The sequence below is a fragment of the Streptomyces sp. NBC_01314 genome, assembly GCF_041435215.1.
In the GTDB taxonomy this organism is placed as follows: domain Bacteria; phylum Actinomycetota; class Actinomycetes; order Streptomycetales; family Streptomycetaceae; genus Streptomyces.
The window spans coordinates 1,092,977-1,323,662 of record NZ_CP108394.1 but is presented as its reverse complement, the minus strand read 5'-3'; the positions used below and the strand labels follow the sequence as shown (position 1 = coordinate 1,323,662).

At 71.3% G+C, this 230,686-nt stretch carries 186 protein-coding genes and 6 pseudogenes (2 of these 192 cut by a window edge); 91 read left to right on the top strand and 101 right to left on the bottom strand.

Going from position 1 to position 230,686, the window contains the following annotated elements:
• A protein-coding gene (locus tag OG622_RS05920; protein ID WP_371573937.1) for an amidohydrolase family protein crosses the window boundary here: on the top strand, positions 1 to 1,872 show its 3' portion. It extends 1,341 nt beyond the left edge of the window; the window shows 1,872 of its 3,213 coding nt (coding positions 1,342–3,213); the start codon falls outside the window, past its left edge; it ends in the stop codon at positions 1,870 to 1,872.
• 76 nt (positions 1,873 to 1,948) lie between these two features.
• Here OG622_RS05920 and OG622_RS05915 read toward each other — a convergent pair whose 3' ends face one another.
• The 6 genes from OG622_RS05915 to OG622_RS05890 form a co-directional block, all read right to left on the bottom strand.
• Complete coding sequence (locus OG622_RS05915; protein WP_371573936.1) at positions 1,949 to 3,172, bottom strand: 4-hydroxybenzoate 3-monooxygenase; 1,224 nt, start codon at positions 3,170 to 3,172, stop codon at positions 1,949 to 1,951.
• Between the two features lie 31 nt (positions 3,173 to 3,203).
• Positions 3,204 to 4,181 (bottom strand): pyridoxal-phosphate dependent enzyme, encoded by a 978-nt coding sequence (locus OG622_RS05910; RefSeq protein ID WP_371584014.1) that lies wholly within the window; start codon positions 4,179 to 4,181, stop codon positions 3,204 to 3,206.
• Positions 4,182 to 4,358: 177 nt separating this feature from the next.
• Positions 4,359 to 4,709, bottom strand: a complete 351-nt coding sequence (locus OG622_RS05905) for a UBP-type zinc finger domain-containing protein (protein ID WP_371573935.1) — start codon at positions 4,707 to 4,709, stop codon at positions 4,359 to 4,361.
• Positions 4,706 to 6,214 carry an ATP-binding protein gene (locus OG622_RS05900; RefSeq protein ID WP_371573934.1) on the bottom strand — a complete coding sequence of 503 codons (1,509 nt, stop codon included), beginning with the start codon at positions 6,212 to 6,214 and terminating at the stop codon, positions 4,706 to 4,708. The genes OG622_RS05905 and OG622_RS05900 overlap by 4 nt, the downstream gene beginning before the upstream one ends.
• Before the next feature lie 28 nt (positions 6,215 to 6,242).
• The gene (locus OG622_RS05895; RefSeq protein ID WP_371573933.1) at positions 6,243 to 7,919 is read right to left on the bottom strand and encodes an FAD-dependent oxidoreductase; all 1,677 of its coding nucleotides are present in this window, start codon (positions 7,917 to 7,919) and stop codon (positions 6,243 to 6,245) included.
• Positions 7,920 to 8,016: 97 nt separating this feature from the next.
• Positions 8,017 to 8,373 (bottom strand): VOC family protein, encoded by a 357-nt coding sequence (locus tag OG622_RS05890; protein ID WP_371573932.1) that lies wholly within the window; start codon positions 8,371 to 8,373, stop codon positions 8,017 to 8,019.
• 58 nt (positions 8,374 to 8,431) lie between these two features.
• On the opposite strand from OG622_RS05890, the gene OG622_RS05885 reads away from it, so the two are divergent.
• Positions 8,432 to 9,304, top strand: coding sequence for a universal stress protein (locus OG622_RS05885; RefSeq protein WP_371573931.1), 873 nt, complete (start codon positions 8,432 to 8,434; stop codon positions 9,302 to 9,304).
• Positions 9,305 to 9,335: 31 nt separating this feature from the next.
• On the opposite strand, the gene OG622_RS05880 is transcribed toward OG622_RS05885, so the two are convergent.
• From OG622_RS05880 to OG622_RS05870, 3 genes are all read right to left on the bottom strand, one after another.
• Positions 9,336 to 10,583, bottom strand: coding sequence for a DUF4032 domain-containing protein (locus OG622_RS05880; RefSeq protein ID WP_371573930.1), 1,248 nt, complete (start codon positions 10,581 to 10,583; stop codon positions 9,336 to 9,338).
• Positions 10,584 to 10,738: 155 nt separating this feature from the next.
• Positions 10,739 to 11,164, bottom strand: a complete 426-nt coding sequence (locus OG622_RS05875; RefSeq protein WP_371573929.1) for a hypothetical protein — start codon at positions 11,162 to 11,164, stop codon at positions 10,739 to 10,741.
• Positions 11,165 to 11,261: 97 nt separating this feature from the next.
• Positions 11,262 to 13,184: a long-chain fatty acid--CoA ligase gene (locus OG622_RS05870; protein WP_371573928.1), complete on the bottom strand. Its 1,923-nt coding sequence runs from the start codon at positions 13,182 to 13,184 to the stop codon at positions 11,262 to 11,264.
• 315 nt (positions 13,185 to 13,499) lie between these two features.
• Between OG622_RS05870 and OG622_RS05865 the strand changes: the two genes are divergently transcribed.
• The gene (locus OG622_RS05865; protein ID WP_371573927.1) at positions 13,500 to 14,027 is read left to right on the top strand and encodes a hypothetical protein; all 528 of its coding nucleotides are present in this window, start codon (positions 13,500 to 13,502) and stop codon (positions 14,025 to 14,027) included.
• Positions 14,028 to 14,075: 48 nt separating this feature from the next.
• Here the strand turns inward: OG622_RS05865 and OG622_RS05860 are convergent, their stop codons facing one another.
• From OG622_RS05860 to OG622_RS05850, 3 genes are read right to left on the bottom strand one after another with little or no spacing between them, the layout of a single operon-like run.
• Positions 14,076 to 15,584, bottom strand: coding sequence for a tripartite tricarboxylate transporter permease (locus OG622_RS05860; protein WP_371573926.1), 1,509 nt, complete (start codon positions 15,582 to 15,584; stop codon positions 14,076 to 14,078).
• Position 15,585: 1 nt separating this feature from the next.
• Positions 15,586 to 16,179, bottom strand: a complete 594-nt coding sequence (locus tag OG622_RS05855) for a tripartite tricarboxylate transporter TctB family protein (RefSeq protein ID WP_371573925.1) — start codon at positions 16,177 to 16,179, stop codon at positions 15,586 to 15,588.
• A complete protein-coding gene (locus OG622_RS05850; RefSeq protein WP_371573924.1) occupies positions 16,176 to 17,162 on the bottom strand; it encodes a Bug family tripartite tricarboxylate transporter substrate binding protein in 987 nt (328 codons plus the stop codon). Before OG622_RS05850 ends, OG622_RS05855 begins: the two co-directional genes overlap by 4 nt.
• A gap of 370 nt (positions 17,163 to 17,532) precedes the next feature.
• On the opposite strand from OG622_RS05850, the gene OG622_RS05845 reads away from it, so the two are divergent.
• Together OG622_RS05845 and OG622_RS05840 are read left to right on the top strand one after the other, a co-directional pair.
• Positions 17,533 to 19,179 (top strand): ATP-binding protein, encoded by a 1,647-nt coding sequence (locus tag OG622_RS05845; RefSeq protein ID WP_371584013.1) that lies wholly within the window; start codon positions 17,533 to 17,535, stop codon positions 19,177 to 19,179.
• Positions 19,176 to 19,877, top strand: a complete 702-nt coding sequence (locus OG622_RS05840) for a response regulator (RefSeq protein WP_371573923.1) — start codon at positions 19,176 to 19,178, stop codon at positions 19,875 to 19,877. The genes OG622_RS05845 and OG622_RS05840 overlap by 4 nt, the downstream gene beginning before the upstream one ends.
• 18 nt (positions 19,878 to 19,895) lie before the next feature.
• On the opposite strand, the gene OG622_RS05835 is transcribed toward OG622_RS05840, so the two are convergent.
• The 6 genes from OG622_RS05835 to OG622_RS05810 all read right to left on the bottom strand — a co-directional run bounded on the left by OG622_RS05835 (position 19,896) and on the right by OG622_RS05810 (position 26,012).
• On the bottom strand, positions 19,896 to 20,642 hold the full coding sequence (locus tag OG622_RS05835) for a thioesterase II family protein (protein ID WP_371573922.1): 747 nt from the start codon (positions 20,640 to 20,642) through the stop codon (positions 19,896 to 19,898).
• Positions 20,639 to 21,523: an STM4011 family radical SAM protein gene (locus OG622_RS05830; RefSeq protein WP_371573921.1), complete on the bottom strand. Its 885-nt coding sequence runs from the start codon at positions 21,521 to 21,523 to the stop codon at positions 20,639 to 20,641. The genes OG622_RS05835 and OG622_RS05830 overlap by 4 nt, the downstream gene beginning before the upstream one ends.
• Before the next feature lie 8 nt (positions 21,524 to 21,531).
• Positions 21,532 to 22,896, bottom strand: coding sequence for an STM4012 family radical SAM protein (locus tag OG622_RS05825; protein WP_371573920.1), 1,365 nt, complete (start codon positions 22,894 to 22,896; stop codon positions 21,532 to 21,534).
• Positions 22,893 to 23,699 (bottom strand): STM4013/SEN3800 family hydrolase, encoded by an 807-nt coding sequence (locus tag OG622_RS05820; RefSeq protein ID WP_371573919.1) that lies wholly within the window; start codon positions 23,697 to 23,699, stop codon positions 22,893 to 22,895. The genes OG622_RS05825 and OG622_RS05820 overlap by 4 nt, the downstream gene beginning before the upstream one ends.
• Before the next feature lie 130 nt (positions 23,700 to 23,829).
• Positions 23,830 to 25,005, bottom strand: a complete 1,176-nt coding sequence (locus OG622_RS05815; RefSeq protein ID WP_371573918.1) for an STM4014 family protein — start codon at positions 25,003 to 25,005, stop codon at positions 23,830 to 23,832.
• Positions 25,006 to 25,043: 38 nt separating this feature from the next.
• Positions 25,044 to 26,012 carry an STM4015 family protein gene (locus OG622_RS05810; protein ID WP_371573917.1) on the bottom strand — a complete coding sequence of 323 codons (969 nt, stop codon included), beginning with the start codon at positions 26,010 to 26,012 and terminating at the stop codon, positions 25,044 to 25,046.
• Between the two features lie 259 nt (positions 26,013 to 26,271).
• Between OG622_RS05810 and OG622_RS05805 the strand changes: the two genes are divergently transcribed.
• Both OG622_RS05805 and OG622_RS05800 read left to right on the top strand, forming a co-directional pair.
• The gene (locus OG622_RS05805; RefSeq protein WP_371573916.1) at positions 26,272 to 26,598 is read left to right on the top strand and encodes a hypothetical protein; all 327 of its coding nucleotides are present in this window, start codon (positions 26,272 to 26,274) and stop codon (positions 26,596 to 26,598) included.
• Positions 26,599 to 26,672: 74 nt separating this feature from the next.
• Positions 26,673 to 27,698, top strand: a complete 1,026-nt coding sequence (locus tag OG622_RS05800) for a DUF6745 domain-containing protein (RefSeq protein ID WP_371573915.1) — start codon at positions 26,673 to 26,675, stop codon at positions 27,696 to 27,698.
• Between the two features lie 31 nt (positions 27,699 to 27,729).
• Here the strand turns inward: OG622_RS05800 and OG622_RS05795 are convergent, their stop codons facing one another.
• Positions 27,730 to 28,350, bottom strand: coding sequence for an L-threonylcarbamoyladenylate synthase (locus tag OG622_RS05795; RefSeq protein ID WP_037698332.1), 621 nt, complete (start codon positions 28,348 to 28,350; stop codon positions 27,730 to 27,732).
• Positions 28,351 to 28,493: 143 nt separating this feature from the next.
• Positions 28,494 to 29,858 carry an FAD-dependent oxidoreductase gene (locus OG622_RS05790; protein WP_371573914.1) on the bottom strand — a complete coding sequence of 455 codons (1,365 nt, stop codon included), beginning with the start codon at positions 29,856 to 29,858 and terminating at the stop codon, positions 28,494 to 28,496.
• 179 nt (positions 29,859 to 30,037) lie between these two features.
• Here OG622_RS05790 and OG622_RS05785 point away from each other — a divergent pair, with 179 nt between their 5' ends.
• A complete protein-coding gene (locus OG622_RS05785) occupies positions 30,038 to 30,535 on the top strand; it encodes a hypothetical protein (RefSeq protein ID WP_371573913.1) in 498 nt (165 codons plus the stop codon).
• A gap of 84 nt (positions 30,536 to 30,619) precedes the next feature.
• Here the strand turns inward: OG622_RS05785 and OG622_RS05780 are convergent, their stop codons facing one another.
• Both OG622_RS05780 and OG622_RS05775 read right to left on the bottom strand, forming a co-directional pair.
• On the bottom strand, positions 30,620 to 31,603 hold the full coding sequence (locus OG622_RS05780; protein ID WP_371573912.1) for an aldo/keto reductase: 984 nt from the start codon (positions 31,601 to 31,603) through the stop codon (positions 30,620 to 30,622).
• Between the two features lie 78 nt (positions 31,604 to 31,681).
• Complete coding sequence (locus OG622_RS05775) at positions 31,682 to 32,647, bottom strand: DUF1152 domain-containing protein (protein ID WP_371573911.1); 966 nt, start codon at positions 32,645 to 32,647, stop codon at positions 31,682 to 31,684.
• Positions 32,648 to 32,949: 302 nt separating this feature from the next.
• Between OG622_RS05775 and OG622_RS05770 the strand changes: the two genes are divergently transcribed.
• Positions 32,950 to 33,732, top strand: a complete 783-nt coding sequence (locus tag OG622_RS05770; RefSeq protein ID WP_371573910.1) for an alpha/beta fold hydrolase — start codon at positions 32,950 to 32,952, stop codon at positions 33,730 to 33,732.
• 33 nt (positions 33,733 to 33,765) lie between these two features.
• Here OG622_RS05770 and OG622_RS05765 read toward each other — a convergent pair whose 3' ends face one another.
• From OG622_RS05765 to OG622_RS05755, 3 genes are all read right to left on the bottom strand, one after another.
• Positions 33,766 to 34,557 carry a hypothetical protein gene (locus tag OG622_RS05765; protein WP_371573909.1) on the bottom strand — a complete coding sequence of 264 codons (792 nt, stop codon included), beginning with the start codon at positions 34,555 to 34,557 and terminating at the stop codon, positions 33,766 to 33,768.
• A 111-nt stretch (positions 34,558 to 34,668) separates the two neighbouring features.
• Positions 34,669 to 35,556 carry a Gfo/Idh/MocA family protein gene (locus OG622_RS05760; RefSeq protein ID WP_371573908.1) on the bottom strand — a complete coding sequence of 296 codons (888 nt, stop codon included), beginning with the start codon at positions 35,554 to 35,556 and terminating at the stop codon, positions 34,669 to 34,671.
• Positions 35,557 to 35,618: 62 nt separating this feature from the next.
• Complete coding sequence (locus OG622_RS05755) at positions 35,619 to 38,396, bottom strand: SpoIIE family protein phosphatase (RefSeq protein ID WP_371573907.1); 2,778 nt, start codon at positions 38,394 to 38,396, stop codon at positions 35,619 to 35,621.
• 329 nt (positions 38,397 to 38,725) lie between these two features.
• Between OG622_RS05755 and OG622_RS05750 the strand changes: the two genes are divergently transcribed.
• The 3 genes from OG622_RS05750 to OG622_RS05740 all read left to right on the top strand — a co-directional run bounded on the left by OG622_RS05750 (position 38,726) and on the right by OG622_RS05740 (position 43,012).
• Positions 38,726 to 40,705, top strand: coding sequence for a DUF1996 domain-containing protein (locus OG622_RS05750; protein WP_371584012.1), 1,980 nt, complete (start codon positions 38,726 to 38,728; stop codon positions 40,703 to 40,705).
• 94 nt (positions 40,706 to 40,799) lie between these two features.
• Positions 40,800 to 40,925 (top strand): hypothetical protein, encoded by a 126-nt coding sequence (locus OG622_RS05745; RefSeq protein ID WP_371573906.1) that lies wholly within the window; start codon positions 40,800 to 40,802, stop codon positions 40,923 to 40,925.
• A gap of 497 nt (positions 40,926 to 41,422) precedes the next feature.
• Positions 41,423 to 43,012: a hypothetical protein gene (locus tag OG622_RS05740; RefSeq protein ID WP_371573905.1), complete on the top strand. Its 1,590-nt coding sequence runs from the start codon at positions 41,423 to 41,425 to the stop codon at positions 43,010 to 43,012.
• 35 nt (positions 43,013 to 43,047) lie between these two features.
• On the opposite strand, the gene OG622_RS05735 is transcribed toward OG622_RS05740, so the two are convergent.
• Positions 43,048 to 43,512 (bottom strand): SRPBCC family protein, encoded by a 465-nt coding sequence (locus tag OG622_RS05735; RefSeq protein ID WP_371573904.1) that lies wholly within the window; start codon positions 43,510 to 43,512, stop codon positions 43,048 to 43,050.
• A gap of 300 nt (positions 43,513 to 43,812) precedes the next feature.
• On the opposite strand from OG622_RS05735, the gene OG622_RS05730 reads away from it, so the two are divergent.
• Entirely contained in the window at positions 43,813 to 44,826 is a 1,014-nt protein-coding gene (locus OG622_RS05730) for a hypothetical protein (protein WP_371573903.1), read from the top strand.
• Between the two features lie 149 nt (positions 44,827 to 44,975).
• On the opposite strand, the gene OG622_RS05725 is transcribed toward OG622_RS05730, so the two are convergent.
• Positions 44,976 to 45,341 carry a cupin domain-containing protein gene (locus tag OG622_RS05725; protein ID WP_371573902.1) on the bottom strand — a complete coding sequence of 122 codons (366 nt, stop codon included), beginning with the start codon at positions 45,339 to 45,341 and terminating at the stop codon, positions 44,976 to 44,978.
• A 150-nt stretch (positions 45,342 to 45,491) separates the two neighbouring features.
• Between OG622_RS05725 and OG622_RS05720 the strand changes: the two genes are divergently transcribed.
• A complete protein-coding gene (locus OG622_RS05720; protein ID WP_371573901.1) occupies positions 45,492 to 47,783 on the top strand; it encodes an MMPL family transporter in 2,292 nt (763 codons plus the stop codon).
• A 32-nt stretch (positions 47,784 to 47,815) separates the two neighbouring features.
• Here the strand turns inward: OG622_RS05720 and OG622_RS05715 are convergent, their stop codons facing one another.
• Both OG622_RS05715 and OG622_RS05710 read right to left on the bottom strand, forming a co-directional pair.
• Entirely contained in the window at positions 47,816 to 50,095 is a 2,280-nt protein-coding gene (locus tag OG622_RS05715; RefSeq protein WP_371573900.1) for a M4 family metallopeptidase, read from the bottom strand.
• Between the two features lie 391 nt (positions 50,096 to 50,486).
• Positions 50,487 to 51,302 (bottom strand): SAM-dependent methyltransferase, encoded by an 816-nt coding sequence (locus OG622_RS05710; RefSeq protein ID WP_371573899.1) that lies wholly within the window; start codon positions 51,300 to 51,302, stop codon positions 50,487 to 50,489.
• A 166-nt stretch (positions 51,303 to 51,468) separates the two neighbouring features.
• On the opposite strand from OG622_RS05710, the pseudogene OG622_RS05705 reads away from it, so the two are divergent.
• The 5 genes and pseudogenes from OG622_RS05705 (at position 51,469) to OG622_RS05685 (ending at position 55,919) form a co-directional block, all read left to right on the top strand.
• Positions 51,469 to 52,202: pseudogene (locus OG622_RS05705) on the top strand (SDR family oxidoreductase).
• 164 nt (positions 52,203 to 52,366) lie between these two features.
• Positions 52,367 to 52,585, top strand: coding sequence for a hypothetical protein (locus tag OG622_RS05700; protein WP_371573898.1), 219 nt, complete (start codon positions 52,367 to 52,369; stop codon positions 52,583 to 52,585).
• A gap of 454 nt (positions 52,586 to 53,039) precedes the next feature.
• A complete protein-coding gene (locus OG622_RS05695) occupies positions 53,040 to 53,879 on the top strand; it encodes a class I SAM-dependent methyltransferase (protein WP_371573897.1) in 840 nt (279 codons plus the stop codon).
• A gap of 337 nt (positions 53,880 to 54,216) precedes the next feature.
• Complete coding sequence (locus OG622_RS05690; protein WP_371573896.1) at positions 54,217 to 55,296, top strand: enoyl-CoA hydratase/isomerase family protein; 1,080 nt, start codon at positions 54,217 to 54,219, stop codon at positions 55,294 to 55,296.
• 92 nt (positions 55,297 to 55,388) lie between these two features.
• Entirely contained in the window at positions 55,389 to 55,919 is a 531-nt protein-coding gene (locus OG622_RS05685; RefSeq protein ID WP_371573894.1) for a GNAT family N-acetyltransferase, read from the top strand.
• Positions 55,920 to 55,999: 80 nt separating this feature from the next.
• On the opposite strand, the gene hemC is transcribed toward OG622_RS05685, so the two are convergent.
• The 4 genes from hemC to OG622_RS05665 all read right to left on the bottom strand — a co-directional run bounded on the left by hemC (position 56,000) and on the right by OG622_RS05665 (position 62,682).
• Complete coding sequence (gene hemC, locus OG622_RS05680; protein ID WP_371573892.1) at positions 56,000 to 56,932, bottom strand: hydroxymethylbilane synthase; 933 nt, start codon at positions 56,930 to 56,932, stop codon at positions 56,000 to 56,002.
• A 130-nt stretch (positions 56,933 to 57,062) separates the two neighbouring features.
• Positions 57,063 to 59,324, bottom strand: coding sequence for a bifunctional serine/threonine-protein kinase/ABC transporter substrate-binding protein (locus OG622_RS05675; RefSeq protein WP_371573890.1), 2,262 nt, complete (start codon positions 59,322 to 59,324; stop codon positions 57,063 to 57,065).
• Positions 59,324 to 61,825 (bottom strand): bifunctional serine/threonine-protein kinase/ABC transporter substrate-binding protein, encoded by a 2,502-nt coding sequence (locus tag OG622_RS05670; protein ID WP_371573888.1) that lies wholly within the window; start codon positions 61,823 to 61,825, stop codon positions 59,324 to 59,326. The genes OG622_RS05675 and OG622_RS05670 overlap by 1 nt, the downstream gene beginning before the upstream one ends.
• On the bottom strand, positions 61,825 to 62,682 hold the full coding sequence (locus OG622_RS05665) for a hypothetical protein (RefSeq protein ID WP_371573886.1): 858 nt from the start codon (positions 62,680 to 62,682) through the stop codon (positions 61,825 to 61,827). Before OG622_RS05665 ends, OG622_RS05670 begins: the two co-directional genes overlap by 1 nt.
• 142 nt (positions 62,683 to 62,824) lie before the next feature.
• Here OG622_RS05665 and OG622_RS05660 point away from each other — a divergent pair, with 142 nt between their 5' ends.
• The 4 genes from OG622_RS05660 to OG622_RS05645 all read left to right on the top strand — a co-directional run bounded on the left by OG622_RS05660 (position 62,825) and on the right by OG622_RS05645 (position 66,526).
• The gene (locus OG622_RS05660; RefSeq protein WP_371573885.1) at positions 62,825 to 64,405 is read left to right on the top strand and encodes a phytoene desaturase family protein; all 1,581 of its coding nucleotides are present in this window, start codon (positions 62,825 to 62,827) and stop codon (positions 64,403 to 64,405) included.
• Positions 64,402 to 65,256, top strand: a complete 855-nt coding sequence (locus OG622_RS05655) for a fatty acid desaturase (protein ID WP_371573883.1) — start codon at positions 64,402 to 64,404, stop codon at positions 65,254 to 65,256. Before OG622_RS05660 ends, OG622_RS05655 begins: the two co-directional genes overlap by 4 nt.
• Positions 65,249 to 65,863 carry a TetR/AcrR family transcriptional regulator gene (locus OG622_RS05650; protein WP_371573881.1) on the top strand — a complete coding sequence of 205 codons (615 nt, stop codon included), beginning with the start codon at positions 65,249 to 65,251 and terminating at the stop codon, positions 65,861 to 65,863. Before OG622_RS05655 ends, OG622_RS05650 begins: the two co-directional genes overlap by 8 nt.
• 108 nt (positions 65,864 to 65,971) lie before the next feature.
• Positions 65,972 to 66,526 carry a GNAT family N-acetyltransferase gene (locus tag OG622_RS05645; RefSeq protein ID WP_371573880.1) on the top strand — a complete coding sequence of 185 codons (555 nt, stop codon included), beginning with the start codon at positions 65,972 to 65,974 and terminating at the stop codon, positions 66,524 to 66,526.
• Between the two features lie 78 nt (positions 66,527 to 66,604).
• Here the strand turns inward: OG622_RS05645 and OG622_RS05640 are convergent, their stop codons facing one another.
• From OG622_RS05640 to OG622_RS05615, 6 genes are all read right to left on the bottom strand, one after another.
• Entirely contained in the window at positions 66,605 to 67,957 is a 1,353-nt protein-coding gene (locus OG622_RS05640; protein ID WP_371573878.1) for an MFS transporter, read from the bottom strand.
• 152 nt (positions 67,958 to 68,109) lie between these two features.
• The gene (locus OG622_RS05635; RefSeq protein WP_371573877.1) at positions 68,110 to 68,553 is read right to left on the bottom strand and encodes a hypothetical protein; all 444 of its coding nucleotides are present in this window, start codon (positions 68,551 to 68,553) and stop codon (positions 68,110 to 68,112) included.
• Between the two features lie 103 nt (positions 68,554 to 68,656).
• Positions 68,657 to 70,780, bottom strand: a complete 2,124-nt coding sequence (locus tag OG622_RS05630) for a SpoIIE family protein phosphatase (protein WP_371573875.1) — start codon at positions 70,778 to 70,780, stop codon at positions 68,657 to 68,659.
• 502 nt (positions 70,781 to 71,282) lie between these two features.
• Positions 71,283 to 71,624, bottom strand: a complete 342-nt coding sequence (locus OG622_RS05625; RefSeq protein ID WP_371573873.1) for a VOC family protein — start codon at positions 71,622 to 71,624, stop codon at positions 71,283 to 71,285.
• Between the two features lie 703 nt (positions 71,625 to 72,327).
• Complete coding sequence (locus OG622_RS05620; RefSeq protein ID WP_371573871.1) at positions 72,328 to 72,804, bottom strand: iron chaperone; 477 nt, start codon at positions 72,802 to 72,804, stop codon at positions 72,328 to 72,330.
• 113 nt (positions 72,805 to 72,917) lie between these two features.
• The gene (locus OG622_RS05615; RefSeq protein ID WP_371584011.1) at positions 72,918 to 73,379 is read right to left on the bottom strand and encodes a pyridoxamine 5'-phosphate oxidase family protein; all 462 of its coding nucleotides are present in this window, start codon (positions 73,377 to 73,379) and stop codon (positions 72,918 to 72,920) included.
• A gap of 168 nt (positions 73,380 to 73,547) precedes the next feature.
• Here OG622_RS05615 and OG622_RS05610 point away from each other — a divergent pair, with 168 nt between their 5' ends.
• Entirely contained in the window at positions 73,548 to 76,562 is a 3,015-nt protein-coding gene (locus tag OG622_RS05610) for a LuxR C-terminal-related transcriptional regulator (protein ID WP_371573869.1), read from the top strand.
• A gap of 10 nt (positions 76,563 to 76,572) precedes the next feature.
• On the opposite strand, the gene OG622_RS05605 is transcribed toward OG622_RS05610, so the two are convergent.
• The 5 genes from OG622_RS05605 to OG622_RS05585 all read right to left on the bottom strand — a co-directional run bounded on the left by OG622_RS05605 (position 76,573) and on the right by OG622_RS05585 (position 81,789).
• Entirely contained in the window at positions 76,573 to 77,988 is a 1,416-nt protein-coding gene (locus OG622_RS05605) for a DEAD/DEAH box helicase (RefSeq protein ID WP_371573868.1), read from the bottom strand.
• A 208-nt stretch (positions 77,989 to 78,196) separates the two neighbouring features.
• Positions 78,197 to 79,117, bottom strand: coding sequence for an AAA family ATPase (locus tag OG622_RS05600; protein WP_371573866.1), 921 nt, complete (start codon positions 79,115 to 79,117; stop codon positions 78,197 to 78,199).
• A gap of 2 nt (positions 79,118 to 79,119) precedes the next feature.
• Complete coding sequence (locus OG622_RS05595) at positions 79,120 to 80,328, bottom strand: RNA ligase (RefSeq protein WP_371573864.1); 1,209 nt, start codon at positions 80,326 to 80,328, stop codon at positions 79,120 to 79,122.
• 125 nt (positions 80,329 to 80,453) lie between these two features.
• Positions 80,454 to 80,594, bottom strand: a complete 141-nt coding sequence (locus tag OG622_RS05590) for a hypothetical protein (protein ID WP_371573862.1) — start codon at positions 80,592 to 80,594, stop codon at positions 80,454 to 80,456.
• A 250-nt stretch (positions 80,595 to 80,844) separates the two neighbouring features.
• Positions 80,845 to 81,789, bottom strand: coding sequence for a C45 family autoproteolytic acyltransferase/hydolase (locus OG622_RS05585; protein ID WP_371573861.1), 945 nt, complete (start codon positions 81,787 to 81,789; stop codon positions 80,845 to 80,847).
• Between the two features lie 281 nt (positions 81,790 to 82,070).
• Here OG622_RS05585 and OG622_RS05580 point away from each other — a divergent pair, with 281 nt between their 5' ends.
• A complete protein-coding gene (locus tag OG622_RS05580) occupies positions 82,071 to 82,847 on the top strand; it encodes a carbonic anhydrase family protein (protein WP_371573859.1) in 777 nt (258 codons plus the stop codon).
• 21 nt (positions 82,848 to 82,868) lie between these two features.
• Here OG622_RS05580 and OG622_RS05575 read toward each other — a convergent pair whose 3' ends face one another.
• From OG622_RS05575 to OG622_RS05545, 7 genes and pseudogenes are all read right to left on the bottom strand, one after another.
• On the bottom strand, positions 82,869 to 84,530 hold the full coding sequence (locus tag OG622_RS05575; RefSeq protein ID WP_371573857.1) for an ABC-F family ATP-binding cassette domain-containing protein: 1,662 nt from the start codon (positions 84,528 to 84,530) through the stop codon (positions 82,869 to 82,871).
• Positions 84,531 to 84,846: 316 nt separating this feature from the next.
• Positions 84,847 to 84,957: pseudogene (locus OG622_RS05570) on the bottom strand (alpha/beta hydrolase); the annotation flags it as partial.
• 2 nt (positions 84,958 to 84,959) lie between these two features.
• Positions 84,960 to 85,289, bottom strand: a complete 330-nt coding sequence (locus OG622_RS05565) for a 2Fe-2S iron-sulfur cluster-binding protein (protein ID WP_371573855.1) — start codon at positions 85,287 to 85,289, stop codon at positions 84,960 to 84,962.
• Between the two features lie 72 nt (positions 85,290 to 85,361).
• Complete coding sequence (locus OG622_RS05560; protein ID WP_371573853.1) at positions 85,362 to 86,546, bottom strand: cytochrome P450; 1,185 nt, start codon at positions 86,544 to 86,546, stop codon at positions 85,362 to 85,364.
• Positions 86,547 to 86,929: 383 nt separating this feature from the next.
• Complete coding sequence (locus OG622_RS05555; RefSeq protein WP_371573851.1) at positions 86,930 to 88,078, bottom strand: hypothetical protein; 1,149 nt, start codon at positions 88,076 to 88,078, stop codon at positions 86,930 to 86,932.
• Positions 88,079 to 88,188: 110 nt separating this feature from the next.
• Positions 88,189 to 89,319, bottom strand: a complete 1,131-nt coding sequence (locus tag OG622_RS05550; RefSeq protein ID WP_371573849.1) for a DUF5937 family protein — start codon at positions 89,317 to 89,319, stop codon at positions 88,189 to 88,191.
• Between the two features lie 21 nt (positions 89,320 to 89,340).
• Positions 89,341 to 90,915: an AbgT family transporter gene (locus OG622_RS05545; protein WP_371573847.1), complete on the bottom strand. Its 1,575-nt coding sequence runs from the start codon at positions 90,913 to 90,915 to the stop codon at positions 89,341 to 89,343.
• Between the two features lie 283 nt (positions 90,916 to 91,198).
• On the opposite strand from OG622_RS05545, the gene OG622_RS05540 reads away from it, so the two are divergent.
• Positions 91,199 to 93,115, top strand: a complete 1,917-nt coding sequence (locus OG622_RS05540) for a CocE/NonD family hydrolase (protein WP_371573845.1) — start codon at positions 91,199 to 91,201, stop codon at positions 93,113 to 93,115.
• Positions 93,116 to 93,153: 38 nt separating this feature from the next.
• Here the strand turns inward: OG622_RS05540 and OG622_RS05535 are convergent, their stop codons facing one another.
• From OG622_RS05535 to OG622_RS05515, 5 genes and pseudogenes are all read right to left on the bottom strand, one after another.
• Positions 93,154 to 93,816: a lysophospholipid acyltransferase family protein gene (locus OG622_RS05535; protein ID WP_371573843.1), complete on the bottom strand. Its 663-nt coding sequence runs from the start codon at positions 93,814 to 93,816 to the stop codon at positions 93,154 to 93,156.
• 73 nt (positions 93,817 to 93,889) lie between these two features.
• Positions 93,890 to 94,411 (bottom strand): annotated as a pseudogene (locus OG622_RS05530) (SAM-dependent methyltransferase); the annotation flags it as partial.
• Positions 94,309 to 94,593 carry an MBL fold metallo-hydrolase gene (locus tag OG622_RS05525; protein WP_371584010.1) on the bottom strand — a complete coding sequence of 95 codons (285 nt, stop codon included), beginning with the start codon at positions 94,591 to 94,593 and terminating at the stop codon, positions 94,309 to 94,311. The pseudogene OG622_RS05530 and the gene OG622_RS05525, both read right to left, overlap by 103 nt.
• 68 nt (positions 94,594 to 94,661) lie before the next feature.
• Complete coding sequence (locus OG622_RS05520; RefSeq protein ID WP_371573841.1) at positions 94,662 to 95,120, bottom strand: PaaI family thioesterase; 459 nt, start codon at positions 95,118 to 95,120, stop codon at positions 94,662 to 94,664.
• Between the two features lie 47 nt (positions 95,121 to 95,167).
• Positions 95,168 to 95,803, bottom strand: a complete 636-nt coding sequence (locus OG622_RS05515; protein WP_371573839.1) for a LysE family translocator — start codon at positions 95,801 to 95,803, stop codon at positions 95,168 to 95,170.
• Positions 95,804 to 95,915: 112 nt separating this feature from the next.
• Here OG622_RS05515 and OG622_RS05510 point away from each other — a divergent pair, with 112 nt between their 5' ends.
• Entirely contained in the window at positions 95,916 to 96,368 is a 453-nt protein-coding gene (locus tag OG622_RS05510) for an Lrp/AsnC family transcriptional regulator (RefSeq protein ID WP_371573837.1), read from the top strand.
• Between the two features lie 36 nt (positions 96,369 to 96,404).
• Here OG622_RS05510 and OG622_RS05505 read toward each other — a convergent pair.
• Together OG622_RS05505 and OG622_RS05500 are read right to left on the bottom strand one after the other, a co-directional pair.
• Positions 96,405 to 96,530: pseudogene (locus tag OG622_RS05505) on the bottom strand (glycosyltransferase); the annotation flags it as partial.
• Between the two features lie 343 nt (positions 96,531 to 96,873).
• Positions 96,874 to 97,887, bottom strand: coding sequence for a hydroxyacid dehydrogenase (locus OG622_RS05500; RefSeq protein WP_371573835.1), 1,014 nt, complete (start codon positions 97,885 to 97,887; stop codon positions 96,874 to 96,876).
• Between the two features lie 379 nt (positions 97,888 to 98,266).
• On the opposite strand from OG622_RS05500, the gene OG622_RS05495 reads away from it, so the two are divergent.
• The 11 genes and pseudogenes from OG622_RS05495 (at position 98,267) to OG622_RS05445 (ending at position 110,013) form a co-directional block, all read left to right on the top strand.
• Entirely contained in the window at positions 98,267 to 99,595 is a 1,329-nt protein-coding gene (locus OG622_RS05495; protein ID WP_371573833.1) for an ABC transporter substrate-binding protein, read from the top strand.
• Between the two features lie 81 nt (positions 99,596 to 99,676).
• Positions 99,677 to 100,630 (top strand): carbohydrate ABC transporter permease, encoded by a 954-nt coding sequence (locus OG622_RS05490; RefSeq protein WP_371573831.1) that lies wholly within the window; start codon positions 99,677 to 99,679, stop codon positions 100,628 to 100,630.
• Positions 100,627 to 101,493, top strand: coding sequence for a carbohydrate ABC transporter permease (locus tag OG622_RS05485; RefSeq protein ID WP_371573829.1), 867 nt, complete (start codon positions 100,627 to 100,629; stop codon positions 101,491 to 101,493). Before OG622_RS05490 ends, OG622_RS05485 begins: the two co-directional genes overlap by 4 nt.
• 14 nt (positions 101,494 to 101,507) lie before the next feature.
• A complete protein-coding gene (locus OG622_RS05480) occupies positions 101,508 to 104,924 on the top strand; it encodes a Tat pathway signal sequence domain protein (protein ID WP_371573827.1) in 3,417 nt (1,138 codons plus the stop codon).
• Between the two features lie 128 nt (positions 104,925 to 105,052).
• The gene (locus OG622_RS05475) at positions 105,053 to 106,234 is read left to right on the top strand and encodes an alginate lyase family protein (protein WP_371573824.1); all 1,182 of its coding nucleotides are present in this window, start codon (positions 105,053 to 105,055) and stop codon (positions 106,232 to 106,234) included.
• 21 nt (positions 106,235 to 106,255) lie between these two features.
• Positions 106,256 to 107,860 (top strand): glycoside hydrolase family 43 protein, encoded by a 1,605-nt coding sequence (locus tag OG622_RS05470; protein ID WP_371573822.1) that lies wholly within the window; start codon positions 106,256 to 106,258, stop codon positions 107,858 to 107,860.
• Positions 107,857 to 108,657 carry an alpha/beta fold hydrolase gene (locus tag OG622_RS05465; RefSeq protein WP_371573820.1) on the top strand — a complete coding sequence of 267 codons (801 nt, stop codon included), beginning with the start codon at positions 107,857 to 107,859 and terminating at the stop codon, positions 108,655 to 108,657. The genes OG622_RS05470 and OG622_RS05465 overlap by 4 nt, the downstream gene beginning before the upstream one ends.
• Positions 108,658 to 108,661: 4 nt before the next feature.
• Positions 108,662 to 108,883, top strand: a complete 222-nt coding sequence (locus OG622_RS05460) for an S-4TM family putative pore-forming effector (RefSeq protein WP_371573818.1) — start codon at positions 108,662 to 108,664, stop codon at positions 108,881 to 108,883.
• Between the two features lie 154 nt (positions 108,884 to 109,037).
• Positions 109,038 to 109,283: pseudogene (locus OG622_RS05455) on the top strand (DUF2975 domain-containing protein); the annotation flags it as partial.
• On the top strand, positions 109,283 to 109,513 hold the full coding sequence (locus tag OG622_RS05450; RefSeq protein WP_371573816.1) for a helix-turn-helix domain-containing protein: 231 nt from the start codon (positions 109,283 to 109,285) through the stop codon (positions 109,511 to 109,513). The pseudogene OG622_RS05455 and the gene OG622_RS05450, both read left to right, overlap by 1 nt.
• On the top strand, positions 109,510 to 110,013 hold the full coding sequence (locus OG622_RS05445; RefSeq protein ID WP_371573814.1) for a hypothetical protein: 504 nt from the start codon (positions 109,510 to 109,512) through the stop codon (positions 110,011 to 110,013). Before OG622_RS05450 ends, OG622_RS05445 begins: the two co-directional genes overlap by 4 nt.
• Before the next feature lie 40 nt (positions 110,014 to 110,053).
• Here OG622_RS05445 and OG622_RS05440 read toward each other — a convergent pair whose 3' ends face one another.
• The 7 genes from OG622_RS05440 to OG622_RS05410 all read right to left on the bottom strand — a co-directional run bounded on the left by OG622_RS05440 (position 110,054) and on the right by OG622_RS05410 (position 119,360).
• Positions 110,054 to 111,805, bottom strand: a complete 1,752-nt coding sequence (locus OG622_RS05440; RefSeq protein WP_371584009.1) for an RICIN domain-containing protein — start codon at positions 111,803 to 111,805, stop codon at positions 110,054 to 110,056.
• Between the two features lie 142 nt (positions 111,806 to 111,947).
• Positions 111,948 to 114,089, bottom strand: a complete 2,142-nt coding sequence (locus tag OG622_RS05435; protein WP_371573813.1) for a beta-galactosidase — start codon at positions 114,087 to 114,089, stop codon at positions 111,948 to 111,950.
• A gap of 54 nt (positions 114,090 to 114,143) precedes the next feature.
• Positions 114,144 to 115,073: a carbohydrate ABC transporter permease gene (locus OG622_RS05430; RefSeq protein WP_371573811.1), complete on the bottom strand. Its 930-nt coding sequence runs from the start codon at positions 115,071 to 115,073 to the stop codon at positions 114,144 to 114,146.
• Positions 115,070 to 115,948, bottom strand: coding sequence for a carbohydrate ABC transporter permease (locus tag OG622_RS05425; protein WP_371573809.1), 879 nt, complete (start codon positions 115,946 to 115,948; stop codon positions 115,070 to 115,072). Before OG622_RS05425 ends, OG622_RS05430 begins: the two co-directional genes overlap by 4 nt.
• A 1-nt stretch (position 115,949) precedes the next feature.
• Positions 115,950 to 117,341, bottom strand: a complete 1,392-nt coding sequence (locus tag OG622_RS05420; protein ID WP_371573808.1) for an ABC transporter substrate-binding protein — start codon at positions 117,339 to 117,341, stop codon at positions 115,950 to 115,952.
• Positions 117,342 to 117,717: 376 nt separating this feature from the next.
• Positions 117,718 to 118,860, bottom strand: a complete 1,143-nt coding sequence (locus OG622_RS05415; protein ID WP_371573806.1) for a LacI family DNA-binding transcriptional regulator — start codon at positions 118,858 to 118,860, stop codon at positions 117,718 to 117,720.
• Positions 118,861 to 119,024: 164 nt separating this feature from the next.
• Positions 119,025 to 119,360: an amidohydrolase family protein gene (locus OG622_RS05410; RefSeq protein WP_371573805.1), complete on the bottom strand. Its 336-nt coding sequence runs from the start codon at positions 119,358 to 119,360 to the stop codon at positions 119,025 to 119,027.
• A gap of 191 nt (positions 119,361 to 119,551) precedes the next feature.
• Between OG622_RS05410 and OG622_RS05405 the strand changes: the two genes are divergently transcribed.
• Genes OG622_RS05405 through OG622_RS05390 form a run of 4 tightly spaced genes read left to right on the top strand, consistent with a single transcriptional unit; the run spans position 119,552 to position 127,810 of the window.
• Entirely contained in the window at positions 119,552 to 121,105 is a 1,554-nt protein-coding gene (locus OG622_RS05405) for a TIGR02677 family protein (protein ID WP_371573803.1), read from the top strand.
• A complete protein-coding gene (locus tag OG622_RS05400; RefSeq protein ID WP_371573801.1) occupies positions 121,102 to 122,382 on the top strand; it encodes a TIGR02678 family protein in 1,281 nt (426 codons plus the stop codon). The genes OG622_RS05405 and OG622_RS05400 overlap by 4 nt, the downstream gene beginning before the upstream one ends.
• The gene (locus tag OG622_RS05395) at positions 122,379 to 126,560 is read left to right on the top strand and encodes a TIGR02680 family protein (RefSeq protein WP_371573799.1); all 4,182 of its coding nucleotides are present in this window, start codon (positions 122,379 to 122,381) and stop codon (positions 126,558 to 126,560) included. The genes OG622_RS05400 and OG622_RS05395 overlap by 4 nt, the downstream gene beginning before the upstream one ends.
• Complete coding sequence (locus OG622_RS05390) at positions 126,557 to 127,810, top strand: TIGR02679 family protein (RefSeq protein ID WP_371573797.1); 1,254 nt, start codon at positions 126,557 to 126,559, stop codon at positions 127,808 to 127,810. The genes OG622_RS05395 and OG622_RS05390 overlap by 4 nt, the downstream gene beginning before the upstream one ends.
• A gap of 195 nt (positions 127,811 to 128,005) precedes the next feature.
• Here OG622_RS05390 and OG622_RS05385 read toward each other — a convergent pair whose 3' ends face one another.
• Positions 128,006 to 129,961, bottom strand: a complete 1,956-nt coding sequence (locus tag OG622_RS05385; protein WP_371573795.1) for an amino acid transporter — start codon at positions 129,959 to 129,961, stop codon at positions 128,006 to 128,008.
• A gap of 424 nt (positions 129,962 to 130,385) precedes the next feature.
• On the opposite strand from OG622_RS05385, the gene kdpF reads away from it, so the two are divergent.
• The 11 genes from kdpF to OG622_RS05330 all read left to right on the top strand — a co-directional run bounded on the left by kdpF (position 130,386) and on the right by OG622_RS05330 (position 142,206).
• Positions 130,386 to 130,475 (top strand): K(+)-transporting ATPase subunit F, encoded by a 90-nt coding sequence (gene kdpF / locus OG622_RS05380; protein WP_037770757.1) that lies wholly within the window; start codon positions 130,386 to 130,388, stop codon positions 130,473 to 130,475.
• Positions 130,476 to 130,483: 8 nt separating this feature from the next.
• Positions 130,484 to 132,148, top strand: a complete 1,665-nt coding sequence (gene kdpA / locus OG622_RS05375; protein ID WP_371573793.1) for a potassium-transporting ATPase subunit KdpA — start codon at positions 130,484 to 130,486, stop codon at positions 132,146 to 132,148.
• Positions 132,145 to 134,283, top strand: coding sequence for a potassium-transporting ATPase subunit KdpB (gene kdpB / locus OG622_RS05370; protein ID WP_371573791.1), 2,139 nt, complete (start codon positions 132,145 to 132,147; stop codon positions 134,281 to 134,283). Before kdpA ends, kdpB begins: the two co-directional genes overlap by 4 nt.
• Before the next feature lie 5 nt (positions 134,284 to 134,288).
• Positions 134,289 to 134,960: a potassium-transporting ATPase subunit C gene (locus OG622_RS05365; RefSeq protein ID WP_371573789.1), complete on the top strand. Its 672-nt coding sequence runs from the start codon at positions 134,289 to 134,291 to the stop codon at positions 134,958 to 134,960.
• 317 nt (positions 134,961 to 135,277) lie between these two features.
• The gene (locus OG622_RS05360; protein ID WP_371584008.1) at positions 135,278 to 135,820 is read left to right on the top strand and encodes an RNA polymerase sigma factor; all 543 of its coding nucleotides are present in this window, start codon (positions 135,278 to 135,280) and stop codon (positions 135,818 to 135,820) included.
• On the top strand, positions 135,817 to 136,671 hold the full coding sequence (locus OG622_RS05355) for a zf-HC2 domain-containing protein (protein WP_371573787.1): 855 nt from the start codon (positions 135,817 to 135,819) through the stop codon (positions 136,669 to 136,671). Before OG622_RS05360 ends, OG622_RS05355 begins: the two co-directional genes overlap by 4 nt.
• Positions 136,668 to 137,534, top strand: coding sequence for an ABC transporter ATP-binding protein (locus tag OG622_RS05350; protein WP_371573785.1), 867 nt, complete (start codon positions 136,668 to 136,670; stop codon positions 137,532 to 137,534). Before OG622_RS05355 ends, OG622_RS05350 begins: the two co-directional genes overlap by 4 nt.
• Positions 137,531 to 139,063, top strand: a complete 1,533-nt coding sequence (locus OG622_RS05345) for an ABC transporter permease (RefSeq protein WP_371573784.1) — start codon at positions 137,531 to 137,533, stop codon at positions 139,061 to 139,063. Before OG622_RS05350 ends, OG622_RS05345 begins: the two co-directional genes overlap by 4 nt.
• Complete coding sequence (locus OG622_RS05340) at positions 139,060 to 139,746, top strand: ABC transporter (protein WP_371573782.1); 687 nt, start codon at positions 139,060 to 139,062, stop codon at positions 139,744 to 139,746. The genes OG622_RS05345 and OG622_RS05340 overlap by 4 nt, the downstream gene beginning before the upstream one ends.
• Before the next feature lie 96 nt (positions 139,747 to 139,842).
• Positions 139,843 to 140,817, top strand: coding sequence for a hypothetical protein (locus OG622_RS05335; protein WP_371573780.1), 975 nt, complete (start codon positions 139,843 to 139,845; stop codon positions 140,815 to 140,817).
• Positions 140,818 to 141,273: 456 nt separating this feature from the next.
• A complete protein-coding gene (locus tag OG622_RS05330; RefSeq protein ID WP_371573779.1) occupies positions 141,274 to 142,206 on the top strand; it encodes an alpha/beta hydrolase in 933 nt (310 codons plus the stop codon).
• Positions 142,207 to 142,853: 647 nt separating this feature from the next.
• On the opposite strand, the gene OG622_RS05325 is transcribed toward OG622_RS05330, so the two are convergent.
• The gene (locus tag OG622_RS05325) at positions 142,854 to 143,792 is read right to left on the bottom strand and encodes a PfkB family carbohydrate kinase (protein ID WP_371573777.1); all 939 of its coding nucleotides are present in this window, start codon (positions 143,790 to 143,792) and stop codon (positions 142,854 to 142,856) included.
• Between the two features lie 389 nt (positions 143,793 to 144,181).
• Here OG622_RS05325 and OG622_RS05320 point away from each other — a divergent pair, with 389 nt between their 5' ends.
• From OG622_RS05320 to OG622_RS05295, 6 genes are all read left to right on the top strand, one after another.
• Complete coding sequence (locus OG622_RS05320) at positions 144,182 to 146,557, top strand: SpoIIE family protein phosphatase (protein WP_371573775.1); 2,376 nt, start codon at positions 144,182 to 144,184, stop codon at positions 146,555 to 146,557.
• A gap of 147 nt (positions 146,558 to 146,704) precedes the next feature.
• Positions 146,705 to 147,790, top strand: coding sequence for an S-(hydroxymethyl)mycothiol dehydrogenase (locus OG622_RS05315; protein WP_371573774.1), 1,086 nt, complete (start codon positions 146,705 to 146,707; stop codon positions 147,788 to 147,790).
• Positions 147,790 to 148,419 carry an MBL fold metallo-hydrolase gene (locus tag OG622_RS05310; RefSeq protein WP_371573772.1) on the top strand — a complete coding sequence of 210 codons (630 nt, stop codon included), beginning with the start codon at positions 147,790 to 147,792 and terminating at the stop codon, positions 148,417 to 148,419. Before OG622_RS05315 ends, OG622_RS05310 begins: the two co-directional genes overlap by 1 nt.
• 206 nt (positions 148,420 to 148,625) lie before the next feature.
• Positions 148,626 to 148,988, top strand: a complete 363-nt coding sequence (locus tag OG622_RS05305) for a bifunctional 3-phenylpropionate/cinnamic acid dioxygenase ferredoxin subunit (protein ID WP_371573770.1) — start codon at positions 148,626 to 148,628, stop codon at positions 148,986 to 148,988.
• Positions 148,985 to 150,145 (top strand): NAD(P)/FAD-dependent oxidoreductase, encoded by a 1,161-nt coding sequence (locus tag OG622_RS05300; protein ID WP_371573769.1) that lies wholly within the window; start codon positions 148,985 to 148,987, stop codon positions 150,143 to 150,145. The genes OG622_RS05305 and OG622_RS05300 overlap by 4 nt, the downstream gene beginning before the upstream one ends.
• A gap of 130 nt (positions 150,146 to 150,275) precedes the next feature.
• Positions 150,276 to 151,406, top strand: coding sequence for an aromatic ring-hydroxylating dioxygenase subunit alpha (locus tag OG622_RS05295; RefSeq protein ID WP_371573767.1), 1,131 nt, complete (start codon positions 150,276 to 150,278; stop codon positions 151,404 to 151,406).
• 9 nt (positions 151,407 to 151,415) lie between these two features.
• Here the strand turns inward: OG622_RS05295 and OG622_RS05290 are convergent, their stop codons facing one another.
• Positions 151,416 to 152,162 (bottom strand): IclR family transcriptional regulator, encoded by a 747-nt coding sequence (locus OG622_RS05290; RefSeq protein WP_371584007.1) that lies wholly within the window; start codon positions 152,160 to 152,162, stop codon positions 151,416 to 151,418.
• Positions 152,163 to 152,362: 200 nt separating this feature from the next.
• Between OG622_RS05290 and betA the strand changes: the two genes are divergently transcribed.
• Positions 152,363 to 154,042 (top strand): choline dehydrogenase, encoded by a 1,680-nt coding sequence (gene betA, locus OG622_RS05285; RefSeq protein WP_371573765.1) that lies wholly within the window; start codon positions 152,363 to 152,365, stop codon positions 154,040 to 154,042.
• Between the two features lie 3 nt (positions 154,043 to 154,045).
• The gene (locus OG622_RS05280) at positions 154,046 to 154,882 is read left to right on the top strand and encodes a 5,10-methylenetetrahydrofolate reductase (protein ID WP_371573764.1); all 837 of its coding nucleotides are present in this window, start codon (positions 154,046 to 154,048) and stop codon (positions 154,880 to 154,882) included.
• A gap of 106 nt (positions 154,883 to 154,988) precedes the next feature.
• On the opposite strand, the gene purU is transcribed toward OG622_RS05280, so the two are convergent.
• Positions 154,989 to 155,861, bottom strand: coding sequence for a formyltetrahydrofolate deformylase (purU, locus tag OG622_RS05275; protein ID WP_371573762.1), 873 nt, complete (start codon positions 155,859 to 155,861; stop codon positions 154,989 to 154,991).
• 218 nt (positions 155,862 to 156,079) lie between these two features.
• Here purU and OG622_RS05270 point away from each other — a divergent pair, with 218 nt between their 5' ends.
• The 9 genes from OG622_RS05270 to OG622_RS05230 all read left to right on the top strand — a co-directional run bounded on the left by OG622_RS05270 (position 156,080) and on the right by OG622_RS05230 (position 170,656).
• Positions 156,080 to 157,549 (top strand): aldehyde dehydrogenase family protein, encoded by a 1,470-nt coding sequence (locus OG622_RS05270; protein ID WP_371573760.1) that lies wholly within the window; start codon positions 156,080 to 156,082, stop codon positions 157,547 to 157,549.
• 20 nt (positions 157,550 to 157,569) lie between these two features.
• Complete coding sequence (locus OG622_RS05265; protein ID WP_371573759.1) at positions 157,570 to 158,658, top strand: glycine betaine/L-proline ABC transporter ATP-binding protein; 1,089 nt, start codon at positions 157,570 to 157,572, stop codon at positions 158,656 to 158,658.
• A complete protein-coding gene (locus OG622_RS05260) occupies positions 158,658 to 160,688 on the top strand; it encodes an ABC transporter permease (protein WP_371573757.1) in 2,031 nt (676 codons plus the stop codon). The genes OG622_RS05265 and OG622_RS05260 overlap by 1 nt, the downstream gene beginning before the upstream one ends.
• 12 nt (positions 160,689 to 160,700) lie before the next feature.
• Positions 160,701 to 161,681: an ABC transporter substrate-binding protein gene (locus OG622_RS05255; protein ID WP_371573755.1), complete on the top strand. Its 981-nt coding sequence runs from the start codon at positions 160,701 to 160,703 to the stop codon at positions 161,679 to 161,681.
• Between the two features lie 274 nt (positions 161,682 to 161,955).
• Positions 161,956 to 164,394 (top strand): FAD-dependent oxidoreductase, encoded by a 2,439-nt coding sequence (locus tag OG622_RS05250; RefSeq protein WP_371573753.1) that lies wholly within the window; start codon positions 161,956 to 161,958, stop codon positions 164,392 to 164,394.
• A 147-nt stretch (positions 164,395 to 164,541) separates the two neighbouring features.
• Positions 164,542 to 165,402 carry a bifunctional methylenetetrahydrofolate dehydrogenase/methenyltetrahydrofolate cyclohydrolase gene (locus OG622_RS05245; protein WP_371573751.1) on the top strand — a complete coding sequence of 287 codons (861 nt, stop codon included), beginning with the start codon at positions 164,542 to 164,544 and terminating at the stop codon, positions 165,400 to 165,402.
• Between the two features lie 94 nt (positions 165,403 to 165,496).
• Complete coding sequence (locus OG622_RS05240) at positions 165,497 to 166,729, top strand: sarcosine oxidase subunit beta family protein (RefSeq protein ID WP_371573749.1); 1,233 nt, start codon at positions 165,497 to 165,499, stop codon at positions 166,727 to 166,729.
• 11 nt (positions 166,730 to 166,740) lie between these two features.
• Complete coding sequence (locus OG622_RS05235) at positions 166,741 to 170,055, top strand: sarcosine oxidase subunit delta family protein (protein ID WP_371573747.1); 3,315 nt, start codon at positions 166,741 to 166,743, stop codon at positions 170,053 to 170,055.
• Entirely contained in the window at positions 170,048 to 170,656 is a 609-nt protein-coding gene (locus OG622_RS05230; protein WP_371573745.1) for a sarcosine oxidase subunit gamma, read from the top strand. The genes OG622_RS05235 and OG622_RS05230 overlap by 8 nt, the downstream gene beginning before the upstream one ends.
• Before the next feature lie 39 nt (positions 170,657 to 170,695).
• Here the strand turns inward: OG622_RS05230 and OG622_RS05225 are convergent, their stop codons facing one another.
• From OG622_RS05225 to OG622_RS05215, 3 genes are all read right to left on the bottom strand, one after another.
• Positions 170,696 to 172,078, bottom strand: a complete 1,383-nt coding sequence (locus tag OG622_RS05225) for an L-serine ammonia-lyase (RefSeq protein WP_371573743.1) — start codon at positions 172,076 to 172,078, stop codon at positions 170,696 to 170,698.
• 56 nt (positions 172,079 to 172,134) lie between these two features.
• Positions 172,135 to 173,400 carry a serine hydroxymethyltransferase gene (gene glyA, locus OG622_RS05220; protein WP_371573742.1) on the bottom strand — a complete coding sequence of 422 codons (1,266 nt, stop codon included), beginning with the start codon at positions 173,398 to 173,400 and terminating at the stop codon, positions 172,135 to 172,137.
• A gap of 327 nt (positions 173,401 to 173,727) precedes the next feature.
• On the bottom strand, positions 173,728 to 177,402 hold the full coding sequence (locus OG622_RS05215; protein ID WP_371573740.1) for a LamG-like jellyroll fold domain-containing protein: 3,675 nt from the start codon (positions 177,400 to 177,402) through the stop codon (positions 173,728 to 173,730).
• Positions 177,403 to 177,854: 452 nt separating this feature from the next.
• Between OG622_RS05215 and OG622_RS05210 the strand changes: the two genes are divergently transcribed.
• The 4 genes and pseudogenes from OG622_RS05210 to OG622_RS05195 all read left to right on the top strand — a co-directional run bounded on the left by OG622_RS05210 (position 177,855) and on the right by OG622_RS05195 (position 181,674).
• Entirely contained in the window at positions 177,855 to 178,901 is a 1,047-nt protein-coding gene (locus OG622_RS05210) for a LacI family DNA-binding transcriptional regulator (RefSeq protein ID WP_371573738.1), read from the top strand.
• A 19-nt stretch (positions 178,902 to 178,920) separates the two neighbouring features.
• A pseudogene (locus tag OG622_RS05205) lies at positions 178,921 to 179,064 on the top strand (sugar ABC transporter substrate-binding protein); the annotation flags it as partial.
• Between the two features lie 71 nt (positions 179,065 to 179,135).
• Complete coding sequence (locus OG622_RS05200; protein ID WP_371573736.1) at positions 179,136 to 179,522, top strand: ABC transporter permease subunit; 387 nt, start codon at positions 179,136 to 179,138, stop codon at positions 179,520 to 179,522.
• Positions 179,523 to 179,670: 148 nt separating this feature from the next.
• Positions 179,671 to 181,674, top strand: coding sequence for a DUF4157 domain-containing protein (locus OG622_RS05195; RefSeq protein ID WP_371573734.1), 2,004 nt, complete (start codon positions 179,671 to 179,673; stop codon positions 181,672 to 181,674).
• Between the two features lie 43 nt (positions 181,675 to 181,717).
• On the opposite strand, the gene OG622_RS05190 is transcribed toward OG622_RS05195, so the two are convergent.
• Positions 181,718 to 182,017 (bottom strand): hypothetical protein, encoded by a 300-nt coding sequence (locus OG622_RS05190; protein WP_371573733.1) that lies wholly within the window; start codon positions 182,015 to 182,017, stop codon positions 181,718 to 181,720.
• A 101-nt stretch (positions 182,018 to 182,118) separates the two neighbouring features.
• Between OG622_RS05190 and OG622_RS05185 the strand changes: the two genes are divergently transcribed.
• Positions 182,119 to 183,153: a sulfotransferase gene (locus OG622_RS05185; protein ID WP_371573731.1), complete on the top strand. Its 1,035-nt coding sequence runs from the start codon at positions 182,119 to 182,121 to the stop codon at positions 183,151 to 183,153.
• Positions 183,154 to 183,448: 295 nt separating this feature from the next.
• A complete protein-coding gene (locus OG622_RS05180) occupies positions 183,449 to 183,973 on the top strand; it encodes a hypothetical protein (protein ID WP_371573729.1) in 525 nt (174 codons plus the stop codon).
• A 110-nt stretch (positions 183,974 to 184,083) separates the two neighbouring features.
• Here OG622_RS05180 and OG622_RS05175 read toward each other — a convergent pair whose 3' ends face one another.
• Positions 184,084 to 185,985 carry a hypothetical protein gene (locus tag OG622_RS05175; protein WP_371573727.1) on the bottom strand — a complete coding sequence of 634 codons (1,902 nt, stop codon included), beginning with the start codon at positions 185,983 to 185,985 and terminating at the stop codon, positions 184,084 to 184,086.
• 361 nt (positions 185,986 to 186,346) lie between these two features.
• Here OG622_RS05175 and OG622_RS05170 point away from each other — a divergent pair, with 361 nt between their 5' ends.
• A complete protein-coding gene (locus OG622_RS05170; RefSeq protein WP_371573725.1) occupies positions 186,347 to 187,033 on the top strand; it encodes a DUF5701 family protein in 687 nt (228 codons plus the stop codon).
• 67 nt (positions 187,034 to 187,100) lie between these two features.
• Here the strand turns inward: OG622_RS05170 and OG622_RS05165 are convergent, their stop codons facing one another.
• From OG622_RS05165 to OG622_RS05130, 8 genes are all read right to left on the bottom strand, one after another.
• A complete protein-coding gene (locus OG622_RS05165; RefSeq protein ID WP_371573723.1) occupies positions 187,101 to 187,787 on the bottom strand; it encodes a hypothetical protein in 687 nt (228 codons plus the stop codon).
• A gap of 348 nt (positions 187,788 to 188,135) precedes the next feature.
• Positions 188,136 to 188,999: a calcium-binding protein gene (locus OG622_RS05160; protein WP_371573721.1), complete on the bottom strand. Its 864-nt coding sequence runs from the start codon at positions 188,997 to 188,999 to the stop codon at positions 188,136 to 188,138.
• Between the two features lie 310 nt (positions 189,000 to 189,309).
• Positions 189,310 to 190,170 carry a 3-hydroxybutyryl-CoA dehydrogenase gene (locus tag OG622_RS05155; RefSeq protein ID WP_371573720.1) on the bottom strand — a complete coding sequence of 287 codons (861 nt, stop codon included), beginning with the start codon at positions 190,168 to 190,170 and terminating at the stop codon, positions 189,310 to 189,312.
• 62 nt (positions 190,171 to 190,232) lie between these two features.
• The gene (gene icmF / locus OG622_RS05150) at positions 190,233 to 193,463 is read right to left on the bottom strand and encodes a fused isobutyryl-CoA mutase/GTPase IcmF (protein WP_371573718.1); all 3,231 of its coding nucleotides are present in this window, start codon (positions 193,461 to 193,463) and stop codon (positions 190,233 to 190,235) included.
• 124 nt (positions 193,464 to 193,587) lie between these two features.
• The gene (locus OG622_RS05145) at positions 193,588 to 194,574 is read right to left on the bottom strand and encodes a 2Fe-2S iron-sulfur cluster-binding protein (protein ID WP_371573716.1); all 987 of its coding nucleotides are present in this window, start codon (positions 194,572 to 194,574) and stop codon (positions 193,588 to 193,590) included.
• A gap of 19 nt (positions 194,575 to 194,593) precedes the next feature.
• Entirely contained in the window at positions 194,594 to 195,784 is a 1,191-nt protein-coding gene (locus tag OG622_RS05140; protein ID WP_371573714.1) for an acetyl-CoA C-acyltransferase, read from the bottom strand.
• Between the two features lie 79 nt (positions 195,785 to 195,863).
• The gene (locus OG622_RS05135) at positions 195,864 to 196,469 is read right to left on the bottom strand and encodes a histidine phosphatase family protein (RefSeq protein ID WP_371573712.1); all 606 of its coding nucleotides are present in this window, start codon (positions 196,467 to 196,469) and stop codon (positions 195,864 to 195,866) included.
• Positions 196,470 to 196,564: 95 nt separating this feature from the next.
• Entirely contained in the window at positions 196,565 to 198,103 is a 1,539-nt protein-coding gene (locus tag OG622_RS05130) for an AMP-binding protein (RefSeq protein ID WP_371573710.1), read from the bottom strand.
• A 199-nt stretch (positions 198,104 to 198,302) separates the two neighbouring features.
• Here OG622_RS05130 and OG622_RS05125 point away from each other — a divergent pair, with 199 nt between their 5' ends.
• From OG622_RS05125 to OG622_RS05115, 3 genes are read left to right on the top strand one after another with little or no spacing between them, the layout of a single operon-like run.
• The gene (locus OG622_RS05125; protein ID WP_371573708.1) at positions 198,303 to 199,622 is read left to right on the top strand and encodes an acyl-CoA dehydrogenase family protein; all 1,320 of its coding nucleotides are present in this window, start codon (positions 198,303 to 198,305) and stop codon (positions 199,620 to 199,622) included.
• 44 nt (positions 199,623 to 199,666) lie between these two features.
• Positions 199,667 to 200,431, top strand: a complete 765-nt coding sequence (locus tag OG622_RS05120) for an SDR family NAD(P)-dependent oxidoreductase (RefSeq protein WP_371573705.1) — start codon at positions 199,667 to 199,669, stop codon at positions 200,429 to 200,431.
• A 3-nt stretch (positions 200,432 to 200,434) separates the two neighbouring features.
• A complete protein-coding gene (locus OG622_RS05115) occupies positions 200,435 to 201,202 on the top strand; it encodes a ThuA domain-containing protein (RefSeq protein WP_371573704.1) in 768 nt (255 codons plus the stop codon).
• Positions 201,203 to 201,387: 185 nt separating this feature from the next.
• On the opposite strand, the gene OG622_RS05110 is transcribed toward OG622_RS05115, so the two are convergent.
• From OG622_RS05110 to OG622_RS05095, 4 genes are read right to left on the bottom strand one after another with little or no spacing between them, the layout of a single operon-like run.
• Entirely contained in the window at positions 201,388 to 202,431 is a 1,044-nt protein-coding gene (locus tag OG622_RS05110) for an NAD(P)-dependent alcohol dehydrogenase (protein ID WP_371573701.1), read from the bottom strand.
• On the bottom strand, positions 202,428 to 203,552 hold the full coding sequence (locus OG622_RS05105; protein ID WP_371573699.1) for an ABC transporter permease: 1,125 nt from the start codon (positions 203,550 to 203,552) through the stop codon (positions 202,428 to 202,430). The genes OG622_RS05110 and OG622_RS05105 overlap by 4 nt, the downstream gene beginning before the upstream one ends.
• A 1-nt stretch (position 203,553) precedes the next feature.
• Positions 203,554 to 205,086, bottom strand: coding sequence for a sugar ABC transporter ATP-binding protein (locus tag OG622_RS05100; RefSeq protein WP_371573698.1), 1,533 nt, complete (start codon positions 205,084 to 205,086; stop codon positions 203,554 to 203,556).
• Entirely contained in the window at positions 205,071 to 206,213 is a 1,143-nt protein-coding gene (locus OG622_RS05095; protein WP_371573696.1) for a sugar ABC transporter substrate-binding protein, read from the bottom strand. Before OG622_RS05095 ends, OG622_RS05100 begins: the two co-directional genes overlap by 16 nt.
• Before the next feature lie 448 nt (positions 206,214 to 206,661).
• Here OG622_RS05095 and OG622_RS05090 point away from each other — a divergent pair, with 448 nt between their 5' ends.
• Genes OG622_RS05090 through OG622_RS05075 form a run of 4 tightly spaced genes read left to right on the top strand, consistent with a single transcriptional unit; the run spans position 206,662 to position 209,647 of the window.
• Positions 206,662 to 208,068 carry an SRPBCC family protein gene (locus tag OG622_RS05090; protein WP_371573695.1) on the top strand — a complete coding sequence of 469 codons (1,407 nt, stop codon included), beginning with the start codon at positions 206,662 to 206,664 and terminating at the stop codon, positions 208,066 to 208,068.
• Positions 208,065 to 208,379, top strand: coding sequence for a 2Fe-2S iron-sulfur cluster-binding protein (locus OG622_RS05085; protein WP_046702553.1), 315 nt, complete (start codon positions 208,065 to 208,067; stop codon positions 208,377 to 208,379). Before OG622_RS05090 ends, OG622_RS05085 begins: the two co-directional genes overlap by 4 nt.
• Positions 208,380 to 208,386: 7 nt before the next feature.
• Complete coding sequence (locus OG622_RS05080) at positions 208,387 to 208,602, top strand: transposase (RefSeq protein WP_371573693.1); 216 nt, start codon at positions 208,387 to 208,389, stop codon at positions 208,600 to 208,602.
• A 4-nt stretch (positions 208,603 to 208,606) separates the two neighbouring features.
• Positions 208,607 to 209,647 carry an NADP-dependent oxidoreductase gene (locus OG622_RS05075; protein ID WP_371573691.1) on the top strand — a complete coding sequence of 347 codons (1,041 nt, stop codon included), beginning with the start codon at positions 208,607 to 208,609 and terminating at the stop codon, positions 209,645 to 209,647.
• Here the strand turns inward: OG622_RS05075 and OG622_RS05070 are convergent.
• From OG622_RS05070 to OG622_RS05055, 4 genes are all read right to left on the bottom strand, one after another.
• Positions 209,630 to 209,944, bottom strand: a complete 315-nt coding sequence (locus tag OG622_RS05070; RefSeq protein WP_371573689.1) for a putative quinol monooxygenase — start codon at positions 209,942 to 209,944, stop codon at positions 209,630 to 209,632. The two genes, OG622_RS05075 and OG622_RS05070, sit on opposite strands and share 18 nt — an antisense overlap.
• A gap of 85 nt (positions 209,945 to 210,029) precedes the next feature.
• Entirely contained in the window at positions 210,030 to 211,766 is a 1,737-nt protein-coding gene (locus OG622_RS05065; protein WP_371573687.1) for a PEP-utilizing enzyme, read from the bottom strand.
• Between the two features lie 53 nt (positions 211,767 to 211,819).
• Positions 211,820 to 212,644, bottom strand: a complete 825-nt coding sequence (locus tag OG622_RS05060) for an SDR family NAD(P)-dependent oxidoreductase (protein ID WP_371573685.1) — start codon at positions 212,642 to 212,644, stop codon at positions 211,820 to 211,822.
• Positions 212,641 to 213,957 carry an aromatic ring-hydroxylating dioxygenase subunit alpha gene (locus OG622_RS05055; protein WP_371573682.1) on the bottom strand — a complete coding sequence of 439 codons (1,317 nt, stop codon included), beginning with the start codon at positions 213,955 to 213,957 and terminating at the stop codon, positions 212,641 to 212,643. The genes OG622_RS05060 and OG622_RS05055 overlap by 4 nt, the downstream gene beginning before the upstream one ends.
• A gap of 149 nt (positions 213,958 to 214,106) precedes the next feature.
• On the opposite strand from OG622_RS05055, the gene OG622_RS05050 reads away from it, so the two are divergent.
• From OG622_RS05050 to OG622_RS05035, 4 genes are all read left to right on the top strand, one after another.
• Positions 214,107 to 214,568, top strand: coding sequence for a VOC family protein (locus tag OG622_RS05050; protein WP_371573680.1), 462 nt, complete (start codon positions 214,107 to 214,109; stop codon positions 214,566 to 214,568).
• Positions 214,569 to 214,664: 96 nt separating this feature from the next.
• A complete protein-coding gene (locus OG622_RS05045) occupies positions 214,665 to 215,693 on the top strand; it encodes a thiamine pyrophosphate-dependent dehydrogenase E1 component subunit alpha (protein ID WP_371573678.1) in 1,029 nt (342 codons plus the stop codon).
• Between the two features lie 5 nt (positions 215,694 to 215,698).
• Positions 215,699 to 216,724 carry an alpha-ketoacid dehydrogenase subunit beta gene (locus OG622_RS05040; RefSeq protein ID WP_371573676.1) on the top strand — a complete coding sequence of 342 codons (1,026 nt, stop codon included), beginning with the start codon at positions 215,699 to 215,701 and terminating at the stop codon, positions 216,722 to 216,724.
• The gene (locus OG622_RS05035; RefSeq protein ID WP_371573674.1) at positions 216,721 to 218,349 is read left to right on the top strand and encodes a 2-oxo acid dehydrogenase subunit E2; all 1,629 of its coding nucleotides are present in this window, start codon (positions 216,721 to 216,723) and stop codon (positions 218,347 to 218,349) included. The genes OG622_RS05040 and OG622_RS05035 overlap by 4 nt, the downstream gene beginning before the upstream one ends.
• A 41-nt stretch (positions 218,350 to 218,390) precedes the next feature.
• Here the strand turns inward: OG622_RS05035 and OG622_RS05030 are convergent, their stop codons facing one another.
• The gene (locus OG622_RS05030; protein WP_371573672.1) at positions 218,391 to 219,005 is read right to left on the bottom strand and encodes a TetR/AcrR family transcriptional regulator; all 615 of its coding nucleotides are present in this window, start codon (positions 219,003 to 219,005) and stop codon (positions 218,391 to 218,393) included.
• Positions 219,006 to 219,148: 143 nt separating this feature from the next.
• Between OG622_RS05030 and OG622_RS05025 the strand changes: the two genes are divergently transcribed.
• The gene (locus tag OG622_RS05025) at positions 219,149 to 219,829 is read left to right on the top strand and encodes a TetR/AcrR family transcriptional regulator (RefSeq protein WP_371573670.1); all 681 of its coding nucleotides are present in this window, start codon (positions 219,149 to 219,151) and stop codon (positions 219,827 to 219,829) included.
• Positions 219,830 to 219,835: 6 nt separating this feature from the next.
• On the opposite strand, the gene OG622_RS05020 is transcribed toward OG622_RS05025, so the two are convergent.
• The 7 genes from OG622_RS05020 to OG622_RS04990 form a co-directional block, all read right to left on the bottom strand.
• Positions 219,836 to 220,540 carry an SDR family NAD(P)-dependent oxidoreductase gene (locus tag OG622_RS05020; protein ID WP_371573668.1) on the bottom strand — a complete coding sequence of 235 codons (705 nt, stop codon included), beginning with the start codon at positions 220,538 to 220,540 and terminating at the stop codon, positions 219,836 to 219,838.
• Positions 220,541 to 220,557: 17 nt separating this feature from the next.
• Positions 220,558 to 221,712 carry a thiolase family protein gene (locus OG622_RS05015; RefSeq protein WP_371573665.1) on the bottom strand — a complete coding sequence of 385 codons (1,155 nt, stop codon included), beginning with the start codon at positions 221,710 to 221,712 and terminating at the stop codon, positions 220,558 to 220,560.
• Complete coding sequence (locus OG622_RS05010) at positions 221,709 to 222,137, bottom strand: Zn-ribbon domain-containing OB-fold protein (protein WP_371573662.1); 429 nt, start codon at positions 222,135 to 222,137, stop codon at positions 221,709 to 221,711. Before OG622_RS05010 ends, OG622_RS05015 begins: the two co-directional genes overlap by 4 nt.
• A 19-nt stretch (positions 222,138 to 222,156) precedes the next feature.
• A complete protein-coding gene (locus OG622_RS05005; RefSeq protein WP_371573660.1) occupies positions 222,157 to 223,275 on the bottom strand; it encodes an acyl-CoA dehydrogenase family protein in 1,119 nt (372 codons plus the stop codon).
• Positions 223,272 to 225,935 carry a putative PEP-binding protein gene (locus tag OG622_RS05000; RefSeq protein WP_371573657.1) on the bottom strand — a complete coding sequence of 888 codons (2,664 nt, stop codon included), beginning with the start codon at positions 225,933 to 225,935 and terminating at the stop codon, positions 223,272 to 223,274. The genes OG622_RS05005 and OG622_RS05000 overlap by 4 nt, the downstream gene beginning before the upstream one ends.
• Positions 225,932 to 226,564 (bottom strand): hypothetical protein, encoded by a 633-nt coding sequence (locus OG622_RS04995; protein ID WP_371573655.1) that lies wholly within the window; start codon positions 226,562 to 226,564, stop codon positions 225,932 to 225,934. Before OG622_RS04995 ends, OG622_RS05000 begins: the two co-directional genes overlap by 4 nt.
• Before the next feature lie 94 nt (positions 226,565 to 226,658).
• Positions 226,659 to 227,495 carry an enoyl-CoA hydratase/isomerase family protein gene (locus OG622_RS04990; RefSeq protein ID WP_371573653.1) on the bottom strand — a complete coding sequence of 279 codons (837 nt, stop codon included), beginning with the start codon at positions 227,493 to 227,495 and terminating at the stop codon, positions 226,659 to 226,661.
• Between the two features lie 122 nt (positions 227,496 to 227,617).
• Between OG622_RS04990 and OG622_RS04985 the strand changes: the two genes are divergently transcribed.
• Positions 227,618 to 228,835: an acyl-CoA dehydrogenase family protein gene (locus OG622_RS04985; protein WP_371573651.1), complete on the top strand. Its 1,218-nt coding sequence runs from the start codon at positions 227,618 to 227,620 to the stop codon at positions 228,833 to 228,835.
• Positions 228,836 to 228,985: 150 nt separating this feature from the next.
• Here the strand turns inward: OG622_RS04985 and OG622_RS04980 are convergent, their stop codons facing one another.
• Positions 228,986 to 229,213, bottom strand: coding sequence for a DUF6480 family protein (locus OG622_RS04980; RefSeq protein WP_371573649.1), 228 nt, complete (start codon positions 229,211 to 229,213; stop codon positions 228,986 to 228,988).
• Complete coding sequence (locus OG622_RS04975; protein ID WP_371573647.1) at positions 229,210 to 229,986, bottom strand: ANTAR domain-containing protein; 777 nt, start codon at positions 229,984 to 229,986, stop codon at positions 229,210 to 229,212. The genes OG622_RS04980 and OG622_RS04975 overlap by 4 nt, the downstream gene beginning before the upstream one ends.
• Before the next feature lie 134 nt (positions 229,987 to 230,120).
• Here OG622_RS04975 and OG622_RS04970 point away from each other — a divergent pair, with 134 nt between their 5' ends.
• Positions 230,121 to 230,471: a helix-turn-helix transcriptional regulator gene (locus tag OG622_RS04970; protein ID WP_371573645.1), complete on the top strand. Its 351-nt coding sequence runs from the start codon at positions 230,121 to 230,123 to the stop codon at positions 230,469 to 230,471.
• 120 nt (positions 230,472 to 230,591) lie between these two features.
• Here OG622_RS04970 and OG622_RS04965 read toward each other — a convergent pair whose 3' ends face one another.
• Positions 230,592 to 230,686, bottom strand: the 3' end of a protein-coding gene (locus tag OG622_RS04965; protein WP_371573643.1) for a prolyl oligopeptidase family serine peptidase. The gene runs 2,518 nt beyond the window's last position; only the last 95 of its 2,613 coding nucleotides appear in the window; its start codon lies beyond the right edge, outside the window — the gene reads right to left on this strand; its stop codon occupies positions 230,592 to 230,594.

Genomic DNA, 230,686 nt, shown 5'->3' with positions numbered 1-230,686 from the left:
ATGCCCGCCCTCTCGCCCGACGGGCGGCGGCTCGCATGCCTCGACATGGCCGGACGGCTCGTCGTACGGGACCTGGCGAGCGGCGAGGAGCGCGTCCTCGCGACGCCGCTCGGCGGGGGTGGGATCCCCGGCAGGCCGAGCTGGTCGCCCGACGGCCGGTACCTCGCGCTGTGCGATCGCAACCGTCTCGGCGCCCGTTTCCGCGAGGGTTACAACCTGATCCGGATCGTCGACGCCACGACCGGCGCCGACCGGCTGCACGCGGTCGCGCCCCACACCTCGATCGCCGACCGGTACGACTCCGGGCCCGTCTGGTCGCCCGACGGCCGCCGGCTGGCCGTGATCGTCGAGTCCGCGCTCTGCGTGCTGCCCGTGACCCCCGACGGCACCCCGCGCGGGAAACTCCGCACCCTCACGACCGAGCCCGCCGACCACCCCACCTGGTCCGGCGACTCCAGAACCCTGCTGTACCAGTCGGGCACCCGCCTCCGTCTCGTCGATGTTTCCGGCGGTTCCGGCGACCACGCCCGGACCGTCCGCGTGCCGCTCGACCGCACCCGGCCCACGCCCGCCGACACCGTCGTCCACGCCGGGCGCCTGTGGGACGGCACCGGCGACACGGTCCGCGACGACGTCGACATCGTCGTACGCGGCGGCCGCATCACCGCCGTCGAACCCCACAAGGGCAACCGCCGGGCCGCTCTCCGCCGCGTCGACGCCTCCGCGCACACCGTGCTCCCCGGCCTGTGGGACACCCACACCCACCCCTGGCAGAGCACCTACGGCAGCCGCCAGGCCACCGGACAGCTCACCTACGGCATCACCACCGCCGTCTCCCTCGGCGGCTTCGCCTACGAACAGGTCCGCATCCGCGAGGAGGTGAACGCCGGGCGGCTCGCCGGGCCCCGCCTGCTGACCACCGGCGAACTCCTCGACGGCGCACGGGTCGCGTACAGCATGGGGCGCGCCCACCGGACGAAGGCGGGACTCCGCCGCACACTGGAGCGGGGCGCGGCGCTCGACTGGGACTTCGTCAAGACGTATGTACGGGCGCCCGGTTGGGTGATGAGCGAGGCCGCCCGCTTCGCCCACGAACGTCTCGGCGTCCGCACGGGAGGCCACCTCCTCTCGCCGGGCGTCCAGCTCGGCCAGGATCTGACGACCCATCTGCAGGCCACCCAGCGCGCGGAGTTCGGCCATGCCATCACCGCGAGCGGGCGGGCGTACGAGGACGTGGTGGAGATCTATACCAAGCAGGGCGTGGACTTCTCACTGATCGCCACCCCCTTCACGGCGGCGCCCCTCATGGGCGCGGATCCGTCCCTGGCCGACGACCCCCGGGTCACGGTCGTGATGCCGCCGTGGGACGCCGCCCTGGTACAGCAGGGTGCGGGGATTCCGCCGACGCCCGCGCAACTCGCCGCGCTGCGCACCGAGACCGACATCTACCGGCGGATTCTCGCGGCCGGCGGTGTCGTCGCCCTCGGCACCGACCAGCCGCTCGGCCCTGTCGGTCTCTTCCTCCACCTCGCCCTGCGTGCCCTGCACGACGGCGGACTCACCCCGGCCGAGACCCTGCGCACCGCCACCGTCCTCCCGGCCCGGCTCTTCGGTCTCGACGACGACCTCGGCACGGTCGAGACGGGCAAGCTCGCGGACCTGACCGTCGTCGACGGCGACCCCTTCACCGACTTCGCCGACCTCGTCCGAACGGTGTCGGTCCTGCGGGGCGGAATCCCTTACACCACCGAGGAGTTGGTGGCCGCGTACCGGCCCACCACCCGGCGCGCGAAGGCCGCCGGGACCGAGGAGGACTGGCTGGAGGTCGGCCGGCTGATGCGACAGGACAGCTGCTGCCACGACGACCACTGAGGGAGGTCGGGCTCGGGCCCGGGGTCCCTCGGCCGGCAGCCGCAGGCCGAGGGACCTGCGGCGGTCTTCTCCGTGCCTAGTGGTCGGTGTCCTTGCCGATGAACAGCTCCGCGAAGGTGGACGCGGCGGCGGGGGAGCCGAGGACGCGACGGAGCCGGGCGGTGGCGGCACCTGCCCGGAACGCGTCGCCGGACGACGGCCCGTGCAGCAGCTCCGCCAGCCACTGCGAGAACTCCTGGTAGTGCCAGACCCGGCGCAGACAGGCCTCCGAGTAGCCGCGCAGCCCGCTGTCGTCCCCCTTGCCCAGGTGGGCGATCAGGGCGTCCGCGAGGAGCAGGGAGTCGTGCAGCGCGAGGTTCATGCCCTTCGCGGCGACCGGCGCGACGAGGTGGGCCGCGTCGCCCGCGAGGTACAGCCGGCCGTACGCCATCGGCTCGGTGACGTAGTTGTGCATGTCGAGCACCCGCTTCTCCACCAGCGGGCCCTCGGTGAGCGGCCGGGTGCCGGGCACGGCCAGCCGGGCGTGCAGCTCGGACCAGACCCGCTCGTCCGGCCAGTTCACCGGGTCGTCACCGGCCGGGACCTCCAGGTAGTAGCGGGTGACCTCGGGGCTGCGCGCCATGTGCCCGGCGAAGCCGCGAGGATGCACACCGAGGATCACGCAGTCGGACGACGGTGGCGCCTCGGCGAGCAGTGCCAGCCACCCGACCCCGTGGTCGTGCCGGGCGACCGTGACCTGCTCGGCGGGCAGCGCGGTCCGCGTGACACCGCGCGCGCCGTCGCAGCCGGCGACGAACTCGCAGTGGAGGAGACGTCGTTCGCCGGTCGCCGGATCCACATAGGACACGGACGGCCGCTCGCCGTCGATGTCGTGCAGTTCCACCTCGCGCACACCGAAGCGGATGTCGCCGCCCCGGACGTCCGCGTACTCCCTGACCAGGTCCGTCACCAGGAGCGGCTGCGGATACACGTAGTGGTGGTGCCCGGTGATCTCCGTGTACGGGAACCGCCGGCGCTCACCGGCGAAGCGGAACTCGAACTCGGTGTGCACCGGCGCCCGTTCCACGAGCCGGCCGGCCAGCCCGCGCCGCTCCAGCGCACGCACCGCCCACTCCTCCAGGAACCCGGCCCGGGGCCGCCGCTCGATGAACTCCCGGCTCTCGGTCTCCAGCACCACACAGACCACGGAGGCGGCCCGCAGGATGTTGCCGACGGTCAGCCCGGCGGGTCCCGCACCGACGATGACGACGGCGGTGCGCTCGGCCGCGGAAGGGTCCGAGGGAGAGGTGGGGGTGGTCATTCGAGCATTATGCCGGGGCGGGCAGCCGGGGTCACCGCAGCCCGAACTGCCGCGCCCAGTCCGTGACATCGGCCGTGGTCGCGTTGCCGCCGCAGACCACGAGGCCGAGCCGGGCGCCGTCGCCGACCCGCTCCAGCACCTGCCGGGCCGCGGGCAGCAGGCATCCGGCGGCGGGCTCCGTCCACACCTTGGCGTGCTCGGCGAAGTCGAGGACGCCCTGTACCGCCTCGGCGTCGGAGACCACGAGGACGTCCTCGACGAGGGCGGCCACATGGTCGTAGGTGAGCTGGGAGGCGGAGGGTGCGCTGAGTGTGGTGACGATGGAGGACAGGGGGACCGTCACGGGGCCGCCCGCCGCCAGCGCCCCCGTCATGGCCGTGGCGCCGACGGTCTCCACGCCCCAGACGCGGACGCCGGGACGCAGGGCCTCGAAGGCCGTCGCGACACCGGCGACGAGTCCGCCACCACCGATGCTGACGAGCACGTCGGTGAGCGCGCCGGACTCCCCCGTCTCCTCGGCGTCCTCGGCGAACTCCAGGCCGACGGTGCCCTGACCGGCGATCACCAACGGGTCGTCGAACGGGTGGACGAGGGTGAGGCCCTCCGAACGCAACTGCTCGGTCAGCGCGAACGCCTCCGCCATCCCGTCGGTGAGCCGCAGCGACGCACCGGCCGCCTCGACGAGGTCGGCGGCGCGCTTCGGGGCGGTCCTCGACATCACCACCGTCGCCTTGATGTGCAGCGCGGCCGCCATGTGCGCCAGTGCGATCCCGTGATTGCCGCCGCTGACCGCGACGACACCGGCCGCCCGCTCGGCATCCGTCAGCGCCAGCAGCTTCGCCGTCGCGCCCCGGGCCTTGAACGAGCCGGTCCGCTGCAGCAGCTCCAGCTTCGTGGTCACGGGGACACCGAGGAAAGCGGTCAGCCCCGGGCTAGGGGCGGTCGGCGTCCGCACGACATGACCGGCGATCCTCGCGGCCGCGTCCTGGATCTCGGAGATCCCGATCAACATATTTTTTTGTTCCGTTCCGTGGTGATGTGTCTGCGGGTTCGGTGGGGGCTGGTCGCGCAGTTCCCCGCGCCCCTGAAAAACACGGCTGCGCCCGTGCTTCTCGGCCCGCAGGGGCGTTGCCTTTCAGGCCGACAGGGCCTGGTCCTTACCGAACACCCGCATTCTCGCGCCATGTCACCGCAGGGCCTCGGTCCAATTCTCCGGTACCCGCCCCGCAGGCCCCGGCACCGGCTGGTCGGCAGGATGGCTGAGCGGCGGCGCGAGATCGGGCCCCGACTCGTACATCTCGGAGGTCTCGTAGTTCCACAACCAGGTCTCACCGGGCTCGTAGCTCTGGACGAAGGGGTGCCCGGCGGCTCCCGCGTGGGCCGTGGCGTGCTGCGACGGGGACGAGTCGCAGCAGCCGATGTGGCCGCACTGGGCGCAGCGCCGGAGGTGGAACCACCAGCCGCCGGCCGCGTCGCACTCCACGCATCCGTCGCCGCTCGGCGGGACGGCGGGGTCGATTCCGGCGGGCAGGGTCATGAGGTCTCCTCGGACACGTCGGGATCGTGGTGCGGGCGGTCGGCGGGGTCGTCGGCGAGCGTGAGGTCCAGGTCCGTCGCCGGTGCCGTCAGCGGCAGGAAGACCTGGAAGCGGGTATCGCCCGGCTGTGACCGGACCTCGATGTGGCCGTGGTGCTTGTTGACGACGATCCGCCAGGAGATGTCGAGGCCCAGCCCGGTGCCCTGCCCGACCGGCTTGGTCGTGAAGAACGGGTCGAAGATCCGGCCCCGGATGTCCGCCGGGATGCCGGGGCCCGTGTCGCGGAACTCGACCAGCACCTGGTCGCGATGGTCGAGCGCCGTCCGGACCGTCAGCGTGCCCACGCCGCCCGTGTCGTTGATCGCGGAGACCGCGTTGTCGATCAGGTTCGTCCACACCTGGTTCAGCTCACCCGGATAGGCGGGGATGCGGGGCAGCGTGCGGTCGTACTCCTTCACCACCGTGATCCGCCGGCCGATCTTCCCGGACAGCATCAGCAGCGTGCTGTCGAGGAGTTCGTGGACGTCGGCGTTCTGGTAGGGCGCGCGGTCGAGCTGCGAGTACTGCTTCGCCGCGTCGACGAGCCGGCTGATCCGGGTCGTGGAGTCCTCGATCTCGTTCATCAACAGCTCGGTCTCGACGGTGTAGTTGAGCCAGCGGACCGCCCCTTCGAGGGTGTTCTCGTCCACGGCGGCCGCGACCTGGTCAAGCCAGGCGGTGTCGAGTCCGGCCTGCACGAAGTTCGGGGCGAGCTGCCAGCCGCCCGCGATGCCGTGGTCGTCGAGCCAGTCCGTCAGCTCGTCCTCCCGGTCGGAGGCCTCCAGCGGACTGAGCGGGGTCGCCTTGGCGACCTGCTCCGCCGTCCGCTCCTGCAGATCGACCAGCGCCTCCAGCATGACCCGCTTGTACGGCCCGGCGGCGATCACCCCGAGCTTGTGCCGCATCCCGGCCACCCGCTCCCGCAGCGCCGAGGTGGCCCGAACGGCCGCCGCGGCGGGGTTGTTGAGCTCATGGGTGAGCCCGGCGGACAGCGAGCCGAGCGCCAGCAGCCGTTCGCGTTGGTTGATGGTGCGCTGGCTGCTCTGTCCGCCGAAGAACAGGCCCTCCAACAGGTGCACGGCCATGGGGAACCAGTCGTGCATGATCTGGGAGAAGGAGGCCGCGGGCAGGACGAAGAACCGCGAGGGGACCGTGACCCGCATGGAACCCTTGTAGTGGGCCTGGTCGCCGAGATACGCCTGGAAGGCGCCCGCGTACGCCCCTACCTGGGAGCTGCGGCTGACCTCCACGTCGTCGTCGCCGACCTGCCGCGACAGTACGACCGTGCCTTCGAGGAGCACGAAGAAGCAGGTGGCCGGCTCGCCCTCCCGGTAGACGTGACCGGGCTCGAACCGCTCCACCCGGCCCTCACGGCACAGCCGGTCCAGCTGCTCGTCGTCCAGCTTCTCGAACAGGAACAGCCTGCCCAGCTCGGCCCGGTCGCACGGCGACGGGTGCCCGCTCACGACGACACCCCTACGGTTCCCACGGCCCTCATGACTGCTCCAGATACCTGTGCACCAGCATTACGGCCATAGCTCCCTCTCCCACCGCCGACGCGACCCGCTTCGCGGACTGGGAGCGCGCGTCCCCGGCGACGAACACACCGGGCACATTGGTCTCCAGGTGGTACGGCGGCCGGTCCAGCTCCCAGCCCGCCGGCGGACCCCCGTCACTGGTCATGTCGGGCCCCGCCACGATGAACCCGTGCTCGTCACGGAGCACGGTCCCCTCCAGCCAGTCGGTGCGCGGCGCGGCCCCGATGAACACGAACAGCCACTGCGCGTCGACGAGTTCCTCACGCCCGCTCGCCAGGTCCTTCAGCGTCAGCTTCTCCAGCTGGTTCGTGCCGTGCGCGGCCTCGACGACCGTACCGGGGCGCACGAAGATGTTCGGCGCCTCGGCGAGCTGCTGGATCAGGTAGTGCGACATGGACGCGGTGAGCGAGTCCCCGCGTACGAGCAGGGTGACCGACTTGGCGCCGCGGGACAGGTACATCGCGGCCTGTCCGGCCGAGTTGGCGCCGCCCACGATGTACACGTCGTGCCCCTGGCAGCCGGCGGCCTCGGTGAGCGCGGAGCCGTAGAACACACCGCAGCCGGTGAGGTCCGCGCAGCCCGGCGCGGCGAGCTGACGGTACGACACGCCGGTCGCCAGGATCACGGTGTGCGCGGCGACCGCCGAACCGTCGGAGAACCGGACGGTCCGCGCCGCCCCGTTCACCTCCAGGCCGCTCACCTCGCGCGCGGTGAGGACCTCCGCCCCGAACTTGGTGGCCTGGCGCCGGGCCCGGTCGGTGAGCTGGCCGCCGGACACCCCGTCGGGGAACCCGAGGTAGTTCTCGATACGTGAACTCTGCCCGGCCTGCCCGCCCGTTGCCGACCTGTCGACGAGTAGCGTCCGCAGCCCCTCGGAGGCCCCGTACACGGCCGAGCCGAGCCCGGCCGGTCCGCCGCCGATGACGACCAGGTCGTAGAAGTCCTGGGCCGGAGTCGTCGCCAGCCCCACCCGCTCCGCCAGCTCCGGGTCCTCCGGCGCGACCAGCGGCGTACCGTCCGGGGTGACGACCAGCGGCAGCCGCTCGCCGTCCGTACCGGCCGCCGCGAGCAGCCGCCGCCCTTCCGGCTCGTCCGACGAGTACCAGCGGTACGGCACCTGGTTGCGGGCCAGGAACTCCCGTACGCCCGACGACCGTGCCGACCACCGGTGCCCGACCACCTTCGTGGTGCCCACACGGGTGCGGTCGGCGGCCCGCCAGGCCTGCAGCAGGTCGTCCAGGACCGGGTAGAGCTTCTCCTCCGGCGGGTCCCACGGCTTCAGCAGGTAGTGGTCGAGGTCGATGACGTTGATCGCGTCGATCGCCGCGCCGGTGTCGGCGTACGCGGTGAGCAGGACGCGCCGCGCCCCCGGATAGACGTCCAGCGCCTGTTCCAGGAACTCGATGCCGTTCATCTCCGGCATCCGGTAGTCGGCCAGGATCACCGCCACCTGGTCCCCGCGCAGCTTGAGCTCCCGCAGGGCCTCCAGCGCCGACTGCCCGGACTCCGCCCGCACGATCCGGTACGACTCGCCGTACCTGCGCCGCAGGTCCCGGGCCACCGCACGGGACACCCCCGGATCGTCATCCACGGTGAGGATCACGTTCCGTGCCGGACCGACAGCCTGAGTCATACGCCTCCACCCCGAGCCAATGAACCCATCGTATGTTCGACCGTCCGGGTTCGCTAAATCCGGGACAGCCGCAGGCCCGGGGTCCTGGGCAGGGGCTTCAGCTCCTGCGCGCGGCCAGTACGCAGAACTCGTTGCCCTCCGGGTCCGCGAGCACGACCCATGGCTCGTCACCGCTCTGTCCGATGTCCGCGTGCCGGGCGCCGAGCGCGAGGAGGCGGGTGACCTCCGCCGCCTGGTCGACGGGGCGGAAGTCGAGGTGCAGGCGGTTCTTGACGGTCTTGGCCCCCGGATCGAGCCCGAACAGGAGACCGGGAAGGCGGTCCGGGGCCGGACGGATCTCGTACTCCTCGGGGGAGTCGTCCACCACCACCCACCCGAGCGCCTCCGCCCACCAGCGCCCCAGGGCCACGGGGTCCGCCGAGTCCACCACGATCTGCTCCCACTCCAAGGTCATGCGGCGAGCGTAGTGAAGACTGAACCGTCAGCCATGAAGAGACACAGAGAGGTGGCCGATGACGACGCGCCCGATCACCGCCGCAGTGGACGGCACGCCCGAGAGCCTTGCCGCGCTGGCGTGGGCCGGCCGGGAGGCCGTACGCCGGGGCCTGGCGCTGCGGGTGGTGCACGCCTGGCGGTGGGAGCCGCACGAGGTGATCAGCGTGGACCGGGACGGACAGGCGCGGTGGGCCCGGGAAGCGCTCGCGAAGGCGGCGCGGGGCGTCGCCGAGCGGCATCCGGAGCTGGCGGTGACGACGGAACTGCTGGAGGGCCCGCCCGTCGACACGCTGGTCGGCGCCGCCGGGCACGCCGAGACGCTGGTGCTCGGTTCGCGCGGGCACGGCGCGCTGGTCGGCTTCCTGCTGGGCTCCGTCGGGCAGCAGGTGATCGTCGAGGCGCCGCGTCCCGTCGTGCTCGTCCGCGCCGAGGACAGCCCGGCGGGCGAGGCCGGCGGACGTGAGGTCGTCGTGGGGCAGCAGGGCACACCGGAGGACAGTGCCGACGTCCTGCGGTTCGCGTTCGAGACGGCGGCGGCCCGCGGAGCGTCCCTGCGCGCGGTGCGGGCGTGGGCGCTGCCGCCGCTGTACGCGTACAGCCCCGGCTCGCTGAAGCTCCTCGACGAGGCCGGCGGCCTGGAACCCTACGAGAGGAAGGCCCTCTCCACCGCGCTGGAGCCGCTGCGGGAGCGGTTCCCCGAGGTGCCGGTCACCCAGCACGTCGAGATGGGCAGCGCCGGGCAGGTCCTCCTGTCCGTGGCGCAGCGCGCCCAGCTGATGGTGGTCGGACGCCGCGCCCACCGTACGGCCGTCGGCGCCCGCATCGGCTCGGTGGCCCACGGTGTCCTGCACCACGCGCACTGCCCGGTGGCCGTGGTCCCGCACGAGTAGGCCCGGCCGGTGACGCCGGCCGCCCCGCGGCTCACCCGGTGGCGACGTCCTCCGCCGGCGGCGGCAGCAGCGCCAGTGTCCTCGGCAGGACGTTGTCGATGAAGTCCTTCACCGCCGTGTCGAGGCCGATGTCGTGCTGCGCCCGCTCGGACAGGTACCAGCGGTGTTCGAGGAGCTGGTGGTAGATCTCCGCCGCGTCCATCGAGCCGCGCAGTTCGAGCGGCACGGCCCGCACGGTCGGGCGGAACACCTCCCGCACCCAGCGGTGGGCCAGCACCTCGGGGCGGGCACCGAGGGGGTCGCCCGGGGCGTAGTCGTCCTGGGTGGCCATCCAGCTCTCCAGGTCGTTCAGGAGCCGCCGGGCCTGGTTCTCCTCCGTGTCCAGACCGGTCAGCCGCAGCAACTGCCGCTGGTGGTGGCCCGCGTCGACGACCTTGGGCACGAAGGTCACCGTGTCACCGTTGTCGGCGTGCTCGATCTGCATCTCGGCGACGTCGAAACCGAGTTCGTTGAGCCGGCGGATCCGGCGCTCGATGTAGTGATACTTCCCGGCCGGGTACACCGACCTGCGCGTCAGCTCCTCCCACAGCTTGTGGTAGCGGGAGCAGATCTCGTTGCCGAACTCGATCGGGTCCACCGACGGATGCAGCGCCCCGGACGCCTCCAGGTCCAGCAGTTCGCCACTGATGTTCACGCGGGCCAGATCGAGGTCGTACTCCCGCTGCCCGGAGCTGAGTTGCGCGTGCAGGTCGCCCGTCTCGGCGTCCACCAGGTACGCGGCGTACGCGCCCGCGTCCCGCCGGAACAGCGTGTTGGACAGCGAGCAGTCGCCCCACGCGAAGCCGGTGAGGTGCAGTCGCACCAGCAGGACGGCGAGGGCGTCCATCAGCCGGTGCATGGTGGCCGGACGCATCGTCGTCTCGAACATCGAGCGGTACGGCATCGAGCCGCCGAGGTGCCGGGTGATCAGCACGGACTCCAGCGGCCCGCCCGCGTCGTCGGTGCGGCCGGTGACCACGCCGAGGGCGTCCACGGCGGGGATGCCGAGCCGGTCCAGGTCACGCAGCAGCTCGTACTCGCGCAGGGCGGGTCGCTCGGCGAGTTCCTTGACGGCGACGACCTCGTCGCCGGCGCGGGCGTAGCGCACCACGTGGCGGGAGATACCGCGGGGGAGCGGCACGAGATGGTGCTCGGGCCACTCCTCCAGCGGCACGTGCCACGGCAGTTCGAGCAGCAGCGCGGGGTGTTCCGGGTTGGTGGCGCTGATCTGCAGTGCCATGGGTCCTGGTCCTCTGCCTTCGTCTCACGGTGGTGCGGAGTGCTGACGGGCGGCGGTCTCCCGCTTCCGCCCGGAGCATCTCCGCATCCGGAGGACCGTTTCGTCAACCGCCGCCCGACCCGTGGTCAGGTCGGTCGGACAGCGGGCCGGTCCGGTCAGGCGGGGACCGGCGCGGTCGGCTCCTCCTTCGGCCGCCGGAGCGCGGACCGCACGTTCCACGCGCCCACACCCAGGCACACCAGCCCGGTCGCGCCCGGGTACAGCCAGACGCCGTTGTCCCGCTCGACGGCCGTGGTCGACGACTCGTCGTCCACGTAGACGGGCACCAGCCCGGTGGGCTTCGTCGCGAACGTGGTGTCCACCTCGACCGCGGGGATGAGGAAGGAGTCGTCGTCGGCCCGGAAGGACCCGCTGCACTTCCACTCGTCGTCGCCGCGCGACTCGGACACCTCGCACCGCGAGACGACGAACTGCCCTGCCACACCGTTCAGTCGGGTCTCCAGCCGGAGCACCGCCGCGCCGAACAGAAACAGCCCGCCGCCCAGCGCCACCACCGTGGTGAGCAGCTTTCTCGGCCCCATACGTGCCACTGACAGTCCCCCGGTTCTCTCTGTTCGATTGTTCGAAGTCCGGGGCAGCGTAGTGGACCGGCGGGGCGGGGAGTGACGGGTTTCGTCGTCAGCGCCGGGCGCGGCGGAACACGTTGTCGGAGTCCGAGTCGTCCCAGCCGGCGACCTCCTCCGACGCGGTGCGGCGGGTGGCCCGCGCCGAGGTCGCGTACATCGTCTCGATCTCGGCCTCGTACCGCTGCACGATCGTGTCCCGGCGCAGCTTCATCGACGGGGTGAGCATGCCGTTGGCGAGGTCGAAGGGCTCCGGGAGAATGCGGTAGACGCGGATCGACTCCGCGCGGGACACCGTGCTGTTGGCCGCGGCGATCGCCCGCAACACCTCCTGCCGCAGCGCGTTCTCCTCCCGCGCCTCCCGGCCCAGCAGCTCACCCGGCGCGGACAGCGACCCCCGCCAGTGGGCGAGGAACTCCGGGTCCAGGGTGAGCAGGGCACCCACGCAGGGCCGGTTGTCGCCCACGACCACCGCCTGGTGGATCAGCGGATGCATCCTCAGCTGCTCCTCCAGCGGCGCCGGGGCCACGCCCTTGCCCCCGCTGGTGATGATGATCTCCTTCTTGCGGCCGGTGATCGACAGATACCCCTCGTTGTCCAGCCGCCCGATGTCCCCCGTGGCCAGCCAGCCGCCCTGGAGCGCGGCCCGGGTGCCCGCCTCGTCATTGACGTAGCCCTGGAACACCGACGGGCCGTTGACCAGGATCTCGCCGTCCCGGGCCACCCGGATCTCCGTCCCCGGCAGCGGACGGCCCACGGTGCCGAACTTCTCCCGGCCCGCCGGCTGGGCGGTGATGCCCCCGGCGGTCTCGGTGAGGCCGTACCCGTCGTGGACGAGGATGCCGATGCCGGCGTAGAAGAGCGTGAGGTCCCGGTTGAGGGGGGAGCCACCGGAACAGCCGCCGCGCACCCGGCCGCCGAGGGCCGCGCGCAGCTTGCGGTACACCGTCTTCTCGTAGAAGGCGTGTTGGAGCCTCAGGTCCATGGCGGGGCCGGGGCCCGTGTCCAGCCGCTGCCGTTCGACGGCGAGGGCGTGATCCTGCGCGGTGCGCACCGCGCGCTCGAACAGCGTTCCCCGGCCCGCCTGTTCCGCCTTGAGCAGGAAGTTCTTGTAGATCTTCTCGAAGAGATAGGGGACACCGAAGAGGAAGGTCGGCCGGAACGACCGCAGCGCGGCGGACAGCGCCTCCTCGGTCGACTCCGGCTCGTGCGCGAGGAGCAGCCCGCCCCGCAGACACATCCCCTGGATCATCAGGCCGTAGACGTGCGAGAACGGCAGGAACGCGAGGATCGCCGGCTGTTCACCCGGTGCGGCGGCGGTCTGCCGCCACCCGTCGAGCAGGACGTCGCAGGGGCTCGCCAGACTGCGGTGGGAGAGCGCGCAGCCCCGGGGACGGCCGGTCGTCCCGGACGTGTACGCGATCACCGCGGTGGAGTCCGGCATGACGATGCGGCGCAGCGAGTTCACCGTCGCGTCCGGGACGTCCCGGCCCGTCTCGACGAGTTGAGGCAGGGACTCGGTGTCCAACTGCCAGACGTGCCGCAGCAGCGGGAGCTTGGCACACACCGAGCCGACCGTCATCACGCCCATCTCGTCCTCGACGACCACGCCCACACAGGCCGCGTCCCGCAGGATCCACTCGATCTGGTCGCGCGACGACGTCGGACAGATCGGCACGATCTCGGCGCCCACGGCCCACAGTGCGACGGCGAGGACCGTCCACTCGTAGCGGGTTCGTGCCATCACCGCGACCCGGTTGCCCGGCCGGATCCCGGACGCGATCAACCCCTTGGCCAGCTCGACCACTTCGTCCCGCGTCTCGGCCGCGCTCACCCGTGTCCAGGTGCCCGGGGAACTGGTGTCGCGGCGTGCGATCTGCGGCAGAGCGGGATCAAGGTGCGCCGTGTCGAACAGCGGATCGGCCAGCCCTCCGGTCATGACCGGGCCTGTCGGTCGAGCAATACCGAAGTTGGCCATGCGACGCTCAGAACCTTCCCTGCACGCGACCTCGCCGAGCGGTGCGCCAACCGGCGGTGATCGAACGTAGCGTACGGCGCCGACACCCGCGCGGGGAATCGGCAAGTCGGCCGCCGCATATCCGCACAGTGGGCTGTGAACGTGATGTGCGGCACGTGCCGGAGCCCCGTCGCGGGGCCCTCCCGGGAATCGTCGCTGCACACGGCTTGATCACGTCTGACCGGCGGTGATGTCCCGAACCCGGACCTCTGAACGGTGTGGCACTGTGGTGCGCGCGAACGCGGGAGGTGTCCCGCCGATGTGGAGAGGTGGACGGTGCGCGAGCCCAATGTGATCGGGGACTGGCAGGAGTACGACGACGATCTGGCCGGCCTGCGCGTGCGTGTCCACGGCGTGGAGTGCGCGGAACCGCCACGGGGTCGCGACGACGCCGCCGAGGGCCTGACGTACTTCCGGTTCCGGGTGACCGTGGAGAACCGCGGTGCCGAACACGTCGGCCTCCACCTGGAGGACGGTCAGCTCGACATCCGCACCGGACCCGACGGCGAGAGCGCCTTCCTCGACTGGCGCAACTCCCGGTTCATCGAGGGCTTCGACCTCTACCCCCTGCGTCGCGCCACCTCCGTCCTGTACGCGGCCGCCGCCGAGGCCCACCTCACCCAGTTCGACATCCAGGTCCAGCTGCGCGTCGACGAGGAGTGGGCCGAGCGGTATCTGTGGTCCGGCGGCATCGGTGTCGACGAGGAGCTCCTCGACCCGGCGGCCGCCACGGGCCGGGAGGGTATCGCCGGGCAGATCAGCGCCTTCCTGCACGAGGAGGCGGAGCGGGGCGCGGCGGGCTGAGCGACACGCCGCGACCCACCGGGTCGCGGCTCACCGGGGCTCGGGCCGTCACCGGGTCCCGGCGGGAGTGCGGTCGCGGGCGCGGGTGACCAGCCGCTTGAGCAGCGGCCACGCCAGCAGCACGGCGATGATCGCGTACACCGTCACCGAGAACGGCGTGTTCACCAGGCCGCTGACGCTGCCGTCGCTGATCTGCAGGGCACGCCGCAGCTGCTGCTCGGCGTTGGGCCCGAGGATGACGGCGATGACGGCGGGCAGCACCGGCAGGCCGTAGCGGCGCATACCGAACCCGATCAGGCCGATGACCAGCAGGATCACCAGGTCGATCACCTCGCCGCCGACCGCGTACGCGCCGACCGCCGCGAAGAAGAGGATGCCCGCGTAGAGATACGGGCGCGGGATCCGCAGCAGCTTCGCCCACAGCGGGGCCAGCGGCAGGTTGAGCGCGAGCAGCAGCACCATGCCGACGAAGAGGGAGGCGATCAGACCCCACACCAGATCGGGCTCACGTTCGAAGAGCAGAGGGCCCGGCTGGATGCCGTACTGCTGGAACGCGGCCAGCATGACCGCCGCGACCGCCGTCGTGGGCAGGCCGAGGGTCAGCATGGCGACGAGGGTGCCCGCCGCCGAGGCCGAGGCCGCCGACTCCGGGCCCGCCACCCCCTCGATGGCGCCCTTGCCCCACTCGTCCTGGTGCTTCGACAGCCGCTTCTCGGTGACGTACGACAGGAAGGTGGGGATCTCGGCGCCGCCCGCCGGGATCGCGCCGAACGGGAAGCCGACGAACGGGCCGCGCACCCATGACTTCCAGCTCCGCCGCACATCCGAGCGGGCGAGCCACGGCCGGCCCACCGGGATCGGTTCGGGCGGACTGCGCCGCAGATGGGCGGCGACCCACAGCGCCTCGCCGATGGCGAAGAGACCGACCGCGACGATCACCACGTCGATGCCGTCGGCGAGCTGGAGGGAACCGAAGGTCAGGCGCTGCTGGCCGGTCATCTGGTCCAGGCCCACCAGGCCGATCGTCAGACCGATCAGCAGGGAGGCGAGCCCCCGGATCCGGGACGAGCCCAGCACGGACGTCACGGCGATGAACGCCAGCACCATGATCGCGAAGTAGTCGGGCGCGCCGATGTCCACCGCCAGTTCGGCGACCGCCGGCGCGAGCGCCACCAGCAGGATCGTGCCGACCATGCCGCCCGCGAAGTGCCCGATGGCGGCGGCCGCCAGCGCCTGCGCGCCACGCCCCGACCTGGCCATCGGGTTGCCCTCCATGGCCGCCACCACGGCCGCGCTCTCCCCCGGGGTGTTGAGGAGGATCGAGGTGGTGGAACCGCCGAACATCGCGCCGTAGTAGATGCCCGCGAACATGATGAACGCGCCGACCGGGTTCAGCCCGTAGGTCACCGGCAGCAGCAGCGCGACCGCCATGGCGGGGCCGATGCCGGGCAGCACGCCGATGGCGGTGCCCAGCAGGACACCTATCGCGGCCCACAGGATGTTGATCGGCGTCAGTGCCGTGCCGAAACCGTCGAGGAGTGAACTGAGGGCGTCCATGTCACAGCACTCCCATCAGCGGGCCGCCCGGCAGCGGCACCCCGAGCAGGTTGTCGAACACGGCGTACGTGACCAGGGAGATGACGGCCGCGATCAACGGATCGCGGTCGAGGCGCCGGCTGCCGAGGGCGTAGGCCGCGCCCCAGAACAGCAGGGCGCCGGCCATGGGGAAGCCGAGCGGTTCGATGAGGACGGCCGCGCCGAGGAACACCCCGGCGAGCAGCAGCACCGTGCGCCAGTCGGCGGGCTCGGACAGGTCGATGTCCTCGCCGGTCTCGGCCTGTCCCGCCCGTCGCCCGACCACCACCCCGGCAAGACGCGCTTCGCGCGGCACCCCTGTCCCGCCGCGCAGCACGTCCACGGCGAGCAGGGCGGCGATCAGCAGCAGCCCGGCGCCGACCACGATCGGCACGGTCTTCGGGCCGACGGGACCGCGCTGCGCGATGTCGACGTCCATGGTGAGCGCGTCGGTCAGGACCAGGATGCCGAGGGCCAGCAGCAGGACGCACACGCCCAGCTCGGAGTGGTCGCGAAGCCAGGAGCGGCGCTCGGCCGCGGGCGCCGGGGGAGTGCCCGTGGTCTCCATGTCCGTCATCGCAGTCCCAGCTCCTTCAGCACCGACACCACGCGCTTGTCCTGGGCGTCCAGGAACGCGCCGAACTCGTCGCCGGTCAGGAAGGCGTCGTCCCAGCCGTTCTGCTTCATCGACTGCTGCCACTCCGGCGAGCGGTGCAGCTCCTCGATCAGCCGGGTGAGCTTGTCGCGCTGGGCCTCGGTGAGGCCGGGCGGGGCGACGATGCCCCGCCAGTTGGTGAAGTTCACGTCGTAGCCCGCCTCCCGGAGGGTCGGCGCATCCAGCCCGGCCACCCGCTTCGGGCCCGTCACCGCGAGCAGCCGCAGCTCGCCCGCCCTGATCTGGTCCAGGTACTCGCCCACCCCGGACACCCCGAAGGCGACCTTGTCGCCGAGGATCGAGGCGAGCAGCTCACCGCCGCCGTCGAAGGGGATGTAGTTGACGTCCTTCGGCGCGATCCCGGCGGCCTGCGCCATCAGCATCGGCGCCAGATGGTCGGGGCCGCCCGGCGCCGACCCGCCGCCCACCGGCAGCTTCCCGGGGTCCTCCTTCCACGCCCCGACCAGCTCGTCGATCGTCTTGTACGGCGAGTCCTTGGCGACCACCACGACGTCCTGCTCCTCGGTGAGGCGGGCGATCGGCGTGGTGTCGGCGAGGGTCTTGGGCGCGTTGTTGGAGCGGACGGCGCCCACGACGCCGAGACCCATCGACATCGCGAGCTTGCCGTTGCCGTGCTCGCTCACCAGCCGGCTCAGGCCGACCGTGCCGCCGGCGCCGGGCAGGTTGAACACCTCGATGTTGTGGGTGAGCCCGGCGTCCTCGGCGTTCTTCGCGGCCGTCCGGGCCGTGATGTCGTAGCCGCCGCCGGGCGTGTTCGGCACCATGAAGCGCAGGCCCGGGATCTGGGTGCCGGTCTCGCTGCCGCCGCCGGTCGTCAGCAGCGGCGGCCCCACGAGCACGAGCACGGCCGCCCCGAGCAGGGCGAGAGGGGTGCGCAGCCGCACGAATGACACCACCTGTCGGTTGGGTCCAGGGCGAAAGTGACCTGGGCCACATCGTGCCCGCGTGGGGCGGGCCCGACTCCCTTGCGGAAGCAACGGAGGTTGTGGTCGTAGTGGTCACGGCCCCTGTCACTGTATGAGCACGGCCCGCACACCTCTCTTTCCCGGACCGCACGCGGGCGCCATGATTGTGCGACCCACCGCACAAGGCGGCGCCCGAGCCGCGGGACGCCCGACGTGGCGTCGGCACGAGAGACGCCCGGGAGACGCCCGGGACGGCGTCGGCACGAGAGACGAGCGAGACGCCCAAGACGGCGTCGGCACGAGAGAAGAGTCCGTCGTGGTGTTCCGTCGCCATACCCTCGCAGGCGAGATGCTGGTCCTCCAGCTCGCCATCGTCGTGGTGGTGCTGGTGGCGGTCGCGGCGGTCTCGCTCACGCAGTCGGCGGCGACCTTCAACCGGGTCGAGGGCCGCCGGGTCACGGCGCTCGCCGAGCAGCTCGCCGCGAACCCCCTGGTCCGCGACCGGCTCGCCCAGCCCGTCGCGCACGAGGCGCTGGCTCCCCTGGTGAACTCCACCCAGACCCAGTCGGGGGTCACCTCCGTCACCGTCGCCGACGCCGACGGCCGGATCGTCAGCTCCACCGACCCCACCGTGATCGGCGACACGATGCCCACCGGCCGGGGCGCCGTCGCGGGCCGCGGCTGGTCCGGCTCACTGAGCTTCGACGGCAGCCGCGAACTCGTCGCCCAGGTGCCCGTGCTCGGCGCGACGACGAACGACAACCTCGGCCGGCTCCTGGGCACGGTGATGATCGGAGAGGCCTCCCCGACCGTGTGGCAGCGCCTGAGCGGCGCCTCCTCGTACCTCCTCGCCTACCTCGGCATCGCCAGCGGCCTCGGCCTCGCCGGCTCCTGGCTGCTCGCCCGGCGCGTCAAACGGCAGACTCTCGGCCTGGAGCCCCAGGAGATCGCCGGCCTCGCCGAACACCGCGAGGCCATGCTCTACGGCATCGCCGAGGGCGTGATCGCCCTGGACCCCCAGCACCGGCTCACCCTCGTCAACGAGATGGGACGCCGCCTGCTCGACCTGCCCGAGGACTGCGTCGGCAAGAGCCTGACCGACCTCGGCGTGGAGGGACGGCTCCGGGACGTCCTGGTCGGAGCGCAGGAAGAGGCGTCGCCCCACCAGCGCGACGAGGTCGTCATACGCCGGGGCCGCGTCCTGGTGATGAACCGGATGACCGTCACCAAGGACGGCCGCCACCTCGGCTCCGTCACCACCCTGCGGGACCGCACCGAACTGGCCCGTCTCGAACGTGAGATCGTCTCCTTCCGCAGCTCCTCCGAACTGCTGCGCGCCCAGGCCCACGAGTTCGCCAACCAGCTGCACACCATCTCCGGGCTCATCCAGATCGGCGAGCAGGACGAGGTCGTCCACTACATCCGCGCCCTGAGCCGGCACCGCCACTCCCTCGACGTCACCCTCAGCCGCCGTGTCCGTGACACGGCCGTCGCCGCCCTGCTCATGGCGAAGACGGCCCTCGCCGCCGAACGCCGGGTCACCCTGCGGATCTCGGACGGCACCGCACTCGACCGGCTCGCCCCCGAGGACGCCGCCGACGTCGCGACGGTGGTCGGCAACCTCGTCGACAACGCCGTGGACGCGGCCGCCACCACGACCGCGCCCGACGACCCCGAGCGCTGGGGCGGCACCGACCGCCGCGAGGCCTGGGTCGAGGTGGAACTGCGGCAGGACGCCTCCAGCGTGGAGATCGTCGTCCGCGACTCCGGCCCCGGCGTGGCCCCCGAACTCGCCCGCGAGGTCTTCTCCCACGGCTTCACCACCAAGGCCGCGCGGGAAGGCGAACGCGGCATCGGCCTGGCCCTCACCCGCCTGGTCTGCGAACGCCACGGCGGTGAGATCTCGGTGACCAACACCCCCGACGGTGCCATGTTCACCGCCCGCATGACCGTCAGCCACCTCGCCGACGCGGTGGCGGAAGGAGCGACACCATGAACGGCAGCAGCCCGCCCGGCACGATCGACGTGCTCGTGGTCGACGACGACTTCATGGTGGCCAGGGTCCACCGCACCTTCGTCGAACGCGTCGAGCCGTTCCGCGTCGTCGGCGTCGCCAGCACCGGCGAACAGGCGGTCGCGGCCGTCGAGGAACTGCGCCCCGACCTGGTCCTGCTCGACCTCTACCTTCCCGACGGATTCGGCCTCGACGTCATACCTCGGCTGCGCACCGCGGGACACGACTGCGACGTCATGGTCATCAGCGCCGCCCGGGAGGCCGACAGTGTGCGCCGCGCGGTCCGCCACGGAGTCGTCGACTACCTCCTCAAACCCTTCGAGTTCGAGGAGCTGCGTTCCCGGCTCCAGCGGTACGCCGCCCAGCGCGGCCGCCTGCTCACCACCGTCGTACGCGGCCAGGCCGACGTCGACCGCGTCCTCGCCGGCGCCACCGCACCCGCCTCGGCGGCCGGCGTTCTGCCCAAGGGCATGAGCGTCGAGACCGCCGAGCTGATCGAAGGCACCCTGCGCGGCACCGACGGCACGCTCTCGGCCACCGAGTGTGCCACCCTCACCGGCATCTCCCGCGTCAGCGCCCGCCGCTACCTGGAGTACTTCCACGGCACCGGAAGCGCGGACGTCTCCCTGCGCTACGGAGTGGCCGGGCGACCGGAGCGGCGGTACAGCTGGCGGGTGTGACGGCATGCCCCCGGGGAGCTACAGCCCGAGGTGCCGACGCACGACGTCGACGACCTCCCCCGGCCGGTCGTTGAGGTAGAAGTGGCCGCCGGGGAACACACACAGCTCGGTCGGCCCGCCGGTGTGGTCCGCCCAGGCACGCGCGTCCGCCACCGGGGTCACCGGGTCGGCGTCGCCGGTGAGGACGGTGACCGGGCAGGTCAGCCGGTCGCCGGGGCGCGGCTCGTACGTCTCCAGGGCCTTGTAGTCACCGCGCAGCGCCGGCAGTACGAGCTGCAGCAGCTCCTCGTCCTCGAGGACCTGGCCGTCGGTGCCGTCGAGCCGGCGTACGGCCTCGATCAGTTCGGCGTCGCTCGCCCTGTGCAGTCGCCTGCCGTCCCGGGGCGCGGAGGGGGCGCGCCGCCCCGACACGAACAGCCGGACCGGGGCCCGGCCCGCCGCCTCCAGCTTCAGCGCCATCTCGTGGGCGACCACCGCGCCCATGCTGTGCCCGAAGAGGGCGAGCGGACGGTCGTCCCCGCCGACGGCCTCGACGATCCGCTCGGCCAGCTCCCGGACGCTCTCCGACGGCGGCTCGGCGTAACGGTCCTGGCGCCCCGGATACTGCGCGGCCAGCACATCGGCCCCGGGCGCGAGGGCCTGCGCCATGGGGAGGTAGTAGCTCGCCGAGCCGCCCGCGTGCGGCAGACACACCAGTCTGACAGCCGCTTCGGGCGCGGGCCGGTAACGACGTATCCACACACTGCTGTTGACCGCTGAGGTCATGGACTCACTCGCTTTCCTGTTCCTGTTCCCTGTCGTGCCTCCATTGTCGGTACGCGTTCCAGGACGCCGCCCGCGAAGACGTCGTACAGCGGCAGCGTTTCGAGGTGGACGTACCCGATGTGGCAGTCGCAGACGGACAGCGGGCACGGGCGGGGCGCGAGTGCCGTGCGGAAGGAACCGTCGTAGAGGTTGCCGAGTTCGGCCTTGACGAAGTGGCAGCGCCGCACCGTTCCTTCGCCGTCCACCGACACGACCGTCGAGCCGGTACGGCAGGCGCGGCCCGCCGAGCGGTGCGGATGGCGGCTGAACGGGAAGAGGGGGTCCAACCCGCTCCACACCGCGGCCTCTTCGTCGGTGTAGGTGTGCCCCTCGGCGGCGTTCACCCATAGATACACCTGCTCCGGCAGCTCCCCGCGCAGCCGGCGGGCGTGCTCCAGATGCTCGGGCAGTCCGACGATCCCCACGCTGAAGCGGATCCCCGCCCCGGCCAGCCTGCGGGTCTTGTCCAGGAACCGCTCGTACGGGGTCTCCCCCGGGTGGTACGTGCACCACAGGGCCACGGTGTCCGGGTCGGCCCGCTCCAGCCACTCCGTGCGGCAGCTGAGGTTCGTCTGGATCGCCACCCGGTCGATGTGCGGCTCGTGGGAGAGGTCGATCAGGGCCTTCCGGTACCAGGAGCGCACCAGCCCCTCGCCCCACGGCGTGAAGAGCACCGAGAGCCGGTCGCCGGTCTGCTCCCGTGCCCAGGCGGTGAACCGCTCCAGGGCCGCGCGGTCGGCCCGCAGTCGGGCCGTCGAGTCGCGGCGCTTGGCGAACGGGCAGTAGGGGCAGTCGTAGTCGCAGGAGGCGAGAGGGCCGCGGTAGAGGATCGTCAGGTCCATGGGTGCCGTCACTTCAGCTCGTACCCGGCCATCGCCGCCCGTACGGCGGGGGAGAAGAAGCCGGGCCCGATGGCGTCCGAGTGGGCCAGCCCCTCGGCGGAGAGTTTCAGCAGCCCGCCGTCCGCCTCCGCCAGCCAGCCGCGCGCCACCAGCAGGTCCAGTTCCACCGGGAAGTCCGTGTACGGGTCCGACCCGAACCGCTGCCGGTACTCCGTCACCGGCAGCCCCCGCGCCTGGAGCAGCGACTGCAGCAGATGGCGGCGCCGTGCCTCGTCCTCGTCGACCGCACGGCCGTGCACGGCCCTGCTGAAGTCCTCGGTGGCCGTGTAGTCGTCGATGATCGTGCGGATCTGGCCCATGCCGACCGCGTAGTCGAAGGAGTAGTGCAGCTTCGATGTGTACGAACGGGCGCCGCAGCCCAGGCCGATCATGCCGTCGGTCTGGCAGGCGTAGTCGTCCGGGCCCTGCGGCGGCGCGTCCGTACGGCGGAACATCCGCATGGAGACCTGCTCGTAGCCGTGCGCGAGCAGATGGTCGCGGCCTTCGCGGTAGCGCCGCAGCCGGGCCTCGTCCCAGTCACGGTCCGCTACTGCCGGGTCCGCGTTGCGGCCGAGGCCCGTCAACGGGCGGACGTACAGCGGATACAGATAGATCTCCTCCGGCAGCCAGGCGAGGGCCGCGTCCAGCGACAGCCGCCAACTGGCCGCCGTCTGCCCGTCGATGCCGTAGATCAGGTCGATGTTGAGGACCGGGATGCCCGTGTCGCGGACACGCGACAGCGCCGCCTCCACATCGGAGCGCCGCTGCGGGCGTACGGCCGCCCGCGCCTCCTCCGCCACGAAGGTCTGCACGCCGAGGCTCAGCCGCGTGGCGCCCCGCTCGGCGAGGACGGCCAGCCGGTCGGCCGTCGCCGTGGCGGGGGAGGCCTCCACCGACAGTGGGATCGCCCGCAGGTCCGCACCCAGGTGCCGCTCGGCGATGTCGCACAGCCGCTCCAGCTCGGCGGCCTCCAGATAGGTGGGGGTGCCGCCGCCGAACGCGGCGTTCGCGAACCGCGCGGGCTCCGCGTCCCCGAGCGCCTCCCGCACCGCGATCGCCTGCCGTTCGAGGGCGTCGAGGTAGCGGCCGGTCAGCCCGTCCGGCGCGCCGATCCGGGTGAAGAGGTTGCAGAAACCGCAGCGCACCTCGCAGAACGGTATGTGCGCGTACAGCGACAGCGCCTGCCGGGACTCCCCGGCCCACAGGTCCGCGAGCCGTGGGGTGCCGGGCAGCTTCCGGTAGGCCGTCTTGTGCGGGTAGGCGTACACGTAGTGCTGGTACGGCCGCGCCGGTGCGGGGGCGGCGGTGACAGCGGTGGTCGTGGTGAGGGTCATGCGGACGGCTCCAGGAAGAAGTGGCTGTAGGGGACGGTCCACACGGCCTCGTGGCCGAGACGGTGCCCGGTGTAGCCGTCCTCGCCGTATGTCGTCCCGTGGTCGGAGCAGACGACGGCGAAGCAGCGGCGCCGCGAACTCATCGCGGCGAAGAGCCGCCCGATGTGCCGGTCGATGTAGACGAGGGCCGCCGCGTGCGTGACCAGGCTGTCGCCCGCCTCGCGGGTGGCGCCCGGCAGATGGAACCAGTTGGGCTGGTGCAGAGCCGAGGCGTTGAGGAACAGGAACAGCCGCTCCTCGGCGGGCAGTTCGGTCACGATCCGCTCGGCGCGGGCCACCTGGGACTCGAAGGACGTCGGCGACGCCACGGAGAACTCGGGCTCCCAGTGGCTCTCCTGGAACAGGCCCGGCAGGACGCTGCCGAGTGCCCCCTGCTTGTTGAAGAAGCCGACACCGCCGACGCACACGGTGCGATAGCCGTGCTCGGCGAGCGCCGACACCAGGTCGGGGTTGTCGAAGACGAAGGTGCGCCGCTCGGTGGTCTCGCTGCCGGCGAACCGGCTCGCGAAGAGCCGCGGATGCGGTCCGGGCGCCGCCGGGGTCGGCAGGAAACCGGCGAACATCGCCTGGTGCGAGGCGTAGGTGAAGCTGCCGGGCGCGTGCCGCTTCTCCCAGGTGCCGCCCGGCAGGTGGGCGGCCAGGTTCGGCAGCCGGCCCTCCGCCGCGAGCGCCACGGCCACGTCGTACCGCAGGGTGTCGAGGGTGAGCAGCAGCAGGTCGTCGCGGCCCACCACCTCGTTCATGTCGGGTGTCCGTACTGCCTCGGGTGTCCGCGTTGCCTCGGAAGGCCGGTGGGCCGTGTTCGCCGGGCCTGCGGTGTCAGCCGTGTCCGCCGGGTCAGCCCGGCCTGCGGTGTCAGCCCTGTCGGTCGTGTCAGAAGGGTGCATGGTCTTTCCTTGCCTGGGGGTGGTGCGAGGGGGCCGGGGACAGCGCGGCGCGCACCGCCGCGAGCTGCGCCGCGTAGGTGTCCAGGCCCTCCGCCGGGCCGCCCGGCAGCCCCGTCAGGCGGGGCAGCAGATCGCCGAACGCGTTGACCTCGCCCACGGCGAACCGCCGCCAGCCGATTGCCGGCAGCAGGTCCACTCCGACGCACAGGGTGGCCGGGAAGCAGGCGGCGGCCCGCTCACAGATGTCGAGCGCCTGCCGCCAGCGGTCGCCCGCCGCGTCCACGACCGACGTCAGATCGCCCCGGACCCCACCGAGATGGAGATTGGTCATCGGGAAACGGCTGGTGCGGACGACTGCGTGCGTGGCCCGGCCCGCCACGACCAGGACCCGCAGGTCGGCGGACTTGCCGTGCGCGGACGCCTTCGGGAGCCAGCGCTCGATGTGCAGCCCGTCGGCCGCGAGGGCGTCGACGATGCCGGCGATCTCCCGCTCGTCCGAGTAGCGCCGTACGCGCAGCGAGTTGTGCAGCCGCAGCGGGGCGCGCAGCCGGCCGTCGGAAGCCACCTCCACCGAGGTGGTGGCCCTGATCCGCCCGCTCGACGACGACTCGATCGCCAGCACCCCGGACGCGGAGGACCCGTGGGCCGGCTTCACGAAGACGCGCGGCATGCCGTGCTCCCGCATCGCCGCCCGTACGTCGTCCCAGCCGCGCACCGGCCGCGCGTCGCCCGAGGTGGGCGACGGCGGCACCGGGACCCCGGCCGCGTCGAGCCGGGCGTGGCACAGCCGCTTGTCGAACAGCACCGGCAGATCCGCCGGATCGTCCAGTCGCAGCCCGCCCCGCAACGACCCCACCGCGGCCAGGAAACGGGCGTACCAGGTGGCCGAGCCCTCCACCCGCGTCGGATCGTCCACGCCCCGCAACAGCCGGTCCACCTCGGCGTTCTCGCCCGGCGAATCCAGCCGTACGAGCTCGTCGTCGGCGAACTCGTGACCGCCGTCGCGCAGCACGTCCCGCCACTCGACGACACGCGGCGTGCCGACACCGGCCGCCTCCGCCGCCGCGACGAACAGCCCGACCCGCCGGTTCTCCCCGTTGCCGACGACCACCCACCTGTACGGGCCGGGCCCCGCCCCCGCCACACCGCTCCAACCGGACACACCATCCCCCTTTGTCTCGCTCGCGAGCGCCTACGTACTCACTCGCCCACCGCGACGAACCGCCAGACCGTGCCGTCCTCCTCCTCATCCGACTCGGCGTCGTCGGCGTCGACGTCGACCTGGACCCCGGCGGCCTCAAGGGAGTCCCGGAGGCGGTCGCGTATCGCCGTGCTGAGGTAGTTGTGGTGCAGGTCCAGCGTGGTGAGGTGGGTGAGCGGCTGGCCCGTGAGCAGCGCGGTCGCGCCGTCGTCGGTGAGGACGCCCATCGACACGTCGAGGACGTCCAGGCGGGCCACCACCGGGGCCGAGGCCAGGGCCGCGCAGATGTCGTCCTGCATCTCGCTGTTGCGCAGCGCCAGATGCTTGAGGGCCGGCAGCCGGGTGCCCGCGAGGATCGGCGCCAGGTCCGCCACCTCGGAGTCGCCGCCGTACTCGGCCGTGCCCAGCCACAGGTCCAGCTCGACGAGAGCCGGCAGATCGCTGCCCGCCACACCCCGGACGGCCTCGACGGGCATGCCGCCGGTCTCGACCGTCAGCGTCCGCAGCCCCTCGTGCCGCACGGCCGGGAAGACGAGCCCCTGGCCGCCGCGCACCCCGAACTCCTCCAGCTCGGGGAAGGCGTTCAGCAGCGGGCCCACATCGCCCTGGTTGATCCAGGAGATCTCGCACTCCTCCACCACCATGTCGCCCAGGAACAGCGCGCGCAGCGCGGGCAGCCGGTCCTTCTCCGCGACGAGGGCCTCGACGATCTTCTCGGGGCCGTTGTCGTACGCCTCGCTCCAGGACCCCACGACCAGCGCCCGCACCTGCGTGGTGTCGACCGAGGCCAGGAACCGCGCGAACGCGTCCTCCCACTCCTCCTCGCTGTCGTACGAGTCCACGGCGATGCTCCAGGCCACCGACTCGGGGGCGGGCAGGTGCCCCGCGCCCTCCGGGCCCTTCACCGACGTGGGGAAGCGGTGGACCGGCAGGCCGTGGAAATCCTCCAGATGGCTCCCGATGGTCATGTGCGCCCCGCCCCTTCGTTCCATGTCCATGGGCGGCAGCCGAGTCCGTGCACGGTCCGCCCGTTGCGCACCCGGAGCGCACAGCGCCGCCGGGTAGGGGAGTTCTACCAAGTCCGACTGACATCGTGTGCGGCGGACCCCCGTCCTGTGGACAAACACTCGTGCGCGGCCCGACGAACAGCCGTCCGCGGGTCGATTGTCAGTGGCTGCCTCTACGGTTTTTTCGTGGCACGGCGAGTGCCCGATGGAAGGGAGACCCATGTACCGGCAAGGAGACGTCCTCATCGCGCCGTTGGCGGAGAGCGCGGTGCCCGGCAGTGCGCTCGACGCCGTGTCGGAACCGCGCGACGGGCGCGGCCGGCTCGTCCTCGCCCTCGGCGAGGTCACCGGTCACGCCCACGCCGTGGTCGGACCCGGCCGTCTCGTCCGCGAGGTGAGCGTGTTCGGGCCGATGCTGCTGCACGTGCCGGAGGGCGCCCGCGTCGTCCACGAGGAGCACGCGGCCATCTCCCTGCCCAAGGGCTGGTACCGGGTCGTACGGCAGCGCGAGTACGTACCGGGGTCGGTGCGGATCGTCGCCGACTGAACCCGTGAGGGAGACGGCGGCCGTGGTGTGCGGCAGCCCGCAGGTGACAAGCATCGGGACACAGGAGGAACGGCGTGACGGAACAGGCGAGTTGGCGGGCGGTGGCGGCGGCCACCGGCGCGGGCGACCGGGCGCGGACCGAGGCGGGCGTACGGCTCGCCTACCGGCGGGCGGGGCTGCGGGAGCCCGAGCGGATCGTGTGGGCCCGCTCGCCCCTGGAGGCGGTACGCCTGCTGTCGGGAGCATCGGCAAAGGACGGTGAGGCGCTGCCGGCGACCGGGGCGAGCGTCCGTGACGCCGTCCGCAACAGACCGGTCGCCGCCGAACGGGCCCGGCTGCACACCCGGCTGGGCCCCACCGGCTGGAGCGACCACTGGCGCGCGACGGGCGCCGACCTCTGGGAGACGACCCGGCCGCTCGTCGACCGCGTCCGTACCGGCGTCGTCGAGGCCCTGGCCCCCGCCGACCGCAAGGCGGAGACCGGCATCCGCCTGCTCCTCCTGGACGCCGTCCTCGGCCAGCACGACGCGGCCTGGCTGTCCGCCTTCGACGGGGCCCCCGGTCTCGACGGACTCGCCGAGGTGGCCCGCACGGCCGGCTGGTGGTGGCCCTACGAGAACGTCGCGGTCGTCGCCGAGCGGCCCGTGGAACTGCACCGCGACGAGGCGGGCCGCCTGGACCGCGGCGACGGACCCGCGGTCGCTTACACCGACGGATTCGTTCTGTACGCCTGGCGCGGGCTGCCCGTCCCCGGAGCGTTCCTCGACCGGCTGGACGCGCTGACCCCGGCGGAGATCCGCGGGGAGGAGAACGCGGAGCTGCGCCGCGTGATGCTCGAGTACTACGGCTACGACCGCTACCTGGAGGAGTCCGGGGCGAAGCCGGTGCACCGCGACGAGACGGGTGTGCTGTGGCGGACAGCCCTGCCCGGTGACGAGGACGTGGTGATGGTGGAGGTCGTCAACTCCACGCCGGAGCCGGACGGCACGAGCCGTACCTACTGGCTGCGGGTGCCGCCCACGACGGCCACGGCCCGCCAGGGGGTGGCCTGGACGTTCGGGCTGAGCGCCGAGGCGTACGAGCCGCTGCGGCAGACCTGAGCCGCGCCCCGACCCGCGCTGCCCGCCGAGGTCACTCGAATCGGGAGGTGTCGCCCGCGCCCTTGCGGATGATCTCCGCCTCGCCGCTGGAGAAGTCGATGACGGTCGTCGGCTCCGTGCCGCAGTCCCCGGAGTCCACCACCGCGTCGACCAGGTAGTCGAGGCGCTCCTTGATCTCCCAGCCCTGCGTCAGCGGCTCCTCCTCGTCGGGCAGCAGCAGGGTGCTGGAGACGAGCGGCTCGCCCAGCTCCGCCAGCAGGGCCTGGGCCACGCGGTGGTCGGGGATGCGCACACCGACGGTCTTCTTCTTGGGGTGGAGGAGCTTGCGGGGCACCTCCCTGGTCGCGGGGAGGATGAAGGTGTAACTGCCGGGCGTCGACGCCTTCACGGCGCGGAACACGTCGTTGTCGACGTGCACGAACTGTCCCAGCTGCGCGAAGTTCTCGCACACCAGGGTGAAGTGATGACGGTCGTCGAGCTGCCGGATCGTACGGATCCGCTCGATGCCGTCACGACTGCCCAGCTGGCACCCCAGCGCGAAGCAGGAGTCCGTCGGATACGCGATGAGCCCACCCTGACGGATGCTGTCGGCCACCTGCCCGATGGCACGTGGCTGGGGGTTTTCGGGATGAACGTCGAAGTACTTGGCCATCCGTCGAGCTTATGCCTCCGGGGGGCGCGCGCCCGCTGTCGGGGCCGCAGGCCCCACGAAGGGGCGCGGGGAACTGCGCGACCAGCCACGAACCATCCGCAGTCGAACCACGGTCGCACAGTCCCCCACGCTCTTCGCGAGCGCTACGCGCCGCTGGCCCGCAGCATGTCCTCACGCTCGACGATCTTCACGCGCGCGCGGCCCTGCGGCTCACCCAGCGCCTTCTCGGCGGCGTCGAGCTTGTACCAGCCCTCCCACGTCGTGAAGCGGACGTTCCGCTCCGCGAGGAAGGCGTCGACGTCCTCCGGGGCGGGCGCGGACGGCTCGTGCAGCCGGCCGTTCGCGAAGTCGTCCAGGAGGTTGGCGACGGTCTCGTTGGCGTCGCCCTTGGTGTGCCCGATGAGGCCCACCGGACCGCGCCGGATCCAGCCGGTGACGTACGTCGACTGCAGGTGCGCGCCGGTCTCCTCGATGACCCGTCCGCCCTGGTCCGGGACGGTGCCGGTCTCGACGTCCCAGGGGAGCTTGGGCAGCTTGTCCGAGAGGTAGCCGACCGCGCGGTAGACGCCGGTGACGTCCCAGTCCTTGAACTCGCCGGTGCCCTTGACGTTGCCGGTGCCGTCGAGGGCGGTGCGCTCGGTGCGCAGGCCGACGACCTTGCCGTCCTCGCCGAGTATCTCGGTGGGCGACTCGAAGAAGTGCAGGAACAGCTTGTGCGGGCGGTCGCCGGTGTCGCGGATCGCCCAGTTCTCCAGGGTCTTGGCGACCATGTCGGCCTGCTTGTTGCCGCGCCGGGTCGCGATGGAGCCCTCGTCGTAGTCGATGTCCTCGGGGTCGACGATGACCTCGATGTTGGGGGAGTGGTCCAGTTCCCGCAGCTCCATGGGGGAGAACTTCGCCTGCGCCGGGCCGCGGCGGCCGAAGACGTGGACCTCCAGCGCCTTGTTGGCCTTCAGCCCCTCGTAGACGTTCGCGGGGACCTCGGTCGGCAGCAGTTCGTCGGCCGTCTTGGCGAGGACGCGGGCCACGTCGAGGGCGACGTTGCCGACACCGAGGACGGCGACCTTCTCGGCCTCCAGGGGCCAGGTGCGCGGGACGTCGGGGTGGCCGTCGTACCAGGAGACGAAGTCGGCCGCGCCGTACGAGCCGTCGAGGTCGGTGCCGGGGATGTCGAGCGCGCGGTCGGCCGTGGCGCCCGTGGAGAAGATCACGGCGTCGTAGAACGCGCGCAGATCGTCCAGGTTGATGTCCGCCGGATAGTCGACGTTGCCGAAGAGTCGGATCTGCGGCTTGTCGAGCACCTGGTGCAGGGCGGTGATGATGCCCTTGATACGGGGGTGGTCGGGGGCCACGCCGTAACGGATCAGTCCGAACGGGGCGGGCATCCGCTCGTAGAGGTCGATGGACACACCGGGCTCGGTGGCGACGTGGGACTTCAGCAGCGCGTCGGCGGCGTAGATCCCGGCGGGTCCGGCTCCGACAATGGCTACCCGCAGAGGGCGGGGCATGTTCAGGTTCCCTTCGAGCGGAAGAAAGCGACTCGACGGCAACCCTAAACTAAGGTAACCCTTACCAGGTACACGGGTCGGGTCTATGACCTCATAAGGCGATCTTATGCCATGCGAGGGAATGGACGGACGGCAGGGGAGGGTCGGGGACCGGCGCCGGACAAGGACGTCGACGCGATGTGTTTGCCGGGGCGATGAACGGCAACGCGGTCTCCATGAATCGATCGAACAAGGACCCGAACAAGGACCCGAACGAGAACTCGGCGTCCGCCGAGACGGCCGCGGCCAAGGCCCGCCGGACCACCGCCAGGGCGACGGCACCGGCCACCAAGGGCGCGAAGACGGCCGCGATCACGATGGACGACGCGGCGTCGTCCACCAAGGCCGGTGCCGGACACGCTGCCGACGCGACCAAGCGCGCGGCCGACAGTACGAGTGCCGCCGTGCACAGCGCGGTGAAGGGTGTCGAGGCGGGCCGCCAGGCGGTCGTCCAGGCATCCGGCCAGGTGGCCGCCACAGCCAGGACGGCCATGACCGTCATCGCCCACCGCAAGCTCGTCGCCGCCGGTGTCGGCGCGGGCCTGACGGCCCTGACCGCCGCCTCCTACGCGGTCGGCCGCCGCTCAGGACGCCCCGCCCAGGGCCCGCTCACCCGGCTCACGGGCGGCCGCATCTGACCCGCCCGCCGTGCCACGGAAGCCACGCGCGGGAAACGGCCCACCGGCCGCTTCCCGCGCGACGGCATGGCGCGCCCGACCGCCCTACCAGCGCTCCTCCACCTGCTCCTTGACGCGCCGGTCGTACAGGTCCCGGATCGCCGTGAGCGTCTGGTCGGAGAGTGCCGGCAGCGCGGCGGCGGCCGCGTTGGCGCGGGCCTGGTCCGGGGTGCGGGCACCCGGGATGACCGTGGTGACACCCGGCAGTTGGATGATCCAGCGCAGCGCCAGCTGGGCCGGGGTGTAACCGTCGGGAGCCAGCGCGGCGAACTCGACGGCCGCCTCGACGCCCGTGCCGTAGTCGACGCCGGAGAAGGTCTCGCCCTGGTCGAAGGACTCGCCGTGCCGGTTGTACGTGCGGTGGTCGTTCTCCGCGAAGACCGTGTCCTTCGTGTACTTGCCGGACAGCAGCCCCGAGGCCAGCGGAACACGCGCGATGATCGCCACCCCCGCCTTCTCGGCCGCCGGGAGGACGTCGAGGAGCGGCTTCATACGGAACGGGTTGAGGATGATCTGCACGCTCGCCACGTTCGGCCGGGCGATCGCCGTCAGCGCCTCGGCGCAGGTCTCCACGCTGACGCCGTACGCGGCGACGCGCTCCTCCTCGACGAGGGTGTCCAGGGCGTCGAACACCTCGTCCGAGGAGTAGACGGGCGTGGGCGGGCAGTGCAGCTGGACCAGGTCGAGACGGTCCACACCGAGGTTGCGGCGGGACCGGTCGTTCCAGGCCCGGAAGTTGTCGAGGACGTAGTTCTCGGGGATCTGGTCCGCACGGCGGCCCATCTTCGTCGCGATGAACACATGGAGGTCGGGCCTGCTCCGCAGGAACGTGGCGATGGTCTGCTCGCTGCGCCCGTCGCCGTAGACGTCGGCGGTGTCGAAGAAGGTCACTCCTGCCTCGGCCGCCGCCTCCAGCACCGCCAGGGCTTCCTTGTCGTCGACGTCCCCCCAGTCGGCGCCCAGCTGCCACGTGCCGAGACCGACGACGGATGCGTGCTGATCCGACCTACCGAATGCGCGTTCTTCCATGGCGTCAGTCTGTCATCCGTCCTGTCCTCCGCTCCGCATGGTCAGCGGCATGGTCAGCGGCATGGTCGGTCGGCGTGGTCAGTGCGGGAAGACGCGCGGCTGGCGCTGCCGGGGCAGCTCGTCCCGGAACTCCTCGACGGCCGAGCTGATCTGCCGGGTGAGTTCGGTCTTCTCCAGCCGGTCGAGGTAGAGATTGCGGCGGGCGAGTCCCACCGCGTCCACGCAGAAGTACAGCGCCATCAGCGGGTTGATGAACAGTTCGCTGTTCCGGGTCCGGTCGGTGAAGCGGACGTCGCCGAACTCGCCGCGCACGGCGGCCGCGACGGAGCCGTTGACGATGCTCGGGTGGGTCGGTGTGCACTGTTGCGCGTGGGCCACCGCGTCCAGGTAGAGGGCGCCCTCACGGCTGTCGCGGGGCAGTGAGAACGCGCCGAGGTAGGCGCCGTCGCGCTCCAGCGCGGCCAGGTTCTCCAGGACCAGCGAGTGGTTGACCCCGTGGTAGGAGTCCACGCCGAAGCCCAGGCAGGCCACCAGCCGCTCCGGGACCTCGTCGAGACCGGCTACGGCGCCCAGACTCGCCATGTCCTCCTCCGGCGTCCCGAGCCCGTGCTCGTCACCGCGCATCAGGATGTCGGTGCCGCCGTCCACCAGGACGACGGCGTCCACCCCGCCCAGATGCTCGATGAGCGCGCGATAGGCGGCCCGCAGGGGGGCCACACCCGTACGGGACAACGCGTACACCGTGCTGGGCAGCCGGTGCAGGGCCAGCCACTGGGCCAGGGCACGCTCGGGGAAGTAGTCGCCGCGGAACGTGGTGTCCGGGCCGATGGCAGCGACGTCAGGCTCCAGCCACACGTCCTGGCTCAGGCCGTACAGATCGGCGAAGGACAGGTTCGCGAGATGGACCTCCTTGCCCGCCGACCGTAGGGAGAGGGCCAGCGGCAGGCCGGCGTAGACGTCGAAACCGCCACCGGCACCGGCTATGAGCACGCGCCGCGCGTCGCGCAGCCGTGTGAAGAACGGGGGTTGCTGGAGGGAGAACACCGGGGGAAGTTAACAGGGTGGTGCGGGAGCCGCGCGCGATTTCCGGGACCGCCCCTCGGACATGACCACATGAGCAGGCGCCGACGCGGCTGCCGACCGTCGGCCGCAAGGACCGTCAAACCCCACCATCGTCGGCCCCCGTGACCGTCGGCCGCCACGGCAGTTGACCCGCCGGTACGGCGGCCGCGAGCGCCGCTCCTCATATACGTCGGCGCACGACAGTGACGCGGGGCCGGACCGCCGGATACCGTACCGGTCAGTAACCGGATGGAACCGGACCGGACCGCACCGCAGGAGGCCCCATGCCGCAGCTCGAAGTCGACGGCGCCGCGCTGACGTACGACGACGAGGGCCCCCGCGACGGCGACGGCGTGCCCCTCGTGTTCGTCCACGGCTGGACCGCGAACCGGCACCGCTGGGACCACCAGGTGGCGCACTTCGCCGGGAAGCGGCGCGTGATCCGGCTCGACCTGCGTGGGCACGGCGAGAGCCGCGGCGCAGGAGTGCGCACGATCGAGGAGCTGGCGAGAGACGTGCTCGCCCTCCTCGATCACCTGGAGGTCGAGCGGTTCGTCCTCGTCGGCCACTCCATGGGCGGCATGATCTCCCAGACCATCACCCTCGCCCACCCCGAGCGGGTGGAGCGCCTGGTGCTGGTCAACTCCATCGGCCGTATGACCTACAGCCGCGGCCGTGGGCTGCTGATGGCGGCCTCCTCCCGCGTCCCCTACAAGCTGTTCGTGGCCGCCAACATCCAGCGGGCCTTCGCCCCCGGCTACCCCCGCGAGGAGATCCGCGCATACATCCGCGCCTCCGCGGCCACCCCGCGCGAGGTCGTCATGACCCTGTACGGCGCCATGCGCGCCTTCGACGTCCTCGACCGCCTCGGCGAGATCAGCACCCCCACCCTCCTCGTCCACGGCTACCACGACATCCAGCTCCCCGTCTCCCAGATGCTCCGCATGGCCAAGGCCTGCCAGGACGCCGAAGTGCGCATCCTGGACGCCGGTCATGAACTCCCCGTGGAGAAACCGGCGGAGCTGACCGCCACCCTCGACCGCTTCCTCACCGGCACCCGCCCCTGACCCCGCCACCGAATGCGGACCGGCCGGGCGTGGTCACATCGCCGTGCGCGACCGTGCCCGCCCCCGGCCGAGGAGGCCGCCGAGCGCACGGAGCCACGCGAGTACGGCGCCGACGACCGCGCGGGTCCGGGGCAGGCGGTCGATGTCCGCGGCGAGGGACAGGGCCGCGCCCGTCCAGGCGAAGCCGAAGGACCAGACGGAGAGCCACTCGCACAGGTACAGGGGCGTGATCAGCCAGTGGTCGCCCACCTTGGTGACCGCCGCCGCGGCGGCGAGCGCCATGAAGACGAGGATCAGTACACCGGCCACGAGGTAGGGACGCCGCACATAGGACCGTTCCTTGATGCCCGGCGCCCCGTACATGAAGAGGCAGAAGGCCGCCATCGCCGTCAACAGGGCGATGGCGAAGACCTGGTGGAACACGGAGACCGTCTGCTGGCCCGCGTCGCTCCCGGATCCCGGCGCGGTGGGGAAGAGGGCGACGCCGAGGGCGAAGAGTCCGGCGACGGTGCCCAGGACGTCGTGGAACCTGTTGAAGCGGTACACGACCAGGAAGATCCCGAGGGCGCACAGCCCGCCGACGAAGATGTCACGGGTGCTCGTGTAGTACGAGCCGCTCATGGAACCGGGCCAGACGTCCTCCCCGGTCCTGCCGTCGAGCCGCGCCGCGATCCAGTTGCCGGCCGGCAGCGCCAGGGGCAGCGCGACACCGATGACCCCGACCCCCATGCGCAGCCGCATGACCGTCCGCGCGTCCTGATCCTTCTTCCCGGCCGCCACCCTGCGCCGCAGGTTCTCGGCGGCGCTCCCGTCCGTCGCACTCACGGGCACCTCCTCGCGCTCGCGAAACGCGCGAGGCGAAGGCACGCCCGCCATCGGTCGATGTCCGGTATCAGTCGAACATAAACTCGAACGCGAGTGCGCGTCCCGTGCCTGTCAGCCGGTCAACTGCCCTTCCGCGGCCACCAGTAGTTCCGTCACCCGCAGAGCGAAGGCGGCGTCGCACGGATGCGGACGGCCACTACGGGCGGCCGCCAGCAGCGCGTCCCCCGCCCGTACGAGAGCCGGAACGGGACCTTCGTCGGACGTGGGCAGTACGGTCGTCCCGGCCCGGCCGCGCAGCTCGACCGTGGCGCCGGAGGCCGCGGGCGGGGCGGTGAGGCTGAGGGTGACCGTGCTGGACGCCCCGCCGGTGTGCAGGAGAATGAGATGGACGGTGTCCTTGGGCCCGCGCACGGCGGCGGCCACCTTCTCCACGTCCCCGAGGACCGGCAGCAGGACGGACAGGGCGTGCGGACCCACATCCCACAGGCCGCCCTTCTCCCGCCGCCACGGCGAGGCCGCGAAGGGGCTGTCGCTCTCCTCGTCGAACAGCGATCCGAACCACTCCGCACGGGCGGTGAACCAGCCCCGGTCGGCGGCATGTTCGGTGATCCACGCGTCGATCGCGGTCTGGAAACGGCCGGTGAAGAAGACGACCGACGCCACTCCGGCCTCCTCGACCGCCGCGACGACGGCCCGCCCCTGCTCGACGTCCGTCGACAGCGGTTTGTCCAGCAGCAGATGGCAGCCGGCCCGGGCCGCACGCACCGCGAGCGGTGCCTGGACGGAGGGCGGCAGCGCCACAGCCACCGCGTCCACGTCGGCGAACAGGGCATCGACGTCCTCGTACACGGGCAGTCCGCCGTGCCGGGCGGCGAGTTCCTTGGCCGCCTCCGGCCGCCTGCCCCACACCCCCACGAAGTCCAGCTCCTGGTGCGCGCTCAGTGCGGGGGCGTAGGTCATCTCGGCCCACGGTCCTGTTCCGAGCAGTCCGATACGCATGTTCCGGTCTCTCCTTGCGTGTTGGGGGCCGTGTCTCTCGGAACAGGGCCTCTCGACGACCGTCAGGGCAGCGCCTGTTCGGTCCAGATGGTCTTGCCCGTGGGGGAGTAGCGGGTGCCCCAGCGCTGGGTGAGCTGGGCGATGAGGTAGAGGCCGCGGCCGCCCTCGTCGGTCGTGGCGGCGTACCGCAGATGGGGCGAGGTGTGACTGCTGTCGGTGACCTCGCAGATCAGCTGGCGGTCGTGGATGAGGCGGACCCGGATGGGGCCGCCGCCGTACCGGATGGCGTTGGTGACCAGCTCGCTGAGGATCAGCTCGGTCGTGAACTCCAGCTCCTCCAGGCCCCATTCGGTCAGTTGCCGGGTGGCGTCGGCGCGCGCCCGGCGGACCGCCGCCGGGTCGCCGGGCACCTCCCACTCGATGACACGGTCGCTGTCCAGCGCGCGGGTGCGGGCGACGATCAGCGCGATGTCGTCACTCGCCCGGCTCGGCGGCAGCGCGTCGAGCACGGCCTCACAGGTGCCCTGCGGTGAGGTGTCGGCCCCGGTCAGCGCGGTGCGCAGTAGTTCGAGACCGTCGTCGATGTCCCGCTCCCGGTGCTCGACGAGGCCGTCGGTGTACAGCACGAGCCGGGTGCCCTCGTCGAGTTCCAGCTCGGCCGTCTCGAAGGGCAGTCCGCCCAGACCGAGCGGTGGACCGGCCGGTACCTCGGGGAACTCGACCGTGCCGTCGGGGCGGGCCACCGCCAGCGGCGGATGACCGGCCCGGGCGACGTCGCAGCGCCGCGAGACCGGGTCGTAGATCGCGTACAGGCAGGTCGCCCCGGTGATCGGGGCGGTGCCGTCCAGGGCCGCCTCGTCCTGGTCGATACGGCTGACCATCTCGTCGAGCAGCCCGAGGATCTCGTCCGGCGGCAGGTCCAGCGCGGTGAAGTTGTGGACCGCGGTACGCAGCCGCCCCATCGTGGCCGCGGCGTGCAGCCCGTGGCCCACGACATCGCCCACGACGACCGCGACCCGGGTGCCGGACAGGGGCAGTACGTCGAACCAGTCCCCGCCCACCCCGGCCTGCGCGGGCAGATAGCGGTAGGCGATGTCCAGGGCGCTCTGTTCGGGAAGGTTGCGCGGCAGCAGGCTGCGCTGCAGGGTCTCGGCCATCGTGTGCTCGCGTGTGTAGCGGCGCGCGTTGTCGATGGAGACCGCCGCGCGGGCGACGAGTTCCTCGGCGAGGGCCAGCTCCTCCTGGTCGAACGGCTCGGGCTTCTCCGAGCGCCAGAAGTTGGCGACACCCATCACCAGCTGTCCCACGCGCAACGGCACGGTGATCAGCGAGTGGATGCCGTACTCGACGACCTGCGCGGACCGTTCGACATCCTGCGCCTGCCAGCCGGATGCCCCGCTGAGGTCGGCCACGAGGGTCGAACTGCCGCTGTCGATGCTGCGGGCCTGCGGCGAGGAGGGGACGAGGTCGATCCGCTCGCCCACCTTGTACAGCGGCGCGTCCTTGCGGATCCCGCTGCACGCCGTACGGCGCAGGGTGGTGACCGTATCGGGTTCGTCGCCGCTCAGCGCCGCGGGGGCCAGGTCCACGGTGACGAAGTCCGCGAACCGGGGGACGGCCACCTCCGCCAGCTCCTCGGCGGTGCGGGTGACGTCCAGGCCGGTGCCGACGCCCACTCCGGCGTCGTAGAGCAGCCTCAGGCGCTCCCGGGCGGACTCCGCGCGGCCGGACAGGGCGCGCAGCTCGGTGGAGTCGCGGAGCGTGGCGACGCTGCCGGACGGCTCCCCCTGCAGATCGGTGGCCCGCTGGTTGACCGCGAGCAGCCGGTCGCCCACCAGGTGCACCTCGTCGTTGGCGACGCGCCCCGAGGTCAGCAGGTCGGCCATGTGTGATTCCAGGCCCAGGGCGTGGACGTCCTGCCCCTCGGCGTCTGCGGGCAGATCGAGCAGACGGTGCGCCTCGTCGTTGGCGAGCAGCAGCCGGCCCCCGCCCCCGACGATGATCACGCCCTCCCGCACGGCGTGCAGCACCGCGTCGTGGTGCTCGTACATGCGGGTCATCTCGGACGGACCGAGGCCATGGGTCTGGCGCAGGAGCCGCTTGCTGACGAGCGCCGTGCCCGCCGTGGCCAGGGCGAGGGCCGCCGCGGCGGCGGCCAGCACGAGGGGCAGCTGCTGGTCCGCGACCCCGCCCACGTTCTCCGTGGTGATCCCGGCCGAGACCAGGCCCACGACCTTGCCGTCCGGATCCTTGATCGGTACCACGGCCTGGACGAGCGGGCCGAGGGTGCCGTTGACCTCCTCGGTGAAGGACTCGCCCTTGAGCGCGGGTCCGAGGGTGCCGACGAACTGCTTGCCGATGCGGTCCGTCTTCGGATGGGTGTAGCGGATCCCGTCGGTGTTCATCACGACGATGAAATCGACCTTGGACTGGATCCGGGCGGCCTCGGCCCTCGGCTGGAGCACCGCCGTCGGATCGTCGCTGCTCAGTGCCTCCCGGGTGCCCGGCGCGTTGGCGAACGTCTCCGCCACGGCGAGCGAACGGTTGTGCGCTTCCTCGCTGCTGTCGTGCCGTACCTGCAGGACCAGCGCGACCACGGCCGACACGACCAGCACCAGCACGATCACGACCTGCAGCAGGAACACCTGCCCGGCGACACTGCGCCCGCCCAGCGTCGACCGTAGCCCCGCGAGCGGGCCCTGTCCGGCTTCCGGCTCCCGACTTGCGCCGCCGTCGGATCCGTGCGGCACCCGCCGGGCGCGGTCGTCCCGGCCCTGCGCGGGCCGACCCTTTGGGCGGCGGGTCGATTGAGAGCGAGATCGACCCAGGAGACGGACCATGTGCCCATGTCTACACTGCCCCGCGCCCGGAGGCGAGAGGGGGTCACGCGCTGTCACGGTCCATGGCGCCGGCAGCACGGTGCACAAGGCGTTCTCCACCGCTGTGACCACCTGGGACGTGCCGCTTCCTGTCGGGTTCCTGTGAATTCACGAGACGTTTGAACGCACGGCGGTCCGGCTCCGTATTTGGCTGGGGTTTTCCCTGCCCGGATCCGACCACGACGTTGTAGGAGCTATCCGTGGGACGTACCACCAGGCGCAGACGCCCATCAGGAGCACGGCGCGCGACCTCCGCCGCGATCGCGCTGATCTTGGGCGGAGGCGGGCTCGTGGTCGTCAACGTCTACGCGTCGGCCACCGAGGGCGACCCGACGGACGACTCCGTCCAGCAGGTCAACTCCGCTGCCGGCACGATCGACTGCCCGGACGTCGGCGACGGACTGACGGAGGTGCCCGAAGGAGCACGGGCCGAGGTCGACAAGGAACTCGCCGCCCTGGACCAGCAGACAGCCGAGGCCTACCAGCGGTTGCAGAACTCCGCGCAGGCCCAGCAGCAGGACGGCGGGTTCGCCGACAACGCGATCATGAACCCGCTGAAGGAGAAGCGGGCCGCGACGATCGAGCGGATCGCGATCGCCATCGACCGCGTCGGGGACCGGCCCGACGGACTCGACTCCCTGGCCGCCTGCCAACTGCGCCCCGCCGAGAACCAGAACGCCGGCCAGGACGGTGGCGAGCAGAACGGCGGCGGTCAGGACGACGGCGGCGACGGCCAGGACCAGGGCGACCAGCAGGGCGGCCAGGGCCAGCAGGGCAACGGCGGTCAGGCCGGCAACGGGCCGGTGGCCGCGGACTACGCCGACATCAGGTCCGTCCAGCCGAACGCCGGGAACCGGAGCGGGCAGCAGAACGGCTCCACCGGCTCGTTCAGCACCGCCTGCGGTGTGAACGCCAACGGTGTGTTCAACTCCGACAACGTCATCGTCGCCCCCGGTGTGTCCAACGGCGCCCACCACTTCCACGACTACGTCGGCAACCAGGACAACAGCGCGTTCGCCGGCGACGAGGACCTCGCGGCCGCCGACACCAGCTGCGAGAACCAGGGCGACAGGTCCTCGTACTTCTGGCCGGTGATCCGGCTGCAGAACGGCACCGCCGAGCAGGACGCCAACTCTCCCGGCGGTGGCATCGAGGGCAACGCCGGTCAGATCGTGACGCCCAAGGACGTCACGATGACGTTCGAGGGCAGCCCGCGCGGCGACGTCACGGAGATGCCGCGGCTGCTGCGCATCATCACCGGCGACGCCAAGGCCTTCGTCAACGGCCCGGCCAACGTCAACGCGTCCTGGAGCTGCACCGGCTTCGAGGACCGCCAGCTGAAGGACAAGTACCCGCTCTGCCCCGCCGGCAGCGACGTCGTGCGTACCTTCGAGTTCCAGAGCTGCTGGGACGGCCGCAACATCGACAGCGCCAACCACCGCACCCACGTGGCCTTCGCCGCCGCGGACGGCAGCTGCGCCGCCGGCTTCAAGGCCATTCCGCGGCTGGTCCAGCGCATCGTCTACGACGTCGACGCCCCGAGCCTCCAGGACGGCGGCCGTACGACCCCGCTGTTCGCCGTGGACTCCTTCCCCGAGCAGCTCCACAAGCCCGTCACCGACCACGGCGACTTCATCAACGTCTTCGACGAGGACCTGATGCGGGAGATGGTGGACTGCATCAACGGCGGTCGCGAGTGCGACGCGGCCGACGTCGGCGGCGGCGGCCAGGGCAATGACGGTGGCCAGGACAACGGTGGCGACCAGGGCGGCGACACCGGTCAGGGCGACGACCAGGATCAGGGCCAGGAGCAGCCGGGCAACGACCAGGGCCAGGACGAGGGCCAGGACGAGGGCCAGGACGAGGGTCAGAACCAGGACGAGAACACGGCCGAACCCACCCAGACCGCGCAGGCCCCCGGCGCCGGGGACGACGAGGCGAACCAGGGCGGCGACAAGGAGCCCCAGGTCCTCGGCTCGGTGAAGGCGACCCAGCGCGGCAACGCCGCCGGGGACGAGGGCGCCGACGAGGGCGCCGAAGAGGGCGCGGACGACGGCGGTGACAACGGCGGCGCGGTCGTGGCCCCCGAGCAGACGACGCCCGTCGCCAACATCCCGTCGGCCGCCGGCCAGCCCGGCTCGCAGGGGTCCGAGTCGGCGACGGGCGACCTCGCCGAGACCGGGGCGCAGTTGTGGCCGGCGATGATCGGCGGCGTGGCCGTGCTGGCCGGCGTCGTCCTGCTCCGCCGGGTCAGGCGCGAGGGCTACTGACCCCGAAGAACCGTCCGGATGCGATCCCCATGCTCCGCCAACCCTGTTGATTCGAACGGGACTTGTTCCAGTATCGAATGACTTGGGGCGGAGCATGGCGGAGTTCTGGGCCCGGCGGCTGCCGCTGCTCGCCGATGTCGCGTCGGCCGCCGTGGTGCTCGTGGCCATGGTGGCCGTCCGGCTGGGCTCGGGAAGCGGCACCGACGCCCCCTGCCCGTGACGGTCGCTCTCGGCGCGGTGATCGCCGGAAGCCTGGCGGCCAGGCGCCGCGCCCCACCGGCGGGGTACGTGGTGGGCACCGCCCGGCCGGCGACGACGGCGCCCTCGGCCTCGCCCTCGCTCTCGGCGTCGAACTGCCGCTGCCGTGACCACCACCCGGGCTGCCGCGGCCATGATCGTCCGGGTGCTCCTGACCGACGACGCCCGTCGACCGGGCGGCCCCCGCCCGTCGCGCCCCGGATCCCGGACCGGACGCGGAAAAAACCCCGCCCGTCGAGCGAACCGGACGGTGACCCCCGTGCGTCAAGAGGCTGTGGGGACTGTGACTTTCACGCGTCGGCGGGCGGGCGAACGATCTCTTCGCGCCACCTCTCGGGCGTGGTCACGAATAGAAGTCGATCTCTGTCGGCGCCCGGGAATCACCTGTCGCCGCATCGAGTTTCGGCCGTACACTGACAATTCGTAAGCATGCGGGTGGAGTTGACGGGGGGACCCGAGATGTCCGGGGATCAGTACGGCGTAAGGGACCAGGACGGCTGGAGCCACAGCTACGTCGTGCCGCCGGTGCCGCCCATGCCGCCGGGACCGCCGCCCGGCCCGGCGGACGGCTGGCGGGCCGTCGGGGTGGGCCTGCTGAACCTCAGCGGTCTCGGGCTCGGCTACGCCCTGATGCGCCGGCCGCTCCTGACGCTGCTGTGCTGGGCGGCCACCGGCCTCCTCCTCTTCACGGTGCTCCCGGCCGACCCCGACGGCGTCTCGGGCGCGACCCTCACCGTCTACGGCCTGTTCCTGCTCCTCGTGGCCGCCCACGGCGCCTTCCTCGGTCTGCGCAACCGCCTGGTGTGGCCCGCGAAGTCCCCGCTCGCCATCGCGCTCGGCGTCCTTCTCCTCGGCGTACCGGTAGCGAGCGGTCTGCTGTACGAGACCGCGCGGAAGGAAGCCGTCGAGGAGATGCTCCTGGACCGGCTGGAGAAGGCCGACGACCTCGTGGACAAGGCCTCCGGTGGGACCTTCTCCACGACCCAGTCCGAGTTCCGCAGGGCCCTGACCGCCTACGACGACCTCCGTACCGACCACCCGGACTCCCGGGCGGCCGAGAAGGTCCCGGACCGGCTGAAGACCTTCTACACGACGGTCGGCGCCCCCTACGAGAAGCAGGAGTACTGCGCCGCGGTCGCTCCCCTCGAATACCTGCGCACGGTCCCGCAGACCGTGAGCAAGCAGGACCTCGGCTCGCTGGCCGCCTGGCCCGACGACCGGCTCGCCACTTCGCTGTACGAGTGCGCCTCCGGCAGCCTGGCGGGCAACACCGCGGGCTGGCAGGACCAGTTCAGGGACCTCCTCACCACGTTCCCCGAATCGGACCAGGCGGCGAAGGTCGAGCCCGACGTCAAGGCGGCCGTCGACAAGGCCGTCAAGGCTGTGAGCGGCGACGACCCGTGCACCGCCGTGGACCAGCTGGGCACGCTCGGCGGCCAGGTCAAGGCGCTGCCGGGCGACAAGGCGGGCGTGGCCGACGCTCTCGCCGCCGACGCCGGACGGGCCGAGAACGCCGCGTCCGCGGGCGTCTACACCTGCGGCGTGGACCAGTACAAGGACGGTGACTTCGCCGAGGCGGTGACGTCGATGAACGACTTCGTCGACGCCAACAAGAAGCACAAGAACGCGCCGCGCGCGAAGAAGATAGCGATCGCCGCCGAGATCGCGCAGGAGGTCCCGGCGGCCGGCAAGAAGCTGCCCACGACGCGTTCCGGCGGCAGCATCTCCGTCACGGTCAAGAACGACAGCCCCGACGAGATCCAGGTCATGTACACCGGCCCGGTGACCGGCACCTTCACCCTCAAGGGCTGCGGCACCTGCTCCAGTTACGACTGGAGCAGCACCCTGGTCACCGGCTTCAAGCCGTGCAGCGGCAACGACAACTACCCGCAGCGCACGATCAGCCTGCCGGTGGGCACCACGTACTTCCTGCACAAGCCGAAGGGCGAAAGCGCGTCCAGCGCCGCCTCCGACACCGCCAAGCTGGAGTCGGGCTACATCTACACGGAGTGCGCCTACGTGACCTCGGGCTACGGCCTGGACTCCTGACGCACACCCGGTGACCGGAGGGCCGCAGGCGCGGCTCAGCTCCTGCGGCCCTCCACCCACCCGGCGACATCGTCGAGATCCTTCGCGACGGCCCTGCGCACGGCACGGGCGCCGACGGAGCCCATGACCTTGGCGAGCAGGCCCGCGACGGCACCGGTCGACTCCGCCGAGAACGTCATCCGGATCGTCGTCGACTCAGGTCCGTCCGTCCGCAGCACCCACTCCGAGACATAGCGGGAGCCGTGCGACTCGGCCTCCACCACATAGCGCTCGGGCGGCTCGCTGACGGTCACCCACATCTCCTCGGTGGCGTCCTTGCCGAACATGCGGCGGGTCTCCCGCCACCGCGTGCCCACCCCGAAGCCCCCGTCCGAGAGGACCTCCACCCTCGTGACACCGCTGAGCATCCGATCCATGCCGCCGAGGTCCGTCAGGGCCTCCCACACCCGCCCCTGAGAAGCGGCGACCCGCCGCTCGACTACGACACTTCTGCTGGTCATGACTCCCATGAAAGCACCGGGCACCGACCCCCGCCCCGTGACGGCCGCGGCCCCGGCCGGTTCGCCAGGTTGCGTAGTCGGGGTGCGTAGTTCTACGGACGACCGCGCCGGAGGCGTTCTGAGAGGCTTGGATCTTCAGGTGCGGCCGGGGCCCCCGCGGCCGCATGGAAGGGGTCGGGCCGCGGGTACTTCTCCTCCACGCGTTCGAACACGACACCCTGCCGCCCGGTCCGGCGGCCCTGTCGGGCGAGCTCCGTCTCCGCCGCCGCACCCCGTCCACCACGACACGAGGAGAAGCCGATGACCGAACGTCCCGAGGGCGCGCCGGCCCAACCGCAGCCGCAGGACCAGCCGTCCGCGTCCCCGGCCTGGCCGCCCCCGGCACAGCCCGACCCGCGGGCAGCCACGCCTCAGCAGGCCCCGCCCGCAGCGCAGTCCCAGCCGGAGGGGCCGGCTCAGGCGCCGACGCCGACCCAGGCGGAGATACCGATCCCTGCGCAGGTACCGACCCAGGCGGCGACCCCGAGCGCCTACCCCTACCCGAATCCCCAGTCACCGGCCGGCTACGGCCCCCCGGTCGCGCCACTGCCGGCCCAGGCCCATCCGTACGGCCAGCCTGCGGGCGGATACCCGCCGAGCGGCTACCCGCCCCTCGGCGCCCCGCCCGCGACGGGCGCCGGCGGACGCGCCGTGCTGTGGGTACTGGTGGGCGCGGTGGTGGCCTCCGCCGCGTGGGCCGGCGGTGTCTTCCTGCTCGGCAAGGACGACACGGAGGCGGACCTGCGCGGGTACGAGGCCAAGTCCAACCTCTGTTCTTCGGTGGAGTACGCGTCGTTCAAGAACGAGTACCCGGAGGAGGACGACGCGCCGGTGAACAACTCCCTGGAGCACGAGGCCCTCGACCAGAGCTACTGCAGCATCTCCCTCAAGACATCCTCGACCTCCTCCCTCTCCGACGCGTACTTCTCGGTCCAGCTGGACCTCCACAAGAAGACCGACCCCGGCCCCGAGTTCACGGCCCTGTGGTCCGAGTACGACCAGCGGTACGAGGACTACGACGTGGACGAGGTCTCCGGCTTCGGTGACGAGGCGTATCTCGTCACCGAGGACACCACCTCCGGCGACGACACCAGCGGCAGCCGGTCGGCCACCCTCGCGGTGCGCGACGGCTGGATGACGTACGAGATGAGGTGGAGCGCCTACGGCTCCACCTACGACGACGTGGCGATGCCGGAGGTGAACGACGTCGTGGAGTGGCTCAAGAGCGACACGAACGCGACGCTGGACAACCTGCGGGACTCGGACGGGATCTAGCTGGTACTGCAACGGTGCTACTGGGGCACGGGATCCAGGGCCGGCCGACGGGAGCAAATCGAGGCCGCAGGGCTCGAACGTGCGTGCGGACCGGACGGAGGCGGGGCGCGCACGCCACCGCCTCCGGCCCCTCTCGCACCTGGCTCGGCTCAGTTGTCCTTCGCCTTGGCGTAGTCCTTCGCCATCTGGCCGGCGAAGTCGTACACCAGGCACTGCTCGTCGCCCACGACCCACGCGTCGTGCCCCGGCGGGCACACGAAGGCGTCGCCCGGTCCGAGCTCGCCCTCACCACCGTCGTCCATGCGGATGTGCATGCGCCCCCGGACCACATAGCCGTTGTGGTGGACCTGGCAGCTCTCCGTGCCCGCGATGGGGGCGACGGACTCCGACCAGCGCCAGCCCGGCTCGAACGTGGCCACGGCGAAGTCGAGCCCCGTGAGGTGCACGGCCTCCAGGTGACCCCGAGGGAAATCGCGCCGCTCGTCCGGCTTCTCGACCGTCTTGATCTCCAGCATGACGGCTCCTTCCGCTAGGCCGTCCCACCTTCCCATCGTCCGCCTGTCAAGCCGGGGCCGCCAACCGGGGGGACGGTTCCCACCGGAGGTGCCGGGCCACCGGGAGCGTCGTGTAATGGGGTCCGGGAGATCGCTCCCGTGGGAGAGACGATGCGCTCAGGTCGTTCCGGTGGGGAAGGCGGGGCCAAGGCCGCGGGCAGGCTGCGGCGGCTCGGCGAGTGGTGCGCCCGGCACTTCGTGGTCGTCATCGTCGCCTGGCTGGTCGCCCTCGCGGCCCTGCAGGTGCTGAACCGGTCCTACGGCGGCGACTACTCGGACGACTTCGACCTCCCGGGCGTGCAGTCCACGGAAGGCCTGGACGTCCTGGAGAAGCACGATCCGGCGGCCGGCGGCTACAGCAGCCAGATCGTCCTGCACGACAAGGACAAGGCGCTCACCTCCCTCGGCTCCCAGATGTCCGACACGGTCGACGACCTGCAGAAACTTCCGCACGTGCTGTCGGTGCAGAACCCGCTCACCGCACCTTCCACACAGCCGTCGCAGTCGTCGTCCCAGTCGCAGCAGCCGAACGTCGGCCCGCTGTCGTCCGACCAGAAGACCGCGTACATCACCGTCCGCTTCGATGTGCAGCCCTCGACCCTCAAGGACAGCTACCTCGACGGCGTGGACGACTCGGTCCAGCCGCTGCGGTCGGCGGGCGCCGAGGTCGAGTACGGCGGACCGCTCGGCGAACTGGCCCGTCCCGCGGCCGACGACCGGGTGAGCGAACTCATCGGGTTCGCGGTGGCGATCGTCGTCCTGCTCGTCGGCTTCGGCAGTGTGATCGCGGCCGGTCTGCCCCTGGTGACCGCGCTGCTGAGCGCGGTCGGCGGCCTCGCCTGTCTCGGGCTGCTCGCCTCCGCCTTCACGTTCGCCACCGTCTCCCCGACCCTGGCGACGATGATCGGCCTCGGCGTGGGCATCGACTACGCCCTGTTCCTGATCACCCGTCACCGGCAGAACCTCATGAACGGCGCCGACCCGGTGCGCGCGGCCGGTTACGCCGTGGCGACCAGTGGCCGCGCCGTCCTCGTCTCCGGCTGCACGGTGATCATCGCCCTGTGCGGGCTGTACACGTCCGGGGTGAGTTTCATCGGGAAACTCGGCCTCGCGGCCGCCGTCACCGTGGTCTCGGCGGTCATCGGCGCCCTGACCCTCGTCCCGGCCCTGCTGGGGCTCATCGGCCGCCGCATCGACCGCTACCACGTGCGCAGGCCGGTCGCCGAGACAGGCGTCGAGGAGGGCGCCGAGATCGAGGGCACCTGGCACCGCTATGCCCAGCGCGTGGAGCACCGGCCCTGGCAGTTCCTGGCCGCGGGTGTCACGACCATCGCGATCCTCGCCATCCCGGTCTTCTCCATCCAGCTCGGCCACATCGGCGACGGTGCCGACCCCACCTCCTTCACCGACCGGCGCGCCTACGACCTGATGACCGACGCCTTCGGCCCCGGCTCCAACGGCCCGCTCACCGTCGTCATCGACCAGACCTCCGTCCCGTCGTCCGACCGCCAGAGCCTCCAGAGCACCGCGCAGAAGAACCTCGACGCCGTGGAGGGAGCGCACGCGGTCACCCCGCTCTCCGTCACCCAGGACGGGGACGTCCTCGTCGGCACGGTCTACTCGAAGGAGTCCCCGCAGAACGCCGACACCACGGACCTGGTGAACCGCCTGGTCGACGACACGCTGCCCGCCTCCGTCTCCGGAACCAAGGCCGAGGGGTACGTCACCGGCACCACGGCCGCCCAGGTCGACTTCCGCGACATCGTGGCGAGCCGACTGCCGCTGATCATCGCCGTCGTCGTGGCCCTGGCCTTCCTGATCATCCTCATCGTCTTCCGGGGCCTGCTCGTCGCGTTGAAGGCGGCGGCTCTCAACGTCCTGTCCATCACCGCCTCGTACGGTGTGGTCGTCGCCGTCTTCCAATGGGGCTGGGGCGGCCCCGCCCTGGGTGTTTCCGGCAAGGTGCCCATCGAGAGCTACGTCCCGATGATGATGTTCGCCATCATCTTCGGGCTGAGCATGGACTACGAGATCTTCCTGCTCTCCCGTGTCCACGAGGCCTGGCTGCAGACCGGCGACGCCCGCGCCGCCGTCGCCCACGCCCTGGAGATCACCGCGCGCGTCATCACCTGTGCCGCCCTGATCATGGTGAGCGTCTTCGCCGCGTTCATCATCAGCGACAACATCGTCGTCAAGATGCTCGGCCTCGGCCTCGCCGTGAGTGTCCTCATCGACGCGACGGTCGTACGGCTGCTCCTCGTCCCGGCGGTGATGACTCTCCTCGGCCGTCACGCCTGGTGGACCCCGCACTGGCTGGACCGCGTGCTGCCGCACATCGACGCGGAGGGGAACACGGCCGAACGGCCGGTCCCGCAGGCGCAGGACCGACCGCTCAGCAGCTGATTTGCTTCAGCGCGACGTTAGTTGACGGTGCGTCAGAACGTCAGCTTCCAGCTGTTGATGTAACCGGTGTCGAGGCTGGCCACGTCCTGGACCCGCAGTTTCCAGGTGCCCGCGGCGGTCTCGGAGGCGGCGTCCACCGTGTACGTCGCGACCACGTTGTCGGCCGAGTCGGACGAGGCGGAGTTCTTCAGCCGGTACGCCGTACCGTCCGGGGCCACGAGGTCGATGACCAGGTCACCGCGCCAGGTGTGGACGATGTTCACGTCCACGGTGAGCGCGCTGGACGCCGCTCCGGCCCGGTTGACGTTGATCGGGGACTCGACGGTGGAGTTGTCGGGGATCTGGTAGTCGGCGGTGTTCTCGAACACCGACTGGTTCCCCTCCTCGTCCACGCGCCAGGCGAAGCTCGCCGTACCGGTCTCGTCTGCCGCGTCCGTCACGGTGATGGTCGGCGTCCAGTTGCCGGCCGTGGTCGGCGTACCCGAGACGCGGCCCGTGGCGGCGTCGATGGACAGCCCGTCGGGCAGACCGGTGGCCTCGTACGACAGGGCGCCGGCGTTCGTGGACGACGCCTGGACGTCCAGCGTGACGGCCTGGCCGGTCAGGGAGTACTGGGCGGCCGGCGGGACCACCGTCACGCCGTCGAGGATCCGGGAGCCGACGTTGATCGCGGCCCAGGCGTTGGCGGTGTTGTTGTAGGTCACCGAGCCGAGCCCGTACAGGTCGGCGGCGGCCTGCAGGGTGGCGGTGCGGGCGGCCGCGTAGTTGGTCGTGGACGTCATGTACGTGGTGAGCGCCCGGAACCAGATCTTCTCGGCGGCGTCCCGGCCTATCGGCGTCACCGGAAGCCCGTCGAAGGTCGGCGAGTCGTAGGAGACGCCGTTGACGACCTTCGCGCCGTTGCCCTCGGAGGCCAGGTAGTACCAGTGGTTGGCCGGGCCCGAGGAGTAGTGGACGTCGACGTTGCCGAGCGTGGAGGACCAGTAGTCGCGCGAGGAGCCGTCCCTGCTGGGCTTGTCCATGTACCGCAGCGGCGTGCCGTCGCCGTTGATGTCGATCTTCTCGCCGACGAGGTAGTCCCCGACATCGCTGGTGTTGCCGGCGGCGAACTCCACGGCGGCGGCGAAGATGTCGGAGGTCGCCTCGTTCAACCCACCGGACTCACCGCTGTAGTTGAGGCCGGCGGTGACCGAGGTCAGACCGTGCGTCATCTCGTGCGCGGCCACGTCGATCGAGGTGAGCGGGTTGGCGTTGCCCGACCCGTCGCCGTACGTCATGCAGAAGCAGGAGTCCTGCCAGAACGCGTTGACGTAGTTGTTGCCGTAGTGGACCCGGCTGTACGGCGCGACCCCGTCGTTGCGCAGCCCGTTCCGACCGTGGACGTTCTTGTAGTAGTCCCAGGTCAGCGCGGCCCCGTAGTGCGCGTCCGCGCCGGCGGTCTCCAGGTCGGCGGCGGTCCCGTCGCCCCAGACGTCGTCGGTCCCGCTGAACAGCGTGCCCGTCCCGGACGAGCCGCGGTTCAGGTTGTACGTCCGGTGGTTGCCCCGGTCCGCGTCGGTCAGTGTGTACGACGAGCCCGACTGGCTGGTGCCGAGCGTGACCGAGCCGCTGTAGCGGGTGTTGCCCGTGCCGGTGTGCACGGCCTCGTACTCGAACAGCTTCTTCCCGGTCTGCGCGTCGGTGATGACGTGCAGTTCGCTGGGTGTGTCGTCGTGCTGGAAGCCGCTCACGACGGTCTCGTATGCGAGGGTCGGCGTGCCCTTCGCGGCCCAGACGACCTTGCGGCTGCTGTCCGCCTCGGTCTTGGAGGAACCTTCCTCCTTGGCCGCCGCGAGCGCCTGCTTCTCGGCCGCGGCCCCGGTGATCCCGGCGCTGAGGTCCGAGACCTTCAACTCGGGCTTGTAGGCCCGGGTGACACTCTCGACCGCGCCGCTCTTGGCGGCGTGGACGACCAGGTCGCCGCCGAGCACCGGGAGTCCGGCGTAGGTGCGCTCGTAGCGGGTGTGCACGGTGCCGTCGGCGTCCTTGACGACGTCACGGACCCGCAACTCCTCCTTGCCGCCCAGGTCAAGGCGGTCCGCGGTGGTGTCCGTGGCCTTCTCGGCCTTGCGGATGAGGGTCTTGCGCTGGGCGGGAGTGAGCTGCGCGGGCAGGGCCCCGCGGTCCGGCTTCGCGGCCGCGGTACGGGCGGTGCCTTCGCCGCCGTCACCGCGTGCCATCGCCGGGGCGCCCGGGACGGCGACGGCGAGCATCGCCGCCGCGACAACGAGGGCGGCCGTGGCCGTGGTACGTCTGTGGGGGGTGGATCTCACGCGAACTCCTTAGCTGCGGCCGACGTTGGACGAACGGCCGTACGAAGGACCCGGTGCACGGGTCGAGGCACCGGGTAGTGCAGGGAGTACTGCGATGCGGGTGCGCGTGCGCCGTCGTGAGACGGGATGGACACAGAGTGACAGACGCGAGCCAGGTATGTCAGGGGCATATCAAGTCTTTGGCCGGAAACTGATCGATCATCGACCATTGGTGACCTGGCGCTTCCCGGCGGCGGCGCTCGGAGTGGGGCGTACGCGGTCGTCGGCACTCACCGGCCCTGCTCGGGAGCCCGAAGACAGCAGAGCGGGCCTGGATGGTGGTGAAACCCCCCAGACCCGCACCACTTCACATCACGGCATCACGGCGTGACAGTTTCGGGGCAATGCGGCATCACGGCTTGCGGGCGAGGCCGCCGTGTTCGGCGACGACCTGCGGGGCCGGGTCGGTGGTGTCCGGGCGCCAGAGGGGGACCGAGACGACGCCGGGGTCCAGGAGTTCCAGGCCGTCGAAGAACGAGGTGATCTCGTCGACGGTGCGCAGGTTGTACGGCACGGCGCCGCTCTCGTTGTACCCGTCCTGGGCCCGTTCGAAGACCGGGTCGATGCCACGGGAGCCGTCGTTGATGGAGAGGTAGCTCCCGGACGGCAGCGCCCCCAGCAGACGGTCGATGATGGAGCGCGCCCGGTCATGGTCGGCCACGTGGCCCAGGATGTTGCTGAGGATCAGCGCGGTGGGCCGGCTGAGGTCCAGCGTGTCGGCGGCGGCCGCGAGGATACGGTCCGGGTCGAGCACGTTGGAGTCGACGTAGGCGGTCGCCCCCTGTGGCGTGGAGTAGAGCAGGGCACGGGCGTGGGCCAGGACCATCGGGTCGTTGTCGACGTAGACGATCCGGGTCTCGGGCGCGATCCGCTGCGCGACCTCATGGGTGTTGTCGGCGGTCGGCAGACCCGTTCCGACGTCCAGGAACTGCCGTATGCCCGCCTCGGCGACCAAGTACGTGATGTTGCGGCGCAGGAAGGCGCGGCTGCTGCGGGCGATGGTCACGATGCCGGGGAAGACGGCGGTGTACGCGTCACCGGCCTGCTCGTCGACGGGGTAGTTGTCCTTCCCGCCCAGCCAGTAGTTCCAGATGCGGGCCGAGTGGGGCACCGAGGTGTCGATCTTCTGATGCGCCGCAGGTCCGGGCGTGGTCGCGTGGTCGGTCATGTCTACCGTCCGTCTTTCAGCCGAAGCGAGGAGTTTCAGACACAACTTACGTCCCGACACCCGTACTCCGTACGTCAGTTCACATTTCCGGTGGGCCCGAACAGGGGAACCCGGTCCTGAGAAACGAGTTTGACGGTGCCGCGCTGCTCGGGGACGATCGCACGCCGTGACGAACAGCAGTGAGCAGGACCGGTTCACCCAGGACGGAAACCCTTCCGCGCCCCGCCCGCGGGCCTTGGTCACCGGCGTGGGCCGTACCGCCGGTATCGGCGTCGGCATCGCCCGTCGGCTGGGTGCGTCGGGGTGGGACGTCGCCTTCACCCACTGGCCGCCCTACGACGACCGCATGCCCTGGGGCAGGGAGTCCGGGGCGACGGAGGTGATCAGTCGATCCCTGGCCGCACACGGCGCGTCCGTCACGGCGGCGTCACCGCGTTGGTCATGTGTCACTGCGAGTCGGTCGACTCCGGTCTCCTCGACACCACCGTCGAGAGCTTCGACCGCCACTTCACCGTCAACGCACGCGCCACCTGGCTGCTCATCCGTGAGTTCGGGCGCCGTTTCGCGGTTGAGCCGGGGAGCGGCCGGATCGTCAGCCTCACCAGCGACCACACCGTGGGCAACCTCCCCTACGGGGCGAGCAAGGGAGCCATGGACCGGATCACCCTCGCCGCCGCCCATGAACTCGCCCACCTCGGCGTGACCGCCAACGTCGTCAACCCCGGCCCGGTCGACACGGGCTGGATGACCGAGGAAGTCCGGGCACACTGCGTCCGCGCCACCCCGCTCGGCCGCCTGGGCACCCCACAGGACACCGCCCACCTCGTCGACTTCCTCTGCTCCCACGAAGGTCAGTGGATCAACGGCCAACTGCTCATGAGCAACGGTGGTTCTGCCTAGAGCGCGGCTCTTTCGGGGGAGGGTCTGCCCGGTGGCCCGGTGGCCCGGTGGCCCGGTGGCCCGGTGGTGCGTTGAGAGGGGGCGGGCGGGAACTTCTTGGATCGAACTGGCGTCCATCTTGTTGAGGCTGAACGCACCTGGTGCGCGACGGAAGCAGGGTTGCCATGACGACGAACGACCCGACCAAGATCGAGACCACGCTGGCTGACGGCCGGCGCATGACCCTGTCGCTGCCTCCGACGGACGCGGAATGGGCCGCCGACGGAATCAAGGCCCTGCGCCCCGTCCCGCCCACGCACACCGGCCGCGGCCAGGACCCTCCGGCTCTGCCCGAGCGCCCCGCGCTTCCCCTCGAAGTCGCCCTGCTCGGCTTCGCCTTCTAGCAGGCTCCTCCTACGGACGCGCGAACCGGTCACCGGCGGCGGTACCTCGTCGGTGTCGCCGATCCCGACTCCCCCGAACTGCGTGTCGACGGAACCGGCAACCTCGCATGCGGGAATGGTCCGACGACGACCGACGAGTTGGCCGACGCGGTCGCCACCGGGCCCGGGACCACGCGCGCCCGGCTCCGTGACCGCGCGGGCGGGGTTCGCGGCCACCGAACTGCGGCGTCGGCCGCCATCGTGAGATCGGACCGCAGGTCACGCCGTACTGCCCGGCACCCCTGCTTCGCGCAGGCGGGAACTCGGTGACGGTCCTCGAAGTCGAACGACTCGGCTGGGAGCAGGAGTTGCGGGACCGCCCCGAGCTGGGACCGCCGCAGGAGTACGTCGAGGAGTGCGACCGACCCGAGTAGCGTGCGGGTCCGCACGGACCGGGCGGGTGAAGGGAATCGACATGCCTGAGGGATGGGAGTGGGACCGCACGCTCTTCCAGGGAAGCGCGGCCCACTACGGGCGAGGCCGGCTCCCGTACGCTCCCGGCTTTCCCGACGCCCTCGCCGAGGCGCTAGGTCTGGACGGCCGGGGCGGACTCCTCGACGTCGGCTGCGGCCCGGGGACCGTGCTGCTGCCGATGGCACGGTTCTTCACGGAGGCCGTCGGCGTCGATCCGGACGAGGACATGCTGGCCGAGGCCGAGCGACAGGCCGGACATCGAGGGGTGACCAACGCGCGCTGGGTGGCCGCCCGTGCCGAGGACCTGCCGGCGGGACTGGGGGAGTTCCGGGTGGTGGTGTTCGCGCAGTCCTTCCACTGGATGGATCGCGACCGGGTCGCGGCCACCGCGCTGGACATGCTGGAGCCGGGCGGCGCGCTCGTCCACGTGAGCGACCTGAAGGACTCGCCCCCTGAGCCGGCGCCGCCGCCCGCGCTCGGGCCGCCGTACGACCGCATCGCTGACCTGGTACGCCGGTACCTGGGCCCGGTGCGCCGAGCGGGGCAGGGCGTGCTCGTCAACGGCACGCCGGGCGGGGAGGAACTCGTCATCGAGCGCGCCGGTTTCGAGGACTTCGCGCGACTTGTGGTGCCGGCCGGGGACGTCGTCACCCGTACCACGGACGACATCGTCGCGTGGACGTTCTCCCGGTCCGACTCGGCGCCGCATCTGTTCGGCGACAGGCTCGCGGACTTCGAGCGGGACCTGCGCGCGCTGCTGGAGGAGACGGCCCCCGACCACCGCTTCGCGGAACGTCTTCCGGCCACCGAGATCAGGACTTGGCGCAAGCCTCTGCCGTGAGCCGTGAGCCGTGAGCCGTGAGCCGTGAGCCGTGAGCCGTGAGCCGTGAGCCATGGCGTCAGCGGCGGGCTGGCGGCGCTGTCGTTGGGACTGTCGGTGGCCGCTGTCGGTCTCGGGCGGTCTCGGGGCCGGGAGAGATCTAAGGGCCATGCCCGGGGCGGAGGTGTGGAGGAGCGGGTCGGGTACGCTCGGCGGTCCGGGGCGCCGACAGACTCGGGCGTGGACCGGCGACCGCACCCACCGCGATCGTCCGGGACCCGCGTGCCCACCAGATCCTGCAAGGAAGCGACGAGATCATGCGCGTCAGCGTGGCCCGAGGCCTGACGGAGGCCTGCCGATGACCGGCGGCGAAGAGCCCGTCCTCCTGCACACCGTCGGCCGGGCCGCTCACATGACCCTCAACCGTCCGAGGGCCCTCAACGCCCTCAACCACGCCATGGTGCGGCGCATCGACGAGGCGCTGACCGCCTGGGAGCACGACCCGGCCGTGGAGACCGTCGTGATCACCGGCGCGGGGGAGCGCGGCCTGTGCGCGGGCGGCGACATCCGCGTCGTCCACGACGACGCCCGCGACGGGGACGGCACCGCCTCGGCCGCGTTCTGGCGGGACGAGTACCACCTCAACGCCCGAATCGCCCGTTACCCCAAGCCGTACGTCGCCGTCATGGACGGGATCGTGATGGGTGGCGGCGTCGGTGTCTCCGCGCACGGCAGCGTCCGCATCGTCACCGAGCGGTCGAGGATCGCCATGCCCGAGACCGGCATCGGCTTCGTACCGGACGTCGGCGGCACCCATCTCCTGGCCCTCGCGCCGGGCGAACTCGGCACCCTCCTCGCCCTGACGGGCGCGCAGATCGGCGCCGGTGACGCCCTGCTGTGCGGACTCGCCGACCACTACGTACCGTCCGCGTCGCTCGGGCACCTGCTCGACGACCTCGCCGAACTGCCCGTGAGGGAAGCCGTCGCCCGGCAGGTGGGGCAGCCGCCGCCCGGCGAACTGGCCGGTCAGCGGGAGTGGATCGACTCCTGCTTCGCCGCCGACACGGTCGAGGAGATCGTCCGGCGGCTCCTCGCCCACGGCGACCCGGCCGCGAAGGAGACCGCCGAGACCCTGCTCGCCAAGTCGCCCACCGCGCTCAAGGTCACCCTGGCCTCCATGCGCCGCGCCCGCCGACTCGGCTCCCTGGAGCGAGTGCTGGAGCAGGAGTACCGCGTCTCCTGCGCGGCCCTGGCCAACGCCGACCTGGTCGAGGGCGTCCGCGCCCAGGTCATCGACAAGGACCGCAACCCCCGCTGGTCCCCGGCCGCCCTCGCCGACGTCACCGACGCCGACGTGGAGCGCTACTTCCAGCCGCTCGGCGACCGCGAACTCGGTCTCGCCCGGCTCGACGACCCCGCAGGGGAGACGGCCCGGTGAGCGAGCCCGGCCGCCCACCGCCGTACGCAGAAGCCGTGCACCGCCGTGCACCGGACGACACGCGTCCTCCCCGCTCCCAGTAGGCTGCAGGCGTGACCGACACCCCCCACGGCATACGGATCAGGCCGGGTGGCCCGGCCGATGCTCCAGCCGTCCTCGGCATGCTCGACGCGGCGGTGGCCTGGATGAACGAGCGTGGCAACACCGAACAGTGGGGCACGATCCCGTACTCGCGGCGGCCCGACGGGGCGGCACGGGTCGAGCGGTACACCACCGAGAACACCCCGTACATCGCGGAGCTGGACGGAACACCCGTCGGGGCCTTGGTGCTGGACTCCGGCCCCAGCCCGCAGATGCCCATCGCACCGGCCGGGGAACCCGAGCGGTACGTCCGGCTACTGGTCTCCGACCGCCGCCACGCGGGGCGGGGCATCGGCGCGGCCCTGCTGGCCCACGCCGCCGAGGAGACCCGCCGGGCCGGCGTACGGCTCCTGCGGGTGGACTGCTGGGCGGGCGGCGGCGGCCAACTCGTCGCGTTCTACGAACGCAACGGCTTCACCCCCACCGACCGCTTCCTCTCCGACACCTGGCCGGGCCAGGTACTGGCCCGGCGCGTCGACTGACCGGGCCGCCACGCGTCACCGACCGTTGTCGCCGAGCGTCGTGATCGACCACCGGTCGATCCGGCAGGTCCGGGCGAGGGTCAGTGGGGGATGCCGTCGATGAGGTCTCGCGCGCCCTGGCGGAGCAGGGCGACGGCGACGGAGGTGCCCAGGGTCGCCGGGTCGAGGCGGCCCGCCCATTCGTGGGCGTTGATGACCGTCTTGCCGTCAGGGGTGAACACGGAAGCGCGGAGGGAGAGTTCGCCGCTGCGGTCCGTCCGGGCGAACCCGGCGATGGGGCTGTTGCAGTGGCCCTGCAGGACATGCAGGAACATCCGCTCGGCGAGGGTCTCGCGGTGCGTGTCCGGGTCGCCGAGGCCGCTGACGGTGTCGATGGTGAGGGCGTCGCCCTCCCGGCACTGGAGCGCCAGAATGCCCGCGCCGATCGGCGGCATCATCGTCTCGACGGACAGGACCTCGCTGATCACGTCCGCGCGGCCGATCCGCTCCAGCCCGGAGACGGCCAGCAACAGCGCGTCCACCTCGCCGGCGGCGAGCTTCTGCAGGCGGCGGTTGGCGTTGCCGCGGAACGGCACGCACTCCAAGTGTGGGTGGGAAGCGGCGAGTTGCGCCGTACGCCGTACGGAAGAGGTGCCGATACGAGTCCCTGCGGGCAACTCGTCCAGGGTGCGCCCGGCGGGGTCCACAAGCGCGTCACGGATGTCGTCCCGCTTCAGGAACGCGGCGAACATCGTGCCGGCGGGGAGGGGCCGGTCGGCGGGAATGTCCTTCACACAGTGCACGGCGAGATCCGCCTCGCCCGCGACGAGAGCGGCGTCGACCTCCTTGGTGAACGCCCCCTTGCCCTCGACCTGGGAGAGATCGCCCATCCACTTGTCCCCGGTCGTCTTCACGGGGACCACTTCGGTGCGCAGCGCCGGGTGGAGCACGGCGAGTTCGGCGCGTACACGCTCCACCTGGGCCAGAGCCATGGGCGAGTCTCGGGAAACGATGCGAATCAGGTCCTGCGACATAAAGGCACGATAGCCCCTCGGGCCCGGCCCCCGTGACCACCCCCGCCCCCACTCCCGGCCCCGTTCTCGACGCCGGTGCCGCCCCTCACCCTTGACGACCAGCTCGGACGGTCGGCCTCGACGTCCCGTCTCACACATCCGCCTGCTGGTACTGCCCGAGAAAGTCGAACTCCCGGTCGACCGTGCGGAACAGGAACAGCGCGTCGTGGTTGTATCCGTTGTCCGAGGTGTACGCGACGGTGCGGCTGATGCCCTTGTAGGTCACCTCGCGCATACGGCGAACGATCGCGCCGCGTTCCGTCAGGGGCGAGTCCCCGCTCACGCACGCCTCGGCCAGGAACAGCACCGCGTCGTACGCCTCCGCCGCGTACCAGCCCGGGCGCTCCCCGTACCGTGCCTCGTACGCCTTGTTGAACGCGCGGGCCGCCGGGGTGGCCCTCGGATCGATGAACGTGGTGGCGAACACCCACCCGTCGGCGGCCGGGCCCGCGCTCTTCAAGAACCTTGTACCGAAGGCGCGTTGGGTCGCGACCCGGGCCCCGGAGAAGCCGGCCCCGCGCAGCGCCGCCGCGAAGGCACCCGCCCGCTCCTGGCCCCCGCTGAACACGACCGCGTCCGCGCGATCCGCGACGACCTTCCCGGCGAGCGCCGTGGGGTCGAACTTCCCGGCGGCGACGCTCGTGACGCTTGTGTCCCTCCCGTCACGGCTCAGTGCGCGCTGGATGAAGTTGCAGAGGGTCCAGGCGAAGTCGCCCTCGGCCCGGTCGTCGACCAGGAAAACCTTGCGGGCGTCGGTCTTGCCCGAGAGATAGACGTTGCACGGGGCGGCGAGCAACTCATCGGTCGGCGACAGTTGCGCATGCGAACGCAGCGTGGACAGGCCGGCCTCCCTGACCTGCGCCGACACCCCCACCGAGACGGAGACGACGGGCAGTACGGCCTTCGTGTACGTGGTCTCCGAGGCGAGGAAACAGTCGTCCGTGGTGGGCCCCAGCACCGCGAGGACCCGCTTGTCCGCCACCAGCCGTCGGGCACGGTCCAGGGTCCGGTCGGGCTCGCCCCCGTCGTCGTACGCCCGCAGCCTCAGCCGCAACGGCCGGCCGGCGTCGGCGTTGACGCGCGCCACGGCCAGCCGGGCGCCGTTGAGCTGGGCCCGCCCGACCTCACCGGTCGCGCCGGAGAGGTCGCCCTGGAAGGCCACGGCGAGTTCGGTGCGCGGGGCGGACGAGGGTGAGCCGGCCGCGCCGGCCTTCCGGCTGCCACGGTTGCTCCACCACCAGGCCCCGCCGCCGGCCGCCAGCACCCCCGCCGCCCCCGTGGAGCCGAGCGTCAGGAATCCGCGGCGACTCGTGCCCGGGCGACCGGCATCCGGTTTCTTCAGGGACGTCACCGTCACCGCGTCCGAGCCCACCGAGCCCGCCGGGCCCACCGGACCCTTCGCGACCGCGACCGCGCCTCCCCGCGCGGTCGAGGCCGGTGCCGACACCCGGGTCGGTTCGATCGCGCCCATGGCGAGCACCGTCGCGGACCGGTCCGCGATCAGCCGGGTCACCGGCTCCGGCAGCCACCGCTCCCGGTCGGCGGGCACGGCCGCGTCGAGCGCCGCACCGACCTCGACGGCGGTCGGCCGCCGCGCCGGATCCTTGTCCAGACACGCCCGTACGATCGGCTCCAGCGCCTCCGGGAGGCCGGGCAGCTCCGGCTCGTCGTAGACCGTGCGCAACAGCATCGCCGCGGCAGCGCCGCCGCCGAACGGCCGTACGCCGGTCGCGGCGAAGGCCAGGACGCAGCCCAGCGAGAAGACATCGCTGGGCGGGCCGACCCCCGCGCCGCGCGCCCGAGCCTGTTCGGGCGACAGGAAACCGGGGGAACCCACGACGACGCCGGTCGACGTGAGCGCCGTACCCTCCGGCGTGCGCGCGATACCGAAGTCGATCAGGCGCGGACCGTCCGGGGCCAGCAACAGGTTGCCCGGCTTCACGTCGCGGTGCACCAGCCCCGCCCGGTGGACGGCGTCCAGTGCCTCGGCGAGCCGCATCCCCAGCACGCACACGGATGCGGGGGACCACGGCCCGTGACCCTCCAGCGCCTCCGAGAGCGAGGGACCCGGTACGAACGCGGTCGCCAGCCACGGATCCTCCGCGTCGGCGTCCGAGCCCAGCAACGGGACCACCCAAGGGCTGTCCACCTGCCGGGCCACCTCGATCTCCCGGCGGAACCGGGCCCGGAACCCCGGGTCGTCCGCATAGGACGCCCGTACGACCTTGACCGCGGCGAAGGCCCCGCCCGGCGCGCGCGCCAGGAAGACGACGCCCATGCCGCCGGCGCCGAGCCGCCGCAGCAGGCGGTAGTCGCCCAGCCGCGACGGATCGGCGGTACGCAGCGGCTCCATCAGGCTGTCAGCGGCGCGGGGCCGCCGTACACGAACGCCCCGTCCTCGACACGCCAGAGGTAGCCTCCGGTGCCGTCGATGGCCGCCACGCCGTTCTTCTGGAACCCGTACGTCCTGGTGACGCCCTGGTACTTGGCGGCCCGCAGCGCGGCGAGCAGTTCCTCGCGGGTACGGCTCTTGGACGGGAGGTCCCCGAGCGACTTGAGCACCATCGAGGTCACGTCGTAGGCCTCCGCCGCGTACCGGGGCGGTGCCTTCTTCCAACGTTTCCGGTAGGCGCTCACGAACGCCTTCGCCTCGGGGATGCCCGTCGGGTCGACGACCGGTGCGACGATCGTCCACCCCTCGGCGGCCTCCTTCGCGGCCGTGAGGAAGCGCGGGTCGAGCAGGGCCGGTCCGGAGGCGCGGGCACCGGAGAAGCCGCGCTCGCGCAGCGTCCGGGCGAACGACGCGGCCCGGTCGGGCAGACCGGCGAAGGCGAAGGAGTCGGTGTCGGCGGCCAGCAGGTCGTCCACCGTGTCACCGAAGCCGGACCGCATGATGCCGACCACGCGGGGCAGGAACGGCTGCCCGGCCGATTTCAGTTGCTTGCTCAGGTTGCTGCTGACCTCCCAGCCGTAGTTGTCGGCTGCCCGGTCCACGACGACACCGACCCTGCGCGGGTGGGTGCTCCGCAGGAACGGGTCGATGAAGAACGGCAGCAGCGAGTCGGTCAGTCTTGCGTGCAGGAACGAGCGGAAGCCCTGCCCGGTGAGGGAGATGGCGCCGGGGGACACCGCGATCACGGGCAGGAGGGCTGCGTCGTACGCGGCCAGCGCGGACTGGGCGGTCGCGTCCGTGGTCGGGCCGACCACGGCGAGGACGGAAGGGTCGTCGGCGAGTCGCTTCGCGAGCCGGGCCGACTCGGCCGGGTCGCCGGCGTCGTCCACGGCCCGCACGTCCACCTGGAAGGGGGCGTTGCCGCGCGCGTTGAACTCCTCGACGGCCAGCCGCAGTCCGCGTTCCTGGGCCTTGCCCGTGGCGCTCTGGCCGCCGCTGAGGTCGCCGTGCAGCGCGACGGTGTAGGCGGGGCGCCGGGAGGCGGCGGCCGGCTTCTTGTCGCCCGAGCCGTCGTCCCGGCCCAGGGCCCACCAGGTCGTGGCGCCGCCTGCGGTGAGGAGCGCGCCCGCGCCGGCGAGCAGGATGCGACGCCTCGCGGGGGCTTCGGGCGTGTCGGTGGCCGCCGTGGGCCGGGTGTCGTCGGTGCCGGAAGCCGGGGACGCGGTGTCGTCGTCGGAGGCGGAGCGCCGCGGACCGCTCCCCTTCGGGGACCCGCCGCCCGGGGCGGTGCCCGCGCGCGAGGTGCCGACCGAGATCTCGGTGTGGTCGATGTCCGGCAACGCGAGCGCTTCGGTCGAACGCCGGGCGATCAGCCTGATGACCTCCTCGGGCAGCCAGGAGGCGGGGGCGCCGCCGGGCGTATCGGCGGGGGCGTCAGCGGGCTCGGCCGACGTCTCGCGGACCTCGGCATCGCGGACCTCGGCTTCGGCGTCCGCACCCTCGGCGGCCTTGGTGCCGTCCGCACCCTCGGCGTCCGCGGCCTCGACCGGCGTCTCGGCGGGTGCCTCACCGGACCCCGCTCCCGGGCCGTCCGCCGCTCCTCCGGGAGCCGAACTCTCCATCCCCTCCCCGTGAACCCCACCCTCCGCGGGGTCTCCTGGCAGCAACTCCCGTACGACCTCGTCCACCTCGGGCCGGAGGGACGGGTCCTTCTCCAGGCAGCGGGACAGCAGGCCGGACAGCGCGACGGGGACGCCGTCGAGGTCGGCCGGGTCGTGCACGGCCCGGTAGAGGAGCGCGTCGAGTGCCCCCGCACCGAACGGCGGGCGGCCCGTCGCCGCGAACGCCAGAACACAGCCGAGGGAGAACACGTCGCTGGGCGCGCCGATGGTCTCGCCGCCACGCCCCTCGGCCTGCTCCGGCGAGAGATAGCCGGGCGTACCGACCACGAACCCCGTCGCCGTGAGGGAGGTGTCCTCGGGGGCCCTGGCGATGCCGAAGTCGATGAGCCGGGGCCCGTCCGGCGCGAGCAGGACGTTGCCCGGTTTGAGGTCCCGGTGGACGAGCCCCGCCCGGTGCACCTCGCCCAGTGCCAGCGCCAGCCGGCCCCCGAGGATCCGCAGCCCGTGCTCGGTGAGCGGCCCGTGCGCGGCCACCGCCTCGGCGAGGGACGGACCGGGCACGTACGCCGTCGCCAGCCAGGGCGCCTCCGCGTCCGCGTCGGCGTCCACCAGCGGCACCGCCCAAGGGCTGCTGATGCGCCGGGCGACCTCGACCTCACGCCGGAACCGTCCGCGGAACCCCGGGTCCTCGGCGTACTCCGCCGCCAGCACCTTCAGCGCCACCAGCGAACCGCCCGGCGTACGCGCGAGGTACACCACGCCCATGCCGCCGGCGCCGAGCCGGCCGAGCAGACGGTGGTCGGCGATCCGCGCGGGATCGGAAGAACGCAGCCGCTCCATCAGCCCTCGCCTCCGCCCAGCTCGTATGCCACCCGGTCGAGCATGGTGACGGTGCCACGGGTCACGTACGGCTCCAACTCTTTGACGGTGTATCCCTCGGCGCCCTTCAGCGACACCGTTACGGTCACCTGGCCGAGCCGAGTGACCATCCACCGGTACATGGCCTCGCTGCCGCCGGTCAGATAGACGCCGTCCTCCAGGATCGAGTCATCGGCGTAGTTGTTGTCGCGTATGCCGCGGGGGGTGCCCACGGACATCAACTTCGCGATCCGCTCGTCGGCGCGCACCTGCTGCTCCGGGCAGCGGAGCGCCTCCTCCAGCATTTCGGACAGATGGTCGTCGGCGCCGAGCACCGTGGTGTGCACGGTCACCGTCGCCGTCACCTTGACCGTGCCGCGCTTCCCCGTGCCCGGCAGTTCGCTGTAGAGGGACAGCGAGGCGAGCACACCGTCGGGCAGTGCCCGACGCTGCCACCGGCACTCCTCGTCCAGCACGGCGGCCGTGCCTTCGGCGCTGCGGGCGAGGGGTTGCGCCCGGAAGCCCGCGCCCCAGTCCTGCGGCCGCATCGCGACCGCCTCCGCCAGTACGGCGCCCTGCCGCCTCGAGCGCGGTGCGCGATCCGGGTCCGCCTCGAAGGGCGTCACGGACGGTGTCGCCGACGGCTTTCCGCCGTCCGCCGACACCTGCCCGTTCGCGGAAGCGGAAGGCGTCGGGGACCCCGACGCCTTGGTCCCGGGCTCGTCCGCCCGTTCCGACGCCCCCACGCCGCAACCGCCGAGCAGCACCGCCGCAGCGGCCCCCGAGGCGACGGCCCTCAGCCGCCAACCACCTCTTCGTCCAGCCGACTTGTCGTCCATCCCCGTCCCCTCCACCGCGATACCCCGTGCGTGACCGGTGATCGTACAGAGGTACGCAATCCCGGCGGGAGCGGTTCCCGGGAGTCTCTTCGCACACGCCTGAACCATTGACGTGGATGAGGAACCGCTCCATTCTGAACGCATGTTCAGAACATTTGTTCAGAACGCGGGCCGTGACGCGGACAGTTGCGGCGAGGAGGGCACCGGCGGGCGGGCCGGCGGCTTCACCGGCGGCTGTGCCGATGTGGCCGTGATCGGCGGCGGGATGGCCGGCATGGCGACGGCGCTGCGCCTGCAGGCGGCGGGTCTGTCCACGATCGTGCTGGAGGCGCACGGGCACGCGGGCGGCTGCGCCGGCTACTACCGCAAACGCGGCTTCTCGTTCGACGTGGGCGCGACCACCCTGGTCGACTTCGGCCCCGGAGGTGTCGGTGGTGAACTTCTCGACAGCGTCGGGATTCCACCACTGGACGCCCAGGAACTGCCGGGCTACCAGGCACATCTGCCGGACCGCCGGATCGTGCTCCACCGCGATCAGGCCGCCTGGCACGCCGAACGGCTGCGCACACTCGGCGACAGCGAGCGGCATCGCGCGTTCTGGGACCTGCTCGACCGGCTCGCGCACACCTTCTGGCGGGCCAGCCGGGCAGGCATACGACTGCCGGTCCGCGGCCCCGCCGACGCCCTCCATGACCTGCGGGCGGTCGGCTGGTCCGGACTCCCGTACACCCGCCACCTGAACCGAACCCTGGGGGACGCGCTGCGCGACCACGGCCTGCGCGCGGACGCCGCGCTGGTCGGGCTGCTCGCCATGCTGGTCGAGGACACCGTCCACACGGGTGTCGACAACGCGCCCCTCATCAACGCGGCGCTCGGCGTGACCATCCGGGGTGCGGGCCTCAGTCGGCACAACGGCGGCATGCACGGCTTCTGGCGGGTGCTGGTCGGGCGCTACAGAGAGCTGGGCGGCTCGCTCCGGACCGCCTGCCGCGTCACAGGAGTCCAAGGTACGCCCGGTGCCTATCAGTTGACGACCCGTCAAGGTGACCTCCACGCCCGCCGGATCGTCTGCGCGGTCCCCGCCGCCACCACGGCGACGCTCTGCGCGGGGCTCCCCGTCGCCCGCGCGCTCCGGAGATACCTGCGACGCGACGCGGACGCCCTCGGCGGCGCGGCCGTCGTCTTCCTGGGCGTTCCCGAATCCGAGGTCACCGACCAGAAACTGACGCACCATCAACTACTGCAGTCCTACGACCGTCCCCTGGGCGACGGCAACAACATGTTCGTCTCCGTGTCCGCACCCGGAGACCCACTCAGCGCACCGCCCGGCCATCGCGCCGTGATGATCTCCACCCACACCGACCTCGCCGACTGGCGCGACCTCGGCCCGGCGGAGTACGAGCAACGCAAGAAGGAGACCGGGGAACAACTCCTCGCCCGGGCGCGGCGGGTGTACCCCCGGCTCGGGGAACGTGCCGTGATCGCCCAGACCGGAACGCCCCGAAGTTACGAACGGTTCGGCTTCCGTCCGCAGGGCGCGGTCGGCGGCGTACGCCAGCGCCTGGCCAACACCAACCAGCACGCGATACCGCACGACCTCGGCGGCCCCGGCCTGTGGCTGGTCGGCGACTCGACCTGGCCGGGCCTCGGCACGGTCGCCTGTGTGCTGGGCAGTCGCATCGTCGCCGAGGGACTGCTGAAGGAGAGGAGACGCGCCGGATGACTTCGTCCGACCACCCAGGACTCACCGGACCCTCAGGACTCACCGGACCCCCAGGTCCTCCGGTCCCCGGTCTGCCGACCCTGGCCGAGCTAGGCGAGGATCTGCTCGTCACCACGCGCCGGCAGCGGATCGTCGCGCTGGTCCGGCCGGGCGCCGGAGCGCTGGTCTTCGCCGGCGCGGTGTGGCTCGGCTGGTGGTGGCTGACGCCCGTGATCGTGTTCGGGATCTTCGTCGCGGTCGTGACCGTCACCCACGACGTGGTGCACCGCACGATCGGCCTGTCGCCACGGGCCGCCGACTGGGCGCTGTTCGCGATGGGACTGGCCCTGCTGGAGAGCGGCCACGCCTACCGTGCCACGCACACCCAGCACCACCGCCTCTTTCCGCATCCCGACGACCCGGAGGGCCATCCCGCCGAACTGTCCCTCCTGGGCGCGATCTGTTACGGCCCCGTCTTCCTCGTACGTCTCTGGTTCTGGTCCTACCGGCGCGGACGGGACCGCCGCTGGCTGCTGGCGGAGGCCGTGGCTCCTTTCGCCGCGCTGGTCGGGGGAGTGCTGCTCCTGCCGTACACGCCGGGGCTGCTGGTCTATACGGTGATGGCGATCGTCGGGAGCTGGGTGTACCCCCTTCTGACGGTGTATCTGCCGCATCACGACTACGGAGACACCCCGTTGACGCAGACCCGTACGCTGCGCGGGAGGATCATCCTCGCCGTCTTCCTGGAGCTGACGTACCACTTGGAGCACCACCTCTACCCCCGGGTGCCCAGCCACCACCTCCCGGAGCTGGCACGCAGACTCGAAGGCCACTTCGCGGCGCACGGAGTACGGCCGGTGCGCGTTGTCTGACACCCGTGGCACCCGGGACCGCGTCCTGGAAGCCGCTCTCGTCTGCCTGGTCCGCAACGGCTACGGCGGGACCACCGCGCGGGCGATAGCGCAGGCCGGCGGCTTCGCACCCGGAGTGATCTACTACCACTTCGCGGACCTGGACGACCTGCTGGTGGCGGCGCTGGAACGGACCAGCGGAGCCCGCATCGACCGCTACCGGGCCGAACTGTCCGGCATCGACCGCGCCGTGCCCGCGATCGCACGGCTGCGCGAGCTGTACGACGAGGACACCGAGACCGGGCACATCGCCGCCGTCCAGGAGCTGTACGCCGGGGCGAGACCCGGAACACGGCTGGCCGCCCAACTGGCCCTCGAAACCCGGAAATGGGAGGACCTGGCCGAGGAACAGCTCACGGTGCTCCTGCGCGGCAAACCGCTCGCGTCCGTCGTCCGGGTTCGCGTACTCGCCGGCGCCGCGGTGGCCTTCTACCTCGGCATGGAGACCCTCACCCACCTCGACGGCGACCGCTCCCGCCCGGCCACCCTCTTCGCCCAGGCAGCGCGGCTCGCCGCGATCTTCGACCGAGTACCCCGTCTGAAGAGACGTGCGCGCCGGGTGAGATGAGCGAACGGACGAGAGAGACGGATGGACGAGAGAGACGGATGGATGAGAGAGACGTACGGATGAAAGGGACGTACGGATGAAAGGGACGTACGGATGAGGTGGACGAACGTGAACGCACCGGTTCAGCCGGACGAAGGAGAATCCGTGGCCCGGCACCACCGGCCCCCGGCCCCCACCCCGAGGCTCGCCTTCCGGCAGATGACACAGGACGACCTCGACGACATGGCCGCGCTGCTCGGCGACCCGGACGTGATGCGCCACTACCCGCGCCCCCGGACCCGGGAGGAGGCCCTGGCCTGGATCGACTGGAACCAGGGCCTCTACCGGCGGCAGGGATACGGACTCTGGCTGGTCACCCTCCGCGCCACCGGCGAGTTCGTCGGCGACTGCGGTCTGACACCGCAGGAGATCGAGGGAGTCACCGAGTTGGAGGTCGGCTACCGCGTCCGGGCCGACCTCCAGGGGCACGGTTACGCCACCGAGGCGGCGGCAGCCTGCCGTGACCACGCCCGCGACGTCCTGCACGCGAAGCGACTCGTCGCGATCATCCGCCCCGACAACCGCCCGTCCCAACGGGTCGCGGAGAAGATCGGCCTCCCCTTCGAACGCGACGCGATCTCCCGCTCGGGCCTCCCGGTCCACATCCACGCCACGCCCCTGTGACGGCCACCGCTCCGGCTTCTCGGCCCGCGCCTCCACGCCTCCGCGAGCGAACAGGAGCTGATGCGGGGCCGAACGGTTTCACCGCGCGTCACCCGTCGCCAACCTGCCCTGCACGGTGGCGGGTTCGTCGGCACCCGAAGCTGTGCCCGACCCGCCGTCACTCCGGTGAATCAGTGCCACGCCGATCACCGCGAGCAGGGAGGCCGCCGACAGTGTGTACAGGCCGCCGTTGGTCGTGCCGGTCGTGTCCTTGAGGTAGCCGAAGAGGGTGGGGGAGACGAAACCGCCCAGGTTCCCGAGGGAGTTGACGACCGCGAGCCCGGGCGCGGCGATCCTCAGGTCGAGCCCCGACTGCGCCATCGGCCAGAACAGTGTGGCCGCGCACTTCCCGCCGACCGCGGCCAGCGTGATGGCCGCCAGGCCGAACCAGGGGGAGCCCAGCGTGGCCAGGAAGGTGCCCGTGGCGGACAGGACGAGCGCGGCGGCCAGGTAGGGGCGGCGGTCGGGGGCGCGGTCGGTGAACCGGCTCATCGAGTACATCGCGATCACCGCGCAGATCCACGGGATCGCCGACAGCAGGCCGATCTGGAACGGCGACAGCCCCCCGATCTCCTCGACCAGACTGGGCAGCCAGAAGGTGATGGCGTACCCGGTGAGGGCCATCGCGAAGAACACCGTGGTCAGCAGTGCGACCTGAGGGTGGACCAGCAGCTTCAGCCGCGACACCCTGGGGGCCCGGCTGCGCGCCTCCTCGTCCCGTGCGACCGCCGCGCCCAGCGCGTCCTTCTCCTCCGCCGTGAGCCACTTGGCGTCCTTGATGCGGGAGACGAGGAAGAACCCGGCGACGAAGCCGACGACGATGGAGAACAGCCCTTCCAGCACGAACATCCAGCGCCAGCCGGCGAACCCGCCGACGCCGTGCAGCTCCAGCAGCGCCCCCGTGACCGGGCCGGTCACGATGTACGCCGTGGCCGAGCCGCCCAGGAAGATCGCGCTCGCCCGGCCCCGGCTGGAGTCCGGCAGCCACTGGGTGAAGTAGAGGAGGACCCCGGGGAAGAAGCCGGCCTCCGCGACACCGAGGAGGAAGCGCAGCCCGTAGAACATCCATACGTTGTGGATGAAGCACATCGCCACGATCACCAGACCCCAGGTGATCATGATGCGGGTCAGCCAGACGCGGGCCCCGAACCGCTCCAGGAGCATGTTGCTGGGCACTTCGAACAGGGCGTATCCGATGAAGAAGAGCCCCGCGCCGAGTCCGTACGCGGTGGCGCTCACCCCGACGTCGGCCCGTAGCTCGTCCTGGACGAAGCCGACGTTCGTCCGGTCCATCTGATTGATCAGCAGCATCAGGACGAGGATCGGCAGCATGCGGCGCAGGAACTTGCCGACAGCACGCCGTTCGGCGTCGGGTATGACGACTTCTGACATCGTTGTCTCCCTCTGGTGGTTCACATGTGTGAACCACCATCACGTACGTAGGAATGCGGGAACCTTACGGAGGGCTCGCCTCCGGGTCAATGGGCTGGTTCCGTAGTCACGTATGTGAACTAGAGGGTGAGGGTGCTGTGGGGGAAGGGAGGTCAGTCGGCGTAGATCCTGCCCTGCTTCACCACGAAGTGGGCGGGGTCGGAGCAGCCGAGCGAAGGGGTGAGCAGCAGGCTCACGGTGAGCGGGGCGGGCTCGGTACTGGCGGTCGACAGCTGACAGACGGCACCCTTGCCCGTGAGCGGGTACCAGAACCAGCCGTCCATGTCGCCGACGGTCGCGCGGTCCGATTCCTTCCAGGCACCGGCGGACCGTGTGTAGACCTGCAGGCGCACGGAGGCGGCGTACTCGTCCTCCGTCGAACGCAGCGCCGTCAGAGTGATCTTGTAGTCGGATCCCAGGACGGACGAGGCGATCTGCCGTGTCTTCGGCGCGGCGGAGTCCGCGTTCGACGCGCCGGCGCCGGCGGCTCCGAGAGCGGCCGCCAGCAGGACGGTGAGGGCCGCGGCGGTGCCGCGACGGGTGCGGGTCGAGTTCATGTGTTCCCCCGTGGAACGAGTCGGGACAAAGGGTTGGATTGTGCCGTTCGGTGATGAAGACGAGTCAAACGGTTCAAAGGTTGTGCTGTGGCCGCCGCCGTCCTCAGGCCGAGTGGATGAGGAGCAGGGCGATGTCGTCGCTGCGCGGAGCGGAGCGGCAGGCGTGCTGGACGAGGGTGTCGGCGACGGCGTCCATGGAGCGGACGCCGGCCGGATCGGCGCGGGCGAGTGCGCGGGCGAGGTCGTCGACCGCGTCGTCCATGTCGATGCCGGGGGCCTCGACGAGTCCGTCCGTGTAGAGGGCCAGGACGGAGCCGGGCGGCAGCGGGATCTCGGTGGACGCGTAACCGGCGTCGGGGTCGATGCCGAGGAGGAGCCCGGGTGGCAGGTGGAGGGGTTCGGTGCGGCCGTCGGGGTGGCGCAGCAGCGGGGGAGGGTGTCCGGCGTTGGCCAGACAGGCGGTGCGCCTGCTCAGGTCGAGGTGGACGTAGAGGCAACTGGTGAACAGGTCGGGGTCGAGGTCGGTGAGCAGACGGTTGGTGCGGGCGAGGACTTCGTCCGGGGCCGCGCCGGCGGTGGCGTGGACGGCGGTGCGGACCTGTCCCATGAGTGCGGCGGCTTTGACGTTGTGGCCCTGTACGTCGCCGATGGTCGCGGCGGCCGTGGTGGGGTCGAGGCGGATGAGGTCGTAGAAGTCGCCGCCGATGTCCATGCCCCGGGTGGCCGGGAGATAGCGGGCGGCCACGTCGAGACCGGCGACGTGGGGCAGGGTGTGGGGCAGCAGCCCGGCCTGGAGATTGCGGGCGAGCTGGTGCTTGGCGTCGTAGAGCCTGGCCCGGTCCAGGGCCTGGGCGATCAGTCCGGCGGTGGAGATGTGGGCGGCCCGCTCCTCCGAGGTGAAGGGGTGGGGCTGCTCGTAGGCCAGGACGAGGGAGCCGACCGGGCGCCCCGAGGTGATCAGGGGCAGGAAGGCCCAGGCGGCCATGGCGTCCTGGCGGACCGCCGGGGGGTAGGCGCGCTTGAGGTCGGCGAACGTGTCGAAGAAGGCGGGGACGCCCGTGGTGAGGGCGCGCACGGCGGGGGTGTCCGAGGTCAGCGGGGCGGCGTCGAAGTGCTCCATCAGCTCGGCGGTGTAGCCGCGGTAGCCGATGATCCGCAGTCGGCCGTCCTCCGCCGTCATCAGGGCGAGCGCCGCCGCGCCGAACGCGGGCAGGACCTGGTCGGCGACCTGGTCGACCACGTCGCGTACGCCGACGGCCTCGGTGAGCGTGGCGGCCAGATGCATCAGGTGGTACAGGACGGTGGCCCGCACCGGCGCGACGGGGGACGACGGACGCGACCGCTGAGGGGCTGTGACCGGGGCGTGGGCGTGGGCCGAGTGCGTGGGCGCGATCCGTACGTTGATCCCGGACGCGTCCGGCACGAGACTGAACGACAGCCACCGGTCCGGGGGGCGCAGGGCGATGAAGGACACCGGTTCACGGCTGAGCATGGCCGCCCGGTAGCTGTCCTCGGCGGTCGGATCGTCCAGCCAGCGCAGCGCCTCCCACGGCTTGGCGCCGAGCAGATCGGGGATGCCGACGCCGAGCAGTTCGGCGGCCCTGGTGCTGAGGAAGGTGATCCTCCCGTTCACGTCGAGCGAGCAGCAGCCGCCGGGAATGCGCTCCGCGAAGTCGACGGCGGCCTGCGCCTCGGCCGGTCCCGCGATACGGGACCGCGGCGGGGGCAGCATCACCGGCTCGGCGGCCGGCCGTACCGGGTGGCCGCTGTCGGCCGCGCTCCGCAGGAGCAGCCCCAGCCGGTCACAGGCGCCGGCGATCTCCTCCCGCTCTCCGGGACTCGGCCCCGGCGGGTGCGAGGCCGGCCACTGCAGCACCAGGCCGCCCCAGGTGTCCGTGCCCGTGGTGATCGGCGCGGCGGCCAGCGTGAAGCGGTACGGCACGACCAGCGCCAGCCGTGGATAGCGGCTCGCCAGCTCCTCCTGCCCGCTCACCCACACCAGCCGGCGCTCCCGCACGGCGTCGGACACCGGGGAGGAGCCCTTCAGCGCCACCCGTGCCCAGGGCATGGAGATCTCCCAGGGGACCCCGCCCAGCATTGCCAACTGCAGCACCGGATCCTCCGGCGGCAGCAGATACAGCGCCGTCACCGACGTGCCGCTCTCCCTGGCGACCTTGATCAGAACGGACTCCAGCGCGTCCGGACCGACGAAGCCAGGACCGGGCACACCCTCACCTCCCCCGGACCGGTCCGGGGGAGCGAACAGGCAGCCGCCGCATATCACCCATATGCGGACCATACGCCCACCGTGCGGCGGCAGCATGCCGATGGAGCCGCCCATCGGTGCCCGTTGCCGCGAGGCGCCCGACACGGCGATGATCGGTCACCGGGCCGTGCCGAACGTCGTAGGTCCGGTCACTGTGCCGCGCCGTAGGTGCCGGTCTGCTGATCGGGCAACAGTCGCCCTGCCGACGGGAGGCGCGCCTGACGCGGCGCGGCCTCGACCCCCGTCAGCGACTCCTCGCCGCTGCGCATGTGAGTCTCCGACGGAGCCCTCGCTGCCGGCGGAGATCCTGCACGGCTGCGCGCGGCGCCTGGGCCGCGCGGTGCTGGAGGGCTTCGGCATGTCCGAGACCGGTCTGGGTCACGTGCAACCATCCGGCCGGGTAGGTCCGCAAGGCGAGTCGGGGACCGGGAACCGGACGTGTGCCCTTCGCCTCCCTGCCCGGTCAGACCGGGCCACCGCCGAAACCGATCTCGTTCCCGTCCGGGTCCTCGTACGTGACCTTGCGTACGCCGTTCGCGTAGGTCTCGCGGGTCCTGGGTCCCAGACCCCGACCGGCGATCCCGGCGACGCGGGCGTCCAGGTCGTCGACGAAGACGGTGTGCAGGGCCTGGCCGCCGCGTCCGGGACGGTGCTCGATGTACACATAGCGGTGCTCGGCCAGTTCCCACACGGCCTCCGAGTCGTTCGGGAAGAACGTCGGCGGGGAGCCGAACAGACGCTCGTACCAGGAGAGCGCCGCTGTGTAGTCGTTCACGGGGATACCTGCGAAGAGGACGACGGGCATGACCCCATGGTAGGTCCGAACGACCGGCATCAGGCTCCGATAGTGGCGGCGATGATGGCGGCGAGACGGTCGGGGACGGCGCGGTGCCCCTGGTCGTCGGGGTGGACGGAGTCGGTGAGGTCGCCGGAGCCCAATCGGCCCGATGTCACGCTTCCCCACGCTTCACCCCACCGACCGGCGCCGGCGCCTCGTTCAGGTGGCGCTCCGCGGCTCCCCGCATGAATGCCCGGTCGGGGAAGTCTCCGTCGGGCAACCGGAGTGGACCCGCCGTCAGCGACAGCCGCTGGGTGAGCGTGTAGAGCGCGACCCGGCTCTCGTAATCAGGACGGGGTCGTCGTCCCGGTCCACCGGCACATGGTCCGGCCCAACTCGCCATGGACGACCGCGTACTCGCTTCCCGGCCGCGCCGCAGCGGCGCGGCCGCGCAGCCCCGCTCCTCCATCTGGTCGGCGGCGTCGCGATCCTCCGGTCACGTGATGCCGCCTCGGTGAGGCAGCGCGGCGTCGCCAGTGAGGCGCTCGACCGCCTTCAGCCGTCGCCCGTCACCCAGTGCGGCCCACGCCGCCGCCCCGCCAACCGCTCTCGCGTCACCTTCCGAGGTGCCACGCCCTTCGCCCACCTTCGCGCTCGGCCATTTGGCGCCCGTCACTTGGGCGCCCTACGCGAGGCCACCGCACGATGCCGAACGATGTGTTCCGCGGTCTCAGGCCGCGGCCCTGCTGATGAGCTCGCCGATCCGTGCCTCCGTGGCGGCGGTCAGTTCCGTGAGGGCGTACGTGGTGGGCCACAGGGTGCCTTCGTCGAGCTGCGCCTGGTCGCTGAAGCCGAGCGTGGCGTACCTCGACTTGAACTTCTGCGCGCTCTGGAAGAAGCAGACGACCTTGCCGTCCCTGGCGTACGCGGGCATGCCGTACCAGAGCTTCGGCGAGAGATCCGGGGCGGTGGACCGGACGATCTCGTGCAGCCGTTCGGCGATCACCCGGTCCGCGTCCGCCATTCCGGCGATCTTCGCCAGCACATCGCTCTCCCCGTCCGCCTTGGCCGTGCGCGGGCCGCGACGCGCGGACGTCTTCAGCTCCTGGGCGTGCTCCTTCATCGCTTCGCGTTCCTCGGCCGTGAACCCGTCGAACTTGGCCTCGGCCGTGCCGCTGCTCCGGGTGGACTTCCGTGTGTTCGTCATAACGGGATTCCTCTCTCGCATCTCGCACTGTCTGATCTGATCGTCGATTTCGTTTCCTGGATGTCGCCCCGGGGGCGCGCCGACTCGTTTCGGGGACGCGCCATCGCGGTGGTTCAGACGAGCCAGCGGCCGTCGCGCATCAGTTCACGCCCCGTCAACTCGTCCGCCTCGCGCCAGGCCTGGACGCGGCGCGGGGTGATACGGAACCAGCGGTACGGCGTGGCCGATGCCCGGGGGTCGAAGCCGGTGCGCGCGGCGAACCGGTCCCCCCGCTCCCGCGGCAACGCGTCGATCCGGAGGACCTCGACCTCGCCCTCGATCATGACCACGTCCCGGGTCGGGCCCAGCCCCAGCCGAGTGGTCCGGGTCGCGGCCAGGTTCCCGCCGGTCGGACTGTCGGCCGGGGTGGCCACCAACAGCGTCCCGCCGTCCCAGTCGAAGGACAGCGGCACCAGATACGGCACACCGTCCACCGAGGCGCTGGCCACCCAGACGTCGACGTCATGGGCGAGCCGGTGTTCGGTGTCGCGCCGACGCTCCGTACGGGGACGTGGGCCGGTGGACGAACTGGTCATGGTCACTCGGTGCTCCTCGGTTCCGTGGTGGCGGGCCGCGATCCTCCCGGAGTGTCCGCCAGGTGCGATCGCCGTGCTCACAGCCTCTCCCCACCGGGCCACGGCCCGCCTCCGTGGTGAGCACGGAATCCACCACGGAGACGCCACGGATCAACGGATAATGGGCCGGTGTCCAGTCCAGTGATCTCGGCTCGTGAAGCCGAAGTGCTCGCACTGCTCGGTGAGCACCTCAGCAACGCGGAGATTGCCGCGCGGCTGTTCATCTCCGTACGCACGGTCGAGTCACACGTCTCCGCCCTGCTGCGCAAGCTCGACGAACCGGACCGGCGGGCGCTCTCCCGCCGCGCGGCCCGACTCGCCCGTGCCGAGCGGCCCAGCCCGGCACCCACCCTCCCCGCACCGCTGACCGCGTTCATCGGCCGGGTCCGGGAGCGCGCAGAGCTGGCCGAGGCGGTGAAGACGCGCCGACAGGTGACGGCGGTCGGTCCGGGCGGAGTGGGCAAGACCCGGCTCGCGCTCGCGGTGGCCGCCGACACGGCCGACGACTTCGCCGACGGGGTGTGGTTCGTCGACCTGGCCCCGGTCACCGACCCGGCGCGGGTGGGGGCGGCGATCGCGGCTGCCGTGGGCGTGGGCGAGCAACCCGGGCGCGGTGTCGACGAGTCGGTGCTGGCCGCCCTGGCGGACCGCCAGGCACTGCTGGTGCTGGACAACTGCGAGCAGATACGCGACGGGGTGGCGCCGTTCCTGGAACGGCTGCTCATCGCCTGCCCGAAGGTACGGGTCCTCGCGACGAGCCGGGCCCGGATGATGGTTCCGTTCGAATGGGTCTTCCCGGTTCCGCCGCTGTCCTGGGACGGCGGCGCCGAGTCGGACGCCGTGACCCTGTTCATGGAACGGGCCGCGGCGGTCGGCCTGCCACCGGAACCGGCCGTACGCGACCGGATCGCGGCCATCTGCGAACGCCTCGACGGCATGGCGCTGGCCATCGAACTGGCGGCGGCACGATGGCCCACCCTCGGACTGGACGGTCTCACGGCCGGTCTCTCCGACCAGCTGCGGATTCTCGCCGGAGGTCCCCGCGCGGACGACCGGCACCGATCGGTGCGGGCGGCGCTGGACTGGAGCCACGACCTGCTGGAGCCGCCGGACCGGGCGCTGCTGCGCCGGATCTCGGTGTTCGTCGTGCCGTTCACCGCCGACGCGGCCACGGCCGTGGCCGGGTTCGCTCCGCTGGACGCGGCCGCGGTCGCCGACGGGCTCGGCCGGCTCGCCGAGCAGAGCCTGCTCACCGCGACACCGTCCGCGACCGGCACCCGCTACCAGGCGCTGGAGACCATCCGCCAGTACGGGACCGAGCGGCTCGCCGACACCGCCGAGCTGACGGATGTCCGGTCCCGCCATCTGAACTGGTGCCTGACCGGCGCCACCATCCTCACCGGAGCCGGAGCCGGAGCCGGAGCCGGAGCCGGAGCCGGGGTCGGGGTCGGGGTCGGGGTCGGGGTCGGGGGCGCGGATTGGCGCGCCCGCTTCGACGCCCTGGCCGACGACCTTCGAGCGGCCCTCGCCTGGGCCGCCGAGCGCCCGGAACAGCGACCGCACGCCCACCGCCTCGCCCTCACCCTGGCCGAGCTGACCTTCACCCGCAATCTGCTGGGCGAGTCCCAGCAGCGGTACGAGCAGGCGGCGGAGCTCGCCGGTGAGGTCGTCGGCGTGGGGGACGTGATCGCTGTGGGCGACGCGTTCGGTGGGAGTGACACCATTGGTGCGGTTGGTGCGGCTGGTGACGTGACAGGTGGTGCCGGTGACGCGACCGGTGCTGCCGTCGCTGCCGTGGCGTTGCGGGAGGCCGCCGGGGTGGCCGGCTGCCGCAGGCTCGGCGACGACATGTTCCGCCTGCATCGTGGCGCCGCCGAGGCCGCCCGCCGGGCCGGCGACACCACCGGTGCGGCGCGCGACCTGGCCGACGCCGCCACCGTCGCGTACCGCTTCTCCAGCGAGTTCGCCCTGCTCCCGGCCGTGGACGAGGTGAGCGCCCTGCTCGCGGAGGCCCGGCGACACCTGTCCGGCGACGTCGTCCTGCCGGCCGGCCCGTCGGCCGGTCCGCCGACCGACCCGGCCGCCACGGCCGCCCTCGCCCTCGCCGAGGCGGCGGTCCTCGCGGATGCGTTCGGCGCGGTCCAGGGGGACGTGGACAACACCGCGCAGGAAACGGTCCGTTACGCGGAACGGGCCGTCGAACTCGCCCGGCGGGCGGGCGACCCGGTGGCCGAGTCCGCCGCCCTCGACGCGCTCTCCGGCGCCCGGACCTGGGCCGGTGACTCCTTCGGCGCGGCGGCCGCCGCCCGGCGCCGCATCGAGATCCTGGCTTCGGTACCGCGTACCCCCGCCGCCACACACGAGCGGATGGACGCCCTCGCCATGGCCGCCGGAACGGCTCTCGGCGTGGGCGAGCTGCCACAGGCCCGCAGATGGGGCAGGCAACTCGCCGACCAGCCCCTGTTCGCCGAGGTGCAACACCACGCCATGTCCTGGCTCCTGGTCGCGGACGCGTTCGCGGGCAACGCCGCCGACGTACTCACCGGCAGCGAGCGGTTCCTCGACGCGTGGCGGCGGAGCGGACGGCAGCGGTCGTTCTCGCTCGGCCCGGCCGCCGCGTCGGTCGCCATGATCCACGGCCTGCGCGGCGATCACGACGCACGGGCGAGCTGGCTCGCGATCGTCGACGCGGCGGGCACCTCGGCGGAGCATCACCACGGCTACGGCGCGGTCTTCGACGCCATGGTGCTCCTTCACCACGGGGACCCGGACGCGGCCCTGGAACGACTCGCACCGGAACCGGAGCAGGTGTGGAAATGGGTCTCCTGGATCTGGCTGCACTGGTACGTGGGCCTCCGGGCCGAGGCTTCCGTCCTCGCCGGCCACCCGGCAGCCCCGGACCGGGTCGCCGCCGCGCGGAGCCTGGTCGCCGGCAACCCCGTCGTCACCGCCCAACTGGACCGCGCGCAGGCACTCCTGGACGGCGACCCACCCCGCCAACTCGCCGCAGCCACGGCATTCGACGCGGCGGGCTGCCCCTATCAGTCGGCCCGCACGCTCCTCCTCGCCGGGAACGGCCACACCGCCGCAGGCAGGACAGCACTCGCCGGCCTCGGCCTCGCGGCGCCCGGCTCCCGAGCCTGATCCGAAGGCGTCAGCGGCCCTTGCGTACCCGGGCCGCCGCGCGGGCCTCCGCCGCCTTGCGGGCATCGGCGGTCTTGCGGGACTCCTTCGCGGGGCCCGGGCGGGTGCCGAGGCCGCGGAAGGAGGCGTTGCCGCCGGTCGTCTTCGCGCCGACCGGAGGGCGCTTCGCCCCGGTGATGGCGGTCAGCTTCTCCTCTCCGGAGCGCACCTGGGTGACCGTCGGCCGGATCCCGGCGTCGGACATCATCCGGTTCACATCGCGCCGCTGGTTGGGGGTGACCAGGGTGACCACGCTCCCGGACTCCCCGGCGCGAGCCGTGCGCCCACCACGGTGCAGGTAGTCCTTGGCGTCGGTCGGCGGGTCGACGTTGACGACGAGGTCGAGCGCGTCGATGTGAATGCCCCGCGCCGCGACGTTGGTGGCCACCAGCACGGTGATCTCACCGCTCTTGAACTGGCCGAGCGTGTGCATGCGCTGCGGCTGCGACTTCCCGCTGTGCAGGGCGGACGCCCGTACGCCGCTGGCCCGCAGGTGGCGGGTGAACTGGTCCACGCCGGCCTTGGTGTCCAGGAACATCAGCACCCGGCCGTCCCGCGCGGCGATCTCCGTCGCGGTCGCGTACTTGTCGGCGGCGTGGATGTTCAGCACGTGGTGTTCCATCGTGGTGACCGAGCTCGCGAGCCGGTCGACCGATGCGAGCACCGGGTCGTTCAGGTGGTCACGCACCAGCTGGTCGACGTTGCGGTCGAGGGTGGCCGAGAACAGCAGCCGCTGCCCGCCGGAGGGGAGCTGGTCCATGATGTCCGACACCTGCGGCAGGAATCCCAGGTCGCACATCTGGTCCGCCTCGTCCAGCACCGTGGTCCGCACGTGGTTCAGGAGGCAGTCGCGGCGCGAGACCAGGTCGGCCAGCCGCCCCGGCGTCGCGATGACCACCTCCGCTCCGGTCTTCAGCAGCGCCGACTGCCGGTTGATCGACAACCCGCCGACCACCGTCGCCAGTCGTACGTTCAGCACCTTCGCGTACGGATCCAGCGCGTCGCTCACCTGCTGGGCGAGTTCCCGGGTCGGTACCAGGACCAGCGCGAGCGGCCGCTTCGACTCCGCTCGCACGCCTGCCGTCCGGACGAGCAGCGCAAGACCGAAAGCCAGCGTCTTGCCGGAGCCGGTGCGTGCGCGGCCGAGGACATCGCGGCCGGCCAGCGCGTTGGGCAGCGTCGCCGCCTGGATCGGGAAGGGCTCCGTCACCCCGAGGCCGGTCATCGTCTTCGTCAGCTCAGGCGGCAGCCCCAGCGCGTCGAAGGACTCGGCCGGCGGCAGGCCCGGGGCCACCGTCCGCGGCATCGAGAGTTCGCCCTGCGGCGCTGTCGCCTGCCGGGGCTTGCCGACACGGGGGAGCCCAGAGGCCGACGGCTTCGCGTTCATGGGGAACCTTTCTGATCCGACGCCCGGAACACGCCGGGGCCCGTACCCCAAGGTACGGGCCCCGGCGGTGTCGAAGCGTGCCCCCATTTTACCAGCGGGCGCCCGTCTGCCCGCCGGTCCGGTCGCCCCCGCACCGGGCGCGGGACTGTGGCCGCCTCATGACATGCAGACGCCTGATCGTCCGGGCGCACCGGCAGGCCGCCGCCGGCTAGAAGCTGCCGTAGTTGACCTGCCACGTCGGCAGGCCCATGCGGCGCCACACGGCGACCACCCGGTCGCGGTCGTCGAGAGAGACCCGGACGGCGAAGCGGTGGCGTACATGCCGGTCGAAGAGCTCGGCCTTGACCACGTCGTCGCGGCGCTGGTCACCGGCGGCGCGCATCCACAGCTCGTCGTACGGGACCTCGTGCGCGCGCAGCCAGGCCTCCGTCCGGTCGCGGTGCTCCTCGCCGCGTCCGGAGAGCAGGACGACGACATCGCCGTCGGCACCGCGGAAGGCGCGCAGCGCCCCGCGCACCGACACGTTGAGCGGGTCCTCCTCACAGCGCGTGAAGTCGTAGGCGCCCCGGTCACCCCTGAGGGCGAGGGTGCCGTCGATGTCACACATGACCGCCGAGGGAAGCGTCGGATCGGCGGTGTACGGCTCGACGGGGGGCTGGTCGTTCAGCCACTCCGCGGTGAGCCGCCAGCCGCCCCTGCGGGACTTCGCGTGCTTGTCGGCGAGGATCCGGATGATCTCCTCGCCGACCGGCCGCTCCCGCTCGGCGTCGCGCCGCAGGCACTCCTCCACCGGCACGTCGGTGAAGTCGTGCACGACGAAGGTGGCCAGCCCCGCCACCGCGGCCTTCAGCCGCTTCGGGATGTGCGGTGTCATGTGCGTGTTGTCCACGACGACGTCGAAACCGCCGTCGACGGCCGCCCGTACCGCCGCGTCCTGGATCGCCAGCACGGTCTGCTCGTGCGCGTACGACCGACGCTCGGACCCCTCGGGCAGCGGGACGTCGAGCATCGCCCGCAGATCGTCGAGGTTGACGCGGCGCAGCCGCCCCTCGGACTCCGCCTGCAGCTTCCGCGCGGCCGTCGTCTTCCCCGAGGCGGGGAGCCCCGTCATGACGTGTACCACGGGCACGGTCAGTTCTCCTCGTCGTTCTTGAAGGGGTCGGACGCCTCCGGCCGGGTGGCACGGTACGTCACGAGTTCGGTGGGTCGCTCGTCCAGGCGCAGGAACATGGCGGGACGTACGGCCGCGTCGGGCAGTTCCCGCACCGCGCGGGCGAAGGCCCCCCGGTCGTCGGCGAGGTGCGTGAGGGACCCGAACGCCTCGTCGATCGCCCGCTCGCGGCCCTCCACCTGCTTCTCGATGCCCGCGACGACACCGCGCACCCAGGCGTCGAACTCGTCGGGCACCTGCTCCAGCAGCGCGTCCAGGGGCCGGCCGCCGGACGCGACGATGTCCTCGGCCGAGCAGCCCAGCGCCTGCGCCACCTGCTTGGCCGGCAGGCCCGCGAACCGCTGGATGCCGTGACCTCGCCAGATGTCCCGCTCGGTCACCCCGGTGAGCACCTTGTGAAGCCGCACGTACTCGGCGAACTTGGCCTTGGCCCGTACGCCCGACGCGAAGCGCAGCACGAAGCCCTCCGCGTCGGTGCCCGTGGCCGCCAGGCCGCCGGGCAGCCGGTTGCCCTCCGTCATGGCCAGCAGCTCGGCGAGCGGCAGGGCGGGCCGGACGGTGACGACCGAGCCGATGCCGAGCCAGCCGGTCGCGGCCTCCGCGAGGGCGACCTCGGTGCCGTCCTTCGCGAACGCGGCCAGCAGCACCACGTCACGCCGGTCGCCGTAGTCGACGACGATCCGGTTCTCGGGGTACAGGATCTCGGCGAGGTAGGTCACCCCGGGAACGAGACCGGAGGTGTCCTTCCCGTCGAGCAGCCGCTGCGCCCAGGTGGCCTGGACGCTGACGAACGAACCCTTGGACGCGACCCGCCACCGGCCGGCGTAGTGGAACACCACCGCCAGACTGCCGTCGACCTTGTCGTACACCTCGAACGGCTCGTCCGGGAGGCTCGGGGCATACGGCTGACCGGCCTCGTGCTCACCGACGTTGAAGAACTTCGGCAGCGGAAGCGCGACGATCTCACCGGTGCCGTCGTCGGCCACGAGACCGCGGCAGCGCGTGGTCACCCGGTTCCACACCCGCTCGTACTGGCATGTCCTCGTGTACGTGTAGATGGACAACGGCAGTTCCGGGTGCGGCTTGCGCGTGACGTGCCCCGCTTCGAGCGCCGCCGCAAGCTCCTCCGGCGGCAGCAGCTCATGAAGAGTCAGGTGGGCCTGGCTCATGTGTTCCTCCCCTTGCTGGTCCCTGATTGTCACGTGGGGGAGCCCCCGAGCACACCGGGTTTTCCACCGGCCCGGGGCGAGGAGTCACAGGTCACAGCATGCGCGCAGGCCGAGGAGCCCCCGTCTCAGGAGCCCTTCGCCTCCCGGGCCTGCCGCTCCAGGAACTTGATCAGCCTGACCTCGCTCCGTACGAGGCGTTCCCGCTCGTCGTCGGGCAACGAGGCCAGCGGGTCGACGATGACCTGTGTGCGGGGCACATGGACCATCGAGCCGCAGTAGATCCGGCAGCCGGTACACCAGGCGAGCCCGACGCACCGCTCGAACGCGGCGGACTCGGGCGGGTGACAGCGGTACTTGTACGAGCGGACAGGCGTCCGGCAGTCGGCACAGACGCGCCGGTCCCCGTCGGCGACCGTGTCCCAGGTCCCGACCTTTCGCCAGATCAGCCGCTCGTTCCGTGCTCTTCAAGTCGTCATGCCGACCATCGTCCCCCATGACGCCGCCGTCGCGCGGTGCTCAGTCCGTCCGGCCGAGGAGCACGGTGCGGGATCCCGGGGCGAAGCCGGCGAAGGACTGCTCCCAGGACTCGCCGGGCCAGTGGTAGGTCACGCGGCCCTCCGAGGGCCGGTAGTGGGCGGTGTGGATCGTTCCCAGCCCCTCGTCGTACGCGTACTGATACAGCGGCGGCTTCAACATGGCTGCCACGTCCGTCCCCGTGGCCCGAACGGTCTCCAGCCGTTCCTGTGTCCGGGAGAAGTGCTCCTGTTCATCGGGCACGGGCAGGTGCTGGTGGTTGGCTGCGCAGGCGTCCGGTGCCTCGGTCAGTGGGATGTCCGGTCCCACGAACACCGTCACCGCACGGTCGGGGTCGACGAGGGTGACGTTCTGCGGGATCCCGATGGGTATGGTCCGCAGTCTGCCGACCGCTTCCTCGACGGTGTCACAGGTCTCCAGCAGATAGCGCAGCACGATGAGGATGGCGAAGCCGGGACCGTGGACGAATCGCCCGCCGAAGGTGAGCGAGACCGCGAGCCCGGCGTCGTTCATCCCGTCCAGCAGGCCCCAGCCCGCCTCTTGCATGCCGATCACCGGCCGGAGGAAGTGGGAGGAGACGATCGTGCCCTCGCACTCGGCGGGGCTGAAGTCGTAGTTGCGCAGCAAGGCGCCCTTGCCGCCGATCTGGGTGCAGCCCGAGAAGAACGGGCGTAGGGCGGCGTGGGTGAGGAAGGTTTCCCCGCCGGGCCGGTCCAGCTGACGGGTGAGCCGGTCGAGCACCGGGACCAGCTCCGGCATGTGCTCCTCGAACAGCTTCCGGGCACGCTTGGCCCCTTCGGGAGTCCGGCCCTCCTCGCTCGTCCAGCCCTCGGCGGCCGACCACAGCCCCTGGGTGTGCGAGGCCCACCGCCCGTCACCGCCGTCACCGACGTCAACCGCGCGAAAGGTCATCTGCTGGCGGTTCATGACTGCCGCTCCCTCGGGGTCTTGGGGTCAGGTCCGGGCAACCTAGCCTATTTCAGGGGCAGTTAAGCAGTTCAGCGGATCAGCAGGTCGGCGTGGCTGTGGGAGAGCGCGAGGGACGGCTCGTCAGTGCGCTGTCCGTGAGGCGGAGAGCCGGAATGGGCGTCAAGGTCGTGCCCCCTGTTCAGCAGTCCAGGTGAGCTTGCGAGTTCCGTCGTGACGGTATGGGGAGATATGCGGTGAATCCATCCCAGAGCTCCCGACTCGGCCCAAGGTGATCGCTCATGCCCCGAACCACACCCGCAACCACAACCACACCCGCGCCGTCCGCTTTCCGCAGCCCGCTCCTGACACAGAGCCCGGTCGACATCCGCGCCCAGGACACCTACCCCTGCGCCCTGCCGCCCCTACGGTTCCACCACCCGACGGGACTTGACCTGCGCCTGCACTTCGACGGTCCGGGCAGGCGCAGGCCCGAGAGCGGCCCTCGTCGGAGCGGCCGGGCCGGATGCGTCCGGGACGACGAGGGTGCCGTCAAGGCCGAGCCGCCGCCCGGTGAAGAGTGCCTGTTGCGGGTGGGCTCGGACCGCTACGAGCTGGTCGACGTGCACTGGCACATGCCCTCCGAGCACACCGTCGGCGGCGTGGCGTTCCCGATGGAACAACACATGAAGTACCGGCGCGTGACCGATGACGTCGGCCCGGCCGAAGCGGGGGACAGCGGCTACACGGTCGTCGGCGTCTTCGTCCACCCGGGACAGGCCAACGACTCCCTGGACCGCCTGCTGACCTCGGCCCGCCGCGACGAACGGCCCTGGGCGGTCCCCGATGTCGAACTCGACGCACTGCTGCCGCCCTGCACCGAGTCCTACCGCTACCTCGGCTCCACCACCGTCTGCCCTTACACCCCAGGAGTGCGCTGGAACCTGCTGACCCACCCCGTCCAGGTCTCGGTCACCGCTCTGGCGCACTATCGGAGGCTCTTCCCCAGGGGCAACGCCCGCGCGGTGCAGCCGCTCGGCGACCGACGGATCGCTGTCGACCGCCACCGGTGGTGGTAGCGGCGGCAGCGGCACGGACGCTCAGCGGGCCCTCGGCCCTGCCCGGTGCGTCGCCTCCGGTCGGGACAGCGTCAGGCGTGGCCAGTCGTGGATGTCGCGTCGCAGCTGGCGGTCGTGTGTGGCGACGACGACGGCCGCGTCCGTGGCGTGCAGGGCTTCGGTGAGTTCGTCGACGAGGGCGATGGACAGGTGGTTGGTCGGCTCGTCCAGCAGCAGGACGTGCGGCCGGGCGGCGAGTGCCAGGGCGAGGTCGAGACGGCGCTGCTGACCCGTCGACAGTTCGGCCACCGGCTTCCCCGCGTCGCGTGAGCCGAGCAGACCCAGCGCCCCGAGCCCCACGACCTCGCCCTGTGCGAGGACCCCGGCGGTCACCAGCCGCGCGGTGTGCGCCTCGTAGAGGTCGCGGGCTCGTCGCCGCGTCGCGGGCGGCGACTCCTGGCCCAGGAGATGCAGACGTACGGTGCGCGCCCGGTGTACCCGGCCCATGGTGGGCGCGATCTGCCCGGCCAGAACGGACAGCAGCGTGGACTTGCCGGCTCCGTTCGGTCCGGTGACGGCCAGCCGGTCGCCGGACGCCACCGCCAGGGTGGTCGACCGGTGCAACCGGCCGTGGACGCTCACCTCGTGTGCGCGCAGCAGCAGGACGCCGGGACGGGCGGGGAGTTCGGGCATGTGGAAACGCCGCGGTGGTACGGGCGCGGTGACCTTGTGGCGTTCCAGGTCGTCCTGGCGGCGGTGCACGGAGCGGGCCAGGGCACCGGCCCGGGTGGCGCGCTGGTGCCTGGGGGTGCCCTTGTCCGGACGCCAACTCGTGCTCAGCCGGTTCTGCGCCTCCGACAGAGCCTGCTTGAGGCGGACCTGTTCGGTCTGCTGCTGCTCGTACTCCGCCTCCCACCGGATCCGCTCGGCCTCCCGGCCCTCGCGGTAGCCGGCGTACCCGCCGCCGTAAGCCTGCGGGCGGCCGTCACGGGTGGGGTCGAGGTCGAGGACCGTGGTCGCCACGTCGGACAGCAGCGCCCGGTCGTGGCTGACCACCACCACACCTCCGGGGTGGGCGCGCAGCCTGGCGGTCAGGTACTCCAGCGCCGCCGGATCGAGGTGGTTCGTCGGCTCGTCCAGCAGCAGGAAGTCGTACTCGGCGCCCAGCAGACAGGCCAGCCGGACCCGATGGCGCTGGCCCACGGAGAGCGTGGAGAGCGGGCGGGCCCTGTCGCTGACGGCACCGAGTCCGGCGAGGGCGACATCGACGCGGCGGTCGGCGTCCCAGGCGTCCAACGCCTGCGCCACCTCCAGCGCGTCGGCGTACTCCTGTACCGCGTCGGGCCGTTCCTCCGTCAGGGCCACCGCGGCGGCGTCCAGGCGCCGGAGGGCGGCGCGGGCATCGGCGAGGTACTCGTCGACGACGTCGCCGACCGCGCGCTCGTCATCCGCCGGCATCTCCTGCTCGGCCAGGGCGAAGGTGCCCACACGGTGGACCTCCCCCTCGTCGGGGGCGAGCGCACCGGCCAGGACATGCAACAGGGTCGACTTACCGCGTCCGTTCTCGCCGACGACGCCCCAGCGGGATCCCGGGGACACCTTCATCTCGACGTCGTGCAGCACGGTGCGCCCACCACGGTCGACGCGGAGACCGGCGCAGGTCAACTGAGCCCGGTCGCGGGCAGGCAAGGCTGTGGCAGTCACGTTCTCTTCCTCCGGAAGGAGGCACACGTCACCCAGGGATCACGCGAAAGAACACGGGATCACAGGGGAGTGCACCGACTCTGACGAACGACCCGGCCCGACTCGGAGCGGGGGTCGCGGGCGAATGCGTGGCTCCCGGCTCTTCACGTGTGTGACGGCCCGTGGGCGAGGACACGGTCGTGAGGAGCGGAGCCGACGGCCCGGTCAGATGTAGAAGACGTAACTCATGCGTCGAGCGTAACAACGTGCCCGAGCGGACGGCCACCGAAATATGAGCCGGAGGCGCCCGCGGCCCCAGGCAGAGTCACGGCATCGTTCAGGCCCGGCATGTGACGTCCTGGGCGGGCAGCCGGCCCGTGAGCAGGTAGGTGTTCACAGCGCGGTCGGCGCAGGCCGGGGTGACGGGGGCGCCGTACACGCCGTGGCCGGTCATGTCTGGGATTCCGGGACCCGTACGACGATGTCGGCGGTCCGGTCCGTCAGCCCCAGCTGACAGCTGAGCCTGCTGCCCGCCTCGCGGGGTGTGGCCGTGCAGTCGAGGAGTTCGTCCTCGTCGGGGGTGACGGGGGAGAAAGGGGCCGGGGTGGCCTCGTCGAGGTCTACATAGACGTGGCAGGTGGCGCACATCAGGTTGCCGCCGCACTCGGCGACGATGCCGCGTACTCCGCCCGTGACGGCGCCACGCATCACGGTGGTGCCGGGGACCAGGTCGAGGACGGTCTCGGTGCCGTCCGGCTGGGCGTAGGTGACTTTCGGCATGGTCGGCTCTTCCTCTTGTGCGGGCTTGTGAACGGGCTTGTGAACGGGCTCTTGTACGGGCGGATTCCGGGGTCAGCTGTTCCAGGTGGCGCCGAGCCGGAGCGGGCCCCGGAAGACCCAGCCCTCGAAGGGCACGGCCTCGTCGGTGAGGCGCAGACCGGGCAGGGCGCCGAAGAGACCGGGCAGGGCGATCTGGGCGACGGCGGCGCGGGAGACCCAGGTGCCGAGGCAGAAGTGCGGGCCGCCGCCGAAGGCGATATGGCCGGTCTCGGCGCGGTGGATGTCGAAGCGTTCGGGACGGTCGAAGACCCGTTCGTCGTGGTTGCCGGAGGCGATGACGATGCCCAGCTTGTCGCCGGGCTCCAGGACGCGTCCGGCGAGATCCGTGTGCGTGGCGACCCGGCGCGGGTACATGCCGATGGGCGAGACCCAGCGGACGGCTTCCTCGAACACCCGCTTCCACAGGGCGGGTTCGGCCTCGACGTCGCGCCGCTGCTCGTCGTGGGTGAGCAGGGCGTACGTGGCGGTGGCGATGGAGTCGCGGGGCTCGTTGAGGCCGCCGCCGAGGAAGACCCTGATGTTGGTCCGGATCTCGTCCTCGGTCAGTGGATCGTCGGCGTGCAGCATCGCGGAGACGACGGACGGGTCGGGGTCGCGGCGCAGGACGGGCAGGATCTCGTCCATCGCCGCGTCGAGGTCGGCGACCGCGCGGGCGCAGCGGGCCCAGATCTCCGGATCCTCGCCGTAGTTCCCGGCGGCGTCGATGATCGCCTGCGACCACTGCCGCATGTCCTCGTCCCCGACCCCGCGCAGGCCCAGCAGGGCGGCCAGGTTACGGGCCGCGATCGGTCCGGCGAAGTCGGCGAACAGGTCGCCCTCGCCGCGCTCGGCGAGTACGGAGAGGAGGTCGGCGGTGTTGCGCCGGAACACCGGGAGCCAGTGCTCCTTCACGACTCTCGGCCGCAGCGGTGGCTCGGCGGCCCGGCGCAGCCGCTGGTGGGCGGCACCGTCCTGACGCAGCAGGGTCTCACCGATCGACCTTGTCATCAGGGAGGGGTTCTCCGAGGACAGGAAGATCTCGGGGTGCCGTTCGACGTGCATGATGTCCGCGTGCCGGGTGACCAGGTAGCGGCCCGCCTCCGGCACCCGGGCCACGGGGTCGTGCTCCCGGAGGTACCGGTAGGCGGGGTAGGGGTCGTGCCGCAGGCGGCTCAGACCGATGTCGTGCTCGGCAGGTTGACCGACGGTCGTCGCCATCGACGGTGTCCTTTCTGGACTGCCTCTGTCACGCTGCCGACTGTGACCGACGGGAGAGCCCCTGGTAAGCCCGGGGAATCGCGGTTTTCCTGATGTGGTTCATCAGGAAAACCCCGCTTCGGCGGTGGTGCCGACCGCACGGGACGCGGGGCAGTATGTGACCGCCGACCTCCCACACGGACCATCGAGGGGGCGGGAGCCGGAACGCGATCTCCGCACCCACCATGGTGGCCCGGTGAGCGGGCGGGACCCCGGGCCTCCTCGCCCCGATCGCAGTCGGGCAGTCCGAAGCAATCTGCCATCGGACTGGCCGTAGCGAAGAACCGCGACGGCTGCTCCGGGCACCGACGTCATCTGCCCCTGAACCCTTCCGGCTCCCCCGGTCAGGAGGCCGGGCTGCGCCGCAGAACCTTCCCGTGGGCGTCCGCGTCGAGCGAGGCCCCGCCGTCGGGTCCGGTGACGGTGACGCGGAGGGTGAGGGAGCCGGTGAGCTCGTCGGCGGTCAGTTGCCAGGTCTGGGGAGAGCCGACCCCGAGTGTGGTTCTGGCCTCCTGGACCAGGGCGGGGATGCGGTCGTAGGGCAGGGAGTCCAGGTCGAACCGGGGAGCGGCCGTACCGGTCGGAGCGAACACGACGGACAGCAGCCGTTCCTGCACGACGACCGTGAGCGCCTCCGGCGCGTCCTTGTCCTCGCTGCCGTCCTTGTCGCTGTCCGTGGCCTCCTTGGTCAAGGAGGCCACAGAGCGGCGCAGTTCGCCCTTGTCGAGCAGGGACTGCCCCGGGCCGAGGGCGACCGTGGCGGACATCGACGACGTCGTGACCGTGGTGGACGACGTCGAGGAGGAGACGGACGGACCGCGAGAAGAGGACGGACCGGGAGAAGCGGACGGCTTCCCGGAGTCGGCCGGATCGAACAGGTCCGCGCGGAACAGCAGGACCACGGCGGCGGCCCCGAGCACCAGTCCGATGAGGATCAGGGTGCCGAACGCACAGCCCTCCGGGGGCTCTTTCACGACGGCGGACTCGGGCGCGGAGTCCATGCGGGCTTCGGCCGCCCGGCCCTCCCACTCAGGTGTGGGCCGCTGGACGATCCGGGTCCGCCACGGCCGCTCCGTCGGATACTCGACCACGAGGATGCCGCGTGGCCGGTAGTCGGGGAGGTCGACCAGATTGACGGCCTGGGTGATCTCGACGCGGAACGCCGGGGAGTCGTCCGGAGCGACCGTGAGAACGAAGTCGATCGGTATGTCGCCCGTCTCGCTCGACCTCGCGCGCAGGCTCTCGATCATCGCGAGGGCCGTGCGAGGCACGACGGCCGCCTCGCGGGCGCGTCTCGGCGCGCCCGCGAGGCGGAGGAGCACCCCGTACACCACGGGCAGTCCCAGGCCCGTCACGAAAAGAGGGACGCTCTCGATGACGACGCCGACGACCAGAGCGGCCAGAGCCACCCCGCTCACGCCACCCGTCAGGAACCCGCGAGCCAGGGCGACCGGCGTGGTGTGGGTGGGAGCCGGCACCGTGGTGGTCGTCATACGGGCGATTGTGCCGCGCCCAAGTGAGCGCGGGAAGAGCAGTTGGCAGCCGTTGCCGGTCGCACCGGGCAAGTGGGACACCGCTCACTCCACTTGGGCTCGGTACCGCCTCACCGGGCCACGGTCGCCAGCACGTCGTGGCCCAGCCGCTGGACGACATCCGTGGCCAGCCGGTGTCGTACCAGCTTGCCGTCCCGGGTGGAGCGGACCAGGCCCGCGTCGCGCAGGGTCCGCAGGGCGCGGGAGACCTGTGGTTCGCTGGAGCCGAGGCGGGCGGCGAGTTCCGAGGTGGTGATGGGCTCGCCCAGCAGATGGCGGCACAGCTCCATCCGGGCCGGGGAGTTCAACGCCATCAGCCGGTCGTGCAGATCCCGCAGCGTCAGCTCCCCGGCCGGTGTGGTGCCCCGCGCCGCGTACTGCACCACGACGCACGACCCGCGCTCGTTCTTGACCGTCAGATGCGGCCACACCCGGGCGGACGGCACGAGGACGAGGGAGCGCGGAGCCACCTTCACCTCGTCGATCTGCAGCTTGTCCAGCCGTACCCGCTCCCCGGGCCCGACCCGGGCCGCGGTCGGCAGCAGCTCGGTGAGCACCTCGGCGGGCGAGCGGAGCGGGGCGGGGGTCCCCCCGGCCGACGGCTGGGGGAGGGGCGCCAGCCGGCGGCGTACCGCCCGGGCGTGCTCCTCCAGGGCGGGCCGCAGGGTGCGCCAGTCCTCGGCGAAGAACGCGGTGTCGGCCGCCCGCACCACCGTCAGCAGCCGGTCCCGCAGCTCCAGCGGCGCCACCACCAGCAGGCGCGCCAGCTCACCGCGGGCGTAGGAGCGACGAAGGCAGCGGCGTACGTAGTCCTCCGCGACCGCGGTGCCGACGCGCAGCTCATGGGCCGGCGGTACGGGCTGCGCGTTGGTGCCGAGGACGCCGGGTGCCACCAGCCGCAGGAAGTCCTCGGCCGACAGCGCCGAGATCGCCGTCAGTTCCTCGTCCAGGTCCGGCGGTGGCGGCAACGTCCTGGGAAAGAACAGGCGGCAGCGGTAGCGGGCCCACAGTGGAGCGAACACGGACAGCTCGTCGCGCAGTTCGGGGCCCGCCGCGGCGGCGCGGGCCGTCCAGTCGGCGGCCTCCGGGTGATGCTCGGGTTCGGCGAGGATGTGCAGGCTCGCCATCAGTTCCGACAGCGCGGAAGGCCCGACCGCGAGGTCCGCGGGGCCGAGCCCTCCGAGGTCGAGGACGATGCTCACGCTGTCAGCGTACGGCGGAGGTCACCGCACCGGGGCGCCCGGACCGAGCGGGATCCCCAGCGCGTACCAGGCGAAGAACAGCAGCGTCCACACCACGAGCATGACCATGGCGATGGGCAGGGTGAAGGAGACCAGGGTGCCGATGCCGGCCCTGCGGCGGAGGGTCTGCAGATAGCCGACGCAGAGCATGAACGACGTGCTCATCGGCGTGATGGAGTTCGTGCAGGAGTCGGCGATGCGGTAGAGCGCCATGGTGGTGGCCGGGCTGGTGCCGAGCAGCATCAGCATCGGCACCAGCGCGGGGGCGACCAGGGTCCACAGGGCGGAGCCGGAGGTGATGACGAGGTTCATCAGCGCGACCGTGACGATCAGCAGGGTGAACAGCAGCAGTGTGGGCGCGCCCAGTTCCCTGAGGAAGTCCGCGCCCTCGACCGCGACGACCGTGGCGATGTTGGTCCACTTGAACAGGGCGAGGAACTGGGACACGGCGAAGAAGAGCACCAGCAGCGGCGCGATGGAGCGCACGCCCTCCGCCATGAACTCCGGTATCGCGCGGCTTCCCCGGATCTGCCCGGTGAGCCGCCCGTACACGGCGCCGACGAGCAGGAAGAACACAGTGAGGAAGACGGAGATGGCGTTCATGAACGTGGACTCCACGAGCGCGCCCCCCTCACCGCGCAAGGGTGACGAGGATGGCAGCATCGCGAAAACGATCAGTGCGGCGTAGCCCAACACGGCCAGCCCGGTCAGCCGCAGGGCGCGCAGCTCGGTGGCGTCGTCGACGTCGGCGGCGACCACCTGCCGGGCCGCGACGGCCTCCAGGTCGGCGTCGGGCGTCAGATGGTGCTCGCGTTTGGCGAGGAACCGGTCCACGACCAGGGCGATCGTGCCGGCCAGCACGAACGCGGAGACGGTGGTGAAGTACATGTTGTCCGTCGCACGGACCACCACGTCCTTGTCGACGAGCCGCGCGGCCTCCGTGGCCACGGAGGCGTACAGCGCGTCACCGGGCGCGATCAGCGGATTGGCGTCGCCCGCGGCGTTGATGGAGACGAACGCGACGATCATGCCGAGCATGGGGGAGCGTCCCACCGCCCGGAAGGCCACCGCACCGAGTGGGATGAGCACCACGTACGCGGAGTCGGACAGGAACTTGCCCAACACGCCGCCCAGCGCCACCCCCAGAACGACCGTGCGCGGGGACAGCCCCGACAGCAGGCGGCGGGCCAGCGCCTCGAAGAGCCCCGAACGCTCGGCGACCGCGACCCCCAGCATCACCATCAGCACCGTGCCGAGCGGGCCGAAGGTGACGAAGGAGTCCTGTGCCCCGGTGATCAGATCCCGTACGGCGTCCGCCGACAGGGCGCTGCGCACGCCGATCAGGTCACCCGAGGAGGGGTCCTCGACCCGCAGACCGGAGGCGTGCAGCGCCCAGCTGACGACGGCGACCATCGCGCCCAGGAGCCAGAACAGCCAGAACGGGTGCGGCAGCGCGTTGCCCGCGCGCTCGACCAGGTCGAGGAGTCGGGAGCCGCGGCTCCCCTCGCCGAACTCGGTGTCCGGCACCTCCTCGGCGCGGCTGTCGGGTGTTCTCATGGCGGCCTCCTGTGCGGACGGGACGGGACGGGGACGAGTGGGAAGGGCGTGGGGGGAAGGGGGCGGGGAACGAGGGCATGGCGCGGCCGCGCCGCGAACAGTGCGCAGGGGACCCGGAGTCGCACAGGAGTCGCACACGATCCGTCGCGACGGCACGCGGGGCGTTGCCGGGTTGCGCTGCACAGTAGGTCCCGTGTGCGGTCACGTCACCGTCCGGCGGAACAGTTGACCTGATGGGGTCAAGTGATCGCCATGGCGGGGGCCACTGCCTAGCGTCACGGGAGTGACCTGGTACGACACCTCCCTCGCCCACCGCCCCGAACCCCTCCAGGGCGGCGCCCTGTGGCGCCGCACCCTGCGCGTCCCCATGCGGGACGGCGTCCGTCTCGTCGCCGACCTGTACTCCGCCTCCGCCGAGCCGGAGGCGACGGCGCTGCCGGTGCTTCCCGTCCTCCTCGAACGCACTCCGTACGGCCGGCGCACACGACGTGATTCGGACCAGGACCGCGCCGACGCGCCCGTCCCGCGGCCCGAGGACATCGCACGGCACTTCACCGAGGCCCGCTACCACGTCGTACGACAGGACTGCCGGGGCCGCGGCGACTCCGGGGGCACGTTCGTGAAGTACCTCGGCGAGGGGCCGGACGGCGCGGACACGATCGCCTGGCTGAGGGACCAGCCGTGGTGCGACGGCCGGGTCGTGATGACGGGGGTGTCCTACTCCGCCCACGCCCAGGCGGCGGCCGCCGCCGAGGGGGCACCGGGGCCGGCCGCCATGTTCCAGGACTCGGGCGGCCTCTCCAGCGCGTACGACGCGGGCATGCGGATGGGCGGCGCCTTCGAACTGAAACAGGTGACCTGGGCCCTGCGGCACGCACGGCACAGCCCGGAGGCGGCGGCGGATCCGGTACTGGCCGAGCAACTGCTGCGGGTGGACGTGCCGGGTTGGTTCGGCGCGATGCCGTGGCGGCCGGGCTGCACCCCGCTGCGGCACCTGTCGGCGTACGAGGACTACCTCTTGGAGCAGTGGCGGCAGGACTCTTTCGGCGACTACTACCGCAACCCGGCCCTCTACGGGCGGGGCTTCTACGAGCGCTTCCCGGACGCGCCGAGCCTGCACATGGGCAGCTGGTACGACCCCTATGTCCGCTCCACCATCGAGAACTTCACCGCCCTGAGGGAACTGAAGTCGGCGCCTTCCTACCTGGTCATGGGCCCGTGGACCCACGGGCACCGCTGCGAGACGTACGCCGGAGATGTGGACTTCGGCCCACGGGCGACCCTGGACGGCAATCTGGCCCCGTCGTATCTGGAGTTCCGCCGCCGCTGGTTCGACCGGGCGCTGGGGCGGGGCAATCCCGAGAGCGGAGCGGACCTCCCCGTCGTCCAGTACTTCCTGATGGGCGGCGGTGACGGGCGACGGGACGCGGCGGGGCGGATGCGGCACGGCGGCGCATGGCGCACCGACACACGGTGGCCGCCGGCGTCGACGGCCCTCGTCGCGCTGTACCTCACGACCGACGGAGCCCTCACCACGACCCCGCCCTCCACGGCCGCCGCGTCGGTGACCTACGACTTCGACCCGCGGCAGCCGGTGCCCACGATGGGAGGCCAGGTCACCTCGGGCGAGCCGGTGATGACGGGCGGGGCGTACGACCAGAACGCCCCGGACGCCCGTGTGTACGGGGCCCGTGAGCCGTACCTGCCGCTGGACGCCCGCCCGGACGTGATCAGCCTGAGCACCCCGCCGCTGGAGCGTGACGTGGTGCTGGCCGGCCCGGTGTCGGCGAGGCTCCACATCTCCACCACGGCCCCCGACACCGACTTCACCATCAAACTGATCGACGTCCACCCGCCCAACGCCGACTATCCGCACGGCTTCGCGATGAACCTCACCGACGGCATCGTCCGCTGCCGCTTCCACCGCTCCTACGAGGAGCCGGAGCCGCTCGTCCCGGGTGAAATCTACGAGGTGGAGATCACCGCCCCCGACACGGCGAACCGCTTCGCCGCCGGCCACCGCATCCGGCTCGACGTCTCCTCCAGCAACTTCCCCCGCTTCGACGTCAACACGAACACCGGTGAGCCGGAGGCCGGTGCCCGCCGCACCACCACAGCCGTGAACACCGTGCACATGGATGCCGTGCGCCCCTCTCACCTGCGGGTGTGGCTGGAAGGAGGCGTGGCCGCGCTCGGGTAGCCGGACCCGGCCGTCATGACGCCGCCCGGCGCCCGTGGTTACGCGGCGAGCGCGGCCGGTTCGCCCAGGTGCGCGGCGGCCGTGCGCCAGGCGGCTGTCACGGCCGCATGCGCCTGCCGCGTGTTCGCGGTGTGGTCGCCGGTCAGGGTGAGCGGTGCTCCGACGTGGACGTGCAGATCGGGGCGGCGCAGCGGGGCGGTGACCAGCCCCGCGAGTTGCTTGGCCGTGCCTCCCGAGGTGACCCGGCGTGCCCCGGCCTGGCCGACCGGGACGACGGGCGCGCCGGTGCGTTCGGCGAGCCGGGCCAGACCGCTGCGGAACGCACCGGGCGCGGCTTCGGCGGAGTCCTTGCGCAGCGGAATCCCGCCCTCGGCGTAGATCAGGACGGTCCGGCCCTTCGCCAGTGCGGCGGCGGCGAGGTCGAGCGCGTCGGCGGCACGCGGGTCTCCGCGGTACACGGGGACGTACCCGTCGCGGGCGAGCGCACGGCCGAGCAGGGGGATCCGCCACAGGCCTGCGGCGCCCATGGCGACCGGCTGGACACCGAGGCGGTGCAGCGCGGCGAGCACGATGGCGGGATCGGCGAGCGAGGTGTGGTTGGCGGCGATGATGCTGCCCGGCGCCACCGCGGATCCGGCGTCGACGGTCACCGTGAGATGTCCGACGGCGGGCACCAGGACGTCGGCGAGGCGGCTGAACATGGGATCTCCCGGGCTTGACGAGGTAGACCCCCATCGTCGGCGCGCACGCCGCGCGAAGCCTGAGTGCTCCTACTCAACTCCGAGGGCGCCGGTACCCAGGCGGCGCGCGGCTTCGTCCCCAGGCCGAGATCATCGGGAAGGTCGTCAGGTCCAGGCCACCGCCGCGATGTTGGTGAGGTGGGTGTAGATCTCCGTCGGTGTCGCGTAGCCCCTGGTTACCGAACGGTCGAGTATCTGTCGCACGGTGGCCGTCTCCAGCGCCGCGCGGGCCGCGCCCGTGACGGGGAAGCAGGCGCCCGCCCGGACGTTGGTCAGGCCCGCCTCGCGCGACAGGTATGGGAGGCGGCGGCCGTGGCGGAGCTTGTTGGCCGACCGCGGAGCTTGTTGGCCGGCCCCTGCTGAGGGCCGGACTCGTCGGGGCAGATCAGGGGCTGGAGCGCGGGGTCGGCGTCCGCCGGCAGGATCCACCCGCCGGGCACAGGGCATCCGGCATCACCCGCAGGGCCCGCTCGCGGTCGGCGACGTGGACGAGGGCCAGTCGGGCGTGGACGAGGTCGAAGGGGCCGTGCGGTGGCTCGTCGGCGGCGACGTGGTGGCGGCCGTGATGGCCACGCCCGGGGCCTGGAGGAGGGCGTTGCCGCCGACATGGTCGGAGTGCCAGTGGGTGTTCACGACCAGGTCGACGCTCCCGGCGAGCGCGCGGGCCCAAGCGGAGCTCTCCTCGGCGTGCCTGGCGAACCCGGTGTCGATCAGGGCTGTTCGCGTTCCGTGCGGCATCAAGGTGTTGGCGTTGGGGAAGGGGCGTCGCCACCACGTCCGCCAGGCCGGCAGAGATGACTGCGGGTTCACTCGACGGGCCTTTTGACGCGGATAAGGGTCTGCTGGCCATGGGCGACGAGCTTCCGCTCGCCGTCGGCCCGGACGCCGTACACCTCCAGTTGGCACACGGTCAGGGTGCGTCCGGGCTTCAGGACGATGCCGATCGCTTCGAGGTGGTCGCCGACGGCGGGCGCGAGGAGGTTGATCTTGTACTCGACGGTGAGGACCTCGGAGTCCTCGTCGGCCAGCGTGAGCGCCGCGTAGCCGCCTGCGCTGTCCGCGATGGCGCTGGTGGCGCCTGCGTGGACGTAGCCGTGCTGCTGGGTCACCTCAGGGCGGGCCGGGAGCACGATGTGTACGCGGCCACATCCGATGTGGGCGAGGCGCGCGCCGAGGTGGGTCATGAGGCCCTGGTGGTCGAAGCTGTCCCGGACGCGCTCGAGGACCGTGGGGCTCGCCTGTTCCTGCTGCGTCTGGCCTTCCATGTACATGCTCTCTTTCAAGTCCGTGTCGGGTGGAGCGGACGGGTTCCTCAGCCGGTCAGGCGTTCCACCAGCAGGAACCCGCCGATGGCGATCATGAGAGCACCGCTGATGCGGGTGACGCCCCGGGCGGCCGAGGGCCGGGTCCTCAGGACCGTGCGGGCCAGGACGCCGACGATGAAGTAGACGACGGCGCACGCGGTCAGGTGCAGCATGCTGAGGAGCCCGGTCTGCGCGGCGACCGGCCAGCCGCCGACGGTGTCAATGAACTGCGGGAACAGCGAGAAGTACAGCAGCAGAGCCTTCGGGTTCAGGCCGCTGATCCCGGCCCCCTTGAGCATGACCCGCACCCGGGAGGTGTCCGTGTTCTCTCCAGCGGTCGTCTTCTCTCCAGCGGTCGCCGGCACGGCCGACCGCCTCAGAACACCCCAGCCCAGCCAGAGCAGGTAGCCGCCGCCCGCCACCGTCAGGGCGGTGATTGCGGCCGGGAAGCTCGCCACGATCACCGCCAGGCCCGCGACGGCCACCAGCGCGTAGGCCGCGTGTCCGGCGACCAGTCCAGTGACGGCGGGTATGACCGAGCGTTCCCGCAACCCGGCCGAGATCGCGTAGGCCCAGTCCGCGCCGGGGGTGAATACCAGCAACAGGTCCACTGCCAGGAAGGCCGCCAGCGTCGTCGTTTCCATCGATCGTTCCCTCTCGTGCTTCTCGCCCGAGGAGGGAAGACTAGGCCGGATATGGCCAAAGATGTTTGCTTCTTTACTCCATGATCGTCCTATGTGAGGGAGAATCTTCTCCATGGATGCCCTGGACCGGAAGATTCTTACTGAGCTGCAACTGGACGGCCGTCTCACGGTCACCGAGCTGGCCGCTCGCGTGCGGCTCAGCGTCTCGCCCTGCCACCGTCGCCTGCGCGACCTCGAACGCGAGGGTGCGATTCGCGGCTACCGGGCGGTAGTGGATCCGGTCGCCGTCGGTCTGAAGTTCGAAGCCCTCGTCTTCGCCACCCTGCGCTGGGAGACCCCCGACACCGTCGCCGTCTTCGAAGAGGCTGTCGCCGACATCCCGCACGTCATCCAGGCCCAGCGTCTCTTCGGCGAACCCGACTACCTCCTGCGCGTCGCCACCACCGACCTGACGGCCTTCCAGCAGCTCTACGACCAGCAGCTCGCCCGGCTGCCCGGCGTCCAGCGCCTGACCTCCACCCTCGTCATGAAGAACGTCGTTCAGGACAGGCCGCTGCCCGAGTAGCCGCTCGTCAGAACGGTGGTCACCGACACCTTCGGCCGTGGTGGCAGTCCGGTCCGTCCACCCGCCGTCGATCACCAGTATCCGCAGCCGCGGATCGGTGGAGGTGAGCAGGGAGCGGATGGTGGACCCGATCCCCGCCTCCTCGTTGCGCGCCGGGACCAGGACCGTCAGGTGACGCCGTCGCCGTCTCCCAGGAACTGCTGAAGGGCCCCTCCCGGGTCGCCCCGATCGTCGACCCCGAGGTCACCCGGCTCGGCGGCGGACGCCAGGTGTGGACCCAGCCCGTCCCCGAGGCCCTCGCAACGCTCGCCGCCCTCGCCGACGCGAGCAGGGTCACGGTTCCCGTCGATCGTTGGCTGCCCCTGGCCGACGCCGCCCGACGCCCTCCACCTCAGAGGGACCGGCGGGTCGGCGGCGAGATCGTGCCGGACGTCGGCCGACGTTCGCCATTCCCGGCTCGCCTGCCTGGCTCGCCTGCCCGGCCGGAAGCGGCCGGGCAGGCGTTTTACGCGCTGATCGCGAGTTCCCCCCGGCGGACGCCGTGCGAGAGCGGCAGCCCGGCGGCGAGCCGTTCGAGTTCTTCCACGACGGTGCCGCCGAGCCGGGCCAGCTCGTTGCCGAGGGAACCCGCGATGTGCGGGGTGAGGAAGACGTTGGGCAGGCGGTAGAGCGGGGAGTCTGCGGGCAGTGGCTCCGGTTCGGTGACATCGAGCACCGCGCTGATCCGGCCGCCGACCAGCTCGTCGGTGAGGGCCCCGGGGTCCACGAGGGCACCGCGCGAGGTGTTGATCAGTACGCCGCCGTCGGGGATCAGCGCCAGTCGTTCGCGGCTCAGCATCCGGTAGGTCTCCGGGATGTCGGGTGCGTGCACACTGACGACGTCGCTCGCGCGCAGCAGTTCGTCCAGGGACAGTGACACCGCGCCGAGCGCCTTCGCCCCGGCCTCGTCCACGTAAGGGTCGTACAGGCCGACCGCGAGGTCGAACGGTCGTAGCAGCTCCAGCACCCGGCGGCCCACACGTGACGCGCCGATGATCCCGACCCGTCGGCCCAGGTTGCCGACGGCCGCGTACTCGTCCGGTGCCGGGTAGGAGTGCTCGGCCCGGAAGCGCTCCCGGAGCCCGAAGGCGTCCTTGCCGGCGAACAGGATCGCGGCGAGCGTGTACTCGGCCACGGGGAGCGCGTTGGCCCGGACGGCGCTGGAGACGGTGAGTCCCCGCTCCCAGACGGCCTCGCCGATCAGGCTGCGCACACTGCCGGCGGCGTGCAGCACGGTCCGCAGCCGGGGCGCCGCGGCCAGCGCGTCCGCGCCGACGTGCGGGCAGCCCCAGCCGGTGATCAGAACCTCGGCCCGCGCCAGGGCCCGTGCGGCCGCCGGATCGGTGAAATCCCGGACGACGAGAGCGGGGTCGATCGTCACGAGCCGCCGCAGCCGCGTCATGAGGGGCGACGGGAACAGCTCCGGCAGATGCGCCGGGTCCATGGCGAACACGGCAGATGGAAGCGGTTGCGTGGACATGGCGCTCCTGCTTGGGCACGGGGGCGGGGAGAGGCCGGAGACGACCTCGCTGGAGTAAACGGTTACCACGCTAAAGAGCCATCAGCCCTTAGGTCAATGTTCAACAAGGGGCGTCGCTCGATCGGGATCACTGCTCACCCAAAGTGATATCGACAGGAAAAATGCAGGTCGAATCAGTCCGTCGGCAATGCTGTTGAAAGTTCGACGAAACAATCCGGCCTGGCCCTCTTGTGGTTTCGGCCACTCACGCCCTACGGTCCCACAACAACCGGTTACTACTCCTCGGGAAGCGCCACCGCGTTCCTGCCTTCCCTGCCTCACCGCTGACCGCGCCGGTTCCCCCACCCCAAGCGCCGTCCTGTCCGTCCGTGGAGGACCGATGTCCCAGTTCCGTGCCAGAGCCCTCGCCGCAGCGGCTGCCGCGGCATCCCTGTCCCTCCTGCTGGCCGCCTGCGGGGGCGGCGACTCCGAATCCGACTCCGCCACCGAGGCCACCAAGGGCAAGGTCACCCTGGAGTTCTGGAGCTGGACCGACGGCATCGAGGCCCAGACCAAGGTGTGGAACAAGGAGCACCCCGATACACAGGTCAAGTTCGTCAACCCCGCGGGTGAGACGGCCTACCAGAAGCTGCGCGCCGCGGTGAACGCCGGCACCGCCCCCTGTCTGTCGAAGATGGACGGGATGAACCTGGCGAACTTCGCCGCGGACGGCCTGCTCACCGATGTCAGCAAGGTCGCCGGGCCGTACAAGGACAAGTACACGGCCGCCGCGTGGAACGCGGTCAGCCCGGGCGGCACCACCTTCGGCATCCCGATGGGCTCCTCGCCGCTGTTCACCGCCTACCGTGCCGACCTGTTCGAGAAGTACGGCATCGAGGCGCCGAAGACCTGGGACGACCTGATCGCGGCCGGCGAGAAGGCGCAGAAGGAGAACAAGAAGGTCAAGATCTTCAACATGGCGGGTGAGGACCCGAGCACGCTGGTCGACCTGTCCTGGCAGGCGGGTGCCCAGTGGTACAAGGTGGACGGCGACCACTGGGTCGTGGACTTCACCTCGCCCGAGGCGCTGAGGGCCGGTGACGTCGTCCAGCGGCTGGTCGACAACGACCTCGCCTCCGGCGCCTCCTACGCCGACCCCGGTGTGTTCAAGACCTGGGACCTCGGCACGACCATCGCGATGACGACCTCGACCTGGCAACTGCCGATCTACAGCACCAACTTCCCCAAGTCGCAGGGCAAGTGGCAGTTGGCCGACGCTCCGGTCTTCGACACCGCCGAGCCGCGGACCTCGAGCAACTTCGACGTCCTGGCCGTACTCAAGGGCTGCGCGTACCCGGACCGCGCCGCCGAGTTCGCCGCCTGGCTGTCCAGCGGCAAGGAGTCGCTGACCACGCTCACCGACCCCGCCTCCAAGTCCGGCCTCTTCCCGGCGGTCCCGGACGTCACCCCGTACGTCGACAAGATCATCCCCACCGAGATGTTCAACGGGAAGTCGGACAGCGCGAAGGTGATCACCGACGCCGCCTCCCGGGTCGGCGACCAGTGGCAGTACGGCCCGAACTACGCGGCCATGTACTCCGAGATGCAGAAGCAGTGGGGCAAGGTCATGAAGAAGGAGATCACGGTCGAGGAGATGCTCACCAGCATCGAGAAGTGGACCGTCGACGACCTCAACGGCAAGGGCGTCAAGGCGGTCGCGGGCAGCTGACCCCTCCCGCCGGGAGCGGCGCGGACGCGCCCTGCCGAGCGACAGCCGACCCACCCTCACCCGGAGACATTGGAGACACCCGTGTCCACCCTGACGCGACCGGCGAAGGCCGCGACCGACTCCCCGGCCCGGCGGCCCTCCCCCCGCCGGGCGGGGAGGCGGGGAGCCTACAAGGGGCTGCTGTTCATGCTCCCCTTCCTGCTGGGCTTCCTCGCCACCTATGTCGTCCCGATCGGTTACGCCTTCAGCCAGAGCCTGCACGAGAAGAAGAGCAGCGGCCTCGGCTTCGGCCCGACACGGGTCGTCTACACCGGCTTCGCCAACTTCGCCTCGGTCCTCGGTGACAGTGCCTTCTGGGCGAGCATGGGGCGCACCCTGCTGTTCGGCGCGGCGCAGATCACGGTGATGCTGGGCATCGCCCTGCTGCTGGCCCTCCTGCTCGACGGAGTGGCGGCCCGCGCGGTGCGCTTCTTCCGCGCCGCGCTGCTCATCCCGTACGTCATCCCCGCCGTGGTCTCCACCCTCATGTGGCTGTTCCTCTACAGCCCGACGGGCAGCCCGCTGCTGGACATCGCGGAACGCGCCGGCACGGAGATCACGTTCTTCGGCGGCCTCAACACCTACCTCTCGCTGGGCAATCTGCTCACCTGGCAGGGGATCGGCTTCAACATGATCCTGATCTCCGCCTCGCTGCAGGCACTGCCCCGCGAGCTGTACGAGGCCGCGCGGCTGGACGGGGCGCGGGAGTGGCGGATCGCCTGGTCGATCAAGGTGCCCAACATCACCGGGATCCTGGTGCTGACCGGCATGTTCTCCCTGATCAGCCGGCTCCAGCTGTTCGGTGAGCCGCTGATCATGCGGCAGATCGCACCGGAGTCCATCAACACCGACTTCACACCGATGATGGAGATCTACGACAAGGCCTTCAAGGTCGGCGACTACCAGTACGCCGCCGCCGAGTCCCTGGTGCTGGCCGTCGTCACCGGCATCCTCGCCTTCGTCTTCTACCGCGCCACGAACAGGAAGATGTCATGAGCGGTGTTGCCTCCGGGGGCGGCGTACGCCCCTCCCGCCGCGCGGTGGTGCTCACCACCGGTCTGCTGGTGGTCTTCCTGCTCTACTCGCTCGCCCCGACCTGGTTCCTGATCGTCTCCGCGACCAAGGACCAGACCGACCTCTACTCCACCTTCGGGCTGTGGTTCTCCTCCAACCACCTCGGCGACAACCTCCAGGACATCTGGACCTACCACGACGGGGTGTTCGTCCGCTGGCTGGGCAACTCCGTCCTCTACTCCACCCTCGGCGCGGCGGGTTCCACCCTTGTCTCGCTCGCCGCCGGGTACGGCCTGTCGAAGTTCGACTTCCGCGGCCGGGGCGCGCTCTTCGCCGTCATCGTCGGCGCCTCGCTGCTGCCGAGTACCCTGCTGGCCTTTCCGCTGTACCTGGTGTTCTCCGAGATCGGGCTCACCAACACCATCTGGTCGGTGCTCATCCCGTACTTCATCAACCCGTTCGGGGTCTACCTCGGCAAGGTGTACGCCGACACCTCGGTGCCCACCGAGCTGATGGAGGCGGCCCGCATCGACGGCGCCGGTGAGCTGCGGATCTTCTACGCGGTCGCGCTGCGGCTGATGAGCACCGGCGGCATCACCATCTTCATGCTCGAGTTCATCAACATCTGGAACAACTTCTTCCTCCCCCTGTTCATGCTCAACGGCGAGCGCACCTTCCCCGTCACCCTGGGCCTCTACTCATGGCTCCAGCAGGCGCAGACCGCACGCGACATGAACACCCTCGTCCTCACCGGATCCCTGCTGTCGATCGTTCCGCTCGCGATCTTCATGTTCACGCTCCAGAAGTACTGGCGCAGCGGAATTCTCATGGGCAGCCTCAAGTAAGAAGGATCAGAGCCGTGTCCAACGCTCCCAGAAGACGTGAAGTGCTCAAGTACGCCGGGACGACCGGTGTCGTCGCCGCAGGCCTGGGCCTGCTGACCTCCCGGCCCGCCGCCGCGGCACCCCTCACCGGGCCCGACGCGTCAGCGGCGTCCGAGAAGGCCGTCAGCAAGCCCCTGGACATCGTTGTCTTCGGCGACGCCGACTCGGAGGCCGCGCACGGCCTCACCGCCACCCTCTCCGACACCGTCACCGGCGGCCTCGGCCAGAGCGCCCGCGTCCTCAACCCCACCGCACCGGCGAGCTACTGGGGCGGCACGCTCAAGTTCGACGTCGCCGTCAGCCCGGCCGACACCACCTATGTCACGGTGCGCCTGTGGGGCGACGACCACGACGACACCTCCGGACAGGCCGGCTCCGGCACGAACATGTGGCGGCTGCAGCTCTTCGTCGACGGCCTCCAGGTCGGCCACCAGGACGAGGGCGCCGTCGACAGCCTCGACATCCTGGACACCGCGCCCCGCACCCCGGGCCGCTTCTTCTTCCACACGCTGCCGCTGCCGGAGAGCACGACGTCCGGCAAGAAGCAGGTGACGCTGGAGATCCGTGCCATGGGGCGCATCTGGTCGTACGGCCAGAACCCCGAGCAGCTGTACCGGACGATGACGACGCCGTCGCGCGGCATCTACCGCGTCTACACCCACACCGAGCCGTACTTCGTACCACCGAAGGGCGAACCGCAAGGTCCCGCACCGGAGTTCGAGCCGCGCGCGGTCGAGGACGCCGAGGTGCTGGAGGCCGTGCGCCGGCGCGTCGCGAAGGACCAGAAGTTCTACCTCACCACCGCGAACCCGGCCGGCATGGACGCCTTCGCGTTCCAGACCCTCGCCGAGGGCTACCTCTGGTCCGGCAGTCCCGCCCACCAGAAACCGGCCGCCCTGGACCGTGTCCTGCGGGCCATCGACGGCCGCTACACGGCCTGGAAGTCCGACGCCTCGGTCCTCACCGGCTCCGACCAGCAGTGGCAGGGCTTCGGCCGCGTCGGCCTGACGCTGGCCCTCCTGTGGGAACACCTCGGCGACCGCCTGGACCAGCGGGTCACCGGCTCCCCGTACGAGATCACCAACCCGGACTTCGAGGAGGGCGACGAGACCCCCATGGGGTGGCAGGCACCCGGCTGGGGGCAGACCTCCGGCGCCACCTGGTCGCGGGACACCACGGTCTCCCGCGCCGGCTCCGCCTCGCTGAAGCTCCAGGTGCCCGCCGCCGGCGGCAACATGTACACCTACTCCAGCCCCAAGACCCGTATAGGAAAGGGTACTTACACCTACGCGGCCTGGATCCGGACCGAGGGCGTCACCGGGACCGGCGCGCACATCGACCCGCTGTTCTACGACGCCGACGGCAAGCTCGTCGGCAGCGGCCACAAGAAGTTCGCGACCACCGGCACCCACGGCTGGGAGTACGTCTCCATCGACCTGGAGACCCCGTCCGGCGCCACCCAGGTGGAGATGCACCTGCGGCTGTCCGGCCCCGGCACCGCCTGGTTCGACTCCGTCGAACTGATCGGGCCGGCCGAGCTACGCAACCCGGGCTTCGAACAGGGCACCGCCACCGTGCCCCTGGGCTGGACCGTGCCCAGCTGGGGCAGGACGGCCGACGCCACCTGGTCCCGGGTCACGGACGTCTCCCGCGCCGGCTCCGCCTCGCTGAAGCTGGCGGCCACCGCGTCGAACGGCTTCGTCACCGCCTTCAACACGGCGAAGTTCCAGGTCGGCGAAGGTACGTACACCTACAGTGCGTGGATCAGGACGGACGCCGTCACCGGCACGGGCGCCCACATCGACCCGCTGTTCTTCGACAAGGACGGCACGCTCGTCGGCAGCGACCACCGGAAGTTCGCCGCCACCGGCACCCACGGCTGGGAGCAGGTCTCGATCGACCTGGAGACCCCGTCCGGCGCCACCCAGGTGGAGTTCCATCTGCGGCTGTCCGGCCCCGGCACCGCCTGGTTCGACGACCTGACCGTCACCCCGCCGAAGAGCGCCGGCACCGCCGAACAGCCGGTGCGCCGCGCCGCGTACACCGACATGCTCAAGTCGAGCCGGGACTACTGGCGGCAGCACTTCCCGCACTACACCAACCAGTCCCAGATCTGCGCCATCGGCCTCTACCAGGCCAACCGGGGCCTGAGGCTCCTCGACCCGGACCTCGCACTGCCGGAGGACAGGGCCCGCGACTACATGTACCAGTCGCTCGGCATGAAGCCCTACCTCGGCCGCGAGGACAAGGACGGCAACCCGACCAAGCCGCTCGGCGAGACCTACCACCAGGTCACCAAGGCGGGCCTGACCCGCGAGTTGGGCTATGTGGGCAGCTACGGTGAGGTCATCGACTGGCTGGTCATGATGTACGAGTCCGTCACCCGCGGCCACGACGCCCAGGAGGCGCCCGAACTGCGCGAACAGATGATCAAGATCATCAAGGCGCGCGGCCGGTTCCGCGTCGTCGACGTCGACGAGACAGGCGCCCGCGTGTCCCGGATCGAGACCGTCATCGGCTGGCGCAACGAGGTCTACCCCGGCGAGATCGCCTACGCCTCCCGCACCGCCTGGGACTCCAACCCCGTGATGTCCGCCGCCGTCTTCAACGACCCCGACATCGTCGGCTGGACCCAGGAGATGGTGGACGACGGCCAGTTCTACCGCCAGCTCGATCTGCTCATCAACCACACCTGGACCCGCGTCGGCCTCGCCGCGCTGCGCCTGGTGTCCCGCGACTGGGACGCCTTCCAGGCCCTCGCGAACCGCCCCGCCCGCATCCCCACCGCCTGGGAGCGGCCCGACTTCGTCTTCGCCGACGAGGAGAACGGCTGTCTGGCCGTCAAGAACGGTGAGGAACTGCTCTTCGCCTCCCTCTACTGGCGGTCCCGCCAGGGCGTCAACGACTACGCCCGCGTCCACCACCTCACGCCCGTCGACCAGCGCTCCGCGACCGTCCGTCAGCGCTCCGCCGGCACCACCGACGAGACGTTCACGGCCCGCGACTGGATCCTGTGGGACTACGCCATCAACGACCCCGGGGCCGGCCACCTCCCGCCGGGCGGCTTCCCGCCGCCGGGCGACCCCCTCCACCAGTCGCAGGAGGGCGACGTCTACCACCTCGCCCGGGTCCCCGACGACATCCCCGACCCCACCCTCGGCGTCCACTTCGACGGCGTGGAGACCATGCTCGTCGGCCGCGCGCCGTTCTACCTCTGCGAGTACGGCGACTACCTGATCGCCATGAACACCACCACCGACCAGACGTTCACCCTGCCGGCCCGGCAACAGTTCGGCCCGGCCCGCGACCTCGCCACAGGCAGGACGATCGGCGCCGGGCAACGGCCGAAGCTCGGCCCCCTCAGCACCCTGGTGCTCCACCGGGGCCGCTGACCGGCCAGGGGGGCCGGTGCGGTACGGGGGACCGCACCGGCTCCCCGCCCTCTTCCCCATCCCCGCACTCCACGTCGCTCTCCTCCGCTTCCCGCACTCAACGTCGAGTGAAAGAGGACAGACAGCCCATGACAGAGCCGCGACCTTCCACGACACCCGGCGCACCCAACCGCCGCCGCTTCCTCCAGATCACCGCCGTCGGCGCCGGCACGGCCGGCTTCGCCGGAGCGTCCCTCGCCGGGGCGAACCAGGCCGCCGCCGTCACCTCCGGCCTGACCACCCTGACCCACCCCGGCGTACTGCACAGCCGAGCCGACCTCGACCGGATGCGCGCCAAGGTCGCGGCCGGCGCCGAGCCCTGGCTGGGCGGGTACAACGTCTTCAAGGACGACTTCTTCTCCCGCTCCACGTACACCGTGGCGGGCGGCCGGGCCACGGTCACCCGCGACCCCGCCGGCGATTCCGGCAACGCGGAACTCTGGTACGACTGCAACGCCGCCTACCAGAACGCCCTCATGTGGTACCTGACTCGCGACACCGCGCACGCCACCAAGGCCCTGACCATCATCAGGTCCTGGACCAACGCCCTCCAGGAGATCAACGGCAAGGACGCCGAACTCGCCGCCGGGATCTACGGCGCCAAACTCGCCGCCGCCGTCGAGATCATGCACTACACCGGACCGGCGGGCAGCTGGACGGCTGCCGAACTCGCCGACACGGTCGCCATGTTCGAGAACGTCTTCGTCCCGCTCATCAACGTCTACGGCGACGGCGCCTACGGCCTGATGGGCCTCAAGGGCATGATGCAGATCGCGGTGGCCTGCAACAATCTCGCCCTCTTCGACAACGCGTACAACGCCTTCATGACGCACAGTTGCTGCGGCCTGACCAAGCTGATCCAGTCCGGCACCGGCCAGTGCTGCGAGTCCGGCCGCACCCAGGGATACGCCCAGCTGATCCTCGGCTCACTTGCCGAGATCTGCCAGACCGGCTGGATCCAGGGCCTCGACCTGTTCGGCGCGTCCGACTCCCTGCTGCTGTCCGGCTACGAGTACACGGCGAAGTACAACCTCGGCAACACCGTCCCCTACGACGCCACGTTCGGGCGCTGCGACTGGCACTGGTCGAGCATCTCCACCGACGGGCGCGGCACGTACCGCAACATCTACGAGATCGCCTACAACCACTACGTGAAGCGCGCCGGCAAGTCCGCCCCGTACACCGCCCAGGTGGCGAGCGGGCTCCGGCCGGAGGGCGCTCCCAACCAGTGCGACCACCCGGGTTTCGGCACCCTGCTGTTCACCCTCTGATTCCTCACCACGGAGTTCTTCGTGATCCACAACCCCGTCCTGCGCGGATTCGAACCCGACCCCGTGATCCTGCGGGTCGGCGACGACTTCTACATCGCCACCTCCACCTTCGAGTGGTACCCGGGTGTTCGCCTCCACCACTCCCGGGACCTGGTGAACTGGCGGTCGCTGGGCGGGGTCCTGGACAGCCGGCGCTTGCTCGACCTGACGGGCGTCCCCGACTCCGGCGGCATCTGGGCGCCCGGACTCTCGTACGCCGACGGCCTGTTCCACCTCGTCTTCACTGTGGTCGACACCTACGCGGAGGGCTGGAAGGACCTCCCGAATCACGTCATCACCGCCCCGTCGATCGAGGGGCCGTGGTCGGACCCGGTGCCGCTGCACGGCCGGGGCTTCGACGTGTCCCTGTTCCACGACCGCGAAGGCACCGGACGCAGTTGGCTGGTCAACATGCGCTTCGACTGGCGGCCGGAGCGGGAGTCGTTCGCCGGGATCGAACTCCAGGAATACGACCGCACGGCACGCAAGCTGCTCGGCCTACCCCGGACGATCTCCGTGGGCACCGCCGCCGGGGTCGCCGAGGGCCCGCACCTCCACCACCGGAACGGCTGGTACTACCTCGTCCACGCCGAGGGCGGCACCGGCTACGAACACGGGGCGGCGGTCGCCCGCTCCCGCGATCTGTCCGGGCCGTACGAGCCCGACCCCGCCGGACCTCTGCTCACCTCCCGGCACGATCCGACCCTGGAACTCCAGAAGGCCGGGCACTGCTCGCTGGTCGAGACCCGGGACGGCCAGTGGTACGCCGCGCACATCACCGCCCGCCCCTACGGCGAGCGCGGCCGGTGCGTACTGGGCCGCGAGACCGCCCTGCAACCCGTGACCTGGACCGAGGACGGCTGGCCGCGCATCGCGGGCGGGGTCCCCGCGGTCACGGTTCCCGCGCCGGGCCTCCCGCCGGCCCCCGTGCCCGAGCCGCCCGCCACGGACCACTTCGACGCCCCCACGCTCGGCCCCGACTGGTCCACCCTGCGCCGCCCGGCCGGCCCGGAGTGGGTGGAGCCGATGTCCGGGCGGCTCCGCATCCGGGGCGGCCAGTCCCCGGTGGGGCGCCGGACACCCAGCCTGGTCGCACGGCGGGTGACGGCGCGGCGCTGCTCGTTCGAGACGGAACTGACCTTCGCGCCGGGCTCCTGCGACCACATGGCCGGGCTGACGGCCTACTACAACACCCGCAACTGGCACTACCTGTACGTCACGGCCGAGGACGACGGCTCCCCGGTGCTGCGGGCCCTGAGCTGCGAGGCCGGAAAGCTCACCGCGCACCCGCCCCGGATCCCCCTCGAACCCGGTCACCCGGTCGTCCTGCGCGCCGAACTCGACGGTCCCCACCTGCAGTTCTCGTACGGTACCGGCGGCGAGGGCGCTCAGGCGGCGGCGGGGCCGGTCCTCGACGCGACCGTCCTGTCGGACGAGCACGCCGACGAGTTCCACGAGGGACAGCTGAGGGTCCTGGGCTTCACCGGTGCGATGCTGGGACTCTGGGTGCAGGACCTCGACGGCTCCGGCGTGCACGCGGACTTCGCCCACGCCACCTACCGCACCATCCCGGACGCCCACTCATGACACTCCTCGACCTCGGCCGCATCCACCTCTTCTGCACCTCCCTCGGTCCGGACGACGCCCCCGCACTGCTGCTGGTGCACGGCTGGGGCGGCGACGGACGGGAGTGGTCGCCGCACGCCGAGGCACTGGCCGACCGGTTCCGCGTCCTCGTCCCCGACCTGCGCGGCCACGGCCGCTCCGAGGTACCGGACGAGGGCAACACCCCGGCGGAGATGGCGGAGGACCTGGCCGCGCTGATCGACTCCCTGGGCGTCGGGCAGGTCGTCGCCGTAGGCCATTCCATGGGCGTCCAGGTCGTCAACCTGCTCGCCATCGGCCACCCGCGGACCGTACGGTCGGTCATCGCCCTCGACCCCGCGCACGGCGCGCACGAAGCCGAGGTCGCGACGATCCCCGCCCGCCTCGCCGCGTACCGGGAGCACGGTGGCCGCGCCGCCGCCGCCTTCGTGGCCGGCGCCTTCTCCGCGCAGGCCCCGCCCGGCCTGCGTACCGCGCACCTCCGCACCGTGCTCGGCACACCGGACCACGTCATCGCCCAGGCCTACGCGGGCATGTACACCGACCCCGGCGCGGTGGGCGCCCGCCCGCACAGCGAGGCGCATCTGCGCCACCGAACGCAACCGGCGCTGACGGTGTGGACGTCCGAGCAGGCCGCCGAGTGGGAGCGCGGCACACTGCGGGTGCCCGGCTCACGCGTCGAACACTGGCCCGACACCGGTCACTATCTGCACGAGGAGCGGACCGAGCGCACGATCCGGCTCATCCGTGACTGGGCGAGCGGAGAGACACCCGGCTGACGGTGTGGCTTGCGCGCTGGGAGGGCAGCGAGGCCCAGCGGATACGGCCGCCCTGCTGCTCCTCGGCCGCCGGATCCAGGACGTGATCTTCCGGTCCCGGCAGTGGCACACCCGCGTGCCGGGCTGGTTCTTCCGCCGCTTCGAGAGCGCGGACCGGGCCGACTTCCAGGCCGCGACGCAGGACCTGCGGAACATCGTCGCACGCGCGACACCACAACCCGGCTGACACCGTGGCGACTTGGTCGTGCCCATCAAGGTGAGCGCGTGGCGGGAGGCTGTGGGGCAAAGGTCTTCGAACTACGGCCACATCCCGGCCGGGAGCCCGCCGGGACCGTGCAGGGCCCTGTTCTCGGCTGATCCGAGGTCCCCGATTCCGGTACGGCATAATTCAAGGTCAGATCGTTCTGGTCTGTGTGGGGAGGAGGCTGGCGACGATGGTCCGGCGCGACACGGTCTTCTCCCACGCCGCCCTCCGGTACGTGCACGGGGTGATCGGCGCGATGGTGGCGGCGGCGGTCCCGGGGATGGCGCTCGTCGTCCTCGTCCTGCGGATGCTGCTCGCCCAGGCCGTCACCCGCGTCGTCGAGGCGACGCGGATGCGTGCAGAACTGGCCGAGGTGATCTGATGCCGATCGCCGTCGACATCGACGTGACGCCGGCCAGGAGAAAGATGCCCGTGGGGGAACTCGCGGAACGCGTCGGGATCACCCCCGCCAACCCGGCGGTCCTCAAGAACGGCCGGGCCAAGGCGGTCCGCTTCACGACCCTCGCCGCGCTCTGCGAGGTGCTCGAATGCCGGCCGGGAGACCTGCCGCGCCGGGAAACCGGCGATACCGCGGACAGCGGCCGATCATGACCGATCGCGCGGGGCGCCCGCTGCTCTTCCTGGACATCGACGGAACGCTCCTGCCCTACGGCGGAGCACGGCTCCCGTCAGCCGCCGGGGAGTGGGACGACTGGCAGCACACGTCCAATCCCCAACTGGCGAAGATCGACCTCACCCACGGGCCGCGCCTGCTGGCTCTGCCCTGCGTTCTGATGTGGGCCACCGCATGGATGGACGACGCCAACGAAGTGATCGCCCCGCTGCTCGGGCTGCCGGAGCTTCCGGTCGTGGACCTGCCTCAGGCGCCCGACGCGTACGGCGCGGACCTGCTCCACTGGAAGACCCGCGCCCTCGTCCGAGCGGCGGCCGGGCGCCCGTTCATCTGGGCCGACGACGAGATCACCGGCCTGGATCGCGCCTGGGTGTCACGGCACCACCGAGGGCGGGCCCTCCTCCACCGCGTCGAACCCGAAGTGGGCCTGACGACTACGGATTTCCTCGTGTTCCAGAGGTGGTTGGGCGGCCTGTGAGGAGAGCCGAACCGGCTCTCCTCACAGGCCCTGGGCCTTGCTACCGGACCAGCTTCCAGTCCTGGGAGCCGTCCGTGGTGGCGTTCTGCAGGGTGAGGGATGCCCCGGCGGACGCACCGGTCAGGTAGAGGTCCTTGTTCTTGACCGACCGCAGCTTGACGTGACCGTTCGCGGACTCGACGACGGTCCACGTGCCCGTGGTGCTGTCGTCGACCCACTGGCCGATCCGCTGGCCGGCCGTCGCGTTGCCCGTCCAGATCGCCGCCGCCCGGCCACCCGACTTGTTGAGCAGCGTCACGCCACCGTCGGACTTGGTGACGACATGCCAGTACTGGGTGTCCGGGTCCGCCGCCGCTCCGGCGTCTTCGAGGACGACGTCGGGGGTGTCCCGGTTGCCGATGTTCGCGTCGGTGGTGTTGTTCCCGGTGCCGATCACCTGGCCGGTCTTCCGGTTCACCAACTGCTGGTAGACGCCTTCGGAGTCGCCGAGATCGACCTCGGCGTGCGCGATGGTCGACGTGCCCTGGTTGTTGAGGATCACGATGCGGCCGGTGCCCTCCACGTACTGCAGGTTCCGGCTGTAACCGGCCCGCGACGTCGTCTGGTACTCCTTCCACACACCGTCGGTGCGTCCGCTGTCGTTGACCCAGACGTTGCCGCTGCCGGCGGCGTTGTACACCAGGCGCCCGTCGGGGAGCCGGATGAGGACCGGACTGCCGCCCGCCGCGAGAGGACGGGAGCCGGCGACGACCGGCAGCGCGTCGACACCCATGCCGGTGGGGGAACCGCGGAAGAACTTCAGCGGGTCGTCCGAGATCCGGTACCGGGTGTTGGCCCCGCCGGCCCAGTACTCGTAGGTGAGCAGCCACTTGTCGTCCGCCGTCGGGACGATCGTCGTCATACCGGGCCGGCCGCCGCCGATCTCCGTCTTGCCGCCACCCATGTCCTCCGTCAGCCCGGCGATGTCGACGACGGGCTCACTCCACTTCTTGCTCTTGCCGTTCCAGGTCTTGTGGACCAGGATCTGGCCGTGCGAGTCCTTGGCGGTGTCGTTCGCCGGGTCGAGCTTCGGGACACCGGTGGCCGGATCGAAGCCGATGTAGTCGTTCTCGTCGGAGTAGTAGCAGACGAGCTTGCCCTTGCGGACCATCAGGTACGGCTCCCAGAGGGGATCCACCTGCTTGTGCTTGTTCGCGCTCGCGATGTTCTGGCCGACCGCGCCCGCGCTGCCGCCCTGCCAGCCGCCGGTCGCGACGACGTTGACCACCTGCCACGTCACGCCGTCGTCGGTGCTGGAGTACAGGGCGATCGCCATGTCGCCGCGGTCCCCGTCGTTGGACGGCGTCCAGTTCGGGTCGGCCGCCTTGTGCTCCTTGTAGTACTGGTCGTCGCCCGACACGACACTCGCCAGGAGCAGCGTGCCCGCCTTCAGATCGCCGACGCGCTCCGGCAGCACGTACAGGAACGGGTTCGTCCAGTTGCTCGTGTACTTCGCGTAGCGGGGATCCGTCGACAGGTACGCCGGGGCCTTGACCTCGGACAGCGGCTGCCAGGTCGTTCCGTCGTCGTCGCTCTTGTGGATCGGGAGGGTCTGCCGGTCGGCGCTTCCCGTCGCCGTCACGACGGTGGACTTCTCGAACGACGCGACCAGGCGCCCGCTCGGCAGCTGCGCCGACTTGGGGTAGACCGCGCAGTTGAACCGCCCCTTGAGGCACGGTTCGCTGCCGAGCTGGTACACGGTGCCGCCCGTCGGGTTGTACGCCTGGGCGGCGGTCATCGGTATCGCGAGCATCGCCGATGCTCCGACGACGCTGCCCAGCGCTCTGCCGAGTCTTCTTCTGTGCACAGCCACTCCTTCGGGGATGGAACAGGGACGGTCGGGGGTCTCGGGGCCCTCAGGCCTCAGGCCTCAGGGGTCCGGGGCTCGGGTCTCTTCAGACCTCGGTGTCGGTGGAGACGAGCACGCGCACGTCCCACGGCCCGAGTTCCAGCGACGCTCCCGCCGGGACGGACGTGCCGGTCAGCGCGTCGGACAGGGACACCGGAGCAGGGACGCCAGCGGGCTCCCAGGCCCAGTTGTGGACGATGTGGACGCGGCGGCCGTCGGGCGAGGTGCCGGTCGTCGCGGTCACGGACGCCGGGAGGTCGTGCCAGGTGTGGCGCGCGGACGGTGTCAGCCACTCGGCCAGCGCCCGGCCGAGAGCGCGGCCGGGGACCGTGCCGACGTACGTGACCTGGCCCGCGCCGTGGCGGCGGGTGGTGACGGCGGGCCAGCGCCCGAAGTGCGGGTGGTCGTAGGTGACCAGCACCTCGGCGTCGGTGGTGGTCAGGCCGTCCGCCCAGCGGGTCGCCGTGGCGCCCTCCGGGAGGTGGAGCGGTCCGCCGGGCACCGGTCGCACCGGCACCTCCCGCGCGAGGTTGCTGAACTCGTCGTAGCCGACGCCCGCGGCCTCGGTGAGACGCCCGGGGGCCCGTTCGGTGCGTGCGCGGGCCTCGTGGTCGGCGTAGCCGGTGCGCGGGCCGAGGACGAGGTGGCCGCCGGCGTGGGCGTAGGCGGCGAGCCAGTCGAGGGTCGAGTCGGCGGCGATGTACAGCGCCGGGACGACGAGGACCGGGTGGCGGCGGACGGCCTCCTCGGGCGACAGGCCCTCCCGGTCTCCGCTCGGGTCGTGCAGCTGACGGGCGTGCACGATCCGGACCTGACGGCCCGCGTCGAAGGCGCCCCGGTAGAAGGGGTCGAAGATGCGGTGGTAGGCGGTGGGGTCGGGCTCGCCGTCCGGCTTGGCGAGCGGCGGGTACTTCTGCATGAGCCACTTGCTCGGCGTCGAGTACACCATCGTGATGTCGGCGTCCGGTTCGAGTCCGGCGACGAGGGAGCCGGCCGTCTCGAACTCCGCGCCGAGGCGGGCGAGTTCGGCGTACGTGCGGCCGGGCTGCCCGGTGTGGGGGAGGATGCCGCCCCAGTAGGTCTCGGCGCCGAAGTGCAGGGTGTGCCAGTGCCAGTACTCGATCATCCGGGCGCCGCGCGAGACGAGCGCCCAGGCGGCCTGCCGCCACTGGCCGTCGTATCCGGGGCGGTTGTCCCAGGCCATGCCGATCGAGCCGGCGTTGGTCTCGGTGACGAGGAACGGCTCCTGGCGGGAGGAGAACATCCAGTCGGCGGTCTGGTACAGCGACCACACGCCGGTGGTCTTCCACTTCTGCTCGTGGCCGTCGGGGGTGGGGTCCGGGAGGAGCAGGCCGTCCTGCATGTCGTAGTACGGGTTGCCGGAGGCGACGTCGAGGCGGTCGGTCATTTCGTCGTCCTCGACCCCCTGGCGGGTGTACGAGATGCAGGTGGTGACGAACTGCTCGGGCGCGGCGTACTCGCGGACGAGGTCGGCCTGCCAGCCGATGAAGTCGGTGACCTGCTGGGCCTGGAACTCCCGCCAGGCGACGTCGTACTGCGGCTGTTCGTTGCCGTCCGGCGTCCACAGGTCGGCCCAGGTCGACAGCCGGTGGGACCAGTAGACCAGGCCCCATTCACGGTTGAGGGTCTCCACGTCGCCGTACTTCTCCCGCAGGTGGTCCACGAAGCGCTGGAAGACGCCGTGGTTGTGGAAGAGGTGCAGACCGGGTTCGTTGTCGACCTGGAAACCGATGACGGCGGGGTGGCCGGCGTAGCGGGCGACGACTTTGCGGATGACCCGCTCGGCGTGGAAGCGGAAGGCCGGGTGGGTGAAGTCGATCTCCTGGCGGGCGCCCCAGCCGATGCGCTCGCCGGTGCGCCGCTCGCCGGTGATCTCCGGGTACTGGCGGGCCAGCCACGGCGGCGCGGCGTACGTCGGGGTGCCGAGCACGACGGAGATGCCACGCTCATGGGCACCGTCCAGGACGGGCTGGAGCCAGTCGAGGTCGAACGTCCCGTTCTCCGGCTCCCAGGTCGACCACACCGACTCACCGACCCGGATGACGGAGACATGCGCGTCGGCCATCAGGTCCAGGTCGGTCTTGAGGCGTTCGGCGGGCCGCTCGTACGGCTGGTACTCGTGGTAGTACGCGGCGCCGAACAGGACGCGGTCAGGCAGAGCCGCCATGAAGAAGAACCTCCGAGAGAAAGAGTGGGGGGAATGGTACGAGGGCTGTGTGCCCTACTGCTTGACGCCGCCGGTGGCCAGACCGCTCTGCCAGTACCGCTGCAGCATCAGGAACGCCACGACGAGCGGGACGATCGAGATCAGTGAGCCGGTCACGACGAGCGCGAGCATGTCGCTGCTGGCTCCGGCCCCGCCGTTCTGCGCCTGCGCGGCCCAGGAGGCCAGGCCCACGGTGATCGGGTACAGGTCGGGGTCGTTGAGCATGATCAGCGGCAGGAAGTAGTTGTTCCAGGTCGCCACCAGGGTGAACAGCAGGACCGTCACCACGCCGGGACCCATCAGCCGCAGCGCGATCCCGAAGAAGATCCGGGCCTCGCCGGCCCCGTCGATACGGGCGGCCTCCAGGATGCTGTCCGGGACGGCGTCCTCGGCGTAGACGCGCATCAGGTACAGGCCGAACGGGTTGACCAGCGAGGGCAGGATGATCGCCCAGGGGGTGTTGGCCAGGCCGGCCTGCGCGAACAGCAGGTAGGTCGGGATGGCCAGCGCGGTGGTCGGCACCATGACCGCGCCGAGTACCAGGTTGAAGGCGGCCCGGTCGCCGCGGAAACGGTACTTGGCGAAGCCGTACCCCGCGGCGGCCGCGAGCAGCGCGGCCCCGACCGCGCTGACTCCGGCGTACATGACCGTGTTGAGCAGCCAGTGCACGAAGACGCCGTTGTCCTGGGTGAAGGTCTCCTTGATGTTCGTCAGCAGCTGCGGGGCGTCGGAGAACCACAGGCCGAAGCTGTTGAACAGGTCCTGGGTGCTCTTGGTCGAGGCGATCAGCAGCCAGCACAGGGGGAGGAGGAAGTAGGCCAGGGCGGCCAGCATGGCGATCGTCAGCGGGGTGCTGCGGCGGGCCGGGCGGCTTTTCCGGTAGGCGATGCGCGTCGGCTTCTTCGCCTTCGCGGCGACCGTGGGCGCCGGGGTGGTCGTCGTCACGGGGTCCTCCTGCGGTTCGCGGTGAGCAGGACGCCGTAGGAGGCGATCACGATGACGAGTCCGAGGAGGAAGGACACCGTGGCCGCGTAGTTGACCTGCTGGCCGGTGAAGGAGAGCGTGTAGGCGTAGAGGTTGGCGGTGTAGGAGCTGCTGATCACGTCTGGGGCGATGTCCTTGAGCAGTTTCGGCTCGTTGAAGAGCTGGAAGCTGCCGATCACCGAGAAGAGCAGGGTGAGCAGCAACGCCGGGCGGAGCGCGGGAAGTTTGATGGACCAGGCGATACGCCAGGCCCCGGCGCCGTCCATCGCGGCGGCCTCGTACAGCTCCTCCGGGATCGTGCGCAGCGCGGCGTACAGGATGATCATGTTGTAGCCGACGAACTCCCAGGTCACGATGTTCGCGAGGCTGCCGAGCATCCAGCCTTCGCTGAGGAAGGCGGGGACCGGCAGGTCCAGGTTCCGGCTCAGCTGGGCGAACGGGCCGAAGTCCGGGCCGTACAGATAGCCCCACATGAGCGCGGCGACCACGCTGGGCACCGCGTACGGGACGAAGATGCCCAGCCGGATCACGCGCGACATGCGCAGCAGGCCGCTGTCGAGCGCGAGGGCGAACAGCAGGGCCAGCAGCAGCATCACGGGGACCTGGACCACGAAGAACAGCGCCACGCGGCCGACTCCGTGCAGGAACTGGGAGTCGCCGAAGGCCTGGACGTAGTTGTCGAGGCCGACGAAGACCGTCCCGCCGATCAGACGTGTCTGGAAGAGACTGAGATAGGCGGCGTAGCCGAGCGGGGCGAGGAAGAGCAGCAGGAACAGCACCAGGAACGGTGCGACGAAGAGTGGTCCCGCCGAGCGGGTCCGGCGTGTGGCGGCCATCTCAGCTTCCCTTGACGGTGAAGCCCTGGTTCTTGGCGTACTTGGTGAGCCGTGACTGCCAGCTGCCGAGGGCGCGGACGGTGTCGGTCTTGTCGGCGAGGGACTTGCCGACGGTCTCGGTCCAGTCGGTCGCCGCCTGGTCGAGGAACGGCGGCCACTGGAAGGAGGGGTCCACGGTGGCGCTGATGTCGGCGAAGACCTGGTTGACCTTCTGGCCGCCGTAGAAGGACGGCGCGTCCGAGACGAACTCCGTGTCCGTGAGCAGGGCCTTGGTCGCCGGGAAGAAGAACTGCTCGGTGGCGAACATCTTGGTGGTGGCGGGGTCGGTGTTGAGGAACTGCGCGAACAGGGCCGCCGCGATGGGGTTCTTGGTGGAGCGGATGACCGAGGTGGTCGAGCCGCCCCAGTTGCCCGCGCTGGGCTTGGCCGCGTCCCACTGGGGAAGCGGGGCCGCGCGCCACTTGCCGGCGGTGGCCTTGGCCGAGCCGGAGAGGAAGGCCGGGCCCCAGGCGGCGGTGATCCAGGTGGCGTACTTGCCCTTGTTGAGCCCGGCGTACCAGCCGTCGGTGAAGTCCGGATCGGCGCTGATCACGCCTTCCTTCGCCAGACCGCCCCAGTACGCGCCGAGCTTCTGGGAGACGGCGTCGTCGACGCTGATGGTGATGTCGCTCTTGCCGGAGGTGGCGTACGGCTTGGCGCCGGCCTGCCACAGCAGTCCGTGCCAGGCGGCGGGCTGGCTGGGGGCGAGGTTGGTGAGGTAGACGTCGGGGTCGGCCTTGTGCAGCTTGCGTGCCGCTTCGGCGAACTCGTCCCAGGTGCCCGGCACGTCGATGCCGTGCTTGTCGAAGATGTCCTTGCGGTACAGCAGGCCCATCGGGCCGGTGTCCTGCGGGATCGCCCACACCTCGCCCTTGGCGCCGCTGACCTGGCTCCACGTCCAGTCGACGAACGTGTCCTTCAACTTGGCGGCGCCGTACGGGCGCAGGTCCAGCAGGCTGTCGGTGATGGTGAACGTGGGGATCGCCTGGAACTCGATCTGCACCATGTCCGGGGCGCCGCTGCCCGCCTTCAGCGCCGTACGCAGCTTGGTGTACTGCGGGGTGCCCTGGCCGGCGTTGACGACCTTGATCTTGATCGCCGGGTACTTCTTCTCGAAGAGCGCGATCTCCTTGGCGATGTTCGGGACCCAGGTCCAGAACGTCAGCTCGGTCGGCGTCTTCATCGCCTTGTCGATGTCGGCCTGGCTGACCGCCTCGGCGGAGCCGGAGGAGCCGCCGGAGTCACCGCCGCCGCAGGCGGTGAGGGCCGCCCCGAGCGACAGGGCACCCGTCGTCGTGAGGAACAGGCGACGGCTCATCGCGGACGAGGCGAATGTGGACGCGTTTCTGGGCATGGTGAACTCCAGCCGATGGCGAAGATGGCGGCACGCCTGATGAAGGCGTGCGGAGGTGTGTGGGTTGCTTCGGGGTGGACGCGAGGACCGGGCTCGAAGGCCCGCGTGGTCGGGATCGCGTCCGCGTGGACGCGGCCGACCGTGTACCGGGTGCTGCTGGTACGGCGTCGGATCGCGGCCGGAACGAACAGGGCGAGGTGTCCGGGCAGACGTGGAGAGGCGACTCGTGCACGCTGCTGGATTCGGGGGGCGGCCCTACGTCGACCGTGTGAGGGGCGCGCCGGAGTGGCGGGGGCGTGACGGTACAGCGGCTCGTTCAGGGGTCACGCGCCGGCCGTGCGTGGTGCGGTCCGGGCTGGCGGCTGGCGGCTGGCGGTCAGTGCTGTAAGGCGGCGCCTCCGTCGGGCTGCGGCGGGGCGGGCGTGCCCACGCGGACGCGGGAGGCGGTACGCCGTCCGCGGGCCGGGGTCGTCCGGCTCGGCGGTGGCGCGGTCGAGGCGCGGACGACGAGGTCGACCGGTGGGTCGCTCGGCGGCAAGGGGTCCGCGTCGGGGTTCTCGATGGCGTGCACGAGACGCTTGAGCCCCTCCTGCGCCACGGCGTCGAACGGCTGCCGCACCGTGGTCAGGGGAGGAGTCACATAGGCGGCGACCGGGATGTCGTCGAAGCCGACGACGCTGACGTCCTGCGGCACCCGGCGCCCGGCCTCCGCCAGCGCGCGGATCAGACCGATCGCCATGTCGTCGTTGGCGGCGAAGACCGCCGTGACGTCACGGTTCTCGGCCAGTTCGCGTCCGGCCGCGTATCCCGACGCGGCCGACCAGTCGCCCCGGACGACCTCGGGCAGGTCTTTCCCCCGTGCCGTCAGCGTGGACCGCCATCCCTCCAGACGGTCCCGGGCGGCGTACCAGCGCTGCGGGCCCGCCAGGTGATGGACCGTCGTGTGGCCCAGCCCCAGCAGGTGTTCGGTGGCGGTACGCGCCATCAGGTCGGCGCCGTCACCCACGTTCAGCACCGCGGGCGCGGTGACGAACGGCGGTGCGCCGATGACCAGCACCGGCACGGCGACACGCGGAGCCATGCCGCCGTTCTCTGCCGCCTCGTCTATCGGCTCGGAGATGACGATGCCGTCCACGCCCTGGTCGAGAAGCGAGTCCACGGCCCCCGCGATACCCGCGGGGTCGCCCTCCATGGTGTTGACCACGCGGAGCGCGTAGCCGGTGTCCCGGACGACCCGCTCGACGCCCATGAGCAGCGAGGCGGGACCGTACAGAGCCGTCCCCAGCGTCACCACCCCGATGGAGCGGGTCCGCCCCGAGGCCAGTGCCCGGGCGGCGTTGTTACGCCGGTAACCGAGCTGCTCGGCGGCCTCCGTGACACGTCTGCGCACGTCCGCGGAGACGTACGGCTCGTCGTTGAAGACCCTCGACACGGTCTTCTGCGAGACCCCGGCCAGCCGCGCCACATCCGTACTGCTCGGTGCCGCGGGGCCTGCGCCCCGCCCCGTACCTCGCGTCATGATGCCTCCCGGTGACCGTCACGAACAGTCCAATGATGTCAGACATCACCTCTCTGACTGCGCTGTCATGTCTGCGTAGTCATGTCTACGCAGTCACACGACTGTCGTCAAGAGTTCGGCATGCATCCGTTATGCGGGCGTCACAACGCCGGGAGACGTCGGCATCACGCGTCGGGAGCCGCGTGCACGCGCACCCCGTCCACAAAGGTCTCCAGGACCCGGGTGGCCGCGATGTCCCCGGGCGGGCCGCTGAACGGGTCGCGGTCGAGGACGACCAGATCGGCCGCCCTGCCGACGGTGATGCCGCTCGTGAGCGCGTCGAGATGGTTCGCGCAGGCGCTGCCCGGCAGCGCGAGGCCGACGACCAGGCGTGGCAGGACGTCTACCGAGGGCTGGACCCGGCGTCGTACCCCGACCCCGCCCTGACCGCGGTGCGCCAGGACCCGCGCACCGTGGGTAAGAGCTCCTTCGAGGAGGCGTCGACCTCCTGCTCGAAGCACTGTCGGCCCGCGCGCCTGCGAGACGGCCTCCGGGCCCCGCCTCCCCTCCTTCCGGTCCGGCCCGAACGCGAGGAGACCGCCCGATTCCGGCCGGATGAATCCGCTGTTCCGGGACGCATTACTGAATATCGGTGCCGCCCTCTACGGTGGAGATCCGGATGCCGACGAGGCGGTGGGGGAGGGCGACGGGCGTGCGTAGGGTTCCACCCGAGATGTTCCGGTTCACGACGGTGGAGCGGTCCGATCTGTACGGGGCGGTGCTGGACGCCTTCGGTGCGGCCGGCGAGCACCTGGAGACGGCACTCGGACTCGACGCGGTCCGCGAGTGGCTGCGCGGGGTGGGCTGGGCGGCGCCGGTCGAGGACGACGAACTGCACGAGGCACTACGGAGACTCGTGCAGTGGGAGCTCCTGGACGTGGTGCACAACCACGCGGAGAACTACCGCACGGCCGAGGAGTACGAGCGCCGCAACCTGCAGTACTCGCTGACCCGCCGGGGCGAGGCCGCCCTCGCCGGAGTACGGCACGCGCTGGAGGTCCTCGCCTCCACGGGGGCGCTGCAGACGGCCGTGCTGGAGGCGATCGCAGACCGGCTGGACGAACTGTCCCTGCTGTCCGGCGAACCCGCCTCGGCCGATCGCCGGATCTTCAGCACCCTGCGCGAGCTGGAGGGGCATCTGGAGGCCCTGGTGGAGAACACCAAGGCGTTCAACGGCGAACTCCAGCGGCTGCTGCGCGCCGAGAGCGCGGACCTTGAGGTGTTCCGCGAGGTCAAGGCCGCCACGGTCGCGTATCTGCAGGAGTTCCTGGTCAACCTGGACCGGCGCGGGCAGACGGTCGCCGCCGCCGTGGCCCGCGTGGAGGAGCGGGGGATCGCGGTGCTGCGCGAGCGGGCGCTGCGCGGGGCCGAGTTGCCGCCGGTGGCCGGGGAGGACCCGGCGGCCGGCTGGCTGGAGAGCCGGCGGGCGCGCTGGGTGGGGCTGCGGGCGTGGTTCCTGCCGGACGACGGGGCGCGGCCCCGGATCGAGCAGCTGCACGACATCGCCCGGCGGGCCATCGTCTCCCTCCTGCAGGTCCTGGAGCGGATCAACGAGTCACGGCGCCGCTCCTCCAGCGCCGTGCAGGACTTCCGGGAGCTGGCGCGCTGGTTCGCCGCGGCCCCGGCGGAGGAGGACCTGCACCGGCTGTGGTCGGCGGCCTTCGGGCTCGGCCCGGCGCGCCACGCCCACCTCGCGCACCCCGACCCGGAGCTGATCCCGTCGTCCCGGTCCTGGGCCGAGGCCCCGCCCGTGGAGGTGTCGGCGCTGCTGCGGACCAGCGGACGGACGGAGCGCTTCACTCGCACGGCCAGGGTGCGGGACGTGGCGGCGGTGAGGGCGGAGCGCGCCGAGCGGGCTCGCGCGGAGCGAGCGGAACTCGCGCGTGCCTGGCGGGCGTTGGAGACGGACGGACCCGTGCGACTGTCCTCCTTCGGTGAACTGGACCCCGCTGTCTTCGACCGGCTTCTGGACCTGCTGGGCCGTGCCCTGTCCGCCCGGCCGGACGCGGGCGGGCTGCGGCGCGCCACCACCGGGGACGGCCGGGTGGAGATCGCACTGGCCGCGCATCCCGACGGCCGGACCGCCCTGCTGCGCACGGCGAAGGGTTCGCTGGCCGGACCGGACTACGTCGTCCACATCACGGAAGCGGGAGGAGCCACCGCCTTCCCGGCCCTCGGCGCCGCACGGCGGGAGGCGACGGGATGAGCACCCTCGCCAACCAACTGGCCGCCGCGGAAAGAGAGGAGGTCACCCGCGCCGTGCGCCTCCTGCTGGCCCGCCCCCTGCTCACCGAGGCCTCCGACCCGGCCGGCTTCGAGCTGGTACGTCGGCGTCGTGAGCCGCTGGCCCAGTGGTTCGACTACACCTGCGGCTGGAGCCTGGTGGTGGAGCCCCGCCGGGGCTACGCCCGCCTCGCCAAGGTCCGCGCCGACCCGGACGACTCCCGCCCGGCCCGCAGAGCGCGTTCGGGCCGGGCCCCGTTCGACCGCCGGCGTTATGTGCTGCTGTGCGTGACCGCGGCCGAACTGCTGTCGATGCCGATGACGACCATCGGCATGCTCGCCGACCGGGTCGTCCGGGCCACGGTCGCCGACCGGGCGCTGCCCGCGTTCGACCCGGTCCACCGCGCCGAGAGGATGGCGTTCGTCGACGTGCTGAGGCTGCTGGAGTCGTACGACGTGCTGCGCGCCGTGGACGGGGCGACCGAGGCGTACGTCGCGTCCGCGGAGGCGAAGGTCCTCTACCGCGTGGACACCACGCTGCTGATGCGGCTGCCCGCGGCACCCGTCGGCGCCTCCCGCCTCGCCGTGCCCCCGGACGAGGTGCCCGCGCGGTTCGGGGAACTCCTCATGGGTCTGGTGCGCGAGCGACGCTACGGCGGCACGGTCGCCGCCGCCGGGACGGCGGACGAGGAGGAGCACGGCGAGACGGCCGCCACGGACGCCCAGCGCAATCTGAGGTTGCGTCACTCGGTGTTGCGCCGCCTCTTCGACGACCCCGTCCTGTACCGGTCGGACCTCGCCGACGACGAGCTGGCGTACGTCACCTCCCTGACCGGACGCCAGATCCTGCGCCGCTCGGTCGAGCAGGCCGGGTTCCTCCTGGAGGAACGCGCCGAGGGCTTCCTGCTCGTCGACCCGGACGCGCTGGCCACCGACGCCCGTTTCCCCGACGACACGTCCACCGCGCGGGTCGCCGCACTGCTCCTTCTCGAACCACTGTGCGCCGCGCCCGCCGGGATGCTCCCCGAGCAGCTCGCCGAGGCCGGCACGGATCTGCTGCGCCGCTTCCCGCGCTGGGCCAAGGCCTATCAGTCCGAGGACGGCGCGGCCCGGCTGACCGACGACGCCGTACGCGTCCTGCGTGACGTAGGCCTCGCCCACCGGACCGGGGGCCGTGTCGTGGCGCGCCCGGCCGCGTACCGCTACCGCCTGACGGGGACGACGAGTTCGGAACCGGAAGCAGAGAGAGACAAGCAGTGAGCGTGACAGAGCTTCCCTTCCCTCGGCGGCCTGAGTTTCCCCTTCCCCCGCGGCCGGAGTCCACCGAACCGGCCGGGACACCGGCGCGGGCGGCGGACACACCCGGCAGCCGCTGGCAGCCGCACCGCGCGGGCATCCTCAACGTCTGGCGCTACTACGACGAGACCTTCACCTTCCACCAGGGCCGCCTGCTGCTGCGCGGCCAGAACGGCTCGGGCAAGTCCAAGGCCCTGGAACTGCTGCTGCCCTTCCTCTTCGACGCCAGCCTCCGCCCCAATCGCCTCTCCACGTTCGGCGGTTCGGAGCGCACCATGCACTGGAACCTGCTGGGCGAAGGGGCCTCCGGGAAGACCCGCGTCGGGTACGTGTGGATGGAGTTCCGCCGTGTCGCCGACGACGGCACCGAGCGCTGGTTCGGCTGCGGGGCTCGCCTGCAGGCGAGCGTGCACACCACCGGGGTGCACGCCGACTACTTCACCACCGGCGCCAGGATCGCCCACCCCGACGGTGTGCTCCTGGTCAACGAGGCGGGACAGCCACTGACCCGGGCCGCCCTCTCCGAAGCCCTGCGCGACCGCGGCGACGTACACGCCTCGGCCACCGACCACCGCACGGCCGTACGACGTGAACTCTTCGCCGGCATGGGGGAGCAGCGATACGAGTCGCTGCTGTCCGCCCTGCTCCAGCTGCGCCAGCCCAAACTGTCCGAACGGCTCGACCCGTCCCTGCTCTCCACCTTGCTGTCCCGGGCCCTCCCGCCCCTGGGCGAGGGCGAGATCGCCGAACTCGCCGAGGGCTTCGAGCGGCTGGACCGCCAGCGGGAACACCTCAAGCGGCTCGACGACGAGGTGGCGGCGGCCGAGACGGTCGCATCCCAGCAACGCGGCTACGCGCGACGGGTTCTGCGCGCCGGTTCGGCCGCGCTGATCTCGGCGACCACGGAGATGGACGACCTCACCCGCGTCGCCCGGCAGAGCGCCGAGCAGCTCGAACAGGCGCTGACGCAACGCGAGTCGGCCCGGACCCTGCGCGCGGAACAGGAACTGCGCGTACACGCCCTGGAGGAGACCGTCGAGGGCCTGCGGGAGAGCGACGCGTACAAGCAGGGCGAGGAACTGGACCGGCTCCGCCGCCGCAGCGAAGAAGGGGCGGCCACCGCCGGACGGCAGCGCGCCCTCGCCCGGACCGCCCGGGCCGGGGCGGAGGAGGACCGCAGGCACGCCGACGCGGCGGCGGGCCGGGCCCGCACCCTCGACGAGCACGCGCGCGAAGCCGCCGAGGAAGCACGCCTGGCGGCCCGTTCGGCGGGCCTGGAGTCCCTCCACCACGAGGCGCACGCGATCCTGCGCACGGACCCCGCGGTGCCCCTTCCCGACGGCACACGGCGTGCGGTGGGCGACGGCCGGCCCGAGGACTTCGACGCCACCTCTCCGGCGGGCGAGAACGGGGCCCGGCAGGCGCGTCGGCTGCTGCGGGGCGCGGTCACCGCCCGACGGCAGCAGGTCGCCCTCGTCACCGAGGCGATCGACGACCACGATCACGCGGTACGCGACCGGGGCGCCGCCGAGGACCTGTTGGACGAGGCCCGTGCCCGGTTCGCGGAGACGATCGCCCGGCGGGACGAAGCCTCCGCGGCCCGGGACGACGCCCTCGCCGCACAGGCGGAACGGCTGCTCGCCTGGGCCGGGGGCTGCACGGAACTGCGCATCGCCGACCCCGGGGAACTGGCGGCCGCAGCGGCGACCGAGGCCGAGGTGACGGCCCTGGCCGAAGCCGCCGCACGCCCGCTGGAGCAGGAGATCGCCACCGCGGAGGCCACCGCCCGAGCCGCACGCCAGGGCCTGCGGGAGGAACGTGGCCGACTCGCGGAGGAGATACGACGCCTCAGCGGCGAAACCGACCTGCCGCCTCCGCCCCCGTCCACCCGCACCACCGTCCGCACGGCGACGGCGGGAGCACCCCTGTGGCGGCTGATCGCCTTCCGTGAAGGCGTCCCGCTGCCCGTCCAGGCCGGGGTGGAGGCCGCCCTGGAGGCGTCGGGCCTTCTGGACGCCTGGGTCAGCCCCTACGACGGGATCCGACTGCCGGGTCACGACACCCGCGCCGAGGCCGCCCTGGCCGTGACCGTGCCGGGGCCCAGCCTGCTGGAGGTGCTGAGACCCGAGGAGGGCATCCCTGTCCCGGTCGACACCGTGACCCGCCTCCTCGCCGGTGTCGCGTACGGCCCGGGTCTGCCCGACGGCCACTCCGCGGCCGTGTCGGCCGACGGTGCCTGGCGTCTGGCCCTCGCCACCGGCTCCTGGAGCAAGCCGGAACCGGCCCACATCGGCGCCCTCGCCCGGCAGCGGGCCCGGCAGCGCAGGATCGGTGAACTGACCGACCGTATCGGCGGGACGAACGCCTCCCTCGCCGCGCTCGACGACCGGTCGCGCGGCCTCGCCGCCCGCCGCGCCCGGCTGGACGCCGACCGCGCCGCCCGCCCCGACCACCGGGAACTCGACGCACGGGGGCGGGACCGGGACCGGGCCGAGGAGAAAGTGGCCGCCCGGGACGACGCCGTACGCGACGCCGCCGGGCGTCTGGCGCGGTGCGAGGGCGCGGTGGCGGGCGCTCTGCGCACGCTCAGCCGCCAAGCCGCGGAACACCAACTCCCCACCGACCGCGGCCGGTTGCGCGCACTCTCCGCCGACATCGACAGGTTCCGGGACACCGCCGACAGCTGGGTGGACGCCCGTCTCACCGCGACCGCCGCGGCCGACCGAAGCCACCGGACGGCCGCGTCGGCGGACCGTTCGCGCCGGGCGGCCGAGGAACGGGCCGAGGAAGCCGCTGCCGCCGAGGCCGAGGCGGCGGGTCTGCGGGCGCGCCTGGCGGCGGTGGAGGCCACCGTCGGCGAGGACTACCGGCAGATCGTCGCGCGCATGGCCGAGGCGCGCGAGGAACTGCGCCGCTGCAGGGAGGCGGCGGCTCGGGCGGCCGATCTCCTGCTCCGCCTGGAAGGGCGGATCGGCGGACTGCGGGCCACCAGCGGACAGGACACCGAACGACGGGAGCAGGCCGTCCTGGTCCGGGACCGCGCGGCGCACCGGTTCCGGCACCTGTGTCTGGTCGGGCTGGCCGAGGACGCCGGCATCGCACCGGGACCCGACGCCGGGGACGGCACCAGGGCCACCCTGGAGGCCGCCCGCGCCGTCGCGGCGAACTGGCCCGGAATCCCGCACGCCCCACGCAACCTGGGCGACGCGGCGACCCGTCTCTCGGAAGCGGTCCACGAGGCCCGCCGACGCCTCGGCGCCCGTGCCGACCTGGACCTGGAACCCGACGACGACGTCCAGCTGTTCACCGCCACCCTGGACGGCGTACGCGTGGGGGCGACGGGCCTGCGCACCACGCTCACCCAGGAACGCGACCGCAGCCGCGACGACATCACCACCGGCGAGCGGCGCCTCTTCGACCAGATCCTCACCGGCGACATCCGCCGCCACCTCGCGGTCCGCATCCGTCAGGCCGGAGAACTCGTCGACCGCATGAACGGGCACCTGGAGCGGGTCCGGACCGCCTCCAAAGTCGCCGTCCAACTCGTCTGGGACGTCCGTCCGGATCTTCCGGACAGCACCCGCACCGCCCGGCAGCTGCTGCTGAAGGACCCCGGTCGGGTCACCGAGACCGACCGGGAGGCCCTGCACACCTTCTTCCGCGCCCGTATCGGGGAGGCCAAGGGCAGTGACACGGCCGCCAGCTGGGAGGAACAGCTCGGCGAGGTGCTCGACTACACCGCCTGGCACCGCTTCACCGTCCGTCTCGACCGGGCCAACGGCACGGGCTGGCAGCCGCTGACGAAGAAGCTGCACGGCGCGCTCTCCGGCGGCGAGAAGGCCATCGCCCTGCACCTGCCGCTGTTCGCCGCCGTCGCCGCCCACTACGAGGCGGTGCCGCTGGCACCCCGGCCGATCCTGCTGGACGAGGTCTTCGTCGGTGTCGACACCGTCAACCGCGGACAGGTCTTCGCCCTGCTCACCGCGCTCGACCTGGACCTCATGGTCACCTCCGACCACGAATGGTGCACCTACGGCGAGCTGCCCGGCATCGCCGTCCACCAACTCCTCACCGACGGGCACGACGACGCGGTCACCAGCGCCCGTTTCGTCTGGAACGGCACCGACCTGGAGACGGGATGACCCCACGCGAACAGGCCCTGGGCGAACGCACCCTGCGCCGGCCCGAACTCCGCACGCTCTGGCACACGGTCCACCGCCGGCTCTCCTCCGGCCGCCCCGTCACCCGGGTGCGTCTCGGACCGCTCGACGACGCCCAGCGCGAGGCCCTCGCCGACCTGCTCGGTCTGGACCGGCTGCCGGACCCCGCCCCCTTTGTCGCCCTGGCCCGCCTGGAGGAGGCCGTCACCGAACTGTGGGGCCGGACGGTACGCGAAACCGTCACCGAACTCGTCGGTCCCCTCGACGACCGCGCCGGCGAACGACGCCGCCAGGAAGGCGAACGGGCCGAACTGTGGGCCTGGTTGGACGGTCACGCCATCGTGCGGGCCCAGCCCGCGCTCGCCGACTGGGCCGCCTCCTGCCGAGCCGCCGGCCTGGTCGGCGGCTCACCGGAACGCACCCGGTCCCAGCTGACCGACGCACTGACCGTGCTCGCGGCGCTGCCCGCCGAGGCGGAGCCACTGCCCGTGTTCGCGGCCCGGGTCCTGAGGGGCGACTCGCACGCCCTCGACGACGGCACGCGCCTGTCCGCCCTCGTCCTGCGCGCGCTGGCGGCCCTCCACGACAGCGCCCCGCCGCGGTCCGCGGCGGACCGGCGCGCCTTGTGGACGCGTGCGGGTGTCGCCGACGACGATCTGTCCGCCACCGTTCTCGTCGGCGGACTGCGCCCGTCCGGCGACGGCCCGCTCGCCCGTGTGACCCGCGTCTGCGCCGAGGCCGGACAGGGCGCCGCCCTGACCCTCGCCCAACTGCGGGCCCCGGGCGAGTTCGCCCTCGCCGCGGAGCCCGCGCCCGTCGTCCACGCCGTCGAGAACCCCAGCATCCTGGCCCTGGCCGTACGCCGCTTCGGCCCGGCCTGTCCGCCGCTCGTGTGCACGTCCGGCTGGCCCAACAGTGCGGTCGTCCACCTTCTCCGCCTCCTCGCGGACCACGGCGCGACCCTCCGTCACCACGGCGACTTCGACGGCGAAGGCATCCGTATCGCCGCGTATCTCCTGGACAAGACACCGGCCCGGCCCTGGCGCATGGCGGCGGCCGACTACCGTGCCGCGGTCGCCCGCACCCCGAACGGCCCCGGGCCCGGCCGTCTCACCGAAGCACCCTGGGACCCCGAACTGACCCCCGCCATCCTCGGCCACGGCACCGCGGTGGTCGAGGAACTGGTGGCCGACGTCCTGCTGGTAGACCTCGCCGCGGTGGTACGGGCCTGAGCCCGCCGGCCTCGCCGCCCGCGGTGACGACGCGCCGCTCATCGCCGCAGGCACGAACGCGCCCTCACAACCATCCCGGGCCGCACCCCGGCACCGGCGCAGCACGCGACACCGCCACCACTCTCCGCGCCGCCGACCGGACGGTCCACCGCACCCTGGCCCGGCCGGCCGCGATCACCCTCCGCCGTCGGCCGGTCAGCCCACGTGCACCCGGGGGCGGCGGGACCGGTTGCGTTCGGCCTCGCGCAGGACCTCTCGGGTGACGGGGGCGACCTCGCCCTGGCCGAAGAGGAAGAAGCGGAGGAAGTTGGCGAAGGGGCCTCCTTCCGTCCACTCGAAGTAGATGTGCGGTATCGCGCCGGTCGTGTCACGGACGTGCAGGAGCAGGGCGGCCAGGGCGTTGGGGATCGAGGAGGATTCCAGCGTCAGTACGCGGTAGCGGCCGTGCATCACTTCGCCCCGGACCGTCAGGCCCGCCTCGAACTCCGACGGGTCCGTCACCGTCACCTCCACGAAGACGAAGTCCTCGGCGGTGGGGACGTCGTTGTCGTGGCGGATCTGCTCGATCTTCTCCCGGTACTCGGTGAGGTCACGGTGGTCGGGCTCGTTGGCGATGAAGCGGATCTTGCGGTGGGAGATGTCCCGTACGAAACGTTCCGCCATGTCGTCCAGCCGCACACTCGTCACGCGAAGCTCGAAGGCGCGGGCCAGGCGGGAGAGGAGCGAGACCAGGATGATGCCGGCGATGAAGCAGGCGCCGATCTTCACACCGTCGGGGCGTTCGATGACGTTCAGGACGGTCGTGTAGAGGAAGACCGCCGAGATGACGCCGAAGGCGATGGTCCAGTTGCGCTGGCCGGCCTTGCGGGCGGCGATGGTCACCGCGATCGCCGCCGAGGAGATGAGGACCAGGACGCCGGTCGCGTAGGCGCCGCCCTGGGCGTTCACGTCCGCGTCGAAGATCCAGGTGACGAGGAAACCGACGAGGGTGAAGACGATGACCATGGGGCGGACCGCGCGGGCCCAGTGCGGGGCCATGCCGTACCGGGGGAGGTAGCGCGGCATCAGGTTCAGCAGACCGGCCATGGCGGACGCGCCCGCGAACCAGAGGATGGCGATCGTGGAGACGTCGTAGACCGTGCCGAACACGTTGCCCAGGTAGTCGTGCGCCAGATACGCCAGCGCGCGCCCGTTGGCGTCGCCGCCCGGCTCGAACTCCTTCTCCGGGATGAGGAGGGTCGTGATGAAGCTCGTGCAGATCAGGAAGACGCTCATGATCACGGCGGCCGCGGTCAGGAGCTTCTTCGTGTCCCGGATGCGGCCCTTCGGATGCTCCTCCGTGTCGCCCGGCTCTCCCCGCACATGCGGCATGACCGCCACACCGGTCTCGAACCCGGACAGGCCGAGGGCCAGCTTGGGGAAGACCAGGAGGGCCACGCCGATCATGGCCAGAACGTTTCCGTGCTCGGCGGTCAGTGCCGTCGACCAGTCGGTGACGACATGGCCCTCCGTGACCACATGCCACAGGCCCACGGCCACGACCACGACGTTCAGCGCGAGGTAGGCGCCCACCAGGACCACCGCGACGCCGATGGCCTCCAGGAAGCCCTTGAGGAAGACCGCGCCCAGCAGGGCGATGAGGATGAGTGTGATCAGGAGCTGCCGGTCGTGCAGGGCGTCGGTGAGGTGAGGGTTCTCGATCAGGTGGGTCGAGGCGTCGGCTGCCGAGAGAGTGATCGTGATCAGGAAGTCGGTCGCCGCGAAGCCCAGCAGGGTCAGGACGAAGAGCTTGCCCTTCCAGAAGGTCAGCAGGCGCTCCAGCATCGCGATCGAGCCCTCGCCCCGGGGGCTCTCCTCGGCCACGCGACGGTAGACGGGGAGCGCGCCGGCGAGGGTGACGATCACGAGGACGATGGTCGCCACGGGGGAGAGGAGACCGGCGGCGAGGGCGGCGATGCCCGGCTGGTAGCCGAGGGTGGAGAAGTAGTCGACGCCGGTCAGGCACATCACCCGCCACCAGGGCTGACCCTGGTGCGCGGGCTCCGGATCGGCGTGTGCTCCGGTGTGGCCGCCGCCCTTGCCCATATCGGACAGGCCCTCCAGCATCCATGCCCGCAGGCGGCTGGTACGGGTGTCCACCGTGGTGGCCATGAACGCTCCTGACGTGCGGTGATACGAACGTTTCCGGCCATCGCAAGACCGCCGCATCAGCGTAGGCAACGCGTGATGCCCAGGCCATGGGAAGAGGGGCCGGGCGGCGTCAAGACCGCGTTAAGGTCTGCGCCGACGCAGTCCCCGCCGTCGAGTCGCTGCCCCGCTTCATCCGCGCGCCACCCGCTGTCTCCGGGGCGCGGACGCCTGCGCGTAAGAGGTCCGTCAAAGGTGCCGGTATCGCCGTCAGGGACGTGTCAAGGCCGATCGATTCCGGCGAGGGAGGGCGTTTCCTTTCATCGTCCGCTTCTCTTCCGAACCTCTTCCAGCTCTAGGAGTTCGCGATGGCCGATGTGGCCTTCGTCGTCGTCACGGTCGCGGTGTTCGCGCTGGTGGCTCTGGTCGCCAAGGGGGTGACCCGGCTGTGACCGTCGAGAACGTCGTCGGCCTGGTCGTGGCCGTCGCCCTGCTGGGCTATCTCGTCCTCGCCCTGATCTTCCCGGAGAGGTTCTGAGCACCGTCATGGGTCCCGTACCTGCCGGCATCCTCCAACTGCTCGCCCTGATGGCGGCGCTGGCCCTCGCCCACCGTCCCCTCGGCGACCACATGGCCGGGGTCTACTCCTCCGACAAGCACTGGCGCGTCGAGAAGTGGCTCTACAGGGGCATCGGCGCCGACCCCGACACCGAGATGCGCTGGCCCGCGTACCTGCGCGGCATCCTCGCCTTCTCCGTCGTCGGCGTCCTCTTCCTCTACCTCCTCCAACGGCTCCAGGGCGTCCTGCCCGGCTCGCTGGGCTTCGCCTCCATCGACCCGGACCAGGCGTTCAACACCGCCGCGTCCTTCGTGACCAACACCAACTGGCAGTCGTACTACGGCGAACAGGCCATGGGCCATGTCGTGCAGGTCGCCGGTCTCGCCGTACAGAACTTCGTGTCGGCCGCCGTCGGCATGGCGGTGGCCGTGGCCCTCGTACGGGGCTTCGCCAGGTCCCGAAGTGGTGAACTCGGCAACTTCTGGGCCGACCTGGTGCGCGGGGTCACCCGCATCCTGCTGCCGCTGTCGCTGATCGCGGCCGTCGTGCTGGTCGCCTGCGGCGCCATCCAGAACTTCTCCGGCATCCACGAGGTCGGACAGTTCATGGGCGGCTCGCAGCAGTGGAACGGTGGCGCGGTCGCCTCGACGGAGGCCATCAAGGAGGTCGGCACGAACGGCGGCGGCGTCTTCAACGCCAACTCCGCCCACCCGTTCGAGAATCCGACGCCCTTCACGAACCTCCTCGAGATCTTCCTGATGCTCGTCATCCCCTTCGCCCTCACCCGCACCTTCGGGACCATGGTCGGCAGCGTCAAGCAGGGCTACGCGATCCTCGCCACCATGGCCATCATCTGGGTCGGGTTCGTGGCGCTGATGATGTGGACCGAGTTCGCCCACCACGGCCCGGCGCCGCAGCTCGCCGGTGGCGCGATGGAGGGCAAGGAGGTCCGGTTCGGTGTCGGCGGTTCGTCCCTCTTCGCCGTCTCGACCACGCTCACCTCCACGGGTGCGGTGGACTCCTTCCACTCCTCCTTCACCGGCCTCGGCGGTGGGATCACCATGCTGGGCATGATGCTGGGCGAGATCGCGCCCGGCGGCACCGGCTCCGGCCTCTACGGCATGCTCATCATGGCGATCATCGCCGTCTTCATCGCGGGGCTGATGGTCGGCCGTACACCCGAGTACCTGGGCAGGAAGATCGGCACCCGCGAGATCAAGCTCGCCGCCTGCTACATCCTCGTCACGCCCGCGCTGGTGCTCGTCTTCACGGCGGCGGCCATGGCACTGCCGACACCGGGCCACTCCATGACGAACTCCGGCGCGCACGGATTCTCCGAGATCCTCTACGCCTACACGTCCGCGTCGAACAACAACGGCTCGGCCTTCGCCGGGCTGAACGCCGACACCGAGTGGTTCAACAGCACCCTCGGTATCGCGATGCTGCTCGGCCGGTTCGTGCCGATGATCTTCGTCCTCGCCCTCGCCGGTTCGCTCGCGGAGCAGAGACCCGTGCCGGTGACGGCGGGCACACTGCGTACCGAAAAGCCCCTGTTCACAGGGTTGTTGGTGGGTTCGATCCTGATCATCGCCGGGCTGACCTACTTCCCGGCCCTCGCGCTGGGCCCGCTCGCCGAAGGGCTGGCGTCATGACCACCGACGTAACGAAGCACGAGGACGCGATGTCCACACTCACTCCAGCCCGGGCGCCGCACGGCGACGTACCCAGCGGGCACCGGTCCGGCGAGGGCCGGGGCGGTGCCGGGCTCTTCGACCCCAGGCAACTGGTCAGGTCGCTGCCGGACGCCCTCCGCAAGCTCGACCCGCGTGTGATGGTCAAGTCGCCCGTCATGTTCGTGGTGTTGGTCGGGTCCGTGCTGACCACGCTCTTCTCGTTCAGGGACCCGACCGACTGGTTCGGCTGGACGATCAGTGCCTGGCTCTGGCTGACCGTGATCTTCGCCAACCTCGCGGAGGCGGTCGCGGAGGGGCGCGGCAAGGCGCAGGCCGACACCCTGCGCAGGGCCCGGACGGATACCGTCGCCCGTCGGCTCTCCCCGGACGGAGCGAGCGAGGAACGCGTGCCCGGCACCGGACTCCGCGTCGGCGACCGCATCGTCTGCGAGGCCGGCGACATCATCCCCGGCGACGGTGACGTCGTCGAAGGTGTCGCGTCGGTCGACGAGTCGGCGATCACCGGCGAGTCGGCCCCGGTCATCCGGGAGTCCGGCGGTGACCGGTCCGCCGTCACCGGTGGGACGAAGGTCCTCTCCGACCGCATCGTCATCAAGATCACGACCAGGCCCGGTGAGAGCTTCATCGACCGGATGATCAGTCTGGTCGAGGGCGCGGCCCGGCAGAAGACGCCCAACGAGATCGCGCTCAACGTCCTGCTGGCGTCGCTGACGATCGTGTTCCTGCTGGCGGTGGCGACCCTGCCCCCGTTCGCGGACCACGCGGGCACGCACCTCACGATGGTCGTGCTGGTGGCCCTGCTGGTCTGTCTGATCCCGACCACCATCGGCGCGCTGCTGTCCGCCATCGGTATCGCCGGTATGGACCGCCTCGTGCAGCGCAACGTCCTGGCGATGTCCGGACGGGCCGTCGAGGCCGCCGGTGACGTCTCCACACTGCTGCTCGACAAGACCGGCACCATCACGCTCGGCAACCGCCGGGCGGCGGAGTTCGTGCCGGTGACCGGGACGCCGGAGGCCGACCTCGCGGACGCCGCCCAGCTCTCCTCGCTGGCCGACGAGACGCCCGAGGGCCGTTCCATCGTCGTACTCGCGAAGGAGAAGTACGGTCTGCGTGAGCGCGTGCAGGGCGAGCTTGCCGGCGCCGAGTGGATCGCCTTCACCGCCCGGACCCGGATGTCGGGTGTCGACGTCGACGGGCGCAGGGTCCGCAAGGGCGCGGCCGGTTCGGTCGCCGCCTGGGTGCGGGAGCGGGGCGGCACGGTCGCCGAGGACGCGGGCGGGATCGCCGACCGGATCGCCGGGGCGGGCGGCACACCCCTGCTGGTGGCGGTCGAGGACGCCGACGGAGCACGGGTGTTGGGCGTCGTCCACCTCAAGGACGTCGTCAAGGACGGCATGCGGGAGCGGTTCGAGGAACTGCGGCGCATGGGCATCAGGACCGTCATGATCACGGGCGACAACCCGTTGACCGCGAAGGCGATCGCCGAGGAGGCGGGCGTCGACGACTTCCTCGCCGAGGCCACCCCCGAGGACAAGATGGCCCTCATCAAGCGGGAGCAGGCCGGCGGCAAGCTCGTCGCGATGACCGGCGACGGCACGAACGACGCGCCCGCGCTGGCCCAGGCGGACGTGGGTGTGGCCATGAACACCGGGACCTCGGCAGCCAAGGAGGCCGGCAACATGGTCGACCTCGACTCCAACCCGACCAAGCTCATCGAGATCGTCGAGATCGGCAAGCAACTCCTCATCACCCGGGGCGCGTTGACGACGTTCTCGATCGCCAACGACGTCGCGAAGTACTTCGCGATCATCCCGGCGCTGTTCGCGGCCGTCTACCCGGGCCTGGACAGGCTCAACATCATGCGGCTGTCCTCGCCGGACTCCGCGATCCTCTCCGCGGTCGTCTTCAACGCGCTGATCATCATCGCGCTCGTGCCGCTCGCCCTGAAGGGAGTGCGGTACCGGCCGGTCAGCGCCGACAGGCTGCTCCGCCGCAACCTCGCCGTCTACGGTCTCGGCGGTCTCGTCGCGCCCTTCGTCGGCATCAAGATCATCGACGTACTCGTCTCGCTCATCCCCGGGATCGGCTGAAGGACATGAACACCTCCCTTGCGAACACCGTCCGCCTGCTGGGGGCGGGCCTGCGGGCCCTGCTCGTGCTGACGCTCGTCACCGGGGTCGTCTACCCGCTGGTCGTCACCGGCTTCGCCCAGGCCCTCTTCCACGACAAGGCGGACGGGTCCGAGATCAAGGACCACACCGGCCAGGTCGTCGGCTCCTCGCTCATCGGGCAGGCGTACGACCTGCCGCTCAAGAAGGGGCAGGAGACCCCGGAGGCCGACCTGAAGTGGTTCCAGGGCCGCCCCGCCAACGGCCTCGGCACCAACAGCGTCAACACCCGGTACAAGCTCATCCTCTCCGGTGCGACCAACCGCTCCGCCGACAACGAGGAGCTCATCCGGTGGGTGAAGGACGCCAAGGCCGCCGTGGTCAAGGACAACTCCGTGACCGGCTACACGGTCGAGCCGTCCGACGTGCCCGCCGACGCGGTCACCTCCTCCGGTTCCGGCCTGGACCCGGACATCTCCCCGCGGTACGCCGACCTCCAGATCCACCGGGTGGCGGAGAAGAACGGGCTGCCCGTCGACCAGGTGCGCGAACTCGTCGACGAGCACACTGACGGCCGCACCCTCGGCTTCATCGGTGAGCCCCGCGTGAACGTCCTCGAACTCAACATCGCGCTCAAGGCACTCGCGGCGAAGAACTGACGGAGCCACCCGACTCACCCGGCGCGCGGTCGCCACCGAACGACCCGCGCGAGCGGCAACGGATCTCCGACGCCGGGTACGACGAGACCGGCAACGAGGGGGGCCGGCTGCTGCGGGCGCCGGCCGACGGGCCTCGTGAGGGAGGATCCGACCGGCCGTGAGACGGGGCGGGTTCGTCCCATGACTCCATCGAGGGGGCGTACGACAGTCACTCACCTTCCCATCGGGCTCCGACAGCAACTCCCGTACGCGCCAGACTCGGCACGTGCTCGGTGAACCGTTCGGGGCGTCTCGTCCGATGAGGGGGTGTGAGCGAGATGAAGCGAGGGAGTCCGGGTGACGCCGAACTGTTGCGGGCGGTCGCGGACGGGGACCGTCGGGCCTTCGAAGAGCTGTACCGGCGCTACGCACCGTGGCTCGTGCTGCGGCTGCGCGGACGGTGTGCAGACCCGGCGCTGGTCGACGACGTCGTACAGGAGACGTTTCTCGACGTATGGCGGGGAGCCGCCCGCTACCGGCGCGAAGGTGACGTGGCGGGCTGGCTGTGGCGGATCGGCTCACGCCGCCTCGTGGACGCGCTGCGGGGCGACGGGGCCCGCGGCCGACTGCGGCAGGCGCTCGCCCGGCTGCGGCAGCGCGACGAGGTGTCGGCCGAGGAACACGTGCTGGCCCGGGTGCGGCACGGAGACCTGGCGGGGTCGCTGGCCGAGCTCTCGCCGGAGCTGCGGGCGGTGCTGCAGGCCACGGTGATCGACGGTCTGACGACACGTGAGGCGGCGGTCGTGCTCGGCATTCCCCCGGGCACCGTCAAGACCCGGGCCATGCGCGCCCGGAAGCAACTGCGGGAAGGCCTGACATGAGCTGGCACGCCGATGACGGGGACCTGCGGGAGTACGCCGACGGAGTGCTGGCGGCGCCCCGGCTGTGGTCCGTCGAAACGCACCTCGCCGCCTGCGCCGACTGTCGCACCGCGCTCTCGGTCCATGTCCCGCCCGCCGAGATCAGCGCGGGCTGGGCCCGGCTGGACGCCGAACTGGACGCCCCCAGGCCGGGCTTCGCCGAATCGCTCCTGATCCGGGCCGGCATCGCCGACCACACCGCGCGGCTGCTCGCGGCGACTCCGGTGCTGCGCCGCTCCTGGCTCGGCGCGGTGGCGCTCACCCTGCTGCTCGCGGTCGGCGTGGGACTGGCCGCGTCGCCGCTGATGCTGCTGGCCACGGCGCCACTGCTGCCGCTGGCGGGGGTGGCGCTGTCCTTCGGGCCGGGACTCGACCCGACGTACGAGATGGCCGTGGTCGCGCCGATGCACACCTTCCGTCTGCTGATGGTGCGCACGGTCGCGGTGCTGTCGACGACGACGGTGCTGAGCGTGCTGGCGAGTCTGGCGCTGCCGTCGTTCGGCCTGGCGGCGCTCGGCTGGCTGCTGCCGGCGCTCGCGCTGACCACGACGGGCGTCGCGTTGACGGCCCGGCTGGGGCCCGTCCTCGCACCGGCGCTGGTCGGTGCCGGCTGGACCGCCCTGGTGGTACTGAGCCGGCTGCTGGCGTCCGGCACGCCGCTGCCCTTCACCGCCGAGGGGCAGGGCGCGGCGGCGGCGGTCGCGGCGGTGGCGACGGTGCTGCTGGTGGCGGCGCGGGACCGCTTCGACAGCGGTCGTCCGCTCGGTCCTTCCTTCCGATCCCTTCGATTCGCAGCCAGGAGGCTGTCATGACACGACCCACGGTCTCGGCCTCCGGGCTGACCCTGAGCTATCGCGGCACCAGAGCGGTGGACGACGTGACGATGCGGCTCTCCGAAGGTGTCACGGGCCTGCTCGGGCCGAACGGGGCGGGCAAGACGACGCTGCTGCGGATCCTGGCGACGGCGACGCCGCCGGACACCGGCGCCTTCACCGTCCTCGGGCACGATCCGAGCACGGTCCACGGACGGCAGGACGTGCGAAGGGTCCTGGGCTATCTGCCGCAGAACCCGGGATTCCATCCGGACTTCACCGCCTTCGAGTTCATCGACTACGTGGCGATCCTCAAGGAACTCACGGACCGGCAGGCCCGGCACGCCGAGGCCCGCCGCGTCCTGGACGCGGTCGGTCTCGCGGATGTGCGGGGCAAGCGGATACGGCGGCTCTCCGGCGGTATGCGGCAGCGCGTGGCCCTGGCGGCGGCCCTGGTCGGCGACCCGGGTTTCCTGGTCCTGGACGAGCCCACGGTCGGACTCGACCCCGAACAGCGCATGCGGTTCCGGGAGTTGATCGCGGAGGCCGGCGAGGGCCGGACGGTGCTGCTGTCCACGCATCAGACGGAGGACGTGGCGATGCTGTGTCACCGGGTGGTGGTCATGGACAAGGGCCGGGTGCGGTTCGACGGCACGGCCGCCGACCTGACGGCGGTGGCGGACGGCCGGGTGTGGAACAGCGGGGAGCGGCAGCCGGGCGCCAGAGCCGGGTGGCGCACCGGGACGGGCGAGTTCCGCAACGTCGGGGACCCGCCCGCGGGCGCCCGGCTGGTCGAACCGACGCTGGAGGACGGCTATCTGCTGGCGCTCGGCGGCGAGCCGGTGGCGGAGGTGACGGCATGACGGCCGTGGCGGGGACACGGGTCGCCGCGCCGAAGCCGCCGCCGATGCGGGTCCAGGGCCGGCGGCGGGCGGTGCTCGCGCTGGCCCGGGTCGAGGCGCGGCGCCTGCTGCTGCACCCCCTGGTGCTGTCCGCCCTGGTGGCATACCTGACGCTCCTGCTCTGGCCGAGCGGTGAGTCGGAGGACGCCTATCCGGTCCTGCAGGACATCGACCGCGAGACACAGATCGGACAGCTGCTGCTGGGGCTGGCGGTGATGATCGCCGTGAACCTGGCGGTGCTGCGCTCCCACCGGCGGGGCACGGACGGGTACTTCGGCGTGCTGCTCCTGCCGCCGTGGTGGCGCACGGTCGCGCATGTGCTGTCGGTGCTGCCGACGGTGGTGGTGGGGGCGCTGATCGTGGCCGGGCAGTTCACAGCCGCGGCGCTGAAGTCCGGGGCGGTGGGCCACGGGTCGGTGTCCGAGCTGTCGACCGGGCCGCTGCTGATCCTCCTGCTCGCCGTCCTCGGTGTGCTGCTCGCCCGGCTCGTCCGGTCGGCGTTCGTGGCACCCCTGGCCGTCGTCGCAGTCCTGGCGGGCACCATGGTCTTCGCCGCCGACTCGCGGAGCCCGGCCTGGCTGCGCGGGCTGGCCCCCCTGGTGTTCGACGAGGGCGCACGGCCACTGCCGTCCGACCTGCTGGGGCGGCCCGCGGCATGGCACGCGCTGTACCTCCTGGCGCTCGCGGTGCTGCTGGGGGCGGGCGCGGTGCTGTTGAGCGGCGGCCGGACGCGGGCCGTACGAGCCACCGCCCTGGGGGCACTCGGCGCGGTCGTGACCGCCGTGGTCCTGCAGGGCACAGCACCGACGGAAGCGGTGCGCGAGGCGCGGGAGGTGGCGACCCGTGACCCGGCGGCGGTGCAGGACTGCGAGCGGCGCGGGGCGACGACGTACTGTGCCTTCCCCGAGTTCACGCCCTGGATCGATGAGTGGGCCCGGGTGACCGACGAGGTGCGGTCGCTGGCCGGCGCACCGGACGCGACACGGAAACTGACCGTACGACAGAAGGTCGCCGCGCTCGACGGACCGTCGGGCGACAGGGAGATCTCACCCGCCGCGCCCGGCGAGTCGACGGTGACCACGGCGTGGGGCGGCGAGCGAGAACTGGAGTTCGCCGCGAGCGTCGCCCGGGGGCTGGTCGTGGGGCACGAGCGTTACGAGGGAGTGCACTGTGACGCGCGGGGCGTATTGATGGTGTGGCTGGCGGTCCGCGCGACCCGGGACGGCGAGGCCATGTTCGAGGACACCGGCAACGGGCTCAACAGTCCCGGGGTGATTCAGGCTCCGGTGACCGCGGTCGCCCTGCGGGGCCGTGAACTCGCCGTGGTCCAGCGGCTGTTGGCCGAGCCACAGGCAGAGGTGGACCGCAGGGTGAAGGCATCCTGGGCGGAGCTCTCCGCCTCCGGCACGACCACCGACCGCGCGGCCGCCCTGCTGGGCGTCACCGCCCCGGCCGAGACCGCCGACGACCGGGAGTACCAGTGCGCATGAGGCGGTGGCTCCTGGTGGTGGCGGCCCTGGTACGGCCCACGGCGCGGTCGCTGCCGTGGACCCTGTTCGCCGCCGGCTGGGCACTGGGACTGGCCATCGCCGCCGTACCGGTGCTCTTCTCGACGGACCTCCCGGCGGAGGTGCTCGTCAACCTGGTGCGGACGGCCGCGCTGTGCGGGGCGGTGGGGATGGCGTTCGTCCTGGACGATCCGGCCCGGCACACCACCGGCGTCCCTCCTGTGCCGCGTCCGCTGCGGCAGGCGTTGCGTGCGGCCGTCGTCCTGCCGGCGGTGGCGGCCTGGTGGATGGCGGTGCTGGCCGTCCTACGGGCGGGCGCCGACACCGGGGAATGGGCAGCGATGCCGTGGGGGGCGGTGACGGTCGAGGCCGGCACGCTGTGGGCGCTGGCGCTCGCACTGGCCGCGGCGACGGTGCGGTTCACCGCCATGAGCGTGCCGGGGCCGGCCGTGGCGGGCGCCGTGCTGGCGCTGCCGGTCACAGCCGGCGCGCTCCTCCCACCCCGCTTCGCCCTCTTCGTACCACCGGGCGACCCGCGCTGGGACGACGCCCACGTGTTGTGGGCCGGTGCTCTCGCCGCCGTCCTCACCACCTGCCTGGCATGCGCCCCGGAACCACGCCGCCGCTTCTCCGGCACGCCCCGGCAGCGCCGCGGGAAGGCCTGACCGCCGGCATGGCGAAGACGGCTGACCACGCTCCACCGCCCCGAGACCGGGTGGGCTAGGGTCCTGGTCCTCGCGCCGCCCCCTCGAAGGAGTGTCATGTCGTTTCCCGAGCTTCCCCGGCCCACGCCTGGTGAAGTGCTGTTGGTCAGCGCGTGCTGCGAGCACGACAAGGCTTTGTGGGGCGGACTGCTCGACGAGGTCGGCGGCCGACGGGAAAACGATGTGCTTGTCCTCGGGGGCGGCGGGGTGCGGCTCCGCCCGGTGGAGGGGAGCGGGTGGGAGAACCTGCTCGGCGGCAACGTACCGGCGCTCGTTCCGGGCGGCGGGCTCGGATCACCGGTCGTCGTCCTGGCGGACATTTCTGTGGTCTACGGCGGGGACGGGCCGTTGCTGGTGGACCTGGCGGGGATACCCGGCCGCGGTGTCCGGGTCCCGTCGTCCCGGCTCGGCGAGATCCTGGCCGCGCTGGCGGGCGGCACGCTCGCCTTCGACGACCTGGTGCGCGGCATGGACAGGCGCGGCATGTACGAGGGCGACGGCGGCCGACCGGCCCACCCGGTCCCGGTCTTCCCCGCGCCGACGCTGCCCTCGCGCTTTTCGTTCCCGGCGCTGCCCTCGACCGAACAGGCCCTGCTGGTCCGTACCTCCTTCGACGACGAGAAGGGCTGGCGCACGCTGCTCGACGAACTCGGTGGTGCCGACGAGGACGGCTGGATCGGCACGCACCTGGACCCGGACGAGATCGACGTCGACCACTTCCCGTTGGAGGCGCTGGTCGTCGACGACCGGGCCTTCGAGCACCTCGGGCCGGGCCAGGTCCCCGCGCTGGTCCCGCCCGGGGAGCGCACAACGCTGGTCGCGCTCGCCGACGCCAGGACCTTCGCCGACCCCGACCGGCCGCTGACCGTTGTCGACCTGTACTGCACCCCGGGACATTCCACCCTCCTTCCGTACGGCGTGGTCGGCTCGTTGGTGTGCAACCTGGCGATGGCCAACATGGACTTCCACGAGTTCGTGGCCGTGGAGGGCGCGGAGCCGTGGTGGGAGAAGCGAGCGCGCCGCAGCCGCTGACGCCGGACGACGCGGGACGGTGTCGAACAGCCGCGAGCCCCGGGGTGCACAGGTCCACCAGTACGCCGCACGTCGTACCTCACTGGAAGGCCGGTACGACTTCCCTGAAGCCCCGTACAGCCCCGCACAGCTCCGCCGCCTCGTCGGACTCCCGATGCGCTTCCTGACGGTGACGGCCTTCGGGGACAGCCCCAGCGCTGAGACCGAGCGCCGTCGGAACCGGTATCGCCCGCTGCGCAGTGCCGGTGCGGTGACCGCCATCTGGCGGAGGCCACACGTTTCCCGCCCATCCATGTCCACGAGGCGGCGCCGTTCCGAGAACGTGGCGGCTGGACGCGGGCACAGGGCCTGGAGCGAACCGGCGCCCGGATCGTCGTCCGCGGCGGCGCGGGTGCGGACATGCGGACATCGGCCGGACGGGAGAGCCTTGGCCGCACCACCCGGAGGAGAGCGATCATGACCCGACCGGTCCACGAATCGTCGCGCGGGGTGCGCCGGATCACCCTGGACGCCGCAGGGGTGCCGCTGTCCGCACTGCTCGCCGAGCCGTCCGACGGCTCCGCGCGCGCTGTCGTGGCCGCCGTGCACGGCGGCGGCATGAACGCGGGCTACTTCGACTGTCGAGCCCATCCGCGGCAGTCGCTGCTGACACTGGGGGCGGGCCTCGGCTACACCGTCCTGGCCGTGGACCGGCCTGGCTACCACCGCTCCGCCGCCCGGCCGGCCGAGGGACAGGACCTGGCGGAGCAGGCCGTCTCCCTGCGCGCGGCTCTGCGCGACTTCGCCTCCTGTCATGCCACGGGCGCGGGCCTGTTCCTCCTCGCCCACTCCTACGGCGGCAAGGTGGCGCTCACCGCCGCCGCGGACCCCACCGGTCTGCCGCACCTGCTCGGGCTGGACATCTCCGGATGCGGCCACGTGTACGCCGTCGAGCCGCACGAGCTGCCGACCGGCCGCGACGACAGCGGCCGGCTGCGCCGGAGCTGGGGGCCGCTGCGTCTGTATCCGCCGGGTACCTTCGCGGCGATCGGCTCGGTCGTCGAGCCCGTGCCCGCCCTGGAACGGGCGGAGCTGGCCCGCTGGCCGTCGCTCTTCCGCGCCACGGCGCCCCGAGTCCGCGTGCCCGTACGGCTGACCTTCGCCGAGCACGAGGCGTGGTGGCGCCATGACGACGCGGCCCTCACCGATCTGGCCGCGTGCTTCACGGCCGCCCCGCGCGTGCACGTCGATCGTCAGCCGGCGGCCGGGCACAACATCAGCCTCGGCTGGGCTGCCCGCTCGTACCATCTGCGCGCCCTGGCGTTCCTCGAAGACTGCCTGGTCTCCCGCGAAACGATCCTCACTCGGCCCCCCGCCGTCCGCCCCCTGCCGTCCGCGACGGCCTCCTGACCGTGTCAGGTGTGCTCGGGACGGCCTGGGTCCGCGCTCGCGCCGACGGCCGGCCGGTCGTCCGGGCAGGAGCCCTCCTTGCCGGGTCATACGAGTGAACCGGCGAGGGACTTGGATCGCGCCGTCGCCGGCGGCGGAGTACCGGAGAGGGCGGCCCCGCCCGTCCCGTACGTCGATCGGGGGCGTAGCCGCAGTCCCGCGGGAGTCGCCGCCGTACTCGGGGGAGAAGGTGGTCGGCAGGTGCGGTCCGCCGTCCGGGCCGGGCGCCAGGAAGTGCGGGTGGTAGTTGATCGGCGCGCAGGAGGCCGACGCCGTCACCCGTCGGGGCGTCGGCCGCGCCGATGACGAGGTTTTCCCGGAACTCGCTCAACGTCCGTGTGATCGCGTCGAGTTCGAGATGTTCGGGATGGTTGGAGCCGTGGACGATCAGTACTCCGGCTGCGCGTTGAGGTTCCACCACGAGCGGTGGGGCGCGGCCAGGGCGGAGCAAGGCAGTCGGGCCGCGGCGCGGCCCGCGGCGAGGGCCCGGCCCAGGGCCGTGGTCCAGGGCCGTGGTCCGGGGATACGAGTGCGCGACGTGCACGGTGGGGTGCCAATGAGGTGAGGTCGGAGACGCGACTGTTCCGATGCACTGCCTGTGAGTGGGCCTACCCTCCCCGCATCCATGCCCGGGTGCCGAACGCGGCACACGCCCGTGAGGCCACCGAGGCCGCTCCGCGCAGTGCCTCGGCGAAGCCTCGTGACGTCAAGTCGTCCCGCACCGCGAGGTGATGGGCGAGCGCCCCGTGCAGGACGTCTCCCGCGCCCAGCGTGTCCGCCACCCCTACCTCAGGCACGGCCACCGTGCCCCCGCTGTCGGGCCCCGCCCACACGATGGGCTGCCCGCCCCGGCTGACCGCGGACCAGCCGACCCCGTGGTCCCGCAGGAACCGCAGGGTGTCCGTCGGCGTGCTCGCCGACGCGGCCGTCGGGATGTCGGTGGCGGGCGGGCGGAAATCGGCCGAGCAGACGGCCACGTCGATCCACGCCAGCAGCCGCTCCGTACCGGCCTTCCAGCTGCCCCCGTCGAGAACGGTCCGGCGTCCGGCGGCACGCGCCGCGCGGGCGGCGGCCACGGCCAACTCAGGGTGGTGGCCGTCGAATTCGACGATGTCGCAGTCCGTCACCAGGGTGTCGAGATCGTCGGGCGGGGCGAGCCGGTACGCCGTCGCGTTGGTCGAGGCGACGGCGCGGTCTCCGCTGGACGCGGTCACCAGAACGGACGACACGGCGGGCGGCTCCACCGAGTCGGCCGCCAGATCCACCACGGTCACGCCCAGCCGGTCCAGGTCCGCCACGACGGCGGTCCCCAGCGGATGGCAGCCGATCGCGGTGAGCAGCGTGGCCGCGCCGCCCAAGTGGGCGAACGCGACGGCCGCGTTCGCGGCCGGACCGCCCGCGGCCACGACCTGCTCATGAGCCGTCAGCTTCTCGTTGGAACCCGGCACACGGTCGACGAGCTGGATCACATCCAGCGTGCACAACCCGACGAACAGCCCTCGAGGACGCCTCCGTGACCCCGCCGCCGCATCCTCTGACGCCACCAAGGTGTCTCCACTCTCCGGTCGCGGTGCCGACCCGCCGACCACCACGGCAGCCCCTGCGACCGCCGGTCCTCTCGTATGAAAGCGGATCAGCAGGGGGCACGGCGAGAAGGAACCCGTGGCATGGCTGGGGACAACGCGTTCACCACATCGCCGTGTCACACCAGAGCCCCCGGGCCCCAACACCCCCGCCCACCGCTCCCACCGCACAGAGGCTCGTGCAACCGGGCACCGGCGCCGCATGTGGCGTGGCAGGGTAGGGGCTCGGGCGTTTCGGGTGGTCGCGCGCCATGCGAGGCGGGCCCGGCGCACAATGAAACCTGAAAGCAGTGCCTCGCAGTCGATCTGTGAGCCCCTGGACGACGGCTCCGGTCGTACGGAGAGAGGAAACGATGGGCGAGCACGGTGTCGCCTCGGCCGCGGTCGACGCCAGGGGGCTGGTCATCGCATGGAGTGCGGGCGCCCGACGGGTCCTCGGGTACGAGCACGGGGAGGTGGTCGGCCGCCGGGCGGCCGACCTGCTGGCCGATGCCCTTCCGGCCTCGGCGCGGAGCCGTCTCGCCGAGCCCGCCGAATGGCGGGGCCCCGTACACGCGCGGCATCGGGACGGTCACGGTGTGGAGCTGGAGCTGGAGGCGCACCCGCTCCTCGGCTCGGCGGGCGAGAACCAGTGGTTTCTGACGGCCACGGTGCCCGAGCCGGCCGCGCGGCTGCGGCGGTGGGCCCTTGACCAGCTTCCCGTGCCGATCGCGCTCTTCGATCAGGACGGACTCGCGGTGTCCGCGAACTCCGCGATGGAAGGGGTGATGGGCAGGCCGCAGAAGGACCTGCTCGGTCGACGGGTGGGGGAGTCGGTCGACGGAATGCGACGGATCCCGGGCTTCGAGGGACTCGACGAGGCGGTGCAGCACGTACTGCGGACGGGCGAGCCGACGCCGTACGAGGCATGGCTGCGCGCACCGGGCGAGGCCCGTGAGCACGCGTGGCTGGTGTCGCTCAGCCCGTTGAAGGACGGCTCCGGAGAGGTCCGGGGCATGTGCCTGGCCGCGATCGACAGCACCGAGCAGTTCCTGGCCCGCAGGCGTCTGAGCATGCTCAACGAGTCCGGCAACCGGATCGGCTCCACCCTGGACGTGACACGCACCGCCGAGGAGCTCGCCGAGGTGTGCGCGGACCATCTCGCCGACTTCGTCGTCGTGGACCTGCTGGACTCGGTGCTGGAAGGGGAGGAGGCCACGCCGTCGCCCGGCACCGCTCCCCTCGTCTTTCGCCGTACCGCCCAGCGGTCCGTGCTGGAGGGCTGCCCCGAGGCCGTGATCCCGGTCGGGAGCAGGCACACCTACGCCGAGGGGTCGCCGCCGGGCCGCGCGCTGACCACCGGCCGGGCCCTGCTGTACGAGGTCGACGACGTCACCGGGCTGCCGTGGGCGGGCTCACCGGAGCGTGCCCGCAGTATCGAGGTCCACGGCATCCACTCCATGATGGCCGTGCCCCTGCGCGCCCGAGGCATGACCCTGGGCCTGTCGGTCCTCGCCCGCCACCGCACGGCCGAGCCCTTCGGCCAGGACGATCTGCTGTTGGCCGAGGAGCTCGCCGCCCGCGCCGCGGTCTGCGTCGACAACGCCCGCCGCTACACCCGCGAACGCGCCATCGCCCTCGAACTGCAACGCAGTCTTCTTCCCCACCGCGCGCCTCTGCAGGCCGCCGTCGAGGTCGCCTCCCGCTACCAGCCGGCCAGCACGCGCGCCGGGATCGGCGGCGACTGGTTCGACGTCATCCCCCTGTCCGGAGCCAGAGTGGGGCTCGTCGTGGGCGATGTCGTCGGCCACGGTGTGCAGGCGTCCGCGACCATGGGCCGGCTCCGCACGGCCGTCCGCACCCTGGCCGACGTGGACCTGGCGCCGGACGAGCTGCTCACCCAGCTCGACGACATCGTCCTGCGCCTGGACTCCGAGCGGACGGCGGACGAGGCCGAGGACGCGGAGAGCCCGGGCGAGATCGGGGCCACCTGCCTGTACGCCGTCTACGACCCTGTCTCGCGCCGCTGCTCCATGGCCAGGGCCGGTCACCCGCCACCGGTGCTGATCGGCCCGGACGGCGAGGCCGCGTTCCTGGACCTGCCGATCGGGCCGCCGCTGGGCGTGGGCGGTCTGCCCTTCGAAACCGCAGAGTTCGACGTCCCCGAGGGCAGTGTGTTCGCCTTCTACACCGACGGCCTGGTCCAGGCGCCGGACCGCGACCTGGACGACGGACTCGCGCGGCTGCGCCAGGCTCTGCGCGGCACGGACCGTCCCCTGGAGCAGACGTGTGACGCGGTGCTGCGGAGTCTGCTGACGGAGCGGCCCGTCGACGACGTGGCCCTGCTCCTGGCCCGGACCCGGGCACTGGACGCCGACCGGGTCGCCACCTGGGACGTTCCCGCCGACCCCGCGTTCGTCGGCCATGCCCGCAAGCTGGCCTGCGATCAACTGGCCGCCTGGCGGCTGGAGGAGGCCTCCTTCGTCACGGAACTCATCGTCAGCGAGCTGGTCACCAACGCCATCCGCTACGGCGGGTCCCCGATCCAGCTGCGGCTGATCCGCGAGAACACACTGATCTGCGAGGTCTCGGACTCCAGCAGCACCGCTCCGCACATGCGCCGGGCCCGTGCCTTCGACGAAGGCGGCCGCGGCCTCCTGCTCGTCGCCCAGCTCACCCAGCGCTGGGGCAGCCGCCACACCCGCACGGGCAAGACCATCTGGGCCGAGCAGGCTCTCCCCGACGAGTAGCGGAACGCGTAGACCCCGAGCAGCGCCGACGACGGCGGAACTTCTTGACCCCTGGTCGGCGCTCCACGATGCTGTGTTGCGGTAGGCGCGATGCGTACCGTAATAAGCAACCGCAGACTCAGGTCTCGTTACTGCCGAGGAGTGGCCATGGCTCACCAGGTCCGTGCTGTCGTCGCGCGGGGCAAGGGCGCCCCCGTCAGCCTGGAAACGATCATCGTGCCCGACCCCGGCCCGGGGGAGGCGCTGGTGAAGGTCGAGGCCTGCGGGGTCTGCCACACCGATCTGCACTATCGGGAGGGCGGCATCAACGACGAGTTCCCCTTCCTGCTGGGCCATGAGGCGGCGGGCGTCGTGGAGTCGGTGGGGGAAGGTGTCACCGATGTGGCCCCCGGTGACTTCGTCATCCTCAACTGGCGTGCGGTCTGCGGGCAGTGCCGGGCCTGTCTGCGCGGACGCCCGTGGTACTGCTTCAGCACCCACAACGCGAAGCAGAAGATGACGCTGCTCGACGGCACCGAGCTGTCGCCGGCGCTGGGCATCGGCGCCTTCGCGGAGAAGACGCTGGTGGCGGCGGGGCAGTGCACGAAGGTCGACCGGGCCGCCTCCGCGGCCGCCGCCGGCCTGCTGGGGTGCGGGGTGATGGCCGGCATCGGCGCGGCCATCAACACCGGCAACGTCGGGCGCGGTGACAGCGTGGCCGTCATCGGCTGTGGTGGCGTCGGGGCGGCCGCGGTCGTCGGATCGAACCTGGCGGGCGCGGCGAAGATCATCGCGGTGGACATCGACGACGCCAAGCTGGACACCGCCAGGAAGCTGGGCGCGACCCACGCGGTCAACTCGAAGAACACCGACCCGGTCGAGGCGATCCGTGAGCTGACCGGCGGCTTCGGGGCCGACGTCGTCATCGAGGCGGTGGGCCGCCCGGAGACGTACAAGCAGGCCTTCTACGCCCGCGACCTGGCCGGCACGGTCGTCCTCGTCGGTGTGCCGACCCCGGAGATGAAGCTGGAGCTGCCGCTGCTGGACGTCTTCGGCCGCGGTGGCACGCTGAAGTCCTCCTGGTACGGCGACTGCCTACCCTCCCGTGACTTCCCGATGCTCATCGACCTGTACCTCCAGGGCCGCCTGGACCTGGACGCCTTCGTCACGGAGACCATCGCGCTGGACGACGTGGAGAAGGCCTTCGAGCGGATGCACGGCGGCGACGTCCTGCGCTCGGTAGTGGTCCTCTGATGGCCGCCCGCATCGAACATCTCGTCACCTCGGGGACGTTCTCGCTGGACGGCGGCACCTGGGACGTCGACAACAACGTGTGGATCGTCGGCGACGACACCGAGGCCGTCGTCATCGACGCCGCGCACGACGCCGGAGCGATCGCCGAAGCGCTCGGCGGGCGCACCCTGCGGGCCATCGTGTGCACCCACGCCCACAACGACCACATCGACGCGGCGCCCGAACTCGCGGCGCGCACCGGCGCCCCGATCCTGCTCCACTCCGACGACCTGCCGCTGTGGAAGCAGACCCACCCCGACCGGACACCCGACGGCGAACTCGCCGACGGTCAGGTCCTCACCGTGGCGGGCGTCGACCTGACCGTGCTGCACACGCCCGGCCACGCTCCCGGAGCGGTCTGTCTGTACGCGCCGGGCCTGACGGCGCTCTTCAGCGGCGACACCCTGTTCGCGGGCGGTCCGGGGGCGACGGGACGGTCGTACAGCGACTTCCCGACCATCGTCGACTCGATCCGCGACCGGCTGCTGACGCTGCCCGGCGACACCGTCGTCCACACCGGACACGGTGACACGACCACCGTCGGCGCGGAGGCCCCGCAGCTCCAGGAGTGGATCGACCGCGGCTTCTGACCGCCCACGCGACGACCCACGCACGACCCACGCACGGCGCCCGTACCGCCTGTTCCCGCAGGTGGTACGGGCGTTTGGGCTGCCCTGACGACGGCCGTCGCACCCGTCCGAAGCGGGCCCTTCGACGCCTTGACAAGGATTCTGGGCGACCTCAAACTGTTGTTGCGCTTACCGCAATCCGTTTCGCTATACGCACCCGAGGTGTCATGATGATTCCCGCGTGCCGTCTCGCAGATCTCCCGCGAGGCGAGGCCCTCCGGCTCGACATCGACCCGCCGGTCTCGGTGTTCCACACCGACGACGGCGAGGTGTTCGCCATCGACGACACCTGCACCCACCAGGACGCCTCGCTCGCCGACGGCTGGCTGGAGGGCTGCGAGGTGGAATGCCCGCTGCATGCTTCGAAGTTCGACCTGAGGACGGGCGCCGTCGACTCCCCGCCGGCCAAGCTTCCGGTCCGGACCCACGAGGTCGTCATCGAGGACGGCATGATCCACGTCCGGGTGTCCACGGACGCCCCCAACCTGCCGCCCTGCGTCGCGGCCCGGCTCGCCGGAGGTCCCGCGTGAGGACCGTCGCCGTCGTGGGCGCCTCGCTGGCCGGTCTGTCGGCGGCGCGCTCGTTGCGGAAACAGGGCTACGACGGACGGCTGGTCGTCATCGGCGACGAGGCCCACCGTCCGTACGACAGGCCCCCGCTGTCCAAGGAGTTCCTGGCCGGCGACCTCGGCGAGTCCGACCTCGCCCTGGAGACGGACGGCGAGGACCTGCGGGCGGAGTGGCTGCTCGGAGTCCGCGCCACCGGCCTGGACCGTACCCGGCGTGCGGTCCGGCTCGCCGACGGCAGGGAGATCCAGGCCGACGGCCTCGTCATCGCGACCGGCGCGGCCGCCCGCCGGCTGCCCGGCTCCGAGGGCCTGGCCGGAGTCCACGTCCTGCGCACCCTGGACGACGCCCGCGCCCTGCGGGACGAACTGGCCCGGGGCGGACGGCTGGTCGTGATCGGCGGCGGATTCGTCGGCGCCGAGGTCGCTTCCACCGCCCACGCGCTCGGGCTGGAGGCGACGGTCGTCGAAGCGGCACCCACGCCACTCGCCGCCCCGCTCGGCCAGGCCATGGGCAGCATCGTCTCCGCCCTCCATCTGGACCACGGCGTACGGCTGTTGTGCGGCGTCGGCGTCAAGGGCCTGAGCGGGGAGCGCAAGGTCGAGGCCGTCCTGCTGGAGGACGGCCGCAGCATCCCCGCCGACATCGTCGTCGTGGGGGTGGGCGCGTCCCCGTGCGTCGACTGGCTGGAAGGATCCGGCGTCACGCTCGACAACGGCGTGAAGTGCGGCGCGGACGGCCGCACCAGCCTGGCCGGCGTGGTCGCGGTCGGTGACTGCGCCTCCTGGTACGACCCCCGCGCGGGCCACCATCGCCGCGTCGAACACTGGACCGGCGCACAGGAACGCCCGGCGGCGGCCGTCGCCACCCTGCTGGCCGGGGGAGCGGTGGAACCGGGTGTGCCCCGGCCGCCGTACTTCTGGTCGGACCAGTACGGCGTCAAGATCCAGTTCGCCGGTCACGCGGCCGGCGCCGACAGCGTGACGGTGGAGGAAGGCGCACCCGACGACCGCAACGTCCTGGCGGTCTACCGGCGCGCCGGCCACCCGGTCGCCGTGCTCGGGATGAACCAGCCCCGGCTGTTCACCCGTTGGCGCAAGCAGCTCGCCGCGGCCTCCTGACCCGGCACGCGTTCCATCCCACGCTGCGGCCTTCATGGCACGCGGCGTCGCTTTACCCCCGACACCGTCCGGAGTCGCTCTTCCCGGCGCGTGACCGCCCGATCCACGACGTTCCTCCGAGGAGTGCCCTGTGACCTCGACCAGCCTGCCGGACAGCCTGATCGCCACCCTCCCCGGCTCCTCCTACACCGATCCCGCGATCTTCGCCCTGGAACAGGAACGCGTCTTCGAGACGATGTGGTTCTGTGTCGCGCGCTCCTCGGACCTGGGGAAGCCCGGCGCCTTCCGTACCGTCGACGTGGGCCGCGAGAGCATCCTGATCACCCGAGCCCGGGACAACTCCATCCGCGCCCACTTCAATGTCTGCCGGCACCGTGGGGCCAAGCTCTGCACGGAGGAGAGCGGCGAGGTCAAGCGGGCCTTCCAATGCCCGTACCACGCCTGGACCTACGGCCTGGACGGCAAGCTCGTCGCGGCGCCCAACCTCACCAAGATGCCCGACGTCGGCCGCACCGAGTACGGCCTGGTGAGCGTGGCCGTCCGTGAATGGCTCGGTTACGTCTGGGTCTGTCTCGCCGAGAACCCGCCCTCCTTCGAGGAGGACATACTGGGCGCGATCGTCGAGAGGCTCGGCGACGTCGAGGCGATCGAGCGCTACGACATCGACAACCTCTCCGTGGGCAAGCGGATCGTCTACGACGTCAAGGCCAACTGGAAGCTCATCATCGAGAACTTCATGGAGTGCTACCACTGCGCCACGATCCACCCCGAACTCACCGAGGTGCTGCCCGAGTTCGCCGACGGCTACGCGGCCCAGTACTACGTCGGGCACGGCGCCGAATTCGGTGAGGAGGTGCAGGGCTTCACGGTGGACGGCTCCGAGGGACTGGACCGCATTCCCGGCGTCGCCGAGGACCAGGACCGCCGCTACTACGCGATCACCGTCAAGCCGCAGGTCTTCATCAACCTCGTCCCCGACCACGTGATCTTCCACCGGATGTACCCGGTGGCAGTGGACCGCACGATCGTCGAGTGCGACTGGCTCTACCTCCCGCACGTCGTCGAGAGCGGCAAGGACGTCAGCCGGTCCGTGGAACTCTTCGACCGGGTCAACCGGCAGGACTTCGAGGCGTGCGAGCGCACCCAGCCCGGAATGCACTCACGGCTGTATGCCAAGGGCGGGGTACTGGTGCCCAGCGAGCACCACATCGGCGCCTTCCACGACTGGGTGACCGAGCGCCTGGGCGGCGGCTCGCAGTAGCCGGGAAGGTCAGCCCAGGTAACCCATGCGGTGGCTGATCTCCTCGGCGCCCTTGACCAGCACCGGGGCCAGCTCGCGCATCCGCTCCTCGGTGAACCGGTACGAGGGTCCGGAGGCGGTGAGGGCCGCGATGACGTCGCCCTCCCGGTCGAGCACCGGCGCGGCCATGGCGTGCAGACCGATCTCCAGCTCCTCCTGGGTCCAGGCGTAACCGGCCTCCCGTACCTCGACGAGATGCTTCTCGAGCTTCGTCTTCGAGGTGATGGTGTGCGGTGTGACCTTCTTGAGGCCGGAGTCGGCAAGCAGCGCGGCACGCTGCTTGGCGGGCAGGTAGGCCAGCAGGACCTTTCCGCTCGACGTCGCGTGCAGCGGCGTGAGCTGGCCGACCCAGTTGTGCGCGGTGACCGCTCCGGGGCCGCGCACCTGGTAGAGGTTGACCGCGTAGTGCTCCTGCAGCACCGCGATGTTGACGGTCTCGCCGATCTCCTCGGCCAGGGTCTCGCAGACCGGCCGGCCCTGCTGGGTGATGTCGATGCGTCCGGTCACCGCACCGGCCAGGCGTACGATGCCGAAGCCGAGGCGGTACTTGCCTCGCTCGCCCGCCTGCTCCACCAGGCCGCGCGCCTCCAGGGCGCCGAGAAGGCGGAAGGCGGTGGACTTGTGTACGTCGATTTCTGCGGCTACTTCGCTGACGCCCGCCTCGCCCCGGTGGGCCAGGATCTCCATAACGCTGATGGCGCGGTCCACGGACTGCACTCCGCCGGCCTGCGAGTTCGAGGTTTCCGTGTCGTTGCTGTAGTTGCTCACAGTGAAACTATACGCGTAGTAAACAACGCCATCGCAAGCAACGGCAACGAAATAATGGCCTTGCAGGTTGCGTTGTTCGCAACCTGGTGCGTATAGCGCTACTCGACTAGCATGCTCGCGTATCTACGGCGCGAGCGAGACGAGGCACCATGGCTCCCTTGCAATACGACTTCGTCATCGTCGGCGGCGGATCAGCCGGCTGTGCATTGGCGAACAGACTCTCCGCGGACCCGGCGAACCGGGTGCTGGTCCTGGAGGCCGGCCGGTCCGACTACCCGTGGGATGTCTTCATCCAGATGCCCGCGGCGCTGACCTATCCGATCGGCAGCCGGTTCTACGACTGGAAGTACGAGTCCGAGCCCGAACCCCATATGGGCAACCGGCGCGTCTACCACGCCCGCGGCAAGGTGCTGGGCGGCTCCAGCAGCATCAACGGCATGATCTTCCAGCGCGGCAACCCCTTGGACTACGAACGCTGGGCGGCCGACGCGGGGATGGAGCACTGGGACTACGCGCACTGTCTGCCGTACTTCCGCCGCATGGAGAACTGTCTCGCGGCCGACCCGGACGACGAGTTCCGCGGCCACGACGGCCCGCTCGTCCTCGAACGGGGCCCCGCGACCAACCCGCTCTTCGGCGCCTTCCTCAAGGCCACCGAGGAGGCCGGCTACGCACCCACGGACGATGTCAACGGCTACCGGCAGGAAGGCTTCGCCAAGTTCGACCGCAACGTCCACCGCGGACGTCGGCTCTCGGCCTCGAAGGCGTACCTCAAGCCCGCCACCAAGCGGCCCAACCTGACCGTCAGGACCCGCGCCCTCGTCACCCGCGTGCTCTTCGAGGGCAAGCGTGCCGTCGGTGTCGAGTACCGGCGCGGGCGCGGCGCCCCCCAGCAGGTCCGCGCAGGGGAGGTCATTCTCAGCGGCGGCGCGATCAACTCCCCACAGCTGCTGCAGCTCTCCGGCGTAGGCAACGCCGAGGAGCTGACCGCCCTCGGCATCGACGTCGTCCACGACCTCCCGGGCGTCGGCGAGAACATGCAGGACCACCTGGAGGTGTACATCCAGTACGCCTGCAAGCAGCCGGTGTCCATGCAGCCGTACCTGGCGAAGTGGCGCGCACCCTTCATCGGGCTCCAGTGGCTCTTCCGCAAGGGACCGGCGTCCACGAACCACTTCGAGGCCGGCGGGTTCGCCCGCAGCAACGAGGACGTCGAGTACCCCAACCTGATGTTCCACTTCCTGCCGATCGCCGTCCGCTACGACGGCTCCTCGCCGGCCGGCGGTCATGGCTACCAGGTGCATGTGGGGCCGATGTACTCCGACGCCATCGGCTCGGTGAAGATCAAGAGCAAGGACCCGCGCGAACACCCCGCGCTGCGGTTCAACTACCTCTCCACCGAGCAGGACCGCCGCGAGTGGGTCGAGGCGATCCGCGTGGCCCGCAAGCTCCTCAGCCAGCCCGCGCTCGCCCCGTACAACGACGGGGAGGTCTCGCCCGGCCCGCAGGTGGAGTCGGACGAGGAGATCCTCGCCTGGGTCGCGAAGGAGGGCGAGACCGCCCTGCACCCGTCCTGCACCTGCAAGATGGGCCCCGCCGGCGACGAGATGGCCGTCGTCGACCCGGACAGCCTGCGGGTGCACGGCGTCGAGGGGCTGCGCGTGGTGGACGCGTCGGTGATGCCGTACGTCACCAACGGCAACATCTACGCACCGGTGATGATGATCGCGGAGAAGGCCGCCGACCTGATCCTGGGCAAGGAGCCGCTGGCGCCGTCCAAGGCCGCGTACTACCGCCACCGCGACGTGCAGCAGAAGCAGGCGGGGTAGACCTTGGGCGCCGCAGGGCTCCGGGCGCTGCTGGACAGAGTCCGTTACGAGGTGCTGCCCGCGAAGGCGACCGAGGACAAGGTCCTCGCCCATGTTCCGCGCGACGTCGTCGTCACTGTGACGGCGTCGCCGGTCAGGGGCCTGGAACCGACCCTCGACCTGACCGCCCGGCTCGCGGCGCACGGCCGCCGTGTCGTCCCGCACGTGCCCGCGCGGCTGCTGCGGGACGACGCGCACCTGAAGGACGTCGTCGACCGGCTCCGTGAGGTCGGCGTGGAGGATGTGTTCGTCCCGGCGGGCGACGCCGACCCGCCTGCCGGGGTCTACGACGGGGCGCTGCCGGTGCTCCGCGGGCTGAGCGAGCTGGGGGCGCCCTTCGCGCACGTCGGTGTCACCGGTTACCCCGAGAGCCATCCGCTCATCCATGACGACGTCACCGTCCAGGCGATGTGGGACAAGCGCGAACACGCCACGTACATCGTGAGCAACCTGTGCTTCGACCCGCGCGTGCTCGGGGAGTGGATCGCCCGGATACGGGGCCGGGGCATCGCTCTGCCCGTCCATGTCGGAGTCGCAGGCCCCGTGCAGCGGGCGAAGCTGCTGTCCATGGCGACGAAGATCGGCGTGGGCGAGTCGACGCGCTTCCTGACGAAGCACCCCTCATGGTTCCTGCGGTTCGCGACGCCCGGAGGGTACGCCCCGGAGAGACTGCTGACACGTACCGAGGAGGCGCTCACCGGGCCCGCGGCGGGGGTGGCAGGGCTGCACCTGTTCACGTTCAACCAGATCGCCGAGACGGAGGCGTGGCGCCGCGCGCTGTTGGAGCGCCTCGGCGGCTGAGGGCGCCCCACGGCCGTATACGAAGACGGACCGGTCCGGAGCGGCAGGACAGGGCAGTGGGGCGGAGCTGGAAGGCCGGCTCCGCCCCACTGTCCTGTCCTGTCGCTCAGCGGAAGACCACCGTGCGGTTGCCGTCCACCATGACGCGGCTCTCGCTGTGCCATTTCACCGCGTGGGCGAGGACCTGTGCCTCGACGTCCCGGCCGACGGTGACCAGGTCCGCGGGGTCGAGCGAGTGATCCACCCTGACCACGTCCTGCTCGATGATCTGCCCCTCGTCCAGGTCCGAGGTCACATAGTGTGCGGTGGCGCCGACGAGCTTCACCCCGCGGTCGTAGGCCTGGTCGTACGGCTTCGCGCCCTTGAAGCTGGGGAGGAACGAGTGGTGGATGTTGATGGCCCGGCCCTCGAACTGCTTGCACAGGTCGTCGGAGAGGATCTGCATGTAGCGGGCCAGCACCACCAGGTCGATGTCCAGTTCGCCGACCAGCTCCAGCAGGCGCGCCTCGCCCTCGGCCTTGGTGTCCCTGGTGACCGGGATGTGGTGGAAGGGGATGCCGTAGGTGTCCGCCAGCCCCTCGAAGTCCCGGTGGTTGGAGACGATCGCGGGGATCTCGATGTTGAGGGAGCCGGTGCGCGAGCGGAACAGCAGGTCGTTCAGGCAGTGGCCGAACCTGGACACCATGATGAGTGTCCGGGTCGGGGTCGACGCCTCGCTCAGGACCCAGGTGATGCCGTACGCCTCGGCCACGGGACCGAACCGGTAACGCAGAGTTTTCAGGTTCGCGTCCGGGTCGGAGATGTCGAAGTGGACCCTCATGAAGAAACGGCCCTGGAGACGGTTGTCGAACTGCTGGCTCTCCAGGATGTTGCCCGAGTTCCTGACCAGGAAGCCGCTCACCGCGTGGACCAGTCCGGCGCTGTCAGGACAGGAGAGGGTGAGGACGAACTCACGGCCAGGTTGCGGTCGAGGGGACATGACGGCCTCCGTCGGTGCGTATTGCACAACATGGTGAGCGATACGCAACATGGTCGGCTCGACGCCGCTCGCGGTCAAGAGCGGCCGGGGAAGTGCTCTCATGGTGAAATCGTCATCAGTCAACCCCTTGACGTACCTCTATGGCATTCGCAAAGGTGTTCCACCACAAGCAATTGAATGCACGATGCGCAACGCATTTCAGCTGAAGGGCTTGGCGCGTGGCAGAACTGTATGTGGCTGGGGAATGGCGGGATCCGGTGGCCGGAGGGCGCCGGGAGATCCGCTGTCCCGCTGATGGCACGCTCACCGCGACCGTTTCGGAAGGGACACGTCCCGACACCGAGGCGGCGATCGCCGCGGCCCGCGGCGCCTTCGACGAGGGACCCTGGCCGAACACCCCCGAGCGGGAGCGCGGAGCGTTGCTGCTGCGCACCGCCGACCTCATCGAGCGCGACACCAAGGAGTTCGCCCGCGCCGAATCCCTGGACAGCGGCAAGCGGTTCGTGGAGAGCGAGTACGACATCGCCGATGTCGTCTCCTGCTTCCGGTACTACGGCGGCCTCGGCGGCACCGACGCCGGCCGGGTCATCGACACCGGACGCGACGACGCCGTCAGCCGGGTGATCTACGAGCCCATCGGTGTCTGCGGGCTCATCACTCCCTGGAACTACCCGCTGCTGCAGGCCAGTTGGAAGGTCGCCCCGGCCCTCCTCGCCGGCAACACGATCATCCTCAAACCCAGCGAACTCACCCCCTCCACCTCGATCCTGCTCATGCGGGCATTGGAGGAGGCCGGACTCCCGGCCGGCGCCGCCAACCTCGTCCTGGGCACCGGACCCGAGGTCGGCGCCGCCCTCTCCGAGGACCCGCGCGTCGACATGGTCTCCTTCACCGGGGGACTGGAGACCGGCAAACGGATCATGGCCACCGCCGCGGCGACCGTGAAGAAGGTGGCGCTGGAACTCGGCGGCAAGAACCCCAACGTGATCTTCGCCGACGCCGACTTCGAGACGGCCGTGGACTTCGCCCTCACAGCCGTGTTCCTGCACTCGGGCCAGGTCTGCTCGGCCGGCGCCCGCCTGATCGTCGAGGACTCGATCCACGACGCCCTCGTCGACGAGGTCGTCCGCCGGGCCCGGCAGATCCGGCTCGGCGGCCCCTTCGACCCCGAGGCCGAGACCGGGGCGCTGATCTCCGCCCAGCACCGGGAGAAGGTCGAGGCGTACGTCGCGGCGGGCCTCGCCGAGGGCGCCGTACTGCGCTGCGGCGGCGCACGGCCCGACGACCCGGCCCTCGCGGACGGCTACTACTACCCGCCGACCGTCCTCGACGAATGCCGGCAGGACATGCGGGTGGTGCACGAGGAGTCCTTCGGGCCGGTGCTCACCGTGGAGCGCTTCACCGACGAGGACGACGCCGTACGCATCGCCAACGACACCGAGTACGGACTCGCCGGAGCCGTCTGGACGCAGGACGCGGGCAAGGCCCAGCGGGTCGCCCGGAGGCTGCGCCACGGAACGGTGTGGATCAACGACTACCACCCCTATGTGCCGCAGGCGGAATGGGGTGGCTTCGGGCATTCGGGCGTGGGCCGGGAGCTGGGACCGACCGGTCTGAACGAGTACCGAGAGCCCAAACACATCTGGCAGAACATCCAACCCCGGCCGCAACACTGGTTCCGCGGCTGAATGCCGAGAAGAGGCCGATCGTGACCCCAACACAGACCGAGGCGCCGGAGCGGCGCAGCACCCCCGAGGACTCGGACGGTACTCCGGTCATATCCGTGCGCCGGCTGTGGAAGGTGTTCGGGCCGAAGGCCGACCGGGTGCCGGAGTCCGAGGAACTGTGCGGCCTCACCCGCCGCGAGCTGATGGACCGTACGGGATGCACCGCCGCCGTGCGCGACGTGAACTTCGACGTCCGCAAGGGCGAGGTCTTCGTCGTCATGGGTCTGTCCGGCTCCGGCAAGTCCACGCTGGTGCGATGTCTGACCCGACTGATCGAACCCACCGCCGGGGAGATCGTCTTCGAGGGCGAGGACATCCGCGAGGCCGACGCCAGACGCCTGCGCGACCTCAGACGCCGTAAGTTCTCCATGGTTTTCCAGCACTTCGGGCTGCTGCCCCACCGCCGTGTCGTGGACAACGTGTCCTTCGGGCTGGAGATCCGCGGCATGAGCAAGGCGGAACGCATCAAGCGGGCCCTGGAGGTCGTCGAACTCGTGGGCCTCTCCGGCTACGAGAACTCCTACCCCGACCAGCTCTCCGGCGGTATGCAGCAGCGTGTCGGCCTGGCCCGGGCACTGGCCGGCGACCCGGACGTCCTCTTCTTCGACGAACCCTTCTCGGCACTCGACCCGCTGATCCGCCGCGACATGCAGAACGAGGTCATCCGGCTGCACCACGAGGTCGGCAAGACGATGGTGTTCATCACCCACGACCTCTCCGAGGCCCTCAAGCTCGGCGACCGCATCCTCATCATGCGCGACGGCAAGATGGTCCAGTGCGGCACCGGCGACGAACTGGTCGGGGCCCCGGCCGACGACTACGTACGCGAGTTCGTCAAGGACGTCCCGCGCGCCGACGTCCTCACCCTGCGGTGGATCATGCGCCCGCCGAACGACGGCGACGCCCTGGACGGTCCCGAACTGGGCCCGGACGTCGTGGTGCGGGAGGCCACCCGGGCGGTCCTGGCGGCCGACAGGCCCGTCAAGGTCGTCGAGAACGGTGAACTGCTCGGCATCGTCGGTGACGAGGAGATCCTCGCGGTGGTCGCCGGGCAGGAAGGCGGCGTCTGATGACCGTCGCCGTGGAGAGACCCGAACAACCGCAGAAGCCGGAGCAGCCCCGGAAGACGGACTCCGCGCCCCCGGCCGCCACCCCCGCCGCCCGCGTGCGCCAGGTCGGGCGCGGCACGGTGGTGGCCGCGATCCTCATCGCCTGGCTGGTGCTCTTCGCCGTGCTGCGCGGCAAGCAGACGCTCACCCTCGCCGCCGCCGACCTCACGGACCTGCACCGGTGGATCAACGACCTCAACGACTCCATCGGCGCCAACCGGAACTCCAACCCGCTCTTCCTGTACTTCTTCAACGAGATCCGTCTCGTCATCGACACCCTGGTGACCTTCATCCAGGAACTGATCTCACAGCCCTCCGCCGACCGCCCCCTCCCGCAGATCGGCTGGCTCGGCGTCGTCGGCATCACGGGCTACGTCTCCTGGGCCGTGGGCAACTGGCGGGTGGCGCTGCTCGCCGTGGCCGGCTTCACCTTCTTCGGACTGCAGGGTCTGTGGCAGGAGAGCATGGACACCCTGGCGCTCACCCTCTCCGCGGTGTTCGTGGCGCTGCTGTTCGCGATCCCGCTGGGCGTGTGGGCGGGGCTGTCCGAGCGGTTCAACCGGTTCGTGACGCCGTTCCTGGACTTCATGCAGACGATGCCGACCTTCGTCTACCTGGCCCCGCTGACCCTGTTCTTCCTCATCGGCGGCGCCTCCGCCACGATCGCCACCGTGATCTACGCGGCGCCGCCCGCGATCCGCATCACCGCGCACGCCATCCGGTCGGTGCCGGAGACCACCGTCGAGGCGGCCGACTCACTGGGTGCGACACGGTGGCAGGCGCTGCTGAAGGTCCTGCTGCCGATGTCCAAGCGGACCGTGGTGATGGGCGTCAACCAGTCGATCATGGCCGCTCTGGCCATGGTGACCATCGCCGCCCTGATCGACGCGCCCGGCCTCGGCAAGACCGTCCTGCAGGCCCTGCAGTCGCTCGACGTGGGCACGGCCTTCAACGCGGGACTCGCCATCGTCGTCATGGCGATCGTCCTCGACCGGGTCACCACCGCCGCCAGCGTGCGTCAGGAGACGGCCCGGAGCTCGGCCGGCCGGTCCGTCGCCTGGCGGCGCCCGCTCCTGGCCGCCGGAGGCGTGGTCACGGCCGTCCTCGTCTACATGTCGCACACCTACGTGTGGGCCGCCGAGTTCCCCGGCGAGGGCGGCCTCGGCAGCTCCATCGCGAGCGCGGCGGACACCACGACCACCTGGGTGCAGGACAGCCTCTCCGGGCTCACCAACGCCTTCCGCGACGCCATCACCAACGGCCTCCTCAACCCGTTCCAGTCGCTGCTCACCGACTCCCCGTGGTGGCTCGTCGCCGCGGTGCTCATCGCGCTCGGCACGGTGCTCGGAGGCTGGCGCGCCGGCGTCACCGCGGCCGTGTGCCTGGGTCTGCTGCTCGGCACTGGCCTGTGGTCGGACAGCATGACCACGCTCGCCTCGACGCTCGTCGCGACGGTGCTGGTGATGGTGCTCGGCATGGCCTTCGGCGTGTGGATGGGGCGCAGCGCCCTGGCGGACCGGGTACTGCGGCCCACCCTGGACGCGGCGCAGGTCATGCCGCCGTTCGTCTATCTCGTGCCGTTCCTCGCGCTGTTCGGCGCGACCCGCTTCACGGCCATCGTCGCCGCGATCGTCTACGCCGCTCCGGTCGCCATCAAGATCATCGCGGACGGGGTACGGGCCGTGCCCGCGGCCACCGTCGAGGCGGCCACCTCCGCCGGGTGCAACACCTGGCAGATCATCACCAAGGTGCAGCTGCCGATGTCACGCAGTGCCCTGACACTCGCGACCAACCAGGGCCTGATCTATGTTCTGTCGATGGTCGTGGTGGGCGGCCTCGTGGGAGCGGGCGCCCTCGGCTACGACGTCGTGGCCGGATTCTCGCAGGGGCAGCTGTACGGGAAGGGGCTCGCGGCGGGTCTCGCCATCGTCCTTCTCGGAGTTATGTTCGACCGGATCACCCAGGCCGCGGCGCGACGCGTCAGCGCATAAGGAGCACCGACCATGTCAACACAGATACGACAGTGGAGAGCCGGCGTGGCCGGACTGGCCGTTCTCGGCCTCGCCCTCACCGCGTGTGGCGGTGCGAAGGTCGGTGACAGTTCCTCCTCGGGCTCCGACAGCTCGGGCGACTCCGGCAAGTGCGGCACCTTCAACCTCGCCGTCAACCCGTGGGTCGGCTACGAGGCGAACGCGGCGGTCGTCGCGTACGTCGCGGAGAAGGACCTCGGCTGCAAGGTCACCAAGAAGGACCTGAAGGAGGAGATCGCCTGGCAGGGCTTCGGGACGGGCGAGGTCGACGCCGTCATCGAGAACTGGGGCCACGACGACCTCAAGAAGAAGTACATCACCGACCAGAAGACCGCCGTCGAGGCCGGCGCGACCGGCAACAAAGGCCTGATCGGCTGGTACGTGCCGCCGTGGCTGGCGAAGGAACACCCCGACATCACCGACTGGAACAACCTCGACAAGTACGCCGACAAGTTCAAGACCTCCGAGTCGGGCGGCAAGGGCCAGCTCCTCGATGGCGACCCGTCGTTCGTCACCAACGACGAGGCCCTGGTGAAGAACCTGAAGCTGGACTTCAAGGTGGTGTACGCGGGCAGCGAGACCGCGCTCATCCAGGCCTTCCGCAAGGCGGAGAAGAACAAGGAGTGGGTGATCGGCTACTTCTACGAGCCCCAGTGGTTCATGGCCGAGGTGCCCCTGGTCAAGGTCAAGCTGCCGGAGTACAAGACGGGCTGCGACGCGGACGCGGAGAAGGTCGCCTGCGACTACCCCGTCTACGACCTCGACAAGATCGTCAGCACGAAGTTCGCCGAGTCGGGCAGCCCGGCCTATGACCTGGTCAAGAACTTCACCTGGACCAACGACGACCAGAACACCGTCGCCAAGTACATCGCCGTGGACAAGATGACGCCCGAGGCGGCGGCCAAGAAGTGGGTCGACGCCAACCGCGACAAGGTCGAGGCCTGGATCAAGTAACCCGGGGCGGGAACCGGTCGAACATGCCCGGTGGGCGGCGTGCACAGGTGTGCGCCGCCCACCGGGCATCGCCGTGTTCGGGGCCGTTCCGAGGACCGGGTTCAGTGCCGTGTTCAGTGCCGTGTTCAGGGCCGTGTTCCGTGCCGTCTTCCGCGGGTCACGGACCCCTTGACACCCCCTCCCCGAGACAGGCACATTGAGTTGCGCAACCTGAACCATGTTGCGCAGACAGCAACTGAACCGGCTGGACTGGCTTTCAATCGGAGGTGCGGCGATGGCGGGACCCCGAGTGGTCATCATCGGAGCGGGAGTCGTTGGCGCGGCCCTCGCGGACGAGATCTCCGCGCGCGGCTGGACCGAAGTGACCGTGGTCGACCAGGGCCCGCTCCCCGCCACCGGGGGCTCCTCGTCACACGCCCCGGGCCTGGTCTTCCAGACCAACCCGTCCAAGACCATGACCGAACTGGCACGCTACACCGTCGAGAAGTTCTGCTCCCTCGACGTCGACGGCAAGCCCTGCTTCCTGCAGGTCGGCGGCCTCGAAGTGGCCACCACCCCCGAGCGCCTGACCGAACTGCACCGCCGCCACGGCTGGATCACCGCCTGGGGCATCGAGTCCCGCCTGCTGAGCGCCGACGAATGCGTCGAGCAGCACCCGCTGGTGAACCGCGACAAGGTCCTCGGCGGCCTCCTGGTACCGACGGACGGACTCGCCAAGGCCGTTCTCGCCGTCGAGGCGCAGATCCGCCGGGCCACCGAGCGCGGCGTGAACTTCCTCGCCCGCCACGAAGTCCTCGACGTGCTCCAGACCGACGGCGAGATCACCGGAGTCCTCACCGACCAGGGCGAGATCCCCGCCGACATCGTCGTGTGCTGCGCCGGCATCTGGGGCCCGAAGATCGCCCGCATGGTCGGCATGAACCTCCCGCTCACCCCGCTCGCCCACCAGCTCGCCTGGACCGGCCCGGTACCGGCGCTGGCCGGCCAGACCGAGGAGGCGGTCCGGCCGATCCTGCGGCACCAGGACGCCGACCTCTACTACCGCGACCGCTTCGACGGCATCGGCATCGGCTACTACGGCCACCGCCCGATGCCCATCTCCGCCGACGACATCCTCTCCGTGGACGAGGCCGACGACATGCCGTCGGTCCTGAAGTTCACCGAGGAGGACTTCGCCGACGCCTGGACCGAGACGCAGTCCCTGCTGCCCGTGACGGCGGAGGCCAAGGTCGAGGAGGGCATCAACGGCCTGTTCTCCTTCACCACCGACGGCTACCCGCTCCTCGGCGAGTCCCCGGACGTCAAGGGCTTCTGGGTCGCGGAGGCCGTCTGGGTCACACACTCGGCGGGCGTGGGCCGGGCCGTCGCCGAATGGCTCGTCGACGGCTACTGCTCCTCCTTCGACCTGCACGAGTGCGACGTCAACCGCTTCGAACCGCACCAGCTGTCCCCGGAGTACGTCCTGGCCCGCGACTGCCAGAACTTCGTCGAGGTCTACGACATCCTCCACCCCCTCCAGCCCTCCGGGCAGCCCCGCCCGATCCGCACCAGCCCCTTCCACGCCCGCCAGCAGGAACACGGCGCCGTCTTCCTGGAGGCGAACGGCTGGGAGCGCCCGCAGTGGTACGAGGCCAACGCCGCACTGCTCGAAGGCCGCAACATCCCCACGCCGAACGACTGGGCCGCGCAGTACTGGTCGCCCATCGTCGGTGCCGAGGCCCAGGCCACCCGTGAGACCGTCGCGATGTACGACATGACGGCCCTCAAGCGCCTGGAGGTCACCGGCCCCGGTGCCGCCGCCTTCCTGGAGCGCCTGGTCACGAGCAAGGTCGCCAAGTCCGTCGGCTCGGTGACGTACACGCTGCTGCTGGACCACGACGGCGGCATCCGAAGCGACATCACCGTGGCCCGTCTCGCCCGCGACGTCTTCCAGGTCGGTGGCAACGGCAACCTCGACCTCGACTGGTTCACCCGCCACCTCCCCGCCGACGGCACGGTCCAGGTCCGCGACATCACCCCCGGCACCTGCTGCATCGGCCTCTGGGGCCCGCTCGCCCGCAAGGTCCTCCAGCCGCTGACGGACGAGGACTTCTCGGGCGACGGCCTGAAGTACTTCCGCGCCAAGCGCGCCCACATCGGCTCCGTCCCGGTGACGGCCATGCGGCTGTCGTACGTCGGTGAACTCGGCTGGGAGCTGTACACCACGGCCGACCTGGGACAGAAGCTGTGGGACACCCTCTGGGCCGCCGCCCAGCCCCTCGGCGGCGTCATCGCCGGACGCGGCGCCTTCAACAGCCTCCGCCTGGAGAAGGGCTACCGCTCCTTCGGCACCGACATGACGTACGAGCACGATCCGTACGAGGCCGGCGTGGGCTTCGCCGTCAAGCTCGACAGGGACGACTTCATCGGCAAGGCGGCGCTGGAACGCCGCGTCGGCGACGTCCGGCGGAAGCTGACGTGTCTCACCATCGACGACCCGCGGGCGGTCGTCATGGGCAAGGAGCCGGTGTACGACGGCGACCGGGGCGTCGGCTACGTCACGAGCGCGGCGTACGGCTACACGATCGGCAAGGGCATCGCCTACGCGTGGCTCCCGGTTGAGCTCGCGGTGCCTGGGACCGCCCTGCACATCGGCTATTTCGACCAGCGAGTCGAGGCGGTCGTGGCCGAGGAGCCGTTGTTCGATCCGTCGATGTCCCGTCTTCGTGGGTGAGTTGTCCGAAGACGGTGCCGGGACGGGTTGTCGGGCGGCCGCGGGTTCGTCGTGGCTGGTCGCGCCCCGCGGCGGAGCCGCAGATCGACACAGCCCCGCGCCCCTGGAGGGGCGCTGTGGCTCGGGTTCTTGGAAGGAGTGCCGTCGGTGAGCGCACAGGTGCTGGACGGGAAGGCGACGGCTGCCGCCATTCGTCGTGAACTTGCCGAACGCGTAGCCAAGTTGACCGCTGCGGGTGGGCCACCGCCCGGGCTCGGGACGGTACTCGTCGGGGACGATCCCGGTAGCCGTGCCTACGTCGGAGGCAAGCATCGGGACTGTGCTCAGGTGGGGATCGCCTCGATCCGGCGCGAGCTGCCCGCCGACGCGAGTCAGCGGCAGGTCGAGGTTGTCATCGACGAGCTGAACGCCGATCCGGCCTGCACCGGCTACATCGTGCAGCTGCCGCTCCCGCGCCACCTGGACGCCAACGCCGTACTGGAGCGCATGGACCCGGCGAAGGACGCCGACGGCCTGCACCCGGTCAGCCTCGGGCGGCTCACCCTCGGTGTCGAGGCCCCGTTGCCCTGCACCCCGCGCGGCATCGTCGAGCTGCTGCGCCGGTACGAGGTGCCGCTCGCCGGAGCGCGGGTCTGTGTGATCGGACGTGGCATCACCGTGGGACGGCCCCTCGGCCTGCTCCTCACCCGCAGGTCCGAGAACGCCACCGTCACCCTCTGCCACACCGGAACCCAGGGCCTGGCCCGGCATGTACGCGAGGCGGACATCGTCGTCGCGGCGGCCGGCTCACCCGGACTGATCACCAAGGAGATGCTGCGCCCCGGCGCGGCCGTCCTGGACGTCGGTATCACCCGCACCGAAGACGGGCTGGCCGGCGATGTGCACCCGGACGCCGCCCAGGTCGCCGGATGGCTCGCGCCGATGCCCGGCGGCGTGGGACCGATGACGCGGGCGATGCTCCTCGCCAACGTCGTCGAGGCCGCCGAGAGGAACGCGAATCCCGTATGAAACCGAACGCCCGCACGGCTGCGAACGCCCGCATGAACGCGTCGGCCCCCGGCCGTCCGCTCCGCCCGCACCCCTCACACGACGGAGACGTCCGATGAGCCCCCGTACCCCCGGCGCCGAGCTGCCCGAACACCCCGACTGGCTGTGGCGCACGCCGGAGCCGAAGCGCTCGTACGACGTGATCGTCGTCGGCGGCGGCGGACACGGCCTCGCCACCGCCCACTACCTCGCCAAGAACCACGGCATCACCAACGTGGCCGTGCTGGAGAAGGGCTGGCTGGCGGGCGGCAACATGGCCCGCAACACCACCATCATCCGCTCCAACTACCTGTGGGACGAGAGCGCCGGCATCTACGAGCACGCGCTCAAGCTGTGGGAGGGCATGGCCGAGGAGCTCGACTACCCGATCCTCTTCTCCCAGCGTGGGGTGCTGAACCTCGCCCACAGCCTGCAGGACGTACGCGACAGCGTGCGGCGGGTGGAGGCCAACCGCCTCAACGGCGTGGACGCGGAGTGGCTCGACGCGGACCAGGTCAAAGAGGTCTGCCCGATCGTCAACATCTCGCCGGACGTGCGCTATCCGGTGATGGGCGGTACCTACCAGCCGCGCGCCGGCATCGCGAAGCACGACCACGTGGCATGGGGCCTGGCCCGTTCGGCGGACGCGGCCGGCATCGACATCATCCAGAACTGCGAGGTCACCGGCCTGGACGTGGTCGGCGGCAGGGTGGTCGGAGTACAGACGACCCTGGGCCCGATAGCGGCGGGCAAGGTGGCGCTGTGTTCAGCGGGCCACACCTCGGTGCTGGCGGCGATGGCGGGCATCGAACTCCCGCTCCAGAGCCACCCGTTGCAGGCGTTGGTCTCCGAACTCCTCGAACCCGTGCACCCGACGGTGGTGATGTCCAACGCGGTCCACGTGTACGTCAGCCAGGCGCACAAGGGCGAGCTGGTGATGGGTGCGGGCATCGACTCGTACAACTCGTACACGCAGCGTGGCGCGTTCCACATCATCGAGGAACAGATGTCGGCGGCCCTGGAACTCTTCCCGGTCTTCGCGCGGGCCCATGTGCTGCGTACGTGGGGAGGAATCGTCGACGTGAGCCCGGACGCGTCACCCATCGTCGGCCTGTCCCCGGTCGACAACCTGTACTTGAACTGCGGTTGGGGAACGGGCGGCTTCAAGGCCACCCCGGGCGTCGGCTGGGTCTACGCCCACACCATCGCCCACGACACCCCCCACCCCCTCAACGCCCCCTTCTCGCTCGACCGTTTCACCACCGGCGCGCTCGTCGACGAGCACGGCGCGGCCGCGGTGGCCCACTAGGGAGCCCAACCATGCTGCTCATCACCTGCCCGTGGTGCGGGCCCCGCGACGAGGCCGAGTTCCACTACGGCGGCCAGGCACACGTGCCCTACCCCGAGACACCGTCGGCCCTCACCGACGAGGAGTGGGCCCGTTACCTCTTCTTCCGCGACAACCCGAAGGGCCCGTTCGCCGAACGCTGGAGCCACGCGGCGGGCTGCCGCACGTGGTTCAACGCGGTACGCGACACGTCGACGAACGAGATCCTCGCGGTGTACCGGGCCGGGGAGCCGCGCCCGGCCGCGGAGGAACCGAGGCGTGCGGCGAGCTCTGCGCCACGCGCGGCATCTCCGGGCCATGCGGCGACCTCTGAGTCACGTCCGGCGTCTCCGGATCGCCCGGCCGCTTCCGAGCCGGGTCCGGCACCATCAGCCCGTCCTGCGTTCGAGGACGAGGCCGTTCAGGCCGAAGGAGGGTCTGGGGGCGCAGCCCCCAGGGATGGGACGGGTAGGGGCGGCGGGGGCGAAACTCAGCCCTTCCGCCTGACCACCGGTGGCCACGTCGACCGGAACGAACCCCTGACGTTCGTGTTCGACGGAACCGCATACCAGGGCTACCAGGGCGACACCCTCGCCTCCGCCCTCCTCGCCAACGGCATCATCCAGACCGGCACCAGCATCAAACTCGGCCGCCCCCGAGGCATCTTCTCGGCCGGCGTCGAGGAACCCAACGCGGTCATCCAGATCGAGGCCCCCTTCCCGGAGCCGATGCTCCCCGCGACGACCGTCGAGCTGTACGAGGGCCTCGTCGCGAGCAGCCTCCCCGGCCAGGGCCGCCTCGCCACGGAACCGGACCCCGCCCGCTACGACGCCGTACACGCCCACTGCGATCTGCTGATCGTCGGCGCGGGCCCGGCCGGCCTCGCGGCGGCCGCGGCGGCCGCGGACAGCGGCGCCCGAGTCATCCTCGCCGACGACCAACCGCACCTGGGCGGCAGCCTCCTGGGCACCGGCGAGCACCTCGACTGGTCCGAGGAGACCGCCGCACGACTCGACGCCGCCCCCGAGGTCCGCGTTCTGCGCCGCACCACCGTCTTCGGCTACTACGACGACAACCACCTCCTCGCCGTGGAACGCCGCACCAACCACCTCGGCGCCGAAGCTCCCGAGAACGTCTCCCGCGAACGCGTCTGGCGCATCCGTGCCCGCCGCGTCGTCCTCGCCACCGGCGCCCACGAACGCTCTCTCGCCTTCGCGGACAACGACCGCCCCGGCGTGATGCTGGCCGCCTCGGCCCGCGCCTACGCCAACCGGCACGGCGTCCTGCCGGGCCGCCGGGCGGTCGTCTTCACCACCAACGACAGTGCCTACGCGGCGGCCCTGGACCTCGCCGCGGCGGGCGTGCACATCGCGGCGATCGTCGACACCCGCCCCGAACCGGGCCAGTGGGCGAGCCGCGCCCGCGAGGCCGGCATCGAGGTGCTGGCCGGGTACGCCGTCACCGGCACGGAGGGCGCCCCGCGCCTCACCGCCGTGACCGCCGGCCCGTACGGAGAGCCCGCGGGGCAGCGGCAGTTCGCCGCCGACCTCCTGCTGGTGTCCGGCGGCTGGAACCCGGTCGCGCACCTCTTCAGCCAGGCGGGCGGCAGACTGCGCCACGACGAGACGCTGGGCTCCTTCGTCCCCGACACCTGCCGTCAGGCGGTCGAGGTGGCGGGCGGCGCGAGCGGCGTGTCCGACCTCGCCGGGGTCCTCGCGCAGGGCGCGGCCGCCGGTGCGCGCGCGGTCGAGGCCGAGGGCTACACCCCGGTTTCCCCACGCCTTCCGGACGTGGCCGCCCAGCCGCAGCCGACGCCGCCCATGCACGTGTACACCGTCCCGGACACCTCCGGGGCCCCCCGCTTCGTCGACCTCCAACGCGACGTCACCGTCGACGACCTGGCCCGCGCGACCGGCGCCGGCATGCGCTCCGTCGAGCACACCAAGCGCTACACCACGGCCGGGACGGCCAACGACCAGGGCAAGACGTCGGGTGTCCTGGCCAGCGGCGCGGTGGCCGAACTGCTCGGCGTGGACATCTCCGCGCTCGGCACGACCACGTTCCGGCCGCCGTACACGCCGGTCTCCTTCGCGGCGCTCGCGGGCCGTGACCGCGGCGCCCTGAGCGACCCGGTCCGCACGACCGCCATCCACGAGTGGCATGTCGCACACGGCGCCCTGTTCGAGAACGTCGGCCAGTGGAAGCGCCCTTGGTACTACCCGCAGGACGGCGAGACCATGGAGACCGCCGTGCTGCGCGAGTGCGCCGCCGCCCGCGACGGCGTCGCCTTCATGGACGCCTCCACGCTCGGCAAGATCGACGTCCAGGGCCCGGACGCCGCCGTCTTCCTCGACCGGCTCTACACGAACATGATGAGCAGCCTGAAGGTCGGCATGATCCGCTACGGCGTCATGTGCCGCCTGGACGGCATGCTCTTCGACGACGGCACGGTCATCCGCCTCGCCCAGGACCGCTTCCTGGTCACCACGACGACCGGCAACGCGGCCGCCGTGCTGGACTGGATGGAGGAGTGGCTGCAGACCGAGTGGCCCGACCTGAAGGTCCACTGCACGTCCGTGACCGAACAGTGGGCCACCGTCGCCCTCGTCGGCCCCCGCTCCCGCGACGTCCTCGGCACACTCGCACCCCAACTGGCCGTGTCCAACGACGACTTCCCGTTCATGGCCTGGCGCGAGACGACCGTCGCCGGCATCGAGGCCCGGGTCTGCCGGATCAGCTTCTCCGGCGAACTCGCCTATGAGATCAACGTGTCACCGTGGGACGCCCTCACCCTCTGGCAGGCGCTGTACGAGGCCGGAGCCCCGCACGGCATCACCCCGTACGGCACCGAGACCATGCACGTCCTGCGCGCCGAGAAGGGCTACCCGATCATCGGCCAGGACACCGACGGCACCGTCACCCCCCAGGACCTCGGCATGAACTGGGTCGTCTCGAAGAAGAAGCCCGACTTCATCGGCAAGCGTTCCTACGCGCGCGCCGACACCCTCCGCGCCGACCGCAAGCACCTCGTCGGCCTGCTCCCTGAGGACCCCGGCACCTTCCTCCCTGAGGGCACCCACCTGGTCGCCGACAGCGTCCTGCCCGCCCCGCCCGTCCCGATGCTCGGCCACGTCACCTCCAGCTACCGCAGCGCCGCCCTCGGCCGGACCTTCGCGCTCGCCCTGATCAAGGGCGGCCGGGACCGCATCGGCGAGCGGCTGTACGCCCCCGTCGGCGACCGGCTGGTCCCGGTGACCGTCGCAAGCCCCGTCCTCTACGACCCCGAGGGAGCCCGCCGCGATGGCTGACACCGCACTCACCGCCCCGCCCCGAAGCCCCCTGTCCCACGCCGCCGACCGTCTGGCCGCCGCCACCCGCACCTCCGGAGGCGCGGTCCGGCTGGCCGAACTCCCCTTCCTGACCCAGCTCGACCTCCGCCTCGACGCCAAGGGAGCGGCGGCCGACGCCATCGGCCTCGCCCTGGACCTGCAACTGCCCCTGGAACCCAACACCGTCGTACGCGCCGGGCAGTTGACCGCGCTGTGGCTGGGTCCGGACGAATGGCTGCTGGTGGGCCCGCCCGGCGGCGCGCAGGAACTGGAGAGCCGGATCCGCACCGCCGCCGGGGACGAGCCCATCTCCGTCACCGACGTCTCCGCCCAGCGCACCACCGTCCTCGTCGCAGGCCCCCGCGCCCGCGACCTGCTGTCCCACGGCTGCGCCCTGGACCTGCACCCACGCGCTTTCGGCGCCGGACGCTGCGCCCAGACCACCCTCGGCCGCACCCAGATCATCCTGATCGCCCGCGACGAACCCGGGTCCGGCTTCTGGGTACTGGTCCGCTCATCCTTCGCCGAGTACCTGATGGGCTGGCTGCTGGACGCGGCGACGGAATACAGGGTGGCCTGACTCGACGGCGTGGGCACACGCAGGTCAAGGCCCACTCCCTCAGCACTCGATGATGTTCACCGCAAGCCCGCCCCGCGCGGTCTCCTTGTACTTGACGCTCATGTCGGCGCCGGTCTCCTTCATGGTCTTGATGACCTTGTCGAGGGAGACATGGTGTCGGCCGTCGCCCCGCAGAGCCATACGGGCGGCCGTGATGGCCTTCACGGCGGCCATGCCGTTGCGTTCGATGCAGGGGATCTGGACGAGGCCGCCGACGGGGTCGCAGGTGAGGCCGAGGTTGTGTTCCATGCCGATCTCGGCGGCGTTCTCGACCTGTTCGGGGGAGCCGCCGAGGACTTCGGCGAGGGCTCCGGCGGCCATGGAGCAGGCGGAGCCGACCTCGCCCTGGCAGCCGACCTCGGCGCCGGAGATGGAGGCGTTCTCCTTGAAGAGCATGCCGATGGCGCCGGCGGCGAGCATGAACCGCACGACTCCGTCCTCGTCGGCGCCCGGCACGAAGTTGATGTAGTAGTGCAGGACGGCGGGGATGATGCCGGCCGCGCCGTTGGTGGGGGCCGTGACGACCCGGCCGCCGGCCGCGTTCTCCTCGTTCACCGCCATCGCGTAGAGGGTTGCCCATTCCATGGCGTGCGTGGCCGGATCGCCCGCGGCGCGCAGCGCCCGCGCGGTGAGGGCGGCGCGGCGACGGACCTTCAGGCCGCCGGGCAGGATGCCCTCGCGGGTCAGGCCCAGTGAGACGCAGGCCCGCATCACCTGCCAGATGTCGAGGAGTCCGGAGCGGATCTCGTCCTCGCCGCGCCAGGCGCGCTCGTTCTCCCACATCAGCCCCGAGACGGACAGACCGGTTTCGTGGGTGAGCCGGAGCAGGTCGTCGCCGCTGTGGAAGGGGTACTTCAGCACGGTGTCGTCGACCTTGACGCGGTCCGCGCCGACCGCTTCCTCGTCGACGACGAACCCGCCGCCGACGGAGTAGTAGGTCTTCGACAGGAGTTCAATACCGTCCGCGTCGTGCGCCCGGATGGTCATGCCGTTGGCGTGGTACGGCAGCGTCTTGCGGCGGTGCAGGACCAGGTCCTTGTCGAAGGCGAAGGCGATCACCTGGGCATCGCCGGTCTCGACGCCCAACAGCCGCAGCGTGCCGGTCGACTTGATCCGCTCGACATCGTGCTCCGCCCGGGTGATGTCGACCGTGTGCGGCTCGTTGCCCTCCAGGCCGAGGAGTACGGCCTTGGGGGCGCCGTGGCCGTGGCCGGTGGCGCCGAGCGAGCCGTACAACTCGGCGTGGACCGTGGCGGTTCGGGCGAGTAGGCCGTCCTCCTTCAGGCGGACGGCGAACATGCGGGCGGCGCGCATCGGGCCGACCGTGTGGGAGCTGGACGGGCCGATGCCGATCGAGAACAGGTCGAAGACCGAGATGGCCACGGTGACTCCTCAGAACGGGGGGTGGGGCACACGGGTCCGGGTGCCCCACCGGGGTCTTACTTGGCCAACCCGGGGTAGAGCGGGTGCTTGTCGGCCAGTGCCTTGACCCGGGTTTTGAGGGCTTCGGTGTCGTAGGACGGTTTGAGGGCTTCGGCGATGACGTCGGCGACCTCGGTGAAGTCCTCGGTGGTGAAGCCGCGGGTGGCGAGGGCGGGGGTGCCGATGCGCAGGCCGGAGGTGATCATCGGGGGGCGGGGGTCGTTGGGGACGGCGTTGCGGTTGACGGTGATGCCGACCTCGTGGAGGCGGTCCTCGGCCTGCTGTCCGTCGAGTTCGCTGGCGCGCAGGTCGACCAGGATGAGGTGGACGTCGGTGCCGCCGGACAGGACGTCGACGCCGGCGTCACGGGCGTCGGCGGCGGTCAGCCGCTCGGCCAGAATGCGGGCGCCGTCAATGGTGCGCTGCTGGCGCTCCTTGAACTCCTCCGAGGCCGCGACCTTGAAGGAGACGGCCTTGGCGGCGATCACGTGTTCCAGGGGGCCGCCCTGGAAGCCGGGGAAGACGGAGGAGTTGAGCTTCTTGGCGAATGCCTGCTTGGCGAGGATGATGCCGCCGCGGGGGCCGCCGAGGGTCTTGTGGGTGGTGGAGGTGACCACGTCGGCGTGTTCGACGGGGTTGGGGTGCAGTCCGGCGGCGACCAGGCCGGCGAAGTGTGCCATGTCCACCCACAGGTACGCGCCGACCTCGTCGGCGATGCGGCGGAAGGCGGCGAAGTCCAGTTGGCGCGGGTAGGCCGACCAGCCGGCGATGATCACCTTGGGGCGGTGTTCCTTGGCGAGCTGCTCCAGTTCGGCCATGTCGACGAGGCCGGTGGTGGTGTCGACGTGGTAGGCGACGACGTTGAACTGTTTGCCGGAGAAGTTCAGGCGCATGCCGTGGGTGAGGTGGCCGCCGTGGGCGAGGTCGAGGCCGAGGATGGTGTCGCCGGGCTGGGCGAGGGCGAAGAGGGCGGCCTGGTTGGCGGAGGCGCCGGAGTGGGGCTGGACGTTGGCGTATTCGGCGCCGAAGAGGTCCTTGAGGCGGTCGATGGCGATCTGTTCGGTGACGTCGACGTGTTCGCAGCCGCCGTAGTAGCGGCGGCCGGGGTAGCCCTCGGCGTACTTGTTGGTGAGGACGGTGCCCTGGGCCTCCATGACGGCGACGGGGGCGAAGTTCTCCGAGGCGATCATTTCCAGGGTGGACTGCTGGCGGTGCAGCTCGGCGTCGACGGCGGCGGCGACCTCCGGGTCCAGCTCGTGCAGGGGCGTGTTCAGAAGCGACATGCGAACGACCTCGTCATCTCAGCCGGCGGTGCGTATTGAGCAACTTGTCGAGCGATACGCAACATGGTCCAAGAGGTCGGGGGTCCGGTCAAGGGCGTCGACGCGGAACCGACTCCCCGCCGACGCGATGCGTCGGCACTGCCCGAGCCGGGCCCTGCCCTCGTCGAGGTCGGCCGCGACCCACGTTCCGGATGCGGACGATTCCGTCGAGGTCGCGCACCGGGCAGCCGCAGGCGGTTGCCTGCCGGGTCGATGATCTCGGTCGGCGGGACACAGCGAAGCGCCCGGCCCGTCGACCGTGACGGACCGGGCGCCTCGCTGTTCAGCTCATCGCGGCTCCCGTGCGTACGGCGCCACGGTGATCCGGTCGATCAGTGGAGCGTCGCGGGAACGGAGCAGGACCCCGGGGAAGGTGTCCGAGGCGTAGGTGGTGCCGTCGAAGTTCGGCAGTTCCTCGGAGCTGAGTGCGACGGTGTTCCGGCCCTTCCTGAGGTGGACCGGGACGGTCAGCTCCCAGAAGTTGTTGCGGTGGAAGCTGTGCGGGAAGCCGACGCGCCGCGGCTCGCCGCCGTTGACGGTGATGTCGGCGTGGCGGGCAAGCGGGTCCGGGTTGTAGTGGGTGGCCTCGGACTGCTCGGGGTTGGAGTAGCGGATGCGCAACGCGTACAGGCCGGCCCGGTCCGCGGTGACGCTGAAGGTCGCCGTGTTGCCGTTGCCCGGGTCGCCGCCGATCCCGGTGATCGCCGTCCCGCCGGTGGCCAGGGAGAGCGGGGTGAGCGTGGCCGAGCCCGCGAGCTTCGCGTCCTTCGCCTCGTACGTACGCGCCGGGAGCGTGCCCTCTGTCGGCGTGACCGTGAGACGGTCGACGAGGGTGGTGGCCGAACCTCCGGTGACCGTCACCTTGTTGACACCGCCCGACAGGGAGACGGCCACGCTGCTCCTGTTCCTGGCCAGGCGCAGGACGTCGTGCCCGTTGACGGAGAGCCGGGCGTTCGCCGCGCCGAGGGTGTCGACCCTGAGGGTCGCCTCGCGGTCCGCGGGGGAGTAGACCCAGAACGTGGCGGTCTGGCCCTTCGCGAGCCGGACCGCGCCCGAGCCGGTGGCGGGGGTTCCGGCCCGCTTCGGCAGGTCGTACACGGGCTGTGCCCCGCCGGCCGGCCAGGCCAGCTCGCCCTCGTACACCTGGGTGGCGGCCGAAGCCTCGGGAAGGGAGAGGGTGAGACGGTCGACGATGGCGTCACCCGCCGTGGCTCGTGTGCCGTCGAGGCTCTTCGCGGCGAGCGTCAGGGTGTGCCTGCCCCTGGTGAGGTTCACTTTCGTGTCGGTGTGGTCCCACACCACCCACTTGTAGCCGAGCGGCAGGTGCAGCTCCTGCTCGCTGTCCGCCGCGCCGTCCACCCGCAGGAAGACATTGGTGGGGCCCTGCTCCTTCACCTTGTCGAAGGTGTTGAGGGAGTTGGCGAAGACACTCAGGTCGTACGTGCCGTCCTCGGGCACGTCCACCGTGAAGTCGAGGGTGACGTCCGAACCGGTGCGCAGGCCCCCCACGTCGTAGCCGCCGGAGGTGTAGAACTTCGACACATCGCGCGGGGAGCCCTCCGGACCGTTCTTCGAGTAGCCGGACCCGGTGTGGGGGGCGTCCTCCGCCTCGTACGACGCCTGCCAGGACGCGGGCGGGGACTGGGTGCGCTTCGCCTTCCCGGCCGGGCTGAGGACGATCTCGTACGCCGACGACTCCTTCAGCGCCGGCAGTCCGCCGTCGCCGAGTCCGTCGCCGAAGCCGACGACGACCGTGCCGTCGGCGCCGACCCTCAGATCCGTCTCGGTGAGCAGCTTCGGGCCGGAGGAGTCGCCGACCTGTCCGCTCCACTCGATCTCCCGCACCCACGCGTGCACGCGTTTCCCGAAGAGTTTCTCCGGGATGCCCGCGAAGGTGATGTGGCCCTTGCCGGTGGACCCGCCGAAGATCAGCCGGGCCTGCTTTCTCTTCGCGTCGAGTGTGGCGACGCCCTGCATGGTGTAGTTCTCGCCGGGGAACGGCGGGGTCACTTCCACCGTGTGCCCGCTCATCGAGGCGTACGAGTTCAGCAGCCACCACTGTCCGTTGCCTCGGCCCGACTGCACCGCGGAGTCGGAGAGGTTGCCGTCGATGTTCCAGTACGCGATGTCGGCGTCCACCTTGGACTCCTCGATCGCGGACACCCACTGGATCATCTGGCCGGGGACGGAGGTGTGGTAGTTGAAGGCGTACTCGTTGATGTTGACGGGGAGTTCGGTGCCTTCGTTGTCGGTGCCCTCGAACAACTCCTTCTCCCACGCCCGGTACTTGGCGACGCTCTCGCGCACCGCCTCCGGGTGGCTCAGCTCGTGCCAGGTGATGACGTCGGGGAGGGTGTCGGCGGCCAGGGTGTGCGTGAGGAAACCCTTCACCTGGTCGTACAGAACGCTGGTGTTGGGGCCGGCGATGCGGGCGCTGGGCATCCTGCCCCGGATGAGCCGGTAGGCGTCGTCCCAGGCGGCGAAGAAGTCGTCCGGGTCGGTGAGCCAGCTGACCCGGTCGTAGCTCCACTCGCCGGTGCCGAACATGTTGCCCTCGGGCTCGTTGAACGGTACGAAGACGATGTTGTCCTGGTACTTCTCGGGCAGTTGCAGGACCTGGTCGACCTGCTCGGCGATCTTCTCCTTGTAGAGCTCGGTCTTCTCCTCGGGGGTGTCGCCCGGCCACTGGTACGGGAAGCCGCGATGGATGTCGGTCATGTAGATGTACACATCACCGTCGGTGGAGTCGGCCAGCGGCTTCACCACCTCCAGCGCGTCGGCCCCCGGGTGCTGCGGGCCGTCCTGCGCCTTCGTGGAGACCGTGCGCAGGCCCATGCCCTCCATGAGGTTGTTGGTGGGGACGTCCGGTCCGTACACGCCGTAGAGGGTGCCGGAGGCGCCGCCGTGGAACGCGCCGGTGTCCGAGCCGAGGTCGACGGTGAGCTGCCCCTCGCGGACCACCGTGACGGTCGCCTTCACGGCACGCCCGGCCGCGGTCCCCGCCACGGTGAACGTCCCCGGCCGCTCGTACTTCTCGGACGGGACGGCGTCCCAGGTGACCGGGGTGTCGCGGTCGTAGCCGTCGGAGAAGGACGAGCGGACGGCGGCGGGGAGGGAAGGGGCGGTTCCGGTAGTGGTGCGGACCTCGAAGGACGTCTTCGAGGGCTCCTGGACGGTCGGCACGTCACCGACGGTACCGGCGACCTGTTCGGGGCTGAGTGCCGAGTGCCACACGGCGAAGTCGTCGATCGCGCCCTTGAGCAGCGGATCCGGCCAGAAGGACTTGCCGATGAAACCGGCGGCCGTGGCCGAACCGTCCAGCAGGTCCTTCGCCCTGACCCCGGTCTCGGCGGAGGAGACCGCCACGCCGTCGAGGTAGGTGGTGACCTGGCCGGCGGAGGTGTCGAGGGTGACGGTGACGGTCTTCCACGCGTCGGCGGGAAGCATCGCGTACCCGTCGACCTGTGCTTCCGCGCCTCCGCCACCGGTGGTGACGGCCGTGCGCAACAGTCCGTCGCCGCCGTACGGGGTGGCGAAGAGGTACTTGGTCGTGTTGGTGCCCAGGTCGAAGATCCGCTGCCAGGACGACCTGTCGCCGCTCCACTTCACGCGGGCGGAGACCGTCAGGTCGCTCGCGTCGCCGAGCACTTCGCGCGGCAGCCGGACGTACGCGCCGTCGGAGGTGGGCGCTCCGCCGGGCAGGGCCAGTGCCGTGCCGCCGTCGGGGCCGGCGACGGACCGGGCGGTGGAGCCGTTCACCAGGGTCGCCGTCAGGCCGTTGCCCGAGCTGTCGGTGATCCGGCCGGAGGCGAGGTCGTCCTCGTCGAAGGTGTAGCGGGCGGCGGGCTGGGGCGTCTCGGCCGCCTGCGCGGGGAGGGCGGGTGCGGCCAGCAGGCCCGCGCCGAGCGTCAGGGCCACGGCGGCGGGTGCTCGGCGCCGGGCGGATCTGTCAGCGGATGGCATGGATCGCGTCCTCAATCCTCGGGAATCCTCGGGTGACGGGGTGCCGGTCGGTCCACCTCGGGCGGCTGTTCGTCCACGCGTCGGTCCACCTCGGTCGGTCGCTCGTCCACGTGCCGTGACCGATGAGGCGGCGCGTAAGTGGTCCGGGGCGCGCGGAGCGGCCCGCACGGGTGCCGGAAGGATCACTTCATCGAACCGGTTCGGCGAAGCTAGCACCGGGACACCCGACCAGCAATCCCTCCAACCCAAAGGATTTCCGGGCCCTTTGTAGGGATCACGAGTGTGCGGACAGGGTGTTGACAGGTGCTCCGGCAGTTTCTACCTTCACTTCATGCGAACCGGTTCGACGACCGGTGAGCGCCCCTCGTGCCGTCCCACTCCCTCGCGAACGCCGGGCGGTACTCTCTTCGGAGGTTCCGAACCGGTTCGAGGAGTTCAAGCAAGGAGTCGGCGTGAACATCGGTGAGATCGCGCGGCGGGCCGGTGTCTCGCGCAGCACCGTGTCCTACGCGCTGAGCGGCAAGCGCCCGGTCTCGGAGGACACACGCCGGAGGATCCAGCGGGTCGTCGACGAGCTGGGCTACCGGCCCAGTGCCAGCGCCCGCGCCCTGGCCAACGGCCGGACCAGCACGATCGGCCTGGTCTTCCCACCGGCCGGCAACCACTACACCGGCATGCAGCTGGACTTCATCGGCAGCGTCGTGGAGGCCGCCGCGGCCTACGACTACGACGTGCTGCTGTCCCCCAGTGGCGTGGACAGCGACCGTTCCTTCCAGCGGATGCTGGGGGAGCGGCGGGTCGACGGCGCGATCCTGATGGAGATCAGGCTGGAGGACGACCGGGTGGACCACCTCACCGCCCTGGACTTCCCCTCCGTCACCATCGGCCGCACCGCTCGCCCGGAAGGCGGTTGGTGGGTGGGCCTGGACCACACGGCCCTGGCGGCGGCCTGCGTGCACCACCTGGCGGATCTCGGCCACCGCCGGGTCGCCTTCGTCAACCGGCCCGAGCAGCTGCTGCGGGCCGGATACGAGTCCGCGCACCGGGGCCTGGACGGTTTCACCAAGGCCGCGGCCGAGCGCGGGCTGACGGTCCGGACGTACTGCTGCGGTGACGACGCCGCCTCGGGTCAGGACTGTGTGCGGCGGATTCTGCACGACGACCCGGCCACCACGGCCCTGGTCACGCTGAACGAGGCAGCGCTCGGCGGCCTCTACCGGGGGCTGGCCCAGGCCGACCGTCATGTGCCGCGCGACTTCTCCGTCACCGGGGTCGTGGCCAGCAGGTGGGCGGAGACGGTGACCCCGCAGCTCACCGCAGCGGACGTACCGGCGGCCGAGATGGGCCGCCTCGCTGTCGAACTGCTGGTGGAGCGGCTCGACCATCCCGACGCGCAGCCCCGGCACCACCTGCTGGCCCCGCCGATCTCACTGCGGGCCAGCACCGGGCCCGCCGGAGTCCCACCCATCGCGGACACCGGGTCCGGCACAACACCCTGACCGCATCTCAGGGGTGATCGAGGCCGGAGCGAAGATCAAGCGGACCGCCTTCGACACCAGCGACCTGTCGGACAAGGCACTGCTGGCGGCGCAGCAGGACAACTCCGCGGACATCCTCGTCCTCGACAACCCGGTGGTGCCGACCCTGGCCGAGGCGGGGGTTTGGAACTGCTGGCGTTGGAGTGCGTTCAAGAGCGTTCTGGTGGGCGGGAGTGAGTGTGGGTGGGCTGTGTCGTGTCGTGCACCTCGGCCGTGGGGACGCTGCCGGCCGGCCTCCCCGGACTGCTCACGACCGCGGTGACCGGACCGTCGGTCTGGGGCGCCGCGTGCGTGGTGGCCTGGACCCCGTACGCCGCCCAGGCAGCCGCCCTGCTGGAACAGGAACGGGCCAGCGGCCACCTGCTCGCGTCGATCTCCTTCGGAGCGGGCCCCTCCTACCTCCTGCGCCACCATCTCCTGCCCGCGGTCCTGCCCGCGCTGGTACGCAACGCCCTGCTGCGCCTGCCCACCACGGTCCTGCTCCTGGCCTCCCTCGTCCTCCTCTCCGTCCTCTCCGTCTCCGCCACGGCATGGGGACGCACCCGAACCCGACCCGACACCGAGCGGCCCGCTCCCGCCTGACCGGTGACGAGCCTGGGCAAGGGGCGACGATGCGGTGCCTCGTCCCCGTACCAGGTCTGCGCGAATTCCTGGCCGAAGGTCTCTTCACGGGGCGGGCCCTCCGGAAAACGATGACGGAACGTCATATCCGTGCGGGTCGGGAGAGTCGATGGCAGCACAGCGCGCACCTCGTGAAGAGGAACAGCCCCGCAAGGGTTCCCGCTCGGCCCGGCCCGCCCTCCCGTCTCCCGCCGGTCGGCTGCCGGCCGCCGGCCGGGTGGGCTCCTCGGACCCCGCGCGGCTGCTCGCCCTCCAGCGTCTCGCCGGGAACGCCGCCCTCGGACAGGCCATCCAGCGGGAGCGCGCCGCGGACCGGGAAACGGAGCGGACGTCCGTCCAGCGATCGGTGCAGGACGCGCTGCGCGGCGCCGGACAGCCGCTCGACCCCGCGACCCGCACCGACATGGAGGCCCGTTTCGAGGCCGACTTCTCCGACGTACGCCTGCACACGGACCGCGCGGCACAGGAGTCCGCTGCCGCTCTCGGAGCCCGCGCCTACACCGCGGGCAGCCATGTCGTCATCGGCGAGAGCGGCGCCGACCGGCACACGCTCGCCCACGAGCTGACCCATGTGATCCAGCAGCGCTCGGGCCCGGTCGCCGGCTCCGACCGGGGAGACGGGGTGCGGGTGTCCGACCCGGGCGACCGCTTCGAACGTGAGGCCGAGGAACAGGCCACACGTGTCCTGGGCGGCGCCCCGCCCGCACACGCGGGACACGAACCGGAGGGGCACGCGGGACACGGGCACGCGTCCGAACCGGGAACGGCGGTGCAGCGGATGCCGCTGCGCGCCACCGCGGCCGCGCAGGAAGACCAGCGCGACCAACTCGCCGACCTCGTCGCGATGTGGGTACCGGACGAGGAGTTCGACGCCGACGGTCACCTCGTGGAGGTACCGGATCGCGCCTACTCCGGGCAGCGCCGGGGCTACGGGACGGACGCGCTGCGCGTCGAACGCACCGCTGCTCTGCCCAGGGCCTCGGCGAGCCGCCGGGGCGGCACCCTGCAGGACAGCTGGGAGGTCGAGTACCAGACCTCGTTCTACGTCTACCGCGTGGAGCTGATCAACAGCGATGCCCAGCGCAGTCCCACGCTGATCGACCCCGATCGGTCCTTCCGTATCGTCCGGATGACCCCGAAGGGGTCGGGCGGTCGCTCGATGGGACGGACCTACCGGTTCGGCGACTACTGGGACATCAACCCGGCGTACGCGGGCCATGAGGACCTCGAGGCCCTGGCCGGGCAACGGAGACTGGACGAGGACGACCGCGTCGGCGACACCACCGGGCTCGTGCAACTGCCCACCGACCCGAGCGAGCCCTTCGTCTTCTACAAGCGTGCCATCGTCGACCCCAGCTTCACCTACGGGGACGGAACGTCCAACAACAGCCGCCGATTCTTGAGCAGGCAAGGCTTCGACGCCATGGCCAACCAGGCCGAGGAGGACGGGCGGGGGAAGCTCCGAAGGCAGGTCAGGGTGTCCAAACCGCCGTCGGTGGACCGCCAGAGTGCCGGGCGCAACCCGGCGGCGGCGATGGGCAGCATGGCCGCGCACAGCCTGATGCCGACGACCGGCCGCGGGGGTGCGGCGGGGCGGCGCGCCTCGCACGAGTGGTGCCATCTCATCGGCGACGGCGACAACGGCCCCACCGAGTTCCGCAACCTGGTCGTCGGCACCAACGCGGTCAACACGGAACAGCTGGCCATGGAGACGGCACTGCGGGACTACCGGGCCCGGTTCCTCGGGCTCGGCTACGCGATCCGGCTGACCGTCGAGGCGCTCCTCGAACGGACCGAGGCCGCGTCGCCGGCCGTACCGGGCGGTCCCTACCACCGGGCGAACTGGATCAGCTTCATGATCGACATCGTCGAGGACCCCGGTCGCGGTGCCCGCAGCTCCGCGGTGGACAGGGCGCCCTCCGTGGGCGGGACGGTGCACCGGCAGATCATGGACGGGCAGCGCGGCACCATCACCGAGTCGGAGTTCACCAGCCTCCACAACAACGTGCGCAACAAGCTCCGCGAGACGCATGCGAGGCTGCGGGAGCAGCAGGAGGAACAGCAGCGCGGACGGGCCTCACGCTACGGATCGCCCATGTCCATCGGCTCCTGACAGGTGCCCGAGCGGGCTCGGCGGCCGGGTCCCGACGCCGAGCTCAGGATGTGGCGGTCACTTCGGTGACTTCGGCCGCTTCGGCGGCGCCGGCCACTTCGTCCTGCGCCATGCGCAGGAAACGCCGGATCGCTTCGGCCGACATGTCGAGCGCCTCGGAAGCGGACTGCTCATCGCCGAACATCTGCACGGCCTCGGTGACGGCCACGGCCAGTTCGGCTTCTGCCTTGCGGACCTTGACCTCGGCCTTGTCCACGGTGTCGACGACCGCCAACTGGCGGCGCTGCTTCTCCTGGAGTCGCTGTTTGCGGGAAAGTGTCTTGTCAGAGTTCTGCACAGTCATGCCCAAGATCATAATTGCTCGGACACGCACCCATGAAATCGTCAACTCACCTGCCACGCGGCGGTGTTCATGAGCACGTGAACATGCTCAGAAGGGGGATCATGCGTTCTCTGACCTTCGTCTTCGGTACGGGGCGCAGCGGCTCGACGGCGCTGTCACGCATCCTCAACGCCCACCCGGACGTGCTGAGCCTGAACGAGTACATGGCCTCGGTGGGTGACGCGGCCTTCCCCCGAGGGAAGGTGGACGGCGAGGAGTTCTGGCAGGCGCTCTTCCGGCCGGCGCCGCATTTCGAGCGGATGATCCGCAGTGGGCTGCCGCTGCCCGAGTTCCTCCACACCCGCCGACCCGGCAGATACTCGGCGCGCACCGCGGGCATTCCCGCGCTGTCCCTGATGGTGCTGCCCCACCTCACCGACGACCCGGACGGACTCCTCGACGAACTCGGCGCGGCGGTGACCCGGTGGCCCGAGCGCACCGCGGCCGCACACCACCGGGCCCTGTTCGGGCTGCTCTGCGCCCGCTTCGGACGTACCGCCGTCGTGGAGCGCTCCGGCTACTCGACCGGCTGGGCACCGGGACTGCGGGAGACCTTCCCGGACGCGAAGTTCGTGCACATGTTCCGCGACGGCCCGGACTGCGCCCTGTCCATGAGCCGTCATCCCGGATACCGCGTGATCCACCTGCTCCGCGAGATCAAGACCCGCTCCGGCGTCGACGGCTTCGCCTCCCTGACCCCCGAGCACATCCGCGCGCTGCCCCCGGACCTGGCGCCCCTGCTCGACGAACGCTTCGATCCCGCACTCGTGCGCGACCGGCACATCCCCGTACGGACCTTCGGCGCCCTGTGGTCCGAACTCGTCACCGAGGCAACGGAGTTCCTCGCCGGGCTCCCCGCCGACCGGCGCACCACCCTCGCCTACGAGAACCTGCTGGACCACCCTGCCGAAGAGCTGACCCGCCTGGCGGGCTTCGTCGGCGTGGCCCCCCTGCCCCAGTGGCTGCACACTTCGTCCGCCCTGCTCGACCACAGCCGACGCGGCTCCGCCCGAAGCCTGCCCGCCGCCGAACTCGCCGGACTGCGGGCCGACTGCGCCCCGGGTACCCACGTCCTGGAGGGGCGACCGGTCACCTGACGCCCCTCCCGCGCTCGGTCGGCGAACAGGTGGAGCGGGGAGCGGGCGTCTCCGGCATAGCGTTCACTGTCACTCATTGCAATGATCGACGCGAAGCGTGTTGCATTAATCGGAAATCCGTTGCAACGAAATTGCGCCCTCAACCTGCTGTTATTGCTTACAAGCGCAACACTGACGTTGCTGAATGCGTGAAGGCAACGTAGCGTTTCCATAGTCAGAAACAACGGACCGATGGCTTCGCAGGCCGAGAGGTGCGTGTTTCGCGGAGGAGTGAGCGAGCAAAAGGGGTCGGGCCATGGAAACAGCGCAGAGTCGGCGGCAGGCCGCACCCGGCGCGCTCACCGCCTTCGCCCGCTTCGTGCTCTGCGGCGGCGGAGTGGGGCTCGCCTCCAGCTTCGCGGTGGTAGCCCTCGCCTCCTGGATTCCCTGGGTCCTGGCCAACGCCCTGATCACCGCGGCTTCCACGCTCCTCGCCACCGAACTGCACGCCCGCTTCACCTTCGGTGCGGGCGGGAGCGCGACCTGGCGCCAGCACGCCCAGTCGGCCGGTTCCGCGGCGGTCGCGTACGCCGTGACCTGCGTGGCGATGCTTGCCCTGCAGCAGTTCGTGGCGGCACCCGGTGCGGTGGTCGAGCAGGTCGTCTACCTGTCCGCCTCCGCTCTCGCCGGCGTCGCACGGTTCGCGGTGCTGCGCCTCGTCGTCTTCGCACGGAACCGCTCGCAGGCCGCGGTCACCGTCCACGCCCCCCGCCCCGTCCACCCGACCGTGGCCCGCGCCGCGGCCCCCACCGGCCCGGCTGTGCTCTGCCGCGCCGCCTGACCGTGCCAACCGCGGCGCGGCCGGCTCCATGCTCCGGGGCCGGGTGGTGGCCCTCGCCTCGGTGAGGGCCACCACCGCCGCCCGCCGCCGCTGGTCCCGGCGCGCCAGGTCTATGTGAGGGAGCCGCCTCCCGCGTAGGCGATGTTCGGCCGGGGCGGCCGGGCCATGCCGGCCCCGAGGAAGTAGTCGAGTTGATGGGACTGCAGGTAGCCCTTGAACGTCATGGCGTTGCGGTAGGCGGGGTTGTGGGCCGGGGTGTACAGCCGGGTGGTCGTGGGCTGGTTCGTGGTGAAGACGATCAGCTCGTTGTAGGACGCGTTGGTGTACACGGCCTCCTCGCGCCAGTCGCCGAGGATGTCGCCGACGAGGGTGGGCCCTCCCTGCGCCGCCGTGACCGCGCCGTGGTTCCAGGTGCTGACCAGCCGGGGCAGACTGCCGCTCGGCGACGGGTTCAGCGGGTTCCACTTCTCGATCTTGCCGTCGTTGAGCAGTTCCATGGTGAGGTCGCCGTCCCACCACAGGCCCAGTTGGGGCCACGGGCGCAGCGAGGTGTTCGGTTCGGTGAGCCGGTTGGCGGGTGCGTTGTACAGACCCGAGAAGGACCAGACCTCCATGCCGGGGAAGCGCGCGTCGATGTCGCCCGCCATGCCGCGTCCGACATCGGCGGGGCCACCGTCGTGCCTCCAGATGACGGAGCCGCTCGCGGCGTCGTAGTAGTACTCCAACAGGCCGCTCGGGTTGTCCTGCTGGACGCCGTAGCCTTCGAGCCCGGGACGGCTGGGGTCCATGTCGGCGATGTGGAAGCGGTCGCCGTGGATGATGCCCTGGGGGCCCATCGAGTAGCGCAGGGTGCCGTCGCCGTTGAGCACGAACCCGATCTCGGCGACCTCGTCCGTCCCGTCGCCGTTGACGTCGATGGCGCGGGTGTTGTGACCGTCGGGCGCGTTCTGGCTGCCCCGCAGCCACGTCCACTCGGGCCTCAGCGCACTGCCGGTGAACCGCCAGGCGGCGACCATCAGGTTGAAGGCCCCGTCGTCGCGCCGGTTCTTCATGTAGGCGACCAGGCTCGGTGTGGTGCCGTCGAGATACGCGACTCCGAGACGCGCGCCCATCGGGCCGTCCCCCAGGTAAGTGGTCGGCACCGCTGCCCAGTTGCGCAGCGCGCCGGTCCGGCCGTCGAGGACGGCCATGAACTGACGCGCGTCGTCGGCGTGCGTCCAGGTCGTCCCGTCGCCGAACCTGACGCCGTCGGCGATCTTCAAAGCGACCTCGGCACGGCCGTCGCTGTCGAAGTCGTACACGGTGACGCCGTCCCAGTGGCCCACGTCGATCGCGGACGACCCCGGTTCGATGTTGTCCTGGTTCTGGCTGTTCGGCCCCATGTCGACCTCCCAGAGGAACTGCCCGCGGCCGGTGTACGCCTCGAGCTTCTGGGGGGAGGTCTGCCGGTCCAGGACGTAGTCGTACTCGCCGTCACCGTCGAGGTCGCCGACCCAGACGAACTTCACCGGACCGCCGGAGCGCAACGGCACGCGGACCACGGGCTCCGTGGCGTGATCGGCCGTCAAGGTGAAGGACCCGCCGGGCGCCTGCTCCTGACCGCCCACCACCGGAACGACCCGGTAGCTGTTGGACCGCGTCAGGTCGGCCGTGGAGTCCACGTAGTTGGTCCCACCCGTCAGGACGCTCGGGTTGAGCTTGGCGTACGCGCTGCCGCCGGTGGACCGGTACACGTTGAAGCCGATGCCCTCCGGGTCGAGTCCCAGCAGCCGCCAGGACACGAGCACCTGGGTGCCGCTGGAACGTACCGCCACGACCCCGCGCCCGAGGTTCTCCATCATCCGCGCGGCCTGAACCGTCCCGTCGCGAGCCACGGCTGCGCTGGGGACCGGGGACGTCTCGGACGAGGCGAGGCTCGCCTGCCCGGGGGCCAGTGCGGCACAGACGGCCAGGACCACGGACAGGCCGAGGGATCTCTGCCGGACAGACCGCGACCGTAATGCCATGTTCATGACAACCTCCTGTGACTCGCGGTTGCTGTACGGGGCGTCCGCCCCCATGGGGTTCGGCCCGAACGCGGAACGGAATCCCTGGAGAGTTGAAGCGTTTACACGCTTGTGATGGAAGCATCGCGAGAAGTGGGCGTCAAGGTGCTCGAAGTGACAACGTCCCTTCAGTTCACGGACGTTGCGGCCCCTGTTCGTACGGTCGGTCGTCGAATGGAAACGCTTTCACGCCGGTACTGCCGCAAGGGAGCTGCGGCCCCGCCCTCGCGGGACCCGGACGGGACGGAACCGAGGTGGCGGCGGGAACGTTCGGGCGGGTCGTCTCGTTGCCTTCGAGTCCGTCCTCGTCGTACTCGTTGGGAGTATCGTGCCGAAGCCCACACCCGCAACCTCCGCAGTCCTCCCCGCACTTCCGCCCCTGAACGCGCAGGCCGAGAGACTCATCGAGCTGGGTGTGCACGAGCTCGCCGGACTGCCCGTCGACGAGCTTCGTACCTTCGCCGAGGCCTTCGAGGCGACTGAGGCACCCGGGTCGGGCCACGGCGTACTGCTCGCGGTTCGCCCCGACCTCGTCCCCGCCTCCGCCCTCGCCCTGCTGCTTCGAAGGGACGGCAGGCCGGGATTCGTCGTCACCGACATGCCCGACGTCGACCGCTTCACGCCCTGCGCCATCGAGCAGCCTGACGCCCCTCTCTACCTCGTCACCGGCCTCGACCGCGGTGACCACATGGCCAACTGGAGCCCGGAGGAGGCACTGCCGGCCCTCACCAAGGAGGACCGCACCCCGCTGCTGCTCACCGAAGGCATCCACTGGGTGCTCCAGCAGCCGGCGGTCCTTGAGCGCAACCGCTGCTTCATGACCATCGGCTCCCGGCTGCGCAAGACAGACGGCACGCTGGACGCCCGCACCCCGGCGATCTGGATCAGCAACGGCACCGGGCGGGACGGCGGAGAACGCCGCAACGCCCCCAAGGTCGGCTGGTGCTGGTGGGGCAACAGGCACACCTGGCTGGGCTTCGCCTCCGCGACGAGCCGTGGGGTCCGGGACCTGTAAGCACCTGTGATCATGCGACGGGGCGGGGAAAGCGCAGCACCACGCTTGCTGACAGCACCGAACCCGGTCAGGGGGTGAAGACCTCGTCGAGGCGGTCGATGGAGCCGTCGCCGCCGAGGTGGTAGGTGAAGACCAGGCCGGAGTTCGGGTGGGCCTCGAGCCAGTCGAGGAACTCCTGGACGCCGATGGGCTGGTTCTCGGTGCTCTCCACGATGGGGTTGGTGACGGTGATGGCGGCGGCCTGATCCATCGGGATGAACGTCTCCTTGCCGACCGTCTCGAACGGCGCGCCGTCCGAGTCGGGGGTTCCGCATCCCCAGTTGCCGTGCTTGACGATCAAGCTGAGGAACCCCCCTTCCGGGGTGTAGCGGTAGACCGCGATCTCGTCGGGGGAGATGGGCATCTTGTGGTCGCAGTCGTCGGCTTCGCCGTCAGTGCCCGCTGAGCCCGTCTGCGTGGCGGCCGGTGGCTTGGAGGTGACCGCGGCGTCCCCAGTGGTCTTGCCCCCGCTGCTCGCGTCCGTGGAAGCCTTAGCGTCGGGCTTCTTGCCCGTCGTGTCGGCCTGCGCCCCCGTCTTGTCGCCGGTGCCGCTCGTTGCCGTCGCGGTCGACTTCGCGTCGCCGGCGGCATCCGCCGTAGCGCCGTCACCGGAGCAGCCGGTGAGGCTCAGCGCTCCTGCCGCGCACATGCCCAGCACAGCTGCCTTGACGGCGCCCGGTCTACGGCGGCTCTTCCTCGGCGTCAGGTTCGTCATTCGTCCCCCATCTTGGGTGTTCGAGGTCTCCGCGAGCCTCGTCGGCTCGGGAGCAAGGGACGAGTTTCAGCCGTCGGCAGTTGCGCGTCCTGGCTAGATTGTGCACGTTGACGTCAATGGGGCGGATCGGCGGGTTCCGAACTGCGCGCCGAGCGACACCCAGGAGAGCGGGACAAGCGAACAGGGGCAGGTCACGGCCCCCGCGGTGGGAGCCGGACGACCGGTCGAGGCCGCGGGCGCCGGGGCCGGGTGTTCGTCCGGGCGCTCCCCAGCGACTGCCGGAGCGTGTGTCGGGTCAGCGGTCCGGGGCCGGTCCGCGGCTGCGCGGTCCGGCCCCGCCGCGGGACGTCACGCCTCGCAGGCGCTCTTTGTGTCGCTCGTGTCGGCGGTGCAGGTGTCGGTGTTGGTGCCCCCGTTGAGGGAGTCGTTTCCGAACACGCCGTCCACGGCGTCGAGGGTGTCGTTACCGGCCCCTCCGCTGTGCGTGTCGCCGCCGGCGCCGCCGACGAGGGTGTCGTTGCCCGTGCCGCCCACGAGGAGGTCGTTGCCCCCGAAGCCGGACAGGATGTCGTTGGCCGTGCCCCCGGTGAGCGTGTCGCCGAACGGGCTGCCGTAGATGATCTCGACGTCCGTGAGGACGTTGTCGCCCTCCCCGCCGATCCCGTCGTCGGCGGCGTTGTCGATGTCCACCACGACGCCGGAGCCGCTCTCCAGGTAGCTGGCGACGTCGCTGGCGCCGCCCCCACCGCTGAGCCGGTCGGCGCCGGTGCCGCCGATGAGGAGGTCGAAGGTGACGCCGCCGTTCAGGGTGTCGTTGCCCGTGCCGCCGTTGAGGATGTTGCTGCCGGGGCTGGGGCCGCCGTTGATGACGTCGTTGCCGGACTCGCCCTTGAGGTCACCGCGGACGTTGCCGGTCTTGGTGATGATGTCGTTGCCGTCACCGGCGTTGACCACCACCGTGTCGTTGTTGAGGTTCACCGGGCAGACCACCGAGCCGTTGCCCTGGACGGAGCATCCGACTCCGGCGGTCAGGGTGTCGGAGGTGTCCTGGATGACGACGTTGCTCCCGGACAGGCTGACCGTGATGTTGTTCGCGCGGCCCGCCGCCGCGTTCACGACCACGTTGGTCCCGCTCTTGAACACACCGGTGGCCGCGCTCGCGGGCCCTCCGGTCAAGGTCACCGCGGAACCCGCCATCGCCGTGACCACCATGACCCGGAGTAACGCTTTTCTGCCCATGGGCTTCCTCTCGCTCGCGTGAATCGACCTGGCCGCGCACCACCGGTGCGGCGAACCGGTTTCACGGTGCCAGGCGGAGCCGGGCGGTACATGGGGGAACGGCCCCCATGTACCGCCCGGGTGGTGGCGTGGAGCGGGACGGGGGCGCAACCGTGGCAGAGAGGGGCAGATGCCGGTACCCGCCTGTCGGGGCACCGCCGACGCGGCGTCGCGCTCATGGCGGTCGGACGAGCGGCCGGACACGGGGATCACTTCGTCGGCGTCCGGACAGGCCGGCTCCGCTTCACGCGTCGTAGATGTGGAAGCCGCGGCCGCTCTTGCGGCCGAGGTGGCCCGCGGCGACCATGCGTCGCAGCAGGGCGGGCGGTGCGTACAGCGGTTCCTTGAACTCCTCGTACATCGACTCGGCCACCGCCTGCGCGGTGTCGAGGCCGATGAGGTCGAGCAGGCGCAGAGGGCCCATGGGATGGGCGCAGCCGAGCTCCATGCCGCGGTCGATGTCGTCCGGGCGGGCCGCGCCCGACTCCACCATCCGTACCGCGCTGAGCAGGTAGGGCACGAGCAGGGCGTTGACGACGAATCCGGAGCGGTCGGGTGCCTGGATGACCTGCTTGCCGAGCAGGGCGGCGAAGTCACGGGTGCGTCGCACGGTCTCCTGGCTGGTGGTCAGCGCGGGGATGAGCTCGACCAGTTGCTGTACGGGCACGGGGTTGAAGAAGTGCATGCCGATGAGTTGCGCGGGCCGTTCCGTGGCGACGGCGAGGTCGACGATGGGCACGGAGGAGGTGTTGGTGGCGAGGATCGCCAGCGGGTCCTCGACCGCCTTGTCCAGGGCGCGCAGGACGTCGGTCTTGATGTCGCGGTTCTCGGCGACGGCCTCGATGACGAACTGGCGGTCGGCCATGTCGCTGAGGTCATGGGTGAAGGACAGTCCGGCGAGGGCGTGGTCCCGCTGCCGTTCGCTGAGCTTGCCACGCCGTACGCCCCGGTCGAGGGAGGCGGTGATGCGGCGGCGGCCGGCCTCGGCGGCGTCGTGGGTGGCTTCGGCGACACGGACGTCGATGCCGCTGTGGGCGGCGACTTCGGCGATGCCGGAGCCCATGAGGCCGCAGCCGACGACGCCGAGGCGGGTGACGGGATCCATCCGGGATCCTCTCTGAGGAGTGGCCGCGCGAGTGGACGCGCGGCGGTCTTCCGGGGCTGGGTTCAGACGTTGCGGCGGTACTGGCCGCCGACTTCGAAGAACGCCTCGGTGATCTGCTGCAGCGAGCAGACCCGGGCGGCTTCCATGAGGACGGCGAAGACGTTGCTGCCGCTCACCGCCGCGTCCTTGAGGGAGGTCAGGGCGGCGTGGGCCCGGTCCTGGTGGTGGGCCTGGTACTCCCGCACGCGGCCCAGCTGGGACTGCTTCTCCTCCTCGGTGGCACGGGCCAGTTCGATGACGCCGGGCTCGGCGGTGTCGGCGTGGGGGTTGCGGAAGGTGTTGACGCCGACGAGGGGCAGGGTGCCGTCGTGCTTGCGCTGCTCGTAGAGCATCGACTCGTCCTGGATACGGCCGCGCTGGTAGCCGGTCTCCATGGCGCCGAGCACGCCGCCGCGTTCGCTGATCCGCTCGAACTCCAGGAGGACCGCCTCCTCGACCAGGTCGGTGAGTTCGTCGATGACGAACGAGCCTTGGAGGGGGTTCTCGTTCATGGCCAGACCCCACTCCCGGTTGATGATCAGCTGGATGGCCAGGGCCCGGCGTACGGATTCCTCGGTGGGGGTGGTGACCGCCTCGTCGTAGGCATTGGTGTGCAGGCTGTTGCAGTTGTCGTAGATGGCGATGAGTGCCTGCAGGGTGGTGCGGATGTCGTTGAAGTCCATCTCCTGGGCGTGCAGGGAGCGGCCGGAGGTCTGGACGTGGTACTTCAGCTTCTGGCTGCGCTCGCCCGCGCCGTAGCGCTCCCGCATCGCCACGGCCCAGATGCGGCGGGCGACCCGGCCCAGCACCGCGTACTCCGGATCCATGCCGTTGGAGAAGAAGAACGACAGGTTCGGGGCGAAGTCGTCGATGCGCATGCCCCGGGCGAGGTAGGCCTCGACGTAGGTGAAGCCGTTGGCCAGGGTGAACGCCAGCTGGCTGATGGGGTTGGCCCCGGCTTCGGCGATGTGGTAGCCGGAGATGGACACCGAGTAGAAGTTGCGGACCCGGTTCGCGATGAACCACTCCTGGATGTCGGCCATCATCCGCAGGGAGAACTCGGTGGAGAACAGGCAGGTGTTCTGGCCCTGGTCCTCCTTGAGGATGTCGGCCTGGACCGTGCCGCGCACGTGCGCCAGCGCGTGCGCGGTCAGTTCGGCCGCCTCCTCGGGCGACGGGTCGCGGCCCTCGACGGCGCGGAACCGTTCGGCCTGCTGGTCGATGACCGTGTTGAGGAAGAACGCCAGGACGGTCGGGGCGGGCCCGTTGATCGTCATGGAGACCGAGGTCGTCGGCGCGACCAGGTCGAAGCCGTCGTAGAGCGCCTTCATGTCCGCCAGCGTGGCCACCGACACTCCGGAGGTGCCGACCTTCCCGTAGACGTCGGGACGTTCGTCGGGGTCGCGGCCGTAGAGGGTGACCGAGTCGAACGCGGTGGACAGGCGGGTGGCCGGCTGGCCTTCGGAGAGCAGCTTGAAGCGCCGGTTGGTGCGGAACGGGTCTCCCTCGCCGGCGAACATCCGTGCCGGGTCCTCCCCGTCGCGCTTGAAGGGGAACACCCCGGCGGTGAAGGGGAAGTGGCCGGGGAGGTTCTCCCGGCGCCAGAAGCCCACGAGTTCCCCGTGGTCGGTGAACCGGGGCAGCGCGACGCGGGGAATCGTGTTGCCGGAGAGGGACTCGCGGGTCAACGGGGTGCGGATCTCCTTGTCCCGGACCTTCACCACCTGTTCGTCGCCCGAGTAGGAGGCGATGACGGCGGGCCACGTCGCGATCTGCTCGCCGACGTCGTGCGGGAGCCGCCGGCGGGCGTCCTCCAGCAGTGACCGCACGTCGTCCGTGTCGAAGCCCGCGTCGACGAGTTCGCCCCGGACCGCGTCCAGGCGCTGCACCCGACGCGCGGCCTCGGCCAGCCGGCTGGTCTCGGCGTGGTAAGTGCGGACGGAGTCGGTGATCTCGGCGAGGTAGCGCACCCGGTCGGCGGGGACCACCTGCCGGATACCGGAGGAGTGCTGGACCTCGACCGGTCGCAGTGTGCCCTCGGGCAGCGGCAGCCCCTTCTCGGCCAGGGCCGTCTTCACCCGCTGGTAGAGCGCGGTGACGCCGTCGTCGTTGAAGGTGGCCGCCGAGGTGCCGTACACCGGCATGTCCTCGGGCCGCATGCCGAACGCCTCGCGGTTGCGGACCAGTTGACGGCCCACATCACGCAACGCGTCCTTGGCGCCGCGCCGCTCGAACTTGTTGATCGCCACGACGTCGGCGAAGTCGAGCATGTCGATCTTCTCCAACTGCGAGGCGGCACCGAACTCCGGCGTCATCACGTACATCGAGGTGTCGACGAACGGCACGATCGCCGCGTCGCCCTGGCCGATGCCCGGCGTCTCCACGATCACCAGGTCGAACCCGGCGGCCTTGACCACGTCGATCACGTCGGGCAGGTGCTCGGGCAGCTCACGGCTGCCGCGGGTGGCCAGGCTCCGGAAGAAGATCCGGCTGCCGTCGAGGGAGTTCATCCGGATCCGGTCGCCGAGCAGGGCACCGCCGCCCCGGCGGCGGGTCGGGTCGACCGCGATCACGGCGATCCGCAGCTTGTCCTGCTGGTCGACGCGGAACCGGCGTACCAGCTCGTCGGTCAGCGAGGACTTGCCGGAACCGCCGGTGCCGGTGATGCCCAGGACCGGTGTGACCCGGGACGAGGCGGCGGCCCGCAGCTGGGCCAGGGAATCCTTCGGCAGCTTCCCCAGTTCGGCTCCGGTGATGGTACGGGCGATCGCGAACCGGTCTCCCGCGAGTACGGCGGCGACGTCGGCCGGCTTGCCGTCCCACAGGTCGAAGTCGCAGTCCCGCACGACCGAGTTGACCATCCCGGCCAGACCCATCCGCTGACCGTCCTCCGGGGAGAAGATGGTCACCCCGCTCGCCCGCAGCCGGGCGATCTCCTCGGGCACGATGACGCCGCCACCACCGCCCACCACACGGACGTGGTCCGCTCCCTGCGCGCGGAGCGACTCGACCAGGTACTCGAAGTACTCCACGTGTCCGCCCTGGTAGGACGAGACCGCCACGCCGTGTGCGTCCTCCTCCAGCGCCGCGTCCACGACCTCCCGCACCGACCGGTTGTGTCCGAGGTGGATCACCTCGGCGCCCTGGGACTGCAAGATCCGCCGCATGATGTTGATCGACGCGTCGTGTCCGTCGAACAGGGCCGAAGCCGTGACCAGACGGACGGGGTGCACGGGGTGGTGCAGGTCGCTCATGGGGGCCTTCCCGGACGGGTCGCTGTCACTCTGCTGCAGAGATACTAGGACGTCCTAGTAAATTGTCGGGAGTGGCGGCGACGATGTGAGCAGCGGCACAGGGGCCGTTCGAGCGGGCCCCTGGTCACAGGTCGAGGACCAGGCGGGGCTCGCACGAGCGGGAGACGCAGATGAGCATGGTGTCGCCGGCGGCCCGCTCGTCCTCGGTGAGCAGGGAGTCGCGGTGGTCGGGCCTGCCGTCGAGTACGTCGGTCTCGCAGGTGCCGCAGGTGCCTTCCCGGCAGGAGAAGTCCACCGCGACACCGGCCTCCTCCAGCGTTTCGAGCACCGAGCGGTCCGCCGTCACCGTGAGGGTCAGCCCGGAGCGGGCGAGCTCCACCTCGAAGGCCTCGGCCGGCCCGGCCCCGAGCACCCCGGTCGCCTCGGCGGGGGCGAACCGCTCGACGCCCAGCGTGCCCGGGGGCCAGTCGGCGGACTCCTCCCGCACGGCCCGCAGCAGGGGCTCGGGACCGCAGGCGTGCACCAGGGTGCCCGGCTCGGGCGGGCCGAGGAAGGCGGCGAGGTCCAGCAGGCCGTACTCGTCCTGGGGGCGGATCAGTACGCGGCCCCCGTACGGGGCGAGACGGTCCAGGAACGCCATGGAGGTGCGGGTGCGGCCGCCGTACAGCAGACGCCAGTCGGCCCCCGCGGCCTCGGCGGCCTCGACCATGGGAAGGATCGGCGTGATGCCGACGCCGCCCGCGACGAACAGATGGCGTGCGGCGGGCCGCAGCGGGAAGTTGTTCCGTGGTCCGCGGACCCGGACGGTGCTGCCTTCGCGCAGGCGGTCGTGGACGTACGCGGAGCCGCCGCGGCCCTCCGGTTCGCGCAGCACGGCGATCTGCCAGACCCCGCGTTGCTCCGGGTGCCCGCACAGGGAGTACTGACGGATCAGAGCGCCGGCCTCGCGGTCGTCGCCGTCCAGGAGTACGTCGATGTGGGCGCCCGGCGTCCAGGCGGGGAGTGCCTCGCCGTCCGGGCGGCGCAGGGTGAGGCAGAGGACACCGTCGGCGGCGGGGGCGCGGGTCGCCACGGTGAGGATCGTCCCGGCCAGGGGCAGTTGGTCGTTCATGGTGCGTCAGCTCCGGGGTTCAGGCCTGTGCCGGCACGTGCAGCAGCAGCGCGTCGCCCTGGCCGCCGCCCCCGCACAGGGCAGCCGCTCCGGTACCGCCGCCGCGTCGCCGCAGTTCCGCCGCGAGGGTCAGCACCAGGCGGGCGCCCGTCATGCCGACCGGGTGGCCGAGGGCGATGGCGCCGCCGTTGACGTTCACCCTCTCCAGGGGGATGTCCAGCTCTCGTACGGAGGCGAGGGCCACTCCGGCGAACGCCTCGTTGATCTCGAACAGATCCAGGTCGGCGGCCTTGAGCCGGCCCTCCCGGGACAGTGCGTCGCGGACCGCCCCGGCCGGCTGGACCACCAGAGAGGGATCGGGGCCCGCGACCGTGCCGTAGGCGCCGATCCTGGCCAGTGGGGTCAGGCCCTCCCGCCGGGCGCGCTCCGCGCTCATCACGACGACCGCCGCGCCACCGTCGGAGAGCTGTGAGGAGTTGCCCGCGGTGATGGTTCCCCCGTCGGAGAACGCGGGTCGCAGGCGCCCCAGGCTCTCGGCGGTGGTTCCCGGCCGTACGCCCTCGTCGGTGTCCACCACCGTCTCGCCGTGCCGTCCCGGCACCGCGAACGGGACGATCTCGTCGGTCAGCGCGCCGGACTTCTGGGCATGGGCGGCCCGTTGGTGGGAGAGCGCGCTGTACTCGTCCTGCTCCTCGCGGGTGAGCCCGAACGGCTGCTGGTACCGCTCGGTGGCCGCGCCCATGGAGACGCCGTCGAAGGCGCAGACGAGGGCGTCGCGGTCGAGAGCGTCCTCGACGGCGGCGGCACCGTACTTCCAGCCGGTGCGCGCCCCGCGCAGCAGGTGCGGGGCGCCCGACATGGACTCCATGCCGCCCGCGACGACCACCTCGTGCCGGCCGGACGCGATCATGAGGTCGGCCAGGGCGATGGCGTGCAGACCCGACAGGCAGAGCTTGTTGACGGTGCTCGCCGGGACGGAGAACGGGATGCCGGCGCGGATCGCGGCCTGCCTGGCCGGATTGGGGCCGGCCCCGGCCTGGACGACATGGCCCATGAAGACGGCTTCCACGGCGGCCGGGTCCAGGTGCGCGGCGGCCAGCGCCGCGCCGATGGCATGGGCGCCGAGGTCGACGGCGGACACGGTGCTCAGGGCGCCCATCAGTCTGCCGATGGGCGTTCTTGCTCCGGCGACGATGACGGATCCGGGCATGGCCGGGACCTCCTGCGGGAGTGGGGCGGGTCGGCCCGGGGGACGAGAGGGCGGGTCAGCCAGGGGGCGAGAGGGCAGGTCAGGCGACCGCGTCGGCGGCACGCTCGGCGATCATGTGGGCCGTCTCGTTCACCGAGTGCAGGACGATCCGGCCGCCCGGCAGCCGCCGCACCCTGCTGACCGAGGTGTAGCCGGGGTGGAACCAGAACATCGTGGGCAGCCCGAGCACCGTCGCCAGATAGGTGTTGGTGATGCCGCCGTGGCACACCACCGCGACCCGCCCGCCGGAGTGGGCGTCGAAAACGGTGTCCATGGCCCGTGCGGCACGCGCGCGGAAGGCGTCCCAGTCGAGATCGGGCACGAAGTCCTCGTACCGCCCCTCGGCGAGGGCCGCCGCCCGGGGATCGTCGGCGCCGATCTGCTCCGGTGGCGTGTAGGGGTGGGAGACGTCGGTGTCCCACTCGCGCAGGTCGTCCAGCACGGTCGCGGTCATGCCCGTGAGCCGTTCCAGGGGTGCCACCGTCTCGCGGGCGCGCTGGAACGGGCTCGTGTACAGGGCGTCGACGTCCTCGTGCACCAGCCAGGCGGCGAGGCGCTCCGCCTGGCTGGTGCCCTCCGGCGACAGCCCCGGGTCGTACACGCCCGCCACGGGGAGGCCGTGCCGGATGAGGAGGAGTTCGGTCATCGATGATCCTTCGTACGAGGAGTCGGGGGGTGCCGGGCGATGTCGGGCGATGTCGGAGGGTGCCGGGGGGTGCCGGCCGTCGTGGGGCGGCCGCTTCAGCCCGCGATGGTCCGCTCGGAGTGCCAGTAGGGGCGGCGCATGGCGCGCTTGTCGAGCTTGCCCATCGCGTTGCGCTGGAGTTCGGGAACGAACTCGTAGGACTTCGGGCACTTGTAGGCGGCCAGCCGGTCGCGGCAGAACCGGTCGAGTTCCTCGACCGGCGTCTCGTCCGCGGCTGCCACGACCAGCGCCCGCAGCGACTCGCCGAAGTCCGGATCGGGCACGCCGATCACCGCGACCTCGACGACCGCCGGGTGCTGCCGCAACACCGCCTCGCTCTCGGCCGGGTAGAGGTTGACACCGCCGGAGACCACGACGTCCGCGGCCCGGTCGGTGATGAAGATGTAGCCCTCGGCGTCGACGTAGCCGATGTCGCCGAGGGTGAAGACGCCGGGGGAGAGGTAGGCGGACTTCGTCTTGTCCGGGTCCGCGTGGTAGCGCACGCCCTGGTCCTCCGGTGCGCGGAACGCCAGCAGTCCCCGTTCGCCGGGCGGCAGCGGCCGGCCGTCGTCATCGGTCACCAGGACCTCGAACGGGGGCCGGACGCGCCCGACCGAGCCCGGATGGACCAGCCACTCGGTGCTGCTGATGCGGGCCACGGTGCCCGCTTCGCTCGCCCCGTACGACTCGGTCAGCACCGGTCCGAACCACTCGATCATGGCCCGCTTCACGTCCGGTGGACACGCGGACCCGGTGTGGGAGACCTGCGTGAGGCTGGAGACGTCGTACCGGGCACGTGTCTCCTCCGGCAGGGCGAGCAGCCGTTGGAAGTGGGTGGGCACCATGACCGTGGAGGTGACCCGCCACTTCGCGACCCGGCTCAGGAAGAGCGCCGGGTCGTACCTGCCCAGTACGACCACCTGTTGCCCCGCCGCCAGATGGCGCAGTGCCGTCAGGGGCGCGTTGTGCTGCAGCGGGCCGCACACCACATGCGGGCCGGGCGGGAATCCGGACCGGGCGGACACCGCGGCGAGATAGGCGGAGCTGTCGGCGACCGGACCGCTCACCCAGCGCACCTCGGTGCCGCGCGCCCGGCCGGTGGTTCCCGAGGTGTAGACGAGGGGCGGCCGGGCGGGCCGGTCCGCGGGAACGGTCCGCCCGGCGGGCGTGGCCGCCAGCCACAGGTCCCAGTCGAATGCGTGCCCGATCGCCGGGGTCCCGTGCAGCACCAGCGGCAGACCCAGTTCCCGGGCCGCGTCCAGGGCGGCGCCGGCGCCCGCGGGTCCGGCGATGATGCCGGTCGCGCCCGCGTCGGTGATCTGGTCCACGAGTTCGCCCGACGTCAGATTCCGGGACGAGGCCACGGTCCCCACGCCGACGCGCAGTCCGGCCAGATGGGCCACCAGTGTCGGTATGGCGTTGTCGCCGAGCACGACGACCCGGTCGTGCGGACCGGGCGCGAGCTCCAGCAGTCGTGCCGACGCCCGCGCCAGCTGGTCCGCGAGCCCGGACCAGGACAGCACCTCCCAGTCGTCCACCAGGGCGGGTTCCTCCGGGGTGTTCCGGACGCGACGGTCGAGTGGCAACTGCGACATGGCTCCTCCGGGCGGCTCCTCGGGCGTCTCCCGCATTCAGGGAGAGCCGATGCGGAGACTGTAGCGTTTATCAAGAAAGTACGGAACACTCAGAGTCGGGCCGAGTGCATCTCCGCATGGTTGAGGGGATGCTTCGGTCGCTTCCCTGGTCACTGTTACTGCAACTGTCATCTGGTAAGTGCCGTTCCAAGGAGGAGCCATGTCCCCGCCCGACCCGGACGCGTGGCGCGCACAGGTCCGACACTGGCTGACCACCGTGCTCGAACCGGCGCGAGCGCCGGAGACGACCGGAGAGGCGGCCGACCTCGCCGTGTTCCACGACCTCCCCGAAGCCGAGGAGCGCCTGCTGCTGGAGCACTGCCGCGCCTACCAGCGGGCCCGCTTCGACGCCGGGTACCAGGCGCTGACGCTGCCCGCGGACCTGGGCGGGGCGGGCCTGACCGCCGCCCACGTGGCGGCCTTCGCCGAGGAGGAGTCGGCCTTCGACGTACCGCCGTCCACCGAACTGATCAGTGTCACCGTGCGCCTGGTCGCGATGGCCGTCTCCCTGTTCGGAACGGCCGGGCAGCGCCACGACTTCGCACGCGCGTTCCTGCGCACCGACCTGCTGGCCTGTCAGCTCTTCAGCGAACCCGGCGCCGGCTCCGACCTCGCGGCCGTGCGCACCCGCGCCCGGCAGGAGGACGGAGGGACCTCCCGCTCGACCGAAGCCGGGAGCGGGGAAGCCGGGAGCGGGGAGGACAGGAGCGGGGCAGAAGGGAGCGGGGGCGACTGGGTGATCGACGGCCAGAAGGTGTGGACCTCGGGAGCACAGTTCGCCGACCACGGCCTGCTGCTCGCCCGCACCGATCCGGACGTCGTCAAACAGGCGGGCATCACCGCCTTCCTGGTCCCCATGGACGCCCCCGGTGTGGAGGTGCGCCCCATCCGCCAGATGAGCGGCGGCGCCTCCTTCAACGAGGTCTTCCTCACCGGTGTCCGCGTCCCGGACCGCCTCAGGATCGGGCGCCCGGGTCAGGGCTGGGAGGTCGCCACCACCACCCTCGGCTTCGAACGGACCGCCTCGGGCAGCGGCAACCGGCGCAAGGGCGGCACCTTCACGGATGTGCTCGCCCTCGCCCGCTCGCTCGGCCGCACCGACGACCCGCTGGTCCGTCAACGCCTCGCCGACCTGTACGTCCGCACCGCACTGCGCGCCGCCACCGTGGACCGCGTCGCCAGAACGAGCGCCTCCGGCGGCCGTCCCGGCCCCGAGGCGTCACTGACCAAGCTGATGGCCTCCGACCTGCTCACCCGCACCGGGCAGGTCGCCGCAGACCTCATGGGCGCCCGGATCTCCGCCGACACCGGAGAGCCGGGCACGTTCGCCTGGACCCGGCATCTGCTCGGCGCCCCCGGCTACCGGCTGGCCGGAGGCACCGACCAGATCCAGCGCAACCTGATCGGCGAGCGCGTCCTGAGGCTGCCGTCCGAGCCGCGCGTGGACCGGGTGCCGTTCTCGCGACTCACCGACAACTGACGGACGCCCCACCCGCAACTGACAATCACGAAGGAGTGACACCGATGGATCTGGGACTGACAGGCGCGAAGGCACTGGTGACCGGCGCGAGCCGGGGCATCGGCCGGGCGATCGCCGGAACCCTGGCGGCCGAGGGCTGCGCGCTGGCGCTGTGCGCCCGGGGCGAGGAGGAGCTCGCCAAGGCCGCCGCCGAACTGCGCGCCGAGGGCGCGACGGTGTTCGCCGAACCGGTCGACGTCACCGACCCGGACGCGCTCGCGGGCTTCGTGGAGCGGGCGGCCGGCGCACTCGACGGCCTGGACCTGCTGGTGTCCAACGTCTCGGCGGGCAACATCAAGGGCCCCGAGTCCTGGGAGGCCAGCCTGCGCGGCGACCTGATCCCGTTCGCGGGACTCGTCGAGGCGGCCCTGCCGTACCTGGAGGCCTCCGACCGGGCCGCCGTGGTCGCCATCGGTACCACCAACGCCTCCGACACCGCCCGGCCCGCCGGCGCCAACTCCTACTCCGCCCTGAAGGCCGCCGTCGTCCAGCACGCCTCGGCCCTCGCACACGCCCTCGCACCGAAGGGCATCCGCGTCAACACCGTCTCGCCCGGCCCGATCGACTTCCCCGGCGGAGCCTGGGAGACCATCCGCACCAGCCGTCCCGAGGTGTACGAGGAGGTCCTCGCCAAGCTGCCGATCGGCCGCTACGGCACCGCGGAGGACGTGGCGGCCGCCGTGGCGTTCCTGCTCGGCCGGACCGGTTCCTTCTGCGTCGGGGTCAACCTCGTGGTGGACGGCGGGCTGCTGACCCGCGTCCAGTACTGAGCCGTGACGGGCCCGGCCGGCCGGCTGGACGCCGTACTGGTCTGCGGCGGCAGGTGGCACGACTTCGACCACGCGCGACTGCGGCTGCTGGAACTGCTCGGCGCGCATCCGCGGGTGCGTACGACGGTCTTCCAGGACTACGCCTGTACCGCCGCGCTGGACGGGGCGGACCTGCTGGTCACCTACACCTGCGACGTCCGGCCCGGCCCGGCCGAGCGGGCCGCGCTGGCACGGTTCGTCGAGCGGGGCGGGCGCTGGCTGGCCCTGCACGGCACCAACTCCGTCATCGAACCACCGGCTTCCGGCGGACCGCGGGTGTTCACCACTCCGCGGCTCCTCGGCGAGGTGGCCGTGGTGCTCGGCAGCCAGTTCCTGGCCCACCCGCCGATCGAACCGTACGAGGTGCGGGTGACCCGGCCCGGCCATCCGCTGGTCGCCGGGATCGAACCGTTCACGGTCACCGACGAGCTGTATGTGTGCGAGTTGCACGGGGAGTTGGAGGTGCTGCTGCACGCCGACTACACGGGCCCCTGCCGCGGCTTCGCCGAGGGCGACACGGTGGCGCTCGACGACGTGCCCCGGCCGGTGCTGTACCTCAAGAGGCACGGCCTCGGCGAGGTCTGCTACTTCACCCTCGGCCACTGCCGGGGCCGTTACGACATGCAGGATCTCGGCGTGGCGGACACGGGGCGCGAGGATCGGGGGCCGTGGGGGACGCCGGAGTTCCTCACGGTGTTGGGGCGCTGTGTGGCGCGGGCGGTGGGTGGCTGAGCGCGAGGGGGCGGGCGGCTGAGCGGGACGGGTCGGGCCGTGGGTCCGGTGGGGCTTCTCGCGCAGTTCCCCGCGCCCCTTGAAAGGGGCGCGGGGTGCGCGAACGGGGTCCGGGGCGGAGCCCCGAGGGAGGGGACGGGCAGGGGCGGCGGGGGCGAAAACCCTGCCGGGCCCAGCCCTCTCGCTCAGCCCTGCGGCAGCACCACCGCCCGGCCGTTGATGTCCCCGGCATGCAGGCGCTCGTAGGCCATCGGTGCCTCCTCGAGGGAGAAGGTCTCGACGTGCGAGGAGACGAGCCCCTGCCGCGCCAGCTCGACGACCTCCATCAGCTCCGCGCGGCTGCCCCAGTAGGGGAACGAGGCGGACACCTCGAACGGCAGCCCGCCGCCGAAGCCGACCGCCAGTGTGCCCCCGCCGAGTCCGACGATCGTCACATCGCCCTCGATCGCCACGGTCGCGGCGGCGACCGCCAAGGTCGCCGTGGCCCCTACGAAGTCCAGGACCACCTCCGCCCCCGTCCCCCCGGTGAGCTCCCGGATCCGTCCGGCCGCCGCGTCGTCGGAGAGCAGCACCTCATGGGCGCCGACGGTCCTCGCCAGCTCCAGCTTCTCCTTGCTCAGGTCGAGGGCGACCACCCGGGCCGGCGTCAGCGCGCGCAGCAACTGCACGGCGAGATGGCCGAGTCCACCGACGCCGATCACGACCGCGGTGCTGCCCGGTACCAGCTTGGGCAGCGACTTCACGATCGCGTGATAGGGCGTCAGCCCGGCGTCGGTGAGCGGTGCGGCCTGCACCGGGTCGAGTCCGTCCAGTGGAACCAGATGGCGGGGCGATCGCACCAGCATGTACTCGGCCAGGGCGCCGGGCGAGCCGAGCCCGGGTGGCAGAATGCCGAGCCCGGCCGCGTGCGGACAGCAGTTCTCCTTGCCCACGGCGCACTTGTGGCAGCGACCGCAGCCCCACGGGCCGTACACCGCCACCGCGTCGCCCTCCGCGGGCCCCTTGACCCCGCTGCCCACCGCCGCGACGGTGCCGACCCCCTCGTGGCCGAGCGTCATGGGCAGCGGGTACGGGAACTGTTCCTCGGGCCAGCCCATGACCGCCAGGTCGGAGTGGCACAGCCCCGCCGCCGTCACCTTCAACAACACCTGGCCCGGGCCGGGTTCCGGCACGGGAACGTCGACGACCTCGGGGGCTTGCCCCACCTTCCGGTACTGCACAGCCTTCATTCGTTGTTCTCCTTGCTGGGAGCAGGCGCGGCCGTGCCCTCCGGGGGAGCCTCGGGGCCGGTATCCGAGGGGTTCCCCCGCCGGCGGCGCAGGACAGCGGGCAGGGCGATCCGGCCACCCGTCAGGACCAGCGCGACGATGAGCACCGAGCCCGTGAACAGGCTCGCGGCCCACTGGGCGCTGGTGGCGAGCCCGAGGCCGGTGATGCCGGTGCCGAGCAGCAGGACCGCGAGGACCGTGCCCCAGGCGTTGAAGCGGCCGGCGCGCAGCTGGGTCGCCCCGACGAAGGCCGCGGCGTAGGCCGACAGCAGATACGGGGTGCCCGCGGTCGGCGATCCCGATCCGACCGAGGACGCGAAGACGATTCCCGCGAAACCGGAGAGCAGCGCCGAGGACACCAGGGTAAGGAAGCGCAGCCGGTCGGTGCGCACCCCTTGCAGCCGTGCCGCGTCGGCGTTGAAGCCGGTCGCGTACAGCCGGCGCCCCGTGGCGGTGTGTTCCAGCAGGAACCAGATGGCCGTCGCGGCGAGCAGCAGGTAGAGCACCGGCAGCGTGATCCCACCCGCGTCCAGCTGGGCGATGCTCGCGAACGGCTCGGCCAGCAGACGCACACCGGTGATGGAGCTGTCGTTGGTGACCATGGTGATCAGCGACTGGATCAGCGCACCGGTCGCCAGGGTGGCGATGAACGAGTCGACGCGCAGCACCACCACCACGATTCCGTTGACGACCCCGACCAGGAGCGCGGCGGTCATCGCCAGGGCGATCGCGGCGGCGGGGCCGAGCCCGGTGGAGACCAGGAAGTAGGCGGTCAGCACGCTGGTCAGCGACATGGTGTAGGCGACGGAGAGGTCGAAGACCCGGGCGGCCAGCGGCATGACGACGCTGAGTGCCACCAACCCGGCCACGGCGTTGCCGTTGAGTACCTGCTTGACCGTGGTGACGGTCGGGAACGTCTCCGGTGCCCAGACGGAGAAGAGCACGGCGATGACCAGCCACACGTACACGGCGCCGATGTTCCGGAACGACAGGAACGACGACAGGGACGACAGGTCGGACGCCGTCCGCCGGACCCGTGCGGCCTGGACGGGCACCGCCGGCCGGGTCGGGGTGGATGTCATGTCACTCGGTCCCTTCCATGGCGTGCACGAGCGCGGCCTCGGTGATGTCGCGGCCGCTGAGTTCCCGTGCGATCCGGCCGTCCCGTACCACCAGGACGCGGGTGCACAGGGCGAGTAGGTCCTGTGTGTCGGACGAGGAGACGATGACGCCCATGCCCTCCTCCGTCCGACGCTCTATCAGGTCGTACAGCTGCAGCCGGGTGGCGATGTCGACGCCCGCCGTGGGTTCGCACAGCGCCAGCACCGGCGGGCGCTGTGCCAGGCAGCGGGCCATGACGACCTTCTGCTGGTTGCCGCCGCTCAACGTCGTGATGCGGGCCCCGCGGCCCGCCGTGCGCACCCCGACCCGCTCGATCCAGTCCTCGGCGAGGGCGGACTCACGGCGCCGGTGCAGCCGTCCGCCCCGGGCCCGGAGCCGGTGCAGGAGGGGGAGGGTGAGGTTCTCGCCGACCGAGAAGTCGCCGATCACTCCCTCACCCGCCCGGTCCGCGGGGACCAGGGGAAGGCCGAGTCCGTCGGCGTGGCGCGCGTCGGTCCAGCGTTCGGAGCGCTCCGGTACCCGCAGCCTGCCGCTCACCTGCCCGGAGTGGGCGCCGCACACCGCGTACGGCACGATCTCGTGGCCGGAGCCGACCAGTCCCGTGATGCCCAGCCGCTCACCCCGGGCCAGGTCGAAGCCGATTCCCCGCAGGGGACCGGCCCACAGGTCGCGGACCTCCAGTACGGCCCCGGTGGCCCCGCCGGTGGCGGAACGGGGAGCCGGGCGGTGGTCGGTCTCCGTCTCCTCGCCCGCCATCAGCTCCGCCAGTGAGCGCGGGGTGAGTTCGGCGACCCGGCGCGTGGCGATCCGGCGCCCGCCGCGGATCACGGTGACCCGGTCGGCGAGCGCGAAGATCTCGTCCATGCGGTGCGAGACGTACAGCACGCCGGCGCCGGCGTCGCGGACCTCCCGCACGATGTCGAAGAGCCGGGCCACCTCACCGGGCGGCAGCACGGCGGTGGGTTCGTCGAGGACCAGGACACCGCGGCGGCCCTCCCAGCCCTGCAGCGCGGCGGCGATGGCCACCACCGCGCGCTGGACGGGGGTCGCGGTCGTCAGGGGGCGGCGCACGTCGAGGCCGAGACCGAACCGTTCGACCAGTGCGGTCGTCCGGCGCTCCATCTCCGGCCAGCGGATGTTGCCGAGGGCGGTGCGGGCGAAGCCGCTGCTGAGCGCGAGGTTGTCGATGGCGCTCAACTCGCCGACCAGTCCCAGTTCCTGGTGGACGAAGCGGAGCCGGTCGTGCCGGGAGGCGGTGACCTGGCCGAGGTCGAACGGCTCGCCGTCGAGTTCGGCGACGGCTCCCGGCTCCGCGTGGTGGTATCCGGCGAGGATCTTGATGAGGGTGGACTTGCCGGAGCCGTTGGGGCCGATCAGGGCGTGGATCTCACCCTGCGCGACCTCCAGGTCGACGTCATCGAGTGCCTGGGTTCCGCCGAATCTCTTCGACAGGTGGGCCAGCCGCAGCACCGGCCGGATCAACTCAGCCCCCACAGCGCCTTGAACTGCGCCTGGTAGCCCTCGACGATCGGGAAGTCGCCGTCGGCGGAGGGCAGATTGTCCTTGGTGACCAGCATGTTCGGCAGCTCCGCCTGCTGGTCCACGTCCATGGACCGGCCGGTGAAGTGCCGGGCCAGCGCGTCGGCCTGGAGCCAGGCCGTCTCGTGGGAGTTCAGCGCCATCGCGCCGTCGCTGAGGCCGCTCTGGATGTACTGGTAGTTCTGCGCGTCACCGACGTTGACCACGAGGTGCTTGCCGGTGAGCCCCGCCGTCTTCAGCGCGGCCGGGACGCCCACGTTGAGCAGGCCCAGGGAGAAGACGACGTGGGTCACCTTCGGGTGCGAGCGGAGGTACGACACCACCCGGTCGGGCATGTCCTTGCCGACCGCGGTGATCGGCACGTCGACGTTGTCCAGCGCACAACCGTCGCACCATTCCTCGTACTTGGCCGCGAAGGAGTCCTTGACGGGCTTGAGGATCGTGTAGGCCGGCAGATCGAAGTACACGGTGTTCGCCTCGGCGCCACTGTCCGACACCACCCACGAGGCGAGCATCTCGCCCTGGACACCGACCTCCTTCGGCCCGTTCTTCAGCAGGGAGATGCCGTCGCCCACCACGTCGTCGGCGTTCGACTGGATGACGGGGATGTCGGCCGCCTTGAGCCGCGCCAGTTGCTTGGCGTAGACGGCGCGCGGGAATCCGGAGGCGATGACGGCGTCGGGCTTGTCGCGCAGGGCCTGCTCGTAGGCGGCCTGGACGGACTCCGGGGTTCCCTGGGTGGCGATCTGCTTCACCTTCCAGCCGAGTTCGTCGGCGGCCTCGGTGAAGAAGTCGGCGAGGTCCTTGCAGGACTGGACGCCGCACAGGATGAAGTCGATCTCCTTGCCCTTGGGGATCTTCTTGCCGACGGGCTGGGTGACGGGGATCGAGGCAGGGCGTTCGGAGAATGTCTTCAGGGCCGCGCGGGCCGCCGTCAGACCGGGCGAACCCGGTGCCGCCGCCTGGGATGTGCCGGCGGCCGGCGTCGTGTCGGAACCGCACGCCGCCAGCGTGAGCAGGGCGGTGACGGGCACGATCGCGGTGAGGGCGCGGCGGACCGCGCGACCGGGTGTGGAACTCATCGTCGAGTACTCCCGTGGTGTGGCGCCTGTGCTGCCGTGGCCCGCGTCGCTCCCGCGTCGGCGGTCGTCGGCTGCGTTCAGGCGGATCTGGTGGCGGCCCCGGACGGGGCGGCACGCGTGGGGTGCTGAGGGAAGCGGGCTGTGTCGGTCGCCGGAGTGGGGTACGGCGCGGGCCGGCGGGGCGACCCCGCGGCGCTGTGTCCGGGACGGACAGACGTCCACAGACGTCGCCCGGACGAGAAACTTATGAGGCACTACAGTCTCAAGTGCGTCGGAGTGTGACATGTCGCAGCGGGCTTGGGGAGGGGCCTGTCGCAAAAAATTCCAGGCCCGGCGCGGGTGTCCGGGATGACCTCGGGTGATGTGGCTCCGCCCGCCGTCGTGAGTGTTGCTCCGGAGTGCGACAGATAACTACACTCATTCTAAAGTTTCTGCCGGAGGAGAGATGATGGACGAAACGTCGGAGTCGGGCACCGCGCGGTGCCCCGGGCCCAGCGTCCAGGACTACCTCGACCAGGACAGCCGGCCCGTTCCCGCCGCCCTGAGGTACGAGAGGAACGACTACCTCGGCAGCGAGGACATCGACGCCGGCCGCTTCACCTCCCGCGCATGGGCCGAACGCGAGATGGAGCAGGTGTGGCGGCGCGTCTGGCAGTTCGCCTGTCTGGAGAGCGAGATCCCCGAGGTCGGCGACCACGAGGTCTACGAGATCGGCGAGGACTCGCTCATCGTCGTGCGCACGGCCCCCGACGAGATCCGGGCCTTCGTCAACGTGTGCCTGCACCGCGGCCGCAAACTGCGTACCACCGGCGGCAATGTGAGTGAGTTCCGCTGCCCGTTCCACGGCTTCGCCTGGAACCTCGACGGCACCATGCGGACCCCGCCGTGCGCCTGGGACTTCCCGCACGTCAGCCCGGAGAAGTTCGCACTCCCCGAGGCCCGCGTGGCCACCTGGCGCGGCTTCGTCTTCCTCAACATGGACCCGTACGCGGAGCCCTTCGACAGCTACCGCGGCACTTTCGACGAGTACTACATCTGGCCGCTGGAGAACCGGTACAAGTCGCTGCACATCGCCAAGGTGCTGCCCTGCAACTGGAAGATCGCGCAGGACGCGTTCATCGAGTCCTTCCACGTGATCGCCACCCACCCGCAGATGCTGCCGTGGCTCGCCGACGCCAACTCGCAGTACGACGTGATGGCGGACCAGCCGAACTGGAACCGCATGATCAACATCCAGGGCGCGCCCAGCCCGCACGTGGCGGACTTCGTCACGGAGGAGGAGGTCCTGGAGACCTTCTACGACTCGCGCGCGTTCTACTCGGCGGCCCAGGGCCGTGACCTGGTGAGGGGCGAGGGGGACGAGCTGCCCGCGATCCCGCCCGGCGGCACCGCCCGACAGGTCCTCGCCCAGCGGATGCGTGAACAGCTGGCGGCCACCTCGCCGCAGGACTTCTCGACGACCCCCGACACCGAACTGCTGGACGCCATCAACTACCTGCTGTTCCCCAACTTCAACCCGTGGGGCGGCGCCAAGTCCAACATCATCTACCGCTTCCGGCCCAACGGGCTCGACCCCGACTCGTGCACCGCCGAGATCATCTTCATGTCGGCCCCGAAGCAGCCCGGCGAGGTGCCGCCGCCGGCGAAGATCCGCTGGGTGGCGGAGGACATGCTCTTCGCGGACATCCCCGAACTCGGTGTGCTCGGGCCCGTCTTCGACCAGGACTGCGAGAACCTGCCCTACGTCCAGCAGGGCCTGAAGGCGACGCGTAAGCCGGGCATCACCCTGGCCAACTACCAGGAGAGCCGCATCCGCCACTTCAACCGGACGCTCGACCACTGGATGGAGAAGTGACCCACCGCGTGGCGGTCCGGCCCTCCGACGTCGAGATCGAGGTCCGCGACGGCGAGGACCTGTTCAGCGCCGCCGGGCGGCTCGGCTACCGCTGGCCGACCATCTGCGGCGGCAAGGGCACCTGCCGCACCTGCTTCGTCCGGATCGAGGAAGGCGCCGAGAACTGTTCCCCCGTGGACCCGCTGGAACGCGAGGGTATCGAGGCCCTGCGCAAGCCGGTGGACGGCCTGACCCGGCTCGCCTGTCGGCTCCGGGTCGAGGGCCCGGTGACCGTGACCAAGCGCGGCGTACGCCGCCGAGTGCAGGAGTGAGGGCCCCATGCCCAAGCAAGTGACCCACCCGCTGACCGGGCATGTGTACCGGCTCACCGAGGACGGCCTGGTCGAGGTGACCGACCCGAAGACCGGCGCGCGGGGCGTCTTCGACTTCCAGGCCCGCTGGCAGTCGGGCGAACTGCGCCACGCCGACCTGCAGATGGCCGGCTGGGTGGGCCGCCTCGCCCGGCGGCGCGCCGCCCCGCAGCCGGGGGAGTGAGCCGGTGACACCCCGGACCACGCGGGTGGTCTGCCTGGTGCGCCGGCCCGACGGGGAACCGGTGCCCGGCGACTTCGCCGTCGAGGAGCGTGTCCTGCCGCCCGTCGGCGAGGGGCAACTGCTCGTCCGCAACCTCTACATGAGCGTCGACCCGTCCATGCGAGGGCGGCTGGAGAGCACCGAGAAGCACTACACGCACAACTTCACCCCCGGCTCGCCGCTCGACGGCCGGGCCCTCGGAGTCGTGGAGGAGAGCCGCAGCCCCTCGGTGCCGGCCGGCGCCTATGTACGACACCAGCAGGGCTGGCGGGAGTGGGCCGTACTGGACGGCGCGGACACCGACGGCGCGGATCGCATCGACCCGCGCCTCGCCCCGCTGCCCACCTGGCTGGGACTGCTCGGCCAGACCGGCTTCACCGCCTACGCCGGCCTGACCCGGATCGCCGCACTCCGCCCCGGTGAGACCGTCCTAGTGTCGGCGGCGGCCGGAGCCGTGGGCACCGCGGCCGGCCAGTTCGCGCGCCTGCTGGGCGCGGACCGTGTCGTCGGGACCGCCGGAGGACCGGACAAGTGCGCCCTGCTGGTGAGGGAGTTCGGCTACGACGCCGCTGCGGACTACCGAGCCGAGCCCGTCCGCGAGGCGCTGGCCCGGCTGGCACCCGACGGCGTCGACGTCTACTTCGACAATGTCGGCGGTGAGCAACTGGCCGCCGCCCTGCACGCGTTGCGCACCGGAGGACGGGTCGCGCTGTGCGGCATGATGTCGCAGTTCGGCGGCGAACGACGGCCGGTGGACATCAACCAGTTGATCCAGGCGGTCCTCAAGCGGCTGACGTTGCGCGGCTTCATCGTCCGCGACCACGAGGACCTGCGGCCGGAGTTCGAGCAACGGGTCGCGCACTGGCTCGCCGAGGGCCGGATCACCGCGCGCGAGACGGTCGTCGACGGCCTGGAGAACGCGCCCGGCGCGCTGCTGTCCCTGCTGGGCGGCGGCAACGTCGGCAAGATGCTGGTGCGGCTGGGAGAGTCAGCGCATGGGGCGTGACGCGGCGACGGTGTGGGCCTGCAGGGAGACCCCGACTCGCGTCAGCCCGGCCACGGCCGCCCGGAAGTCCCTGATGTGCGGGGTGGCGAAGTGCTCGTCGAGGGCTTGCTGGGAGACCCACCGCTCGTACACACGGATCCGCCGGCCGTCGCCCGGGTCCGCGGTCATCGCGTAGTCCAGGCAGCCCGGCTCCTGCTCACGGGTCCGGTCTCCGAGCACGACCAGATGTTCCAGCATCCTGTCGCGATCGCCGGGCTCGTAGTCCATCCAGCCGGCGACGATGACTTCCCCTGCCATGCGGTGTTCCCCTTCGTGGTCATGGTCATAGTCATGGCCATGGGCACGCCGCCCCGTCGTGCGGAGCGGCGTGCCCACCCGATGTTCAGACGCCGAGCGGCGCCGTGACGCTGTCCACGGTGACGGTGCCCTTGCCGCCGTCGACCGTGATCACCATGCCGTCCCGCAGTTTCCGCGTGCCGCCCTCCACGGAGATGACGGCCGGGATGCCCAGCTCCCGGCAGACCACCACGGCGTGGCTGTTGAGTGCGCCCACGTCCACCACGGCCGCTCCGGCGACCAGGAACAGCGGCGTCCAGGCCGCGTCCGTGATCGGCGCGACCAGCACCTCTCCCGGCTCCAGGGCCTCGCACGAGGCCGGGTCGGTGACCACCCGGACCCTGCCGGTGTACGTGCCGTGGCTGCCGCCCACGCCGCTGAGCACGTCGCCGTCGACGGCGGCCTCGGTGCGTTCCTCGGCGCGTCGCGGCCAGGTGTCGATCCCGGTCCGGCTGTCGTCGGCGATGAAGAACGGCGGCTCCAGTTCGTGCAGGGCGGCGTACTCCCGCAGCCGCCGCGTGATGACCGGTCCGAACGGCTCAGGGTCGGTGACGTAGTCGTCGAGTTCGGTGTCCAGCAGCATCATCACGTCCTCGGGCTTGGCGAAACGCCCCGCCTCGACGCCGCGGCGGCCGAGCTCCCGCAGCGCCATCCGGATCTCGTTGACGACGGTCACACAGTTCGCCTTGGTGCGCTCGCGGGCCGGGATCCACACCTGGGAGGCGTGCATGCCGGCGTCGAACATGGGCTGCGCGTCCTCGGGCAGCGCGGCCCGGATCTCGCGCGCGGTCCGCTCGCGACTCTCGGTGAGCCGGGCGCGCCGGGCGGCCGGGGAGTCGCCGTCGGAGCTGTGCCGGATGCGGTCGACCAGGGCCAGGGCCTGGACGGGTGCCGCCTCCCAGGACAGCGCGTGGATGTCCCACTCGTTGGGGCCGCGGTCGCCGGACGCGGCCAGGAACTCCTCGAACGCGTCACGGAACGCCTTCACGTCCCCCGTCGCCCCGTCGAGCGCCCGCTCCACCGCGGCGGGTCCCTGGTCGAACTGCGCGGTCAGCTCCGCCGACGCCGCGACCTGGCGGGACAGTGCCCACAGGCCGTCCGAGGGGGAGGCCGAGTCGACGTCGCCGAGACCGCCGATGAGGTCGAGCATGGCGTCGGGGCGGTCCACGCTCGCGCACAGCGGTCCGAGGATCGCGGGTCCGACGGACGCGGGCAGCGACGACTCGACGTGCCGTTGGAAGGTCGTCTCCACGTCGTCCAGCAACGACCTGGCGTGCGCGACGAGTCGGGCGTCCGACAGCCCGGACGGATCCGGACGCTCGCGGCGCAGACGGCGCAGCCGTTCCCGGTCGGCGTCGGCCTCCGGGAAGTTGCCCTGGCCGAGCATCCGCTGGAGCGTGCCGCCGGCCTTGGCGGTCAGTTCGGGGTCCTGGTCGTCGGGGTGCGCCGCGTACACCGGGGTGTCGGAGCGCTGGCCGACGAAGGCGGCGTCGATCTGGTCCGCCGTCTGTCCCATACGGATGCCGAACAGCCGCATGTGCGACAGGTTGAGGTAGAAGTAGCCGCCGAACATCCCGACGAACGGCGGTCGGGGGCCTGCCACCTCCTCCTCGTGGTAGATGCCGAAACCGACGAATCCCTTGCGCCAGCCGTGCAGACCGCGCCCCCACACCAGGGTCCAGCCCAGCGGGCTGGCCGGCTCCGGAAGGGTCTCGCCCGCATTCGCCCGGGTGTAGTGCGGCAGCCGCTCACTGCGCTGCCAGTCCGTGATCCAGCTCTTCATGACCGAGGGTCTCCCGCTGTCCGTGCCTGTGTCCGCCCCTGCCCGTCCCCGGCCTACCACTGCGCCGTGCCGCCGTCGACGCTGATCAGCGTGCCGGTGATACCCGCCCCGGCCTCGCTCGCGAGCAGCGAGGCGACCGCCGCGACCTGCTCCACGGTGGTGATCGTCTTGGTGGCGGCATGCTCGGCGAACCGGCCCAGCCACTCCTCGTACGAGATGCCCTCGGCCGCCGCCGCGGCGGGACCCGCGGCCCGCATGAGGTCGGTGTCGACGGCGCCGGGGCAGATGGCGTTGCAGGTGATGCCCTGGGTTCCGTACTCGAAGGCGGTCGCCTTGGTCAGGCCGTGGATGGCGTGCTTGTTGGTGATGTAGTGGCTGATCGCGGGCTTGTTGGCCTGCTTGCCCTCCACCGACGAGATGTTGATGATGCGGCCCCAGCCGCCCGCCAGCATCTTCGGCAGCGCCCGGCGGGTGCCGTAGAAGTAGCCGTTGATGTTCAGGTTGAGGGCTTCGTGCCACGCCTCGTCGCTGAGCTGGTGGATGGGGGCGAAGCCGGAGCTGCCGCCCACGTTGTTGACCCAGATGTCGAGCCTGCCGAAGCGCTCGGCGGCGAAGTCGGCGAGGCCCTCGATGTCCTCCTGGCTGTTGGCGTCGCAGGGGTGGAAGACGGCCCGGTCCCCGGCGCCCATCTCCTCCAGGGCCTGCTTGCCCTTGATCTCGGAACGGCCGCTGACGACGACCGTGGCGCCGTCGGCGAGGAAGGCCTCGGCGATGGCGCGGCCGATACTGCGCGTGCTGCCCGTGATCACCGCGACACGTCCGTCGAGGCTGCCCGTAGCCACCATGGTGTTCTCCCGCGAGTCTTGTTGGTTGCTCACCTGGCGGCCCTGGGGGCTGCTGTCGCGCCCTTGTCCAGGTGTCGGTGAATGGTGCGGTGCAGGTGCTGGAGTCCGGGCTCGTTGCGTCCGAAGACGAAGTCGGTCCCGTCGAGGGCCTTCAGGCCCTGCTGGACTCCGTAGGTGGTCGCGTAGTCCTCGTCGCGGACCACCTCGTGGAACCATTCGCCGAACCGGTCGGCGACCTGGCGTTCCTCGTCGGTGACCGCCGGTTCCCGCAGCAGGATGATCTGCTGGGTCACCGACTCGGTCGCCGTCCGGGGGAGTACGAGGGACACGGCGATCTTCTGGCGCCAGCCGCCGGCGATGGCGAGGCCCGGGAAGAGCCAGTAGATGGGGCCGACACAGTCCCCGGGGTCACGCTGGTCCGGCGGCAGCTCGACCGCCTGTGCGATGGGGCGCAGGGCCGGTGCGATGCGCTGGTGAGGGCCCCAGGTGTCGTGGGCCATCATGTTGGAGAGGTTCGTCTCGAACACCGTCTTCGGGTGCAGCGTGGCGAAGTGGTACGTCTCCAGATACCCGTCGAGGGTGACCTTCCAGTTGGGACTGGTCAGTGCGCTGGTGGAGTAGTGGTGGCACTCCGCCAGCCGCAGGCCCTCCAGCAGCGGCAGCAGATCGCCCAACCAGCCGTCCAGGTCGGGCTCGGCCGCCGGGTCGAGCGAGACGAAGACGATGCCTGCTCGCTCCCCGGCGGGGAGCCTGACGAGACTGCGGCCTTCGCGCGGAACCTCACCGAAGGTCTTCTCGGCGTGCACGCCCCGCAGCTCGCCTGCCAGGTCGTACGACCAGGAGTGGTACGGGCAGGTCAGCCGCTTGGACACCCCGCAGCCGGGTTCGAGGAGCTTGGCTCCCCGGTGCCGGCAGGCGTTGATCATCGCGTGCACGGTGCCCTGTCGGTCACGGGTGATCAGCACGGGGATGCCGAGCACGTCGATCGCCTTGTAGGTGTTCGGCCCGGGCAGCTCGCAGGACATGGCGAGCGGCAACGGGACGCTCCGGTGGACGGCGTCCGTCTCGCGCTGCCAGCGGTCGGCGTCGAGGTAGTTGGCCACGGGTTCCGTCCACTGGCCGTCCGCCTGGTGCGTGGTGTTGTCGCGGTAGTGCGCCATCACCCGCTCGACGAGTTCCGCCGCCTCCCGCCGCATCGTCTCGGATGCCGCGTCGGTGGATCGGTCCTGACTGATCCACGACGAGTATTCGGGGGTCGAGGGGGCGGACGGGGCGGAGGACGCCGAGACCGGCGACCCGCGCTCGGCGCCTGCTTCCCGAATCTCCGGCGAACTGGTCTGGACCACGATGTCCTCACAATCCTCCCAGCCGCGAGCCGGTGACCGGCTTCTGAATGCGACAGCTGGGTTGTGTCCGAAACGACAACAGGACTTAGTGTGCTCTGTCAATAGAAAGTGTCGAAGTCGGCGCTCGGTGTCCCGTGGGGGTGGGTGTGATGGTCGTGACCCGGCCGTTCGAGGTGGGTGTGGTGGTGCGGGATCTGGAGCTGATGGAGCGCTTCTACTGCGACGTCATCGGGTGTCGTGTCGAGCGCCGCTCGCGCATACCGGAGTCGGTCGGTGGCCCTGCCGGGCTCGGCGGCGAGCTCGTGGTCGTCTGGCTGCGGGTGCCCTCCGGGGGGTGCGTCAAGTTGATCCTTCCCCGGTCGGGCGCGGTGTCGGTGGGGGTGACGCCCTTGTCGACCGAGCGTTCGGGGCTGTCGTATCTCACCTTCCACGTGGACGACTTGGACCCGGTGGTGGAGGTGCTGCCGACCGCGGGTGCCCGGCCTCTGTCGGACCCGGTCGTCGTCCTCGCGCGCGGCCGGCGGATCAGCTTCTGGTCGGATCCGGAGGGCAATGCCGTGGAGTTGGTGGACGCGCGCGGCGGCAACCCGACTCCGGGGCATAGTAATTAGAGACGCTGTTCAGTAAGGTGCCCCGTGCTGGTTACTGTAGACCAGCACAAGTAAGTCCGTTTGCTTGGCAACCTCCCTCGGACGAAGAGGCGGACGATGGCTCAACGAGCGTCGACGGCGTCGAAGAAATCCCCGCAGGTCAGCCCGCCGGTCAGCCCGCAGGTCAGCCCGCCGGTCATCAAGGATCTGCACGAGCGCATGGTGCGCATCCGGCTGTTCGAGACCGAGGCGGGCAAACTCATGGAGGCGGGCAAACTGCCCGGCTTCCTGCACCTCTATGTCGGCCAGGAAGCCGTGGCCGCCGGAGTGATGACCGCCCTGCGCGACGACGACCAGATCACCTCCACCCACCGCGGCCACGGGCACGCCGTCGCCAAGGGCGTCGGCTTCCGCGCGATGTACTCCGAGCTGTACGGCCGGGTCACCGGCGCCTGCCTCGGCCGCGGCGGCAGCATGCACATCAACGACCTCACCCGCGGCATGCTCGGCGCCAACGGCATCGTCGGGGCCGGCGTCCCGATCGCCGTGGGCGCGGCCTTCGCCGCCCGCTACAAGGGTGAGGACAGCGTCGCCGTGACCTTCTTCGGCGACGGCGCCACCAACATCGGCGCCTGGCACGAGGGCGCCAACATGGCCGCGATCCTCGGCCTGCCCGTGGTCTTCGTCTGCGAGAACAACGGCTACGCCGAGTTCACCCCGCAGTCCGCGCACATGCTGATCACCGACGTCGCCGACCGGGCCGCCGCCTACGGCATGCCCAGCGTCATCGTCGACGGCATGGACGCGGTCGCCGTCCACCGCGCCGCCACCGAAGCCGTCGAACGGGCCCGGCGCGGCGAGGGTCCGATGATGATCGAGGCCAAGACCTACCGCTTCTTCGACCACCAGGGCGTCAAGGGCCTGCGGCACCCCTACCGCTCGGACGAGGAGGTCGCCGAGTGGAAGACCCGCGACCCCATCGACCTGATCGAGGCCCGGGCGGTCGCCGACGGCACCGCGACCCGTGCGGAGCTGGACGACGTATGGCAGCGCACGCGCGACGAGATCGCCGAGGCCATCGCGTACGCCGAGTCGAGCCCGCTGCCCGACCCGGCCGACCTGCTGCTCAACGTCTACTCGGGATGACCGCCATGACCACCACCACCGAAGCACCCGCCGTCGCCTCCGTGCCCGCCGCGCGCAGACTCAGTTACGTCAAGGCCTTCAACGAGGGTCTCGCGCAGGCCATGCGCGAGGACGAGAACGTCTTCGTCGCCGGCGAGGACGTCGCCGGATACGGCGGCGTGTTCCGTATGTTCGACAACCTGCTCGACGAGTTCGGGCCCCGCCGCATGATCGACACCCCGATCTCCGAGGCCGCCCTGGTCGGCCTGGGGGTGGGAGCCGCCGCCCGGGGCCTGCGACCCGTCGTCGACCTGATGTTCATGGACTTCATCGGTGTCTGCCTCGACCAGATCGTCAACCAGGCGGCGAAGATGAAGTACATGTTCGGCGGCGGGTTGTCCGTGCCGCTGACCATCACCACCGCCTCCGGCGCGGGCCTCGGCGCCGCGGCGCAGCACAGTCAGAGCCTGGAGGCCTGGCTGGCCCATGTGCCAGGCCTCAAGGTGGTGATGCCGAGCGACGCGTACACCGCCAAGGGCCTGACCGTCTCGGCCATCCGGGACAACAACCCGGTCGTCGTCATGCTCAACAAGGTCCTGCTCGGCAGCACCAGTGAGGTGCCCGAGGAGATCTACGGCATCCCGCTGGGCCAGGCGCACACCGCGCGGCACGGCTCCGACGTCACCGTCATCGCCCTCGGCCGCATGGTGGGGGAGGCACTCGCGGCGGCGGAGGAACTCGCCGCCGAGGGCGTGGAGATCGAGGTGATCGACCCCCGCACCGTGCAGCCCCTGGACACCGAGACGATGTTCGCCTCCGTCCGTCGCACCAACCGGGTGCTCGTGGTGCACGAGGCCGTCACCTTCGGCGGGCTCGGAGCGGAGATCGCCGCCCAGATCCAGGACGTCGTCTTCGACTACCTCGACGCGCCGGTCCTGCGGATCGGCGCCCCCTTCTCCCCGGTGCCCTTCTCTCCCGTCCTGGAGAAGGCGTACGTGCCCGATCGCGCCCGCATCGCCCAGGGCTGCCGGCGTCTCCTCGAAAGGTCGTGACCGACGTGGCGGTCGAGATTCTGCTGCCGAAGATCGGCCTGACCATGCAGGAAGGCACGATCGACGAATGGCTGGTGCCCACCGGCGCGGCCGTCGCGGAGGGCGACGCACTCCTGCGGCTGGCCACCGACAAGGTCGACGTGGACGTCGAGGCGGAGGCCGGGGGACTGTTCCACCCGGTGGTCCCGGCGGGAGCCACCGTGCCGGCCGGGGCGCTCATCGGCTGGCTGCTGGCCGAGGGCGAGCAACCTCCGGGGGCGGCGGGCGCGCCGACACCGACCGGAACAGGGGCCGGCACGGACACGTCCGCCGGATCCGCCCTGGACGGCGACCCTGCGGGCCTGGGCGCGCTGCCCGCCGGCGGTGGTGCGGGTGCGCCTGGCGCGCCTGGTCTGGGCGGCGGTGGTGGGGGCGGGTCTGCTGTGCCCGGCCTGGACGCCGGCCTTGCGGGGCTCGGCGCGCGGCCCGCCGCCGGTGGTGCGGGCGCGGCTGCCGTGCCTGGCCCCGGCGGCGGTGCGGGTACGGGCGCCCCGTCGGCCCTCACCCGCATCGGTGCGGGCCCCGACACCGGCGCTGCTTTCGCGGCGCCCTCCGTCAACGGCAACGGTGGCCGCCTGCCGGCCTCGCCGAACGCCCGGCGCGTCGCCGTGGCCGGCGATGTCGACCTCACCGCCGTACGAGGCACCGGGCCGGGTGGCCGGATCGTCTCCGAGGACGTGGAGGAGTTCCTCGCGGCTCTCCCCGGCGACCTCGCCGCACCGGTCCCGCCGGGCGACACCGGCATCGGTACCTCGCCGCTGGTCCGCAAGCTGGCGAAGGAACGGGGCATCGACCTCTCCGGCATCAACGGCACCGGGCCCGGAGGCCGCATCCGCAGGCATGACCTCGACGCCGTCACCCCGGCGCCTGTTCGCCGTGACGCGGCGGCTCCTCAGCCCGGCGACGTCCTCCCGCTCACCGGGATGCGCGGCACCATCGCCCGCAGGATGCACGCCAGCCTGCAGGAGATGGCCCAACTGACGCACGGCTACGAGGTGCGGATGGACGCCGTGGTGTCCCTGCGGGACCGGCTCAAAAAGGAGTGGGCCGACAGCGAACTGCCGGTGCCCACTCTCAACGACTTCCTCATGAAGGCCGCTGCCCTGGCCCTGCGTGCGCACCCCCTGCTCAACGCGACGGTGCGCGAGGACGGCGTCCATCTGCTCGAAGGCATCCACCTGGGCTTCGCGGTGGCCGTTCCGGGCGGCCTCATGGTCCCCGTGATCGAGGACGCGGTGGCGCTGCCGCTGCCCGAGATCGCCCGCCGGTCGAGGGCCCTGGCCGAGGCCGCGCGCGAGGGGCGGATCTCTCCCACCCAGCTGGAAGGGGCCACCTTCACCGTCACCTCGCTCGGCGGATACGGCGTCGACTTCTTCACCCCTGTGGTCAACCCCGGCAATGTCGCGATCCTCGGGGTGGGCAGGCTCAGGGACGGTGTCGAGTGGGTGGACGACCGGCCGCTGCGGACGCGGGTGCTCACCCTGAGCCTCACCTTCGACCACCGTGCCGTCGACGGTGCGCCCGCCGCCGAATATCTGCGCACGGTCGGTGAGCTGCTGAGCAAACCCCTCCGCCTGCTGGTGTGAACCGGGCGCCCCATGTGACCTACGACTGTGACCTACGACGTCTACGAGGCCCGGGTGGCCGGGTCGGCGATCCGCTCCGCGAGATCGCCGACCTCGCGGACGAAGGAGCGGTGCCCCAGCGACCGGTAGACGTCGTCGCCCCGGACCTGCGAGATCGCCGCGGTCTCCAGCAGCGCCAGCAGGCCCAGGCCGACCACCGCCGCCTCGGCGTCGGAGACCGCCCCGCGGGCTCTACGGATCAACCGCACCAGCTCCTCCAGCAACTCCGTACGGCTCTGCTGGCGCAACGCCTCCGCGTCCTGGCTCATCCCGGCCGACGACACGAAGAACACCGTGGCGGCGGACCGGTGCTCGCCCATCCAGGACAGCAGCGCGGTGACGGACGCTCCGATGTCCGAGCCGGGCTCGTGGCGCTCCGTGATCGCCTGCAACTGCTCGCGCAGCGCGGCGGCGAACGCCCGCATGGCCTCCGCCAGGACCTGGTCCTTGGAGGAGAAGTGGTAGTAGACCGCCGCCGACGTCATCTCGGCACGAGCGGCGATGTCGGCCACCGTCACCTCGTCCGGCGGCTGGGTGGCGAACAACTCCGTGGCCGCCTCGATCACCCACTGCTTGCGCGAGGGGCGGTGAGCGGCGCGGGTTCCGGATGTCGTCATACTGTCAAGTATGCCGGGACCTCGGTGGCCCGGAGGCCAACATGCGGCGGGAATTGTGCGGATCAAGCGTCGGAGTTACTGGATACACTGATCAGTACGCAGGGCCCACGGAACGGGGTTCACGCCAGTCGGCAGGGAGCATGATGGCCACCACGAAGAACGGCAAGCAGCCCGCCCACCGCCCCTCGCGGCGGCTGCACATCATCACCGCCGCCGTGCGGGTGTTCGGCCGCAGCGGCTTCGCGGAGACCAGCATCCAGGACATCGCCGACGAGGCCCAGGTGGTCCCCACCGCCGTCTACTACCACTTCGACGGCAAGGAGGAACTGCTCGAACTCGCCATGCGCCGGGTCTTCGACCAGCTCAACGCGGTCGTGGAGGCGGCCCGGCCGGAGTCCGAGCCGGGTGACGCGGAGGGCCTGGTCCGCGTCATCGACGCCGTGTGGGAGTGGGTGGAACAGAACCCGGACGAGGCTCGGCTCTACCAGGTCCAGGTGGCCTCCGCCAACGGCAGCGTCAAGGTGCTGCGGGACGAGTTCGAGCAGCGGCACATCCAGCGTGGCTACGACTATCTGCCCGAGGGCACCACGCGCAGCCCCCGGGCGGCGAAGGCCCGGCACGCGGCACAGGCGCTCGCGGTCCGCACGCTGATCAGTACGACCATGCTGGTCACCGCGCTGCGGGCGGAGGGAGGACCGCTGTCCCAGCTGCCCTCCCAGTCCGTGCTGGAGGCGGTCAGGGAGCTGGCCCTGCGCATCGTCGCCACCGAGCAGGAGCAGACGCAGCCCGCGCAGCCGAAGAAGCCGGCCACGTCACGCACCTGAGACGATTCACCAGGGCAGTGGCCTGCGGTCGGCGAACAGCCCGCCCGTCGTCCCGTCGCCCTCGGGCAGGGTCGCCAGCCAGACCGGGGTGTCCGCACCCTCCTCCGGCCCGCGCGGGGCGGACGGGCCGCCCATACCGCTGCGGGTCCAGCCGGGGTCGGCGGCGTTGACCAGGACGCCTGTGCCGGCCAGTTCGGCCGCGAGCATCCGGGTGAGCGCGTTGAGCGCAGCCTTGGAGATCCGGTAGGCAGGGCGCCGCCCGGAATCCATCAGCGACAGCGAACCGTACGAGCTGGTGACGTTCACGACCCGGCCGTATCCGGCTTCCACCATGCCAGGTACGACAGCCTCCGCCACGCGCCAGGCGCCGGTGAGGTTCGTGTCCAGGGTCGCGCGCAGGATCTCCTCGTCGAGGTACGGGGGCCGCAGTTCCCCGTCCAGGGACACCCCCGCGTTGTTTACCAGGATGTCGACCCCGCCGGTCAGATCCCGTGCCTCACGGACCGCTTCGTCGACACTCGTCGCGGAGGTCACGTCCAGGGTGAGCGGCAGTGCCGCCGGGCCGATGGTGCGGCACGCCTCCTCGGCGGCCTCCCGCTTTCGCGCCCCGACCAGGACCCTCAGGCCCCGGTCCGCGAGCTGTCGGCCGATCTCCAGGCCGATTCCGCTCGCCCCGCCCGTCACCAGCGCGGTTCTGTCACCGTGCCGCATGGCCCGCCCCTCGCCTCTCATACCGTCAGGACCGAGCACGCGCTGATCCCGGGCGCCCCGTACACATGGGTGAAGCCCACCCGGGGAGTCCCCGGTACCTGCACACCCGGCGCCCGGCCCTGCAACTGCCGTACGACCTCGTGGAACTGGCGCAGCCCGGAGGCGCCCACCGGTTCCCCGCCGGCCAGACAGCCGCCGTCGGTGTTGACCGGTATCCGGCCCGTGGGATCGGTGGCGCCGGCCGCCAGCAGTTCCTCCTGCTCGCCGTGGCCGCACAGCCCGGTCTCCGCCAGGTGGATCAGCTCCGAGCCGCTGTCGGTGTCCTGCAACTGGGCGACCTGTACGTCGGCGGGCCGCACCCCCGCCGTACGGAAGGCCGCCTCCGCGGCGTCGATGCTCGGGCTGTGGTGCGGTCCGGGCGGCAGCCAGGGCGAGAACACCTCGAACGAACCGAACCGCCGGGTCCGGAAAGCCAACGACGCCAGTTTGACCGGTCGTTCGCACAGGTCGAACGCACGGTCACCGAGCGCCAGCACCACGGCCGCCGCGCCCTGTCCGGGCGAACAGAACATGTACTGGGTGAGCGGGGGACTGACCTCGGCGGAGTCGAGGATCTCCTGCTCCGTCAGCGGCTTGCGCCGCCAGGCCAGGGGGTGGTGGGAGCCGTTGCGGAAGGCCCGCGCGGCGACCATCGCCAGTGCCCGCTCCGAGACCCCGTGCTCATACAGGTACCGCTGGGTCTTCAGCGCGAAGAACTGGGTCGTGAGCATCATGCCGGTCTCGGCGTACCAGTCGCCCAGGCCGTAGCGGGCCGCGGAGACGTGGAACGCGCCCCGCTCGTGCTTGTCGAACCCCACCGCCAGTCCCAGGGAGGCCTCGCCCGCGCGCAGCGCGTTGGCCACCGCGAGCACGGTGGAGGCGCCGGTGGCGCAGCCGTTCTGCGCGTTGACGAACGGCACACCGGTCAGGCCCAGGCGTCCCACCAGTGTGTCGGGCTTGCCGGACACGTCGGAGCCGCCGGCCGCGAAACCGATGTCCTTCCAGGAGACCCCGGCATCGGCCAGCGCCTCGCGTACCGCCCGCTCGGCCATGTCCATCCCGGTGACGCTTTTGTCGCGGCCGAAGCGATGCATGCCGCATCCGACGACGTAGACGTCCTGGGTCCGGCTCATCGCTCTTCTTCCTCCTCCGGGCGGAACGCGAAGGTCAGGACCTCGGTGCCGTCGTCGTCGTGATACGCGGGCACGGTGGTGAGCCGGACCGGGAGTCCGATCCGTATCCGGGCGCGGGGGACCGCCAGCCGTGCCTCGACCAGCACCTCGCCGAGGTCCACATAGCCCACGTGGTAGGGCCGGTGGGCGCCGGTCGGCGGCCGGTAGGGCGGCTTGGGCGGGAACGCCTGGAGCGTCCACGACCACACCCGCCCGCTGACCGGCAGCACGTGAGCGGACATGGGTCCCTCCGAGCATCTCGGGCACGAGTCCTGTCGGGGGAAGACGACGGTGCCGCAGCCGGCGCAGCGCGCGCCCGCGAGGCGCAGTGAGGCCCCGTCGGCGGCATTGTCGAACAGCGAGTCGTCGATGAGTCGGGTGGTCATACCGGTTCCGCCTTCCACGTCACCAGCTCAGCAGCCCGGCCAGCCGTTCCCGGTGGTGCTCGGCGCCGCCCAGCAGGACGGCGTCGGACTGGGCCCGCCGGAAGTACAGATGTGCGTCGTGCTCCCAGGTGAAGCCCATGCCGCCGTGCAACTGCACGCACTCGGCGGCGACGGACACGAAGGCGTCACAGCACCACGCCTGGGCCACCGCCGCGGCTTCGGCCAGTGCTTCGGGAGAGGAGGCCACCCGGACGGCGCGTGTCACCGCCGACCGTGCGCCCTCGACCCGCAGCAGCATGTCGGCGCAGGTGTGCTTGACCGCCTGGAATCCGCCGATCGCCCTGCCGAACTGGGTACGCTCCCGCACATGGGCCACCGTCATGTCCAACGCCGCCTGCGCGCCGCCGAGTTGCTCGGCGGCCAGGGCGACCAGGGCCACGTCCAGGGCCCGGGAGACGACATCCTCCCCCTCGCCCCCGGCGGTCAGCGTCCGGACCCGGGCGCCGGAGAGGGTGACCACCGCCTGGCCCCGGCTGAGGTCCAGGGTGGGGACCCGGCGCACGGTGACTCCCGGTCCGCGCGGGTCGACGAGGAAGAGATCCACGCCGTCGGCCCCGTCGGCGGCCACCACCAGCGCCTCGGCATCGGCGCCGTCGAGGACGAACGGCGCGGTGCCGTCGAGGACCGGGACTCCGCCCTGCCAGGAGACGGCGACCGGCACGGCGTCGGGCCGCCAGGTCCCGTCGGGCGCCGCCACCGCCAGGGCGTGGACCGTGCCCTCGGCCAGCTCGGCCAGCGCCTTGTCGGCCGTTCCGCAACCGGCGAGCACCTGCCCGGCCAGCACGGTGGAGGACAGCAGCGGCACCGGTGCCAGCGTCCTGCCCAGCTCCTCGCAGACCACGGCGATCTCGGCGAGACCGCCGATGCCTCCGGCCGGCTCGGGCAGCCCGAGGGCCGCGAGGCCTACCTGCCGGCCGAGGGTGTCCCACAACGCGGCGTCGATGCCGGGGGAGTGCTCGGGCAGCCGACGCACCGCCGTGGTGCCTCCGGCGTCCGCGCACACCGACCGTACGGTCTCGCGCAGGTCGTCCAGTTCGGCGTCCGACAGGGCCGGGCCGCCCGTCACGGTGCTCGTCATCGTGCGCTCCCGCTGCCGCTCTCGTCATGCCGCACGCGCCGGGCACTGTGCGCGGCCGCCATCCGGGCCACCGGCACGCGGTGCGCGGAACAGGAGACGTAGTCGAGGCCGAGGTCGTCGCAGAGCGCGATCGACTCCGGATCCCCGCCGTGCTCCCCGCACACGCCCAGCTTGATACCGGGCCGCACGCTCCGTGCCCGCTCGGCGGCCAGGGCGATGAGGGCGCCCACCCCGTGCGGGTCGAGTCGCGCGAAGGGGCTGGCCGTCAGGAGGCCACGCTCCTGATAGGTGGCGAGCACCTGGCGCTCGACGTCGTCCCGGGAGAATCCGTAGGTCAGCTGGGTGAGGTCGTTGGTGCCGAAGGAGAAGAACTCGGCGTGTTCGGCGAGTTCACCGGCCAGCAGCGCGGCCCTCGGGGTCTCGATCATCGTGCCGAGCCGGTACGGAACCTCCACACCGGTGCGGGCGGCGACCGCCTCGGCTGCGCCGCGCACGTACGCGGCCGCGGCGGCTAGCTCCTCGGGCAGGCTGACGAGCGGGATCATCACCTCCAGCTCGGGGCGGACCCCGGTGGCGGCGACGTCCGCCCAGGCGGCGAAGAGCGCCTCGGCCTGCGCCGGGTAGAGCCTCTCGTGCAGCAGCGCCAGCCGGACCCCGCGCAGCCCGAGCATCGGGTTCGCCTCACGCAGTGCGGCGGCCCGCTGCTCCTCGGCCGAGTCCCGGGCATGGCCGGGGGCCGGCAGGAACTCGTGCAGCGGGGCGTCCAGCAGGCGCACGGTCACCGGGCGGTTCCCGACCGCGGCCAGCAGAGCCCTGAAATCCTCGTGCTGAGCGTGTTCCAGCGCCACCAGCGCCTCGTCGCGGGCGGCCGGGTCGGCGGCCAGGATCACCCGGCGGATCAGCGGCAGCCGGCCGCCGAGGAACTGGTGCTCCGTACGGCACAGCCCGACACCCTCCGCGCCCAGGGCGAGGGCGGTGTCGACCTCGGCGGCGGTGTCGGCGTTGGCCCGCACACCCAGTCGGCGCATGTCGTCCGCCCAGGCGAGCAGGGTGGACAGTTCGGGCGGCGGTCCGGCCACACTGACGTTCAGCGTCCCCGCGTAGACGGCGCCGGTGCGGCCGTCCAGCGAGACGGGGTCGCCCTCGCGCAGCAGCCGCTCCCCGATCCGCACCGTTCCGGCTGCCCGGTCCAGGCGCAGCCCCTCGGCGCCGCACACCGCGGGTTTGCCCGCGCCCCGCGCCACCACGGCGGCGTGCGAGGCGATACCGCCACTGCCGGTCAGTACGGCGGCGGAGGCCAGCATTCCCGGCACGTCCGCCGGGGTCGTCTCCTGGGCCACGAGCACGACGGGGGTGCCGTCCGCGCCCAGTTCGAGGGCCCGCTCACTGGACAGCACGACCACACCGGTCGCCGCGCCGGGGGAGGCGGGCAGCCCCTTCACCAGAAGGTCCTCGCCGCCGGTCAGCCGGAGCTGGGGGTGCAGCAGTTCCTGCACCTGCGCGGGGCCGATCCGCAGTACGGCCTCCTCGTGGCCGAGTGCGCCGTCCTGGGCCAGGTCGGCGGCGAGGCACACCGAGGCTCGCAGCGGCGGCCGTTGCTGCGCGGAGGCGGCGAGCAGGGAGATCTCGTCGTCGCGCACCTCGAAGTCGACGGAGACGGGCGCGCGCAGATGACGTTCGAGGGTGAGCAGGGAGTGCTCCAGCAGAGCCGTTCCGCCCGTGAGGCGGTCCAGCGGTTCACCGGTGTGCGGTGGTGGGGCGCTGCGCCGCACCCCCCGGAAGAACGAGCCCTGGGGGGAGAGACGGCCCGTCCCGGGATGGCGGCTGACCGCCGTGCCGTAGCCCGAACGGTCCGCCGGGCCGATGCGCAGTGCCTGTACGTGCAGGGCGACACCGAGATCGGCGGGGAGCCGCTGTGCCTTACGGGATCTCCTCGCTCGCGGTGAGTCCCACCGTACGAGAAGGGCACGGGCGGCCAGGGCGAGCTGCTGGGCCGGATCGTCGGGGAAGGGCTGTGAGCCGTGCCGCGCGACCAGGGACAGCAGTGCGTCGACCCGTGCCCGCGGCTCGGGAGTGTCGAGGAGGGCGTCGTCGAGCACCGCGCCGGGTACGTCGAGGGCGTGCTCGGCGATCATTCGCACGGTGGCGGCCCACACCTCGTACAGCGCGTCCGCGCGCCCGATGACGGCGCACAGACTGTCGGCTCCCGCAGAGGTGACACCGAGACAGGCGAGGTCGGGCGGCAGTCCGGCGATCTCGGTCGGGGCGCTCGCCGACAGGCGCAGCAGCAACGGGCGGGCCGTGTCGCCGATCCGTCGCCCCGACAGCTGTTCGATCAGGTCGACGGCGGCTCGGGCGGTGCCGGGTTCACGCAATGACGCGGCGGCGCCGGCCGGCACGGTGAGCCCCGGGACGACGGGCAGCCCGAGGGCCACCAGCCGGTCCATCGCCGCGCCGTGAGCACCCAGCTCTTCGGCGTCGAGCCCCCGGATGCGACCCTGCCCGTAGGGCACCAGGACGCGGCCGGGAACCTCGGACGGTGAGAGGGCGGCTTCGGACTGTGCGAGGGGAACCTCGGACGGTGCGTGCGGGGCCTCGGACTGAGCGAAGGGGGCCTGGGACGGTGCGAGGGGGCCCGGCTCGCGGTCGGTGACGCTCAACTCCGGCCCCTGGTGACCAGCTCTTCTTCGCGGACCTCGTCCTCGGCTCGGCTGATCCCCAGCACGAGCAGCAACTCCTGGTGCAGCCGCATCCACACGGTGTGGTACGAGTCGCACAGCGGCGAGGCCAGCCACTTCACCTCGCCGTCGTCGAAGCGGTCGAGGGCTTCGTCCAGGTCGGTCAGATACCGCGCGCTGCCTTCGAGTGCCTGCTCCAGCCTGCGCAGGACGGGCTGGATGGCCTCGTGCACGTCCTCCAGCGACTCGCGCACCCCGGCGTCGTAGACGGTGTCGGAGTGGTCGTTGGCGGTGCCGTCGGGGCGGCACTGCCATGCCGTGCACACCTCACGAATCTTCCGGTTGACCGGCAGGAAGGCCTCGTACGCCGTGGTGATCTGCTTCTCCCGCGCCGAGCCCGGCGGGATCCGGAGGATCCGTGCGGCGGTGGCCTTGGCCCGCTCGGTCGGCAGCACGAGCGGACCCTTCACCATCGCCAGCCCGGCCTCGACCAAGGGGAGGTGCTCCGATTCGGGCCTGGCGCGCCACATGCCCCGCAGAACGAGGTCGACGACGGCCTCGGTGAGCGCCTCGTCGGGAGCGTCCGGAAGGTCCACGGCACCAGCTTGCATCGCCACACCTTTTCCCCGGTTCTGTGGTGACCGGTTCCTCGGTTCTGTGTTGCCCGGAGGTTACGCTCCGGCGGGCCTGTTAGTGAAGAGGGATTCAAGAAACACTTTCCGGTTCCCCGAGCCGGAGCGGGCTGTCGCCCGTCCGGGCGCGGCCCCGGGCGGCGAGGAACGACGCCATGCGTTCCTGTGCCTCCGGCCCGTCCGCCAGGGCGGCGATCTGCCGCGCCTCCTCGGCGAGGTGGGAGCCCAGTGCGGACCCGCCGCTGCCGCGCAGCAGGCCCTTCGCGGCGCGCAGGGCGTCACCGGCGCCGGCGGCCAGCCCGGCGGCGGTCCGGTGTGCCGACGCGTCCAGCTCCTCGTCGTCGACGGAGCGGGAGACCAGACCCCACCGTTCGGCGTCGTCCCCGGTCAGGACCCGGTTGGTGAGGATCAGGTCCGCCGCCAGCCGGGGGCCGACCAGGCGCGGCAGGAACCAGGACGCTCCGCAGTCCGGGGTGAGCCCGACGTCCGTGTACGCCAGCCGGAACCGTGCGGACCGGGCCGCCAGGACGATGTCGCCCACGAGGGCGAGACCGACCCCGCCACCTGCGGCGGCGCCGCGCACGGCGGTGACCACCGGCACCGGCAGTTCGTGCAGCGTCTGTATCGCGGCGTGCGCAGCGGTCGCCACGGCATGCACGTAGGCACCCGTCCCTTCGCCGAGGCCGGCGAAGGCGCGCAGGTCACCGCCCACACAGAAGGTCCCGCCCGTCGCCCGCAGCAGGACCGCGCCGCCGGGGTCCGCGGCCACCCGGGCCGTGGTGTCCCGCAGCGCCTCGGCCGTCGCCAGATCCAGGGCGTTGCCGCGCCCCGGATCGTCCAGCCGCACTTCGACGACTCCGTCGGGGTGGCGGACGACCCGGACCGGCTCGGGACACACGGAATTACTCATAGGACGTCTCTTCTGTCGTCTTCCCGTCGCCGGGCTTCTCACGGCAAGATACTGAAGACGCTATACAGTTTCTAGAACGCGGCGGGAACCCGATGCCCGTCCGCCCCTCGGCGGGAGGCCCCGTGCCCATCCAGTTCGACGTAGATCCGGCTGTCGCCCAACTTGCCGCATCCACTTCCACGTTCGTACGCGACCTGGTCATCCCGGCCGAGCGCGCGTGCGGCGGGTCCGTCCACCACGCTCCCGAGGACCTGCGGGAGACACTGCAGAAAGGCGCCCGTGAGGCGGGTGTGTTCGCTCCGCACGTGCCGACCCGGTGGGGCGGCCACGGACTCGACCTGCGCGGGCAGGCGCTGGTCTTCGAAGCGGCGGGCTACTCGCTGCTGGGCCCCCTGGCGTTGAACTGCGCGGCCCCGGACGAGGGCAACATGCACCTGCTGGAGAAGGTGGCCACCGAGGACCAGAAGGAGCGCTATCTGCGCCCGCTCGCCGCCGGCGAGGTTCGGTCCTGCTTCGCCATGACCGAACCGGCCCCGGGAGCCGGCGCCGACCCCCGCTCCCTGCGGACCACCGCGACCCGGGTTCCCGGCGGGTGGCGCATCGACGGGCGCAAGTGGTTCATCAGCGGGGCCCGCGGCGCCGGCTTCGCCATCGTCATGGCCCGCACCTCCGGCAGCCCCGGCGACCCGGGCGGCGCCACCATGTTCCTGGTCGACGCCGGGACTCCCGGCATGAGCATCGTCCGGGACATCGAGACCCTGGACGAAGGGCTCTTCGCCGGGCACAGCGAGATCGTCTTCGACGAGTGCGTGGTGGACGACGACCAGGTGCTCGGCGCGGTCGGCCAGGGCTTCGCGGGCGCCCAGGTCCGGCTCGGCCCCGCCCGGATGACGCACTGCATGCGCTGGCTGGGAGCCGCGCGGCGTGCCCAGGACGTCGCACTGGAACGGGCGGGCAGCCGCATGGCGTTCGGCTCCGTCCTGGGGGACCTCGGCATGGTGCAGCAGATGCTGGCCGACTCCGAGATCGACATCGAGGCGAGCCGCGCCCTGATCCTGCGCACCGCCTGGGAGCTGGACACAGGCTCCGCCGCGGCCGCGCAACTCACCTCGGTGTCCAAGACCTTCGTGGCGGAGGCCGTGAACCGCGTGGTCGACCGGGCGGTGCAGATCTGCGGAGCGCTCGGCATCTCGGCCGCCGACGCCCCGCTGGCCCGTCTGCTCAGAGAGGTGCGACCCTTCCGGATCTACGACGGCCCGTCGGAGACACACCGTTTCGCCATCGCGCGACGGGCCGTGCGGCCGTACCGGCAGCCGAACGCGGGTGCCACCGGCTCGTAGCAGTGCTCGCACCCGTGCTTGCCCGCATGACCGCCGATGCCATCGGCCGACCGGCCGGCCAGGCTGACCGACCGACCAGCCGACTGGCGGAGTCGCTCGGCAGGCTCGACGCGCCGGTGCGCAACGGGAGCGCGGGAAGCGCGGGAAGCGTCAAACGATCAGGGTCACCGCCATGCCGATGAGCCCGATCGCGATCAACGCCGCCACGATCATGATCAGGACGATCGGCATCGGTCCCCACCCCTTGCGCAGCTCGGGCGGCTCCGGATGCGAGATGCCAGAGGTGCCGCCTTCGCCAGGTGGGGTCTCACCGGGTGCCATACCGCCGCTCGGTGCGGCTCCCGGGATTCGCCGCGGGTTGGGATCATGAGTGGTCATGGCGCACCCCTCCTTCCGTGGAGTGGACGGTGCGTACCGACACGCGCGTCGCGTACGGCGGTGACGCGCGCTACGGCGGTGGTCAGCTGCTTCTTCGTGGGTGCGGGCAAGGGGTCGCCCGTCACGGAGTCCACCAGCCGCTGAGCTATTCGGTGCAGTTTGGTGTTGGTGTTCTGGGACGTCATGACCAGGGCGTCCCACGCTTCCTCGGGGGTGAGTCCGAAGGCGGCCATGATGATGCCGCGTGCGAGGTCGATGGTGTCCCGGGTCTGCATGGCCCGCCGCAACTGCGCGACCTCGACATGCGGATCGGGCTCGGGATCGGCCGGCTGCGACGGGGGTGGCTCGGCGTCAGCCGCGTCGTCTTCCCTGCCCGAGGTGTCGTGCTCGGTGAACAGCGACAGGGTGTCGGTGAGGGTGAGGATGCGCTCGGCCGCCGGGCTGAGGTCGCGGATGACGGCCGTCTTGGTATGGTCCAGGGCCTGCCGGCGGATGCTCAGCAGGGCGTTGAGTCCGGAGCAGCCGCAGAAGTCGACGCTGCTGAGGTCCAGGTCGATGCCGCGATGGGAGTGGGCGAGGGCCGCGAGCAGGGACTGCCGCAGCTGTTCATGTGTGCCGAGCTCGAGGTTGCCGCACACCGTGACGACCATCCGGTCGCCGTCGGGGTGGCTGTGGATCGTGAGGTACGGCAGCCGTTGCGCATCAGCGGGCCCGGGCACTCTCGCGCGGCCGTCGACCTCGCTGATCGGCCTCGACTGTGCTGACTCCCGCATGGCCCTCTCCCCTGGCGTACTCGCGGCGGGTTCTCCGGAACCAGGTTCACCCGCGCGTAAAAATACGTCAAGAGATACAGGAACTATGATTCAGGTATTTATAAGCGTGAACCTGTGGGCGTAAGCTCTCCTCCATGGTTGGAGCACCAGAACCCCATGCGGGGTGGACGTTCATCACGAATCATGCGCGGGTACTGGCCGCCATAGCCGAAGATCAGACCATGCGAGTGCGTGACATCGCCGCCCGCTGCAGGCTCACGGAGCGTGCCGTCCAGAAGATCATTTCTGATCTGGAACAGAGCGGCTTCCTGTCCCACACGCGCGAAGGGCGCGGCAACACGTACCAGATCAAGCCGGGCACGGCGCTCCGTCACCCCGCGGAGGCCGGACTCACGGTGGCGGCCCTGCTCACCCTCCTCGCCCGCGTCGACACCCACCGCACCGCATCACGCGATGGGGGTCACCCCGCCGTCGAGGACGCCTGAGCCCTTCGGACCGCTCCTGAGCACCGAGGACCTGCCATCCCCCGGCTCACTCATGAAGGACTCCCTCCACCGGCGACGGCCATGCTCACCGCCGACGCGGCTCGTCCTTCCCGGCCGGTGTCACCCGGCGATGTGCCGCTGCATCCAGTCGGCGGCGGTCCGGCGGAAGATTCTCCGGCTGTCCGCACGGAGGAAGTCGTGGCCCTCGTCGCGCA

Bases quoted from the DNA above. Each gene is read 5' to 3' on its own strand.
- OG622_RS05915 (WP_371573936.1), bottom strand. From the start codon at position 3,172: ATGACCACCCCCACCTCTCCCTCGGACCCTTCCGCGGCCGAGCGCACC.
- OG622_RS05905 (WP_371573935.1), bottom strand. From the start codon at position 4,709: ATGACCCTGCCCGCCGGAATCGACCCCGCCGTCCCGCCGAGCGGCGAC.
- OG622_RS05895 (WP_371573933.1), bottom strand. From the start codon at position 7,919: ATGACTCAGGCTGTCGGTCCGGCACGGAACGTGATCCTCACCGTGGAT.
- OG622_RS05890 (WP_371573932.1), bottom strand. From the start codon at position 8,373: ATGACCTTGGAGTGGGAGCAGATCGTGGTGGACTCGGCGGACCCCGTG.
- OG622_RS05885 (WP_371573931.1), top strand. From the start codon at position 8,432: ATGACGACGCGCCCGATCACCGCCGCAGTGGACGGCACGCCCGAGAGC.
- OG622_RS05880 (WP_371573930.1), bottom strand. From the start codon at position 10,583: ATGGCACTGCAGATCAGCGCCACCAACCCGGAACACCCCGCGCTGCTG.
- OG622_RS05875 (WP_371573929.1), bottom strand. From the start codon at position 11,164: ATGGGGCCGAGAAAGCTGCTCACCACGGTGGTGGCGCTGGGCGGCGGG.
- OG622_RS05870 (WP_371573928.1), bottom strand. From the start codon at position 13,184: ATGGCCAACTTCGGTATTGCTCGACCGACAGGCCCGGTCATGACCGGA.
- OG622_RS05860 (WP_371573926.1), bottom strand. From the start codon at position 15,584: ATGGACGCCCTCAGTTCACTCCTCGACGGTTTCGGCACGGCACTGACG.
- OG622_RS05855 (WP_371573925.1), bottom strand. From the start codon at position 16,179: ATGACGGACATGGAGACCACGGGCACTCCCCCGGCGCCCGCGGCCGAG.
- OG622_RS05845 (WP_371584013.1), top strand. From the start codon at position 17,533: ATGCTGGTCCTCCAGCTCGCCATCGTCGTGGTGGTGCTGGTGGCGGTC.
- OG622_RS05840 (WP_371573923.1), top strand. From the start codon at position 19,176: ATGAACGGCAGCAGCCCGCCCGGCACGATCGACGTGCTCGTGGTCGAC.
- OG622_RS05835 (WP_371573922.1), bottom strand. From the start codon at position 20,642: ATGACCTCAGCGGTCAACAGCAGTGTGTGGATACGTCGTTACCGGCCC.
- OG622_RS05830 (WP_371573921.1), bottom strand. From the start codon at position 21,523: ATGGACCTGACGATCCTCTACCGCGGCCCTCTCGCCTCCTGCGACTAC.
- OG622_RS05825 (WP_371573920.1), bottom strand. From the start codon at position 22,896: ATGACCCTCACCACGACCACCGCTGTCACCGCCGCCCCCGCACCGGCG.
- OG622_RS05820 (WP_371573919.1), bottom strand. From the start codon at position 23,699: ATGAACGAGGTGGTGGGCCGCGACGACCTGCTGCTGCTCACCCTCGAC.
- OG622_RS05810 (WP_371573917.1), bottom strand. From the start codon at position 26,012: ATGACCATCGGGAGCCATCTGGAGGATTTCCACGGCCTGCCGGTCCAC.
- OG622_RS05805 (WP_371573916.1), top strand. From the start codon at position 26,272: ATGTACCGGCAAGGAGACGTCCTCATCGCGCCGTTGGCGGAGAGCGCG.
- OG622_RS05795 (WP_037698332.1), bottom strand. From the start codon at position 28,350: ATGGCCAAGTACTTCGACGTTCATCCCGAAAACCCCCAGCCACGTGCC.
- OG622_RS05790 (WP_371573914.1), bottom strand. From the start codon at position 29,858: ATGCCCCGCCCTCTGCGGGTAGCCATTGTCGGAGCCGGACCCGCCGGG.
- OG622_RS05780 (WP_371573912.1), bottom strand. From the start codon at position 31,603: ATGGAAGAACGCGCATTCGGTAGGTCGGATCAGCACGCATCCGTCGTC.
- OG622_RS05770 (WP_371573910.1), top strand. From the start codon at position 32,950: ATGCCGCAGCTCGAAGTCGACGGCGCCGCGCTGACGTACGACGACGAG.
- OG622_RS05760 (WP_371573908.1), bottom strand. From the start codon at position 35,556: ATGCGTATCGGACTGCTCGGAACAGGACCGTGGGCCGAGATGACCTAC.
- OG622_RS05755 (WP_371573907.1), bottom strand. From the start codon at position 38,396: ATGGTCCGTCTCCTGGGTCGATCTCGCTCTCAATCGACCCGCCGCCCA.
- OG622_RS05745 (WP_371573906.1), top strand. From the start codon at position 40,800: ATGGCGGAGTTCTGGGCCCGGCGGCTGCCGCTGCTCGCCGATGTCGCG.
- OG622_RS05740 (WP_371573905.1), top strand. From the start codon at position 41,423: ATGTCCGGGGATCAGTACGGCGTAAGGGACCAGGACGGCTGGAGCCAC.
- OG622_RS05735 (WP_371573904.1), bottom strand. From the start codon at position 43,512: ATGACCAGCAGAAGTGTCGTAGTCGAGCGGCGGGTCGCCGCTTCTCAG.
- OG622_RS05730 (WP_371573903.1), top strand. From the start codon at position 43,813: ATGACCGAACGTCCCGAGGGCGCGCCGGCCCAACCGCAGCCGCAGGAC.
- OG622_RS05725 (WP_371573902.1), bottom strand. From the start codon at position 45,341: ATGCTGGAGATCAAGACGGTCGAGAAGCCGGACGAGCGGCGCGATTTC.
- OG622_RS05720 (WP_371573901.1), top strand. From the start codon at position 45,492: ATGCGCTCAGGTCGTTCCGGTGGGGAAGGCGGGGCCAAGGCCGCGGGC.
- OG622_RS05710 (WP_371573899.1), bottom strand. From the start codon at position 51,302: ATGACCGACCACGCGACCACGCCCGGACCTGCGGCGCATCAGAAGATC.
- OG622_RS05700 (WP_371573898.1), top strand. From the start codon at position 52,367: ATGACGACGAACGACCCGACCAAGATCGAGACCACGCTGGCTGACGGC.
- OG622_RS05695 (WP_371573897.1), top strand. From the start codon at position 53,040: ATGCCTGAGGGATGGGAGTGGGACCGCACGCTCTTCCAGGGAAGCGCG.
- OG622_RS05690 (WP_371573896.1), top strand. From the start codon at position 54,217: ATGACCGGCGGCGAAGAGCCCGTCCTCCTGCACACCGTCGGCCGGGCC.
- hemC (WP_371573892.1), bottom strand. From the start codon at position 56,932: ATGTCGCAGGACCTGATTCGCATCGTTTCCCGAGACTCGCCCATGGCT.
- OG622_RS05675 (WP_371573890.1), bottom strand. From the start codon at position 59,324: ATGGAGCCGCTGCGTACCGCCGATCCGTCGCGGCTGGGCGACTACCGC.
- OG622_RS05670 (WP_371573888.1), bottom strand. From the start codon at position 61,825: ATGGAGCGGCTGCGTTCTTCCGATCCCGCGCGGATCGCCGACCACCGT.
- OG622_RS05665 (WP_371573886.1), bottom strand. From the start codon at position 62,682: ATGGACGACAAGTCGGCTGGACGAAGAGGTGGTTGGCGGCTGAGGGCC.
- OG622_RS05660 (WP_371573885.1), top strand. From the start codon at position 62,825: ATGTTCAGAACATTTGTTCAGAACGCGGGCCGTGACGCGGACAGTTGC.
- OG622_RS05655 (WP_371573883.1), top strand. From the start codon at position 64,402: ATGACTTCGTCCGACCACCCAGGACTCACCGGACCCTCAGGACTCACC.
- OG622_RS05640 (WP_371573878.1), bottom strand. From the start codon at position 67,957: ATGTCAGAAGTCGTCATACCCGACGCCGAACGGCGTGCTGTCGGCAAG.
- OG622_RS05635 (WP_371573877.1), bottom strand. From the start codon at position 68,553: ATGAACTCGACCCGCACCCGTCGCGGCACCGCCGCGGCCCTCACCGTC.
- OG622_RS05625 (WP_371573873.1), bottom strand. From the start codon at position 71,624: ATGCCCGTCGTCCTCTTCGCAGGTATCCCCGTGAACGACTACACAGCG.
- OG622_RS05620 (WP_371573871.1), bottom strand. From the start codon at position 72,804: ATGACGAACACACGGAAGTCCACCCGGAGCAGCGGCACGGCCGAGGCC.
- OG622_RS05615 (WP_371584011.1), bottom strand. From the start codon at position 73,379: ATGACCAGTTCGTCCACCGGCCCACGTCCCCGTACGGAGCGTCGGCGC.
- OG622_RS05605 (WP_371573868.1), bottom strand. From the start codon at position 77,988: ATGAACGCGAAGCCGTCGGCCTCTGGGCTCCCCCGTGTCGGCAAGCCC.
- OG622_RS05595 (WP_371573864.1), bottom strand. From the start codon at position 80,328: ATGAGCCAGGCCCACCTGACTCTTCATGAGCTGCTGCCGCCGGAGGAG.
- OG622_RS05590 (WP_371573862.1), bottom strand. From the start codon at position 80,594: ATGGTCCATGTGCCCCGCACACAGGTCATCGTCGACCCGCTGGCCTCG.
- OG622_RS05585 (WP_371573861.1), bottom strand. From the start codon at position 81,789: ATGAACCGCCAGCAGATGACCTTTCGCGCGGTTGACGTCGGTGACGGC.
- OG622_RS05580 (WP_371573859.1), top strand. From the start codon at position 82,071: ATGCCCCGAACCACACCCGCAACCACAACCACACCCGCGCCGTCCGCT.
- OG622_RS05565 (WP_371573855.1), bottom strand. From the start codon at position 85,289: ATGCCGAAAGTCACCTACGCCCAGCCGGACGGCACCGAGACCGTCCTC.
- OG622_RS05560 (WP_371573853.1), bottom strand. From the start codon at position 86,546: ATGGCGACGACCGTCGGTCAACCTGCCGAGCACGACATCGGTCTGAGC.
- OG622_RS05555 (WP_371573851.1), bottom strand. From the start codon at position 88,078: ATGACGACCACCACGGTGCCGGCTCCCACCCACACCACGCCGGTCGCC.
- OG622_RS05545 (WP_371573847.1), bottom strand. From the start codon at position 90,915: ATGAGAACACCCGACAGCCGCGCCGAGGAGGTGCCGGACACCGAGTTC.
- OG622_RS05535 (WP_371573843.1), bottom strand. From the start codon at position 93,816: ATGTTCAGCCGCCTCGCCGACGTCCTGGTGCCCGCCGTCGGACATCTC.
- OG622_RS05525 (WP_371584010.1), bottom strand. From the start codon at position 94,593: ATGCCGCACGGAACGCGAACAGCCCTGATCGACACCGGGTTCGCCAGG.
- OG622_RS05520 (WP_371573841.1), bottom strand. From the start codon at position 95,120: ATGGAAGGCCAGACGCAGCAGGAACAGGCGAGCCCCACGGTCCTCGAG.
- OG622_RS05515 (WP_371573839.1), bottom strand. From the start codon at position 95,803: ATGGAAACGACGACGCTGGCGGCCTTCCTGGCAGTGGACCTGTTGCTG.
- OG622_RS05510 (WP_371573837.1), top strand. From the start codon at position 95,916: ATGGATGCCCTGGACCGGAAGATTCTTACTGAGCTGCAACTGGACGGC.
- OG622_RS05500 (WP_371573835.1), bottom strand. From the start codon at position 97,887: ATGTCCACGCAACCGCTTCCATCTGCCGTGTTCGCCATGGACCCGGCG.
- OG622_RS05495 (WP_371573833.1), top strand. From the start codon at position 98,267: ATGTCCCAGTTCCGTGCCAGAGCCCTCGCCGCAGCGGCTGCCGCGGCA.
- OG622_RS05485 (WP_371573829.1), top strand. From the start codon at position 100,627: ATGAGCGGTGTTGCCTCCGGGGGCGGCGTACGCCCCTCCCGCCGCGCG.
- OG622_RS05475 (WP_371573824.1), top strand. From the start codon at position 105,053: ATGACAGAGCCGCGACCTTCCACGACACCCGGCGCACCCAACCGCCGC.
- OG622_RS05465 (WP_371573820.1), top strand. From the start codon at position 107,857: ATGACACTCCTCGACCTCGGCCGCATCCACCTCTTCTGCACCTCCCTC.
- OG622_RS05450 (WP_371573816.1), top strand. From the start codon at position 109,283: ATGCCGATCGCCGTCGACATCGACGTGACGCCGGCCAGGAGAAAGATG.
- OG622_RS05445 (WP_371573814.1), top strand. From the start codon at position 109,510: ATGACCGATCGCGCGGGGCGCCCGCTGCTCTTCCTGGACATCGACGGA.
- OG622_RS05440 (WP_371584009.1), bottom strand. From the start codon at position 111,805: ATGCTCGCGATACCGATGACCGCCGCCCAGGCGTACAACCCGACGGGC.
- OG622_RS05435 (WP_371573813.1), bottom strand. From the start codon at position 114,089: ATGGCGGCTCTGCCTGACCGCGTCCTGTTCGGCGCCGCGTACTACCAC.
- OG622_RS05425 (WP_371573809.1), bottom strand. From the start codon at position 115,948: ATGGCCGCCACACGCCGGACCCGCTCGGCGGGACCACTCTTCGTCGCA.
- OG622_RS05420 (WP_371573808.1), bottom strand. From the start codon at position 117,341: ATGCCCAGAAACGCGTCCACATTCGCCTCGTCCGCGATGAGCCGTCGC.
- OG622_RS05415 (WP_371573806.1), bottom strand. From the start codon at position 118,860: ATGACGCGAGGTACGGGGCGGGGCGCAGGCCCCGCGGCACCGAGCAGT.
- OG622_RS05400 (WP_371573801.1), top strand. From the start codon at position 121,102: ATGAGCACCCTCGCCAACCAACTGGCCGCCGCGGAAAGAGAGGAGGTC.
- OG622_RS05390 (WP_371573797.1), top strand. From the start codon at position 126,557: ATGACCCCACGCGAACAGGCCCTGGGCGAACGCACCCTGCGCCGGCCC.
- OG622_RS05385 (WP_371573795.1), bottom strand. From the start codon at position 129,961: ATGGCCACCACGGTGGACACCCGTACCAGCCGCCTGCGGGCATGGATG.
- kdpA (WP_371573793.1), top strand. From the start codon at position 130,484: ATGGGTCCCGTACCTGCCGGCATCCTCCAACTGCTCGCCCTGATGGCG.
- kdpB (WP_371573791.1), top strand. From the start codon at position 132,145: ATGACCACCGACGTAACGAAGCACGAGGACGCGATGTCCACACTCACT.
- OG622_RS05365 (WP_371573789.1), top strand. From the start codon at position 134,289: ATGAACACCTCCCTTGCGAACACCGTCCGCCTGCTGGGGGCGGGCCTG.
- OG622_RS05360 (WP_371584008.1), top strand. From the start codon at position 135,278: ATGAAGCGAGGGAGTCCGGGTGACGCCGAACTGTTGCGGGCGGTCGCG.
- OG622_RS05355 (WP_371573787.1), top strand. From the start codon at position 135,817: ATGAGCTGGCACGCCGATGACGGGGACCTGCGGGAGTACGCCGACGGA.
- OG622_RS05350 (WP_371573785.1), top strand. From the start codon at position 136,668: ATGACACGACCCACGGTCTCGGCCTCCGGGCTGACCCTGAGCTATCGC.
- OG622_RS05345 (WP_371573784.1), top strand. From the start codon at position 137,531: ATGACGGCCGTGGCGGGGACACGGGTCGCCGCGCCGAAGCCGCCGCCG.
- OG622_RS05340 (WP_371573782.1), top strand. From the start codon at position 139,060: ATGAGGCGGTGGCTCCTGGTGGTGGCGGCCCTGGTACGGCCCACGGCG.
- OG622_RS05335 (WP_371573780.1), top strand. From the start codon at position 139,843: ATGTCGTTTCCCGAGCTTCCCCGGCCCACGCCTGGTGAAGTGCTGTTG.
- OG622_RS05330 (WP_371573779.1), top strand. From the start codon at position 141,274: ATGACCCGACCGGTCCACGAATCGTCGCGCGGGGTGCGCCGGATCACC.
- OG622_RS05320 (WP_371573775.1), top strand. From the start codon at position 144,182: ATGGGCGAGCACGGTGTCGCCTCGGCCGCGGTCGACGCCAGGGGGCTG.
- OG622_RS05315 (WP_371573774.1), top strand. From the start codon at position 146,705: ATGGCTCACCAGGTCCGTGCTGTCGTCGCGCGGGGCAAGGGCGCCCCC.
- OG622_RS05310 (WP_371573772.1), top strand. From the start codon at position 147,790: ATGGCCGCCCGCATCGAACATCTCGTCACCTCGGGGACGTTCTCGCTG.
- OG622_RS05305 (WP_371573770.1), top strand. From the start codon at position 148,626: ATGATGATTCCCGCGTGCCGTCTCGCAGATCTCCCGCGAGGCGAGGCC.
- betA (WP_371573765.1), top strand. From the start codon at position 152,363: ATGGCTCCCTTGCAATACGACTTCGTCATCGTCGGCGGCGGATCAGCC.
- purU (WP_371573762.1), bottom strand. From the start codon at position 155,861: ATGTCCCCTCGACCGCAACCTGGCCGTGAGTTCGTCCTCACCCTCTCC.
- OG622_RS05260 (WP_371573757.1), top strand. From the start codon at position 158,658: ATGACCGTCGCCGTGGAGAGACCCGAACAACCGCAGAAGCCGGAGCAG.
- OG622_RS05255 (WP_371573755.1), top strand. From the start codon at position 160,701: ATGTCAACACAGATACGACAGTGGAGAGCCGGCGTGGCCGGACTGGCC.
- OG622_RS05250 (WP_371573753.1), top strand. From the start codon at position 161,956: ATGGCGGGACCCCGAGTGGTCATCATCGGAGCGGGAGTCGTTGGCGCG.
- OG622_RS05240 (WP_371573749.1), top strand. From the start codon at position 165,497: ATGAGCCCCCGTACCCCCGGCGCCGAGCTGCCCGAACACCCCGACTGG.
- OG622_RS05235 (WP_371573747.1), top strand. From the start codon at position 166,741: ATGCTGCTCATCACCTGCCCGTGGTGCGGGCCCCGCGACGAGGCCGAG.
- OG622_RS05230 (WP_371573745.1), top strand. From the start codon at position 170,048: ATGGCTGACACCGCACTCACCGCCCCGCCCCGAAGCCCCCTGTCCCAC.
- glyA (WP_371573742.1), bottom strand. From the start codon at position 173,400: ATGTCGCTTCTGAACACGCCCCTGCACGAGCTGGACCCGGAGGTCGCC.
- OG622_RS05215 (WP_371573740.1), bottom strand. From the start codon at position 177,402: ATGCCATCCGCTGACAGATCCGCCCGGCGCCGAGCACCCGCCGCCGTG.
- OG622_RS05195 (WP_371573734.1), top strand. From the start codon at position 179,671: ATGGCAGCACAGCGCGCACCTCGTGAAGAGGAACAGCCCCGCAAGGGT.
- OG622_RS05190 (WP_371573733.1), bottom strand. From the start codon at position 182,017: ATGACTGTGCAGAACTCTGACAAGACACTTTCCCGCAAACAGCGACTC.
- OG622_RS05185 (WP_371573731.1), top strand. From the start codon at position 182,119: ATGCGTTCTCTGACCTTCGTCTTCGGTACGGGGCGCAGCGGCTCGACG.
- OG622_RS05180 (WP_371573729.1), top strand. From the start codon at position 183,449: ATGGAAACAGCGCAGAGTCGGCGGCAGGCCGCACCCGGCGCGCTCACC.
- OG622_RS05175 (WP_371573727.1), bottom strand. From the start codon at position 185,985: ATGAACATGGCATTACGGTCGCGGTCTGTCCGGCAGAGATCCCTCGGC.
- OG622_RS05165 (WP_371573723.1), bottom strand. From the start codon at position 187,787: ATGACGAACCTGACGCCGAGGAAGAGCCGCCGTAGACCGGGCGCCGTC.
- OG622_RS05160 (WP_371573721.1), bottom strand. From the start codon at position 188,999: ATGGTGGTCACGGCGATGGCGGGTTCCGCGGTGACCTTGACCGGAGGG.
- OG622_RS05155 (WP_371573720.1), bottom strand. From the start codon at position 190,170: ATGGATCCCGTCACCCGCCTCGGCGTCGTCGGCTGCGGCCTCATGGGC.
- icmF (WP_371573718.1), bottom strand. From the start codon at position 193,463: ATGAGCGACCTGCACCACCCCGTGCACCCCGTCCGTCTGGTCACGGCT.
- OG622_RS05145 (WP_371573716.1), bottom strand. From the start codon at position 194,574: ATGAACGACCAACTGCCCCTGGCCGGGACGATCCTCACCGTGGCGACC.
- OG622_RS05140 (WP_371573714.1), bottom strand. From the start codon at position 195,784: ATGCCCGGATCCGTCATCGTCGCCGGAGCAAGAACGCCCATCGGCAGA.
- OG622_RS05135 (WP_371573712.1), bottom strand. From the start codon at position 196,469: ATGACCGAACTCCTCCTCATCCGGCACGGCCTCCCCGTGGCGGGCGTG.
- OG622_RS05130 (WP_371573710.1), bottom strand. From the start codon at position 198,103: ATGTCGCAGTTGCCACTCGACCGTCGCGTCCGGAACACCCCGGAGGAA.
- OG622_RS05125 (WP_371573708.1), top strand. From the start codon at position 198,303: ATGTCCCCGCCCGACCCGGACGCGTGGCGCGCACAGGTCCGACACTGG.
- OG622_RS05120 (WP_371573705.1), top strand. From the start codon at position 199,667: ATGGATCTGGGACTGACAGGCGCGAAGGCACTGGTGACCGGCGCGAGC.
- OG622_RS05110 (WP_371573701.1), bottom strand. From the start codon at position 202,431: ATGAAGGCTGTGCAGTACCGGAAGGTGGGGCAAGCCCCCGAGGTCGTC.
- OG622_RS05105 (WP_371573699.1), bottom strand. From the start codon at position 203,552: ATGACATCCACCCCGACCCGGCCGGCGGTGCCCGTCCAGGCCGCACGG.
- OG622_RS05095 (WP_371573696.1), bottom strand. From the start codon at position 206,213: ATGAGTTCCACACCCGGTCGCGCGGTCCGCCGCGCCCTCACCGCGATC.
- OG622_RS05090 (WP_371573695.1), top strand. From the start codon at position 206,662: ATGGACGAAACGTCGGAGTCGGGCACCGCGCGGTGCCCCGGGCCCAGC.
- OG622_RS05080 (WP_371573693.1), top strand. From the start codon at position 208,387: ATGCCCAAGCAAGTGACCCACCCGCTGACCGGGCATGTGTACCGGCTC.
- OG622_RS05070 (WP_371573689.1), bottom strand. From the start codon at position 209,944: ATGGCAGGGGAAGTCATCGTCGCCGGCTGGATGGACTACGAGCCCGGC.
- OG622_RS05065 (WP_371573687.1), bottom strand. From the start codon at position 211,766: ATGAAGAGCTGGATCACGGACTGGCAGCGCAGTGAGCGGCTGCCGCAC.
- OG622_RS05050 (WP_371573680.1), top strand. From the start codon at position 214,107: ATGGTCGTGACCCGGCCGTTCGAGGTGGGTGTGGTGGTGCGGGATCTG.
- OG622_RS05045 (WP_371573678.1), top strand. From the start codon at position 214,665: ATGGCTCAACGAGCGTCGACGGCGTCGAAGAAATCCCCGCAGGTCAGC.
- OG622_RS05040 (WP_371573676.1), top strand. From the start codon at position 215,699: ATGACCACCACCACCGAAGCACCCGCCGTCGCCTCCGTGCCCGCCGCG.
- OG622_RS05030 (WP_371573672.1), bottom strand. From the start codon at position 219,005: ATGACGACATCCGGAACCCGCGCCGCTCACCGCCCCTCGCGCAAGCAG.
- OG622_RS05025 (WP_371573670.1), top strand. From the start codon at position 219,149: ATGGCCACCACGAAGAACGGCAAGCAGCCCGCCCACCGCCCCTCGCGG.
- OG622_RS05020 (WP_371573668.1), bottom strand. From the start codon at position 220,540: ATGCGGCACGGTGACAGAACCGCGCTGGTGACGGGCGGGGCGAGCGGA.
- OG622_RS05015 (WP_371573665.1), bottom strand. From the start codon at position 221,712: ATGAGCCGGACCCAGGACGTCTACGTCGTCGGATGCGGCATGCATCGC.
- OG622_RS05010 (WP_371573662.1), bottom strand. From the start codon at position 222,137: ATGACCACCCGACTCATCGACGACTCGCTGTTCGACAATGCCGCCGAC.
- OG622_RS05005 (WP_371573660.1), bottom strand. From the start codon at position 223,275: ATGACGAGCACCGTGACGGGCGGCCCGGCCCTGTCGGACGCCGAACTG.
- OG622_RS04995 (WP_371573655.1), bottom strand. From the start codon at position 226,564: ATGCAAGCTGGTGCCGTGGACCTTCCGGACGCTCCCGACGAGGCGCTC.
- OG622_RS04990 (WP_371573653.1), bottom strand. From the start codon at position 227,495: ATGAGTAATTCCGTGTGTCCCGAGCCGGTCCGGGTCGTCCGCCACCCC.
- OG622_RS04980 (WP_371573649.1), bottom strand. From the start codon at position 229,213: ATGACCACTCATGATCCCAACCCGCGGCGAATCCCGGGAGCCGCACCG.
- OG622_RS04975 (WP_371573647.1), bottom strand. From the start codon at position 229,986: ATGCGGGAGTCAGCACAGTCGAGGCCGATCAGCGAGGTCGACGGCCGC.
- OG622_RS04970 (WP_371573645.1), top strand. From the start codon at position 230,121: ATGGTTGGAGCACCAGAACCCCATGCGGGGTGGACGTTCATCACGAAT.